This is a genomic window from Stutzerimonas chloritidismutans (genome assembly GCF_051486945.1).
GTDB lineage: Bacteria > Pseudomonadota > Gammaproteobacteria > Pseudomonadales > Pseudomonadaceae > Stutzerimonas > Stutzerimonas chloritidismutans_B.
In genome coordinates this window covers 56,249-284,613 of the sequence record NZ_JAHVDX010000004.1, presented here as the reverse complement: position 1 = coordinate 284,613, position 228,365 = coordinate 56,249, and the positions used below count along the sequence as shown (strand labels likewise).

Sequence of the window (228,365 nt, the reverse complement as noted above, 5' to 3'; positions counted from 1 at the left end):
ATTGCGCAAGCGTCGATGGTAAGGCTTACCTGACGACCCTGGGGATAGAGATCGGCCGAGGAGCGGTTGAGCACGTCGACCAAGAGTTCGACGTCGCGCGCTTCGACGCGGTAACGGATCACGTTGCCGAGCAGGCTATGGCTCTTGATCACGGCTGCAATGCCGGTGTTGCCTTCGGTTGTGTTGAGCAAGGCGATGGCTTCAGGCCGAATCGCCACCTGTACATTGACCGGACGTTGCAGCAGGCGGGTGGCGACTTCGGCGGAGAGCAGGTTGTAGTTGCCGATGAAACCGGCGGCGAAGGCGTCCACCGGTGCGGTGTAGAGGGTTTCGGCATCGGCGCTCTGGACGATGCGGCCGGCATTCATCAGCAGGATGCGGTCGGAAAGCGTCAGCGCCTCTTCCTGGTCATGGGTGACGAAAATGGTCGTCAGTCCCAGCTCCTGCTGGATCGTGCGGATCTGTTCGCGAAGGTGCTTGCGGATGCGGGCGTCCAACGCCGATAGCGGCTCATCGAGCAACAGCAGGCGAGGGCGCGTGACCAACGAGCGCGCCAGAGCGACACGCTGACATTGGCCGCCTGAGAGTTGGCTGGGGTAGCGCCGCGCGTAATCGTTGAGCTCGACCATCTCCAGCACCTCGGCGACCCGTCGCGCGCTGTCGTCCCGGGCGATTTTCTGCATGCGCAGGCCGAAGGCGACGTTCTGCTCCACGGTCATGTTGGGGAACAGCGCGTAGCTCTGGAATACCATGCCGATCTGGCGCTTTTGCGGCGCCAGCGGCACCAGATCCTCGCCATCGAGCAGAATCAGCCCGCCGTCTACCTCGGTCAGCCCGGCGATGCAGCGCAGCAGGGTGGATTTGCCGCAACCGGACGGGCCGAGCAGAGTGATCAGCTCACCCTTGGTGATCTCGCAGTGGATGTCGCTGAAGACCTGGGTCTCACCAAAGGATTTGTGCAGGCCGCGAATGGAAAGGTAGCTCATGAGGGTTCCTGTCTCGAAGTGCCGCTGCGGTGGCATGGATCGGTTTGAAGAAGCTCGACCTGGCGAGACACGCACGTCAGGCTCGGCCGCACAGCCTTACCAAACGACCTACGCGCTCAGGCGGTACGCTCTCGATTCAACCGGGTCGCCGCCCAGGTAAACACCAGTACGAAGAAGAAGTAGGAGATCACCAGCGCGCTATTGAAGTGACCGCTGCTGTTTTTCATGTTGTTCAGGTAAACCTGCAGGGTCTCGTAGCGCGTGCCCACCAAAAGATTGGCAAAGACGAACTCACCGAACAGAAACGAGAACGACAGGAACAGCGACACCATCAGGCCCTTGCGCAGGTTCGGCAGCACTACCAGGAACGCTGCCTTCCAGGTACTGGCGCCGAGCAGGTGGGCGGCGTCCATCAAGTCGCGCAGGTTGATTGCCTGCAGGTTGTTGCTGATCGCGCGGTACATGAAGGGCAGGGTGATGGTGAAGTAGGCGCCGATCAGTATCCACGGCGTACCGACCATCGCCAGCGGCCCGGAGCCGTACAGCTGCAGCAGCCCGACCGAGGACACCACCGGCGGTACCGCGAAGGGCAGCAGGATCAGGATGTTCATCAGACCGTCGAGTTTCGGAAAGTGGTAGTGCACCACGAACAGCAGCGGCAGGATCAGCACCAGCGCCAGCGCCAGGGCACCAAAGCAGACCAGCAGGGACTGACCGAAGGCGCGCAGGAAGCGTTCGTCGCTCCACAGCTGCAGGTACCAGTCGAGGGTCAGGCCGTCCGGCAGGATGGTCGCTGACCAACTGCTGGCGATCGAATAGAAAAAGGTCGCTGCCAATGGCAGCAGCAGGATCAGGAACAGCAACCACACCACGATGCGGTGGTAGAGCTGGCCGCGCCGGGCTTCAGCGGCTCGCATGGTAGCTCCTCTTCAGCAGCAGCTGGTGCGCCACGGTAATCACTGCCATCAGCCCGACCAGCACCATCGCCAGCGCACTGGCCATGTGCGGATCCAGCGAGATATCCCCGGAAATCATCGCCGCGATGCGGATCGGCAAGACGTTGAAGTTGCCCGTGGTGAGGTAATAGACGGTGGCATAGGCGCCCAGCGCGTTGGCCAGCAGGATGACGAAAGTACCGAGCAACGCGGGCGTCAGCACCGGCAGGCCGATGTAGCGCCAGTAGCTCCAGGTTCCCGCGCCCAGCAAGGATGCCGACTCGCGCCAGTCTTCGCGCAGCGCGTCGAACGCGGGATAGAGCAGCAACACGCCCAGCGGAATCTGGAAATAGGTGTAGAGCACGATCAGGCCGGTCTTGGAGTAGAGGTTGAAGTCCTCGATGATCCCGGCCTGCTTGAGCAGGATGGTCAGCGCCCCGTTGAAGCCGAGCAGGATGACGAACGCAAAGGCCAAGGGTACGCCCGCGAAGTTGCTGGTCATGTTGGAAAAAGCCATGACGAAGTCGCGCAGTTTGGAGTCGACCTGACGCAACGAGTAACTCCCCAGAATCGCGATGACGATGCCGAACAGGCTCGACCAGAAGGCGATCTGCAGGCTGTGCTTGATCGCTTGCAGGTAGAACTTCGAGCCGAAGATCTTCTGAAAATTGGCCAGTCCCCAGCCCTCGGGCGTGTTCAGGCTGTTGACCGTCACCCACAGCAGCGGGGCGATCTGGAAGGCGAAGAAGAACAGCGCGAAGGGCAGCAGGCAGAGCAGCGCCAGCTGTTTGCCACGAGCAGGTCTGCGACCCACCGCGGCCGGAGCGGCATGGTCGCGTATGGCCGCGGTCTTGAGGTTGTTCTCCAGTGGCGCGGTCATTTCAGCAGCTCCCGGCACGCGGGCTTGTCATGCGCTACGCCAAGCAGCTCGCACAGCGTGCCGCACAGCTCGGTCTGTTTCGGGCGCGCGGCGGTATCGAGGCTGAATGCCGAGCCGAGAACGAACAGCGGCACTTCGCGCTCCTCCGGCAGCAGGCCATTGTGGGAGCGATCGTTGTTCATACCGTGGTCGGCTGTGACCAGCACCTGATAGCCGTCATCCAGCCAACGCTGCAGGTACTCCGCTAACAGAACGTCGGCACGGCGCGCCGCGTTGCGGTACTGAGACGAATCCAGGCCGTGCCTGTGGCCGGCGTCGTCGATGTTCATCGGGTGCACCAGCAGGAAGTCGGGGCGATGCCGCAGCCGCAGACCTTCCGCGTCGGCAAGCAGGTGTGAGTCGGGGTAATGGTCTTCGTAGTAAAAATGCCCGTGCTGGATCGGCAGCTCGGGGGTCTCGCTGTGACGGTCGCGCGCGGCGTGGAACGGCGCGCGGTTATAGAGCTCGCTGACCCAGTGATAGGCCGCAGCCGCCGTGGTCAGCCCCGCCTTGCGAGCGTAGTGGAAAACGCTGCGCTCGTTGGACAGCCGCACCACATCGTTATGCACGATGCCGCTCTCGATGGGTGGCACGCCGGTCAGGATGCACTCGTACAACGGCCGGGACAGGGCCGGCAGTTCGCACTGCAGCCGGTACAGGGCGCCGCGCCCGGCCATGCAATAGGCCTGCAGGTGCCCGAGGGCGTGCTCGGCCACCTCGTAGCTGAGGCCGTCAAGGATGACGAGGATGGCTTTGCCCATGCTTGCGTTTCCTGCCGGTTGCCTGCTGTAGAGAGAACGCTTTCGGGTCATCGCTCGCGAGTGCCGCTCTTCGAGCGCACTCGCGAGCTGACCTGTTCCTTGGTGCCGCTGGCTTCCCGCCTCCGGTCATTCCATCTCGATGATCACGTTTTCCTGCCACTGCTGCGGCAGAGCCTTGGAGGTGGCTTCCCAAGCCTCTGCGTCCTTGATGGGCCGGACCTTGGCGTACTGCTCGTTGGGCAGCAGTTTCGCCTGCACCTCGGCCGGCAGGGTCAGATGCTCGGCACGAATTGGCCTTGCGTTGCCCTTGGCAAGGTTGATCTGCCCGGCGTCGGACAGGATGTACTCACGCGCCAGCTTGGCGGCGTTGGGGTGCTTGGCCCACTTGTTGATGATGGTCGTGTAGCCGGAAATCACCGAACCATCAGAGGGAATCAGCACTTCGAAGCGGCTCGGGTCGATCTGGTCGCGGTAGGACAGGCCGTTGAAGTCCCAAACCACACCGACTTCCACTTCGCCGCGCTCCAGCGTCTGGATCGTCGGGTTCGACAGGGACAGGCGGCCCTGCTTGGCGATCTCGGCAAAATAGTCCAGGCCCGGCTGGATGTTCGTCTCGTCACCGCCGTTGGCGATGGCGGCTGCCAGCACACCGTTCACGGCCTGGGCGGCGGCGCTGACGTCACCGATGGCGACCTTGTACTTGCCGTTCTTGAGCTCGGCCCAGGACGTCGGTGCCTCCTTGACTAGCTGCTTGTTAACGATAAAGGCAATCGAGCCGGTGTAGGCCAGCAGCCAGTGGCCGTCCTTGTCCTTGGCCCAGTCGGGGACTTGGTCCCAAGTGCTCGGCTTGTAGGCTTGCGTCACGCCCTGCTGAACAGCGATGGGCCCGAACGCGGCACCGACGTCGCCGATGTCGGCCGTGGCGTTATCCTTTTCCGCAGCGAACTTGGCGATCTCCTGGGCCGAGCTCATGTCGGTATCCATGTGCTTGAGGCCGTATTTGTTCTGCAGATCCTGCCAGGTGTCTTTCCAGTTGGCCCAGCTGTCCGGCATGCCGACGCTGTTGACCTCACCTTCTGCGCGCGCCGCCTCTTCGAGGCCTTTCAGGTCCGTTTGTGCGGCGTTCGCCGATGTCGCCAGGGCAATCGCCGATCCCAGCAGTGATGCCAGCAGCAGTCGTTTCATCAGAAGCTCCTTTCGCAGGTCGTTGGTCTACATCAGCACGATTTCGAGCCAATCTAGGGGATGCAAATGACAATTTGATGTCGTTGCCTCCGCCGCCGCCCGGTGGAGCGACACCGCGACAGGAGTGCCGTAGCAAGCCTAGCTCAGGCTGAAAACCTTGCCTGGCGTGGGCTGATGAAATTCGCCGATACGCTTGAACGGTTCGAAGTAACCGCGGCGGGCTGCGTTTTTCTGTGCCAATGTCATGCGGCGGTCATTTGGCTTGCCTAGCCTGAACGGTGTTTACGGTCGAGATAACGAGAGCAGAGGCTCTGTTCCAGTACTGGACTAGCCCAGCGGAGGAGATATTGATGCGCGACGAGGCACCTCGGGCGGTTACGGCGATCTGTCGATCACTGCAGGAGCAGATCGCCCATGGCTTGCTGCCGCCCAGCGGGCAACTGCCGTCCGAGCGCAAGCTCAGCGAGCTCTTCGCCACCACGCGCATCACCCTGCGAGAAGCCCTGGGCCAACTCGAGTCACAGGGGCTGATCTACCGTGAGGATCGCCGCGGCTGGTTCGTCTCGCCGCCTCGGATCGCCTACAACCCGCTGGTGCGTAGCCATTTCCACGCCATGGTTAACGAGCAAGGGCGAATTCCGGCGACCGAAGTCTTATCGGCGCGGTTGGTGCCCGCCGCCGCAGACATCTGCGCGCGCCTGGGATTGCCGGCGTTGTCCGGCGTCGTCCAGATCCGCCGAGCGCGGCGCATCGACGGTCGTCTGGTGCTCTACGTCGAACACTACCTGAACCCCAGCTATTTCCCGGGCATCCTCGACTTCGACCTGACCCGCTCGCTGACTGAGCTCTATGCCAGCGAATACGGCATCCATTACGGCCGCGTCCGCTTCGACATGGTCCCCACCGCCCTACACCCCGAAGCCGCCTCAACCCTGCGCACCGCCCCCGGCAGCCCAGCCCTACGCATCACCCGGCTCAACCGCGACCAGCACGATCGACTGATTGATTGCGACGTGGAGTACTGGCGGCACGATGCGATTCATGTGTGTGTGGAGGTGCCGGAGTGAGGGGCGAGGAACTTCAAGTCCTGCCGGGAAGATCTGGCGGTTCGGGGCCATACGCGTAGCCCCGGCGCTTACTCCGTAGCTGCCACGGGGACCTCTGGCTCTTCGCTGAATTTTGCCTGGTAGTAATCGAGCATGGTTCGGCCCTGGGCGTAGGCCTTGCGCACGGCTGCGCTTTCCTCGAGCAAGGCCTGGCTGGGCTTGGCGTATTGGTCGAGGGGCAGGGGCTTCGACCAGTCCAACACTTCCTGGGGGAACACGGCTTTAGGGCGGCGCTTGACCCATTGGGCGATATGGCAGGGCAAGGTCCAGCCACTGCAAAATTGGATCAGCAGAAAGCCGAAGGCATAGCGTATCCACCAGTGTTCCTTGCGATATACCTGACGGCACATTTGGAAGTAGGCCACGGTGCCTTCTTGGAATTCCTCATCCGACAACAAGGGCGTTGGCAGCGCTGCAGGCCCTTGCTCCATATAGACCCGAATGGCCTCCCATTCGCTAACTACCAAGCCCAGGTTGCCACCGGGAATGGTGACCCAATAGACGACACCTGTTTCGGCGTTACGCAGGCCGAGCATCAGGGCAAAGCTGGGCATCACCGCATACTGAGTGATAATGCGGCTGGCGGAGACGCAGGCGATCACCTCTTCCCAGGGGACATAAACGGGCTCCTCACCTCGAAACACCAGAGCGACTTCACGGCGCTGGCGGTTGAAGCGAATGGGAGAACGGGCGCTGATATTGCGGATGATGCGGAACATGTTGAATATAGCTAGAGAGACAATAAATCCGGTGAACCCCCACATATAAGGATTCACGGCATTCTCTAGTAGGGATATCCAAAAAGGCCATCCATAATAAAAAGATGTTGATGCCGAAAAAATATTGAATAAGGAAAAAAAAATGACCAAAGTCATGATTGAGCCAAAGTAGGAACGTGCGGCAAATTCAACGTTAGCCTGACCTGCTCCTATATCCAAAAATATCTCATTACTCTCCTGTTGTAATTGCTGACCACTGAGCGCCGGCATTCCAGTGGGCACTGGCTTGGGCGACAGGTAGAAGACTTCAGTACCATTTTCGCGCTCGAAATCTCCCGTATGGGGCAGGCGGTCATATTTATCCTGAGGCATGCAGGAACTCCGGGGTGATGGCGAGCCACTGAGGGGCTATGCGCGTTGGGCCAACTGCGGTCCAGCCTTTGATCGGCTCGCGCGCGGCACTCGGGTGCAACGGTACGGCATAGTACAGGTAAGCATCGTCGTGTTTGAGCGGCTTGTTGGCCAGCTCGGGTTGGACGGCCAGGCGCAAGCGTAAGTGCGACTGTGCGCCGACCCAGTCAGGCGAAATATCGAGGGCCAGGGTCAGCGGGTTATCACTGAGTAGGGTCAGGGAATTGCACACCTGTGCACCAACATCCTGCGCGGGCCAACCTCGTTGGTAGTCCCACTCGGCGGTCAGACGCAACGGGTGCTGACGCAAGCTGGCCAGGCTAATACCGGGCAGGCTGAGCACCAGGCGCCGAATCGGCTCGCCATCCAGCGGGCGCTTGAGCGTGCCTTTATCGCTGACCTGCGGGCGCATGGTGGCTTCGGCCAGCTTTTGCGCATGGGTGGGCCAGTCCCACCCCTGACTGTCCAGGCCCCAGCAGCAGCCCTGCATCCAGCGCTGTTGATCATCGAGATTGGCATAGTTGTAAAGCGCCTCGCCTCCAAACTGCAAAGCGGTGGCGGCCAGGCCCCAAGGCGTCAGGCGTGCGGAAAAACTCAGGAAGCGCACACCGCGCGTGGCCCAGGCACTGCCCATAACCGCGACACGCTGACCTGGGGCGGCGCGTGAGGCCTCCATCATCAGGCCGCCGAATTCGGCGAATGCCTTGGCCGTGATTGCCACGTTGACTGCGGTACTGCTCGTATCGCCGGCCAGAGCCATCAGAGCACCGGCCTGCTCGCTAGCCGTGCCCGTGCGCGTAGCATCCAGCCATTTATTCCAGTTGCTCCAAGACGTACCCGCAGAGGCCAGCAGGGCTAATGGAGAAATCACCACCCCCAGACCGAGTCCCAACTTGCCCAGCTTTACGGCGAATTGCATCCCTCCTTTTCCAGCTGAACTAGCCACGATAGATTTAAAAGCTCTATCCACCAGTGCGATATGTGCATTTTGATAGACCGAAAAGGCTGATGCTATTGGGGCCGATATGGCTCCAGCAAAAATAATCTTATCTTTTGCTGTAGCAGAGCCTTTTTGTGCGTGTGAAATCCACGTATCCCACGCATCCCCCAAATTCCGCGCCTGAAGAAACAGTGCCAGTAACGGCAACGCACTGCTTTTAACTGCGGCCATATGCCCCCCCGCCTCGCCGTAGGCGCCCAGCGGGCCCAAGCGCAGTCGGCGGATTTCTTCGTTAAGCAGGCTTTGCTGGGAGGCATCCAATTTAAGTTTGACGCCGACAAAGCCGACCTGGACGGTGCTGGTAACGATCACGCTGTCCTGGATCTGATTGACCAGCGCCATGCGCTGCTGGCGATTGATGGCCAATTGCTGATTGAGTTGCTGCCTCTGCACCTTGGCGTTTTGCCGTTCGGCCTCGCTTATCGTGCTCCGCTTGCTGTCGGTCTTGGCTTGGTCACGCTGGGCCTTCAATTGATCTTCGCTATCCATCAGCTGGATCAGGGTCGTCAGGCGCGACTTGAACAGGCTGACATCCTGTTCGGTGGCCACCTGCAAGTTGGCGCCGTGCGCCTTCAGCGCTGCCAAGTTGCCAAGGCGGTGCGCTCGGTTGCTGTAGGCGCCGAGCTTATCCAGGTGGGCTTTCAGGTCCGGGCTGTTCAGCTTGCTTTGCACGCCCGCCAGCCAATCCTGCAGGCGCAGCGCTACGGCTGGGGAATAGGCAGCGTTGGCGGCGTGGCTGGCCGCTTGGGCTGCCGCATTGAGGTCAAGGCTGTTGGTCCAATGGTTGCCCAGCAGGGTGTGGATTTCCTGCAGGCGAACCTGGGCATCGCCGAGGCTGCTTTTCAGGTTGCGTGCATCGTCGAGCCATTTGATTAGGTCCCCTGATTTGCCCGTCAGGAAATTCAAATCCAGCCGGCTGGCGAAGGCAGGCAGTATGTAATAGGGATATTTGTGGAAGTATTCGCCGACCGCCTTGAGGCTGTCTTCGGTACGACACAGGTCGCGCACGCAATTTTGCTCAATAATCAGAGCTTTCATCAGCTGGTCCGGCACTTGAGTGTCGAAGTACCAGGCGCTGCGGTGATATTCGGTTGCGGTGAACAGCTTGACGCGATCCTCTGTGATGCGGTCTAGGCGCGCATTCCAACGTTTTAGGTGAGCACGCTCCTGTTCGAGGTATTGCCGCATCTCCTTGTGGCGCACGAGGTCATGGATGCCTCGCGCGCCCAGGCCTTTGCCTTCCAGCGTGGCATCAGACTGGTCTTCTAGTGCTTCGATATCATCTTCCAGCTCGGCGTAGAGATCTTCACCTAATGCCTTCTGCATAGTCTGCTTCTTGGCCGCGACATCCGCCCTAGCAGCTCGCGTCTTGGCATCGAACCCTCGCCCTGGGTAATGAGCTGTCGCCGGGCTGCTGCTTTGAATGCCTTTGAGGTCATTGCGGGCGTTGAGGTAGTCGTAAATCGTCTGGCGCTGCGCGGGCGTGGTTTTTTCGAACAGAGCACCACGGGTGCCGGCACGCTTGGCCGTATCGTCGTTCACCACCATCAGGGTTTCGATGTAACTGCCGATGCTGTACTTGAGGTCGTTGCGGCTCTGCTGAATCCATTTTTCGATCCAGCCAACCACGGCGTCCTGTTCCTCCGCCAGATCCTGCATGACGCCCAGGCTGTCCTTGAATACCAGGTAAAGGTGGTCATGTTCGTAGATGGGGAGCAGTTGTTTCTTGACCAGGCCGATGGTGGTTTTTTTATACAGCGGGGCGCTTTCCCAAACGTAGTCTTGGCCTTCGTGCGGATTGGTACCCGGAGGCGGTGTGCTGCCAGACGGCTGCTCTGCCACTTCGGCCAACCACTTCTCAGCCTGCTGGCTGGTGAGCAGATGCTCTCCGCCATCAGCACAAGTCGCCCTGGAAAGATCCACCCGTTGCATGAAGTGCTCGCGTTCCTTACGGCTCTTCAACATCTGTGAGCACTTGAAGGCTGTCCACTGAACGTCTGAAAAGCTCACATGCAGCGTACTGCCACGTGCGAAAACCAGGCTGTTTTCCGCCAGCTGCCCCTGCCTCTTATCCTTTGCAGCCTCTGTACCCGTCCAAACGAATTTGCTTACGAGACCTTTTTCGACGCGGTATTCGTGCAGGTAGCCGGTTTCGTTTTCGATCACGTACAACCAGCCATCACGAATCAGGCGGATGCCCAGCGGCCTCGATTTGAGTCGATACGGCAGGCTCAGGGCCGCCGACGGGTCTAGACGCTCAACCAGGCCGTAACGCAGGGGCAATAGCTGCACCTTGTTCTTCATCAGCGGACAGGCCCCGATGGGGCTTTTGGCGTCGCTCTTGGTCTTGTCGGCCAAGTTGGGGTTCTTTGCAGTCATCAGGAAGTCCTTTTCGCTGACGAGGCGCGCGCATAGGCCAGATCCGCTGCCTGTTCGATCCGCTGAGTGGGTGCGAGCGAGGAAAATTGGTTCACCAGGCTGGCAATGTCCGGGTGCCTATCCAGCGCGTCGGCGCCCAGCAGTCCGAAGATATTGGCGTAGAGCGTGATGTCGTATTCGCTGTTGAAACCCAAGCTGTAGGCGCGTTCCGCCAGGGCGCGCAAATGTTGCCAACGCCGGGTTGGGTTCAGTGTGGATTGGTAATGGGGGAAATAGTCGCGCATGTGCCCGTCGAGGCTGATCAGGATGCCGCGAAAAGCCACATCACCAAGGCTGTCCAATTGCTTATCGGACAGTTGATAGGGGCGATCCTGTTGTGTGATGAACGTTGAGCTAGGCCGCTGATGTCGATGCCAGGCGCTTTCGGTGCGATCAGCAGCGACGATTTGCTCGATCGGGCCAAAAAACGTTGCATCGTTATCTTGTGTAGCTTGGTTCAGTAGGGCATGCATGACGGCTGGGTCGGCCAAACGCAGCAGCAACTTTTCTCCCGATGGATGACTGACGCAGACCAACCAGCGCAGGTGTTTTAGCAGCGCATCCCTATCGGCATGACTGAACAGCAGGAAGCCCCATTCTTCGTGGCTGTTTCTTTCAAATGCAGCCAGTGCCGTGTCGTGCTCCCCGCCAAGACGTACAAGGCAAGGCGAGACATCGCTCAACTCAGCCCATGGTGTTTCCAGATAAACGACGTCGAAGTCTGGCGACTCGGCCCATTCGTAGAGCCGCTTGGGCAGGTTTTTAACGCTAATACCGTCGAGTAGCAAGTAAGCCGGCGAGTCCCAGGGCAAGTCCGAGGGCAAACTAAGCGAATCATGGGTCGACATGAGCGGCCTCCTGCTTTGCAGCTTCGCAGATGGCACACAGAGGTTGCTTGCGCTGCAAGGCCTGCTTTTGTGCTTGAATCAACAGCCCACCGGCTTTATCTGCATCCGCCGATTTCACCGCGCCCGGCAATATCGGCGCCGCTCCAGTGCCGCTACCCGGACTACCACCCGAATTCACCCGGATCACCGGTCCCACCAGCGTCACGCCGCTGGCGTCGAGCTTGATAAAGCTACCTGCGGCCTTGAAGGTCAGTTCGCTGCCGGCTTCGAGGACGACCTTGAGGCCGCTGGAGAGGTGGATTTCGTTGCCGGCCTCGACGAACTGGCCGGTGCCGATCTTCAGGTGTTGGCTGTTGCCCACGATGAGGTGGTCGTTGGCGCGGATGTCGGTCTTGCGGTCGCCGTGGGTGGTGCGGTGTTCTTCGGCGCGGTATTCGCTGTAGCTGTTGGCCTCGACGGTGTCGTGGCGCTCGTGGCCGACGCGGATCTTCTGGTCGTGCTCGATGTTCTCGTCCCAGTCGCGCTGGGCGTGGATGTATATCTGTTCGGCGCCCTTGCGGTCTTCGATGCGCAGTTCGTTATACCCGCCACCACCGGGCGAGCTGAGCGTCTTGAAGACGGAGCGGGTCTTGTTCGCCGGCAGGTCGTAGGGCACGACGTGTTCGGCGTGGTGCAGGCAACCGGTGACCAGCGGCTTGTCGGGGTCGCCTTCGAGGAAGGTGACCAGCACCTCCATGCCGACACGCGGGATGGCGATGGCGCCGTAGCGGTCGCCGGCCCAGCTTGAGCTGACGCGCAACCAGCAACTGGTCTTGTCGTCGGCTTGGCCTTCCCTGTCCCAGAAAAACTGGACCTTGACCCGGCCGTACTTGTCGCAGTGGATCTCCTCGCCTGCAGGGCCGGTGACCACCGCGGTCTGGCTGCCCAGAATGCGGCGCTTGTGATGGCGCAGGGAGGGGCGATAGGGGACGGCCCACGGCGTTGCGGTGAAGCGGTTGCGGTAGCCCTGCTGGAACGAGTCGTCTGTTTCCCCTTCTCCCCGATGGGACGAGGCTGCCGACCGGCGTAGCGCCATATCACTGGTGATCGACTCTTCCAGCACCTGCGGTTGCTTGCCTTCGTGCAGCACCTCGGTGAGCAGCCAGAGCTGGTTCCAGTCGCTGCGGGGGTGCGCCTGGAGCGGGAGGAAGTGGCCGCTGGCGAGCCGAGGGTGGTCGCCGTCGCCCTCGGCCTGTTCGAAGTCGTGGCGGTGGCGTTCCACGGCGCGTCGGGACAGCTGCTTGCCGCGCTCGCGGTCGGTGAACCGGCCCGGGTAGTCGTAGTCCTCGAGGTCCGGCTGGCTGTTGCCTTGCGCCGTCGTTTCGAGCGTCAGGCGGGGCTTCTCGAAATCATAGTCGCGGCGGGTGATGCGGCCTGTGCGGGTTTCGAAGCGGACGCCGAAATGCTTGATGACGGTTTCGTCGGCGACCAGCCCGCTGTCCTGTTGGTAGGCGACTGGCTTGAGCGTCGGGAAGACCGTTTGGTCGTCGCCGAAAACCAGCACATGCCCGCTGGGGCTGTGCTGGAAGTGATAGTGAATGCCTTCTTCTTCGCAGAGGCGCTGGACGAAGTGCAGGTCGCTTTCGTCGTACTGCACGCAGTATTCGCGTTCGGGATAGACCACCGGCCCCAGATCGAACCGATGACCGTCGCCGGCGAGAATGCCGTGCGCCTCCAGCACCTGAGTAACGATCTGCGGCACCGAGCGGTGCTGGAAGATGCGCTGGTTGGTGCGGCGGGCCAGGTTGGCGAGGCGCGGCATGAGGACTACGTGATAGCGCGTCAGGCGCTTGCCGGATTCGCCTTGTGCGGCCTGGTGGATGTGCCCGTGTACGCCAGCGCCCTCGGTGTCGAACGAGAGGTAGGCCGAGCGCTGCAGCAGATCCTCGAGGTCCAGGTCGGGGCGCTCGCTGACCAGCTCCAGCTCGAAGCGGTAGGGCTCGCTGATGGCGTCGCGACCGGTAAAGGCGAGCACCTGCAGGTCGTGCGCTAAGCCTTCGACCTGCAGAGAAAAATGAGGTTGGTTGGCGGGGGCGAACATCCGTGTTCCTCCTGGTTCCGTCCTTGGGTGCGCCAGGGCGCGCGAGGGGCTCTGATGTACCACGCGCTGGCCGTCGTGCGGTGCGCTGGGTCGCGCATTGCGGTGCCGCGGTTCGGATTTGTACTACTGCTTCGCAAAAAGGCTTCGGCCGGGCGTGCCGGACCGAAGCCTTGGGTGCCGCGCGTCGCCTTGGTCTTAGCTGGCGATCGGGGCACGCCAGTCGTCGGAGCCGGAGGTGCCGGAGACTTCGTGGGTCCAGACGATCTTGCGGTAGGTGAAGTAGACGTCTTCCAGGTGGGTGAAGTGGGACATGTTCGGGTCCTGGCAGTTGGGCATGCGCGACTGCACATCGACGATGACCGCATCTTCCAGTTCGATGGTGAAGTAGTGCTCCTGGGTACCGGTGGACGAGGTGCGGTACCACTCCAGGCGGCACTTGTTCAGACGCTCGCCGGAGGTCAGGGCGTTGAAGATCAGCGGCGACGACTTGTCGAACACCTTAGTGATCATTAGCGGCTTGTGCACGCGCTGGCCGGTGGGCTGACCCGACTGCGGGTCGCGCGGGATGATGACCTGGTGCTGGAAGGCCTGCACCAGGATCTGGTCTTCGTGTCCTTCCTGGAAGATATTGCCGACCGAGTCCTCGGTGAAAGTGCCTGCGGTGATCAGGCCTTGCTTGGTGCCTTCGAGGGACAGATACGCGGGTGTTGGCATGAACGCTCTCCTTGCCTTGTTGAATGCCGGATTGGCCTCAACAGGAATACAAGCGGCGTGCCAGTCCAAAAAAATCATTTGTAAACAATAAGTTAGATAATTTCCGCGAGTTCATGATCACGCTGATGCGCGACTGCTCACATTTTGCTGAGCAACATTCTGCCTTGAGCTGTGCAAGTTGTTGCGCAGGTGATCGCCAGGCCAGTCGAGGCGGGGCATTGCACGTCGCGTCGGGTCGCTACAGCGGCCGTGCTGCGCAGCAATTTGCGCAGGCGTCCCGTCAGGATGAGCAACTGATTTCCAGGTGCTTGCCCCACTCCGGCGGGCGCTCGGCGTAACGCTCACGGCCGGGCTGCTCGTCAAAAGGGTGACTGAGCACGGCATGCAGGTCGCGTACCGGCGCGTAGTCGCCGGCTTCGGCCGCTGCGATCGCTTCCTGGGCGAGGTAGTTTCGCAGGATGAATTTCGGGTTGACGGCATGCATGCGTGTCCGGCGCGCCTCGGAATCCCCGTTCTCGCGATTGCTTCGGGCGCGGTAATCGGCGGCCCAGTCGTCGAAGGCGCGGATGTCGATGAAATCCTCGCGCAGGCGGGCCAGCGACTGCTCCGCCGGCCGGTCGCCCAGTTCACGAAAGAACCGGGTGTAGTCGATGGCGCTGCCCTGCATCAGTTGCAGCAAGCGTTGAATCAGCGCCTTGTCGCCGTCATCGGCCATCTCGAAGCCCAGGCGCTTTCGCATCAGGTCGAGCCATTCCCGTTCGTATGCCGGCAGGAATAATTCCATCGTATGGCGCAATTGCTCGACGTCGATGAAAGGCGTCAGCGCCTGGGCAAGGGCGGCGAGGTTCCAATGCGCGATGGGTACCTGGTTCTCGTAGGAATAGCGGCCGGCGTGGTCGGAGTGGTTGCAGATGAAGCGCGCGTCGAAATCGTCAAGAAAGGCGTAGGGCCCGAAGTCGAAGGTGATGCCAAGGATCGACATGTTGTCCGTGTTCATCACGCCGTGGCAGAAGCCGTAGGCCTGCCACCGGGCGACCAGCGCGGCGGTGCGCTCGAGTACCTGCTGAAAAAAAGCCTGGTAGGGTTCCGGGTGCTCCAGGCAATCAGCGAAGTGGCAGGCGATCACGTGGTCGAGCAGGAGCCGCAGTTCCTCGTGCTGACGGGTGTAGTAGAAGAACTCGAAATGGCCGAACCGCACATGGCTCGGGGCCAGGCGAAGCAGCATCGCGCCCTGTTCCGGGCGCTCGCGGTAGACGGGCGTGTCCGAGGCGGTGACGCACAGCGCCCGGGAACTGGGAATGCCCAGGGCATGCAGGTGCTCGCTGGCCAGGAATTCGCGAATCGAGGAACGCAACACGGCGCGCCCGTCGCCCATCCGTGAATAGGGCGTCAAGCCTGCGCCCTTCAGGTGCAGGTCCCAATGCTTACCGGCCTCATTGCGCACCTCGCCAAGCAGCAGGCCACGGCCATCGCCGAGACGCGGGTTGTAGCTGCCGAACTGGTGGCCGGAATAGACCATGGCGCGCGGCTCGGCGGTGCTCCAGAGCTTGTGGCCGGCGAAAAGCTCCGTAAACAACGGCTCGGCGGCCTGCTCCGGATCGAGATCGAGCAGAGCCATGGCTGCCTCGCTCGAGACGACCAATCGCGGGTTGTCCAGCGGGTGCGGTGTCACCTCGGTGGAGAACGCATCGCCCAGGCGGGCGAAGCGGTTGTCGAAGTCGAGTTCGGTGAGCGTCTTCACGAGGGCTCCGGCGTTATGAGCAATAGCGCCCAATTATGGGCGCATGAATTTGGAGGCCGCCGCGAGGGTGACGTTCCTCAGGCCTGACCGTCGGCGGGCGGCGTAGCTGGCCGGGGGGTGGCGCCGAGCTGCAGTACTTTGCCGTCGAGGTTTTTCAGGAACACGTCCACCTGGCGGAACGCAATGTTGATGCCGGCCTTGTTGAACTCGCGATCGATGTAGCGATTGATTTCGTCGGTCGCCGGGTTGCGGTCGCCCAGATCTCGCACATGGATGCGCAGTTCGTGGTCGAGTGTACTCTCGCCGAATGTGAGGAAAAAAACCTGCGGCTCCGGGTCTTTCAGCACTCGAGGGTTGTCCTGCGCGGCCTTGTAAAGCAGCGCTTTCACGCGCTCAAGATCCGAGCCGTAGGCCACGCCAACTCTAATCGTCACGCGCGTAACGGTATCGCTCAGGGACCAGTTCACTAACTGGCCAGTGATGAAGGTCTTGTTTGGGACGATGATGTCCTTGCGATCGAAATCAGTGATGGTAGTGGCGCGGATGCGGATGCGGCTTACCGTGCCGGAGAGGTTGCCGATGGTCACCACGTCGCCGATGCGCACCGGCCGCTCGAACAGGATGATCAGGCCGGAAATGAAGTTGGCGAAGATTTCCTGCATGCCGAAACCGAGGCCGACCGAGAGTGCCGCGACCAGCCATTGAAGCTTGTCCCAGCTGACGCCGAGCGTCGACAGGGTGGAGACGATGCCGATGCCGGCCAGAAAGTACGACAGCAGTGTCGTTGTGGCATAGGCACTGCCCTGCGCGAGGCGCATTTTGGATAGCACCACCACTTCCAGCAAGCCGGGCAGGTTGCGCGCCACGGCAATCGTGATGGCGACGATCAGCAGCGCGCCGAGCAGGTTGTTCAGCGTGATGGCGTTGGTTGCAGCCGTATCGCCCGAGCCACTGACGAATTCGTAGAGCACCACGTTATCCAGGTAGGACACGACGCTGATCAGATCCGACCAGACCCAGTAGAGCACCACGAAGAACAAGCCGAACATCGCCAGGCGGGTCAGACGCAGGGACTGTTGATTGACCTGCTCGATATCCAGCCCGGCCTCGCCGGCGGACTCGCTGGTATCCAACGTCTCTTCGGCCTGGGCCTCACGTTTGGCCAGGGCGCGTTGATAGGCGAGCCGCCGCGCCGCGACGGTCAGGCCGCGGATCAGCGTGGCCTCGATGACGATCCAGGCCAGCAACAAGTAGAGGGTGTCGATCAGGCGGCCGGTCAGCTTGAGCGCCGTGTAGTAGTAGCCGAAGCCCACCACCACGATCAATGCCAGCGGCAGGATGCTGAACAGCAGCCCGATAAAACGACGGAAGGGCGGTGCGTTGTGGCTCGATGGGCCTTTCAACAACAGCCGGGTCAGGCGCCAGCTCATCATGGCGAAACACACCAGCACCACGACGATCCCGATCACGTCATCAACGAGGCTCCCAGGTTGATGTTCTGCAATGGCCACGACCGCGACCAGCGCCATGACGACCAGACCCAGGCGGCGAATCTCGTTGCGCAGGAAGGTGACCTGCGGGCGGAACCAGCCGAAGTGCGTTTCCGCGACGCGGTTGGGTGAGAGCATCCGGTAGGCACTGTAGAACACCAGCCAGGCTTGCCCCATCTGGTAGAAAGCCGCGCCAAGGCTGATGTTCTGCCCCCGGCCGTCCATCTGAAGCAGGTAGCCGCACAGGGCGAGGAACAGTGCGCCAGGCAGCGCCAGCAACAGGTTCAGCAATAGGGCCAGAGGGGTGTGCAGCTGGCTGTCGTTGCGGAAATGCCCGATGTCTGCACTGAGCGAGTCGAGCTTGGCGTTGATCGCTTCGCGGCGCCACAGCAACAGGCCAATTAGCAGCAGAAGCGGGACGAAGAACAGGGGGCGCTCCAACAAACCTGCGCCGAGCGCTTCGAATACCGAGCTCCAGGGCATTGCACGCAGCTGACGATCGAGCAGGGTCGGGACGCTTTTGAACCAGTCCAGGTCGAGCGGTTTGTTGCTTGGGATCCAGAACATCTGCTCGTCCAACGTCTCACGCAAGGCCGCGGCCTTGGTCTGCAGTTGCCGTTGGTTGAGTTGCAGGGTGATGGATTCACTGAGCAGCGCATTGAGCGAATGATTGAGCCGGTCGAGCAATTCGCTGCGGGTGCGCACGAGCTCAGTGAGGGCGCTGCGCAGCTCCGGTGTGACCTCGCCTGCTGGTTGGCTGGCCAGTCGCTCCTCGACATAGCCCGCAATGTCGCCGGCCGTTTCGCGGCGCTGGTTGAGTTCGAACTGATACAGGCGAATGTCCGCAATCTCGTCGGCGAGATCCTTGTCTAGGCTCAGTTGCGGCAGGGCTTGTTTCTGCTGGTACAGGATCTTCGATAACAGTAGGCTGCCTTCGAGCACAGCGATCTGTTCTTCGAGTGCCTGATCTGCCTGGTTGAGGGTGTCGAGTTGTTGCCGGGTCTGCAGGTTTTGCTGGGTGAGGTCGTTAAGGCGCTCCGTAGCCCGCAGCAGGTAGCCCGATAGCTTGCGGTTCTCCTCGGTTTCGGCGGGTAGCAGCTTGTCCGACCCCGCCTTCTCGGCTTTCAACGAATACTGGGCGACCGTTTGTTCGGATTCCTCCCGGCGCTTGTTGTTGATTGCAGTCTGCAGCGCCATGGTCTCGCGTTCGGCACGGGCGATACGCTCGGAGAGCAAATCGCGTCGCGCTACGCCAAGGTCGAGCAAGAGGCTGTTGCCGGCAAGCTCGCTTCGGCGCAGCTCGATCTGTGCGATGAGCGATTCCTTTTCGACGTTCAACAGGGCCCGGCGCTCGTCGCTCATTGGCTTACCGTTTTCGCGGCCGCCCTTGAGCAGATTGTTGATTTCGTCGATGCGAGTCTGGAACTTGGCGATATCGGCCTGGGCTCGCTCGGGGCGGGTCTGGGCGCTGATGATCATGCTGTTGGCGGCCGTCAGTGCGGCCTGCCACGCGGACAGTTCGGCGACGCGTTCGTCCAGCCGTTGTTCAAGCGCGGGTACTTTCAATTTGGCCAGGTTGCCGGCCAGGTCCGTCGCGTCGCTGGCCTTGAGTTTCGCCAGATCGCGCTGCGATTCGCTGATCTCCTTGGGCGCGTTGGCCAGCTCGGCCTTCACTGAAGCCAGTCGCTTCGTGGCCGCCGCGGCCTGTTCCTCGAAGCCCTTGGCGCGCTCGCTGGCGCTCGGTTGGGCCGGCTTGGCTTCTTCTTCGGCAGGTTGGCTGCCGGTCAGGCCGGGTACGGATTGGGCGAAGCCCGATACGGGAACGAGGGCGAGCAGGGTCGCCAGGAGAAAGGTGCGCAAGGGAGCCATGGGTCGCATCGAGGTATGAAAAAAGAGTGCGAGTCTAAGGGCTGCGACAGGGCGAGGCGAGTCCATAGATCGGAAGCCCCGCTCGGTGCTGGCGGGGCCCGTTTGCTCGCCGCGTCAGAAGTGCAGCGAAGGGCCGGGCTTGTTGCCCTCCGGAAACTTCAGGCCGACCTTGCGCACCTGGCCGTGCTCCATGGCGGCGATGGTCCAAATAAGGCCGTTCCACTCGATCTGGTCGCCGGTGACGGGTTTACCGCCGACACGTTCTGCAATGAATTGGCCGATCTGCATTCGGCCATCGATGTCGCCGAGCTTGAGGCCATAAAGCGCGGCCAGTGCGCTCATCTCGGCTTCGCTTTCAAGGATGAAATCACCAAAGAAGCGCATGTCCCGGCCGCGTTCTGGCGCCTCGCTGAACAGCTTGCCGAGGGCCGGCAGATCTTCTTCATGACCGATCACACAAAGAATGTCATCCACCTGCAGGCGGGTGCTGCCGGAAGGGTGCAATAGCGCACGGCCTCGAAAGAGTGCCGCGATGCGCGTACCGGCTGGCATCTTCAGCTCACGCAATGCCGCGCCAACGCACCATTTTTTGGCGTTGAGTCGGTAGATGAACAGTTCCCACTGGCTGGTGGTATGGATCTGCAGGCCGGCGCGGGATATCGGCATAGGCGAGGGCGGCACCTCGACTTTGGCCTTCTTCGCGGCCCAGGTCAGCGTGGTTCCCTGAAGCAGCAGCGACACCAGCACGATGAAGAACGCCACGTTGAAGAACAGCTGTGCATTCTCCAGCCCGGCCATCAGCGGAAACACGGCGAGAATCACCGGCACTGCGCCGCGCAAGCCGATCCAGGAGATGAACAGGCGCTCGCGCAATTGGAAACTGCGAAACGGCAACAGACCGATGAACACGGCGAGTGGACGAGCGAAGAGGATCATCCACAGCGACAGCGCCAGCGCAGGGAGGGCGATGGGCAACAGGTTGCTGGGTGTGAGCAATAGGCCGAGCACGAGGAACATGCCGATCTGGCTGAGCCAGGCGAGGCCATCGAACATGTGCAGGATGCCGTGGCGGTTGCGAATCGGCCGGTTGCCCAACAGCAGGCCGCAGACGTAGACCGCGAGGATGCCGCTGCCGCCAATGGCACCTGATAGCGCGTAGATCATGATGCCGCCGGCCACGGCCAGCAGCGGATAGAGGCCGTCGGCGACCGAGAGGCGGTTGATCAATTGCAACAGCAGCCAGCCGCCGCCGAGGCCCAGCAGGGTGCCGATGCCGAACTGCTGTACCAGGTTGAGGAAGAAGCCCCAGCCGAAGCCCGTCTGGCCCGAGGCGATCATGTCGATCAGTGCGACGGTGAGGAACATCGCCATCGGATCGTTGCTGCCCGATTCGATCTCCAGCGTCGAGCCGACGCGTTCATTCAGCCCGCGACCGTTAAGGAGGTTGAACACCACCGCCGCATCGGTCGAGCCGACGATCGCGCCGATCAGCAAGCCCTGCATCAGCGGTATGTCGAAAAGCCAGGCGGCGGCGAGGCCGGTGAGGCCGGAGGTGACCACGACGCCAGCGGTGGCCAGCGAGAACGCCGGCCAGAGTGCAACGCGGAAGGTCGCCGCGCGGGTCCGCATACCCCCGTCGAGCAGGATGATGGCCAGCGCCAGGTTGCTGATAAGAAAGGCGAGCGAGTAGTCGTCGAAAACGATGCCGCCGATGCCGTCGACACCGGCGAGCATACCGACGGCGAGAAAGATGACCAGGATCGGCACGCCAAGGCGTGTCGACAACGAGCTCATCAGGATGCTGGCCGCCACCAACAGGGCACCGATGAAAAACAGTTGGTTGATATGGCCAATATCCAAACGCGCGCTCCGGGTTAGTGCTAGCTGGCAGTCTATGCAGGCTGCATGCCAGCGATTCTAACCCGCTGATTTGACGCGCTGTCAAAAATGCCTGACGCAGCGACAGGCGTGTCGGATCGGCTGGCTTCCGGTCAGCCGATCCGCGCGGAGGGGATCAGAACCACGACGCCTGCATCGCCAGGCAGGTGTCGTCGCGCTCGGCCAGTAGCGCCAGTTCGTGATGGCAGCCCGGCACTTCCCACGTCAGGAAGTAGCGCGCGGCCTGTAACTTGCCTCGGTAGAAGTCCTCGTCGGCCGCGTTGCCCTTCGCCAGTCCCTGTTCGGTATGTATCGCCTGTTCCAGCCAGCGCCAGCCGATCACCGCATGGCCAAACACCTTCAGGTACAACGCCGAATTGGCCAGGGCCAAGTTGACCTTGCCCGCCATGAGGTCGCCAAGCAGCGCCTGGGTCACTTCGGTCAGGCGCGCCACCAGTGTCTCCAGCGGCTGGCGCAGCGCGTCGAGCGAGCCGAACTCCCGAGCGCGCCCGCACGTGCCTTGAATCAGGCCAAGCAGTTGGCGCAGCGCGGCGCCGCCGTTCTGCATCAGCTTGCGGCCGAGCAGGTCCAGCGACTGAATGCCGTGGGTGCCCTCGTGGATTGGGTTCAGGCGATTGTCGCGGTAGTACTGTTCCACCGGGTATTCGCGGGTATAGCCGTGGCCGCCGAGAATTTGAATGGCTAGCTCGTTGGCCTTGAGACAGAACTCAGACGGCCAGGACTTGACGATGGGGGTGAGCAGGTCGAGCAGCTCGTGTGCCGTCTTGCGCGCCTCTTCGGTTGTCGCCGTCTGCTCTTCGTCGACCAGGCGGGCTGCGTACAGCCCCAGATCGAACGCGCCTTCGACATAGGCCTTTTGCGTCAGCAGCATGCGCCGTACATCGGTGTGCTCGATGATCGGCACCTGTGCCGAGGTCGGGTCCTTGCCGTCCGGCAGGCGGCCCTGCGGACGTTCGCGGGCATAATCGAGCGAATACAGGTAGCCGGCGTAGCCGAGCATGATGGCGCCCATACCCACGCCGATCCGCGCGTCGTTCATCATCTGAAACATGTACGACAGGCCTTTGTGGGGCTCGCCGACGAGGTAACCGACGCATTCGCCGTGATCGCCGAAATTCAGCGCCGTGCTGGTTGTGCCGCGCCAGCCCATCTTATGGAACAGACCGGCAAGCACCACGTCATTGCGCTTGCCGATACTGCCGTCGTCGTTGACCAGGAACTTGGGCACGATGAACAGGCTGATGCCTTTCACGCCGGGCGGTGCGTCCGGCAGCTTGGCCAGCACCATGTGCACGATGTTTTCCGACAGCCCGTGGTCGCCGCCGGAGATGAATATCTTGTTGCCCTTCAGCCGGTAGCTGCCGTCGCCGGCCGGCTCGGCACGGGTGCGCAGGTCCGACAGGGACGAGCCCGCATGCGGTTCGGTCAGCGCCATGGTGCCGAAGAAGCGGCCTTCGATCATCGGCTGCAGAAAGCGCTGTTTCTGCTCATCGCTGCCGAACACCTCGATCAGATGCGCGGCGCCCATCGACAGCATCGGGTAAGACGAGGTGCCGATGTTGGCCGCCTGGAAATGCGCAAAGCACGCCCGGGATAGCAGGTTCGGTAGCTGCATGCCGCCTTCGTCGAAACCGCGCGAGGCGTTGTGGAAGCCGGCTTCGATGAACGCGTCGACGGCGGGCTTCACTTCAGGGATCAACAATGCTTCGCCGTCCCGATATTCAGGCTCGTTTTCGTCGGCCTTGCGGTTGTGCGGAGCGAACAATTCCGCGGCGATGCTGCGTGCCGTGTCGAGCGCGGCGTCAAATGTTTCGCGGCTGTGGTCGGCGAAGCGCTCTCGTTGGGTCAACGACTCGGCATCGAGCACTTCGTAGAGTTCGAAGGCCAGGTTGCGCGGGCAGAGCAAAGTCTCGGGCATGGAAAATCCTCCGTGTACATGCGCTCGAGTCTAAGGACGCGTCAAGCGGACTGCCTAGCACCATACATTCGGGTGATGGAGCGGCACAGTCGCGCTTTCTGCAGCTTGCTCGGCGGGGCCTCAGCGTGCCCGTGTCGCGAAGAAATCGAGTAGTTGAGCGAGGTGGCCCTCGCCGATGCCCGCCTCGACCAGATGCTGATCGCCGCGTGCCAGGTGCTCTTCGATCTGCTGGCGGGCCGCTTCCGGTCCGAGTAGCGCGACCACAGTGCTCTTGCCCGCGTCCTTGCCCGAATCCTTGCCGCTCTGCTGGGAGCTGAGTCCATCAGCCAGATCGTCGAGCAGTTGGAAGGCGAGGCCCAGCTCAGTGGCGAACCCCGTGAGGTGGCGCGTACAGCTGGCGCTGGCATCGGCCATCAGAGCAGCGGATTCGACGGCTGCGGTGAACAGCGGGCAGGTCTTCAGGCGGTTGGTGTGCGCGATGGCTTCCAACGGACGAGAACGCTGGCCTTCGCGCAGGTCGTGATATTGGCCGCGCACCAAGCCCTGGGCGCCGGTGGCCTGAGCCAGCAGGCGAACCAGCTGGTTGCGGGTCGAGGCGGGCAAGGCACCAGCCGAGGCGGCGATGCCAAAGGCTTGGCTCAGCAGCGCGACGGAGCCGAGCACAGCGACGTCTTCACCGTATTGGCGGTGGATGGTCGGGCGACCTCGGCGCAACTCGGCGTTGTCCATGCAGGGCATGTCATCGAGAAACAGGGAGGCGGCGTGAACCATTTCCAACGCACAAGCCAGGTCGAGCCCGGCGTCCGAGGCGGGAGCGCCCGGCTGCAAGTCTTTCAGGGTCAACAGGAGCAGCAGCGGGCGGACTCGCTTGCCCGGTGCCAGGGTGCCGTCGCGCATGGCAGTAGCGATCGCATCCTGTTGGGGTGCAAGCGGCAGCCACTGGCCAAGGCGTTCATCGACCTGTGCACGCAGCTCACTGACTGTCCGCTCGAAGTCGTGTTGCGTGTTCGGCAAAGCGATGGCCATGACGACCTCCTGTATCGTTTTTCATTAGATATCGTGACAATACCTGTACAGCGTGTATAAGTCTTGGCACTTTTAATGACCACACCCGTCCACATAAGGTCATCGAACGAGGCGCTGCATGAGCAAAGAAACTATTGCGGAACGTAAGAATGATCACCTGGACATCGTTCTCGACCCGCGCCGCGCCTGTTCCACAGTGGACTCGGGCTTCGCCGCCCTGACGTTCGAGCACTGCGCGGCGCCGGAGTTGCGTCTCGAGGACGTCGATATTCGTGCCGTGTTGTTCGGCCGGACACTCTCTGCGCCGCTGCTTATAAGCTCGATGACTGGCGGTGCAGCGCGCGCGTCCCAAATCAATCGCCACCTGGCCGAAGCCGCCGAAGCCTTGGGCATAGCGCTCGGGGTCGGCTCGCAGCGCATTGCCTTGGAAACCGGCGCGGACCAGGGCCTGACCCGACAGTTGCGGCAGCTCGCCCCTTCGGTGCCGCTGCTAGCCAACTTCGGCGCCGCGCAGCTGGTCGCCGGCTATGGCATCGACGAAGCGCAGCGCGCCGTCGACATGATCGAAGCCGACGCGCTGATCATTCATCTCAATCCCTTGCAGGAGGCCGTGCAGGTGGGTGGTGATCGTGACTGGCGCGGTGTGCTCGCCGCAATCGAGGCGCTGGCGCTGCGCCTGCCAGTGCCGCTGATCGCCAAGGAAGTCGGGGCCGGTATCTCGCCAGCCGTCGCCCTGCGCCTGCTCCAGGCCGGCGTATCGGTGATCGATGTCGCCGGGGCCGGTGGGACCAGTTGGGCCGCGGTCGAATCGGAGCGCACGCAAAGCCCCCGTCAGCGGGCGATCGCCAAAGCGTTCACCGGTTGGGGAATCCCCAGTGCCCAGGCGATTGCTGGCGTACGGCACGCGTGCCCGGACGCCTACCTGATCGCGTCGGGCGGCATCCGCGATGGCATCGATGTGGCCAAGGCGATCCGCCTCGGTGCCGACCTCGTCGGCCAGGCGGCTGGCGTGCTGGATGCGGCGCTGGTCGGGCCGGAAGCGGTGGTCGAGCATTTCCAGATCATGATCGAGCAGCTGCGAATCGCCTGTTTCTGCACCGGTTCGCCCGACCTGGTGGCGCTGGCGCAGGCGCCGCTGCTGCCGGCTTTCGACCCGACCGCCCTCTGATGCGCGGGCTGTCCGCAGTGGGTCTCTGGTCGAGGGTTTCTCAATGACGCATTTCGCGGTTGTCGCGCCGCCATTCCATAGCCATCTGCGTGCAATGGAGGCCATCGCCGCGCAGTTAATCGGCCGAGGCCATCGGGTTACCTTCGTGCAGCAGGCGGATGTCGCTCAGGCGCTGCGCCACCCGCAGGTCGGCTTTGCCCAGGTGGGCGCCGGCTCGCATCCGCCGGGCTCGCTGGCGGCTATCGTCAACCGCGCCGCGCGCCCCGGAGGGCCTTGGGGGATTCGCCGGGTAATCGCCGACATGGCCGAGGCAACCGAGATGTACTGCCGCGACGCACCGGCGCTCTTGCGTTCCATCGGCGCCGAGGCGCTGCTGGCCGACCAGATGGAGCCAGCAGGTGGGCTGCTTGCCGAACACCTCGGGTTGCCCTTCGTCTCGGTGGCCTGCGCATTGCCGGTCAACCGGGAAGCGCTGGTGCCGCTGCCCGTGATGCCGTGGCGTTATCGGTCCACCCCTTGGGGCGAGCAGCTGAACCTGCACAGCAGCAATGTGTACGACCGTGCCATGCAGCCGCACGCACGGGTCATCGCGCGCTACGCCGCGGCTTTCGGCCTGCCGCCGCGTCAGCGCCTGGACCAGTGCCTGTCGCCGATGCTGCAACTGAGCCAGACCACGCCCGGCTTCGATTTTCCGCGTACCGCACTTCCCGCTCACTTTCATGGCGTTGGCCCGCTGCGTTCGTCGCTGGCCGACGAGCCCGCATTGGATGTGCCGGTTAGTCATGGCCGCCCCTTCGTATTCGCCTCCCTGGGCACGTTACAAGGCGACCGTTTTGCGTTGTTCGAGCGGATCGCCGAAGCCGCTCGAGAGCTCGACGTGCAACTGCTCATCGCTCATTGCGGCCGGCTGGGGAGCGCGCAGGAGAGCCGCTTGCTCAAGGCCGGTGCAGGGTGGGTCACGGACTTCGCGCCGCAACGCGCCGTGCTGGCTCGCGCTGATGCGCTGATTACCCATGCGGGGCTGAACACCGTGCTGGATGCGCTGGAGGCGGGTGTGCCGAGCCTGGCGCTACCGATCGCGTTCGATCAGCCCGGCGTGGCGGCGCGAGTGGTGCATGCCGGCGTCGGGCTCAAACTGGATCCACGGCTGGCCAGCCGACGACGCATCGTCGTGGCCCTACGCCGGTTATTGCGCGAACCGGGGTTCTCCCAGCGCGCGGGCAGCCTCGGCTCAGAAGTGCGGGCGGCTGGCGGTGCGCCACGTGCCGCCGAATTGATCGAGGCGGCGCTTGCCGTCGAATCGCTTCCTGTTCGGAGGCCCGAGCATGGCTGACGCGGACCTGATCCTGGTTGGCGGCGGCCTGGCCAACGGTCTGCTCGCCCTTCGCCTACGGCAGGAGCGGCCGGATCTGCGCGTGCTCATCCTCGAACAGGGCGAGACCCTCGGCGGCAATCACACCTGGTCGTTCCATGAGCATGACCTCATGGCCGAGCAGCACGCCTGGCTGGCACCGCTGGTGGCGCATCGTTGGCCGGGTTACGAGGTGATCTTTCCCGAGTTACGGCGTCAGCTGGGCAGTGGTTACGCAAGCATTTTCTCCTCGCGCTTTCATCAACATCTGCTGGACGAGTTGGGTCAGCGGGTTCTTCTGGGCTGCGAGGTGGTGGCGGTGGAGCCGCGGCGCGTGCGGCTGGCCAGCGGGCAGACGCTAGCGGCGGGCGCTGTGATCGACGGGCGCGGCGTGCGTCGCAGCGCGCGGCTTGCGCTGGGCTTCCAGAAGTTTCTTGGCCAGGAGCTGCGCCTACAGCAGCCCCATGGCCTGCTGGCGCCCATCATCATGGATGCCAGCGTCTCCCAGCACGACGGCTATCGCTTCATCTACGTATTGCCGCTCAGTACCGACAGCCTGCTGATCGAGGACACCTACTACGCCGACGGCGATCAGGTGGCGCCCGATACGCTGCGTGAAAATATCGTGCGCTACGCGCAGAGCCGCGGTTGGGCAATCCGCGAGGTACTGCGCGAAGAGCAAGGCGTGCTGCCTATCGTGCTGTCTGGCGATATCGCGGGTTTTTGGGAAGAGGCGAGAGGCGTACCGCAAAGCGGGCTCTCGGCGGCCTTGTTTCACCCAACGACGGGCTATTCGCTACCCGATGCGGTGCGCCTGGCCGACCATCTCGTACGGCTCGATCGCTGGGATGCAGGCAGTCTGTTTACCTCGGTTCGCGACTATTCAACGCTGCAATGGCGGCGGCGCGGCTTTTTTCGCCAGCTCAATCGCATGCTGTTCATGGCCGGCACAGCGGATCGTCGCTGGGCGGTGATGCAGCGCTTTTACCGCCTGCGAGAGCCGCTGATTCAGCGCTTTTACGCAGCCGACCTGACCGTCTGGGACCGATTGCGCATCGTCTCGGGCAAACCTCCCGTGCCGGTGGGCGAAGCGCTACGCGCGCTGGCCGCCAGCGATCTGCACAAGGAAACACGATGAACCAGGCAACAGGCAGTGCGCCCAGGCGGGCGGTGGTGATCGGCGCCGGTTTCGGCGGCTTGGCGTTGGCGATTCGTTTGCAGCGCGCAGGCATCCAGACAACGTTGTTGGAGAAGCGCGACAAGCCGGGTGGACGCGCCTATGTGTATCAGGATCAGGGGTTCACCTTCGACGCCGGCCCAACCGTCATTACAGACCCACCGGCGCTCGATGAGCTTTTCACTGGCACCGGCAAGCGCATGGCCGACTACGTCGAGCTGCTGCCGGTCAGCCCCTTCTACCGGCTGTGCTGGGAGGACGGCTACAGCTTCGACTACGTCAATGATCAGGCCGAGCTGGACCGGCAAATCCATGCCCTGAACCCGAAGGATGTCGCCGGCTATCAGCGCTTTCTCGCCTATTCGCGGGCGGTGTACGAGGAGGGCTACGTCAAGCTCGGCACCGTGCCCTTCCTGTCGTTTCGCAGCATGATCGGCGTCGCGCCGCAGCTGGCCAAGCTGCAGGCCTGGCGCAACGTGTACAGCATGGTGGCCAAGTTCGTGGAGAACGACCGTCTGCGCCAGGCGCTCTCCTTTCACTCGCTGCTGGTCGGCGGCAATCCGTTCGAGACCTCGTCCATCTACGCGCTGATCCATGCCCTGGAGCGCCAGGGCGGTGTCTGGTTTCCCCGCGGCGGCACCGGGGCGCTGGTGCAGGGGATGGTCCGGCTGTTCGAGGATCTGGGCGGCAGGCTGGAGCTGAACGCCGAGGTCGCGCGGATCGAGCTGGAGGCTGGACGCGCGAAGGCCGTGATCACCGGTGACGGTCGCCGCTTCGACACCGATGCGGTGGCTTCCAACGCGGATGTGGTCAACACCTACAAGCAGCTGCTCGGGCATGAGGAGCGTGGTCGCGATGAGGCCAAACGGCTTTCCGGCAAGCGTTTCTCGATGTCGCTGTTCGTCATTCATTTCGGCCTCAAGCGCCGTCATGAGCACCTGCAGCATCACACGGTGTGCTTCGGCCCGCGTTACCGCGAGCTGATCGACGAGATCTTCAAGCGCGAGACGCTGGCAGACGACTTTTCCCTCTACCTGCACGCGCCCTGCGTCACCGATCCTTCGCTGGCGCCGGAAGGCTGCGCCAGCCATTACGTGCTGGCGCCGGTGCCGCACCTGGGCACGGCGGATATCGACTGGGCGGAGGAGGGGCCAAAGTACCGCGACCGCATCTTCGAGTACCTGGAGCGGCACTACATGCCGGGGCTGCGTGGCGATCTCGTGACTCACCGGATCTTCACGCCGCAGGATTTTCGCGAGGAGCTCAACGCCCATCTCGGGTCGGCGTTTTCGCTGGAGCCGATCCTCACCCAGAGCGCCTGGTTCCGCCCGCACAACCGCGACGACGTGATTCCCAACCTCTATATCGTCGGCGCCGGCACTCACCCGGGTGCCGGCGTGCCGGGCGTCGTCGGTTCGGCCAAGGCCACCGCCGGGCTGATGCTGGAGGACTTCATGTTGAAGGGGCAGGCCGGATGAACGATCAGGTCATCGATCACTCCACTCAGGCGATCAATGTCGGCTCCAAGAGCTTCGCCGCCGCGGCAAAGCTGTTCGACGAGCGCACCCGCCAGAGCGCGGTGATGCTCTACGCCTGGTGCCGTCATTGCGACGACGTGATCGACGGGCAGACGCTGGGCCACGGTCAGGTCGAAGGCGACCGCGCCACCGGCGAAGCGAGACTGGCTGAGCTGGTGGACCTCACCGAGCGCGCCTACGCTGGCGAGCCGATGGCCGATCCGGCGTTCGCCGCCTTCCAGCAGGTGATCCAGCGGCACCGGATTCCCAAGGCCCATCCGCTGGAGCATCTGGCGGGTTTTCGCATGGATGTGCAGGGCTACCGCTACCAGACCCTCGACGACACCCTGCTGTACTGCTACCGCGTTGCCGGCGTGGTGGGCCTGATGATGGCGCGGGTGATGGGCGCCGAGGCGGAGCCGACGCTGGATCGCGCCTGTGATCTGGGCTTGGCCTTTCAGCTGACCAACATTGCCCGCGATATCGTCGAGGATGCGCAGATCGGCCGCGTCTACCTGCCGGCCGAGTGGCTGGCGGAGGTGGGTATTCCAGAGGCCGAGGTCGCGCTGCCTCAGCATCGTGCCGCGTTGGCGACGCTGGCGGCGCGCCTGGTGGATCTGGCCGAGCCCTATTATCAGTCGGCGTCTCAGGGCTTGCGCGACCTACCGCTACGCTCGGCCTGGTCGATCGCCACCGCCCATGGCGTCTACCGGCAGATCGGCGTCGAGGTGAAAGCGCGCGGCGCGGCGGCCTGGGATGCGCGGGTGTCGACGAGCAAAGGGCAGAAGCTGCAGTTCCTGCTGGGGGGCGGAGTGCTGGCGCTGGCCTCGCGGCGGATGCAGGTCAGGCCGCGTCCTGACGATCTCTGGAGACGTCCTCGCTAGCGCTCGCCTTGCGCAGCGGCCCGTCGTGCAGCTCGCGCAACTGGCGCTTGAGCACCGGCAGCGGCGGCGCGTAGAGAAAGCCGAAGGACACGCAGCGCTCCTTGCCTTCGACCGCGTGGTGCAGACGGTGCGCCTGATACAGCCGCTTGAGGTAGCCGTTGCGCGGCACGTAGCGCAGCGGCCAGCGGTGATGGACCAGCCCGTCATGGGCGACGAAATAGAGAAAGCCGTAGGCCGTCATCCCGGCGCCGATCCATTCCAGCGGGTGATAACCTGCCGTGCCGAGGGCGATCAGCCCGATCGCCACGCCAGCGAACACCACCGCATAGAGGTCGTTCTTCTCGAACCAGCCGCTGCGCGGCTCGTGGTGCGACTTGTGCCAACCCCAGCCCCAGCCGTGCATCACGTACTTGTGTGCCCACCAGGCGAAGACTTCCATGCCGGCCAGGGTGGCGAGAAAAACGAGTGCGTTGGTCAACAGGCTCATACCGGTCCTTCCATCTGCAGGTGAGCACAGTCTACGCCCTGCGGCGCGCCAGTCGAGTCCGGCGCCGACGCCTGGCGGGCATCTTCAGAGTCGCCACCCCGCAGCCAGTTCAGCGGTCAGGCGCGCTGCGCCAATGGCCCGACAGCCGCTGGCGTTCTGCCCGGCCCAAAGGGGCGAGAAATCGTTCACGCCGGCGGGCTCGGCCTGGCTGCGCAGGCGTGCGATGGCATTGCCGGCCAGCGGGAAGGCGGGCACCGCGGCCGGGCGGGGGCCGAGTTCGCGGATCAGGCGATTGACGATGCCGCGCGCCGGACGACCGGAAAACAGTGTGGTCAGCACCGTCTGCTCGACGCCAGGGCTCTGCAGTGCCTGGCGGTGCAGGGGGCTGGCGCGGCTCTCGTCGCACAGCAGGTAAGCCGTGCCAATCTGCACGCCGGCAGCGCCCAGCGCTTGCGCGGCCGCGACGCCCTGCGCATCGGCGATCCCGCCGGCCGCGATCACGGGCAGGTCCAGCGCGGCGACCAACTGGGGTAGCAGCGCGAAGGTGCCGACCTGGCCGTCGAGGTCATCGCTCAGGAACAGCCCGCGGTGGCCGCCGGCCTCCAGCCCCTGCGCAATCACCGCATCGACGCCTTTCGCCTGCAGCCAGCGGCCTTCTTCGAGCGTGGTGGCGCTGGACAGCACCTTGGCTCCGGTCGCCCTGACGCGCTGTAGCAATGCCTCGTCGGGCAGCCCGAAGTGAAAGCTGACCACCGCCGGCCGGTGCCGCTCCACCACCTCGGCCATCGCCGCGTCGAAGGGGCGGCGCGTGGCGCCATCCGGGATGCTCGTCGGCTCGATGCCATGCGCCGCCAGATAGGGCACCAGCAGGTCGAGCCAAGCCTGGTTGCGCGCCGGGTCGGCGGGGCGCGTGCGATGGCAGAAGAAATTGACGTTGTAGGGCTTGCGGGTGAGGGCGCCCATGGCGGTCAGTTCGGCGTCGAGCAGGTTCGCATCGAGCATGCCCGCTGGAATCGAGCCCAGTCCGCCGGCATTGGAGACGGCCGCCGCGAGCTCATGGTTCTGCGAACCGGCCATGGGCGCCTGGATGAGCGGCAGGCTGATCTGGAAAAGGTCGCGGATGTCCATCGAGGTTCCTCGGGCTGCTTGGGCGGGCCCCACACTGTAGCAGCCGCCGGTCGAGGTTCGGCATCGGGGCGTGCCGCGCGCCCCTGCGAATCGGGGCGCCGCACGGTTAGACTGTGCGCTCTTCAGGAGTACCCGATGAACTACCGCCACGCCTTTCATGCCGGCAACCATGCCGATGTCGTCAAACACCTCGTGTTGTCCCGCCTGTTCGCCCTGTTGTCACGCAAGGAGGCGCCGCTCGCCTACCTCGATAGCCATGCCGGCGTCGGTCTGTATGACCTGGCTGGCGACCAGGCCAGCCGCACCGGCGAATGGCTGCAAGGCATCGCGCGCCTGTGGCAGGCCGATGACGTGCCGGCTTCGGTGGCGGGCTACCTCGAGACGGTCCGCGCACTCAACCGCGATGGCGAACTGCGCTACTACCCTGGCTCGCCGGAGTTGGCACGACGCCTGACCCGCCCGCAGGACCGGCTGCACCTCAACGAAAAGCACCCCGAGGATGGCCGCCTACTGAAGGACAACATGGCCGGCGACCGTCGCGTCGCCGTGCACCTTGGCGAAGGCTGGCACGTGCCCCGGGCTCTGATGCCGACGGCCGAGAAACGTGTTGTGCTCCTGATCGATCCGCCGTTCGAAAAAGCTGATGAGCTGAGCCGCTGCGTCCAGGCGCTCGAAGAGGCATTGGGCCGCATGCGCCAGACAATCGGCGTGATCTGGTACCCGATCAAGGATGAGCGTCAGCTCAAGCGGTTCTATCAGGACCTGTCACGCAGTGGTGCGCCGAAGCTGCTGCGCGCTGAGCTGTTCGTCCATCCTACCGACGAGGCGCTGCGATTGAACGGCTCTGGTCTCGCGATCAGCAATCCGCCGTGGGGGCTGGAAGAGGAACTGCGCGAACTGTTGCCCTGGCTGGCCAAGCTGCTCGGCCAGACCGAGGGCGGCTGGCGGCTCGATTGGCTGGTGCAAGAGAAGTAACGGCTGAGCGTGCTTCAGCAAGCGATTCGCTTGGGTGAAGCCGGAATCCGGGCCGCGCCTCTCGCCTTTGGTAGGAGCGAGCTTGCTTGCGATCAGAGGCTATCGAGGCTGGGAGTCGCTGGGTTGTCCTGATCGCCAGCAAGCTGGTTCCTACAGGGTGAGCTAGGCCGGGGTGAATGTCGCGCTTACGTTCAACGTGACGCCAGTGGTGGATCGATGACGTGTGATCCACCCTACGAGGCCAGTCCGGGTTCTGGGCTTGGCTCTCTAGCTCAAAACAGCTTCAGCGGCTCTTCCTGCAGCGCTGCGATTTGCTCGCGCAGGATCAGTACTTGGTCGCCCCAGTACCGTTCGGTGCCGAACCAGGGAAAGCTCATCGGGAATGCCGGGTCATCCCAGCGGCGGGCGAGCCAGGCGCTGTAGTGCATCAGGCGCAGGGCACGCAAGGCCTCGATCAGCGGCAACTCGCGCGGGGTGAAATCATGGAATTCGCTGTAGCCGTCGACGAGTTCAGACAGTTGCGCCATGCGCTCGTGACGCTCGCCGGCGAGCATCATCCAGATGTCTTGTACCGAGGGGCCCATTCGGCAATCGTCCAGGTCGACGAGATGGAAGGCATCGTCCCGCGCCAGGATGTTGCCGGGGTGGCAGTCGCCATGCAGCCGGATCGGCTGAAAATCGGTTCGGGCGAATACGTCGTCGACGCGCTTCAACAGGTCCCGGGCGACCGACTCGTAGGCAGGTAGCAGCGATTTGGGTACGAAGCCACCGTCCAGCAGCGTGGCCAGCGAGGCGTGACCGAAATGTTGGGCATCCAGCGTCTCTCGATACTGGAAGGGCTGGCTCACGCTCACGGCGTGCATGCGGCCCAGCAGTTGGCCGAGCCGGTATAGCTGGTCTAGATTGCCCGGCTCCGGTGCACGCCCGCCACGGCGGGGAAAAAGCGCGAAGCGAAAGCCGGCATGTCCGAAGAGGGTGTGGCCGTCGCGCGCAAGCGGGGCGACGACAGGAATTTCGCGCTCGGCCAATTCCTGGCTGAACCGATGCTCTTCAAGGATCGCGGCATCGCTCCAGCGGCCCGGCCGGTAGAACTTCGCCACGAGCGGCGATTCTTCCTCGATGCCCACTTGGTAAACCCGATTTTCGTAGCTGTTGAGCGCCAATACGCGCGCATCGCTGAGCAGCCCGGTGCTCTCCACCGCATCGAGCACAAGGTCAGGGGTCAGTGTGTCGAAGGGGTGGCTCATGGTCGGCTCCGTAGGCGGGCAGCCAGTGTATTGCACTGGCGTGCATGCACAACCGCGAAGGCTATTCGCCGGGTTTCGGTGTACGGGCCAGGCAATAGACATCCACCCTCGCTGCGCCGGCGCGCTTGAGCACTCTGGCCAGCGCCTCGGCGGTGGCGCCGGTGGTCAGTACGTCATCGACGATCGCCAGGTGCCGCCCGGTCAGGGCATCCGGCGCAGTGAGCGCGAACGCCTGGCGCAGATTGCGCCGTCGGCTGGCCGCGTCCAGTTGCTGTTGTGAGGCGGTGTCGAGCGTTCGGCTGAGGGTGTCGTGCTCGACCGGCAGGGCCAGCGCGCGCCCCAGCCAATCGGCCAGCATGCCGGCCTGGTTGAAGCCGCGCTGGCGCAGGCGTTTTCGGGCTAGCGGAACGGTAACCAGTGCGTGTGGGCGAGGCAGGCCCTCATCGAACGCGTGATGCAAGTGACGGGCAAGTTGCTCGGCCAGTACCCGGCCAAGCGGCCATTGCGCGCGGTGCTTGAAGCGGCTGATCAGCGCATCGACCGGAAAGGCGAAACGCCACGGTACGACGACGTGATCGAAACTGGGCGGCCGCTTCTGGCACTCACCGCAGACCATCCCCGAGGCGGGCAGCGGCAGCGCGCAGATACTGCAGCACCCATTTAGCCAGGGCAGGTCGCCCTCGCAAGGGCCGCACACCGACTGGCCGAACTCGCAGGCGCCGTCACAAAGCGCGCATGAGTGATTAATTTTTAACCATTGGTAAACCATGCTTCCTTTCCTGGTTGACAGCTTTCCGCGCTTGGCTAACCATTTCGCATCCGTGCCAGGCCGCCGAGCCGCTATTAATTACAAGGATTGCTTATGAGCGCCACCACCGCTTCCGTTACCCGTCACGACTGGAGCCTCGCCGAAGTCAAGGCGCTCTTCGAGCAACCTTTCAATGACCTGATCTTCCAGGCTCAAGGCGTGCACCGCCAGCACTTCGATGCCAACCGCGTTCAGGTTTCGACATTGCTGTCGATCAAAACCGGTGCCTGCCCCGAAGACTGCAAATACTGTCCGCAATCAGGTCACTACAACACCGGTCTCGATAAAGAAAAGCTGATGGAAGTGCAGAAGGTGCTCGATGCGGCTGCCGAAGCCAAGGCCATCGGCTCGACGCGCTTCTGCATGGGTGCCGCCTGGAAGCACCCCTCCGCCAAGGACATGCCTTACGTCCTGAAGATGGTCGAGGGCGTGAAAGCCATGGGATTGGAAACCTGTATGACGCTTGGCAAGCTCGATCAGGAGCAGACCAAGGCGCTGGCCGCTGCAGGCCTGGATTACTACAACCACAACCTCGATACCTCGCCGGAGTTCTACGGCAACATCATCACCACCCGCACCTACGCCGACCGTCTGGAGACGCTGAGCTACGTCCGCGATGCGGGGATGAAGATCTGCTCCGGTGGCATCCTCGGCATGGGCGAGTCGCTGAACGACCGTGCCGGCCTGCTGATTCAGCTGGCCAACCTGCCCGAGCACCCGGAGTCGGTGCCGATCAACATGCTGGTCAAGGTCAAGGGCACGCCACTGGCCGAGGAACAGGACGTCGATCCCTTCGATTTCATTCGCATGCTCGCCGTGGCGCGGATCATGATGCCCAAGTCCCACGTTCGCCTGTCTGCCGGGCGCGAGCAGATGAACGAGCAGATGCAGGCCCTGGCCTTCCTCGCCGGTGCCAACTCGATCTTCTACGGCGAAAAGCTGCTGACCACCGGCAACCCGCAAGCTGACAAGGACATGCTGCTGTTCAAGCGCCTGGGCATTCAACCCGAAGCGCGCGAAGAGCATGACGACGAAGTGCACCAGGCCGCCATCGAGCAGGCGCTGGTCGAGCAGCGCGACAGCAAGCTGTTTTACGACGCCGCGTCGGCCTGATTAGCACGACCCCTGTGGCCGCGAAGCTCCTGCGGCTACAGGTTCGCCAGCAAGCTGGCTCCTACATAAGCTCCTCTGCCATGCCGTTCGATCTCGCTTCACGTCTCTCCGAGCGCCGCGCCGCCCATCTCTATCGCCATCGCCCGTTGCTGGAAACACCGCAGCAGCCGGAGGTGACGGTCGATGGCGAACAGTTGTTAGCGTTCTGCTCCAATGACTATCTCGGGCTGGCCAGCCACCCTGACGTGATCCGCGCCATGCAGCAGGGTGCCGAACGCTGGGGCGTCGGCGGCGGTGCCTCGCACTTGGTCATGGGGCACAGTACGCCGCACCACCAGCTCGAAGAGGCCTTGGCTGCCTTCACCGGCCGCCCGCGCGCCTTGTTGTTCTCCACTGGCTATATGGCCAATCTGGCCGCCGTCACGGCGCTGGTGGGGCAGGGCGATACGGTGCTCGAAGACCGCATCAACCACGCTTCGCTGCTCGACGCCGGCCTGCTCAGCGGTGCGCGCTTCTCCCGTTACCTGCACAACGATGCGGACAGCCTGGCCAAGCGCCTGGACAAGGCGACCGGCAATACCCTGGTGGTCACCGACGGCGTATTCAGCATGGATGGCGACCTGGCCGACCTGCCGACGCTGTGCGCCACCGCAAACGCCCGAGGCGCCTGGGTCATGGTCGATGACGCCCATGGCTTCGGTCCGTTGGGCAAAACCGGTGGCGGCATCGTCGAGCATTTCGGACTGGGGATGGCTGAGGTGCCGGTACTGGTCGGCACGCTCGGCAAGGCCTTCGGCACCGCTGGCGCCTTCGTCGCGGGCAGCGACGAGCTGATCGAGACCTTGATCCAGTTCGCCCGGCCGTACATCTATACGACCAGCCAGCCACCGGCGGTTGCCTGCGCCACCCTTAAAAGCCTGGAGCTGCTGCGCACCGAGGGCTGGCGCCGAGATCATCTGAATAAACTGATCGCGCGCTTCCGTCAGGGCGCGGCCGAGATCGGCCTGACGCTCATGGACAGCCCGACGCCCATCCAGCCGATTCTCGTCGGCAGCAGCGAGCGCGCCCTGGCGCTGTCTGCGGCGCTGCGCGAACGCGGCGTCCTGGTCGGCGCGATTCGCCCGCCTACGGTGCCGGTTGGCAGTGCTCGGTTGCGGGTGACCTTCAGCGCGTCGCACACCGAGGCGCAGGTGGAACGACTGCTGGATGTCCTGGCCGAATGCTGGAATCCCACGGCCGAGGAGCCACAAGCGGATGCGTGATCAGCTGATTTTGCTGCCCGGATGGGCATTCGGTCCGGCGGCGTTACAGCCGCTCTGCGATGCCTTGGGCGAACAGGCATCGGACCTTGATGTTTCGGTCGAGCCGCTGCCCGATCTGGCCGATCCCAACGCTTGGCTCGATGAGCTGGACGCCAGGTTGCCCACCGACAGCTGGCTCGGTGGCTGGTCGCTGGGAGGCATGCTCGCGACTCAACTGGCCGCGCGCCGCATCGACACTTGTCGCGGGCTCGTTACCGTGGCCAGCAATCCCTGCTTTCGCGCCCGGTCGCAATGGCCGGAGGCGATGGATGCCGAGATCTTCGATACCTTCCACGAAGCCTTTCGCCTCGACCCGGAGGAGACCCTCAAGCGGTTCCGCATGCTCTGCAGCCGTGGCGGGTTCGATCCACGCACCCTGGCGCGCCAGCTTCAGGTCAGCCAGGCGCAATCGCCCGTCGAGGTGCTGGATGCGGGTTTGCAATTGCTGGCCCAACTGGATGGGCGCGACGCCCTGCATGGCTACTTCGGCCCCCAGCTGCACCTGTTCGCCAGCCACGATGCGCTGGTGCCGGCCAGCGCCTGCGATGCTGTACGGCGTTGGATGCCGGGCGCCCGGGCCGAATTGATCGCCGACGCCAGCCATGCCGCGCCGCTGGAGCGTGCCGATGAAGTTGCAAGCCTGATGCTTAGCGTGATCCAAGGCGCCGGGCCATGACCGAGCGGGAAGCCGTATCGACGGGGCTACCCGATAAGCATCAGGTCGCCGCTTCTTTTTCACGGGCTGCCGGCAGTTACGATGCCGTCGCGGCGTTGCAACGTGCCGTTGGCGATGGGCTGTTGCAACGCTTGCCGAGTGACCTGCAGGTGCAGCGTTGGGTCGACCTGGGTTGCGGAACCGGCCATTTCTCCCGCGGCCTGGCCGAGCGCTTCCCTGCATGCGAAGGGTTTGCCGTCGATATTGCTGAAGGCATGTTGCGCCATGCGCGGCGGCTGGGTGGCGCGAAGCACTTCATCGCAGGCGATGCCGAGTGCCTGCCGCTGCGCGAGGCGTCGGCGGATTTGATCTTCTCCAGTTTGGCGCTGCAATGGTGTGCCGACTTTCAGGCGGTGCTGCGCGAGGCGGCGCGTGTGCTGCGCCCTGGCGGAGTGCTGGCGTTCAGTAGCCTGTGCAGCGGCACCCTGCAGGAATTGCGCGACAGCTGGCAGGCCGTTGACGGCTTCGCACACGTCAACCGGTTCCGCCATGTCGAGCAGTATCGGCAGCTTTGTGGCGAAGCGCCGCTTCGGGTCGAATGCCTCGTCGTCGAGCCGCGCGTGCTGCACTTCGCCGAGCTGCGCCAGCTCACGCACGAACTCAAGGCGCTCGGCGCGCACAATCTCAACCCTGGGCGCCCAGGCGGCCTGACTGGGCGTGCACGCATCCGTGCGTTGGTCGAAGCCTATGAGCGTTTCCGGCAACCCGCGGGCCTGCCCGCGACTTACCAGGTCGTCTACGGTGTGATGCGCAAGGAGCAGTAGATGAATCAGGCTTATTTCGTGACTGGCACCGATACGGAGGTGGGCAAGACCACCATCGCGGCGGGCTTGCTGCATGCTGCGCGCATTGCCGGGCTGAGTACGGCAGCAGCCAAACCGGTCGCGTCCGGGTGTGAGCGGACGGCAAACGGCCTGCGCAACAGCGATGCCCTGGCCCTGCTCGGCGAAAGCACGCTGCCGCTGCGCTATGAGCAGGTCAATCCGCTCGCTTTCGAGCCTGCCATCGCGCCGCACCTAGCGGCGCGCGAGGCGGGCGTCGAACTGAGCGTGAATGCGCTGCTCGAACCGGTCCGCCAGGTATTGGCGCTGGAAGCACACTTTACGCTGGTTGAAGGTGCCGGCGGCTGGCGCGTCCCTCTGGATGGGGTCGAAACGCTCGCCGATCTTGCCCGCGCGCTCGAGTTGCCAGTGATCATGGTGGTCGGCGTTCGCCTTGGCTGCATTAACCATGCGCTGCTCAGCGCCGAAGCCATCGAGCATGACGGGCTAAAGCTGGCCGGCTGGGTGGCTAACGTTGTCGATCCGGACACGTCACGCCTGCAGGAGAACCTCCAGACCCTCGCCGAGCGGCTGGCGGCACCCTGCCTGGGGATCGTGCCGCGTCTACCGGTGGCGGGCCCCGCTGAGGTGGCAGGTTATCTGGATATGGCGCTTCTCCTGAATAGACGTGGTCAAGGTAATAAAGAGTCGCGGCTTATAACGACGTAGAACTGGCGTCATGATGATGGCTTTGCTTCAATGAAGCCCATCCCGATCAGCGAGATTGATTCCATGCAGATCACTACGAGCAACTTGCTGGGCGCGGGCCTGTCAGCCTTCCAAGCCGGTCAACAGCGCGTCGACGGTGCCGCAACAGCCATAGCCGAGCTGCCTATCAGTGAAAATTCCCAAGCGGTCGCCGAGACTGTCGAGCTGACCGAGGAGCTGGTGCAGCTGAAGGTGGGGGAGTATCAGGCGCGCGCCGGCGTTCGGATGCTGCAGACTGCCGATGAAGTGCTCGGCACCCTAGTCAACACCACTGCCTAACCCTACCGGTCGTCATGACCGGTTTCACGGGGCGCTCTCAGCCCCGGCATCCAAGCCTATATTGAACGAATCATGCCGACGAACGGCATGAGGGTCGCTGCTTGACATCGCCTAGGCCTAAACGTATGTTTCAAACGCCTGTTTGACCTGCCGGGCGTGCCGGAGGTCCACTCCAAAATCGAGCGTGGCTGATCTGCCAGTCACCTGAACCTACCGCTGAGGTTTACGCTATGCCTGACTACAAGGCCCCCTTGCGCGATATCCGCTTCGTACGTGACGAACTGCTCGGCTACGAGGCGCATTATCAGAGTCTGCCGGGTTGTGAAGACGCGACCCCGGACATGGTCAACGCCATTCTCGACGAAGGCGCCAAGTTTTGCGAACAGGTCATCGCTCCCCTCAACCGCGTAGGCGATACCGAAGGTTGTACCTGGAGCGAAAGCGGTGTGAAGACGCCGACCGGCTTCAAAGAGGCTTATCAGCAATTCGTCGAAGGCGGCTGGCCGAGCCTGGCCCATGACGTCGAGCATGGCGGGCAGGGCCTGCCGGAATCGCTGGGCATGGCCATCAGCGAAATGGTCGGCGAAGCCAACTGGTCGTGGGGCATGTACCCGGGCCTGTCCCACGGCGCGATGAACACCCTGCACGAGCACGGTACCCCCGAGCAGCAGCAGACCTACCTGACCAAGCTAGTGTCCGGCGAGTGGACCGGTACCATGTGCCTGACCGAACCGCACTGCGGCACCGATCTCGGCATGCTGCGTACCAAGGCCGAGCCCCAGGCCGATGGCAGCTACAAAGTGTCTGGTACCAAAATCTTCATCTCCGCTGGCGAGCACGACATGGCCGACAACATCGTCCATATCGTCCTGGCCCGGCTGCCTGATGCGCCGGAAGGCACCAAGGGCATCTCCCTGTTCATCGTCCCGAAGTTCCTGCCGAACGCCGAAGGCGGCGTGGGCGAGCGCAACGGCGTGAGCTGCGGCTCCATCGAGCACAAGATGGGCATCCACGGCAACGCGACCTGCGTGATGAATTTCGACGGCGCAACCGGCTTCCTGATCGGCCCGCCGAACAAGGGCCTGAACTGCATGTTCACCTTCATGAACACTGCTCGTCTGGGCACTGCCCTGCAGGGTCTGGCGCATGCCGAGATCGGCTTCCAGGGCGGTATCCGCTATGCGCGTGAGCGTCTGCAGATGCGTTCGCTGACCGGGCCCAAGGCGCCGGAAAAGGCAGCGGATCCGATCATCGTTCACCCTGATGTGCGCCGTATGCTGCTGACCATGAAGGCCTTCGCCGAAGGCAACCGTGCAATGCTCTACTTCGCTGCCAAGCAGGTCGATATCGTCCAGCGCAGCCAGGACGAAGAGCAGCGCAAGGCCGCCGATGCGATGCTGGCGTTCCTGACGCCGATCGCGAAGGCGTTCATGACCGAAGTCGGCTTCGAGGCGGCCAACCATGGCGTGCAGATCTACGGCGGCCATGGCTTCATCGCCGAGTGGGGCATGGAGCAGAATGTGCGCGACAGCCGCATCTCCTGCCTCTACGAAGGCACCACCGGCATTCAGGCGCTGGACCTGCTCGGCCGCAAGGTACTGATGACGCAAGGCGAGGCGCTGAAAGGCTTTACTAAGGTCGTGCACAAGTTCTGCCAGGCCAACGAGGGTAACGAGGCGATCAAATCGTTCGTCGAGCCGCTGGCCAAGCTGAACAAGGAGTGGGGCGACGTCACCATGAAGGTCGGCATGGCTGCCATGAAAAACCGCGAAGAAGTGGGCGCCGCGTCGGTCGACTACTTGATGTACTGCGGTTATGCCTGCCTGGCCTATTTCTGGGCCGACATGGCTCGCCTGGCGAGTGCCAAGATCGCGGCCAGCGAAGACGCCGACGGGTTCTACGCCGCCAAGGTGCAGACGGCTCGCTTCTATTTCCAGCGCATCCTGCCGCGCACCCGGACACATGTCGAAGCCATGCTGTCCGGTGCCGACAATTTGATGGACATGGACGAGGCGCACTTCGAGCTCGCTTACTGAGGCGCTTGAGCGTTGACGAGACCGCTGCTTCGGCAGCGGTTTTTTTATGCCTGCGAGATCAACGGTCAGGCGAATTCCATCGTGCTGGGTGTGGACGTCACAAAGAGTAGGCAAAATGCTACCAACCAACGTCGCGGCATTACCGGAGCCGTCTTGCCTCGCCTGAGCCCTCCACGTCTTAGCCACTTCTATGCACCGCTGGGTTTGCTCGCCGGTGGGTGCGTGGCTGCGCGCCAGCCGAACCTGAACGAGTTCTTCACGTCGCTATTCAATGTGCTGCCGACCGTCCTGCTGTTGCTCGGAGGTGCGTTCTGCATTGCCTATGGGCGAATACGTGAAGTTTTCCTGCTGGCTGTCATCTACCTTGTTTATTTTTTGCTCGACACTCAGGCCGACCACTACCGCTTGACGGGTACGTTGCTACCAGGCGCGGCGCTGACCTTCCACCTCTGCAGCTTGCTGTTGCCTGCGCTGTACGGGTTGTTCGCCCTATGGCGCGAGCGGACGCACCTGCTGCAGGACGGGCTGGCGCGCCTCGCCGTGCTGTTCGCTGTATCGGTGTCGGCGCTGGCGCTTGCTCGCCGCTTCCCCGAGGTCCTGCACGACTGGTTGGTAACGGTTCGCTGGCCTGCGCTACAGACGGACTGGCTGCAGTTGATCCAACTGGCCTACCCGGTTTTCCTGGCGGCCTGGCTGGGCATTCTGGCGCAGTACGTTCGCTGGCCTCGCCCGTCGCACGCCGCGCATTGGGTTGCGTTGCTTGGTTTGTTGCTAATGCTGCCGCAGGTATTCAGCCGGCCCGGTGCGCTCAATATCCTGTGTAGCTTGATGATGCTTGCGCTGGTCGTCGCGATTGCGCAGGAGGCGTACCAGATGGCCTTCAGGGATGAGTTGACCGGCCTGCCGGGCCGTCGCGCCCTGAACGAGCGGCTGCAGCGACTTGGGCGGCAATACGTCATCGCGATGGTCGACGTGGACCGTTTCAAGGCGTTCAACGATACCCATGGGCATGACGTCGGCGACGAGGTGCTGCGGCTGGTGGCAAGCCGGCTGCGGCGTGTCGGCGGTGGAGGGCGCGCCTATCGCTACGGCGGCGAGGAATTCGCGCTGGTGTTTCCCGGGCGCGATCTCGACCATTGCCTACCACATCTTGAGGCCGTACGGCAGTCGGTACAGGACTATCCGCTGCAGTTGCGGGACAAGGCTCGACGGCCCAGGGATGCCGAACAGGGGCGTCAGCGCCGCACGGGTGCATCGACAACTCCGGTATCGGTCACCGTCAGCATCGGGGTTGCCGAGCGGCTTGCGACGCAGCGCAGTCCCGATGAGGTCATCAAGCAGGCCGATCAGGCCCTTTATAGCGCCAAGGGCGCTGGCCGCAACTGCGTTCGCTGTCACGGTGAAAACCGCCGCGGTGCCGTACGTACCGCCAAGCGGGCTGCAGCTGACAGCTAGCGGTTATGACGTCGCATTCAGCGCCTGCACGGTCATTGGCGTGACAGGGCTCCAGACGTAGCGTGGCGCCACGATGTATGCGAACCGTCCTGGAGAAACCCATGCCCGACTACAAGGCCCCCCTGCGCGACATGCGCTTTCTGATCGACGAGGTCTTCGACTTCGCCAGCAGCTACGTCGCCATAGGCGCTCATGACGCCACGCCTGATATGGTCAGCGCCATCCTCGAGGAAGGCGCGAAGTTCTGCGAACAGGTGCTGGCGCCGCTCAATCGCAGCGGCGACGAAGAGGGCTGCCATCACGCGGACACGGTAGTCACCACACCGAAGGGCTTCAAGGAAGCCTTCGGCCGATATGCCGAAGGCGGCTGGATGGGCTTGGCGTCTGACCCGGCCTACGGCGGGCAGGGCTTGCCGCATTCATTGGGGCTGGTCATCGGTGAGATGGTCGGTTCGGCCAATACCTCGTTCGGCATGTACCCAGGCCTGACTCACGGCGCCATGGCGGCCATCGGTGCGCACGGCAGTGACGAGCAGAAGCAGACCTACCTGACCAAGATGACCGAAGGCCGCTGGACCGGAACCATGTGCCTGACCGAGCCCCACTGCGGCACCGACCTCGGCATTATCAAGACCCGCGCCGTGCCGCAGGCCGACGGCAGCTATGCCGTCAGCGGCACCAAGATATTCATCTCCGCCGGCGAGCACGACCTGAGCGAGAACATCGTGCACCTGGTGTTGGCCAAGCTGCCCGATGCGCCGGCTGGCACCAAGGGCATTTCGTTGTTCATCGTGCCCAAATTCATGCCTGCCGGTGACGGCATCGGCGAGCGCAACGGTGTCACCTGCGGTTCGATCGAGCACAAGATGGGTATCAAGGCGTCGGCCACTTGCGTGATGAACTTCGATGGCGCAAAGGGTTTTCTCATTGGCGAGGTGAACAAGGGGCTGAACTGCATGTTCACCATGATGAACCACGCGCGGCTGGGCACCGGCATGCAGGGTCTTTGCAATGGTGAGGCGAGCTACCAGGGCGCGGTGAAATACGCCAACGAACGTCTGCAGATGCGTTCGCTGACCGGCCCCAAGGCGCCGGACAGGCCTGCCGATCCGATCATCGTGCACCCCGATGTGCGTCGCATGCTGCTGACCATGAAGGCGTTCAACGAGGGCAACCGCGCGCTCGCCTATTTCACCGCACAACTGCTCGATCAGTTGCACAGCCCGGAGGAGGCCAAGCGCCAGGAGGCGGAAGGCCTGCTCGCTTTCCTCACGCCGATCTGCAAGGCCTTCATGACCGAAACCGGCCTGGAGGTCACCAACCACGGCATGCAGGTCTTCGGGGGGCACGGCTATATCCGCGAATGGGGTATGGAGCAGCTGATGCGCGACGCGCGGATCGCGCCGATCTACGAGGGCACCAACGGCATCCAGGCGCTCGACCTGCTCGGGCGCAAGGTGCTTGGTAGCCAGGGCAAGCTGATGTTGGGCTTTACCAAGCAAATCCATAAATTTTGCGAAGCGAACGCAGGCCACGCGGCTCTCGGCGCTCAGGTTGCCGAACTGGCACGGCTGAACAAGCAGCTGGGCGAAGTTACTGCCCGCATCGGCATGGCGGCGATGAAGAACCCTGACGAAATCGGCGCGGCCGCGCTCGACTACCTCATGTACTGCGGCTACTTCGTGCTTGGCTACCTCTGGCTGCGCATGGCCCTTGTCGCGCAACGAAAGCTGGAGCAGGGCACGGAGGCGCCCGGTTTCTACGAAGCCAAGCTGGCCACCTGCGACTTCTACTTCAAGCGCCTGCTGCCGCGCACCGGCGCGCACCTGGCAGCGATAGACGCCGGCAGCGAGAGCCTGATGAAGCTGCCCGCAGAACACTTCAGCGCCTGATCACGCCCTGCCTAAAGGCCCGCTTCATGCGGGCTTTTTCCATGCCTGACGTCGGCTCGTCGGCGGAACCCGCTAGTCACAAACAGACGCTTCGGCCCTCTCGAGGCGTCGGCTAGACTCGCTGTCTAGCAAACGGCCACACCGGTCGGTGACAGTCCCAGCGAGGTTTCCCATGGCTGACTACAAGGCACCCCTTCGCGACATGCGGTTCGTCCTCAACGAAGTGTTCGACGCCCCGAGCCACTGGCGCGCCATGCCCGCGCTGGCCGAAGTGGTCGACGCCGAGACCGCCGACGCAATCCTCGAAGAGGCGGGCAAGATCACGGCCGGCACTATCGCCCCGCTCAACCGCAGCGGCGACGAAGAAGGCTGCCATTGGCAGGACGGCGCGGTGACCACCCCGGCGGGCTACCCCGAAGCCTACCGACTGTATGCCGAAGGTGGCTGGGTCGGCGTTGGCGGCGATCCGGCTTACGGCGGCATGGGCATGCCGAAGGCGATCTCGGCGCAGGTCGAAGAGATGATGAACTCTGCCAGCCTTGCCTTCGGTCTTTATCCGATGCTCACCTCCGGCGCTTGCCTGTCGATCTACGCACATGCCAGCGAAGCGCTGAAACAAAGATATCTGCCGAATATGTACGCGGGTGTCTGGGCCGGCTCGATGTGCCTGACCGAGCCGCATGCCGGCACGGACCTCGGCATCATCCGCACCAAGGCCGAGCCGCAGGCCGATGGCAGCTACAAGGTCACCGGTACCAAGATCTTCATCACCGGTGGGGAGCACGACCTGACCGAGAACATCATCCACCTGGTGCTGGCAAAACTGCCGGACGCACCGGCGGGCTCCCGAGGCATCTCGCTGTTCCTGGTGCCAAAGGTGATGGTGAATGAAGACGGTTCGCTGGGCGAGCGCAACAGCCTGGCCTGCGGCTCGATCGAGCACAAGATGGGCATTCAGGCCTCAGCCACCTGCGTGATGAACTTCGACGGCGCCACCGGCTGGATGGTTGGCGAGCCGAACAAGGGCCTGGCGGCCATGTTCACCATGATGAACTACGAGCGCCTGGGCGTAGGAATTCAAGGGCTGTCAACCGGTGAGCGTTCCTACCAGAGCGCGATCGAATATGCCCGCGAGCGCATCCAGAGCCGTGCGCCGACCGGCCCGGTCGCGCAGGACAAGGCCGCCGATCCGATCATCGTGCACCCTGACGTGCGACGCATGCTGCTGACCATGAAAGCGCTTAACGAAGGAGGGCGCGCCTTCTCCACCTACGTCGCGATGCAGCTCGACACCGCGAAGTTCAGTGAGGATGTCGACGCCCGTGCGCGAGCCGAGGCGCTGGTCGCGCTGCTGACGCCCGTGGCCAAGGCCTTTCTCACTGACATGGGGTTGGAATCGACCATTCACGGCCAGCAGGTATTTGGTGGACACGGTTTCATTCGTGAGTGGGGCCAGGAGCAGCTCGTTCGCGACTGCCGCATTACGCAGATCTATGAGGGCACCAACGGCATCCAGGCGCTGGATCTGGTCGGGCGCAAGGTCGTTGGCAGTGGCGGAGACCTGTACAGGGTGTTTGGTGATGACATCCGACGCTTCTGCCGTTCGGCCGGCAGCGAGATGGCTGAGTTCGTGACCCCGCTCGAAGCCTCGCTTGGTGTCCTCGACGATCTCACTGAATTCGTGCTCGACGGCGCACGCAACAACCCCAGCGAAATCGGCGCTGCGTCGGTCGAGTATTTGCAGGTGTTTGGCTACACGGCCTACGCCTTCATGTGGGCGCAAATGGCCGCCGCAGCGCAGGGCAAGGACCATGATGATTTTTATGTCAGCAAGCTCGGCACGGCACGCTTCTACTTTGCACGCCTGCTGCCGCGGATTCATTCCTTGGCAGCGTCGGTGAAAGCAGGCAGCGAATCACTCTATTTTCTGCAGGCGGAGCAGTTCTAACGACTTAACCTGTAGAGGCAAATTGAAATTAATTCGCCATCGAAGGGAACAATGCGCCATCACGCCCGGTCATAAAGCAGCCTACGCTATGGGCAATTGCTTACAAACTTGAAGCATGGACGGTTCGTTTGTAAGCAATTGCTTACAAAGCGTGGTGCAGTTGGCTACTACAGGTTCCATGGAGCGCTGAGTAGTCTGCTTGCCAGGACAGGGGCGTATGGAAGCGCAGTCAAACAACAGGAACGCTCAGTGGACCGACGCCAGGATGGCGTAGATCACGGATGTCAGGATTCAGTCTGCAAAGGCCCCGCTTACGCGGGGTTTCTTTTTTGTGCCGCCGTTGCGGCCAAATGCTTAACCCGATGGTACTAGCTAGCGCGTCGACGCCATGGCGTCGACGCGCACCGTTCAGGCTGGCATGCAGACGCCTGTGCCACCCAGACCACAATAGCCGCCCGGGTTCTTGGCAAGGTATTGCTGATGGTAGGCCTCGGCATAGTAGAAGGTCGGCGCGTCTTCGATCTCCGTGGTGATGCTACCGAAGCCTTGTGCATTCAGCGCTGTCTGGAATGCGGCTTCGCTCGTGCGTGCCTGCTGTAACTGGTCATCATCGAGGCAGTAGATGGCCGAGCGATATTGAGTGCCGATGTCGTTACCCTGACGCATGCCCTGAGTCGGGTTGTGTGCTTCCCAGAAACGCTTGAGCAGCGTGGCGTAGCTGACCTGCTGCGGGTCGAAGACGACCAGCACGGCCTCGGTATGCCCAGTAAGCCCGGAGCAAACCTCTTCATAGGTGGGGTTCGGCGTTACGCCGCCGGCGTAACCAACCGCTGTGGTCCAGACACCGGGTAGCTCCCAGAAGCGGCGCTCTGCCCCCCAGAAGCAACCCATGGCGAAAATCGCTTGCTGCAGGTGCGCTGGGAAGGGTGGCTGCAGCGGATGGCCATTGACGAAGTGCGCATCGGGCACTGGAATCGGCGTGGCGCGGCCGGGCAGCGCCTGGGTCTGGTCGGGCAGCGCCTGCTTGTGAACGAGAATTTGCGAGCGCAGGGTCATGTGGGTTCCTCGATCCGAAAGTCCAAAGGCTGCCTGAAAGCCTAGGCCAACGGCGCGATAAACCAAAGCGCTTTTCTATGAACGAGCGGTTAGGCCCAGCGTGGATAGCGACCGAGACTGGCGAGCAGGGTATTGCCGGGAATTGGCCGATCGAACAGGTAACCTTGGCCGATATCGCAGCGGTGCTGGCGTAGGAAGGCGAGCTGTTCGGGCGTTTCGACTCCTTCGGCCACGACTTTCAGGCGCAGGTTGCGGGCCATGGCGATCACGGCGGAAGTGATTTCCATGTCGTCCTGGTTGCCAGGGATGTCCTTGATGAAGCTGCGATCGATCTTGATCACGTCGATCGGGAATTTCTTCAAGTAGCTGAGTGACGAATAGCCGGTCCCAAAGTCGTCCATCGCCAGCGTGACGCCCAGCGCCTTGAGGCCGATCAGTTGCTGGCGGGTCTCGTCAGTGGCTTCCAGCAGCAGGCTCTCGGTGAGTTCGAGTTCGAGCATTTCAGGCGGTAGACCTTCCTCTGCCAGCACGCGGGCGATGGAGTCGACCAGCTCGGGGTCGGAGAACTGCTTGGGCGAGAGATTGATCGCCATGTGCGGGGTGCCATTGCCCAGCGCGGCCAGCTGCTTGCTCATGCGGCAGGCTTCGCGCGCCACCCATTTGCCGATCGGGATGATCAGCCCGGTTTCCTCAGCAACGCTAATGAATTGGTCCGGGCGGATCATGCCCTTTTCCGGATGATGCCAACGCAGCAGTGCCTCGAGCCCCTGTAGGCGGCCGGTTCTCAGGCAGAGCTTGGGTTGGTAGAAGATCTCCAGTTCGTTTTGCACCAACGCACGCCGCAGGTTGTTCTCGACGAACAGCTTGTAATTCGCCTCGGCATGCAACGCTTCGGTAAAGACCTGGACTTGGTTCTTGCCGTTGGCCTTGGCCTTGTGCAGCGCCTGACCTGCATGCTTCATCAGCGTTTCCGGGTCGCGTCCGTGAAGCGGCGCGCACGCCAGGCCCAGTGAGGCGCTGACGGTGATCAGCTGCTTATCGACGAAGAGCGGTTTGTCGAGGATGCGCAGGACTTGATTCGCCAGCCGATGGCCTTCGTCGAGATCCATGTCGTCGAGCAGCAGGGCGAACTCGTTGCTGGCAAAGCGCGCCAGGACGCTGTCACGGTTCAGGCTGTTGCGCAGGCGACGGGCCAGGCTGGTCAGGAGTTTGTCGCCGGTCTGGTGACCCAGGCTGTCGTTGATGCGCTTGAAATTGTCAATGTCCACCAGCAGCAAGCACAGCCTGGGGCTCGCATTGCGCGCGAAGCGTTCTTCAATGCTGCGTATGAAGAAGGGGCGGTTTCCGAGGTTGGTCAGGTTGTCGGTGTAGGCCAGGCGCTCGATATGCTGCTGCGCCAGTTTGCTATGCGTTATGTCTTCATAAATGCCGATGTAGTGCGTGAGCTCACCACTTTCGCCGAAGACTTTGGAGATCGACAACTGCCCCCAGTAGGGCTCGAGATTCTTGCGGCGGCTGCGGAACTCACCTTGCCAGCTGTTGTTGTTGGCCAGCGCGGATGAGGTGTCGAAGAGCAGCTCGCTGAGGTTCTCCAGGGCGGTCAGGTCTGCCAGCCGCCGGCCGCGTACCTCCTCGGCGGAGAACTGCGTAATGGAGGTGAAGCTGGGGTTGACGTAGTCCACCACACCGTCACGGTCGACCAGGATGAATGCGCTGGCACTCTGTTCCACCGCCCGCTGGAACAAATGCAGCGTGTGAGTGGCGCTTAGTCGCTGTTGATTGGCCAGTACCTGCGCATATTGGTCGGCCAGCTCGCCAGCGAACGCCACCTCGTCGGTGTGCCAGGCTCGGGCGCACCCTGAATGCGCCAGGCAGAGCACACCGATCACTTCACCGCCGACACGGATGGTCGCGTCGAGGATGGAGGTAATGCCGCGGGGCTTGAAGAAGTGCTCCACCAGCTCCTGAGTACGCGGGTCGTCTACGACATTTTGAACGTCGATGGCGCGACTGGCATGGAGCGCCTCCAGATACCGGGGGCACGTCGTGGTATCGAGCGTGCCTGGGTATTCGTGGCTGTTGGTATCGCGCCGATACGCGGCGATCGCTTCGAGCTGGCTGCCATTGACATGCCAGATTGCTGCGCGTGCGATGCCATAGGCTTCGCTCGCTGCTCGGGTGATCAGTTGGGCGGCCTCGAGCTGTGGGTCGGGCGAGCTGTAACGGTGGCGTGCCAGCCGCACGATCAAGCTCTGTTGGGCGCGTGAGCGGATCAAGTGCTCAAGGTGTTCGTCCTGGGCCTGCTGGTAGAACTCCAGGGATGATCTAAGCTTTGCGTTCTCGATCTCGAGCGCAGGCGAGACGGCGCTGTGTTGCTCAACGATCAGGTAGCCACACACGACTTCGCGGCCATATTGCTGGCAGAGCTCACCAATTTCGAGCAAATCCAGCATGCCGTTCGCGGCGTGAATGCAGTAGCGGACCGAGTAATGACCGAGGTCGGCCAGTTGTGTCTGGATGATGTCGTGCAGCTGCAGCCGGGCCTGGGGTTCCATCAGGCTGGCGTAGGGTGAGTCGATCAGAGAGCACAGCTCTTGGGCCGGTTGGCCTAGGTAGCGCTCGCAGGCGGGGTCCAGGTAAAGCAGCGCCCAGCTGGATTCATTTAGGCGCTCGAAGCGCAGCATGCCGAGCCTGGAAGGCACTGGCAACTGCGTCACAACCTCGGTCGCCAGACGGCTGGCGGCATCGGTATGTATTTTCATCGAGCGGTTTGCTTCCAGTATGCTGCGGGAATCGCTCTGCCAGGCCCAATCTAGGCGCGTTTCCTGGCAAAGCGATGGCTAAATAACATTAATTATCACAAGGGTGCATCATGCAGCAGGGACTGACAAGTCGGCTACTGAACTTCCTGATGGTCTCGCTCCTGCTCGTCGCCGGCGAGCAGCTAAAAGCGGCGGAAACCAACACCCTGGGGTCTGACGAACCTGCTCGATACCTCGCTGAGCTGAAGTCGCTTTACCTGACATCCAATGAGCGCCAGGCCTTGCTCGCGCATACCAATGCGTTGCTGAAAACCTATGGCCTGCGGGCGTCTTATCAAGTCGGCCAACCTGATCCGCATGACCTCGATTACCGGCTAGACGTGGGGCAGCCCGGCGAGCTGCGCATTCGCGAAGAGCGTCGTGATGCCTCCGGCAATCTGGCCGTCCGAAACCGTAGCCTGAGCGTCTTTGGTGTCGACCCTTACCTGCAATACCGATGCCCGACCCAGGGGCTGGTCTGCACCTTCGGTAATTCCAGCGACGGAGAGCCTTGGCTGACCATCCTGCGCGACCCTCAGGGCGCCGAGGAGCTGGCCAAAGCCTTGTCGTTCCTGCTGCGCAATATGCAAAAGGGCTGACGACACGCATCGCCCCAGCATGAAAAAACCCGCCGAAGCGGGTTTTTTCATGGTCAACGACTCACAGCAACATCGTGCGGATGTCCGCGAGCAGCTCGGACAGGCGCTTGGTGAAGCGCGCGGCTGCGGCCCCGTTGATGACGCGGTGATCGTAGGACAGCGACAGCGGCAGCATCAGGCGAGGCTGGAACGCCTTGCCATCCCATACCGGTTGCATGGTCGCCTTGGAAACGCCGAGGATCGCCACTTCCGGCGCATTGACGATCGGCGTGAAGCCGGTACCGCCAATGTGGCCGAGGCTGGAGATCGTGAAGCAGGCGCCCTGCATGGCATCCGGTGACAGCTTCTTGGTGCGTGCCTTCTCGGCGAGTTCCGCCGCTTCCGCGGCCAGCTGCAGCAGGCTCTTCTGGTCGACGTTCTTGATGACCGGAACCAGCAAGCCGTCCGGTGTATCCACGGCGAAGCCGATGTGGACGTACTTCTTGCGGATCACGGCCTTGCCGCTTGGCGCAAGCGAGGCGTTGAACTCCGGCAGCTCCTTGAGCAGATGCGCGCACGCCTTGAGCAGCAGCGGCAGTACGGTCAGCTTGACGCCGGCTTTCTCCGCGACCGCCTTCTGCGAAACGCGGAAGGCTTCCAGCTCGGTGATGTCCGAGGACTCGAACTGGGTCACGTGCGGCACGTTGAGCCAGCTGCGATGCAGGTTGGCGGCGCCGACCTGCATCAGGCGTGTCATCGGGACTTCTTCGACTTCACCGAATTTGCTGAAGTCCACTTCCGGAACCGCTGGGATACCCGAGCCGCCCGCCGCGCCGGCGGCTGGCGCCTGCTTGGCTTTGTGCATCATGTTCTTGACGTAGGCCTGGACGTCTTCCTTGAGGATGCGCCCCTTCGGGCCAGTGCCTTGAACGTCAGCCAGCTCGACACCGAACTCACGTGCGGTCATACGCACGGCTGGGCCCGCATGCACCTTGGTGCCGGCCTTGCTCGGGCCGCTTACGGCCGGAGCGGGGGTCGCCGTTGCCTTGGCTTCCGGAACGCCCTGCTTGTTGGGCGCGACGGCCTTTTGCTGCGGTGCGGCTTCCTGCGGCTTGGGCTCGGCCTTTTTCGCTGGCGCTGCGCCTTTGACCTTCAGGGTCAGGATCAGATCGCCAGTCTTGGCATCGTCACCCACCTTGATCGACAACGACTCCACGACGCCTGCTTTTGGCGCCGGGATTTCCATGCTGGCCTTGTCGGACTCGAGGGTGATCAGCGACTGATCGGCTTCAACGCTGTCGCCGGCCTTGATCATGACTTCAATGACCTTGGCGCTGCCGCTGGAGCCGATGTCTGGAATACGAACCTCTTCGACGGATTCGCCAGCCGCTTCGGCCGGTGCTTCGGCGGCCTGTTCGGTGAGCTTTTCCTTCGGTTGGCTTTGCGGCGCGCTGCTGGCTGCTGCCGGTTTGCTTGCTGCTTCGCCCTTGAGGATCAGGATCAGATCGCCGGTACCGACTTCATCCCCCACCTTGACCGAGATGCTCTCGACCACGCCTGCGGCGGGCGAGGGGATCTCCATGCTGGCCTTGTCGGACTCGAGGGTGATCAGCGCTTGCTCGGCGGCAATGGTGTCGCCGGGCTTCACTGAAACTTCGATCACGCTGGCTTTGCCGGAGGAGCCGATGTCCGGAACCTTGATCTCCTGCGACTCGCCTTCGTCAGCGGATGCTGATGGATTCTCGTCGCCCGGAGGCGTTGGGACTTCAGCTTCATCAGCTGGCCCACCGGTTGCTGCGCCGGCTGGCTCGGCAGCGGCTTGCGCCGGTGCCTCGCTGCTCTGGCCGTCTTCACTTTCCAGCTCAAGTAGCTCGTCACCTTCCTTCAGGCGGTCGCCGAGCTTGACCTTCAAGGCCTTCACGACGCCCGCCTTGGGCGCCGGAATTTCCATGCTGGCCTTGTCGGATTCAAGCGTCAGGATGCTCTGGTCGGCCTCGATACGGTCGCCGACCTTGACGAACAACTCGATTACTTCACCCTCACCGCTGCCGATGTCGGGTACGCGTATGGTTTCACTCACAATAGGTTCTCCTGTGCGCACGCATCAGCAATCCAGCGGATTGCGCTTCTCGGGGTCGATACCGAACTCGGTGATGGCATTGGCCACGACCTTGCGTTCGATGGCGCCGCGATCGGCGAGAGCCTGCAGCGCGGCGACGGCCACCCAGCGACGGTCGACTTCGAAGAAATCACGCAGCTTGGCGCGCGAGTCGCTGCGGCCGAAGCCGTCGGTGCCCAGCACCTGATATTCGCGCGAAGGCACCCACTGACGGATCTGATCAGCGAACAGTTTCATGTAGTCGGTCGAGGCCACTACCGGACCTTCACGGCCTTCCAGGCACTGCTCGACGTAGCTCTTGCGGGGTTCTTCGGTCGGGTGCAGGCGGTTCCAGCGGTCCACGGCCAGGCCATCACGGCGCAGTTCGTTGAAGCTGGTGACGCTCCAGACATCGGCGCCGACGCCCATCTTGGCGAGGATGTCCACCGCCGCGCGCACTTCACGCAGGATGGTGCCCGAGCCCAGCAGCTGCACGCGGTGCTTGAAGTCGCCCTTGGCTTCCTCGAGCAGGTACATGCCCTTGATGATGCCGTCCTCGACCCCTTGGGGCATGGCCGGCTGCTGGTAGTTCTCGTTCATCACGGTGATGTAGTAGTAGACGCTTTTCTGCTGCTCCATCATCTCGTGCATACCGTGATGCATGATCACCGCCAGCTCGTAGCCGTAGGTGGGGTCATAGCTGCGGCAGTTGGGGATGGTGCTGGCCAGAATGTGGCTGTGGCCGTCTTCGTGCTGCAGGCCTTCGCCGTTGAGCGTGGTGCGCCCTGAGGTACCGCCCAGCAGGAAGCCGCGGGTCTGGGCATCGCCCGCCGCCCAGGCCAGGTCGCCGATGCGCTGGAAGCCGAACATCGAGTAGAAGATGTAGACCGGCAGCATGGGCTGGTTGTAGTTGCTGTAGGCGGTACCTGCCGCGATGAACGAGGAGAACGCGCCGGCTTCGTTGAGGCCTTCCTGCAGGATCTGGCCGTCCTTTTCCTCGCGGTAGTACATCACCTGATCGCGGTCGACCGGCTCGTACAGCTGCCCGACAGGCGAGTAGATGCCCAGCTGGCGGAACATGCCTTCCATGCCGAAGGTACGCGCCTCGTCGGCGAGGATCGGGACAATGCGCTTGCCCAGGTCCTTGTCCTTGACCAGCTGCGAGAGAATCCGGCCGAAGGCCATGGTGGTGGAAATCTCGCGCTCGCCGGAGCCGTCGAGTACCGCCTTGAGGGTTTCCAGCGGCGGCGTCGGGATGCTGAAGCTCTTCGGCCGACGCTGCGGCAACGAGCCGCCGAGCTTTTCACGGCACTTGCGCAGGTACTTCATCTCGGCGCTGTCTTCGGCCGGACGGTAGAACGGCAGCTCTTCCAGCTGAGAATCGTTGACCGGGATATCGAAGCGATCGCGGAATTTCTTCAGGCTGTCGATATCGACTTTCTTGGTGTTGTGGGCGATGTTCTTCGCCTCACCGGCACCGGTGCCGTAGCCCTTGATGGTCTTGGCCAGGATGACCGTCGGCTGGCCCTTGTGGTTGACCGCCTGGTGATAGGCCGCATAAACCTTGTAGGGGTCGTGGCCGCCACGGTTGAGCTTCCAGACTTCTTCGTCGGACATGCTCTCGACGCGCTTGAGCAGCTCCGGATCGGCACCGAAGAAATGCTTGCGCACATAAGCGCCATCTTTGGCCTTGTAGTTCTGGTATTCGCCGTCGATGGCCTGGTCCATGCGACGCTGCATGCGACCGTCTTCGTCGGCAGCGAATAGCGGATCCCACAGGCGGCCCCAAACGACCTTGTTGACGTTCCAGTTCGCGCCTTTGAACACGCCTTCCAGTTCCTGGATGATCTTGCTGTTGCCTCGAACCGGGCCGTCCAGGCGCTGCAAGTTGCAGTTGATGACGAACACCAGGTTGTCGAGGTTCTCGCGGCCGGCCAGGGAGATGGCACCGAGGGTTTCGGGCTCGTCGCACTCGCCGTCACCGATAAAGCACCAGACGCGCTGCTTGCCCTTCGGAATGAAGCCGCGGTTTTCCAGGTACTTCATGAAACGCGCCTGGTAGATCGCGGTGATCGGACCCAGACCCATGGATACGGTCGGGAACTGCCAGAAGTCCGGCATCAGGTGCGGGTGCGGGTAGCTCGACAGGCCTTGGCCATCGACTTCCTGGCGGAAGTTGAGCATCTGGTCTTCGGTCAGGCGACCTTCGAGGAAGGCGCGAGCGTAGATGCCGGGCGAGGCGTGACCCTGGTAATAGATCAGGTCGCCGCCGTGTTCTTCGGTTGGAGCCTGGAAGAAGTAGTTGAAGCCGATGTCATAGAGCGTCGCGCTGGAGGCAAAGGTGGAAATGTGTCCACCCAGGTCCGGGTCCTTCATGTTCGCGCGCATCACCATCGCCAGCGCGTTCCAGCGGACCAGGGAGCGAATGCGTCGCTCCATGAACAGGTCGCCGGGCATCTTGGCTTCGCGCGTGACAGGGATGGTGTTGCGATACGGGGTGGTGATGCCGTAGGGCAGGGGAGTACCACTACGGGTGGCCAGTTCCCCCATCCGGGTCATGAGGTAATGGGCGCGGTCTTCACCTTCTCGGTCGAGGACTGACTCGAGGGCGTCCAGCCATTCCTGGGTTTCGACGGGATCGAGATCTTGCATGGCTTGCTCCAGGGCGGAAAGGCTTCCAGAATCGGTTGCCTGACTTCGCTGCCGGCTTTGTGGGCCGGTGCGTATATGTTCTTGGATATGATGCCGGGGGTAGAGCCGGGCCCTGTAGTTTTACTACAAAACCGCTCTTGATTCAGCCCCCTGTAACAATCATTCGTAGTAAAACTACATGCGCAGCGACCCCGCTGGCTTGGCTGGCTTGGGTTCCAGGGCTCTGGCTCGATACTTTCGCTGTCTTGTAGCCAATCGTTCGCTAAGGAGCCCTATGAGTCTGCCACCGCTGGTTGCGCTGCCCACCTCGCTCCATTCTTTGGTCAGTCGTGCCGAGGAGACGTTCCTCGATGCGCTGCGCGACTCATCGGCGCAGGAGGTGGATGCGTTCATCGCTTGGCCCGAGCCACGGCGCGAGGCGTTCGGGCGGGTCTGCGCCGCCAGTGATTTCGTCAGCGAACAGGTTAGTCGAGATCCTTCGATGCTGCTGGGGCTGGCCTCATCCGGGTTGTTGGAGCGTTCGCTGAAGAGTGGCGAGATGCGGGCGTCGCTCGCTGAAGCGCTGGCCGATTGCAGCGACGAGGACGAGCTGGCGCGACGGCTGCGGCGTTTCCGCAACCGCCAGCAGGTGCGTATCGTCTGGCGTGACCTGACGCGCCAGGCTGACCTGGCCGAAACCTGCGGCGACCTTTCGGATCTGGCCGACGCCTGCATCGACCTGGCCTACGCCTGGCTCTATACGCGTCACTGCGAGCAGTTCGGCGTGCCGACCGGGCGGCGTAGCAGCGAGCCGCAGCACATGGTCATCCTCGGCATGGGCAAGCTCGGCGCCCGCGAGCTCAATCTCTCTTCGGATATCGATCTGATATTCGGCTATCCAGAAGGTGGCGAAACCGTTGGCGCTAAACGCTCACTGGATAACCAGGAATTCTTCATCCGCCTCGGTCAGCGACTGATCAAGGCGCTCGATGCGCCGACACTCGACGGTTTCGTTTTTCGCGTCGACATGCGCCTGCGGCCCTATGGCTCGTCCGGCTCGCTGGTGCTGAGCTTCAATGCGCTGGAGCAGTACTACCAGGATCAAGGGCGCGACTGGGAACGCTACGCCATGATCAAGGCGCGCGTAGTGGGTGGCGATCAGTCGGCAGGCAAGGTGCTGCTCGAAATGCTCCACCCCTTCGTCTACCGGCGCTATCTCGACTTCTCGGCGATCGACGCGCTGCGCACCATGAAACAGCTGATACAGCAAGAAGTCCGGCGCAAGGGCATGGCGGCCAACATCAAGCTGGGCTCCGGTGGTATTCGCGAAGTGGAGTTTATCGCGCAGGCTTTCCAATTGATCCATGGCGGCCGTGACCTGAGCCTTCAGCAGCGGCCGCTGCTAAAGGTGCTGACTACGCTTGCGGGCCAGGGCTATCTGCCTGCGCCGGCGGTCGACGAACTTCGCGAGGCCTATGAATTTCTGCGCTATACCGAGCATGCGCTGCAGGCCATCGATGACCGTCAGACGCAAATGCTGCCGGACAGCGCGATCGACTGCGATCGTGTCGCTTTCATCATGGGCTTCGATCACTGGGAGGCATTCCACGAGAAATTGCTTCATTGGCGTGGGCGCGTGGCGTGGCATTTCCAGCAAGTGATTGCCGATCCGGATGAGGACGAGAAAGCCGAGGGCGAAACGCTCGTCGGTGGCGAGTGGCTGCCGCTTTGGGAGCAGGATTGGGATGAGGAGCACGCCTGCCGCCAGTTGACCGATGCCGGTTTTCGCGACGGCCAGGGCGCCTGTCAGCGCCTTGCCGCGCTGCGCAGCGGAAATCAGGTGCGTACCATGCAGCGGCTTGGCCGCGAACGGCTGGACGCCTTCATCCCACGGCTGCTCGCACAAGCGGTAGAGCAGGACGACCCGGACCTGGTACTCGAGCGCGTCATGCCACTGGTCGAGGCGGTGGCACGGCGTTCGGCTTATCTCGTGCTGCTGACCGAAAATCCTGGCGCCTTGCAGCGGCTGCTCGAGCTTTGCGCGGGCAGCCCGTGGATCGCCGAGCAGATCACTCGCTTCCCGCTGTTGCTGGATGAGTTGCTCAACGCGGGGCGCCTGTTCAGCCCGCCGCAGGCGCCTGAATTGGCGTCCGAACTGCGTGAGCGGTTGGCGCGAATTCCTGAAGACGATCTCGAACAGCAAATGGAAGCCCTGCGCCACTTCAAGTTGGCGCATCGGCTGCGCGTCGCCGCCTCGGAGATCGCCGGCACGCTGCCCTTGATGAAAGTTAGCGACTATCTGACTTGGCTGGCAGAAGCGATTCTCGAAGAAGTGCTGGCGCTGGCCTGGCGGCATACGGTCGCGCGTCACGGCCAGCCGCGGCGTAGCGACGGTTCGCTTTGTGATCCGGCCTTCGTCATCGTCGGCTACGGCAAGGTCGGTGGTCTTGAGTTCGGTCACGGCTCGGATCTGGACTTGGTCTTCATTCACGACGGTGATCCGAATGCCGAAACCGATGGCGGCAAGCCCATCGATGGGGCGCAATTCTTTACTCGCCTGGGGCAACGCATCATTCACCTGCTGACTACCCAGACCACCTCCGGCCAGCTTTACGAGGTTGACATGCGACTGCGGCCGTCCGGTGCCGCCGGGTTGCTGGTCAGCTCGTTGGGCGCTTTTGAGCGTTACCAGAGCGGGGAGGCATGGACCTGGGAGCATCAGGCGTTGGTGCGTGCCAGGGTGCTCGTCGGGTGCCCTCAGTTAGGGGCAGATTTCGAAAAGGTCCGTGCTTCGGTTCTGGGGCAGCCCCGTGATCTGGAACAGCTGCGCAGTGAGGTCAGCGAGATGCGTGCCAAGATGCGCGACAATCTCGGCACCCGTTCCACCCAGGCCGGCACGGCCGACAGCGCCTTCCTGCCCGACGGCGAGTTCAACCTCAAGCAGGATGCCGGTGGTATCGTCGATATCGAATTTATGGTGCAATACGCGGCTTTGGCGTGGTCGCACCAGCATCCGCAACTGCTGCGCTATACCGATAACATCCGCATTCTCGATGGGTTGGAGCAGGCCGGATTGATGACCGGCGATGAGGTGCGGCTGTTGCAAGATGCCTACAAGGCCTACCGTGCAGCGGCCCACCGGCAATCACTGCAAAACCTGCCTGGCGTGGTGAGTGGGGACCAATTTCATGACGAGCGACGTGCCGTGATGCGTATCTGGCGCGAACTGGGGCTTGCCTGACTCGTCTGCAAACAGCATTTATCGAATTCCGAGGTGGCAACAATGTCGATGGCCGATCGTGATGGCGTGATCTGGTATGACGGTGAGCTGGTTCAGTGGCGCGACGCGACCACCCATGTGCTGACTCACACCCTGCATTACGGCATGGGCGTTTTCGAAGGCGTGCGCGCCTACGACACGCCGGCCGGCACCGCAATCTTCCGTCTGCAGGCGCACACCGATCGCCTGTTCGATTCGGCGCACATCATGAACATGAAGATGCCGTATTCGAAGGAAGAAATTAACGAGGCCACCCGCGCCGCCGTTCGCGAAAATAACCTGGAAAGCGCCTACATCCGTCCGATGGTCTTCTACGGATCTGAAGGCATGGGCCTGCGCGCCAGCGGCCTGAAAGTGCACGTGATCGTCGCAGCCTGGCACTGGGGCGCCTACATGGGCGACGAGGCGCTGGAAAAGGGCATCAAGGTTCGCACCAGCTCCTTTACCCGTCACCACGTCAACATCAGCATGACCCGCGCCAAGTCCAACGGTGCCTACATCAACTCGATGCTGGCCCTGCAGGAAGCCATCTCTGGCGGCGCTGACGAAGCCTTGATGCTCGACCCGGAAGGCTACGTGGCCGAGGGCTCGGGCGAAAACATCTTCATCATCAAGGATGGCGTGATCTATACCCCCGAGGTCACTGCGTGCCTCAACGGCATCACCCGCGCCACTGTGCTGACCCTGGCCGACGAGCTGGGTATCAAAGTGGTCGAGAAGCGTATCACCCGCGATGAGGTCTACATCGCCGACGAGGCCTTCTTCACCGGCACGGCTGCCGAAGTCACGCCGATTCGCGAAGTCGATGGCCGCAGCATCGGCATCGGCCGCCGTGGCCCAGTGACCGAGCGCGTCCAGAAGGCGTATTTCGATCTCGTCTCCGGCAAGACCGACGCGCACGCCGCCTGGCGGACGCTGGTAGGTTGAAGGCCCTGGGCTGGGGGCTGGCGAGACGCTTCTCTGTGCAACCTCCAGCCTTTTGCCTCAAGCGGCTTTGATTATGAATATCCTCATCGTGGGTCCCAGTTGGGTCGGCGACATGGTAATGGCGCAGACGTTGTTCGCCTGCCTGAAACAGCGCTACGCCGATTGCCAGATCGACGTGCTGGCGCCGGAGTGGAGCCGGCCGATCCTTGAACGGATGCCCGAGGTTCGTGAGGCGCTGAGCTTTCCTGTCGGGCATGGCGTGCTCGATATGGCGACGCGGCGCAGCATCGCACAAGGCCTGCGTGGCCAATATGATCAGGCCATTCTTTTACCCAACTCGCTCAAATCGGCGCTGGTGCCATTTTTCGCAGGCATCCCGAAGCGGACTGGCTGGCGCGGCGAAATGCGCTTCGGCCTGCTCAACGATATCCGTAAGTTGGACAAGCAGCGCTATCCGCTGATGATCGAGCGGTTCATGGCGCTGGCCTACGAACCCGGCGCCGAACTGCCCAAGCCTTATCCCAAGCCCTCGCTGAAAATCGTCGAGCAGAGTCGTGACGCAGCCTTGGTGCGGTTCGGCCTGGCGCTCGATCGACCGGTGCTGGCCCTCTGCCCTGGTGCCGAGTTCGGTGAGTCCAAGCGCTGGCCGGCCGAGTACTTTGCCAAGGTCGCCGAGGCGAGAATTCGCGAAGGTTGGCAGGTATGGCTGTTCGGTTCGAAGAATGACCACGCCGTGGGCGAGGAAATTCTGACGGGACTGATTCCTGGGTTGCGCGAGGAGGCTCAGAACCTCGCGGGTGAAACGAGTCTGGCCGAAGCCATCGACCTGCTTTCTTGCGCCGATGCGGTGGTTTCCAACGATTCCGGGCTGATGCACGTGGCCGCGGCGCTGGGACGACCTCTGGTTACCGTCTACGGTTCGACTTCCCCTGCGTTTACCCCGCCGCTGTCCGACCACGTCGAAATCGTACGCCTCGGGCTCGATTGCAGCCCCTGTTTCGAACGCACCTGCCGTTTTGGTCACAATAACTGCATGCGCGACCTCAAGCCCCGTGCAGTCATCGAGGCGCTGGAGCGCCTGACGCCGCAGTCGGTCGAGGTGCGCTGAGTGAGGGTGCTGCTGGTCAAGACCTCTTCGCTGGGCGATGTGGTTCACACCCTTCCGGCGCTGACCGATGCCGCGCGCGCATTGCCGGGCATCCAGTTCGATTGGGTGGTGGAGGAGGGGTTCGCCGAGATCCCGGCCTGGCACCCAGCTGTGGCTCAGGTCATTCCGGTTGCCATTCGCCGCTGGCGCCAACACCCGCTGCGCACCTGGCGCTCGGGTGAGTGGAAGCGCTTCAAGGCGCGCTTGGGGGAAGCCCGTTACGACCTGGTGATCGACGCCCAAGGGTTAATCAAGAGCGCGTTTCTGACGCGCCACGTCGCGGCGCCGGTCGCGGGCCTGGATCGGGACTCTGCACGCGAGCCGATGGCCGCACGTTTCTACGATCGTCGCTACGCCGTACCGCGCGACCAGCACGCCCTCGAGCGCGTCCGTCAACTTTTTGCCCAGGCTCTGGGCTATGCATCACCCCAGACGATCGGCGACTACGGTTTGGATCGTAGCCAGCTCGCCTGTCCCGGCGAGCAGCCGTACCTGTTGTTCCTGCATGGCACCACTTGGTCGAGCAAGCATTGGCCTGAGCGTAACTGGCGCGAGCTGGCCGAGCGCATGGTCGAGTTCGGCTGGGCCATCCGGTTGCCCTGGGGCAACGCCGAGGAACAGGCCCGAGCCGAGCAAATTGCCGACGGGCTGCCCGGTGTTTCGGTATTGCCGCGGCTCAACCTGGGGGGCATTGCCAAAGTCATTGCCGGAGCCCGAGCGTGCGTCGCGGTGGACACGGGCCTCGGCCACCTCGCTGCAGCGCTAGACGTACCGAGCCTCTCGCTCTACGGCCCGACCCTGCCGGGCCGCGTCGGCGCCTACGGGCGATCTCAGGTCCACCTTTGCGCACCCGGGCCGAACGCCGGCAAGGGTGACCGCCACAAACCCTGCTTCGACGCGCTGCCAGCTGAGCGCGTCGCCAGCGAACTCAAGGCCCTGTTGCGGTCGTCGGAGACAGCCTGATGCAGCTGGCTTTCATTCTCTACAAGTATTTTCCTTTTGGCGGATTGCAGCGCGACTTCATGCGTATCGCGCTGGAATGCCAGCGTCGCGGCCACCAGATTCGCGTCTATGCAATGATCTGGGAAGGCGATCAGCCGGACGGTTTCGACGTATTGATCGCGCCGGTCAAAGCGCTGTTCAACCACACCCGCAACGAGCGCTTCACCGCATGGGTCGAGGCGGATCTGGCCCAGAGGCCGGTGGATCGGGTGATCGGTTTCAACAAGATGCCCGGGCTTGACGTGTATTACGCCGCCGACCCCTGTTTCGAAGACAAGGCGCAGACGCTGCGTAACCCGATCTATCGGCGGTGGGGCCGCTATAAGCATTTCGCTGAATACGAGCGTGCGGTGTTCGAGCCGCGGTCCAATACCGAGATATTGATGATTTCCGAGGTCCAGCAGCCGCTGTTCATCAAGCACTACGCGACCCCGCTGGAACGCTTTCACCTCTTGCCGCCCGGTATTGCCCAAGACCGGCGCGCGCCAGCGAATGCTTCGGCGATGCGCCAAGCATTTCGCGACGAGTTCGAACTGGGCAGCGACGAGTTGCTGCTGGTGCAGATTGGCTCAGGCTTTAAGACCAAGGGCGTCGACCGCAGCCTCAAGGCCTTGGCGGCATTGCCACGCGAGCTGAAGCGGCGGACCCGTCTGTTCGTCATTGGTCAGGACGACCCCAAGCCGTTCCAGCTACAGGCACGTACGTTGGGGATTGCCAGCCAGGTGGAGTTTTTAAAGGGGCGCAGCGATATACCGCGGTTTCTGCTTGGGGCGGATCTGCTGATCCATCCCGCCTACAACGAAAACACCGGCACCGTGCTGCTGGAGGCGCTCGTCGCTGGCCTTCCTGTACTGGTCACGGATGTCTGCGGATACGCCCACTACATCGCCGATGCTGACGCTGGCCAGGTGGTGCCCAGCCCCTACCAGCAGGCCAGTCTCGACCGGACGCTCGCCGACATGCTCGCCGACGACGTGCAGCGTAGCCGCTGGGCGCGCAACGCTCTGGCCTATGCGGATACGGCCGACCTCTACAGCATGCCCGAGCGCGCGGCTGACGTGATTCTGGCGGAGCGCGCATGAAGCTTGTTCTTGGTGAGCCCTTCCGCTCGCGCTGGGCCGGCCGTGACCCCTTCGAGGCGGTGGAACGGCTGGACGGGCAGGTCTATCGCGAGCTCGAAGCGCGGCGCACCCTGCGCACCGAGGTGGACGGCCGCGGTTACTTCGTCAAAATCCATCGTGGCATAGGCTGGGGCGAGATTTTCAAGAATCTGAGCACCGCCAAGCTGCCGGTACTCGGTGCCGGGCAGGAGTGGCGCGCGCTGGAGCGCCTGCATCAGGTCGGCGTACCGACCATGACCGCCGTAGCCTACGGTGAGCGCGGCAGCAACCCGGCCAGCCAGCATTCGTTCATCATCACCGAGGAATTGGCACCTACGGTCAGCCTTGAAGACTACTCGGCTGGCTGGCTGGAAAATCCTCCGGACCCCGTGCTCAAACGAGCGCTGATCGCAGAAGTTGCTCACATGACCGGCACGATGCATCGCGCCGGTGTCAATCATCGCGACTGCTATATCTGCCACTTTTTGTTGCATACGGACAAGCCCGTCAAGGCGCAGGATTTCAGACTTTCAGTGATTGATCTGCATCGTGCGCAGGTTCGTAGCGAAACACCGCGGCGCTGGCGCGACAAGGATCTGGCGGGGTTGTACTTCTCGTCTTTGGCTATCGGGTTGACTGAGCGGGATAAGCTGCGTTTTATAAGCGCTTACTTTCGTCAACCATTGCGCATCATCCTTAAGGAGGAGGCCGCATTGTTGTCCCGTCTTGAGCGTAAGGCGCAGCGCCTGTACGGCCGCAAACTGCGTTATGGAGGGGCATTGTGAGTCGAGTCCACCCCCAGGGGTCATGCTCAGTCGAGTCATTTGCAGGTCGGCAAGTAGCAATCGTTCCATGCCCGGCCCTGGGCGACGTCACGCTTTATATACGCCTCGCTTGGATTTTTTGTAGTAATGGCGCTCAGGTCACCTTGTTTTCTTCGCTTGCCCAATCCACTCAGCCTCATTTTCCGTGGATGGACATCCGTACAAGCGATGCGGTGGATCTTATAGACCTGGCCTCTGCGTTCGATCTGGTAATCAGCTACGTCGGATGGCTTAACCGTGTTTCGGCTGGTGATAAGGCGATCGCCAGCCGTAATGTTGCGATCGTCTCAGCAAAAAAACTGCCTAAGACTCTAGGGTTGAGCCCCCAAAATACTGAGGTGTGCGGCCAGGTCTATCCCGATGCGTCCCGTCCGTTCTGTCTTGACTCACGGACGGGTAAGAACATGGCCCAGTGGGTTGATGACTACGCCAAAAGTGCGTTCGGGCTTGGCTGTGATAGGCAAGTTGAAGTCAAGGTTGCACGTGAACGGGGTGGGTCCCGGTCCGTCTCGATATTCCCGACAACGCCGGAGCCTCGCAAAAATTATTCATTGCGCGGCTTTGTCTGGTTAGGTCAACGGCTTCGGAGTAGAGGCTGGGAGGTAGACTTTCTGTGCCTGCCCGCAGAAAAAGAGAAAATCGCTACTCATGTAACGTCTTTCCCGGTGCGGTCTTTTCCAACCGTCGGTGAGTTGTTGAATCATCTGGCGAGTCGGCAGGCGGTTATTAGTAATGACTCGGGCGGTGGTCATCTCGCCTCGCTCATCGGGCTTCCAACGGTCACCATAACGCGGCGCAACAAGGCGTTCGTATGGCGGCCGGGTTTCGATCCTCGGAATGAAGTAATCGCCCCGCTGGTCAGCGTAAAGATTGCGGGTCGGTACTGCTGGCGGCCATTTGTGCCTATCTGGCGCATCCCGAAGGTGCTTGATCGATTTGAGCGTCAGTACTGATGGCCGGTTGTTGGGTATTGGAGTCAGCTCAGGACGAAGAGTTGGCCAGGGATTTCGGCAGCCTGGACGCAGTATTCGCGCTCACTGGCGAGCGTATAAGCGGCGACCCGCTATCAGAGGTTATCCGTATCGAGCGCGGCGGCATTCATTACTATGTCAAACGTTATACAGGTGCAGGCAAAGGCTTGCGTCGCTATCTCGGAAGGCCACGCGTCAAAGCTGAATGGCAGAACCTGAAGCTTTTTAAACGCTGGGGTATTCCTACCGCCCCGCTTGTTGCTTATGGCCTGGAGCGAAACGGCGCTTCGTTTGGGCGTGGTGCCTTGATCACCCGGGAGTTACCCGGCACGCAAGATCTGGCGCAGCTGGCGTCATCGAACGACCCGCGTCTCGGCGACAGGCAATGGGTCAACGTTGTCAGCCGGCAGATCGCCGAGGCGACGCGAATGCTTCACCTGCACCGATTCGCGCATAACGACCTCAAATGGCGAAATCTGCTGGTGGATGAGCAGCAGCGGCTGTTTCTCATCGACTGCCCCACGGGCTCGTTCTGGCATGGGCCTTTTCTGACCCGTCGGATTGTCAAGGACCTGGCGTGCCTGGACAAGGTCGCGAAGTACCAGCTGACAAGAACTCAACGTTTGCGCTTCTATCTTCAATATGTTCAGCGCAGTAGGCTGAATAGCAAAGATAAGCAACGAATCCGCCAGATAACGTCTTATTTTCTGGGGCGAGAATGACCATCTTCATCATGATCGAAGACCCAGCGTTCGATCACCCTGGCTCGATATTCGGTTCAGAGCGGGCGATGGTTTGCTGGCACGCGCGCATTGGAAAGACGGCTTTGCGCAACAGCTGTCGGTATCGCGCATGAAGCTCTCTGATCTAGCAAGCGCAGGACGCGAGCCTGGACTGCCGTTAACTGTCGATTTGGGCGAAACATGCGTGCTTGAAGTTGAACGTTGGCTACGTGTGCTTCCTGCGCAGCGGTACGTTTGTCGCGCAAACTTTGACGGCCGGCTGGTGTTGGCAAAGCTGATGGTCGGCGGCAAGGCCGAGAAAAACTTCATCCGAGAGCGTGACGGCGCCGCGCTTTTAGTCAACCAGCAGATGCCGACACCAGCGCTGCTCTCGAGTGGTTGTGTTGCCGGCCAGGGAGGATGGTTGCTATTCGATTTCCTCGAAGGTTCTCAGAGCCTATGGGATAGCTGGCGGGCAGTGGAGGCCGAAGCTCCGCTTTCTGTAGGTCAACACTCAGTTCTCAGTAACGCGCTCACGTTGATCGCAGAGATGCACTTGCGCGGCCTCTGGCAGGACGACCTCCACCTCGAAAACTTTATCGTCTCTCAAGGTATTCTGCATGTGGTCGATGGCGGGGGTGTGAAAGCGCAAGAGCCAGGAAAACCGCTATCGCGAAATCTTGTTCTAAAGAATCTAGGGGTTTTCTTTGCACAGCTGCCTGCTGCGCTTGAGCCGTTTCTGGAAGACATGCTCGTTCCTTATCTAATGGCCAACAACACGCATGCACTGCCCCTTGAAACGCTGCTTCGTGAAACAAGAATACGACGCTCCTGGCGGCTAGATGACTATCTTAAAAAGACAGTGCGCGACTGCAGCCTGTTTCAAGTCAGCATCGGGCCTTTTAGAGCACTGGCGGCACGACGTGAAGAAGCTGACCTGCTGAGTGAGCTCGAACCCGATCCAGATCAACTGATCGAGTCGGGTCAGCTCTACAAAAATGGCGGGAGTGCGACGGTTGCGCGTGTCGAGCTCTGTGAGCGGGCTGTACTGATCAAACGATACAACATCAAAAGCCCGGTGCATTGGCTGAAACGTTTCTGGCGGCCCAGCCGTGCTTGGCATAGTTGGGTAGAGGGTAATCGGCTCAACTTTCTAGGAGTTCCCACACCGCGGCCGCTCGCGATGAAAGAGCAGCGTTGGCTATGGATGCGTGGCCGAGCGTGGTTGGTTACCGAACTACTGACTGGAGACGATATAATTGCCCGCTTCCAGCCCCACTTGGACGGGGCTCCACCAGAATGTGAATTGCTCGCTCTCGATAGATTGTTCGCTGCGTTGATTCGTGAGCGAATCAGTCATGGGGATTTGAAGGGGCACAATATTTTCTGGGAAAAAGGGCGCTGGATGTTGATTGATTTGGACTCCGTTCGGCAGCATCGAGGCGATGCAAGTTTCTCTCGGGCTTACGCCCGCGACCGGGCACGCTTCCTTCGCAATTGGCCTTCTGATAGCGCGCTGCATCGGCTGCTTGACCAACGCTTACCCGCGGTGCCCGGCACCCATATAGAAAATTAAGAGGCACTACCGTGGCATTGACGATACTCGGCCTTTCTGGCGCACTCAGTCATGATCCTTCCGCAGCCCTGTATATCAACGGCAAGCTAATTGCAGCCGTAGAAGAAGAGCGCTTTGTACGAGATAAGCATGCCAAGAATCGCATGCCCTACGAGTCCGCCAAGTTCTGTCTAGAGCAAGCGGGTATCAAGCCGTCCGATGTCGACGTGGTTGCTATTCCCTTCGCTCCGATCAGCATCTTTGAGAAGGCGCGCTGGCATTATGCCAAGCGTTACTGGTACGCGCCGGACCGTGCGCTCGACGCCATCCTGATGGGTAATCGGCGCTATCACCGGTACAAAAAACGCATCGAGTGGTGCCTGCAACAGCTCGGGTTCGACTTGAAGAAAGTTAAGATCCAATCGGTCGAGCACCATCTTGCGCATGCGTCAAGTGCTTATCACTGCTCGGGTTTCCAGGGAAAAACTGCCATCCTTGGTATAGATGGGAAAGGTGAATATGCGACAACCTTTTTCGGCTATGGCGAAAACGGCAAGATTCACAAGATCAAGGAATTCTACGATCCAGACTCCCTAGGTGGGCTTTACGGCGCGATTACGGAATTTCTCGGTTTCGAGATGCTCGATGGCGAGTTCAAAGTCATGGGCATGGCGCCTTATGGTGACGCGGCTAAATACGATTTCTCCCGGTTGGCCAAATTCGAGAATGGTGAGCTGACCATCAATACCGAATACGCCAACGTTATCGGCTTCCGCCGATACAAGGAAAAGGGAAAGGGCTTTTACTTCTCACCCAAGTTGATCGAATGGCTGGGCCCAAAGCGAGAAGGCGATGTGGCCGATGATCCTTACATCCACTATGCCGCTGCCATGCAAGCACTGTTTGAAAAGCTCGCATTGCAGATGATGGATTACTATCTTGGGGACATCATCAAGCAGACCGGAAAAATTGCATTTGCTGGCGGCTGCGCATTGAACGTCAAACTCAACCAGAAAATCATTGCTCGGGATGAGGTCGAGGAGCTTTTCGTGCAACCCGCGTCCGGGGACGCTGGCACAGCAGTTGGTGCCGCCGCGTATGTTTCTCATCAACATGGCGTCCCTGTCGAGAAGATGGAGCACGTCTATCTCGGGCCGTCTTACACGAATGAAGATGTCATCGCCGCGTGCGCTCGGCATCCGAACAAGCCTGCATTTAAACGTATAACCGACACCGCAGAGCGTATTGCAAAGATCATGGTCGACGGCAACCCTGTAGCCTGGTTCCAGGGGCGTATGGAATTTGGCCCACGAGCGCTTGGCGGCCGGTCAATCATCGGGTGTCCAAGTGTCCCAGGCGTAGCCGATCGTATTAACGAGCAGATCAAGTTCCGTGAGCGCTGGCGACCATTCTGTCCATCGATGCTCGACACCGTGGCATCGCAGATGCTGAAGGTCGACCATCCTAGCCCTTTCATGACGTTCACGTTCGAAGTCAACGAAGGCTGGAAAGAGCGTGTAGGGGAAGTGGTGCACGAGGACGGCACGTCGCGTGCGCAGGTTCTGGAGCGCCGACACAATCCACGCTGGTATGATTTGATGCTCGAATTGGAAAAGCTGACGGGCAATGGTGTTTCGCTGAATACCTCCCTGAATCGTCGCGGCGAGCCTATGGTTTGCTCGCCCACTGATGCGTTAGATATGTTCTATGGCTCCGACCTGCAGTACTTGATCATGGAAGATATCCTCGTGGTCAAGGACGAAAAGGGCTGGTATGACAGCTTCTGAAAAATGGGTGCTGCAGCTCTGTCACGGCTACGAGGGCCCGTTTCTGGATTGCGCACGTCAGTACGCCGCACTTTTTGCAGGCACGCCCTATAAAGTGTGTACCGTCTACCTGACCGGAGCTCCGAGCGACGAGGTTACGCGCGGTTCGGCCTCCGATGAGGTGTTGTTTCTAGGGTACGACAGCAAAGCGGTACGTGGCCTGAAGCTGGCTGCGGTCCGAAAGATTAGACGCATCGCTTTAAGCCACCATTTTGTTTTTTGTATAACTCATCGGTCAAAGCCGACCTACGTCGCTCTGCTTGGTACCTCGTTGCCCGTTATCAGCGTGCATCATGCATTTGGCGATTATGATCGGCTTTCTCGACGTCTATTCATCAACCGCTTTCGCAAGCGCCTATTATTGCTGGGCGTTTCCGACGCTGTTCGCGATGACATTAGGGCATGTTTACCCGGCTGGCCAGGCGACCGCATCCAGACGCTCTACAACCGCATCAACCTTCCCGCAGTGCAAGCCGAGCTGGTAGACCGCTCATCAGCTCGGGCTTATTTGGGCCTACCCGCTGATCCCTGGATCGTAGGGAACGTTGGCCGGCTCCATCGCGACAAGGATCAGGCGACGCTTATTCGCGGCTTTGCGCAGGCCTTGCCTGAGCTTCCCTCGGGCTGCCTGCTGGCCGTCATGGGCAGCGGCCCGCTTGAGTCGGCGTTGAAAGCGCTCGCGGCAGAACTTGGCTTAACGGAACGGATTCGCTTCCTTGGCCAAATAGATAATGGCCGCCGATATTTCAGGGCGTTCGACGTTTTTGCACTGACGTCAGACCACGAGCCCTTCGGCATGGTGCTGCTTGAAGCAATGGCCGCAGACTTGCCAGTGGTTTGTACCGATTGCGGTGGCGGGCGAGAAGTAGTAGAGCAAGGAGGTCAGCTTTTTCCTCTAGGCGATTATCGATCTCTGGCCGCTGCTTTAGTTGCACTCAGCTCCGGCGGCGGCGATGGAAAAACAGCCGCCCTGAAGCACGCGCTGACGACGCGTTTTTCTGATTCAAGCGCGCGGCAATGTTTCTGGACATTGCCTTTCGTTCAGGCCTTTCGCTGAGGTTACCCGGTGTCGAATGAGACTGAAGGTTCTTGCTGGCGGGCCAAAGCCAAGGCTTTAGACCGATATCGTTGGTATCTGCTGCGCGAGCGGCACGGGCCTTTGGGCAGCGCGCTTCGTTTCGCGCGTGACGCATTGATCGATTGGCTGTTTGGCGTCCGGGCCCAGCAGTTGCTGAGTCCGACGGTCGTAACCGAGCCATGTCGGTTTCTGCTGCTGCAATCCTCACAAAAGGTAATAAGTTACAGACGAAAGCAGCGCTTCATGGAAGCCCTTCGAGGCCGCGGGCATGACTTGACCGAGACCGCACTGCCTATTGCCGCTGAGATATTGGCTGACCGGAAGCTGGTCAGACCTCCGGAACCTGTACCAATGCGCTACTTCGGCTACGCAGCTTATGCCGAGTGGCTAGTCGAGCGGTATCAGCCGAGCATTTTGTTGAATGACCGCAACGGCAGCTTGTACAGTCCGTTCCTCAGGCTTTCCTTGAATCGTCGAAAACGCCTCCTTGTCCACCTAGCTCACGCCACGACGGTCGAGGCTTCACGGCGCCTCGGGATGAACGACTATGACTACTACTTCGCGTTCGGACGAAGCTCGCTGGACGCCCTCAAGGCGCGGCGGCTTCGATTCGGTGATACACGAGTCGTTTTATCCGGATCACACATGGTTGATCAGGCCTACGACCTGCCTGCGGCAGACCCTACGCTAAAGGCGCTGTTGGTTCTGGGTGTCGGGCCGGATAAAGAGAAGCAGCCTGACTTTCAGAAGACCTATGCGTTGCTGCGCGAATGGTCGCGCGGGAATCCCGATTATCACGTGATGGTTAAATTGCACCCACGTAGTCGGGGCGTCTTCTGGCGTAAGGCTGCGTCAGAGCTAGATCATGTCGAGGTCTTGTCTGCCGAGGTTTCACTGGCGCAGGCGCTGGCGAGATCAAGAGTCGTGGTGAACATCATGTCGAACGCGGTGATCGAGGCGGCGTTGGCCGGGCGCCCGGTTCTTTACGTCGCCGTCGGGGCGCAAAAGGACATCTTCTCTCAGGCTGCCTACTTCGGGCCGCGCATCGAGAACATTGAGCTACTATCGGAACGCGTTCGCGCCCTTGAGCCAAACGCCTCTGCTCTCAAGGCTCGAGCCTTCGCTGAATATCATCTCGCCAATGGAATCGCAGGTCTTACAAGTACAGTCGAGCACCTTGAGCGTCTGCTTGCGGGGCTGGACGTTGAGACTCATTTTTTGCCCCATCGCTTGCCCGCAGCGGGAACTGCTCCGAGATGACTGAACAGCCTTATCTGCCATCCTCACCCAAAATTGGACGTGTCAAGAAAATACTTTGTACCGGGTTGGATCGCTGGGCGATTGCCGGGCTTTTTCTATACCTGGCAGCTTTCTATTTTCTGGATTCAAGCGGCCAAAAAACCCTGTTTTATCTGCTGGTCGGTATACCAGGGTTGCTTCTCGTACCTCGCTTGCTCGAACTTTATCGGCTTAAGTCCGTTGAGTTGATCACCCTAGGCGCCTTCCTTATTTACATGTCTGCCACGTCGCTCTGGTCTGGTACATCGACGATAGATGATGCATTGAAGTACTCGATGTATCTGATGTGCTTGCTTTTGGTGATAGATGCAGCGGCGCGACAGGATATTACTGTAGATCACGTGCTGAACTGGTTGCTGGTCGTAGGCGCTGCTGCAGCGGTGGTTTATGCCATAGCCTTGTTCGGCCGGTTAGACAATTCAGCTAACTTAGCGCTGGGGCGTTTCTCGTTTGAAAAAATGGCGGGATGGGGCGACGATAACCCTATTTCTTCTGCGATCGTTTTAGGTTTGACGGTGCTTATCGCTTGGTGGCGATTCCCGGTATCCGCGCGTGGCAAGCAGGTGTTACTCGTCATTCTGATGCTTCTGTGTTTCGTAATGATCCTGCTGACGAAAAGCCGTGGCCCACTCGTTGCCTTGGGGGGCGTTCTGGCCTTGATGTCTCTTTATCGGCGAGCTCGGGAAGATCTGGTGCTATGGGCCAGCCTTATATTCTTTGCAGCCGTTGGCTTGGTGCTGTTCGATCTTGCCGGCCCGCTCGCCGAGCGTTTCGCGCAACCCAACTACAGGATGGATATCTGGTCCGCCGCCTTCAGCCAGATCGAAAGCGACATTTTAATCGGCCAGGGATTCGGTAGAGATGCCGATATCATGATCCGCCCGGGGGTCGTAGTTACGCATTCCCACTCCAGCTTTATCGAGATTGTTCGTGTTGGCGGTCTTTTAGGTGGGGCGTTAGCAGTGGCGCTGCTCTGGGCGGTGTTCGTACGCAGGGATGCTTTGCCGGCAGCCACGGGCATTTTTATATTCTGGTTTGTATTCGGTATAGGTTGCCTCTCCACCAATGGTCGGCTTCCGCTGATTCGGCCAACTATCGAGTGGTTTGCTTTCTGGTTGCCATTGTTGCTCACCTTGCGTTTCTCTCCCCAGCGTTTCATTTTGAATTCCCGGGAGTGAGGGAAATGCCAGTGAGATCTTCCCACGGAGCGGCATTCGTTCGCGGCCCATTTGGACATCAGATGTGATGGCTTTGCGGAGCGGCTTTCGGAGCGATATCAACGGGCTACGCGCTCTGGCTGTGCTGGCTGTAGTGCTATATCACTTCGGATTTAGTTGGGCCGCAGGTGGGTTCATCGGAGTCGACGTGTTCTTCGTTATCTCCGGGTTCCTGATGACAGGAATCATCGTGCGTGGCGTGAGTGAGTCGAACTTTTCAATACTTTCGTTCTATCTTGCTCGTGCCCGCCGCATCATCCCCGCTTTGCTCGTGGTGGCCATTGGTGTTCTAGTGCTGGGGTGGTTTCTACTCATGCCATCGGAGTACCAGACGCTCGGAAAACATGCACGAGACAGCGTCCTCTTTTCTTCCAATCTCCGGTATCTCGGAGAAGCCGGTTACTTCGACGCAGCTTCAGAGCAGAAGTGGCTGTTGCACACCTGGTCGCTATCGGTCGAATGGCAGTTTTATCTTCTTTACCCGCTCATTCTCCTGGCAGTCTCGCGCATGTTCGGCATCAGATGGTTGATGCTTGCTGTCTTGATGATTTTTTTCGGGTCGTTGTGCTGGTCTGCCTGGCTTAGCTTCAACGAACCGGAGAAGGCCTTTTTCACCCTTTCGAGCCGTGCATGGCAAATGGCTGCCGGGGGGCTGGTCTACGCTTGGAGCACGAGCGCGCGGGCTTCCACTTCACGGCCAGCGCTTTGCTGGCTGGGCCTATTTATGCTTGGCGCCTCCGTGCTGCAGTTCGACTCAAGCCTGTCATGGCCTTTGCCCTGGTCCCTGCTGCCGGTGGGAGCGGCGGTTCTAATTATTGCCGCCAATTCTCATTGTGGAGCACTTACCTTCTACCCAATGCAATGGATCGGCGACAGATCTTATTCGATATACCTTTGGCATTGGCCTGTAGTAGTGATCCTTGCCTATTTCGAGCGAAGTGACTCGGTTGGCTGGGTGCTGGCAGGCATCGCCTGTGCTTGTGTGATGGGCCATCTTTCGTTCCGTTTCATCGAGGAGCCGGGTAGGCATCATCTGGGGGTGTATGGACGGCCCAGGTCGATTGTTACGCTTGTAGCGCTTGTTATGGCGACCTCCGTCGCGGCACAGGTCATCCGTAAACACGACTTCCCTTATCGCCTTCCTGAGGCTGTCGCGCGGATGGAGCAGGAAAAAAGCAGTCATCCAGAACGTCTGACAGCCTGCACAGAAGGTGACGAAACATGTGTGTTCGGCTCCGGTCCGGTTCGGGCCGTTTTGATTGGTGATAGCCATGCCGGTGCTGTGGCAGACGTCGTTCAGGCGGCCGCTAGCGCCAACGGAGAGGGAAGCGTGCTATTCCGTGGTCATGCCGGCTGTTTGGTAGTGTTTGGTGCCCGCAAGGACGGCGATACGGGGAAGGCATGCCAGGCGGTGCAGGACTGGGTGGCCAAGGATTTGCCGGGCATTCACCCTCAAGTCCCAGCAATTCTCGTTTTACGTACCTCTGCTTACGTATTTGGCGACTCGCCAGGGGAGGCAGACCCACTGGGCGGACGACCCGAGTACTACTTCAGCCATCTCTACAATGAGCCTGCCGAGGCGTATCTGCAGGAGTTTCGCCAGCAATATTTGGAAACTGTTTGCAGCATTGCCAAAACCCGTCCGCTTTACGTTGTCAGGCCTGTTCCAGAAATGCCGGTCAACGTACCTAACGCTTTGGCCCGCGACATTCTCATCGGCCGTAAACGTGAAATAGGTATCGAGATGCAGCGATATGACGAACGCCACGGGTTCGTTCGGGGCGTCCAGGACGAGGCACGCGATGCCTGTAAAGTGCAGCTGCTCGACCCGGTCCCGTTGTTGTGTAAGGCTGGATATTGCCCCGGCGCGATTGACGATAAACCGCTCTACTATGATGACGACCACCTAAGCTTGCGCGGTAGCGAGCTGCTGGCGCCAATGTTCCGCTCAGTGTTTCAGGCTCCACGCGTTAGGAAAGACTGAAGTCCTTCATGCCAGCCCGCTGAGCATAGATCTCAAGAAGTTGGTCAAATGGAAACTCGATTTTCCGACGCTGCAGGTAGCTGCGCAAATGTATGAAATTGCGTTCCACGTGCCGCCTGTTCAGCGGCGCGCGCCGGAACTGCAGGTCCAGCACATCAATAAGTCCGAAACGCTCGCTCTCGACCTCGAGAATGTTGCCGAGATGCAGCGACCTGAAGTAGATACCTTTCCGATGCAAATCCAGGATGAAATCGGCCAAGGGCGCTAAGGTGGCCGCCAGAAAGCCCGGCTGCTGAATCAAAGCATCCAGTGAGCGGCCTGGCAGGGGTTCGTACAGGCAACCGCTCAATCCGACCGACCGGTTTAGCCAGAAAGTCTCAGTAACAACCGGGGCTGCCACACCAAGCTCAAGTAAGCGCGCGCAATTCCCTGCGAATACCTGAGCGGGTGGTGAATAACGAGCCAGCAATGGATGTTTGCGAGTGTGGAAAATCTTAAGCAGGTCTCCTTCGGCAAGCGCGATAACCTTGGGCCCGCGTGCGTCTCTTTCAATGACCTGCCCATGGGCCAGCCAGTATTCAAGTTCGTCCGCTGATACAATCCGCATCTTTTCCTCTAGCTGTTCATAGGGCTCGCCGAATGGCCAATTCTACCCAGCAATCTAGTTTTAAGGTTTATCTACGATTGCTGCGCTACGTGGCGCCATATTGGGGCCTCTTCGCCATTAGCCTTCTGGGCTTTTTGCTCTTCGCTTCTACCCAGCCGATGCTGGGCTACATGCTGAAGTTTTTTGTCGACGGATTGAATAACCCGGACGCTAGCCTTTTCGCCGAGGTTCCTCGGCTGCAGGACTACGCTTGGCTGGCCGAGCTGAAGCTGCTTCAGGCGGTGCCGATGCTGATCGTGCTGATCGCTTTGATACAAGGGGCTGGGTCGTTCCTCGGTAATTATTTTCTCGCAAAGGTCTCGCTGGGGCTGGTTCATGATCTGCGGGTGGCGTTGTTCAATAACCTGCTTACACTGCCCAATCGGTATTTCGACAGTAATAATTCAGGGCATCTCATTTCTCGAATCACCTACAACGTGACCATGGTCACCGGGGCCGCTACCGATGCCATTAAGGTAGTTGTTCGGGAAGGAATGACGGTAGTGTTTCTCTTCGCCACGCTGCTTTGGATGAACTGGAAGCTAACGTTGGTGATGGTAGCTATCCTGCCGGTGATTGGAGTTATGGTTGCCAGCGCCAGCAAGAAATTCCGCAAGCAGAGCAAGAAGATCCAGACGGCGATGGGCGATGTGACCCATGTTGCATCCGAAACCATTCAGGGTTATCGCGTGGTGCGCAGTTTTGGCGGCGAGAGCTATGAGCAAGGTAGGTTTCTTGGCGCCAGCCAGGAGAACACTGCCAAGCAGCTTCGCATGGTCAAGACGAATGCTATCTATACACCCAGCCTGCAATTGGTGATCTACAGCGCCATGGCTATGCTGATGTTCCTGGTGCTGTTGCTCCGGGGGGACGCTTCGGCTGGTGATCTCGTTGCCTATATCACGCTGGCGGGGCTACTTCCCAAACCAATTCGGCAGTTGTCAGAAGTCAGCTCCACAATTCAGAAAGGCGTAGCGGGGGCGGAAAGCATCTTCGAGCAGCTGGACGAAGCGCCCGAACGTGACGATGGCACTGCAAGCCGAGAGCGTATTAGCGGCCGGCTCGAAGTGCGCGGTCTGAGCTTTGTGTATCCGGGCTCAGAGAAGCCGGTGCTTTCGGATGTTTCGTTTAAGGTCGAGCCGGGTCAAATGGTTGCGCTGGTTGGCCGTTCAGGAAGCGGCAAATCGACCCTGGCCAACCTCATTCCACGCTTCTATCACCACGAGTACGGCCAGATTCTTTTGGATGGGCTAGAAATCGAGCAGTATCAATTGCGTAACTTGCGTCGCCACATTGCGCTCGTTACGCAGCATGTCACGCTCTTCAACGACACCGTCGCCAACAACATCGCATACGGCGACCTAGCCGGCGCGCCGCTCGACGACATCCAGCGTGCTGCTGCCGATGCCTATGCAAATGAGTTCATCGAGAAAATGCCGGAGGGGTACGACACGCTAGTTGGCGAGAATGGTGTACTGCTGTCAGGTGGACAACGTCAGCGACTAGCGATTGCTCGTGCTTTGCTCAAAGATGCGCCGGTGCTAATTCTCGATGAGGCGACCTCTGCGCTCGATACCGAATCGGAGCGCCACATTCAGGGCGCGCTTGATCATGTCGTGAAAGGCCGGACTACGCTGGTGATTGCTCATCGTTTGAGCACCATCGAAAAGGCAGATCTCATTTTAGTGATGGAAGATGGCCGTATCGTGGAGCGAGGCACCCACAGCGAGTTGCTTGAGGCCAATGGCGCATATGCTCGGTTGCATGCCACCGATTTTCAGGAAACAAGCGTTACACCCTAGTCAAACCAGTGATGGTGAGGTGCGGAACGTTCGCAGCCGCGTCTCCCAGCAAGTCGGCCGCTGCTATATCCTTTAAAATCTGACGCTGATTCTGACCCGGAGCCCCCATGAAACTCTCCATGCCCCGTTTCGACCAAGCCGCTGTTCTGGTGGTTGGCGATGTCATGCTCGATCGATACTGGCATGGCGGTACCTCACGGATATCGCCGGAGGCGCCGGTGCCGGTGGTTCGGGTTGATCAGGTCGAGGATCGGCCGGGTGGCGCGGCCAATGTGGCGCTCAACATTGCGGCGTTGGGAGCGCCGGCGTCGTTGGTGGGCGTAACCGGAGTGGACGAGGCGCGGCAGAGTCTGCATGACAGTCTGGCGGCAGCGGGCGTCCGGGCGCATTTTCAATCGATCGAAGATCAGCCCACCATCATCAAACTTCGTGTCATGAGCCGTCATCAGCAGTTGTTGCGGATGGACTTCGAGGAGCCCTTCGCCACGGATGCCGGCGCGCTACTGGCGGAGGTTGAGCGGCTGCTCGACGGCGTCAAAGTATTGATCCTGTCTGACTACGGCAAGGGTGCGCTGCGTAATCATCAGGCGCTGATCAAGGCAGCGCGAGCGCGTGGCATCCCGGTGCTCGCCGACCCGAAGGGCAAGGATTTCGAGATATACCGGGGGGCGTCGGTCATCACGCCCAACCTCGGCGAGTTCGAGGCGATCGTCGGGCCTTGTGCCGATGAGGCGGAGCTGGTCGCCAAGGGCGCGGAGCTCATGCATGCGCTCGAGCTGGGCGCTCTGCTGGTTACGCGCGGAGAGCACGGCATGACGCTGCTGCGCCCCGATCATTCACCATTGCACCTGCCGGCTCGCGCCCGGGAGGTGTTCGATGTTACCGGCGCGGGCGATACGGTGATTTCCACCTTGGCCGCGGCGCTGGCGGCGGGTGAGGAGTTGCCTCAGGCTGTGGCGCTCGCCAACCTGGCCGCGGGCATTGTGGTTGGCAAGCTGGGCACAGCATGCATCAGTACCCCCGAGCTGCGTCGCGCGGTGCAGCGCGAGGAAGGTTCCGAACGGGGTGTGATGACGCTGGAGCAATTGCTGACCGCTATCGAGGATGCACGCGCCGACGGCGAAAAAATCGTGTTCACCAATGGCTGCTTCGACATTTTGCATGCCGGTCACGTGACCTACCTGGAGCAAGCGCGTGCTCAGGGTGATCGCCTGGTCGTCGCGGTTAACGACGACGGATCGGTCAGCCGCCTGAAGGGGCCCGGGCGCCCGATCAATTCCGTGGATCGACGCATGGCAGTTCTGGCGGGGCTTGGCGCGGTGGACTGGGTGGTTTGCTTTGCCGAAGACACGCCCGAGAACCTGCTTGCTAAAGTGCGCCCTGACGTGTTGGTCAAGGGCGGCGATTACGGCATCGATCAGGTCGTTGGGGCCGATCTGGTCACGGCCTATGGCGGTGAGGTGCGGGTTTTGGGCCTGGTCGAGAACAGTTCCACCACGGCAATCGTCGAGAAGATCCGCACGCGCTGACACTGCTCGGCGCTCACCTTGGCGCGGCGAGCGAGTTGACCCAGTCGCGCCAGCTCGTGCGCTCGGCGCGCACCACCCAGTCATCCTGCCCGGCGAAGCTTTCCGATAGCCAGAGGCCTCGCGTTGCCGCCGGTACCGGCTGGCCCCGTAGCAAGGTAAAGAGCGCTGGCGTCGGCCGCCCATCCTGTAATGGCACCAAATAGAGATCGGGGCGACGGCGCTCTAGGCGCGCCACGAGCTTGCCATCTTCGAGGCGTTCATCGACGTGGAACAGGCTCAGCTCGCGGGTTTCCTTGGGCAGTTCGAGGCGCATGTCGTAAACCAGCTGAAGTGACGCGGTCGGCAGGTGCACGTAGGCGCGCGGGCGCTCCATCAATGTCATCTGGCCGCACTGAACCGGGCGTGCCGAGCCGGACAGTGACGCAAGGTTGAAGTGCACCGCCTCACGATAATGCAGCGCGCCGAGGTACGGGGCCGGCAGCCAGGTGTCGCCGAAGCGCCCGGCCAGCCAACCTTCTGGCGTTTCCAGCAGACATTCCTCCGCAACCTCCTGAATCGCAGTCAGTAGCGGCAGGGCCAGTTCGTGGGCTGGTACGTAGCCAGAAATCAGTTTAAGGACCACATCGCCGCGGTCCGCGCGCTGCTGGCGAACCAATACCCAGTATTCCTTGCCTTGCCAGACGAGCGTCAGGCGTACCGAGACGCCCAGGTTGGCCAGTTCGACGCTGAAACGTGCGGGGTCGTCGACGGCGACGGGGCGCCGCCGTTCCAGCATTTCCCCAAAGTTGAGCGGTCGGCCGAGGCTTTGGTAGCGCAACCCTTCCGGGCTGGCCTCGACGAGCAACGGGAGCGTCTTGAATGCGGTGGGGTTCTTGCGGATCAGTACGCGCGGCATTCGGCTCCTCCTGGCAGTGGCGGCTGTTCAGGCCGGGTGATCGGGTGGGAACAGGGCATCGGGGCCGCCGGCTGATAGCCGGTGGGGATGCCTGTCTTCCGCGTTGCTCACCTGGCTCGTTCGGCCGTGCTTATTGTTGTCTGGCTAGTACGGATGCAGCGGTTTGCACGTTATCGGACAAGTGTTTCGGGTTGATGGTGCCGACGATCGCCGCTGCGACACCGGGATGCGCGAATAACTGCTCGAAGCTCAGCCGCACCGGATCGTCGCCCGACGTCAGGCAGGCGTGGCCGCTGGCAAGGGCCTTTTTTACCAGGATGCCCTTGGCGTGTGCCTGCGCGTAGTCGATGACTGGGCGCTCGGCCTGCTCGTTGAGATTGTAGGTAACCATGGCGCAGTCGCCCTGCTCGAGCGCCAACAGCCCGCCCTCGACCGTCTTGCCGGATAGGCCATAAGCGAGAATCTTGCCTTCGCGCTTGAGGTCAGCGAGGGTCTCGTACACCCCGCTGTGGCGAAGGATGTCTACGTCGTTGCCGTTCGAATGCACCAGCACCAGCTCGATGCGGTCGGTACGTAATCGTGTCAGGCTGCGCTCGACGGACAGCCGTGTATGCGCCGGTGAGAAGTCGAATTGGGACTGGCCATCGATAAACTCCTCGCCGGCCTTGCTCACGATTACCCATTCCTCGCGTTGGCCGGCAAGCAGCGGGCCGAGCCGCTCCTCGCTGACACCATAGGCCGGCGCCGTGTCGATCAGGTTGATGCCAAGGTCACGCGCCAGCGCCAGCAACTGGCGCGCCTGGGCGTCGTCTGGAATGCGAAAGCCGCTGGGGTATTTCACGCCTTGATCGCGGCCGAGCTTGACGGTGCCCAGGCCCAGCGGAGAGACGTTCAGTCCGGTGCTGCCGAGCGGGCGATAGTACGGATGCAGGGTCGCAGTCATCAGAGGAGCCCGTCCCAGAACGGCTTGGTGATTTCAGGGCGCGGCAACGCGGGCAAGGCTGGATGGGGTTGCGGTTCGATACCGTCTCGCGCAAGCGCGGCCTCGACGCGATCGGCGAAATCCGGGGACAGTGCAAGCTTCGTCGGCCAGCCGACCAGCAACCGGCCCGACTCGGCGAGAAAAGCGTTGTCCGGCCGCGCGAGTGAGGACTGAGCCGGCTCGGCGCGGTCGATGCGCAAGGTGGCCCATTTCGCTGCCGACAGATCGATCCAGGGCAGCAGCTCAGCCAGTTCCTTTTGTGCTGCCGCAATCTGCGCGGCTTCGTCTCGGGCAACCCCTGCCGCTTCGGCCAGATCACCGCCCAGGTACCACACCCACTCACCATCCTCGGCCGGGTGGCTGGTCACGGTGATGCGCGGCTTGGTGCCGCCACCGAGGCAATGCGCATAGAGCGGCTTCAGCGCGGCCCCTTTGACAATGACCATGTGCAGCGGCCGCTTTTGCATCGCGGGCTGCTCGAGTTCTAGTGCGGCTAGCAACTCGGCGTTGCCTGCACCGGCGGTCAGCACGATGCGCTGTGCGCGAATAGCGCGACCATCGACCATCAACCCGGTCAGTTCGCCATGCTCCTTCAGCGGTTCAATGTGTTCGGCTTTGAGCAGACCGTCGCCGGCAAGCTGCGCCAGGCGCTGGATCAGGCTCGGAACATCCAACACCAGTTCGCTGAGCCGGTAAACCTTGCCCTTGAAGCGCGGGTGCTGCAGTGCGGCGGGCAGTTCATCGCCTTTGACCTGGCCGACCCGCGAGCGTACGGCCTTGCTGGCGAAGAAGCTGGTGAGATTGCCTGTCAGGGTACCGGGTGACCACAAATAATGAGCATCGGATAGCAGGCGAACGCCGCTCAGATCCAGCCCGCCCAGGCCTTCAAGCGCTTCGCGCCAGCGTCGCGGCATGTCGGAGATTGCCTCCGAGGCGCCAGTCAGCGCGCCGCTCAACGCGTACTTGGTGCCGCCGTGAATGATGCCCTGAGACTTGACGCTCTGCCCCCCGCCCAGCACACCCCGGTCCACCAGCAGCGTTGAATAGCCCAGCCGGCGCAAGCGAGCGTTCAGCCACAAGCCGGCAACGCCACCGCCGACGATCAGGATATCGGTGCTCAGGGACTCGGACATGGACGCGCCTCGTTCAATGATCGGGCGCGCAGTATAGCGCCTGCTTGCGTGAGGCATTCGAGCCGAGCCGAAGGCCATGCAGCGGAACGCTAGTGTCCGGTGCTGCTGGAGAATAACTGGATAACCACCACGCCGGCGACGATCAGCGCCATGCCGAGCACTGCCGGCAGGTCGAGTGTTTGCTTGTAGATGAAGGCGGCAGCCAGGCTCACCAGCACGATGCCCAGCCCGGCCCAGATCGCATAGGCGATCCCCACCGGAATGGTCTTGACCACCAGGCTGAGCATCCAGAACGACAGGCTGTAGCCGGCTATCACTAGGATCAGTGGCAGCGGGCGGCTGAACCCGGCCAGCGCCTTCATCGAGGTGGTTGCGATCACTTCGGCCGTGATGGCAATGGCGAGGTAGATGTAGCCAGTCATAACGTCTCCGGTTGGCTGCGGGCGCCGTTCATTCGGCTGTTGGCGGCGCGTGAAGTTCTCACCACCCGAGCGATAGGCGCGCTGCGCTCGTACGCGGTGGCCGGCGCCACGACGCCTTGCTAAGCTCCGCGGTCATGAATCGTACCTTCTATACGCTCCTGTTCCACCTTGCTCTGCCCGTCATCCTGGTTCGCCTGCTGTGGCGTGCTCGCCGGGCTCCGGCCTATTCGAAACGGATCGGCGAACGCCTCGCGCTGAATATGCCGGCCTACCAGCCGGGTGGCATCTGGGTTCATGCGGTGTCGGTTGGCGAGAGCATCGCCGCAGCGCCGATGATTCGCGCCCTGCAAGCGCGTCATCCGCATCTCCCTATCACAGTCACCTGCATGACGCCGACCGGTTCGGAGCGGATCCGTGCGCTCTTTGGCGACACGGTGCAGCATTGCTACCTGCCGTACGACCTGCCCTGGGCGGCGGCGCGCTTGCTAGATCGGTTAAAGCCGCGGCTCGCAGTCGTGATGGAAACCGAACTCTGGCCCAACCACCTTCATCAATGCGCACGTCGCGGCATTCCTGTGGTGCTGGCTAATGCCCGCCTGTCGGAGCGTTCGGCGCGCGGCTACGCGCGGCTTGGGCGGTTGACCGCGCCGATGCTGGACGAGCTGAGCCTGATTGCGGTACAGACCGAAGCCGAAGCCGCACGCTTTCGGAAGCTCGGTGCCCCCGACGCTGTGGTCGAGGTGACGGGATCGATCAAGTTCGACCTCAGCATTGACCCGGCGCTGCCCGTGCGCGCCGCGCAGCTTCGCCAGCAATGGGATGCCCAGGTGCGACCGGTTTGGATCGGTGCGAGCACGCACACTGGGGAAGATGAAATCCTACTCGCGGCTCATCGCCAGCTCCTGGCCGAGCATCCGCACGCTTTGCTGATCCTGGTGCCGCGCCATCCGGAGCGTTTCGCCTCGGTGTTCGAGCTTTGCCGCAAACAGGGTTTCAACACGGTTCGCCGCTCGCAGGGCGAGGCCCCTTACGGTGAGACGCAGGTGCTGCTGGGTGACACCATGGGCGAACTGTTGTTTCTCTTTGCCCTGGCGGATGTGGCGTTCGTCGGCGGTAGCCTGGTACCGACCGGTGGGCACAACCTGCTCGAGCCCGCCGCGCTGGGTAAGCCGGTGGTGACGGGCCCGCACCTGTTCAACTTCCTCGACATCGCCGCACAAATGCGTGAGGCCGGTGCGCTGGGCGAGGTCAACAGTGCGCACGAGCTGGCGGCGCTGGTCGACGCCTTCTGGAGGGACGAGGAGCGGACGGAGCAGGCGCGCGCAGCCGGCCTCAAGGTGTTGCGTAACAATCAGGGTGCACTGGATCGCTTGCTGGCGGGCCTGGACTCCCAGCTTGTGCCGGCAGCCAAGCTGGGCAAGGCGGGCAAGCCCGCTATCGTCGATTAGTCGATCCGTACCGGGCGGCCGACGTTTTCGGACAGGTCGGGCGGGAGAAAGTCGCTGTCCGGGTCGTAGTCCGGCTTCAGGTACTGTTGCAAGTCCTCGAGGTCGCCCGGGTTGAGTGTGCCAGCTGCCTGTTTCAAGCGCAGGCTGTCGAGGATGTAGTCGTAGCGGGCATTGTTGTAGTCGCGAACCGCCGCGAACAACCGGCGCTGGGTGTCGAGCACGTCGACGATGTTTCGCGTGCCGACCTGATAGCCGATGTCGGTGGCTTCCAGCGCGCTCTGGTTGGAGATGATCGACTGCCGGCGCGCCTGCACCTGCTCCACATCCGTGTTCACCGCGCGATGCAGGTTGCGCGTCGATTCGACCACCTGGCGGCGTAGGCTCTCGCGCTGTTGCTCGGTTTGCGAGAGCTGATGATAGGCCTCACGGCTCTGGGAACTGGTCAGCCCACCGCTATAAAGCGGAATGTTCAAGCGCAGGCCGATGCTGCGCTGCTCGACGTCACCGGTATAACGTGGGCTGCCGGTATTGGTGAATCCCAGGGTGTCGTTGTCGCCGCGGCTGTACTGCGCGACGGCATCGACCGTCGGCGCGTGGCCGGCGCGGCGCTGACGCAAGGTCTCCTCGGCCGCGACGACGGCCTGGTTGACCGCTTGCAGATCGAGGTTCTGCCGTGCGGCCGTGTCGACCCATGCGCTGGCGTCGTTGGGTACGGGCGGCATCACTGGCAGGCTGTGCTCAATGCCTTCAAGTGCCAGGTATTGGCGATTGGTCAGCGTGGTCAGCGCTTGAAACGCATCGTCCACCTGGCGTTGTGCAAGCAGGCGATTCGCGCGGGCGGTGTCGAAACCAGCCTGTGCCTCAAGCACATCGGTACGGTCGGAAAGCCCCACGTCGAAGCGTTCGTCTGCCTGGTCGAGTTGGCGTTGAAAGGCTGATTCCTCAGCCTTCGCTGCGGCCAAAGTGTCCTGCGCGCGCAGCACGGCGAAGTAGGCCTGCGCGGTCAAACGGATCAAGTCCTGTTCGGCGATGGAATACTCGATGGCGGCCTGCTCGCTGACTGCCTCGGCGGCTTGGAGTTGAAACCAGCGGTCAGCGCGAAAGATCGGTTGGCTTAGCGTAGCCTGGTAGACCGTGCCGCTGCGCTCGAGCGAGCGCGCCCCGGCACTCGTATCGACGTCGGTGCGGGTGCTGCTGGTTTCGGCATTGGCACTGAGGTTCGGCAGCAGCCCGGCGCGTGCCTGGGGCACGATTTCCTGTGCGGCGTTGAATTGTGCACGCGCCGCGGCCAGGTCGGCGTTGTTCTCCACGGCTTGGCGATAGACGCTGAGCAGGTCGGTTCGGGCGGAAACAGGCGGTGCGTTCTGGGCCAGCGCCAGCCCTGACGAGGCGGCGGTCACGGCGAGTGCCAGCGTGAGTCTACGCAGCATGTGCGTCTTTCCCTGAAGCGAAGTGATGGGCAAGGCTATGCGCGGTCTGGTGGCCGGTCAAGCAGCCTGACGGCACATGTTCGGCAAGGGGGCGACAGGGGTTGCCGCATTGAAAATATGACCCGGCGGTCGTGCGGTGTGGCCGCCAACGTGGCTTTCCCCGTCGCTCTTGATTAGACTCGGGCCCGTTCTTGTCGGGGTGCCTTGAAGCGAAGGCTGAGATCGGAAAGTTCCGGATCCCGTTGAACCTGATCAGGTTAAGGCCTGCGTAGGGAACAAGATGTCCTCGTCCGTGATCCGGCGAGTCTCTCACCGCCATGGCGGTGCCCCGATGCCCTTGATCCGCCGTGTGTTCAGGTTCGCTCCGACAATTTTCTAGGAGCTAGCCTGATGCGTGCAGAACAACAAAACCTCAGCGAGTCGGCCCAGGTCGACCAGCAATCGATCCAGCCTTTTCCACGCTCGCAGAAAATTTATGTTCATGGCTCGCGCCCGGACATCCGCGTGCCGATGCGCGAGATCAGCCTGGACGTGACGCCGACCGCCTTTGGTGGCGAAATCAATCCGCCGGTAACCGTCTACGACACCTCTGGCCCCTACACCGATCCCAATGTGCAGATTGACGTGCGCAAAGGCTTGGCTGACGTGCGCAGCGCCTGGATCGAAGCGCGCGGTGACACTGAACGTTTGCCGGGGCTGACCTCCGAATTCGGCCAGCGTCGCCTCAACGATGCCGAGCTTTCAGCCATGCGCTTCGCTCACGTGCGCAACCCGCGCCGCGCCAAGGCCGGGCACAACGTCAGCCAGATGCACTACGCGAAGAAGGGCATCATCACGCCCGAGATGGAATACGTAGCCATTCGCGAGAACATGAAGCTCGCCGAGGCGCGCGAAGCGGGGTTGCTGTCCGAGCAGCATGCCGGGCAGAGCTTTGGTGCAGCCATCCCGAAGGAGATCACCCCCGAGTTCGTCCGCCAGGAAGTGGCCCGCGGCCGCGCCATCATCCCCGCCAACATCAACCATGTGGAGCTGGAGCCGATGATCATCGGCCGCAACTTCCTGGTGAAGATCAACGGAAACATCGGCAACTCGGCGCTTGGCTCGTCCATCGAAGAAGAAGTGGCCAAGCTGACCTGGGGCATCCGCTGGGGCTCGGACACCGTGATGGACCTCTCCACCGGCAAGCACATCCACGAGACCCGCGAATGGATCATCCGTAACTCGCCGGTGCCGATCGGCACGGTGCCGATCTATCAGGCGCTGGAAAAGGTCAATGGCATCGCCGAGGACCTGACCTGGGAGCTGTTCCGCGACACCCTGATCGAGCAGGCCGAGCAGGGCGTGGACTACTTCACCATCCACGCCGGCGTCTTGCTGCGCTACGTCCCGCTGACCGCCAAGCGCGTAACCGGCATCGTCAGCCGCGGCGGATCGATCATGGCCAAGTGGTGCCTGGCGCATCACAAAGAAAACTTCCTCTACACCCACTTCGACGACATCTGCGAAATCATGAAGGCCTACGACGTCAGCTTCTCGCTGGGTGACGGCCTGCGCCCGGGCTCGATCGCCGATGCCAACGATGCCGCGCAATTCGGCGAGCTGGAAACCCTCGGTGAGCTGACTAAGATCGCCTGGAAGCACGACGTGCAGTGCATGATCGAAGGCCCCGGCCACGTGCCGATGCACCTGATCAAGGAGAACATGGACAAGCAGCTGGAGTGCTGCGACGAAGCGCCGTTCTACACCCTCGGCCCGCTCACCACCGACATCGCCCCCGGTTACGATCACATCACCAGCGGCATTGGCGCCGCGATGATCGGCTGGTTCGGCTGCGCCATGCTCTGCTACGTCACGCCGAAGGAGCACCTGGGGCTGCCGAACAAGGATGACGTCAAGACCGGCATCATCACCTACAAGATCGCCGCTCACGCAGCGGATCTTGCCAAGGGGCACCCCGGCGCGCAGATTCGGGACAATGCCCTGTCCAAGGCGCGCTTCGAGTTCCGATGGGAAGACCAGTTCAACCTCGGCCTCGACCCGGACACTGCACGTGCCTTCCACGATGAAACGCTGCCGAAGGAATCGGCGAAGGTCGCGCACTTCTGTTCGATGTGCGGGCCGAAGTTCTGCTCGATGAAGATCACTCAGGAGGTGCGCGAGTATGCCGCCGAAAACGGTCTGACCGACGAGCAGAAGGCCATCGAGGCCGGGTTCGCCGAGCAGGCCGAGCGTTTCAAGGATCAGGGGTCGCTGATCTACAAGCAGGTGTGACCGGCTAGAAAGGCCGCCCCGAAATGGGCGGCCTTTTCGCTTCCGGGTTAGGGCAGATAGGCCGGTTTCAGGATGCCCTCGAGTTCCGCATAGGGAATATCAAGGATCGGGTGGCCGCTCGAATAAGGCGCGATGCTGTAGACATCGTATTTGAGCATTACCCGATCCTTGAGAAGGGCGACATTTGTGGTCTGCTGGAACGGCCATTGCCGGCTGAACGCAGCATCGTGCTCATTGGCGAGCAGCCACTGCTGATGAGCTAGCGCCGCGACACGCCAGTAGGCGCCTTCCTTGCCCGGCAGCAGCACGTCGGCCAATTTCACCTCTCGGTCCCGCTCACGGTCGTAGTTGATGAAACCGCGACCGGGCATGCCGTGCGCGCCACCCGTATAGAGATAGCTCGACAGCTCGACGACCAGTAGCGCGTTGTGCTGGTCGATCAGCTTGGCCTGCAGGTAGCTGCTCCATCCAGCCTCTGCGTGTTGCAAGAACTGCTGTTGGTAGGTCTCCAGCGAGGCGGGCAGGGTGGCGTCCGGCGTGTTGATCGTCATCTGCCGGAGGCGATTATCGATGAGCGTGTTCAGCGCCGGCTCGTCGGCGAAGATTTGGGTATCGATGTTGACCAGCGGGCAACTGTCGTCCGACGGAGGGCATCCCTCGGGGCGCTGCTCGCTGAGCACCTGGCGAACCTCGGCTTGCGGGGGCGTGAAGATATGCTGACAACCGCCCAGCAGCAGGCCGAGCGTGAGAAGGGGCAGGGCGTTACGAAGCGACATGATGTGATCTTATGGCTCAGAGTCGTAAGGTGCGGTTTCGAGTGTGGTCAGGCCTTGAAGTTCGCCAGCGCCCGCTCGGGCATTTTTCAGCATGCGAGTGGTCTGCAGAGGGCTGCGCCTGATGCAAGGGCACGCTAGCATGAAGATCAGAGACCGCTCACAGTGTGACGGTTGCAGCTTTCTCCTGGGCCGGGCGCGCAGGATCAAAACCGAAATGTGAGTCGTACATGAACGATATTTTCAAAGCTGAAGCAGGCGACGTCGAGATCCTCGGACGCGAGCGCTGCTTTAGCGGTTTCTACAATCTGGATCGTTTCAAACTGCGCCATCGCCTGTTCCGCGGCGGCATGGGTGCGGAAATCGAGCGCGAGCTGTTCGTCCGCCACGATGCGGTATGTGTGTTGCCTTACGATCCGCAGCGCGACGAAGTCGTCCTGGTGGAGCAGTTTCGCGTCGGAGCCATGGCCAGGGGAGACAACCCCTGGCTGGTGGAAACCGTGGCCGGGCTGATCGACAAGGACGAGCAGCCCGAAGAAGTGGCCCGCCGTGAAGCCATTGAGGAGGCCGGCCTTGAAATAGGCGAACTCTGGCCAGTTTCCGCCTACTACCCGTCGCCTGGCGGCAGCACCGAGCGTATTCATCTGTACGTAGGGCGTTGCGACAGTACCGATGCCGGCGGCATCTTCGGGCTCGAAGAAGAAGGTGAAGATATCCGGGCGGCGGTCTGGCCGCTAAGCGCCGCGCTCGATGCGTTGCGCGATGGTCGGATCGATAATGCCGCGACCATCATCGCCTTGCAGTGGCTGGCGTTGAACCGGGACGAAATCAGGGGGGCGTGGACATGAGGCGAACCCGCGAGCGATATCGGGTGGATCTGCGCGAATTGCAGTCCGCCTGCGAGGCGAACTACCTGCGACTGATGCGCCTGTTGCCCGACATGCGCAGCCAGGCCGATACGCGGCGTATTGCCATGAGCCAGGGGGATCGGCTGATCGGCGTGCTGGCGCTTCGGGTCCTGGAATGCTGCCCCTACACCACTACCGTGCAGATCAGCCAGCAGGACTGCCTTCCCTGGCTGCCGGTGCCGCAGATGGAAGTCCGCGTTTATCACGACGCGCGCATGGCGGAGGTGGTCAGTGCGCAAAACGCTCGTCGCTTCCGGGGCATCTATAGCTACCCCAACGCGCAGATGCACCAACCTGATGAGAAGAACCAGCTCAACCTGTTTCTCGGTGAGTGGCTCGGCCATTGCCTGGCCTGCGGACACGAGTTGGAGCCTGTTCTCTGACCGACGTTCTGTGATCGGTTAGTTGATGGCCACGTGCCATGATTCTCGTTTGCAAGCTGATCTGTGATGCATGCCCGCATCGCACGGTTTACCCCCGTCACGGCGAGCCACCATAATTCTTCCGCGAATTCGCCAAAGGAGACGGGTCGTGGTTGCTGCGCCCCTTATTGCTGAAAAAGACTCGGTACTGCTGGTGCAGTTGACCGACAGCCACTTGTTCGGCAACCCCGGCGGCAAGCTGCTGGGCATGGATACGGCCGACAGTTTGCAGCGCGTCGTTGACCTGGTGCTCGCCGAGCAGAAGCAAGTCGACCTGATCCTGGCGACCGGCGACCTGTCGCAGGATGGCTCGCTGGCATCTTATGAACGTTTTCGCACCCTGTCCGAGCGCATCCAGGCGCCGGTCCGCTGGTGCCCTGGCAACCATGACGAACTCGACGCGATGTGCGAGGCCAGCCGCGACACGGATCTTATGCGCCCCGTACTGGATATCGGCGCCTGGCGCGTAATCATGCTCGACACCCTGGTGCCCGGCTCGGTTTACGGCATGCTGCGCGCGGAGCAACTGGCCCTGCTGGACCGCGCCCTGAGCGAGGCACCTGATCGCCATCACCTGATCTGCCTGCATCACCATCCGGTCACCATCGGCAGTCAGTGGATGGACAAGATTGGGCTGCGCAATCGCGACGAGCTGTTCGCCGTGGTTGATCGGCACCCCGGTGTGAAGGCCCTGCTGTGGGGGCACATCCATCAGGCCTTCGACGCCACCCGCGAAGACGTGCGCCTGCTGGCGACGCCCTCGACAGGCGTGCAATTCACGCCGGGCAGCCCAGATTTCGACGTGGACACTCTGGCGCCCGGCTATCGCTGGCTGCGGCTGCACGCTGATGGTCGTTTGGAGACGGGCGTGTCGCGGGTGGTTGGCATCGATTTCGAAGTCGATTACAGCGTCAAGGGTTACTAGGCGCTGCAGGCGCACCCGCATCGCGGGTGCGAATGCCAAGCCGATTATCGGGCCGCTTGCAGCCCTCGCGTCTCGCCTTGTAGCCTTTCCCGTCCTTTGGCAATCAGCGAACCAGCATGACTCGCGAGCGACCTACCATCCTCTACATGCACGGCCTCAATAGCTCGCCGCTGTCGCAAAAGGCGCGTCAGCTGGCGCAGGCGCTGCTGCAGCTGGCAGCGAGCGAGCAGCTCAGGGTCCCTGCGCTTCATCACCATCCGCGTGAAGCCATTGCGCAATTGGAGGCGGCCATCGACGAGCTGGGCAGCCCGTTGCTGGTCGGCAGCTCGCTTGGCGGCTACTATGCGACCCACCTTGCCGAGCGCCATGGCCTGAAGGCACTGCTGATCAACCCGGCCGTCAACCCGCATCGGCGCTTCGATGGCTACCTAGGGCCGCAAACCAACCTCTACACCGGCGAGGTCTGGCAGCTGACCCAGGATCACGTTACTGCGCTAGCGGAGCTGGAGGTGCAGCCGCCGGCCGATGCGGAGCGTTACCAGGTCTGGCTTCAGACCGGAGACGAAACCCTCGACTATCGGCACGCCGTGGATTTCTACCGGGGTTGCGCGCTGCGCATCCAGGCCGGCGGAGACCACGGTTTTCAGGGGTTTGCCGATCGTATTCCTGCGTTGCTCGCCTTTGCCGGCTTCGATCCGGCGTGCTTTGCCGACCTCGCCCTTTCCGACTCATAAGGACATCACGAGACGCCCATGTCGTATACCGCAGAAGCCATTGAAGTCCTCTCCGGTCTTGACCCGGTGCGCAAGCGTCCGGGGATGTACACCGATACCTCACGCCCCAATCACCTGGCGCAGGAAGTCATCGACAACAGTGTCGACGAGGCACTGGCGGGCCACGCCAGCTCTGTGCAGGTGATCCTGCACGAGGACAATTCCCTGCAGGTCATCGACGATGGCCGCGGCATGCCGGTCGATATCCATCCCGAGGAGGGTGTGTCGGGCGTCGAACTGATCCTCACCAAGCTGCATGCCGGGGGTAAGTTCTCCAACAAGAACTACCAGTTTTCGGGCGGCCTGCATGGCGTCGGCATTTCGGTGGTCAACGCCCTATCGACGCGCGTCGAAGTCACCGTCAAGCGCGATGGCAACGAGTACCGGATGGCCTTTACCGATGGCTTCAAGGCCAGCGACTTGGACATCATCGGCACCGTTGGCAAGCGCAACACTGGCACCAGCGTGAAGTTCTGGGCCGACCCGAAGTACTTCGATTCTGCCAAGTTTTCCATCAGCCGGCTCAAACATGTCCTCAAGGCCAAGGCCGTGCTCTGCCCGGGGCTTAAGGTCAGCTTCGAGGACAGGAGCACCGGCGAGAAGGTTGAGTGGCACTACGAGGATGGCCTGCGCTCGTATCTGGTCGATGCGGTCAGCGAATTCGCGCGTCTTCCCGACGAGCCCTTCTGCGGCAGCCTGGCGGGCAACAAGGAGGCGGTCGATTGGGCGCTGTTGTGGTTGCCCGAGGGCGGCGACAGCGTACAGGAGAGCTACGTCAACCTAATCCCGACGGCGCAGGGCGGCACCCACGTCAACGGCCTGCGCCAGGGCTTGCTCGATGCCATGCGTGAATTCTGCGAGTTTCGCAATCTGCTGCCACGGGGCGTAAAGCTCGCGCCCGAGGACGTCTGGGAGCGGATCGCCTTCGTGCTATCGGCAAAGATGCAGGAACCGCAGTTCTCCGGCCAGACCAAGGAGCGGCTGTCCTCGCGTGAGGCCGCCGCGTTCGTCTCGGGCGTCGTCAAGGATGCCTTCAGCCTGTGGCTCAACGCCCACCCTGAGCTCGGCCTGCAACTGGCGGAACTGGCCATCAGCAATGCCGGGCGCCGCCTGAAGGCGAGCAAGAAAGTCGAGCGCAAGCGCATCACCCAGGGGCCGGCGCTGCCCGGCAAACTGGCCGATTGCGCCGGGCAGGATCCGATGCGTGCTGAGCTGTTCCTGGTCGAAGGGGACTCGGCCGGAGGCTCGGCCAAGCAGGCGCGCGACAAGGAATTCCAGGCGATCATGCCGCTGCGCGGAAAGATCCTGAACACATGGGAAGTCGACGGCGGCGAGGTGTTGGCCAGCCAAGAAGTCCACGACATTGCGGTGGCGATCGGAGTCGATCCGGGCGCGACCGACCTGGCGCAGTTGCGCTACGGCAAGATCTGCATCCTCGCCGATGCCGACTCCGATGGGTTGCACATCGCCACGCTGCTTTGTGCGCTGTTCGTGCGGCACTTCCGGCCGCTGGTCGACGCCGGGCATGTTTATGTCGCGATGCCGCCGCTGTATCGCATCGACCTGGGCAAGGACATCTTCTACGCCCTGGACGAGGCCGAGCGCGACGGCATCCTCGATCGGCTGGCGGCAGAAAAGCGCCGCGGCAAACCGCAGGTCACGCGTTTCAAGGGCCTGGGCGAGATGAACCCGCCGCAGTTGCGCGAAACCACCATGGACCCCAATACCCGCCGCCTGGTGCAACTGACGCTGGACGACTTCGACGGTACGCGCGAGGTAATGGACATGCTGCTGGCCAAGAAACGCGCAGGCGATCGCAAGACCTGGCTCGAGTCCAAGGGCAATTTGGCGGAGGTCCTGCTGTGACGGCGGGCTGGGTGGCACGCCTCGCGCTCTGCATGGCACTGGTGGCACCGGCCTTGGCGGCTGAGCTGCCGACGGAGCTCACGCTCGTCAGCGAGCACGCTGTCGAGGGAATGGACGCCGGGCACCTGTCCGGTATGGCTTGGTGCGGCGATGCGTTCTGGGCGATTTCGGACCGGGACGATACCGGGCTGTATCGCCTCGACTCCGGTGAAAGCATCTGGCGCGCCGAAGCCGAGCGCTTCGAGTTGCCGCCGCCGCCGGATACAGGCTTATCGTGGGGCACGCGCATGCGGTCGCTGATTACCGGCTTGGTCCGCGGCGGTAAGATGGATTTCGAGGGGCTGAGTTGCGACCGGCTCGGTAACCGCTATCTCGTCAGCGAGGCCTATGCGGCGGTGCTCAGGGTCAACCCAGCCGGCACCGCAGAGTGGCTGAAACTGCCGGACAGCCTGATCCGCCAGGCGCGCGCCAGCGGCATGCTGCTGCGATTCAACGCCATGTTCGAGGGCATCACGGTCGACCCGGAGGCGAGTCGTCTGTGGCTGGCGGCCGAGCACAGCCGGCGCGGCCTCTTGGTGATGCACCACAATCAGAGCAGCTGGCAATGCACGGGCGGTTGCGTCCTGATGTCAGAGGGCGGTCGGGAAGCGCCGCCATCCGCCATGGAAGAAGACGAGCAGCCGCTGAGGTTCTCCGGCCTGGCCTTTCATAATGGCAAGCTGTACACGCTCGAGCCGGTGCCGCACCAGATCTGCCGGCGTCGGCTGGATACCGGGGCTGTCGAGCGCTGTTGGTCCTATGCCCAGACGGCACTTGCCGATACCCGTCGCTACGACACGCCGTTCGGCAATGCCGAGGCGCTGTGGATCGACGAGGAAAGCGCCTGGATCGGCATCGACAACAACCAGCTCACCCGCGCCGATGGCGAGCAGCGCCCGATCGTGTGGCGCCTCGCCGCGCCAAAGGGTGGCTGGGGTGCCAAGCAGTGAGCCAGCCCGCCGGCCGTCGGGCTGGCCGCGTCATGCTGGTGCTGGCCTGGGGCGCGGGGCTGTTCCTGGCGACCCGGTTTTTCGCTGAGTGGGAGCAGGGCCGTTACAACCCCAACCGTGAGCCGGTGTCGGTGGTCAACGGTCAGGAGATCGAGGTCCACCTTGAAGGCAACGTCCAAGGGCATTTCGTCGTCGACGGGCTCATCAATGGCGAGGCGGTGACTTTCCTGCTGGACACCGGAGCCACCGACGTCGCCATCCCGATGAGCACCGCCGAGCGCCTCGGCCTGCCGCGTGGTGCGCCGGTCGCCTTGCAAACCGCCAACGGCCAGACCACTGGTTACCGCACCGAGCTTGCGAGCCTGAGCCTGGGCGAGATTCGCCTACAGCGCGTACGCGCGATCGTCGCGCCGGGCTTCGAGGGTGACCAGGTCCTGCTGGGCATGAGCGCTCTCAAACAACTTGAATTCACACAGCGCGCCGGCACCCTGGTGCTGCGCCAACACGCCACGGATCGACCATGAGCGAAACCCTAGACCTGAGCCTGGACGGCGTGGAGCGCCGCTCGCTTGCCGACTTCACCGAGCAGGCGTACCTGAACTACTCGATGTACGTGATCATGGACCGCGCGCTGCCGCACATTGGCGACGGGCTCAAACCGGTACAACGGCGCATCGTCTATGCGATGAGCGAGCTCGGCCTGAACGCCGACTCCAAGCACAAGAAATCCGCGCGCACCGTGGGTGACGTGCTCGGTAAATACCACCCGCATGGCGACTCGGCTTGTTACGAGGCCATGGTTCTGATGGCGCAGCCGTTCAGCTATCGCTACACGTTGGTCGACGGGCAGGGCAACTGGGGTGCACCGGATGATCCCAAGTCGTTTGCCGCCATGCGTTATACCGAGGCGCGGCTGTCGCGCTATTCCGAGGTGTTGCTGTCCGAGCTGGGGCAGGGGACGGTCGACTGGGGTCCGAACTTCGATGGCACGCTCGATGAGCCGGTTACCTTGCCGGCGCGCCTGCCGAACCTTCTACTCAATGGCACTACGGGCATTGCGGTGGGCATGGCCACCGATGTACCGCCCCACAACCTGCGCGAAGTCGCTGCCGCCTGCGTGCGGTTGCTTGACGAGCCCAAAGCGACGGTCGAGCAGCTCTGCGAACACATCCAGGGCCCGGACTATCCGACCGAGGCGGAAATTGTCACGCCGCGGGCGGACCTGCTCAAACTCTACGAAACCGGACGCGGCTCCGTGCGCATGCGCGCCGTGTACCGCGTCGAGGACGGTGACATTGTCGTCACCGCGCTGCCGCATCAGGTGTCCGGCTCCAAGGTGCTCGAACAGATTGCCGCGCAGATGCAGGCGAAAAAGCTGCCGATGGTCGCGGACCTTCGCGATGAGTCCGACCACGAGAATCCCTGCCGGATTGTCATCATTCCGCGATCCAACCGGGTCGATGCCGACGAGCTGATGCAGCACCTGTTCGCGACGACCGAGCTGGAATCCAGCTACCGAGTCAACACCAACGTCATCGGTCTCGATGGCCGGCCGCAGGTGAAAAGCCTGCAGGTTCTGCTCAGCGAGTGGCTGACCTACCGCATCGGCACGGTCCGCCGTCGCTTGCAGTTCCGCCTGGATAAGGTCGAGAAGCGCCTGCACCTGTTGGAGGGCTTGCTCGTCGCTTTCCTCAACCTCGACGAGGTCATCCATATCATCCGCACCGAGGACCAACCCAAGCCGGTGCTGATGGCGCGCTTCGAACTGTCGGAGCTGCAGGCCGACTACATCCTCGATACCCGTCTGCGTCAGCTGGCGCGGCTGGAGGAAATGAAGATCCGCGGCGAGCAGGACGAGCTGGCCAAGGAGCGTGAGAAATTGCTGGCGCTGCTCGGCAGCGAAACCAAATTGAAGAAGCTGGTGCGCAAGGAGTTGCTGGAAGACGCCGAAACCTATGGCGACGACCGCCGCTCGCCAATCGTCGCCCGTGCCGAAGCGCGCGCCCTGTCGGAGAACGAGCTGCTGCCATCCGAGCCCGTGACGGTGGTCATTTCGGAAAAGGGCTGGGCGCGTTGCGCCAAGGGTCACGACATCGATGCCACGGGCTTGTCCTACAAGGCCGGCGACGGGTTCCGCGCCGCAGCTGTGGGGCGGTCGAACCAGTACGCCGTGTTCATCGATTCGACCGGCCGCAGCTATTCCCTCGCGGCTCATTCGCTGCCTTCCGCGCGGGGGCAAGGCGAGCCCTTGACCGGCCGTCTGACGCCGCCGCCCGGCGCCAGTTTCGAATGCGTGCTGTTGCCGGATGACGAGGCGCTATACGTTATCGCGTCCGATGCCGGCTACGGTTTCGTCGTCAGAGGGGAAGACCTGCAGGCCAAGAACAAGGCCGGCAAGGCGTTGCTGTCGCTGCCTGCTGGTGCCCGGGTCGTTGCGCCCCGGCCGTTGCGCAGCCGTGACCAGGATTGGCTTGCTGCCGTGACCACCGAAGGCCGCCTACTGGTGTTCCCCGTGCGCGATCTACCGCAGCTGGGTAAAGGCAAGGGCAACAAGATCATCGGTATTCCGGGTGATCGAGTGGCGAGCCGTGAGGAATACCTCACCGATCTGGCCATCCTGCCGGAAGGCGCCACTCTGGTTCTCCAGGCGGGCAAGCGCACGTTGTCGCTGCGGGCAGACGACCTGGAGCACTACAAGGGCGAGCGTGGGCGGCGTGGGAATAAGCTGCCGCGCGGTTTCCAGCGTGTCGATGCCCTGCAGGTCGAGTCGGCAGGCTGATCCGGCTTTGGCGGGAGGCTGGCTTCTGGCCGCGGTTTCACGGAAGATACCGTCCTTCGAAATTCACCTGCCCTCGGCTTAGCAGCCGGTGGCAATGTCATGCACCGCGGTTACGCGAGGCGCTCTGAGCGATTACCGCGTTCGAGCGCGTTGCCCTTGCGGTGTGAGGTAGAGAACGAACGTGCTGCGCTCCACAACCTTCATGCTGCTGGCCTGCGCCAGCCTCGCCGGTTGCATCACCCAGCAACCGGTCCCCATGTATCGTCTGGATAACGGTGCCGTGGAAGTGCCGTCCAAGGCCGAGGGCCCGTCGGTACTGCTGGGGCCGGTAACGCTCGCCGACTATTTGCAGCGCGATGCGCTATTGCAGCGTTTGCCTGATGGCAGCCTGGCCGAGGATGCGCAGCGTGCGCGCTGGGCCGGAAGCCTGAAAGGCGACATCGATCAGTTGTTGTTGCGCCAATTGGCGTGGCAGCTCAAGACCCAGAGTCTGGAGCTGAGCCCAGGCAGCAAAGGGTTTGCGCCGGACGTGCAGATCGAGCTGGAAATCACCCGCCTGGATTCAGGCCCGCAGCACCCGGCTGTGCTGGAAGCGCAGTGGCGTCTCTTGGATAAGCAAGGCAAGCGCCTCGGCAGCCGCCTGGTTCGCCTGCAGGAGGAGCATGCCGGCACCACCGCCGATCAGGTTCATGCACAAAGCCTGCTGCTGCAACGTCTGAGCGAGCTGATGGCGGTTGCTGTCGAGCCGATGCTGGTGGCCAAGGTTCCGGCCAAGCGCAGCCCAGCCAAGGCGCCAAGCAAGACCCAATCGAGCCCGCCGACCATTCCGGCGGTGGAGCCGATTCGGACCGATCTGGAAGTGTTCCGCTTCTGATCCACGCGCTGCGGCGAACCCGCAGCGCTTTTCCTTACCATTCAAGGGTGGCCGCTCAGGGCCGGCTGCGCAGCTCATGCATGCGCGCCAGTTGGCGCTCCAGCAGCGAAGGATAGGGTTCCAGTAGACGTTCTACGCAGCAGGCGCCCTCGGGGCTGGCGATCGGGCGGATACGTGCGCGCTGACAGATCAACTCGTCCTCGCCGATGGTGCGCTCGACCAACAGCAGGTTGCGGCTGTGCTGTGACAGGGCCAGCGCGGCCTGCGCTGGCGCGCTGAGCAACAGGTCGCCCTGGCTCAGGTCGTAGAGCTGATCGCCCTGGGTCAGGCCTAATTGGAGATGCAGCGTGATGCCGCTGTCTGCGACCTCGATCTGCAGGGCGTGGCCCAGCGCACGCATCAGCTCGCCACAGCACAGTGCGTGCGTCAGGTAGTTCTGCTCGTCGTCCTGACTGTGGAAAAGCATCAGGCTGCTGCCATCGGCCAGTGTGTGCAGTTCGGCTTGATAGAGCGTGGCGGCTTGTTGCAGGCAAACACTGTAGCGCTGCAGCAAGTCGGTCAGCCGTTCACGCGGCAAGCGGCGCAGCTGCTCCTGGGCGCCTAGCTGAATGGCCAACACGCCGCTCTTGCCAGCAGGCGTTGCGGGGGCGACTGTCGTCGCCGGTTGCGGCGTCGGATGATCCACACCGAGCGGCGGTGAGTCGTCGAACGGGTCGAACACCTCGTCGTCGGAGAGCGCTGGCGTGCGGTCCTCGTGATCGAAGGCAACGGCGATGTCGTCGTGTTCGAGCGTCTCGGAATCGACGCTCGATGCGTTCGACGGGACGTCGAAATGGGCGGAGTAGAGATCCTGCAGGCTTTCGTCCAGCTCGATCTCCGGCTCGGGTGCTTCCGGTACCAGCCGCGCCTGTAGCTGACGCGCCAAGTCGCCGATCTCGTCCTGTCGGCCGGCACCGGGCGCGGGGTCGTCCGGATCCCTCAGCCACAGGCGAAGCTGCATCAGCGGTAGCGAAAGCTGCCGCCCCAGGCGCATGCTCAGGGTCAGCGTCAGGGCAAGAAGTATCAGGCTCAGCAAACCCATGCTCTGCAGGCTGATGGTCATCGGCTGCTGGAACTGGGACATGTCGAGGTTGATGCGCAGATGGCCGGCAATCACCTCCTGGAAGCTGATCGGTGTCGAGTAGAGCCCTTCCTCGTCGCCGAGCAGGTTGCGCTGGGGCCTCGCCCCGGATTCGGCGAGCACCTTGTTGTCGACGCTATAGATCGCCGCGTGCGCTACCAGTGGGTTCTTTACCAGGTTGCTCAGCAGTACGTTGAGGCTGAGGATGTCATTCGCGACGAGCAGGTCGGTCGCCGAGGCAGCCGTTTGCGTCATCAGGCTCTGGCCGAGGGCGTCGGCCTGCTGTTCCATGGCGTGTTTGAACTGCATGCCCATGACCCAGGCATAGATGATCAGCGCCAGGGCAACCAGCAGAAGCGTATGGCTGGCCACACGCAGCACCAGCGGAACACGTCGCTGGCGCAAGGCCCGGTAGATCAGCAGGAAGAAGTTGTCGGGTTTGACGGATGCGGGCCGGTTCACAGAGCGCGGCTCTACTCTTGAGGAAAGTGCCGCGCAGTATACGGAAACCGAGGTGGGGGCTGAAGGTCTCGTGTCCATAGCTGACGAATTGCAACGCCTTGCCGTGCGGGTGGGTCGGCGCGCCGTTGAGCTGTTGTAGAATGCCGGCCTTCTTTGCCATGGGAGCTGCGCCTTGCGCGAAATCGTCCTGATCAACATCACCGGGGAAGACCGCCCGGGCCTGACCGCGGCAATCACCGGCGTGCTCGCCCAGGGCGGCGTTAATATTCTCGACATCGGCCAGGCGGTGATCCATGACACCCTCTCGTTCGGCATCCTGGTCGAGATTCCCGATACCGAGCGAGCCTCATCGGTGCTCAAGGACGTGCTTTTTACCGGCTACAAGCTGGATCAGCAGGTGCGTTTCACCCCGGTTGCAGAGGACGACTATCGGCACTGGGTGGCCGGCCAGGGCAAGCCTCGCCACATCGTTACGCTGTTGACGCGTAAGGTCACTGCCGAGCAGTTGCAGCGGGTGAGCTCGATCACGGCCAAGTACGGCTTGAACATCGATCACATCGACCGGCTCTCCGGTCGCCAGGCGCTGGACGTGCCAGCAGACGCGAGTAAGGGCTGCATCGAGTTTTCCGTGCGCGGCGAGCCTGCCGACACCGCGGCGCTGCGTGCCGAATTCCTGAGCGTGGCCCAGGAGCTCAACGTCGACATCGCCTTCCAGCGGGACTCGGTGTTTCGCCGCAACCGCCGGCTGGCTGTCTTCGACATGGACTCGACGCTCATCGAGGCCGAAGTCATCGACGAGCTGGCCAAAGTGGCTGGGGTTGGCGAGCAGGTATCTGAGATTACCGAGCGTGCGATGCGTGGCGAACTGGATTTTCGCGCGAGCTTCCGGGAGCGTCTCGCCCTGCTTAAGGGCTTGCCGGAAAGCGCGCTGGCTGAGGTCGGCGCCGGGCTGCGCCTGACCGAGGGGGCTGAAGTGTTGTTCGCCGAGCTCAAGCGGTTGGGCTACAAGACGGCGATCCTCTCCGGTGGGTTCACCTACTTTGCTCGCCAGTTGCAAGCTCGGTTGGGTATCGACTATGTCTACGCGAATGAACTGGAGGTCGTCGATGGCAAGCTGACCGGTGTTGCGCAGGAGCCGATTGTCGACGCCCAGCGCAAGGCTGACTTGCTGCGTGATCTGGCCGAGCGTGAGGGCCTGCGGCTCGAGCAGACCATCGCGGTGGGCGACGGGGCCAACGACCTGCCCATGCTTGGCCTGGCTGGCCTGGGGGTCGCTTTCCGGGCCAAGCCGCTGGTCAAACAGTCCGCCAAGCAGGCCATCTCGACTCTTGGTCTGGACGGTATCTTGTATCTGCTGGGTTTCCGAGACCGCGAAGGGCTGGACTGAGTGACGAGAAGGGCGCCTGGTTGGCGCCCTTTTCGTTTGCGCGTTGCGCTTATTCGTCGTCGGACGAGAAGTTGTAGTCCATCGACTGGCTGGGGCCTTGCAGGTACTGCCCCTGGATGTAGCCAACGCCCGCCTGCCAGAGCGTGGCAAGCACGGTGGCGCTGTCGACGAACGGAACCACGGTCTGCTTGCCTTGCTCGTGCAGTTCGGCCAGCAACGCCTTCAGCGCTTCCTGGTTCTCCTGGTGGCTCAGGTCCTGGGTGTAGGAACCATCGATCTTCACGAAGTCGATGTTGAGGTGCTTGAGTGCATTGAACGGGTTGAGCACGCAGCCAAACTGGCTCAAGGCCAAGCGGCAGCCGAGCGCGACCAGCCCCTGCCCGAGTGCCTTGGCCTGCTTGAGATAGGCCACCGCATCGTTTTCGTCGATCTGGAACACCAGCGAGTCCGGCGGCAGGCGTGAAGCTTTAAGGGCCACGCTCAGCCAGGGCAGAAGTGTGGCGTCCTGCAGGCTGGAGCTCGACAGATGAAGGAACAGGCGAGTGCTATGTCCCTTGCTGCGATGCTCGGCGAGCAGCTTGATCGAGTTGAGCAGGACCCAGCGGTCGATGCGGGCGGCCAGGCCGGCCTCTTTCGCAGCGCCGAGAAACTCGCCGGGTGGCACCTCGACGCCCTGTGGGTCGAGTAGGCGCAGCAGCACCTCGTAGTGCTCATGGCTGTCGCCGCGCAGGCTGATGACGGGCTGGAACAGCAAGCGGAAACTGTTCTGTTCCAGCGCCTGCTGGACCATGGCGATCACCTCGCCACGGTTGGCCGCGGCCGCCAGTTCGTCGGCTGGATTGTAGATGTTCAGTGCGTTGCCGTCGGTCAGCTCTTCGGCGCAGCGATGGGCTCGATCGATCACTTCGCGCGCCTTGGCGGTTTGCTCGTCCAGCGCGGCGACACCGATGCTCAGCGTTGCCTGGACGGTGCGGCCATCGATTTCGAACAGGTGGCTTTCGACCTTGCGCAACAAGGCGGCCAAAGGCTGTTCCAACTGGCCCGGCGTGGCGTCCGCAACCAGCACGGCGAAGGCGTCGTCGCCGAAGCGGGCGAGTTGCGCCTTGCCTTCGAACTGGGTACGCAGCATCTGCGCAAGTTCGGCGAGCACGCGATCGGAGTTGCCCAGGCCAATGTCGGCTTGCAGGCTGGCGAAACGATCGACGCGCAGGTAGGCGAGGCTGCCCCGCTGGCCGGCATTGACCGCGCGTTCCACGGCACTGTCGAGCAGCTCGAGAAAATGGTTGCGGTTGTGCAGCCCGGTGACCAAGTCCTGGCTGCTGATCTCGCGCAGTTTCTCCAGTTCGGCATTGTCGCCTTCGGCACGAATCACGACCTGGATGCAGGGTTCGCCATCGTAGCTGGCGGGGGAGAAATGCATGCTGGCCTTGAAGTTACCGCCATCGGCACGCACGCCGCCGCAGTTCAGCTCGGCGCTGCCCTGCATGCTCTGGTAGTTCTTCAGGAAGCTTTTGAAGTCGGCCTGGTCGCAGGAAGCAATGAGGTCGATCATCGGCATGCCTTCCAGCTCCTCGACATCCTCGTAGCCGAACAGCTCGAGGTAGGCGCGGTTGGCGTAGATGTGCATGCCGTCGTGAACATAGGCGATGGCGTCGACCGAGCTTTCCAGTAGCAGCTGGCAGCGCTTCTCCGCCTCGCGCAGGGCCAGTTCGGCGGACCGGCGTGCGCGGCGTTCGTCCAGGTGGCCCAGTTCGCGATTGGCGACCAGTACCAGCCACTCGTCCTCACCCTGGGGGAGTGCGCGCTGGGCACCGAGCATCAAGGCTTCGGTGATAGCTTCGGCATCGTTGCCCTCGATCAGTTGAATGATCGGGATGTCCTTGCCGTGCTTGCGCACCGCGGCGATGGCTTCGCTGGGGTCCAGGTTCTCGCTGGCAGGCGCAGTGATCAACAGGTCCCAGGTCTGCTGGAGCGCATCGACCAGGTCTTCGCTAGACGTGAGTCGATGAACCCGCGTCGCCTGGCCGGCATTGCGGAACAGGCTGACGAGTCGCTCGGCTTCATTCTGCGAATCTTCAAGGATCAGCAGGCGGATGGTCTTTTTTTGCGGGGCCATGGACTGCAGCTTTAGAACGCGCCCCGGGCGGCGCGTAGGGCTAGAAAACGGTGAGCCGCAATCTACAGCGACTTCCAGAGCGAGTCAAAATCTTCAATCCCGCTAGCAGGCTGGCTTCCCCGGGCTGTGACCGGGGTCTCCTGAGCGTCCGTGGAGGCACCGATGAGCTGGTACTCGAACTGGTTGTAGCTGTTCGAACTCGCCTGGCGATGGCCGAGCATGGCGCGATGCTCTTCGCCGTTCTGGTTGACCTGAACCTTCTGGCCCTCCTGAAACGGCAGCCGCGGGACGATCAGCGCCGCGGACCTAGAGATGACTCGAATTTCCGGTAGCAGCAGGGCGCGAAGATACTCGCTGCCCTGGTCGACCTTGCGCAGCAGGCGCACGCCGCACGGCTGGGCGTACGGCGCGATGAGCTCGACGCCCATTTGCGGCCCGCTCCCACGGACCTGGCGGATCCAGCGGACCACCGCGATGCTCCAGGCCTGGCTGTTGCCGTCCTGCAGGCCAAGCAATTCACCGGTCTGAAGCTGCGCGGGCACGTCGTCTGGCCAGGACAGGCAGAAGCCGCCAGGGCTGTGGTTGACGAGCTGGACCCGGTAAGTAGGGTACGGGCACTCGGCGGGTTGGTCTTCCGAATCGGAGCGGGTCTCGGTGGTTGAGACGAACTCGATGTGCTCGGTCGGCAGCAGCTCCATGCCCGAGCTGGACGTCGCGTCGAAAGCGGTAGACCAGACGTCCGGCGCGGCGTTGTTCAGCTTGAAGACGGCCGAACGCGTGGATTCGGGGCGCTTGAGCAGGTCAGCGAACAGGCGCCGGCCAGAGAGGAAGTAGTGCAGGGCCGTCATGCCAATGCAGAGGTCGACGTGCCCCTGCGCGGAGGTCCGCTGGAAGCTGCGCTCCGAGACATCACCCCAGGCCGCGCTGACATGCTGCATGAGGTCGAGGCTGAGCCCATCCGGGATCACCAGGCCGGGCGGCGGGCGGGTGTCCGGGGTGGCATGCAAATGCTTGCGCAGGGATTCGACCAGTTGCTGCGGGTCGATGCCCAGCAAATAGGGCAGCTCGTCGGTGCTGAACATCGAGCGATAGCGCGGTGGTGCGTCGGTGCGGGTGGAGACGGCAAATAGCGTCGGTCCTTGCTGGACCGGCTGTAGCCGCACGAGCCGGCTCCAGGGCTCCATCACCTCGGCGAGGCGAGCGATATTCTGCTGGCGCATCTGGTTGCAGCGCGCGCTGCCCATCATCAGGGCGACGATGTAGCTCTGTTCGGCGCTCAGCCCTTCGGTCTGGTACGCCAGGTCATCGCGTACGACGGTGCGGTGTACGCCTTGCTCTACGGCGATGGCGTACAGCTGATGTAGTTCGAGCCATAGCCCATCGGGCGTCGGGTTGTACAGCTGGGTGGAGCGGACCAGGATCGCGCAGAGCGTATGGATGGCGCGTTGAAGTGCAATGGTCAGCAATGGCAATCGATCGCGACCGGTCTGCGACGCCAGGTCGACGGCAATCAGTTTGTAGCCGATCGCCAGGTGGTTTTGCAGCGCCTGGCAGAGGCTGGCGACCTTGCGCGGCCGTTCGCTGAGCACGATGGGCTGGTTCAGGTAGTAGCGTTCGAGTTGACGGCAAACGTAATGGATTTCCGGGCGGAGGACCTCGAGCAGCTGCAGGCGACCCTGATTCGAGGTGCGTAGCTGGTTGAGTTCCAGCATGGCCTGGTAGAGCAGGCGCGCGGTTTCGCCGAGGTTCGCCTTGGGCAGGCCCCCCAGCCAGCGCTTGAGGTCGCGCACCGTGGGCTCGCAGAACGACAACCCCTGCCGATCAGGCTTCGGCACGCGCAACAGCAGTGGTTGGCTGTGGTTTTCCACGCTACAAACTCCGCGATTTGGCCTGTGGCGTCAGGCCTCTTGAAACTTTAGCAGCACTCCTGTGCTCAAGCCTGTCCTGTAGTGTCATTGTGCAATCATGCGCTGCATCATAGCGGACCTGTCCGGTCGGGTCAGTCGCAACTGACCGTTGGTGCCGATCAGGGTTACGCTGGCTCGTCTGCCATCAGGCCTGCGGCGGTAGTCACCTGGCCCAGGCTCTCTCCCATGCGAACAGGGCTCAGGGCCGTCAGTTCCGTGGCCCAGCTGACTTGCTCGGGGCCGAACAGGAGAATGACCGTCGAGCCCAGTTTAAAGCGACCCATTTCGGCGCCCTTGGCCAATTGGATGGGCGCGCGAGCGGTCTCGTCGTAGCGCACCGTTTTAAGGCTGCGCTTAGGCGGGGTGACCAGCCCAGCCCAGACCGTTTCGATGCTGGCGACGATCATGGCGCCGACGAGCACCATTGCCATCGGGCCATGCTCGGTATCGAAAAGGCAGACCACGCGCTCATTGCGCGCGAACAGTTCTGGCACGCCTTCGGTGGTGACGGTATTGACCGAGAAAATCCGCCCGGGCACGTAGACCATCTCGCGCAGCGTGCCCGCGACCGGCATGTGCACACGGTGATAGTCCTTTGGTGAGAGGTAAACCGTGGCGAAACTGCCGCCCATGAAGGGCGCCGCGCGTTCGTGATCTCCGCCGAGCAGTTCCATCACGCTGTAGCTGTGGCCTTTGGCTTGGAAGATCCGGCCCTGCTCGATCGTGCCGAGCTGGCTGATGGCACCATCGCAAGGGTTGAGGATGGCGCCGGGTGTCGGGTCGAGCGGGCGGGCGCCGTCTTTCAGCGCGCGGGTGAAGAAGGCGTTGAAATGCTCGTACTCCGTGGGTTCCTCGACTTGCGCCTCATGCATGGGCACCCCGAAGTGACGGATGAATGCCTTGATGAAGGTGTTCTTCACCCAGGGCAGGCGGCATTCGGCGAGGCAGCCGGCGACGCGGGAGACCAGGTGATGCGGAAGCAGGTATTGGCTGATGACGAACAAGCGATCTATCATGGGTGACCTTTTCATTGCTGAATCGGGGTGTCGGGCAGGTTGCCCCATTCGCCCCAGGAGCCGGCGTATCCTTTGACTCGTGGGTAGCCGAGCGCCTTCGCCACCAGGTAGGTAAAGCCTGACCGGTGGTGCGTCTGGCAGTGCGTGATGACTTCTTTATCGGGGCTGATGCCGAGCGCCAGCAACTGCTCGGCGATGTCCTCGCGGATGCGCATGGCGCGCGCGGGGTCCATGCCCGCCGTCCATTCGAAATTGACGGCGCCGGGGATATGACCAGCGCGTGCCGCCAGTACCTTCTCGCCCCGGTATTCCTGCGGCGATCGCGCGTCCCAGATCACCACGTCGTCGGCGCCAAGGCGGCTTTCGATGTATTCGCGGCTGGCAGTCGGCGCGTCGTCCAGCGTCAGCTCGACGGGGCTACTGCCCGGCGCGGGAATTTCACGAGAGAGCGGCCGGCCCTCCGCCAGCCAGGCATGCAGGCCGCCGTCGAGATAGTGGTAACGGCGATGCCCGATGACATCGAGCAGCCAGATGAAACGCCCCGCCCAGCCGCCGCCTTCGTCGTCATATAGCACGTAGACCGCATCGGCCCGATGGCCCAGGGTGCTGAACAGCGCCTCGAGCTGAGTCCGAGTCGGTGCACGGCCGGGTGCGGGCGGCTGGCCGAGCTGAGTCTGCTTGGGGTCGACGAAGCGGGCGCCGGGGATGTGGCCCTCGGCATAGCGCCCAGCGCTGGTCAGGTCGACCAGGATGAGTTCGGGCGCATCGAGGCGGTCGGCCAGCTCGGCCGGTTCGATCACCAGGGGCAGATTTGAGAAGGCGGACACGTCGAGCCTCGGCTGATCTGAAAGCACGCAGTCTAGCGAAAAAGCTAGCGGCCGCGCTTGCTGAACGTGGCCAGGGCCCGCTCGATGCATTGCACGGTTTTGCCGAAGGCCTGCACCGAGCTGTCGCTCAAGGGGGCGTTGGCCTGGTCGGCGACGACCAGCATCACCACGCGCCCGTCCAGGCCGACCGAGCGAAGCAGCACGTGCTCACCGGGAAACAGGCTCTTGAGCGTTCCCGGCAGCATGGCGGAGAACTGCGCGACGTTGGCTGGGTTCAGGCGGAGCAGGGCGGGCTTTTCCAGCAAGCGCCGCAGCACCTGGCTCTGCTCGGGATCGAAGGTGGCGTGGACCGCAGCCTGCGGAAGGCCGTTGGCGTGCTGGGCGATGAGTCGGTGTTGGCGACGATCGACCAGCATCACCAACACGCGTGACAACCCTGCCGCCGTGAGCGCCCGCCCGGCCGTCGCGCTCAATTGCAGCACGTTGCTGTAGGGTGACCGATCGGCCAGCAGCTCGCGGCACAGATCGCGCCATTGCTGCGCCTGCGCAGGGGAGGGGGCAGACTCGACCTTGCGTGCTTGTTGGAAGCGGCTTTCCCAGGGCCAGAGTAGCCCCTGCGCTGGGTGCCAGAGATCGGTAGGGCCGATTGCCTGGGCGCTGGTCGTGGCCTGCTGGTGGACCAGTTGCTGCAATTCGCCCAGCGGCACCTGTAGGTAAAGCCCTGCGAGGCGTTGCCAGCGCAGGCTATGGATGCCATTCCAGCTGTGGTGCGACGACAGGGCGAGCCCGTTCGCGAGCACGATGGTGTTGCTGGGCAGTGTCAGCCAGCGCCGAAGCTCGGCGTCGGCGTCGAGCATCTGCTGCTGGTGCAGTGGGTGTTCGTTGTCGCGCGCGATGTGCAGAGCCTTGATCAACAGGCGCCGGTTCTCGCGCAGCAGCCGGTAGCCGAGGGCGATCCAACCCGGCAGCGCCCAGTGTTCGGCCACGGCGACGCACAGATCCAGCAGCGGCACGCCGAGCAGTTCCTGCTCGACCTTAGGTGCTGGTTCGCCACCGACCAACACGCGCTGCTCCCAGGCGTCGAGCAGCGCTGGCTGGGCTGCGACAAGCGCCCAGATCGGCGAGAGAAACAGCAGGCTGTTCCAGTGGATTTCCTGCCACAGTCGGGCGAGGCGAGCGGCGAACAGCCCGTTGGCCTGCTGGCTTGCGTGCTGGCTAATCAGCAACAGCTGCCGCAGCGGCGCGGGGATGTCCTTGGGTTTGGCTGCGGGAACGCGCTGGAACAACGCCTCGGCACGCTTGAGCCCGATGCGGCTCAAGGCGATTTCCAGGCTTTCGGCGGGCTTGTTCGCCGCGGCGGCATCCTGGTTCGCTTCGCGGATAACGTTCAGCGCCAGCACCGGGCTTTCCTGGATCAACTCGGATATCTGCCGCATTGATTTGCTGCTGTCACGCAGGCCGCGTTGAACCTGGGCGTAGGCATTGGCATCGGCAGGCAGCACGACAGCGTCTAGCGCCTTGATCCAGGCCGGCAGCGTGCGGGGTAGCGGGGTCGTGGTCATGAGGTCGCCGAACTAGCATTTCATCGGGATGGCCTTTAGTCTGGCGCAAAAGTTCCGATAACCCGAACAATTCTTTCGATCTGCCCGCCCGGCGCCCTGTGCGGCAATCTGCTGCGCGTTCAGGCACCCCTCCGTGACCAGGTTTTAGACGTACCTATCTATGGCAAAAATTATCGGCATCATCGTGGTATTCGCCAGTGTGCTTGGCGGATTCATCCTGTCCGGCGGCAAGCTAGGGGCACTCATTCACCCCTTCGAGGTCATGATCATCGGCGGCGCGGCCCTTGGCGGCTTTCTGCAGGCCAACCCAGGCAGCACGACCAAGATCGTGTTCAAGAAATCGCTGCAGATGTTCGGGCATCGCTTCACCCATAAGTTCTATCTCGAAGTGCTCGGGATGCTCTACGAGATCCTCAACAAGAGCCGGCGCGAGGGCATGATGGCCATCGAGGCCGACCTCGAGGACCCCAAGGCCAGTCCGATCTTCAGCAAATACCCCTCCGTCATCAAGGACGAGCGCATGACTGCCTTCGTCTGCGATTACTTGCGCATCATGTCGTCCGGCAACATGGCCCCGCACGAACTTGAAGGCCTGTTCGACATGGAGCTTACCGGCCTCAAGGAAGAACTGGAGCACCCCTCGCATGCCGTGGCAAAGATCGCCGACGGCCTTCCGGCGATGGGTATCGTCGCGGCGGTGCTCGGGATCGTGATCACGATGTCGATCCTGGCGTCGGCGACCAACGCTGAGATCGGCGAAAAGGTTGCGACCGCGCTGGTCGGTACCTTCCTCGGGATTCTCGCGTCATACGGCTTTTTCGGCCCGCTTTCCGCCGCCCTCGAACACGACGCCAAGGAAGAGCTGAACCTCTACGAAAGCATCAAGGCAACCCTGGTTGCTTCCGCGTCGGGGATGCCGCCGACACTGGCCGTCGAGTTTGGCCGCAAGGTGCTCCTGCCGGCCCATCGGCCGAGCTTTTCCGAACTCGAACAAGCCATGCGCGGTAGTTAAGAACAGCGATGGACAACAACCAACCAATCATCGTCAAGCGGGTCAAGAAATCCGCTGCCGGTCACCATGGCGGTGCCTGGAAGATCGCCTTCGCCGATTTCGCGACGGCCATGATGGCGTTCTTCCTGGTGATGTGGCTGATGAGTTCGGCCACGCCCGAGCAGAAGCGCGCAATCTCCGGTTACTTCCAGGACCCCATTGGCTTTACCGAGAGTGCTAGCCCCTACGTGATCGACCTGGGCGGTACGCCCACGCCTGCCCCGGACCGTACGCTCAACGAGCAGGTCGACGAGCAGCCGCAGCAGACCGAGGCGAGCATCAATCCAGATCAGGTCGAGAACCTGGCCGAGCAGCTCGACAAGGAACGCCTGGAACTGCTGCTGCAGGAGTTGCAGAACAAAGTTGACGAAAATCCGGAACTGACGCGCTTCAAGGATCAGATCCTGTTCGAGATCACCCAGGACGGGCTGCGCATCCAGATCATGGATGCTGAGAACCGCCCGATGTTCGCGCTCGGCAGCGCCCAACTGCAGCCCTATTTCGAAGACATCCTGCTGGCGATGGCAGACACCATTCGCGCCGTGCCGAACAAGATCAGCGTCAGCGGCCATACCGACGCCAAACCGTATTCCGGGCGGGGCGAGTTCGGCAACTGGGAGCTGTCGGCCGGGCGTGCCAACGCGGCGCGGCGTGCGTTAGTCGCCGGAGGCTATCCGGAAGACCAGATCGCTCGTGTGGTCGGTTACGCGTCGTCGGCGCTGTTCGATCGCGAAGATCCGCTGAATCCGGTCAACCGCCGCATCGACATCCTCGTGTTGACCAAGAAGGCGCAGCGCAACATCGAAGGTGAGCAGTCCGAAGCCACCGACGAGGCTGCACCGCCGGCGGGCGCAGCGCCCAATCCCGCGCCGCCGGCCGTGCCCGGTGCGCTTGCGCCCGCGGCGGGTAGCGACCCGCTGCAACCGGAGCAGTTACGCGAGCGCCTGAATATTTTCGAGGGCGGCGTCTTGAAGTTCGACCAGCCTGGCGAGTGAGGCGGCCGAGGTCGATCAATACTCGGGTGCTTGCAACCCGCTGATGATGTGCCGATAGCTTTGCATGCGCTGCGGCTGTATCCGGCCTTCCTCGAGTGCCTTGAGCAGGGCGCAGCCCGGTTCGCGGTCGTGCTTGCAGTCACGGAAGCGGCAGCGTCCCAGTAGATCCTGAAACTCGATGAACCCGGCTTCGACGTCCGCACGGCTGACATGGCCGAGGCCGAACTCGCGAATGCCCGGTGAGTCGATCAGCTCGCCACCGCCAGGGAAATGAAACAGGCGAGCCGTCGTGGTGGTATGCGTACCTTTGCCGGTCATCTCTGACAGCGCACCGACGCGAGTATCCACGCCGGGTAGCAGGCTGTTGACCAGCGACGACTTGCCCACTCCCGACTGCCCGACAAACACGCTGACCTGCCCGTCGAGCCGCTGCCGGAGCGCGTCCATGCCCGCCCCGTCGTGGGCAGACACTTCCAACAGCGGATAACCGAGTGTGCGGTACACCGAAAGCAGCGCGTCGAGCGCGGGCTGGTTGTGCGCATCGATCAGGTCAGCCTTGTTGAGCAGAAGCAGCGGCGCGATACCGGCATGTTCGGCGGCGACCAAGTAGCGGTCGATGAGGTTGGCGTGGGGTTCGGGTAGCGGCGCGAAGACGATTACGATCAGGTCGACATTCGCCGCGACCGGCTTGAGCTGGCCGCGAGTGTCGGGCCGGCACAGCTCCGAATGGCGCGGCAACTGCGCGACGATCACACCGATGCCTTGATTGCCTGGCCGCCAGACGACCTGATCGCCAGTCACAAGCGCGGGCAGGTTTGCGCGCAGGTGGCAGCGAAACACCTGGCCGCGCTGGTCGCCGTCCTGGGCTTCGACTTCCACCTGGACGCCAAAATGCGCGATGACCAGGCCGGTCTGCTCCGGGCCGAGGTCGCCCCCTTCGAGTTCATCGATGGCGCGGGACTCGCGCCGTGCCGCGCGAGCGGCGCGCTCCTCCTGGATTTTCTCGATGCGCCAGCTTTGTCGGCGGTTGAGTTGGCGTTTGGCCATGTATGTGAAGCCCAGGGTGGAAAGGGATGCGAGTCTAGCATGCTGATCGTGGCGGCCTGCGGGGCGCGTCGCCCGGTGGATGCCGAGGCGGGCTGATATCTGGTGGTTTGCGCAGCGGCAGTCACAGCGGTTTAGACTCAGGCGTCGCGTTCTTGGTTGTTAAGGTCCATGGCGAATCAGGCTCCCGTTCGAATCCCTGCACTCGTGGCGTTGGCCAGTCATCTGGTTGCGGCCGTGGTCTGCTGGTTGCTGCTGTTCACTGCCGCACGCTTGTTCGGCATGCATGTCACCCTGCTGATGGCCGCCTTGGTACAGGGCGTGCTGGCCGCGCTGGTTGGCCGCCGCCTGGGGCTATCGGGATGGTGGTTGCCGATCAACTTCGTCTTCGTCCCTGCGTTGGTTCTGATGCAGGCTCACGCCTTGCCGCCCTGGGTCTTGCTGCTCGGCTTCGCGGTGCTGCTGCTACTCAACTGGAATGCGCTGGTTGAGCGCGTGCCGCTCTACCTCACCGGGCCGGCGACTGAGCAGGTGTTGTCCGAGCGTCTGGCGCGGCTGCCGGAAAGCTTTGCCTTCGTCGACCTCGGCTGCGGTGTCGGCGGCAGCCTGCTGCGGCTGGCCGGGACCTACCCGGCGGCGCGTTTCGTTGGGGTCGAGACCGCGCCGCTTCCCTTCCTGATCTGCTGGCTGCGGTGCCTGGCACGGCGCAACTGCCGGGTACGGTTTCGCAGCCTATGGCAGGAGCCGCTCGGCGAATACGATGCGGTCTATTGCTTTCTCTCGCCGGCGCCAATGCCGCGCCTGTGGGAAAAGGCCTGCGCGGAAATGCACCCGGGCGCGCTGCTGATCAGCAATAGCTTCGAGGTACCGGGCGTGCCGGCCGAGGAGGTGCTGCAGGTCAATGACTTGCGCCATTCGCGTTTGCTGGTCTGGCAGCCCGGGCGGACAGGGGCACCTGACGCTCCGGGTGCGAACGGCTAAACTGCGAGACACAGCCAAGGAGCACACCATGCAGAGCCCGCAGAACCTGATCTGGATCGACCTCGAAATGACCGGCCTCGACCCGGACAACGACGTCATCATCGAAATGGCCACCATCGTCACCGACAGCCAGCTCAACGTGCTGGCCGAAGGCCCGGTCATCGCGATTCACCAGAGTGACGAAGTGCTAGCCGGGATGGATGAATGGAATACTCGCCAGCACGGCGGTTCGGGCCTGACCCAGCGGGTGCGTGAAAGCCGCATTTCTACGGAGGAAGCCGAGGCGCAGACGCTGGCCTTCCTCGAGCAATGGGTGCCCAAGGGCAAGTCCCCCATCTGCGGCAACAGCATCTGCCAGGACCGCCGTTTCCTCTACCGGCGCATGCCGAGGCTGGAAGCGTATTTCCACTACCGCAATCTTGATGTCTCGACCCTGAAGGAGCTCGCCGCGCGCTGGGCGCCGGACGTGCTGGCCAGTTTCAAGAAAGGCGGAACCCACCTGGCGCTGGACGACATCCGTGAGTCGATCGCCGAGCTGCGGCATTATCGCGAGCATTTCATCAAGGGCTGAAGGCCGGGCCCCAGGCTATGCCCGCGCCTTAATGAAGCACAGCCGGCTCGTATGGCGCGTTGGGCGAGCGGCGCTGCCTAACGCAGGGATACGCTCAGCGTTGTACCGCTCCTCCAGCCGCTCGGCTCCGGAACGGGTCTATTTCCCCAACCGCCTCAGCTCATCCGATTCGACCACGCGTGTGCCTTCGCCCTCTTCCAGCGCGAGGCGCCAGAGTGAGCGGGCAAGCGTGCAGGCAGAGATACCGCGGTATTTGCCGGGCAGCAGGTAGGACAGCGGGGCGGTCAGCCGCTCCATCGGGCGGACTTCCATGCGAGGGCCGAGCAGTTGGGCCGGGCGCGCAAGGGTCAGTTGGGGCCAACCTTGCGCGCGCAGCGAGGCTTCCATTTCGCCCTTGACCTTGAGGTAGAAGATTGGGCTGTCCGGATTGGCGCCGAGCGAACTGATCACCAGTAGATGACGGGCGCCGAGTTCGCGGGCACGACGGGCAAAGGCGATCACCAGATCGTGGTCGATGGCCTTGAAGGCTTCTTCGCTGCCGGCTTCTTTTAAGGTGCTGCCCAGGCAGCAAAAGGCTGTATCGAACTGCCCCTCCAGCTGGCCAAGCTGCGACTGCAGCGGACCGATCGGGTTTTGCAGGCGAGGGTGTTCGGCGAGCGGTTTACGCGTGGGCGCCAGAACGCAGTCGACGGTGGGCTCGTTGAGCAGGCGGTCGAGCAGGTGCTCGCCGGTCAGTCCGGTGGCGCCGGCAAGCAAAATGCGCTGGGGCGTCAAATACATGGTGAGGTTTCCTGTGACTGCTTCCTGTGGTGGTCAGTCGGCTACTGCCGGCTGCCTGGGTTGCAACTGGCGCCAGTGCTCGACGACCTTGGGCGGCGCCCAAATCTGCGGTTCCGAAGCTTGATAGTGGTCGGCCTGTTCCCGTTCGGCAACCCTGGCCTTCGCCAGCGTGAACGCTTCGACGATGTCGCGGGTTTGCTGCAGCGCCTCGGCGAACAGTGCGCGGCCGAAGTAGGTGAAGTCCGCTTCTTCGCTGCACCCGAACGACACGCGGTCGGCGCGCGCCGCGGTGAGTATCAATGTATCCGGGCTTTTCAGCGGTTCGATAAATCCGCCCGAATAGCACGCCGAGATGACAAGGATCTTGTGGCGCCCCTGCAGGGGCGCCAGTAGTTCCGCCAGTTCGCTGGCCGGCAGGTCTTCGAGGGCCAAGCGTGGCTGGTCGACGGCGAGCTGGTGGTCGGCCGATCCGTGGCTGGTGAAGTAGATGAACAGCAAGTCCTCCGGGCCGCTGCGCTCGGCCAGGGTCTCGATCGCGCGGGCCAGGTTCTCATGCGTAGCCAGCGGACGATCGGCGAGGTGGTCGCGGTGGTTGGCCAGGCTGATCTGGCCGTGCGCGGCGAAGCGCTCGGCGAGCAATTGGTCGACATAGTCAACCTCACGCAGGAATACGCTCTGCTGGCCATCGCCAGCAAAGGTCAGGCTGTAGAGCTCCGCTGCGGGTGTGGAGGGCGGCACCGCGCTCAATGCCTTCTGCAGCAGTTGGCCCTGGGCAAGCAGGCCGAGCTCCAGCGGGTCGGGTAGGCGGTTGCCCTCGCCGTCGCGTCGCAGGCGGCCGTCTCTCCAAAGCCCTTGCTGTACGCGCCCGTCCGCTTCGGTCAACGTACCCTCGCCGTCGAACTGGCCGTGCCTGAAACCGCCGTCGTAGCGGCTGCCGTCAGCTCGCTCGAGGCGGCCCTTCCCGTGATACTGCCAGACCTGGAAGCCGCCGTCGTAGCGCGTTCCGTTCGCGCTGACATAGCGCCCCTCGCCTGTCAGGGCGCCGCGCTCGAAGACGCCTTCCCAGCTGTTGCCTTCGCCATCCTCATAACGACCTCGGCCGTGGAACAGATCCTTGTCGAAGTGGCCGGCGTAGCGCTCGCCTGTGCTGCCAGTGAACTCGCCCGCGCCAGTTGCTTGGCCGTCGATAAACGTCCCGCTGAGCGTGCCGGAGGCGTCGCTACGGCTGCCTTCGCCATGGGGTTGGCCTTCGATGAAAGCGCCGTGGTAGACCACGCCATCATCGGTGCTCAGGGTGCCGATGCCATGGTAGAGATCATTCTTGAACTCACCTTCGTAGCTCAGCCCCGGTTCGTTGTAGCGACCCTTGCCGTTGAAGGTCCCTGCGCGGAACATGCCTTCGTAGACGCCACCGGAGGCGTAGCTGAAGCGGCCTTGGCCATCGAACAAACCGACCTTGAACTCGCCCTCGTAGCGGTCGCCGTTGGCGGCCTGCCAGATGCCGGGGCCGGACCAGCGGCCCTCTACGAAGTGGCCCTGGTAATAGCTGCCGTTGGGGTAGTCAATTCGGCCTTCGCCCTGTAGCAGGCCGTCGACGATCTCGCCGCGGTAGCGACCACCGTCGGGGAGCACGCCATCGGCCGGCAGCAGTGGTTCGCCGTCACCACAGCCGGCCAGCAGGGAAATCAGGGTCATGGGAAGCAGGCGGCGCATACGACGATCCAGCGAGAAAGATGGGCGCAGTATGCCCCAAAGCTCGCCAGCCCCTGCAAGGCGCGGCTTGTGGGATCAGGTGATGCACAGCGCGAGCGTTTCGGCGATGTAGGCCGGCTTGTCGGCGCCATCGATCTCCATCACGACGCGTGCCTTGAGCAGCCATTGGCCGGGGTTCTTTTCGTAGGCGTCGAGCAGTGTCACCGCCAGGCGCACGCGCGAGCCCACGCGCACTGGCTGGATGAATCGCAGGCTGTCGAGCCCGTAGTTGACCCCCATCCGCGTGCCTTCAGGCGTGACCAGTAGGTCACCCATGAGCATCGGTATCAAGGACAGCGACAGGAAGCCGTGCGCGATTGTGCCACCGAAGGGCGTCTGCGCCGCCTTCTCCGGGTCGATATGGATGAACTGGTGATCGCCCGTGCATTCGGCAAATTGGTCGACGCGAGCCTGGTCGACGGTGAACCATTCGGAGCGCCCGAGCTCCTTGCCAATGTAGTCCTTGAGCGTTGCGGCGGGTACTTGCGGCATGCGGCCTCCGGGGTGGTCGTACAGGTGTTCTGCTAGATCAGCACGCACGTCGCGGCAAGGCAACCAAGCATGGGCATCGCGAATGGCGTGGCATAGGCCGTCGCTGCGTTTGAGCGGGGTGTTCGGCGAGCGGATGCTTATAATCGCGCTTCGTTACCTGGAGGCTTGCATGCTGCTACGCGGTTTAACCTGGCTGGTGCTGTTCCAGCTGCTTGGCACAGCGTTGAATGTGCTGCTGTTGCCCATGTTGCCGGGCCCGATCATCGGGCTGGTTTTGCTGTTTCTCGCGCTCTTGACGCGCGGCGAGGCGGGCGAGTCGCTGCAGCTTGCCGCGAGCAGCCTGCTGCGCTACCTGCCGCTGTTGCTGGTGCCGCCGGCGGTCGGTGTGATGGCGTACACCGAGGCGATCCTCGATGACTTCTGGGCAATCGTCGGGGTGCTCGTCGTGTCGCTGGTCGTGTCGCTGGTTTTCACAGGCTGGTTGATGCAGACGCTGGTCCGCCGCCAGCAACGCAAGGCGGGCCGCGCATGATTCCGTTGCAATGGCAAGCGGCCTGGGAGGCGGTGATCCATCATCCGCTGTTTGGCGTGGCGATCACCTTGGCGGCGTTCCAGCTGGCGTTCGCGGCCTACGAGCGCACGCGCTGGGTGTTCCTGCAACCCGTGCTGGTTTCGATGTTGATGGTGATTGGCATCTTGGTGCTGTGTGGCCTGAGTTACACCGAGTACCGGGCGAGCGCACAAATGTTGACCGTGTTGCTAGGCCCGGCGACGGTCGCGCTGGCCGTGCCGCTGTACCTGAACCTGCGGCGCATCCACGAACTGTTCGCACCGATCATGTTGACACTGCTGATTGCCGGTTCGGTTGCGACGGCGCTGGGGATGGCGCTTGCCTGGGGCTTCGGTGCGGATCGGGTGATCCTGATGACGCTCGCGCCCAAGTCGGTGACGTCGCCAATCGCCATGCTGGTGGCCGACCAGATCGGCGGCATCGTCGCGCTGGCGGCGGTGTTCGTCATGATCACCGGTATCCTCGGGGCGATTTTCGGTCCGACCTTGTTGCGTATGTGCCGGGTGAGCAATCCGGCTGCGCGGGGTATGGCGCTGGGGTTGACCGCGCATGCCGTCGGCACGGCCCAGGCGCTGCAGGAAAGTGACGAGAGTGGGGCGTTCGCCGCCCTGGCGATGAGTCTGATGGGCGTAATGACCGCGGTCCTGTTGCCGCTGGTCGTCACGCTGCTGTTGTAAGGAGAACGCATGAAGCTGCCGCTGTTTCCACTCGATACCGTGCTGTTTCCCGGCTGTACGCTGGATTTGCAGATTTTCGAGGCACGCTACCTGGACATGGTCAGCCGCTGCATGAAGGCCGGGCACGGGTTTGGCGTCGTGCGCATCGTCGATGGGAGTGAAGTAGGCGATGCCGCCCGCGCCTATGCCCAGGTCGGCTGCGAAGCGCTCATTCGCGACTGGCAACAACAGCCCAACGGCCTGCTCGGCATTCGCGTCGAAGGCGGTCGGCGCTTCGACGTGGGCCCGGCCGAGGTGCAGCGCGACCAGCTTATCGTGGCGGATGTCGCCTGGCGCGACGAGCCTGAAGACCCGCCGCTCGAGGCGGAGCATGCCGATCTTGCCGTGTTGCTGGAAGCGCTCGGGCAACACCCCTTGGTGCGGACGCTGGGCATGGGTGGGATGGCGCACGGGCAGCGTTCTCTGGGGCATCAACTGGCTTACCTGCTGCCCTTCCAACCGGACCAGAAGGTCGAGCTGCTTCAGCTCGATACCACCGATGCGTTGTTGGAGCGCATTCAGGGGTGGCTCGAGCAATTGCAGGATGAGGAAGCCTAGCGGCACTCATTGATAGCGGTAGAGCAGCATCGCGCCAGGCAGTGCCCAGAGCGCGAACGCTCCGATCAGGCCGAGCGTCGAAGGCAGGATCAGCCACCAGATCCGCGGCGACAGGGCACTCATCGGCGAGCGCCACTGGGTCAGGGTCAGGCTCAAGGCGCAGAAGGTCGAGGCCAGCACGGCGCCGGCAATGACGTCGGACGGCCAGTGCACGCCCAGGTACACGCGTGACAAGGCAATCGCTGTTGCAGGCAGCGTCGCCAGCAGTACCCAGGCCAGCCGCAGGCGCGGCGGTTGGCCTCGCCCGGCAAGCACCCCAAGGGTGAGAAAGAAGGCGAACGCCGCCGAGCTATGCCCGCTGGGAAAGCTGTACGTGTGCAGCGGCTCGAGCAGGATCTCCGGGCGCACCCGGGCGAAGGTGGCCTTTAGCGCGCCATTTGCCAGCGCCGTGCCGAGCAGCGTGGCGATGCTGAAGACAGCAGCACGCCACTGTCGCGTCGCGAGCAGCAGTAGACCAAGCAGCACCGCGGCCCATAGCTGAGTCTTGAAGTCGCCGGCGCGGGTTACGATCACCATGAAGCGGTCGAAGACCGGGCTGCGCTCGCCCTGCACCACGGCCATCAGCCCCTCGTCAAAGGCTTCCAGGTAGGGCCAGCCGATGAAAAGACCCATCAACAAGGCCGCGCTCAGCAGCGCCGCCAGCGGAGTTACCCAGCGCACCCGGTGCAGGCTGCAGTGCACCACGGCCCCGATCAGTAGGAGCAGCCCGGCCAAGACGATGCCCGCTTCGCCCCAGAAGCCTTCCGGTAGCGGCAAGCGCACAGCGGCACCGGCAGTCCAGCCCGGCAACAGGTAGGCCATGGACCAACCCGCTGCGGCGACCAGGCTGACCAACAGAAAACGGCCGAAGGGCATGTCGAGCATGCCGGCGGTAAGCGGCAGCATGGGCCGCAAAGGGCCAATGAAGCGACCAACCAATAGGCTCGCGATGCCGTAGCGTTGGAAATACACCTCCGCCCGTGTCAGCCACTCCGGGTGGTTGCGTAGCGCCCGTATGCTGCGGATGTTCTGGTGGTAGCGCCTGCCCAGCGCATAGGACAGCAGGTCACCCAGCAGCCCGCCGGCGTACCCAAGCAGCAAGGTTTCCCCCAGCGTCAGCACGCCGCTACCGGCCAGGACCGCAATGGCGAACACCAGCACCGTGCCGGGCATCAGCAGCCCGACGATGGCCAGGCATTCAAGGCACGCGACGAGGAACAGGCTCAGGCCAAGCCATTGCGGATTGTCGGCGAGCCAATTGATCAGTGGCGCAAGCCATTCGGGCATTTGTGGTTTCCTTCGACCGAGAGGGTTTCGACCGGGCTTCCGGCAGCCAGGTTTCAAACGGGCATCATAGCGGCGCCGAGCAGGCGTGGCTGGCAGGGCGGATACTGCCTTTCGCCGGACGCCGCTGGGCGCGGGCCTTGATGGTGGCTATAATCCGCGGCTTTCCCTTGAGCCAGGCCAGCTAGACCATGACCGAGTCCGTACTCGATTACATGAACCGCCTCGGTCGCGCCGCGCGCGAGGCGTCGCGTGTGCTTGCACGTGCCACTACTGCGCAGAAGAATCGTGCTTTGCAAGCAGCGGCCACGGCGCTCGACGCGGCGCGTGAAGCCCTGGTCGATGCCAACCGGCGGGATCTCGAGGCAGGGCGCGCGAACGGTCTGGATGAGGCCATGCTCGATCGCCTCGCGCTGTCCCCGGCTCGCATCGACGATATGATCGAAGGCCTGCGCCAGGTTGCAGCCTTGCCAGACCCGATCGGTGAAATTCGCGACATGCGCTACCTGCCCTCCGGCATCCAGGTTGGCAAGATGCGCGTCCCGCTCGGCGTGGTTGGCATCATCTACGAATCGCGGCCGAACGTGACCATCGATGCCGCCAGCCTGTGCCTCAAGTCAGGCAATGCCACCATCCTGCGTGGCGGCTCCGAGGCCATCCATTCGAATCAGGCGATCGCGCGTTGCATTCAGCAGGGCCTGGCCGAGGCCGGATTGCCGGCTGCCGCGGTGCAGGTCGTCGAGACCACCGATCGTGCCGCGGTCGGAGCCCTCATCACCATGCCTGAATTCGTCGATGTCATCGTGCCTCGGGGCGGCAAGGGGCTGATCGAGCGCATCAGTCGAGACGCCAAAGTGCCAGTGATCAAGCACCTGGACGGCATCTGCCATGTGTTCATCGACCAGGCCGCCGACCTGGACAAGGCGATCCGCGTCGCCGACAACGCCAAGACCCAGCGCTACGCGCCCTGCAATACCATGGAGACGCTGCTGGTACACGCCGCGATCGCGCCTCGTGTGCTGCCGCCGCTGGCGGCGATCTACCGTGACAAGGGCGTCGAACTGCGTGGCTGCCCGAATACCCGGCAATTGCTCGGCGCCGACGTGCTGGAGGCGAGCGAGCAGGACTGGGCCACCGAATACAACGCGCCCATCCTGGCGATCCGCATCGTCTCGTCGTTGGACGAGGCCATCGAACACATCAACCGCTTCGGCTCGCAGCACACCGACGCCATCGTCACCGAGCATTTCAGCGACGCGCGGCGTTTCATTACCGAGGTCGATTCCGCCTCGGTGATGGTCAACGCCTCGACCCGTTTTGCCGATGGTTTCGAATACGGGCTGGGTGCCGAGATAGGCATTTCCACCGACAAGCTGCACGCACGCGGGCCGGTGGGCCTGGAGGGCCTGACGAGCGAGAAGTACGTCGTGTTCGGCGATGGCCACGTACGGACCTGATGACAGCGATTCCTGGAGCACGGCGCGTCGGCGTGCTGGGCGGTACGTTCGATCCGATTCACATCGGCCATTTGCGCGGTGCGCTGGAAGTGGCCGAAATGTTCGGGCTCGACGAGGTGCGGCTGTTGCCGAATTTCCGTCCGCCGCACCGCGAAGCGCCCTGCAGTTCGGCGCAGGATCGCCTGGCGATGGTCCGGCTGGCTGTCGAAGGCGTCCCGCCGCTGAGTGTGGATGCACGTGAACTGGAGCGCGATCGGCCGTCGTACACCATCGAGACGTTGGAGTCGCTTCGCAGTGAGCTGGGCGCCGATGACCAGCTTTTTCTGATCGTCGGCTGGGATGCGTTCTGCGGTTTGCCTGGCTGGTACCGCTGGGACGAGTTGCTCGAACATTGCCACTTGTTGGTCATGCAGCGGCCCGACGCCGATAGCGAGGCGCCCGAAGCGCTGCGTGATCTGCTCGCCGCGCGCAGCGTGAGCGATCCACAGGCGTTGACCGGGCGCCATGGGCAGATCGCTTTCGTCTGGCAGGCGCCGCTGGGTGTGTCGGCTACGCGCATCCGTCAATTTCTGGCCAGCGGTCGGTCGGTCCGATTTCTCGTACCCGATACCGTACTGGCTTATATCAACGCGCACGGACTGTACCGGGCGTCGAACTGAGGTTGTTCAAGCACTATGCAAAATGATTCTTTGGTCCAGCTGGCCGTCAGCGCCCTGGAAGACCTGAAAGGCGCCGACATCACCACCATCGATGTCCGCGGAAAGACCAGTGTTACCGACTTCATGGTGATCGCTAGCGGGACCTCCAGCCGTCACGTCAAGTCGCTGGCCGACAATGTCTTGGAAAAGGTCAAGGAGCAGGGCGTGCGCCCGCTGGGTAGCGAAGGCCTGGAAGGCGGCGAGTGGGCGCTGCTCGACCTGGGTGACGTCGTGGTACATGTCATGCAGGTGCCGACCCGGCAGTTCTATGACCTCGAGCGCCTCTGGCAGGGCGCCGAGCAGAGCCGCGCACACCACGCCGGCGAGCAGGAGTAACGCGCTCCGTGCGGATCAAGCTGGTCGCCGTGGGTTCGAAGATGCCGCGCTGGGTGGAAGACGGCTGGCAGGAGTACGTCAAACGCCTCCCGGCCGAGTTGCCCTTGGAACTGCACGAGATACCGCTTAATACCCGTGGCAAGAATGCCGACGTGGCGCGGTTGATTCGCCAGGAAGGCGAGGCCATGCTGGCGAAGGTGCAGCCCGGCGAGCGGATCGTCACCCTCGAGGTGCAAGGCCGCCCCTGGAGTACTGAGCAGCTGGCGGCCGAGCTCGATCGCTGGCGGCTCGATGCGCGTAACGTCAACCTCATGGTAGGTGGGCCTGAAGGGCTCGCGCCAGAGGTCTGCGCGCGTAGCGAACAGCGTTGGTCGCTGTCGCCCTTGACGCTGCCGCATCCGCTGGTACGCATCCTGGTGGGTGAGCAGATCTACCGCGCCTGGACGCTGCTGTCCGGCCACCCTTATCACAAGTAGTTCAGCCCGAGATGTCCCAGCCCATACCCCTTAAGGACCACGAAAAGGACGCCCGTCTGGTGCGTCAGCGCGTGATCGTGGGCGCGGTGGTGGTGCTCGTGATGATTTGTGTGCTGATCGCCCGGATGTACTACTTGCAAGTGGTGCAGTACCAGTATCACTCCACGCTGTCCGAGAACAACCGGGTTCATGTGCAGCCTATCCCGCCTAACCGCGGGCTCATCTTCGACCGCACCGGCAAGATCATCGCCGACAACCGGCCGAGTTTCAGCCTGACGGTGACCCGCGAGCGCGCCGGCGATTGGCGGCACACGCTGGATACCGTGGTCGAGGTGCTTGGACTGTCGGCCGAAGAACGTGCCTTGTTCGAAAAGCGCGTCTTGCAGGGGCGCAGACCGTTCGAGCCCGTGCCGATCATGTACGAGCTGTCCGAAGAACAGATCGCGCGCATCGCGGTGGACCAGTTCCGCCTGCCGGGCGTCGAGGTGGCCGCGCAGTTGGTGCGGCACTACCCCCAGGGCGAGCACTTCGCCCACTCGGTCGGCTACGTGGGGCGGATCAACGAGGCGGAGCTCAAGCAACTCGATCCGGTCAACTACAGCGGCACCCACCACATCGGTAAGACCGGCATCGAGCGCTTCTACGAGGACTCGCTGCACGGTCAGGTGGGCTACGAGGAAGTTGAAACCAATGCTCGCGGGCGGGTCCTGCGGGTGCTCAAGCGCACCGACCCGATTCCGGGCAAGGACCTGACGCTGACCCTCGACCTCGACCTGCAGGAAGCTGCGGAGGCGGCGCTCGCCGGCCGGCGTGGTGCAGTCGTTGCGTTGCAGCCCGCCACGGGCGAGGTACTGGCCATGGTCAGTCAGCCCAGCTTCGACCCCAACCTATTCGTCACCGGGATCAGCTTCAAGGATTACGGCGCGCTGCGCGATTCGATCGACCGGCCGCTGTTCAACCGCGTCCTGCGTGGCCTTTACCCGCCGGGTTCGACGATCAAGCCGATGATGGCGGTCGCCGGGCTCGATACCGGCGTGGTGACCGAAAACTCGCGCGTCTTTGACCCTGGCTTCTTCCAGCTGCCCAACGTCAAGCACAAGTACCGTAACTGGAACCGCGGCGGTGATGGTTGGGTGGACCTGGAAACGGCGATCATGCGATCCAATGACACCTATTTTTACGACCTTGCCCACAAGATGGGCATCGACCGCATGCACGACTACATGTCCCGATTTGGCATTGGCCAGCGCGTGTCGCTGGACATGTTCGAGGAAACGGCTGGTCTGATGCCCTCGCGGGACTGGAAGCGGGCACGTTATCGTCAGCCGTGGTATCCGGGGGAAACGGTCATTCTCGGTATTGGTCAGGGCTACATGCAGGCCACGCCTCTGCAGTTGGCACAAGCTACCGCGTTGATGGCTAACCGTGGCAAATGGATTCGTCCGCACCTGGCGCGCCGCATCGAAGGCGAGCTACCGGTCGATCCGGAGCCCATGCCGGACATCCAGCTGCGCGATCCACGCTACTGGGAGGCTTCGATCAATGGCATGGTGAAGGTGCTGCACGGCGCGCGCGGCACTGCGAAAAAAGTCGGCGACACCTCGACCTACCGCATCGCCGGCAAGAGCGGTACAGCCCAGGTGGTGGCGATCAAACAAGGCGAGCGCTACGACAGCGGCAAACTCAACGAGCGGCACCGCGATCACGCCTTGTTCGTCGCCTTCGCGCCGGTGGACAACCCGCAGATTGCCGTGGCCGTCATGGTGGAGAACGGGGAGTCGGGCTCGGGCGTGGCGGCCCCGGTCGCCAAGCAGGTGATGGATGCCTGGCTGCTGGACGAGAATGGCCAGCTAAAAGCGGAATACGCCCCGTTATTAAAAGCGGAGGTAGCCGCCCCATGAGCCAGACGTTCGACCGGACCCTCTCTACCACCGACGTGATGCGCCGCCGCGCGACGCTGCTGCAACGCCTGCATATCGACGGCGTGCTCCTGGTGCTGCTGTTGCTGCTGGCATGTGGCAGCCTGTTCATTCTCTATTCGGCAGGCGGCAAGAACCTCGACCTGCTGCTCAAGCAGGCCTCGTCGTTCGGCATTGGCATGGCCGCGATGTTCGTCATCGCTCAGCTGGAACCGCGATTCATGGCGCGCTGGGTGCCGCTCGGTTACCTCATCGTGGTCGGCCTGCTGGTGGCGGTGGACTTCGTCGGCTACACCGCGATGGGCGCGACGCGCTGGATCAGCATTCCGGGCGTAATCCGCTTCCAGCCATCCGAATTCATGAAAATCATCATGCCGATGACGATCGCCTGGTATCTCTCCGCACGGGCGTTGCCGCCGAGTATCAAACACACGCTCATCAGCCTGGCGATGATCGTGGTGCCCTTCGTGCTGATCCTCAAGCAGCCCGACCTCGGGACTTCGCTGCTGGTGTTGGTATCCGGTGCCTTCGTCCTGTTCATTGCCGGCTTGCGTTGGCGCTGGATCGCTGGCGCGGTCGCGGCGCTGGTCCCGATCGCGGTCGGCATGTGGTACTTCGTGCTGCACAACTACCAGAAGCAACGCGTTCATACCTTCCTGGATCCCGAGAGCGACCCGCTGGGCACCGGCTGGAACATCATCCAGTCCAAAGCTGCGATCGGCTCCGGCGGCGTGTTCGGCAAGGGCTGGCTGCTGGGCACCCAGTCGCACCTGGATTTTTTGCCCGAAAGCCACACGGACTTTATCATTGCCGTTCTCGCGGAAGAGTTCGGCCTGGTCGGGGTGTGCCTGCTGTTGCTGGTGTATCTGTTGCTGATCGCGCGCGGGCTGATGATCACTGTTCAGGCGCAAACCCTGTTCGGCAAGTTGCTGGCCGGGTCGCTGACCATGACGTTTTTCGTCTACGTGTTCATTAATATCGGCATGGTCAGCGGGCTGCTTCCCGTGGTGGGCGTGCCGCTGCCCTTCATCAGCTTCGGCGGAACTTCGCTGGTAACGCTATTGTCAGGCTTCGGGATTCTGATGTCGGTCCACACCCATCGAAAATGGATTGCGCAGGTATGACGGCTGCTGGAGAGAGCGAGCGCGTCCTGCTGGGATCGTCGCGTGCAGTACACAACTCAAATAGACCTAGGTGAAATTCTTGATTCCATTACGGCGTGGCAGGTTGGCGAACATCCTTCTCGGTGTAGGGCTGGTCGGTTTCGTCGCCAGCATGCAGGTTGCCCAGGCAGGCGACTACGAAGGTGAAAAGGTCGCCGAGTTCGTCGACGAGATGACCCGTGACTACGGATTCGCCAGCGAACAGCTGGCCGACCTGCTTGCCCAGGCCGAGCGCAAGCAGGGCATTCTCGACGCCATCTCGCGTCCGGCGGAGCGGGTCAAGCCGTGGAAAGAGTATCGGCCGATCTTCCTGACCGAAGCACGCGTTGCCCAGGGTGTCGACTTCTGGCGCGAGAACGAGGCGGCACTGACGCGGGCCGAGGCCGAATACGGCGTGCCGGCAGAGATCGTCGTCGCCATCATCGGCGTCGAGACCTTTTACGGGCGTAATACCGGTGGGCATCGCGTGATCGATGCGCTCGCCACCCTGGGTTTCGACTACCCGCCGCGCCAGCCATTCTTCCGCCAGCAGCTCAAGGAATTCCTGCTGTTGGCCCGTGAGGAACAGGTCGACCCGCTCACCCTCACCGGTTCCTACGCCGGAGCCATGGGGCTGCCTCAATTCATGCCCAGCAGCTTTCGCGCCTATGCCGTGGATTTCGATGCCGACGGCCACATCGACATCTGGAAAAACCCTGTCGACGCCATCGGCAGCGCGGCGAATTACTTCAAGCAGCACGGCTGGTTGCCCGACGCGCCTGTCGTGGCGCGTGCCCGCCCTGAGGGCGATCGGCATGCGGAGGGTCTGACTGAAGGTCTCGAGCCGGTGCTGACCGCCGCCCAGCTGCGCGAACTAGGATGGCAGACTGACGTGCAGATCCCCGACGAAACCCTGGTCACGGCGTTTCGCCTCGATGGTGCCGAGGGCGACGAATATTGGATCGGCCTGCCCAATTTCTACGTGATCACCCGATACAACCGCAGCATCATGTACGCCATGGCCGTGCACCAACTGGCCGGGCAGCTCGCTGCGGCGCGAGGGGAGCAGTGATGAATACGCTCCGCCTTCTCCTGGCAGGCAGCGTCGCGCTGGTGATCGCCGGTTGCTCGTCGTCGCCATCGCCGTCGCGACATGGCTCGACTTCCCAACCGAGCGACACCAGCGGTCCGGGTGACTATGTGCGGCCGCACAAGGACGGCGCACCCTGGTGGGACGTCGACGTGTCGCGCATTCCAGACGCTACCCCAACGCCCCATAACGGCCCGTTCAAGGCCAACCCCTACACGGTGCTCGGCAAGACTTACTACCCGATCAACGACAGCCGCAACTACAAGGCCACCGGCACCGCCTCCTGGTATGGCACCAAGTTCCACGGCCAGCCGACCGCCAATGGTGAGAAATACGACCTGTACGGCATGAGCGCAGCGCACAAGACGTTGCCGCTGCCGTCGTACGTACGTGTCACCAACCTCGACAACAATCGCTCAGTCATCTTGCGTGTGAATGATCGGGGGCCGTTCTACTCGGATCGGATCATCGACCTGTCGTTTGCCGCAGCGAAAAAGCTCGGCTACGCCGAAACCGGAACCGCACGCGTCAAGGTCGAGGGTATCGACCCGCAACAATGGTGGGCTGAGCGCGGCGGCTCTGCGCCGGCGGTGCTGGCCCAGCCGAAGCGTAGCGAGACCTTGCGTACCGCCAGCCTCGCTCAGCCGGTCGAGCAATACACACCGCCGCCCGCCCAGCACGCGGGGGCGACGCTTCCGGTCGAGGTCGATCGCAGCGATACGCCGAGCAGCAATGACGGGTTGTTCCTGCAGGTCGGCGCGTTCGCCAACCCGGATGCTGCGCAACTGCTACGTGACAAGCTCAGCAACATCACGCAGGCGCCCGTTTTCGTCAGTTCCGTGGTGCATCAGGAGCAAATTCTGCATCGGGTCCGGTTGGGGCCCATCAGTTCGCCGGACGAGGCGGCTCAGCTCGAGCAGAGCGTGCGCCTCGCTAATCTAGGACAGCCACGGCGGGTGCGGGGCGACTAGCCCCTCGGCAGGACGCTGATTCAGCCAGCCACGTATCCGTAACGCCCATTCATTCACCGAGAGCACAATGACTATCACCACCTTCGTGCACCGCCTGTTTCTCGTTACCCTGCTGGCCGTCGTGCCGGCTGCCTGGGCCGAGACGATCATTCCGTCCGCACCGCAGCTGGCGGCCAAGTCCTATGTTTTGATGGATGCCGCCAGCGGCAAGGTCCTGGTCGAGAGCGGCGGTGACGAGCGCCTGCCGCCCGCCAGCCTGACCAAACTCATGACGGCGTATATCGCCACCCTGGAGATTCGCAAGGGGCAGATCTCCGAGAGCGACATGGTCACTGTCAGCGAGAGGGCCTGGCGCACCGGTGGGTCCAGGATGTTCATCCAGGTCAACACGCAGGTGTCGGTGGACGATCTGCTGCACGGCATCATCATCCAGTCGGGTAACGATGCCAGCGTGGCGATCGCCGAGCACATCGCGGGCAGCGAAGACGCCTTTGCCGACCTGATGAACAGCACGGCCCAGCGCCTGGGCATGACCAATACCCATTTCATGAACGCCACCGGCCTGCCGCACCCGGAGCACTATTCCTCGGCCAGCGACATGGCCAAGCTGGCTCGCGCGATCATCTATGAAGACCCTGCGCACTATGGCATCTACGCGCAGAAGGAGTTCTTCTGGAACAACATCAAGCAGCCCAACCGCAATCTGCTGCTGTGGCGCGACAAGACCGTCGATGGCCTCAAGACCGGTCACACCGAGGAAGCCGGCTATTGCCTGGTCGCCTCTGCCGTTCGCGATGGCATGCGCTTGATTTCCGTCGTATTCGGTACCAATAGCGAACAGGCTCGCGCGGCCGAGACTCAGAAGCTCCTGACCTACGGCTTCCGCTTCTTCGAGACACGCACCTTCTACAAGCAAGGCACCGAGCTGGCCCAGGCGCGCGTCTGGAAGGGCGAACAGGATCAGCTCAGCGCTGGCCTGGCCAATGACCTGACCATGACGCTGCCACGCGGCCAGTTGGACAAGCTGCAGGCAACCATGACCTTCACCCCCGAACTCACCGCGCCGATTCAGCAGGGCGATGTGGTCGGCAAGGTCGAGGTGAACCTGGATGGGCAGGTCGTGCAGAGCAGCGACTTGATCGCGCTGCAGACTATCGAGGAAGGTGGGCTGTTCAGCCGCATCTGGGATAGCATCCGGCTGTTTTTCTTCAACCTCTTCAATTGATAGCTCGCTGCGCGCGCCTGATATGCCGGGCGCGCCCGCGGATCATGAGTCCGCTACTGCCATGACCGATAGCAACGACGATGTACAAGCCTCAAAGATCGAATTTCCCTGCGAGCGTTACCCGATCAAGGTGATCGGCGATGCTGGCGAGGGCTTCCGCGAGGCCGTGATCGAGGTGATCCGGCGCCATGCGCCTGGTTTCGATGAAACTACGCTGGTCACCCGTGACAGCCGCAACGGACGGTTCCTCTCCCTGCAGGTGTTGATTACGGCGACAGGTGTCGAGCAGCTCCAGGCGATTCATGTCGACTTGCGTGCAACCGGCCGTGTGCACATGGTGCTTTGATGCTCCCTGAGTCGTTGTGTCGCCTGGATTGCAGGCCATGCTGAACGGCAGTCTGCTCGGTGTGCGGGCGCTGGGGCTGGTCGATTATGAGCCCGCTTGGCATGCCATGCAGCGCTTCACCAACGAGCGCGGCCCGGACACCCAGGACGAGGCGTGGCTGCTTCAGCACCCGCCGGTGTTCACCCAGGGCCAGGCCGGAAAGGCCGAGCACTTGCTGGTGCCGGGCGATATCCCCGTGGTGCAGGCGGACCGGGGTGGGCAGGTGACCTACCATGGGCCTGGTCAACTGGTGTGCTATCTGCTACTGGACGTCAGGCGTCTTGGCATCGGTGTCCGTGAGCTGGTCAGCCGGATCGAGTACAGCCTTATCGATCTGCTCGCCGGCTATGGTGTCGAGGCATCCGCTAGACCTGATGCGCCGGGCGTCTATGTGAACGGCGCCAAGATTGCCTCGCTTGGCCTGCGCATCCGTAATGGGCGTTCATTCCACGGCTTGGCCCTTAACGTCGATATGGATCTCGGGCCGTTCAAGCGGATCAATCCATGCGGGTATGCCGGCTTGCCCATGACCCAAATGGCTGATCTGGTCACTGGGCCCGTAGCGCTCTCCGAGGTCAACGCTCGTTTGAGTGATCAGTTGGTTAAGCAGCTCGGCTACGCGGGGCAGGAGACACTGGCGGGCGCGTTAGCTGGCTGAGTGGAGGCTATCGCGTGTGGCCTGCGGCGGGTGTGTGAAGCACCTGCCCTTATGCGAAGCCCGGGCAGGTGATTTTTCAGCGCGATCAGTTCAGATTGACGGCCGGAATCAGGCTGCTGTCGAACGCCTGGCCCGGAACCGGCACGGGTGCGGCCAGGCCCAGGTTGTTCTTTTCGAACACCCGGTCGGCGCGGTAGCTGGAGCGCACCAGTGGACCGGCGGCGACTTCCATGAAGCCCTTCTCCAAGCCGATGTCACGGAAACGGTTGAACTCTTCTGGGCTGACCCAGCGCTTGACCGGCAGGTGGTTGCGCGTCGGCTGCAGGTACTGACCAAGGGTGAGGATGTCCACACCGATCGCGCGCAAATCGTCCATGGTTTCCAGAATTTCCTCATCGGTTTCGCCGAGGCCGAGCATCAAGCTGGTCTTGGTGAGAACCGCCGGGCGGTGTTGCTTGGCGTGCGCGAGCACCTTGAGCGTCTTCTCGTAGCCGGCACGTGGGTCACGCACCACGTGGGTCAGGCGCTTGACCGTCTCGACATTCTGCGCGAACACCTCGAGGCCAGAATCCACCACCCGTTCGATCGCCAGGTGATCCCCGTCGAAATCCGGTGTAAGCGCCTCGACCACCACCTGCGGGGTGTTTTCCTTAATGGCGCGTACGCAGGCTGCGTAGTGGCTCGCGCCGCCGTCGTCGAGATCGTCACGATCCACTGAGGTCAGCACGATGTAGCGCAGTGCCATCAGTTCCACAGATTTGGCGGTGTTCTGCGGCTCCTCCAGATCCAGCCAGCCATTGGGATTGCCCGTATCCACTGCACAGAAGCGGCATGCGCGGGTGCACACCGAGCCCATCAACATGATGGTGGCTGTGCCGTTGGACCAGCATTCGCCCATGTTCGGGCAATGCGACTCCTGGCAAACGGTGCTCAGGCGGTGCTCACCGACGTTGCGCTTGACGGCTTCGAAGCGGCTGCCGCTGGGTGCCTTGACCCGTAGCCACTTGGGCTTGGGTTCGAATACCTGGGGTTCGCTCGAGGCACGGCGCTTCTGCCCATCCTTGATCGCGGTGATGCCTTGGGTGGTGCGGAATTTTTCGCCGCTGGCAACGGGCTTGGGCTGGGATATATCGGACATCGGCTTCATGGGCTCCGCTAGAGGCTCCGTGGACGAGGCGGCGTTTGACCGCCGCGCAGTTTATCACAGGCGCTGACCGTTCAGTCCTAACAGCGAGGTGTGCTGCGGGTTGGCGAACTGCGCGCCGGCGATCACGCGGGCTAATGCGTGCTACGGCAGCTTGCTTTCCCGCGACCAAGCGGCGGGTTGGCCCGGGGCGTGGCTGGATCGTTTGAGCCCTGCGCGCTAGTGCGCTGCGCGCAGGCGACCAAGGAGCTCCTGGGTAGGGTGGCCATCTGCAGGCCAGCCAAGCTGCTGCTGGAAGCCTCGAATCGCGTTGCGGGTGTTGGCACCGATGATGCCGTCGGCGACGCCGGGATCGAACCCTCGTTCCTGCAAGCGCTCCTGTAGTTCCACGCGTTCCGAGCGGCTGAGTGGCAGCTCCGACCGAGGCCAGTCGCCCCTGACCATGCCGCCGCCTTCGAATCGTTCCGAGAGCAGGCCGATCGCCAAGGCATAGGACGACGAGTTGTTGTAACGCAGGATGGCGCGGAAGTTGTCGAGTAACAGGAAGGCGGGGCCACGATAGCCGGCAGGCAGCAGGAGGCTCGCCATGGCGTCATCGCGGCCCTGGGGTAGGTTTTCTAGGCCGAGGCGGCGCCACTCGGCCAGCGGTTTACGGATCAGCGGGTCGGCCAAGGCGTAGTCGAAATCCGTAGGCAGCCGCACCTCGAAACCCCATGGTTCGCCTGCGCGCCAGCCAGAGGCCTGGAGGTAGTGTGCAGCGGAAGCCAGGGCGTCGGCCGGGCTGTTCCAAATGTCGCGGTGGCCATCACCATCGAAGTCCACCGCGTGGGTGTTGTAGGTCGTGGGGATGAACTGGGTCTGCCCCATTGCGCCAGCCCAGGAGCCACGCAATTGCTCGGGTGGCACATCACCGTGGGCGAGGATATCGAGTGCTGCGAGCAACTGGCTCTTGGCAAAGCCGGGACGGCGTCCTTCGTGGGCCAGCGTCGCCAGGGAGCGGATTACCGATTTGTCACCCTGAATTTGGCCGAAGCTGCTCTCCAGCCCCCAGATGGCGACAAGCGCGGTGCGGTCAACGCCATAACGCGCCTCGATGCCATCAAGCGTGTCGGCATGCTCGCGTAACAGCCGCTTGCCGCCGCGCACGCGCTGGTCCGATAGGGCGCCGTCGAGGTATTGCCAGACGGGGCGATTGAACTCCGGCTGGCTGCGGTCGGCTGCGATGATGCTTGGGTCGGGTGTGACGCCCGCGAATGCTCTGTCGAACAGAGTGGGAGTGATGCCGGCTTGCAACGCTTCGGCGCGGAACGCCTCGCGCCATTGTTCGAAGGTCTGCGGCGGTTGAGGCTGCGGTTGTGCTTCGGCCTGCGGGGCAGGCGCGTTCTGCGGGGACGGGCTCGTTACCGGTTCGCGAGGTGCGAGGGTATCAGTCGCGGGGGGCTCGGCTGCACAAGCGACGACGATGCTCAGCGCGGAGCCAACCACCAGTGTGCGCAGAAGCAGGACGGGAACGAAGGTGTAAAGCATGCACCACACTCGGCAGGACGTCGGCAGGTGACCTTATCACGCTTTGCGCCAGTTGGCTTTTCAGGCTGCCAGAAGGACCGAAGCCTCCCAGTTGTCAGACTGGGAGGCTTCGCGGCGGTAGCTACCTTTGCCTTTGGCGGGCCGTTCCGGGCGATTGCGGAACAGCGGTTGCGCGATCAGCGCCTTGGCTTTGTTGGGCCGTTTGCGATTTTTGTTCATGGATATCTCCGGCGTATGCCCGGCGATGGGCGAGCGCATCATAGGCGTTGTGCAGAAAATGTCCAATCGTAGTGAGCTGGCAGGCTAGAGCGCGATCCGCTTGCCGCTCAATTGCAGACAGACCTGAGCCAGGCCGACCCAGGCGTCGCCCTCTGCCTGCCCTTTGATTTGGGCATCGATCTGCTGGGCCTCGCCCAGAAGACACTGCCAGCCGGCAGTGTCGTGGCGCTGCAGGGCCTTGCCCACGATCGGCTTGCGCTTGTCCCACACGGGTGGGCGTGCCTGGCTGAACGCCCGGTCCAGTGGCACGCCCTGGCCATACTGCTGTGCGATGTTGGCGAGCTGGCGTATTTCCCGAGCCACAGCCCAGAGGATGACAGGCGCCTCGACACCTTCCGCCCGAAGCCCCGTAAGCATGCGCAGAACATGCTCGGGTTGACCCAGCAGGGCGGCATCGATCAGGCCGAACACGTCATATCGTGCGCTGTCCGCAACCGCTGCCTGAACGGTATCGAGCGTGACCTGTCCGCCCTCGGCGAGCAGCTTGAGCTTTTCGATTTCCTGCGCGGCTGCTAGCAGGTTGCCCTCGACGCGTGCGGCGATCAGCTCGACGGCCTCTTGGTCCGCCGCGAGGCCGGCCTGTGCCAGGCGCTGACGAATCCACTGTGGCAGTTGCACCGCATCGACCGGCCAGATCTGGATGAACTGGCTGTCCTTTCCATCGATCAGCGCTTTAGCCCATTTGGTTTTCTGAGTGCTGCCGTCGAGCTTGGGCAGGCTGACCAGCAACACCGTGTCCTCGGCAGGCCGCCCGAGGTATTCGATCAACGCCGCTGCACCTTTGTCGCCGGGTTTGCCGTTGGGGATGCGCAGCTCGATCAGGCGCTTGTCAGCGAACAGGGACAGGCTGGCGCCTGCCTCGATGAGCTGGCCCCAGTCGAAACCGGTCTCGACGTTCAGCACCTGGCGTTCGCTAAAGCCCAGCGCCCGGCAGGCCTGGCGAATGGCGTCGCTGGCTTCCTGGCACAGGAGGTGCTCGTCGCCACTGACGACGTAGACCGGTGAGAGCGGGCCTTGCAGATGCTTGGTGAGCTGGGCGGGGGATAATTTCATGGGGCTGGGGGAGCCGCCTGTAGGCGGCTCCCTGATGTCACTGGATCGGCAATTCGATGGGCGATTGCTGAGGCTGCGCCGCCTGTTCGCGAATCTGCGCTTCGATCGCCTCGGCTTCTGCGCGGCGCTTGGCCTCAGCGGTTTCCTGTAGCTGGTCGAGCTGCGCCGGGGTAATACGGCCAAGGCGCATGGCAAGCTGTTGAAGTACCTCGCGGCGCATCTCCTGACGTAGCTGAGCGGCTTCCTGGTCGGAGCTGATCAGGTTGCTGCTGTCGTGTACGTAGACACGCTGGACTTCGACGCGGTCTTCGAGCAGGACGGTGTTCTGCGGCCCTTCAAGTGCATAGTCCAGAATGGTGCTGAGCTCGTATTCGGCGGTGCGTGCGGCGGTGGTGTAACTCGCGGTGCGCTGCAGGTTCTGCTCGCGGGTCAGGTCCAGGGTGTAGCGGGCGCCGGGATGGACGCGAACACCACTCTGTTCCAGCAAACCTTCGAGCTGTCCGGCTGTTTCGCCGTAACTGTCGCGGGCCTGCAGATTCAACTCCTGTAGGGCGAAGCTGGTTTCACCGGTGCCGCGCAGCTGGAAACCGCAGGCACTGAGCAACATGGCCAGGCCGGCCACCAGCAGATTACGTTTGATCATCTTGTTATCCCCCTTGCCAGCCCGGCGCACCGCGCCGTGGCGAATCAGTTTGCGACGATGTTGACCAGCTTGCCCGGCACCACGATGACCTTGCGAATGGTCAGGCCCTCGGTAAAGCGCAGCACGTTTTCATTGCCACGCGCCGTCGCCTCGACTTCTTCGCGGCTGGCGCTGGCCGGCACTTCGATCTGGCCGCGCAGCTTGCCGTTGACCTGCACGACGAGCGTCAGGCTGTCCTGCACAAGGGCGGACTCGTCGACTGCGGGCCAAGCGGCGTCGATGATCGCGCCCGGCTTGCCCAGCTGTTCCCAGAGGGCATGGCAGATATGCGGCGTGATGGGGGCGAGCAGCAGCGCCACGGCTTCCAGACCTTCCTGCAGCAGGGCGCGGTCCTGTGCGGTCTCGGTGGGGGCCTTTTCCAACACGTTCATCAAGGTCATCACCTGAGCGATGGCGGTATTGAACTTGTGATGCTGGCCTACGTCGGTGCTGGCCTGCTTGATCGCCAGGTGAATGGCGCGGCGCACGGCCTTCTGTTCGTCATTCAGCGAAGCGATGTCCAGCGTACCCGGCAGGCCGGCGCCGACATGTGCATGAGCCAGGCGCCAGACGCGGCGCAGGAAGCGGCTGGCTCCCTCAACGCCGGAGTCGGACCACTCCAGGCTCATGTCTGGCGGCGAGGCGAACATCATGAACAGGCGGCAGGTGTCGGCGCCGTAGGCATCGATCATTGCCTGAGGGTCGACGCCGTTGTTCTTCGACTTGGACATCTTCTCGGTGCCGCCAATCTCCACCGGCAAGCCGTCGGTTTTGAGCCTGGCGCCGATGACTTTAGCCTTGGCGTCACGCTCGACCTCGACATCGGCCGGGTTGAACCAGTCCTTGCCACCGTTCTCGAGGGTGCGGTAGTAGGTTTCGGCAACCACCATGCCCTGGGTCAAGAGGTTCTTGAACGGCTCGTTGGAGTTGACCAGCCCTTCGTCGCGCATCAGCTTGTGGAAGAAGCGGGCGTAGAGCAGGTGCAGGATGGCGTGTTCGATACCGCCGATGTACTGGTCCACCGGCAGCCAGTGATTGGCGGCCTGCGGGTCGACCATGCCGCCTTCGTAATGCGGGCTGGCATAGCGGGCGAAGTACCAGGACGACTCGACGAAGGTGTCCATGGTGTCGGTTTCGCGCTTGGCCGGCGCGCCGCACTTCGGGCAGCTGCATTCGTAGAACTCGGGCATCTTCGCCAGCGGACTTCCAGCGCCGTCCGGCACCACGTCTTCCGGCAGCACGACCGGCAGTTGGTCTTCCGGGACCGGCACGTCGCCACAACTGTCGCAATGAATGATCGGGATCGGGCAGCCCCAGTAACGCTGGCGGCTGATGCCCCAGTCGCGCAGACGGAACTGGGTGCGCGACTGGCCCAGGCCCTTCTTCTGGAGCGCCACTTCAATAGCGTCGAAAGCGCCTTCGAAGTCCAGGCCATCGAAGTCGCCCGAGTTGATCAGCTGTCCGTGCTCGCCGTAGGCGTCCTGCCAGGGTGCGGGCGTCTCATCGCCTGCGCTGGTGCGTACCACCGGCTTGATCGGCAGGTCGTACTTGGTGGCGAAGGCGAAGTCGCGCTCGTCATGCGCCGGCACGGCCATGACCGCACCTTCGCCGTAATTCATCAGCACATAGTTGGCGACCCACACCGGCAGCAGCTCGCCAGTCAGCGGGTGTTGCACGCGCAGGGGAGTGGCCAGGCCTTTCTTCTCCTGGGTGGCGATGTCGGCTTCGGCCACGCCGCCGCGCTTGCACTCGTCGATGAAGGCCTGCAGTTCGGCTGTCTGATCGGCATCCATGCGTTCAAGCGCGATGGAGGCCAGCGGGTGCTCGGCAGCCACCGCCACGTAGGTGGCGCCCATCAGGGTGTCAGGGCGCGTGGTGAAGACCTTCATCACGCCGTCGCTGCCGACGCTAGCCGCGTCGTAGGGGAAAGCGATCTCCATACCGCGCGACTTGCCGATCCAGTTGCGCTGCATGGTCTTGACTTGTTCCGGCCAGCCATCGAGCTCGTCCAGGCTCGACAGCAGTTCGTCGGCGTAGGCCGTGATCTTGAAGTAGTACATCGGGATTTCGCGCTTCTCGATCAGCGCGCCCGAGCGCCAGCCACGGCCGTCGATAACCTGCTCGTTGGCCAGCACGGTCTGGTCGACCGGATCCCAGTTCACGGTACCGTTTTTGCGGTAGATCACGCCCTTTTCGTACAGGCGGGTGAACAGCCACTGCTCCCAACGGTAGTAGTCGGGCTTGCAGGTTGTGACCTCGCGCGTCCAGTCGACCGCCAGGCCCAGCGACTTGAGCTGGGCCTTCATATAGGCAATGTTCTCGTAGGTCCACTTGGCTGGCGCGACTTTGTTCTTCATCGCGGCGTTCTCTGCCGGCATGCCGAACGCGTCCCAGCCCATCGGTTGCAGGACGTTCTTGCCCTGCATGCGCTGGTAGCGCGCAATCACGTCGCCGATGGTGTAGTTGCGCACGTGCCCCATGTGCAGCTTGCCGCTGGGGTAGGGGAACATCGACAGGCAGTAGAAGGTGTCCTTGCCTGCTTGCTCGCTTACTTCAAAGGATTTCTGCGCGTCCCAGTGGGACTGCGCGGCGGCTTCGATTTCGCGGGGCTGATACTGTTCGTGCATGGCTACTGGCATAGAGAAGGGGATGGCGGTTCGCTCGGCAGTCGGCTGCAGCGTGCCGGCACTTGGCGGCAGGGCGCGGCGCGACGGGGCGGATACGAACGCATGGAAGCGCCGTAGCATACATGACCCCCTGCAATCGAGGGAAACCCGTTTTGCCGCTCCCGTTTGTCGCGGGCGCCGTGGAGCACGGAGTCTGGACTACGCTTGTAGTGGGGCGAGGCAGATGAGAGGTGAAATCATGGGCAAAGAGCGCCAGGCGGACGAAGGCAATCTGTACGGCCGCGTATTGCAGCGGCTGAGCCTCGCCCTTGAAGAGGCGGAGCGAAGCGAGGGCGCATCGACGGAACTCGAAGTGGCCGGATTGACGCCCGCCGAGTTCGAGCTGATCCGTGCGTACCTGCAGCAGGATGCCCAATGGCTGTCCGGATGGCATGCGGCGGCCGAAGAGCAGGCACAGATAGTCAGGCAGGCGGCGCGCCCCGCGCTACGCAACGTCTTGCGCCAGCACTCGGCGAAGCGCTGCAGACAGACACCGCCGGCGCTTCAGCAGGCAATGACCTGCGCGCTCTGCGGCACCCACGTGCATTGGCCAGACGGACCGGGTGCGGTCGCTTGCGGCGCGTGCGGCTCGCAATTGCTGCGGGCTCGCCAGCGGCTGCATACCTACCCACGGCACTAGGCTCTCGTCCAAAGCCGACAACGGCGCGCCGAGCTAGGTAAAGTGTGGCGACCCGTCCGTTGGAGCCACGCATGCCGATTCGCTACTTGTTCAAGCAGCTGCTATTACCGCCGGGAGGCCTGCTCCTGTTGCTGCTGGCCGGCTGGTGGTTGCGCCGTAGTGCGCCTCGCCTCGCGGCTTGCTGTTTCGTGCTGGGGTTCGGCGGCCTGTGGCTAATGAGCCTGCCTGTCACGGTGGAGTGGGCGGCGCGTCAATTGGAGACCGAGCCGGCGCTGGCGAGCAACGACTGGGAGCGCGCGGGGCAAGTGGCGCAGGCCATCGTGGTGCTGGGGGCCGGGCGGGAGCAGGCTGACCCGGGTTGGGGCTCGGACCAGCCCAGCCATATCGCGCTCGAGCGGCTGCGCTACGCTTCGCGGCTGGCCAAGGCTACCGGTTTACCGATCCTCGCCAGCGGTGGGCTGCATTATGGCGAACCGCCCAGCGAGGCCCTGCTCGCCGCGGAAGCGCTGCAGCGAGACTTTTCCACCGAGACACGCTGGCTCGAGGAGCGCAGCCGCACCACCTGGGAAAACGCGGTACAGAGTGCCGAGATGCTGAAGGCCGCTGGCGTGGAGCGGGTGCTGCTGGTGACCTCGGCGCCGCATATGCCACGTGCGCGCTGGTGCTTCGAACAGGTCGGGCTGCAAGTCATTCCTGCGCCCATGGGCTTCCTCGGCGTGCCCAACGGCAGGCCTTTCGGCGGCTGGCTACCGGAGAGCAAGGCGATCTGGCAGAACGGCATGCTGCTCAACGAGGCGGCTGGCTTGCTTCTGTATCCGCTGTTCTACCCGTAAGCGGCGCGGTCAGGCCGCGCTGCGCCGACGCAGTACTCCCCAGGCGAGCAGCAGGCCGCACGTCAGGGTCAATGGCCAGGAGCGCCACCGCAGATAGGGCGTCAGGCCCTGCATGGGCGTGACTTCCCCATAGAGCACGGCCTCCTTGAATGTGGGGATCTGCTCGGTGATCTGCCCCTGCGGGTCGATCAGCACCGTGACACCGTTGTTAGTCGCGCGGACCATCCAGCGACCGGCTTCCAGCGCGCGCATCTGCGCCATCTGCAGATGCTGCAGTGGGCCAATCGAATGGCCGAACCAGGCGTCGTTGCTGACTGTCAGCAGCAAGTCGCTCTGTGCCGCGAGGCTGGCGGCGAATTCCGGGTAGACCACCTCGTAACAAATGAACGGGGCGATTTGGTAACCCTTGGCCTGCAGCAGCGCCTGTCCGGGCTCGCCGCGGGCGAAGTCGGACATCGGCAGGTCGAAGAAGGCGATCAGCCCGCGCAGCATTTCTTGCAGCGGGACATATTCACCGAACGGCACCAGCTTCTGTTTGAGATAGGTGCCGTGCGCGTCACCGGCAGTGGTGAGGCCGTTGTAATAGCGCAGCTCGCCATCGCCATTGGGCTGGCGCACCGGCACGCCGGTGATCATCGCTGCCTGCCGGTCCAGGGCGAAACGGCCCATCATCGTCAGGTAGCCTTCGGCATGCTCCTTGAGAATCGGGATGGCGGTCTCGGGCCAGACGATCAGGTCCACCGGGCGACTACGGAAGGTCATGTCGCGGTAGAGCAGTAGCTGCATCTCCAACTGCTTCGGGTCCCATTTGAGGCTCTGCGCCACGTTGCCCTGCATTGCCGCGACGCTGATTGGCGCGCCTTTCGGGGAGGTCCAGGCGTGGCCGCCCAGCCCAAGCCCGCTGGCCCAGAGCAGCACCAGAACAAGCGCGGCAACGGCTAACAGCGCCTTGCTCGCGAACAAGCGCGGCGCCTCGCTCACCAGCGTCGCGGTCAAGGCCAGGCCGAAGCTGAGCAGCCATACGCCTCCCAGCGGAGCGAGCCCGGCCAGGGGACCGTTCAGCTGGCTATAACCGGTGTACAGCCAGGGAAAGCCAGTCAGTAGCCAGCCGCGCAAGGCATCGATGGCAAGCCATAGGGCAGCGAACACCAAGGCGTTGCGCAGCGGTGCGCCAGGTGTGCGCAGCGTGTACGCCCAGAACCAGCCGAGCAAGGAGAAGAACAACGCCAGGCCGGCAACGAAGCCTAATGTCAGCAGCCCCGCCAGCGGCGGCGGCGCGGCGCCAAAATCATGAATGCTGACGTAGACCCAGCTCACCCCGGACGCGAAGAGGCCAAAGCCGTAGCACCAACCGCGGGCGGCGGCCTGCCGCGGCGTGACCTCGCGCAGGCCGATGTAGAGCAGTGCGATCGAGACCAGCGCCAGCGGCCAATAATCGAACGGTGCCAGCGACAGGGTCGTCAGCGCGCCGGCGGCAATTGCCAGCAGGTTGCCCGGCCAGCCGGGGCGAGTGATCCAATGCATAGGCTTCCTTCAACGAGAAAAGCGCAGGAGGCGTTTGGCGGGGAGAAGGGAGGTACGGCGGGCCTTCGTGACATCAGCAGGTCCGCCCAGCCTCCCGCCTCGATCAGCTGTCCGCGGCAGTACGAGTCAGGCGCAGCATGTGTACGCGCCGGCTGTCGGCGTTCAGCACGCGGAAGCGGAACCCGTCGATCTCGGTAGTCTCGTTGCGCTTGGGCAAATGCCCGAAGGCGTTCATCACCAAACCGGCAACGGTATCGAACTCTTCGTCCGGGAATTCGCTGGCGAAGTAGTCGTTGAAACTATCGATCGGGGTGAGCGCCTTGACCAGAAAATCGCCACTCGGCAGCGGGCGGATGTAGCTGTCTTCCTCGATATCGTGCTCATCCTCGATATCGCCGACGATTTGCTCCAGCACGTCCTCGATGGTGACTAAACCGGCAACGCCGCCGTACTCGTCGATAACGATGGCCATGTGGCTGTGGTTGGCGCGGAACTCGCGTAGCAGCACGTTCAAACGCTTGGATTCGGGCACGAAGGTGGCCGGGCGGAGCAGGTCCTTGATGTCGAAGTTGTGCTGGTCGTCCTGCAGGATCAGAGGCAGCAAGTCCTTGGCCAGCAGCACGCCGATCACTTCGTCGAGGCTGTCGCCGACGACTGGGTAGCGGGAGTGCGCGGCGGATATGACCGCGGGCAGGAACTCCTTTGGCGATTGGTCGGCGCGGATGCTCATCACCTGCGAGCGTGGCACCATGATGTCGCGCACCTGCAGGTCGGCGACCTGGATGGCGCCCTCGACAATCGCCAGGGCTTCGTTGTCGAGCAGCTTGTTCTGGTGCGCGCCGCGCAGGACGTCCAGCAGCTCTTCTCGGGTTTTCGGCTCATGGGCAAAAGCCTGTGTGATCTTTCCAAACCACGACTTCTGCCCGTTGCTCGATCGGTCTTCGCTCATGTCTTTTGACTCAAAGGTCCTTGCAGTGCCCCGGGGGCTATTCGCCAGCGTAGGGGTCGGGATGACCCAGTTCAGCCAGCAGTTGACGTTCCAGGCTTTCCATTTCTTCGGCTTCCACGTCTTCCTGATGGTCGTAGCCCAGCAAGTGCAGGCAGCCGTGAATCACCAGATGCGCCCAGTGGGCTTCGAGTGCCTTGCCTTGTTCGGCCGCCTCGCGTTCGACCACCGCGGCGCAGATCACCAGATCGCCGAGTAGCGGGATGTCGAGAAGCGGTTCGCCATCCGGGCCATCGGGCACGTCCGCTGGAAAGGACAGCACATTGGTGGCGTAGTCCTTGCCGCGGTAATCGCGGTTCAGCTTGCGGCCTTCCGCTTCGTCGACCAAGCGTATGGTCAGTTCGGAGTCGGCGCTGCGTTGACGCAGGGCCAGCTCGCACCAGCGGCGAAACGCCTGCTCGTCCGGTGCGTCGGACGCGGTCGCGCGTTGTAGATCGAGCTCAATCATTGCGCTGCGCGTCCCGCCGTTTCTGGTCACCGCCGTGCTCATCGAAGCGCTCGTACGCCTCGACGATCCGTTGGACCAGCGGATGGCGCACCACGTCCTTGGGTTTGAAATGCGTGAAGCTGATGCCGTCGACATCACGCAGCACTTCAATGACATGGGACAGGCCGCTCTTGGTGCCGCGAGGCAGATCGACCTGAGTGATGTCGCCGGTGATCACGGCGGTCGAGCCAAAGCCGATCCGGGTGAGGAACATCTTCATCTGCTCGAGCGTCGTGTTCTGGCTTTCGTCGAGGATGATGAAGCTGTTGTTCAGCGTGCGCCCACGCATATAGGCCAGCGGGGCGATTTCGATCACCTGCTTCTCGATCAGGCGCGCCACATGCTCGAAGCCGAGCATCTCGTAGAGCGCGTCATAGAGCGGGCGCAGGTAGGGATCGATCTTCTGTGCGAGGTCACCGGGCAGGAAACCGAGCTTTTCGCCCGCCTCGACCGCCGGGCGGACCAGCAGGATGCGCCGCACCTGCTCGCGCTCCAGGGCGTCGACAGCGCAAGCGACGGCAAGATAGGTCTTGCCCGTGCCGGCCGGACCGATGCCGAAGTTGATGTCGTTATCGAGGATCGACTTCACGTAGCGCTGTTGGTTGGCCCCACGTGGGCGGATGTTGCCCTTGCGCGTGCGCAGCGAGATATTCGGCGTTGCGGAGGGGTTGGCCAGCTCTTCCATGCCCGATTCCTGCAAGAACAGGTGAACGAGATCAGGCGATAGCTCGGTGCTCTTGGTTTCGCGGTAGAGGCGACGCAGGAGGTTTTCGGCGGCCTTGGCGACTTCGCTCGGGCCAACCAGTTCGAACTGGTTGCCGCGGTTGCGGATTTCCAGTTCCAGGCGTTGTTCGATCAGGCGCAAATGCTCGTCGAACTGGCCGCAGAGATTGGCGAAGCGATCGGCTTCGAAGGGTTCAAGGATGAAACGATGGGGTTCTATAGGGGTGTTCAAGGGCTTTTGATTGACCTGCTGTGCATGAAGATGTGCTGAGAATAGCGCCGCATGAAGAAAAAAGCAGCGGCGGGAGCGGGCGGTACGCGGCACTTCTTCGTGGGCCGAATCGCTACCGCAGCGGCCAACGCAGCGTGCCCTGGGCGCGGCGCCCAGGAGTCGGGAAGTGCCGATAGAGATCGTCTAGTCGCCTCGCGTGGCGCTCCGATGAGCGGCAACCGCGAGGCGAACCCGCCGGCTTGCCGCCCGTCAGTCGATCAGCGTGCCGCGCAGCGAGTGCGGCAAGGCGTCGTCGATATGAACTTCGACGAACTGGCCGATCAGCAGTGGATTGCTGCTGCGGAAGTTGACGATCCGGTTGTGCTCGGTGCGGCCCTGAAGCATGCCCGGATCTTTCTTCGAGTAGTCGGTAACGAGAATGCGCTGGCGCGTTCCCACCATCCGTCGGCTGTTTTCGAAGCCTTGTTGATTGATGCGCTGCTGGAGAATGGCCAGGCGCTGCTTCTTGACCTCTTCGGGCGTGTCGTCGGTGAGGTCGGCCGCGGGCGTGCCGGGGCGCGCGCTGTAGACGAAGGAATAGGAGAAGTCGAAACCGACGTCCTCGATTAGCTTCATGGTCTGCTCGAAGTCCTTCTCCGTTTCGCCGGGGAAGCCGACGATGAAGTCTGAGCTGATCAGCATTTCCGGCACGGCGGCCTTCAGTTTGCGGATGCGCGACTTATATTCCAGCGCCGTATGGTTGCGTTTCATCGCCGCCAGGACGCGGTCGGAGCCGGACTGCACAGGCAGATGAAGGTATTTGACCAGCTGCGGGATATCCGCATGGGCCTGAATGATGGCGTCGGAAAATTCCAGCGGGTGGCTGGTGGTGTAACGGATGCGCTCGATGCCGTCGATCTCCGCCACGGCATGCAGCAGGTCCGCGAAGTCATGGTCGTCGTAGCGGTAGCCGTTGACGTTCTGCCCCAGCAGCGTCACTTCCTTCACGCCGTGCTCGGCGAGGTGGATGATCTCAGCCAGTACGTCGGTCAGCGGGCGGCTGACCTCCTCGCCGCGGGTATAGGGCACCACGCAGAACGTGCAGTATTTGCTGCAGCCTTCCATGACCGAAACGAAGGCGGTTGGGCCATCGACACGTGGCTCTGGGAGGCGGTCGAATTTCTCGATCTCGGGAAAGGAAATGTCGACCTGCGGCTCTTTGGTGGTGCGGGCGGCGTCGATCATTTCCGGCAGGCGATGCAGCGTTTGCGGGCCAAAGACTACATCGACGTAGGGCGCCCGGTCGCGAATCGCCGCACCTTCCTGGCTGGCCACACAGCCGCCGACCCCAATGACAAGCTGCGGGTTTTCCTGCTTCAGTTCGCGCCAGCGGCCAAGCTGGGAGAACACCTTCTCCTGGGCCTTTTCGCGAATCGAGCAGGTGTTGAGCAGAATTACATCGGCTTCCGCCGGGTTGGCGGTGATCTCAAGGGGTTGCTGCTCGCCCAGCAGATCCACCATGCGCGAGCTGTCGTACTCGTTCATTTGGCAGCCGTGGGTTTCGATGTAGAGCTTGCGGGTCATGTTACGGGCCGGCGTTGTGCAAAAAATGACCGGCGATTATATGCGCACGCCGGACCCGTTGAAAGCGCCGCGCAGAGTCCGGGCGGCGGCTCAGGGGGAGAAGGGCTTGCTCTCGCCGGCCGTTTGCAGGTCCATCAGGTAGTCGCGAAAGATCTGGCCGAGCACCTGGGTGGCAATCTCCAGTTCGTCGCGGCGCATCTGCGAGGACACCCGGTCGGCGGTATCCAGCGCTTCCTCTTCACCGTTGACCGCCGACATCTTCAGAACCACATAGGCCTGGACGTTATTGGCCGGGACGCCTTCGCCGCGAAAGAACATGATGCCGAGGCGATGCTGCGCCATGGCGTGGCCCTGCAGCGAGGCCTGTTCGAACCAGTGCAAGGCCTTGGGCAGATCGCGCGGTGCGCGGCGGCCATCATAGTGATATTCGCCGAGCTCATAGGCGGCCTGGACATCACCGGCGCGCGCGGCCTGCTCACAAGCGCGCAGGGCATCGGCCATGTCTTCGGGGGCCATGTTCAGTGCGCAGCGGGAGGTCGCCGGGATCAACAGCGAGTTGCCGCCTGCGAAGCTCGACAGCGGCGTCAGTAGCAGCAGGCAGCCGAGAGCGAGGCTGCGACCGGTGCGAATCATGAATCGAGGCGCCTCGAAGATCAGGGCGGTGGTTGGAAGTGGCTGAAAACGAGCCGACGGTCACATTATGGATAAGGCGCCGCCGCCTTACAAAGCCTTAATCATGCGTAGGCCGCATTTCGTCGCCCTGATGGTGCCGGGAGGCCAGCGTTGGCACGAACCAAGCCAGCAACGGGCAGAGCAGGGCTAGGCAAAAGCGTTGGTAATCGGCCAAGGGATTGTTGAACACCAAGCCGTTCCAGGAGGCGGAGAACAGCATCAATGCGCCGGCAACCAGTCCAGCCAGCGTCTTCTGATGATGTGGCCATTGCACCAGTCCGGCATAGGCGACCAGGAGTGCGCTGGCCAGTGCCAGAAGTGCGGCGTACTCATCGCTTCGGTCGAGCCGGCGAGCCAGTTCGAAGAATACGCACAGGCCGATCACCACTCGGCCCCAGGTCGGACGGCTCCAGACCCAGCCGCGGCTGAGCGCAACTGCGGCCGCGGCTGCCATGGGCAGCCCCAGCAGCAGGGTTGCCTGAAACAACCAGCGTTCGGCATGCAAGGTATCCAGCCCGAACGCCAGCCTCGCTACGGCACAGCCCCCGCTTGTGGCCGCCAGGGTGAGGGCGAGCAGGGCGCCGAACAGCGCCGGCTGGTTGGGTTCGGCATGACCGCGGCGGGCAAGGCCCAGCGCGACGGCACTGGCCGCCGCCGATACCGTCAACAGCAGTGCCTGGAACAGGTCAGGCATTAGACCCTCTTCAACTCGGCGAACGCGCGTTCGGCCGCGTTCAAGGTCAGCTCGAGCTCGGTGTCGCCGTGGGCGATTGAGGTAAAGCCAGCCTCGAAGGCGCTCGGCGCCAGGTACACGCCACCGTCCAGCATCAGGTGGAAGAAACGCTTGAAGCGCTCGGCATCGCTGGCCATCACATCCTCGAAGGTGACGATATCGTCGGCTTCGCTGAAGTAGAGGCCGAACATGCCGCCGACCTGTGTCGTGACAAAGGGAATGCCTGCCGCCGAAGCACGTGCTTTCAGCCCGTCGAGCATACGTGTGGTGTAGTCGGTCAGCTCGGCGTGGAAGCCCGGGCGGTTGATCAACTTGAGGGTGGTCAGGCCTGCCGCCATGGCCAGTGGATTGCCCGACAGCGTGCCGGCCTGGTAGACCGGGCCGAGCGGAGCGATGCGCTCCATGATGGCGCGCTTGCCGCCAAAGCAGCCGACAGGCATGCCGCCGCCGATGATCTTGCCAAAGGTGGTCAGGTCCGGTGTCACGCCGTAGTACGCCTGGGCGCCGCCCAGCGCGACGCGAAAGCCTGTCATCACCTCGTCGAAGATGAGCACCACACCGTGCTTGTCGCAGAGTGTGCGCAGCCCTTGCAGGTAGCCGGGGGCAGGCGGTACGCAGTTCATGTTGCCGGCCACGGGCTCGACAATGATGCAGGCGACGTCCTCGCCGACTTCGCTGAGCATCTGCTCGACGGCGGCCAGGTCGTTGAATGGCAGTGTCAGGGTGTGCTTGGCAAAGGCGGCCGGTACGCCGGCGGAGCTTGGCACACCCTGCGTCAGCGCGCCGGAGCCTGCCTTGACCAGCAGGCTGTCGGAGTGGCCGTGGTAGCAACCCTCGAACTTGATGATGCTGTCGCGCCCCGTATAGCCGCGGGCCAGGCGGATGGCGCTCATGGTGGCCTCGGTGCCGGAGCTCACCATGCGCATCATTTGCATCGACGGCACAAGGCTGCAGACCAGCTCGGCCATTTCGGTTTCCATCGCCGTCGGCGCGCCGTAAGACAGGCCATGCTGCAACTGGCGGCGTACTGCGTCGAGCACGTCTGGATGGCTGTGGCCCAGGATCATAGGGCCCCAGGAGCCGACGTAATCGACGTAGCGCTTGTCATCCTCGTCGGTGACGTAGGCGCCTTCGGCGTGCTTGAGGAACAGTGGGGTACCGCCGACGCTGCGGAAGGCGCGGACCGGGGAATTCACGCCACCGGGAATGTGTTGCTGGGCGCTGGCGAAGAGGATTTCGGAACGGGACATGCGGGGCCTCTCGTACAAAAAGAATTAGGAATGGGCGGGCGTGGGCTTCGCCCCCGATCAGCCGGCGGCGAACAGGTCGGTGAAAGCGCGGGCGCGGCGCTCGACGTCCTGCGCCGAGTCAGCACTGAACAGGGCATGAATCACCGCGATTAAGCTGGCGCCACGGGCGATCAGCTCGGGCGCGGTCGCCAGCGTCACACCGCCGATCGCGGCAATCGGCACGGCGAACCGTTGGCGGGCCTGTTCGAGCAGATCGACCGTGGCGGCCGGTGCGCCGGGTTTGGTATTAGAGTCGAAGAACCGGCCGAAAGCGATGTAGCTGGCGCCGTCGGCCACGGCCTGTTCTGCCAGGTCTAGCCGGGCGTGGCAGGTGGCACCGATGATTGCCTTACGACCAAGCAGGGCACGTGCGGCTGACAGCGAACCGTCTTGCTGGCCTAGATGAAGGCCCGCGCCCAGGCGTGCGGCGAGCTCGGCGTCGTCATTGATGATCAGGCCGGCACCGTAGCGCTCGCACAATTTCAGCAGCGCCTCGGCTTCTCGTAGCCGGCGCGCGTCGTTGTCGGATTTGTCGCGGTATTGCAGCAGCCGGGCGCCCCCGTTCAGCGCGGCTTCGGCATAGGGCAGCAGGCGACCGTCAGCGAGCAATGTGCTGTCGGTAATGGCGTAGAGGCCGCGCAGTCGGGTGAGCTCTTTCATCGGCGGCTCCTTAAGACAGGTCCAGCGGAAGGCGGCGGGGAATGTACTGGCCGCGGCCCGGCGCTTCGGCGTCACGCAGCGTGCGCCAGGTGTAGTCAAGGGCTGTCTTCACAGCGCTGACCAGCTCTTCTCCGAGCGCCAGGCGCCCGGCCAGCGCGCTGGCCAGGGTGCAGCCGGAGCCGTGATAGCTGCCCGGCAGGCGTTGGCAGCTGAAGTCGTGGCGGCTGCCGTCACGGCAGTAGAGGCGGTTGTGTACTTCGGTTTCGTCACCGTGCCCGCCAGTGATCAGCAAGTGACGGATATGCGGCAACAGGCGTTCGGCACATTCATCGGCCGAGCCTTCGGGTAATTCGGCAAGAATGCGTGCCTCGGGGAGGTTAGGCGTCGCGATCGTCGAAACCGGAAACAGCCGTTCGCGCATGGCGTAGCCGACCTCGTCCTTGCCGAGGGCGCCACCACCACCAGCGCGCAGGACCGGGTCGCATACCAGGGGCACGCCGGGCAGCTTCTGCATGATCTGCAGCACCGTGCCGACCATCTCGACCGAACCCAGCATGCCCAGTTTCACTGCCGCCACGGGAAGATCGTCAATCACCGCATTGGCTTGGGCCAGCACCCACTCGCGGTCCAGCACGCGAAAATCCGAAACGTCAACCGTGTCCTGTACGGTCAATGCCGTGACCGCTGGTGCTGCGTGGCAGGCCTGGGCGATCAGGGCTTCGATGTCGGCTTGCAGGCCGGCGCCGCCGCTCGGGTCATGGCCAGACAGGCAGAGGACGACAGGACGGGAGCAAGGGCCGGGCATTCGAATTCCCCAGTTTGGCGTGGCACAGGCAGCCAGCGCAGCGTTGCGCTGGCATTTAGAGGCGTGCGAGCTTATCACCAAACACCTGGCCCGGCTTGCTTGAGGTCAGTCGGGGCAGGGCGAGACAGTAGACCGTCCGGCGGGTTCCCGCGGTTCGTCGGAAACTTGTCCCCGGCCCATGCTAAAGTGCCACCACTTCTGAGCGGTCACGTGTCTTCAGGGATGGGCTCCCTGACGTGCTGATGGATTCCCCGATACATGCGCCATTTCCTTTTGCTCATCCTTAGCATGCTGCCGATGCTGGCCAACGCCGTCGTGTTCGATGAAGACGATCGCCGCATTCCCCTTGGGCGCGTAATGGCCGTGCTGGAAGATCCGACCCGCGAAGCGAGGATCGAGGATGTGCTCGCGATGGACGCCGCTGGCCAGTTCGTGCCGCAGCACCAGGAGGTGCTCAACGCCGGGTATTCGCGTTCGGCCTTCTGGCTGCGGCTCGACCTGGACTATCGCGCCAGTGAGCGCAGCCGTTGGTGGCTCGAACTGGCCTATCCGCCGCTGGACCTGCTCGAGCTTTACCTCCCGGACGGCCAGGGTGGCTACCGCCTGGCCGGACGCAGCGGCGACAGGCTGCCCTTCAGCGAACGAGAAATCCACCAGCGCAACCACTTGTTCGAATTGCAGATGGCGCCGGGCCAGGCGAAACGGGTGTACCTGCGCCTGGAAAGCGAGGGCTCGATCCAGGTGCCGCTGACGCTCTGGGCGCCCGTCGCCTATCTTGAGGAGCAATCGGCGCACATCTATATCCTGGCGGTGATCTACGGCGTACTGCTGGTGATGCTGGTCTACAACCTCTTCATCTATCTCAGCGTCCGCGACCGCAGCTACCTCTATTACATCCTCTACATCGGCTCGTTCGGCCTCTACCAGATCTCGGTGAACGGCCTTGGCGTGCAGTATTTCTGGCCAGAGTCGCCGTGGTGGGCCAACGCCTCGACGCCCTTTCTGATCGGCGCGGCGGGGCTGTTCGGTTGTCAGTTCGCACGCAGTTTCCTGCACACCGCCGAGCACAGTCCCTGGATCGACCGCGCGCTGCTGGGGCTGATGGCGCTCGGGCTGGTCACCATGGTGCTGTCGTTCACCTCCAGCTACGCACTGGCGCTGCGGCTGGCGACCTTCCTGGCGCTGTGGTTCATCCTTGTCATTTTCGTTGCCGGCATCCTCGCCTGGCACCGTGGCATGCGTGTGGCGCGCTACTTCATGATCGCCTGGACGACCTTTCTCATCGGCGGGCAGATCAACACGCTCATGGTGCTCGGCTACCTGCCGCACATGTTCCTCACCATGTACGCGGGGCAGATCGGCTCGGCGGTGGAGGTCGCGCTGCTGTCGCTGGCGCTGGCCGACCGCATCAACATGATGAAGGAAGAGCGCGCCCAGATGCTCGAGGAGACCGGACGCAAGCTCGAAGAACTGAACCGCGAGCTGGCCGAGAGCAACCGCCTGAAGGACCAATTTCTCGCCAACGTCACCCACGAGCTGCGTACCCCTATGCATGGCGTGATCGGCAGCCTGGACCTGATGCGAACATTGGAGTTGGATGGCGAGCTGGAACAGTACCAGCGCATCGCTACCAGCTCGGCACGTGACATGATGCGGCTGGTCAACGACATCCTTGCGCTGACCGAACTCCAGGCCGGCAAGCTGCGGGTGCGCCGGGAGGCGTTCGGGCTGCGTGCCGTATTCGACGAGCTCTACATGCTCTATGGCGCCCGCGCCGCGGTGCGCGGCCTGTCCTTCGAGCTGGATTTCGTCAGCGGCTTGCCCGAAGCGATGGTCGGTGATGCTGCCAAGCTCAAGCAAAGCCTCGGCTATCTGCTCGACAACGCGATCAAGTTTACCTTGCACGGCGGCGTCACCCTGGCGGTCAGTGGGCGGCAGAGCGGATCGGACTATGAGCTGCAGGTCGAAGTGATCGATACCGGCATCGGTTTCGAGGCGCCGTCGGACGACTCGCTCTACCAGTATTTCCGGCAGCTCGATGGCAGCATGACGCGTCAGTACGGTGGCCTTGGCATTGGTTTGTCGCTCTGCCGGCAATTGGTCGAGCTCCAAGGCGGGCGGCTGTCCTACCATTCTGAACCCGGCCAGGGCAGCCGTTTTCAATTGCTGATGCCGTTCCAGGCGACCTGACCTCCGCGCGATGCCGCGCAACTTTGGCCGAAACCTCGCTTTTGCACCCTCCTGGTGCGTGCTTCACTTCATTGATGGAGCCCGCGCGGCCTGCCTGCCCAGGTCGGATCGCTGCCGGCGCGCCACGTCGCCACCGAGGAGAGCTGCCATGAGCCTGCATCAATACGCCGAAACGCACGAGGTGCTGAACCAGGTGCCGCCGCTCGACGGCGCAAACCTTTATCGCCTCGACCTACCCTTGCAGGACTGGGTGCGGCGTTACCGGGGCGGCTGGGCCGAAACGCGACTTGAGACCTACGGTGCGCTGGCTGGCGGCCCGTTGATGGCGGCGGGGTTCCTCGCCAACGAGAGCCGGCCGGTGTTCAAAAGCCACGACCGCTACGGCCATCGCATCGATGTGGTCGAGTTTCATCCCGCGTATCACCAGCTCATTGGCACCGCCATCGCGCATGGCATTCCATCGCTGCCCTGGACCGACCCGCAGCCTGGCGCCCAGGTTGCGCGGGCCGCGCTGATGTACCTGCACAATCAGGCAGAAGCCGGCAGCAGCTGCCCGTTGACTATGACCTATGCCAGCGTGCCTGCGTTGCTGCAGCAGCCCGGTATAGCGGACGTCTGGTTGCCAAAAGTTCTCAGCCGCGAATATGACCCGCGCAACGTGCCTATGGAGCAAAAAGCCGGTGTCACCATCGGCATGGCGATGACGGAGAAACAGGGTGGCACCGATGTTCGCGCCAACACCACGCGCGCCCACCCCATCGGCGCGACCGGGCCAGGCCAGGCCTACGAGCTGGTCGGTCACAAATGGTTCTGCTCGGCGCCCATGTGCGACGCCTTTCTGACCTTGGCGCAAACCGAGCGAGGGCTGAGCTGTTTCCTGCTGCCGCGCCACCGCCTGGACGGTAGCCGCAACCAGTTCTACATCCAGCGGCTGAAGAACAAGCTTGGCAACTGGTCTAACGCGTCCAGTGAGGTCGAATACCGTGGCGCGCTCGCCTGGATGATCGGTGAGGAGGGGCGCGGCGTGCCGACCATCATTGAGATGGTCTCCTCCACCCGTTTCGACTGCATGGTCGGCTCCAGCTCGCTGATGCGTCAGGCGCTCACCCAGGCGATGCACCATTGCACGCATCGTCTGGTCGGCGGCAAGGCGCTGATCGAGCAACCCTTGATGCAGAACGTGCTCGCAGATCTCGCCCTTGAGAGCGAGGCCGCACTGGCACTGACCCTGCGCATGGCCCGCGCGCTGGACCACCCGTTCGATGAGGGTGAGACGACCTTCGCGCGCATCGTTACGGCGATCGGTAAATATTGGATCTGCAAACGCGCGCCCGAAATGATCGCCGAGGCCAGCGAATGCCTGGGCGGAGCCGGCTATGTCGAGGACACCCTCATGCCGCGCCTTTACCGCGAGGCGCCGGTCAATTCGATCTGGGAAGGTTCCGGCAACGTCCAGTGCCTGGACCTATTGCGAGCCCTGTCCAGGGAATCCGGCGCGCTTGATGTCTTGCACAACGAGCTTGGCGACGGCCATGGCGACCCGCGGCTACGCGTGCATGTCCGCCAGCTCCAGGCGGCGCTCGCCGACACCGACGCCATCCATTACCGGGCCCGTCAGTTGACCGAAGACCTCGCCGTCGCCCTGCAGGCCAAGCTGCTCCTCGAGGCGGGCAACGAAGCCGTATCGGACGCCTTCATCGCCAGCCGCCTGGACGGCCGCGGCCGCGTCTTCGGCACCCTTCCGACAGGGCTGGACATCAGTGCGGTGTTGGCGCGGAGTGCGCCGTTTCTGGATTAGCCGTTTCTCCGTCTGGGTAACTCCGGGGGATTCAATAGGCGCGCTGGGCGGCGGTGCTTGATCGGCTTGAGGGTATGTACAGATATGTGTACATTTCGCGCATGCTTGAGGAATCCACTATGCAAACCATCAACTACACCACAGCGCGCCAGCATCTCGCTGAAACCATGGACCGGGTCAATGGCGACCGCACACCGATTATGGTCACCCGGCAGAAAGGTGAGCCGGTAGTCATGATTTCCCTCGCCGACTTTAATGCGCTGGAGGAAACGGCGCATTTATTGCGCTCGCCTGCTAATGCCGAGCGTCTGATCAGATCCGTCAACAATTTGCGCGCCGGTAAGCTAGCGTCTCGACAGTTGCTGGAAGACGAATAAGCACGGCATGAATATCCTGTTCACGCCCGAAGGATGGGATGACTACCTCTGGTTCCAGCAAAACGACAAGGCAAGTCTTAAACGAATCAACCTGCTTATCCGCGATGCCGTGCGCACACCCTTTACGGGACTCGGTAAACCGGAACCGCTCAAGCACAACCTGAGCGGTTTATGGTCAAGACGAATCAGCAGCGAGCACAGGCTGGTTTATGCGGTGGATGATGGTCAGTTGCAGATTGTCATGTGTCGTTATCACTATTAAACAGACCCTGTCTCAATCAGCGCGATTACAAGCGTGGCTTGAACCTGAGCAAATGGTGGTGGCCAGAAGACCGAGCCAGCCACGGCGAAGGATGTTTCAACCCAAGCGCCCGGGTAGGGCGCGACCACTAAGACCCTAGCCAAGCTGGCTAACTGGGCGGCGTTTCAATCCACGCGCCCGCGTGGGGCGCGACGGCGGGTTTATAACCCGTTGTGCTAGGTGAAGAAAAGCTGGGCATTTTGCGAAGCGGCGTGGAAGAGGCACATCTGTTGGCCCGGGCAGCGTGACCAAGTCACGCGCCGCTGGCGCCTGGCGCAAAAACTGCTTGGCGCTTCGAGCACGCCGTCGCCGCATTTATGGCTGCCCCTGGCTCCGGGTGTCGATGCGATGCGGATATGCCGTGATGCGGGCATCGAGGCAGCCGCCGCACAGGCGTTCGCCGTCGGCCATGATGCGCCTCACGCGCTGCGCCTGAGCCTGACCGCTGCGCCCAGCCTGGCACTGCTCAAGGCGCGGCTGGAGCAGTTAGTACTGCAGCTCGCGGCGCATCGGTGCGATGAATGAGCTCGGGCAGGTGCTACCGCTGTCATCGAACAGCAGGCAAGATGTTTTCAATGACCAGACAAGGAAACCCACCATGAATCCAGCAGGCGAGACTTTTCGCATTGCCACCAGCGCTGAAGCGGCCGTGGACCACCTTGCCGAGTTGCACCAGCACGCCACTCGCGCCCTGAACCAGGCACTCAAACGCTATGTCGCCACGCGCGAGGAGCCCGATGCCGCCGAGCGCGCGCTGTTTCGCTACCCCGAGCTACGCCTGACCTACGCCTGCCACGGCCAGGTCCCGGCTTCGACCCGCGCCTACGCGAAAGTACAGGCGCCGGGCATATACAGCGTCACCGTGACTCATCCGGGGGCGTTTCGCGGCTATCTGCTCGATCAGTTGCGGCCGCTAATCGCCGATTTCGGCGTCAAGGTCGAGGTCGGCATCAGTGATCGCAACATTCCCTACCCCTACGTGATCGAACAGGGCGACGAGCTAGCTGGCACGGGCGTGACGGCTGCCGAGCTGGCGCGGGTGTTCCCCAGCACGGACTTGTCCGCGGCGACCGATGATATCGCCGATGGGCTCTACGACTGGGAACATGCCGATCCCTATCCGCTTGCGCTGTTCGACGGCGCGCGCGTGGACTTCTCCCTGCGCCGGTTGGTGCATTACACCGGCAGCGATTGGCGCCACGTACAGCCATGGATTCTGTTGACGAACTATCACCGCTACGTCGACCAATTCATCCGCCACGGTTTGGACATGCTGCGTGATGACACCCGTTTCACGCGCATGGTGCTGCCAGGCAACATCGTCATCGAGCGAGGCATGGAGGAGGGGGAAGCCCAGGCGATCATTGGCGGCGTGCTCTGGCACCGCTACCAGATGCCGGCTTATCACCTGGTTGCGAAAGACGGCCACGGCATCACCCTTGTCAATATCGGCGTAGGGCCATCGAACGCGAAAAACATTACCGACCATCTCGCGGTGCTGCGTCCGCACTGTTGGTTGATGATCGGCCACTGTGGCGGTCTGCGGCAGTCGCAGTCCATCGGCGACTATGTGCTGGCTCACGCCTACATGCGGCGCGACGGCATTCTCGATCGCGTACTGCCACCGCATATTCCGCTGCCGGCGCTGGCTGAGGTGCAGCAGGCGCTGCAAGAGGCTGCTGCGCAAGTTACCGGTGATCAGGGTGAGGCACTGAAGAAGCGCCTACGCACCGGCACTGTCCTGACCTACGACGACCGTAACTGGGAGCTGCGCTGGGCGCAGGAGCGGCCGTTGATCAATCTTTCGCGCGCTGTAGCGGTAGACATGGAGAGCGGCACCATCGCCGCCCAGGGTTATCGCTTGCGGGTGCCATACGGGACGCTGCTCTGTGTGTCGGACAAGCCGCTGCACAGCGAGATCAAGCTGCCGGGGTCTGCCAACGCCTTCTACGAGCGGGCCGTGACCCAGCACTTGAAGATAGGCATCGCTGCCCTCGACCTGCTGCGCAGCCAGCTCAACTCGCTGCATTCACGCAAGCTGCGCAGCTTCGACGAACCGCCGTTCCGCTGAGCCAGGCGCAACGAAAAAAGCCCGAGTCAGGTCACTGGCTCGGGCTTTTCATTTCAAGAACGGCATGGCGGCGTGAAGCCGCAGGGGTACACGGTCGCTTCGGCCCAGGCGCGCGCAGTTGAGGCTCTGCACCTCGACCATTCACGCGTCGTCTGTCAGGCCGCGAGCAACCAGGCGCCAGCCAGGGCCGACGCCGCACCGGCGATGCGTACCAGAGGCGCGGCAACCTGCGGCAAGCTGCGGGCAACGACGTAGCCGGCGCCGTGCAGCGCCGCGGTCGCGGCCACGAAACCGGCGGCATAACCCCAGGGGCTCGACAGGGCCGGCAACTCCAAGCCGTGTGCGACCCCGTGACTGGCGGCGAACAGGGCGGTCAGACCGGCTGCGACGGCCAGCGGCGGGCGTACCGCCAGTGCGACCAACAGGCCCAGCGCCAGCACCGAGCCGGCGATGCCGGTTTCCAACATTGGCATCTCGGTGCCGGCAAAGCCGAGCAGGCCGCCGAGCAGCATGGTTGCAACGAAGGTCAGCGGCAGCGCCCAGCGTGCCGTGCCGGTCTGCTGCGCCGCCCAGAGCCCGACGGCAAGCATCGCCAGCAGATGATCGAGGCCGAAGACCGGATGGGCGAGACCGGACATGATGCCGGCGTGGTCGTGCCCGGGGTGGGCTACAGCCAGCGCCGGACTGAGCAGCAGGGCGGTGGCGAAGAGAAGTTTTCTGTTCATTCGGTGTTCCCTCTGGTTTGCATGATGCGTTCGAATCGTCGCGATGCTTCGCGTCGGCGCGGTCGGCGGTTTCCCGGTAGCAGCCCGCTGGCTGGCGAAGCGCTTGGCGATGAGCGAGCACGGACGGGCACGCCTACAGGCGGTGCTGGCTCAGGCGGCGCTGAGCATTCCCTGTTTTTCGATGAAGGCGATGATCTCGTCGAGTCCCTGGCCGACTTTCTGGTTGCTGAACACGAACGGCTTGTCGCCGCGCATCTTGCGGGCGTCGCGGTCCATGACCTCCAGCGAGGCGCCGACCATGGGGGCGAGGTCGACCTTGTTGATCACCAGGAGGTCGGACTTGCAGATCCCCGGCCCGCCCTTGCGCGGCAGCTTGTCGCCGGCCGAGACGTCAATCACGTAGAGCGTCAGGTCCGACAGCTCGGGGCTGAAGGTCGCCGAGAGGTTGTCGCCACCGGATTCGACGATGATCAGGTCCAGCCCCGGGAAGCGCCGGTTGAGCTGCTCGACCGCTTCGAGGTTGATCGAGGCGTCTTCACGAATGGCCGTGTGCGGGCAGCCGCCGGTTTCCACGCCGATGATGCGCTCGGGTGCCAGGGCTTCGTTGCGCACCAGGAACTGGGCGTCCTCCTGGGTGTAGATGTCGTTGGTGACGACGGCGATGTTGTAGCGCTCGCGCAGGGCGCGGCACAGGGCGAGGGTCAGGGCGGTCTTGCCCGACCCGACCGGGCCGCCGATGCCGACGCGCAGGGGTTGGCTGTTCATGATGGTCTCCTCTGGAAGGCGGTGTGGCTGCCTTGGGGTTGCGAAAGGGGTGCCGCTGCCGATTGGGGCAGGGATGGGATTCGTTGGGTGAGCGTGTTTGCCGCTTGCGGATGCAGTGCGTGTCGGCAGTGGCTTGGGTGCTTCCAAGGGACGTTCCGACACTCGGGCAAAAAGCCAACGGCTTCGCGGCCGAGGTCCCTTTGCATGGGCTCCGTGAATACAGTAGGTCGCATGGGAGCGCGGGCTCGCGGGCAGTGCTCGTTCCGCCTGATGCGAATGGCGGAGGCGGCGTTGGTCTGATCATGACCTGAACAACCGACTGTACTGCCGCTCGTGCCCCATGCTGGCCAGCACCAGTCCAAACGGCAGGCTCCCCCAATCCTCGGGCGTCCGGTCGGTGGCGATGCGAGCGGCCTGGTCGAGGCTTGGCAGCAAGGCTGACGTCAGCCGCTGGGCCGCCTGCTGCCCCAGGGGCAGCGTTTTCATCAGCACCGCCAGCTGGTTCTCCAGCCAGCCCCACAACCAGGCGCTCAACGCTTCCCGCGGCGATATCTGCCAGGCGCGGGCGGCGAGCGCCCAGGTCAGCGCCAGACCGGGTTCGGGGGTGCGGGCAAGCAGCGCGCGGGCAGGGGCGTCCAGTTCCGGCAGGCCGTCTAGCAGTTGGCCGAGCGAGTAACCCATCTGCCGGCTTTCCAGCTGCAGTTCGCGAGTTTCACGACTGGCGCGGTGGCGCTCGGCGAGTTCAGCAAGGGCGGGCCAATCCTCGCGGGCGGCCGCTTCGCAGTGCGCCAGCAGAAGCGGCGCCTCGAAGCGCGCCAGGTTCAAGAGCAGTTGATCCTCGAGCCAGGCAGCAGCCTGTTCGGCGGTGGCGACCAGACCCTGCTCGACCGCCATTTCCAGACCCTGCGAGTAGCTGTAGCCGCCGATCGGCAGCTGCGGGCTGGCCAGGCGCAGCAGGCCCCAGGCCGCACCGTTGATCACGGGCGCACTCCGAACTGGTGCAGACGAGGGGCGTAGCTGAACTCGGCCTCGCCCGCGTGGGAGTGATGGTGGCCGCCGCCATAGGCGCCATGTTCGGGCTGGAAGGGCGCCTCGATGGCTTCGACCGTGGCGCCAAGCTGCAGCAGCATGTCCTTGAGCACGTAGTCGTCGAGCAGGCGCAGCCAACCGTCGCCGATCTGCAACGCCACGTGGCGGTTGCCGAGGTGATAGGCCGCGCGCGTCAGCTCGAAGGCGCTGGCGCAGGTGACATGCAGCAGGCGCTCCGGGCGCGCGCGCACGCGGACGATGCGGCCGTCTTCGGCCTCGAGAGACTCGCCATCGCGTAGCGGCGGCTGGCCGCGCTCGAGGAACAGGCCGACGTCCTCGCCCGTCGTGGTGAAGCAGCGCAGGCGCGACTTGCTGCGTGCCTCATAGGTAAGCAGGAGTTCGGCGTCAGCCTTGGCATGCGTCTGTGTACGGCGATGAATGACCAGCATGGGCGCGGCAGTTCCGGTTGTGCGTTCGGCACAAGCAGAGCAAGGCGCTTGCCAACCTGCGTTGGCAAAGGCGTCGCGCCGGCTGCGGGGCTGGCCGTGCCTGAAAATGGGGCTCAGGCCGCATCATGATGGTGCGTCAGCTATGTGGTCGCACCATCAGGGTGCGTCAATGCAGGGCGCGCACCATGTAAACCGCGGGGAGGCGATAGCTGGCGAGGTTATCAACCTGGCGCGGTTCGAGTTCGGTATGGGCGCTGTAGCCCAGGCGCGACCAGAAGGCTTCGGATTCCTGCACCGAGACCAGTGCCGAATAGCGGATCTGCTGGCGGCTGGCCTGCTCCAGGTTGCGGCTCACCAACGCCGGGCCGATGCCACGGCCGGCGGCGCGGCGCGAGACGGCCAGGTCGTGCAGGTAGAGGCAATCGGCTTCGGGGTACTGTTTGAAATCGCCGTCCAGCGGGGTGACCTTGCCGACGCGCGAGTGATAGGCGAACAGATAGGCGCAGACGCCTTGTTCGTCTTCGGCCACCCAGGCGAGTCGCGGAAAGGCAGCGAGACGGTCGCGGATGACCGCTTCATCCTCGAGGATTTCGGCGGCGTAGGATTCTTCCTGAATCGACATCACGGCAGGGATATCGCGCACCTGCATCGCGCGTAACTTGAACATCAGACAAGACTCGGATTGACGCGGCCGTTGCTATGGCGGCGCGCGCGGGGCGGCGATCATACGCGATAGTCGAGCGGCTGGAGCGGTACCCGACGGAATGATCGCGATTACACCCGAATGGCATGACCGTTTCGCGACACGACGGCCACGGTGAAGGGCGATCGTCTGGTCGGCTCGGCTCATGTGACGACTGACGAAACACGGATTTAGGCGCATAATTCTTAGGTAGCTACCTATCGTCGCGGTTTACCAATTGAACAATTCCCACCAGCCCCTGCTCGGCGTGCTGCTCATTCTGGTGTCCTGTCTGACTCTGGCTTCGCACGATGGCCTGTCCAAACACCTGACGCAGCTCTATCCGGTATTCCTGGTTATCTGGGCGCGCTACATGGCGCAGACGACCCTGATGCTTGCCCTGTTCACGCCGCGCATGGGACGGCGCGTCTTCCAGACGCTGCGTCCGACTCTGCAGATCTGCCGCGGCCTGAGCCTGGTCAGCGTCAGCATGCTGTTCATCAGCGGGTTGAGCTACATCCCGCTGGCCGAGGCCACCGCCGTCATCTTCCTCACGCCATTGCTGGTCACCATCGCCTCGGCGCTGTTGGGCGAGCAGGTCAGCCGCGCTCAGTGGCTGGCGGTAGGCTGCGGGCTGATCGGCGTGATGATCATCGTGCGCCCGGGCGGCGCGCTGTTCACTCCGGCGATCCTGCTGCCCTTCGGCGCCGCGGTCAGTTTCACGATCTACCAATTGATCACCCGCCGGCTCAGCGCGACAGACCATCCGGTGACCAGCAATTTCATCACCAGCCTGGTGGGCAGTCTGGTCATGAGCGTGCTGGTGATCTTCAACTGGCAGACGCCGTCTCTGCATGACGCCGTGATGATGGCGGCGCTCGGCGCCATGGCCATGAGCGGGCATCTGCTGCTGACCAACGCGTTCCGCTTCGCCAGTGCAGCCGCGCTGGCACCCTTCACCTATGCGCAGATCATCTTCGCCGGTGTGGTGGGCCTGATCGCGTTCGGCCACACGCCGGATGCTGGTGCCATCACCGGGATGGCTGTGATCATTGCCAGTGGGCTGGTCATGGCGTACGTACAGGGGCGGCAGCCACGCGCGCCGCTTTGATTCACCGTGGTGTGCCGCAGGCCCGCCGCAGAGCTTTCAACACTAGACCAGACAAGGGCGAAGACCCTTGCGTGCGACTCAACAGGACGGACACATGCAACGACGCTCTCATCACACCCTGCGCCAGGACTTCCGCAAGTTGCTGGCCTCGGACCGCTGTTATCACACCGCCTCGGTATTCGATCCGATGTCGGCCCGCATCGCTGCCGATCTCCAGTTCGAGGTCGGGATTCTCGGTGGCTCGGTCGCCTCGCTGCAGGTACTGGCTGCGCCCGACTTCGCGCTGATCACCCTCAGTGAGTTCGTCGAGCAGGCCGCGCGCATCGGCCGCGTTTCGCGACTGCCGATCATCGCCGATGCCGACCATGGCTACGGTAATGCGCTGAACGTGATGCGTACCGTGGTCGAGCTCGAGCGCGCCGGGATTGCCGCGCTGACCATCGAGGACACCCTGTTGCCGGCCAAATTCGGCCGCAAGTCCACCGATCTCATCGGTATGTTCGAGGCGGTCGGCAAGATTCGCGCGGCGCTGGAGGCGCGCATCGACCCCGAGCTGTGCATCATCGCCCGGACCAACGCCGGCGTGATCGGCCTGGAAGAGGTGATCGCGCGCGTGCAGGCCTACGAGGCGGCCGGGGCGGACGCGATCTGTCTGGTCGGCATCGAGAATTTCGAGCAGCTCGAGCAGGTCGCCGAAAAGCTCAAGGTGCCGCTGATGCTCGTCACCTACGGCAATCCACAATTGCGCGACAACGAACGCCTCGCCCGGCTGGGTGTGCGCATCGTGGTGAACGGCCATGCCGCCTATTTCGCCGCGATCAAGGCGACCTACGACTGCCTGCGCGAGCAGCGCCAGATCGACGCCTCCGACCTCAACGCCTCGCAGCTGTCGGTCAAGTACTCGACAGCGGAGGAGTACATGGTCTGGGCCGAGGAATACATGCAGGTCAAGGAGTGACCGCTGCGGCGGCGGCTCGCCCCGGCCGCCGCGACCATTGCCGTGCTTGGGAGACCTGATGAGCCCACGTCTACTGACCTTCATGGTCGCCTTCGCCGCCTTTCTCGGCCCCTTCACCCAGACGGTCTACACGCCGATCCTGCCGGAGCTCGGCACCGCGCTGCGGACCACGCCGTTCCTGATCAACCTGAGCATTTCGATCTTTACCTTCGTGCTCGCCTTCATGCAGATCATCTATGGGCCGCTGGTCGACCGCACCGGTCGCAAGCGCACCCTGCTGGCGGGTCTGGCGGTCTACGTCGTCGCCTCGATGGGCTGCTTTCTGGCCAACAACATCGAAGTGCTGCTGGCCTTCCGGGCGTTGCAGGCGGTGGGCATCGCCGCCGGTGCGGTGGTGGCGGTCACGGTGATCGGCGACCGCTTCGAAGGCGCCGCGCGGGGCCGTGCAATGGGCTCGTTCCAGATGATGGTGGCGCTCGGTCCGGTCGCCGGGCCTGTGGTGGGTGGCTTCGTTGGCGAGCACGTGGATTTCCACTACGTGTTTCTGCTGCTGGCGATCGTCGGTATTGGGGCGCTGACGAGCAATGCGCTCTGGCTGCAGGAAACCCGCCCCGCCGGCGGGCCGCCGCGCGCGTTTCACCCGGTGCAGTACCTCGAGGTGCTCGGCAATCGCCAGGGTCTGGCGATCATGCTGCTGAGCTTCGTGCAGTACTACGCGTTCTATAACTACTTGGTGTTCATGCCGCGGATCCTGGACGCCCGCTACGGGTTGAGCGCCAGCGAGAAGGGGCTGGTATTCCTGCCGCTGTCGATCGCGGTGGTGATAGGCAGTTTCGTCGGCGGGCGGCTGCTCGGCCATTGGCGGCCACGACCCATGCTGCTGATCACGGCGCTGCTCAATGCGCTCAGCCTGATGCTGTTCCTGGCGGTCGCTCAGTCATCGCTCGCCGCGCTGGTCGTGGCGGTCACTGCGTTCGGGCTGTTTCTCGGGTTGTCGCTGCCGGTGCAGACCAGCCTCTTGATGGACCTGTACCACGAGAACCGAGCCACGGCCGTCGGCAGCTACAACTTCTTCCGCTTCATGGGCATGGCGACCGGGCCGGTGCTGGGCTCGTGGCTGTTCCAGGACGGCAACCTGGGCCTGCTCTACGGGTTCGCCGCAGCAGCATTCCTGCTCGCTGTCGGCCATGCGCAGCTGCGTTTTCGCCAGGGCTGATGACCGGCCGGGCGCTTAGAAAAAGGCGCGCTCGGCCTTGAACATCATGAACCCTTCGCAATAGGCGTTCTGTCCCGAATAGACGCCGCATTGCGCGCCCTGCAGGTTCGAGTCGGAATAGGACAGGTCCAGCTTCACCCCGAGCAGCTGCCGGGACAGGCTCAGCGACCAGTCATTGAACGTTCGCAGGCTGCCGCCGTTGTAATACAGCGGGTTGTCCACTGAGTGGGTGGCGTACTTCAGACGGACCCCGACGTCGAAAGGGCGGACCGAACCCAGTTCGATAAACAGGGTGCTGTCGGTGCGCCCCAGTGCGCTGCTCAGTGCGCCGCCCAGCCGGCTGCTGCCCAGGTTGAAGCCCGCGTAGTATTCCTCGCGGTCCCAGGTGTCGATTTCCGGGAAGCTGTAGCGGATCACCCCCAGCTCATAGCCGGGCGAGTCGTCCATCCGAGGCTGCGCGTAGCCGACGTAGCTGTTGAGCTCCAGCTGGCTGCCGTCCAGAAGCCCGACGCTGGGCGACCACTGGCCGACATACACTCCGCTCTCATGGGTGAGGTCCAGCCCACCCCGGAACGTGCTGGCCGTGGCTGGCTGAACCAGCCCTTGGGCCATGCTGCGTGTCGGCGCCGTACCGAGTTTGAGGTCGAATTGCCCGACCTCCCGTTCCATGACTTCTGGCTGGCTGGCGCAACCGCCCAGGGCGATGACCAGCGCGATCAGGTATCTCTTGTCCATAATTCCGCTTCACGGGTCAGGTGTGTCTGGTAGGCCGACCAGCGACGACCATGAGCGGGCGAGGCCGTGCCAGAGCGCTCCAAGCGCCCGCCGAGACACGGCCTTCCCTTCACTTCGGCTCGAAGGATAGCCAAAGCCCTTTTCCGGCGAGCCCCACTCGTCGATTTGGCGCCAGCAAACCGACAAGCGGTGCCGGTGTGCTGGCGGTACGTATTTGCGGCACTTGATTTCAGCGGCTGGTGAACCTGTCCGGCCCAGGGTCGATCAGAGAAAGGTAGAGACCTGTGAGAAGGCCCTGTCGGGCCGAGGAGGGTGCGATGGCTACCGGTTGGGCTAACGAGGGGGCTGTGCAGGACCAGATCGACAGCACGCTCGAGGACGCCGTGCAGCGCGCGCGCAGTCGGCTCGGGCATGGCGAGAGCCTGCAGCGTTGCGAAGCCTGTGACGAACCCATTCCAGAGGCACGACGCGCGGCCGTTCCCGGCGTTCGGCTGTGCATCCGCTGTCAGGCGGAGCAGGACAAGCAGGACGCCAGATTCAGCGGGTACAACCGGCGCGGCAGCAAGGACAGCCAGTTACGTTGACTGCCCCGCGCCAGCGCATCAGGGCCCGCTTAGAGGCATCCTGAACATGAAGGTGGTGCCCGCTTCGGCCGTCGAGGCGACCTGCATCTCCCCGCCGTGGGACTGCGCGATTTCGCTGGCAATGTACAGACCCAGCCCGAGCCCGGATTGCGGGCTGGTTTCCTCACGCCAGTAAGGCTGGAACAGCTTGGCCAGGCGATCCGGCGCAATGGGTTGCCCGGCGTTGCTCACGCAGAGCAGCAGTTGATCGTCTTCGATCTTTGCGGTCACCTCGATCGTCCCCTCGGGCGCGCCGTGCACCAGGGCGTTCGCCAGCAGGTTCGAGAGCAGCTGGCCGAGGCGATCGGCGTCACAGCGAACGCCCTCCAGCGGCCCGATGTTCGCCTGGATCCTGCGGTGCGGGTTGGCGCTTTGGAGTTCTTCGACGATATGGCCCAAGGCGCCGCGCAGGTCGTCACAGGGGCTCAGGTTCAGCGGTATGCCCTTGCCGAGCCGGCCCCTGGCGAAGTCGAGCACATCGTCCACCAGCCGAGCGGCGCGATGGCTGGCGGTCAGCATGTGGCCAGCAATGCCGAGCACGGTGGGGTCGCTGGAGCGGCGCTGCAGCAACTGGGCGCCGGACATGATTGAGGAGAGCGGGTTACGCAGGTCGTGCCCGAGCAGGGCGATGAATTGCTCGCGCAATTCGGCCGTCTGCCGCGCATCGAACAAGGCGGCCTCGGTCGCCTCGAAACGCGCCTCCGACTCCAGCTGCATGGCGAGCAGTCTGGCGAAGGATTCCATCATCGGCAGCACAACCGCTTCCGACAGCTTTGCCGGAAGCGGGTCCAGCGCGCATACCGTGCCGAAGAAGCTGCCGTCCGAGCGGAAGATTGGTGTGGAAATGTAGCTCTCGAAGCCGTACAGCCTGGGCGTGTGATGATTGCAGTAGCGATCGTCTTCGCTCGCCTTGCTGATGATGATGGTCTCGTGTGAGGAGTGGATCTCGTGGCAGAGCGTGGTCGTGACGTCCAGCTCGCCGCCGACCTCGAGGCCGAAATTTATCTTGTCGAGTACCGCGCAGGCCGTCCATGAGTCCTCGGTGACACGGGCCACCGCGGCGAAGCGCAAGCCGGTCGTGTCGCAGATGACCTGGAGAATCGCCGGTACGGCGCTGATACGGCCGATGGCCGAGATATCGTCGATGACCGATCGGTTCATGGAGCGGGTCGTTGTGCCATACGGATGGCTGGGCACTCTAGCATGCGTCACCCGACAAACGCACCGAGCCCACGCGCGGTTGGCCCGGTGCGATCGGTTACAGCTGGGACGTCGCGGTGGGCGTGGCGCTGACCGGCAGGATCTGCTTGCGCATCAACAGGTAGTGCAGCACGGCCCCGAACAGCGCGCCCAGCAGCCAGGCGAAGCCCGACAGGCTTTCCAGGCCCGGCGTCCAGACCGAGGCGACGGAGAAGATCGAGGCGATGCCGAAGGCGATGATCGCCTTGCGGTTCCAGCCAGCATTGAAATAGTAGGTCGAACCGGGTTCGGCGCTGAACAGCTGTTGCACATCCAGTCGCTGACGGCGAACCAGGTAGTAGTCGGCCACGATGATGCCGTACAGCGGCGCCAGCACCGCACCCAGGGTGTCCACGAACGCGGCGATGCCCACCGCGCTGATGAACGAAACCCACAACGCACCGATGAAGAAGGCAATCGCGGCAGTGATGAAGCCTCCCGTGCGTGCGCTGATGCGGGCGGGTGACAGGTTGGCGATGTCGTAGGCCGGCGGGATGAAGTTGGCGACCAGATTGATGCCGACTGTCGCGGCGAAGAAGGTGATGGCGGCGATGAGCGTCAGGCCCACATGATCGATCCGCGCCACGATATCGGTCGGGTTGGTCAGCGTCTCGCCGAACACCACCACGGTGCCGGCGGTGATCACCAGCGCGATCAGCGAGAAGAACGCCAGGCTCACCGGCAAGCCCAGGAAGTTTCCGATTCGCATCTGACGCTCGGTTTTGACGAAGCGGGCGAAATCGCCGTAGTTGATCACTACTGCCGCGAAGTAGGCGACCATGGTGCCGACAACCGCGGCGAACGCTGCAACCGGCCCGCCTGCGTAGCTGCCGGTGCCGCTGAAAATTCCGCCCAGCGCGCCAGCGAGGCTCGGGCCGGCCTTGTAGCAGATGGCGATCATCATCGCGATCATCACCAGATATACCAGCGGCCCGGCCCAGTTCAGAAACCGCGTCACCCAGTCCACGCCACGTACGAACAGCGCGACCTGAAAGGCACAGACCAGCACGTAGGCGACCCAGTCGACGGTCGTCAGGCCCAGCAGCGTCGCCTCGGAGCCTGGACCCGTGAGGGTGCGGATCAGCAGGGCCACGGCGGTCGAGGCGAAATAGGTCTGCACGCCGTACCAGAAGATCGCCACGATGCCGCGCACCATGGCCGGGAAGTTCGCACCGCGCACGCCCATGCTGGCGCGGGCCATGACCGGGAAGGGGATGCCGTACTTCACGCTGGGCTTGCCGGTCAGCTGCACCAGGCCCATCACGATGAAGCCGGCCAGCACGATCCCGGCAAGCACGGCCCAGCCGTTCAGGCCGTAACTGATGAACAGGGTCGCGGCCAGCGTGTAGCCGAACAGGCTTTGAATGTCGTTGGACCAGACGTTGAAGATTTCGAACCATCCCCATTTGCGTTTGCCAGGCGCGAGGGGCTCGAGGTCGGCGTTGTGCAGGGTCGGATCGGGGTGTGGCAGGGTCAAATCCTGATCGTTCATGGCGAGCGCTCGTGTGCAAGGCTGGTTCTGTCAGCTGTATGCAGTTTGTGTACCGCACCAGCGTTCCCTTGAAGCGTTCCGCGTACTGCACACGTCGCGAAAGGCTGCGTGCCGCCCCGTCTGTCCGCCGGAAGGCAACGGTTTCAGCCTAGATCACGCTTGGGCAAGGTGCCGGATTTATGTATACAACTCGCGTGGCGGCAGGCACAGCACTTGCCGGCGCGCGCGGCCAGAATGCCCCGTTGTGCTGCATCTGCCGTCGGAGCGTGCAGTCATGGTGCGCCGATGGCCGCCGGAGCGGCTGGGCGAATAAATTCGCCCCTACAGGACGTACGGCCGAGCCATGCCCCGCCACACCAACCCGATGTCGCGAATTCATTCACCCGCGTTCAACGCGCGTCAGGCCCGAAAAGGCCCAACCAACCGAATGGAACCTTTGTAGGGGCGAATTCATTCGCCCGCATTCAACGCGCGTCACGCTCCGAAACGGCTCAACCAGCCGAATGGAATCCCGTGTAGGGGCGAATTTATTCGCCCGCGTTCAACGCACGTCACGGTCCGAAAAAGGCCCAACCAACCGAATGGAACCCTTGTAGGGGCGAATTCATTCGCCCGCGTTCAACGCACGTCACGCTCCCGCAACGGCTCAACCAACCGAATGGAATCCCCGTGTAGGGGCGAATTTATTCGCCCGCGTTCCAGCGCACGACAGGGCGCATCTGGTCCGCAAGTTGAGCGCGCCCTACCCGCGTTACCGCGCTAGCCGATCAGAACAGGAAATACCGCTGCGCCATCGGCAGCACGTCGGCCGGCTCGCACCAGAGCAGCTGGCCATCGGCGCGCACCTGATAGTTCTGCGGGTCGACCTGGATGTCCGGCGTGTAGTCGTTGTGGATCAGGTCCTTCTTCTGCACCTGGCGGCAACCCCGGACCACACCGATCTTCTTCTTCAGGCCTAGCTGCTCCGGCACGCCGGCTTCGAAGGCGGCCTGGCTGATGAAGGTGAAGCTTGACGCATGCAGTGAACCGCCGTAACTGGCGAACATCGGCCGGTAGTGCACCGGCTGCGGCGTCGGGATCGACGCGTTGGCGTCGCCCATCAGGCTCGCGGCAATGGCGCCGCCCTTCAGAATCAGGCTCGGCTTCACGCCGAAGAACGCCGGGCGCCAGAGCACCAGGTCGGCCCACTTGCCCACTTCGATCGAGCCCACCTCGTGGCTGACGCCGTGGGTGATCGCCGGGTTGATGGTGTACTTGGCGATGTAGCGTTTGGCGCGGAAGTTGTCGTTGCCCGCGCCGTCGCCCGGCAGGGCGCCGCGCTGCTTCTTCATCTTGTCGGCGGTCTGCCAGGTGCGGGTGATCACCTCGCCGACGCGGCCCATGGCCTGGCTGTCGGAGCTGATCATCGAGAACGCGCCGAGGTCGTGGAGGATGTCCTCGGCGGCAATCGTTTCGCGGCGGATACGGCTCTCGGCGAAGGCCACGTCCTCGGCGATGCTCGGGTCCAGGTGGTGGCAGACCATGAGCATGTCTAGGTGCTCGTCGATGGTGTTGCGGGTGAACGGCCGGGTCGGGTTGGTCGAGCTGGGCAGCACGTTGGCAAAGCCGCAGGCCTTGATGATGTCCGGCGCGTGACCACCGCCGGCACCTTCGGTGTGGTAGGTGTGGATGGTGCGGCCCTTGAACGCGCCGAGGGTGGTCTCGACGAAGCCGGATTCGTTCAAGGTGTCGGTATGGATCGCCACCTGCACGTCGTACTGGTCCGCCACGGAGAGGCAGTTATCGATGGCCGCCGGCGTGGTGCCCCAGTCCTCGTGCAGCTTGAGGCCGATGGCACCGGACTTGACCTGCTCGATCAGCGGTTCAGGCAGCGAGGCGTTGCCCTTGCCGGTGAAGCCGATGTTCATCGGGAAGGCGTCGGCGGCCTTGAGCATCATCGCCATATGCCAGGGGCCGGGCGTCACCGTGGTGGCGTTGGTGCCGGTGGCAGGTCCTGTGCCGCCGCCAATCATGGTGGTGACGCCGCTCATCAGCGCCTCTTCGATCTGCTGCGGGCAGATGAAGTGGATGTGCGAATCGATGCCGCCGGCGGTGAGGATCATCCCTTCGCCGGCGATGACTTCCGTGGCCGCGCCGATGGCGATGGTCACGTCGGGCTGGATATCCGGGTTGCCGGCCTTGCCGATGGTGGCGATGCGGCCGTCCTTCAAGCCGACGTCCGCCTTGACGATGCCCCAGTGGTCGAGGATCAGCGCGTTGGTGATCAGCGTGTCGACCACGTCTGCGGCGCACAGCTGGCCCTGGCCCATGCCGTCGCGGATCACCTTGCCGCCGCCGAACTTCACTTCCTCGCCGTAGGTGGTGAAGTCTTTTTCGACTTCGATCCACAGGTCGGTGTCGGCCAGGCGCACCTTGTCGCCGACGGTGGGGCCGAACATGTCGGCGTAGGCTTGGCGGGATATCTTCATGGCTGTTCCTTGATGCCTCGGCGCGAACGGTGGCTGCCGGTGGTTCGTTCATGGGCGAATGAATTCGCCCCTACGTATTGCGTCGACGCTGCGGGATGTTCGGCACCGAACCTGTAGGGGCGAATTTATTCGCCCGCTCGTCGAACCCCTGGACCGACTCGCTCACAGCGCGCCCATCACCCGCCCGGCGAAGCCGAATACTCGGCGCTCGCCGGCCAGCTCGACCAGTTCCACCTCGCGGCTCTGTCCCGGTTCGAAGCGCACCGCGGTGCCGGCCGGGATGTTCAGGCGCATGCCGCGCGTGGCGGCGCGGTCGAAGGTGAGGGCGTCGTTAGTTTCGAAAAAGTGGTAGTGCGAACCGACCTGGATCGGTCGGTCGCCGCTGTTGGCCACGGAGAGGGTCAGGGTGCGGCGGCCGGCGTTGAGCTCGATGTCGCCGTCCTGGATCTGGTATTCGCCGGGAATCATGGTTTCGATGTCCTGTTCAGGGTCAGTTGCATCATGGTCAGGTCCAGCCAGCGGCCGAACTTGCAGCCGACCTGGCGCATCTGGCCGACATGGATGAAGCCCAGTTGCTGGTGCATGTGCACCGAGGCGCGGTTCTCGCTTTCGATGAAGGCGACCATCACGTGCTTGTCGAGCATGCGGGCGCGCTCGATCAGTGCCTGCATCAGGCTACGGCCGATACCGCTGCCGCGATGGTCGGGGCTGACGTAGACCGAGTTCTCCACGGTATGGCGATAGCCGTCGTGAGGGCGCCAGGGGCCGAAGGAGGCATAGCCGGCCACCTGTCCCGCTTCGTCGATAGCCACCAGCACCGGGTAGCCCTGCGCGTGACGCTCGGCCAGCCAGGCCTGGCGGTTGGCGAGGTCGACGGTGCGGTCGTTCCAGATCGCCGTGCTGTTCTCTACCGCGTCGTTGTAGATCTGCAGGATGCCTTCGAGGTCGGTGTCCAGGGCGTCGCGTATCTGCACGTTGGTTTCCTTCAAGAACGGTTCAAGGTCGTGGGCAGTAGACATTGACCGATATTTCAGGCGATTGGTTGATGCACCGTGACCAGCTTGGTGCCGTCCGGGAAGGTCGCCTCGACCTGGATCTCCGGGATCATCTCCGGCACGCCCTCCATCACCTGTTCGCGGCTGAGCAGGGTGGTGCCGTAGTGCATCAGCTCGGCGACCGTCTGGCCGTCGCGCGCGCCTTCGAGCAGCGCGGCGGAGATGTAGGCCATGGCCTCCGGGTAGTTGAGCTTCACACCGCGGGCCAGCCGGCGCTCGGCCACCAGGCCGGCGGTGAAGATCAGCAGCTTGTCTTTTTCTCTGGGTGACAGGTCCATAGCGATTCCACGTAGTGTTCATTGGCACGGGCGAGGGTAACGGCAAGGCCGGCTCGCCGGTGAGGCTGTCAGGTGCTCCATATCCGCGGCGCCAGCGCTTCGCGGCCGAGCAGCGCCGGGCGCAGTCGCTGCCAGAGCGCGATCATCCAGGCGCGTGCTTCCAGCGTTTCGCCGGCCAGGCAGCGTGCAACGACCAGGCCGGGCAACTGGGTCAGGTCGCCGCGCACAGGTGTCTTCAGGTCGCGGCAGACGTCGAGCACATCGGTGTCGAGCGTGCCAGTGACGATCAGGGTGCCGAAAACCGGTTGGCCGGCGAGGCCGATGGGCGAATCGAGCAGGCGGTCGCCGCCTTCGATCGCCTGGCGTTCATGCCAGAGCAGCTGGTCGTCGCGGCGAATGTCCAGCGCGGCGCGCAGCCGGCCACAGTCGAACCGCTCCGCACAGGCGGGGCGGCCAAGGGCGACGATGTCCCAATAGAACAATCGCGCGTCGCCTTCCAGATCGATGCGGGTGCGCAGTTCCGGCTGCGCGCCGGCGTAGACGATGGTCTCCTGCGGCAGCCACTCCAGCGTCGCGCCGGCCTGCACACGCAGGTCGAGGGTCTGATGGGCCGGGCTGGCAGCGCGATACCACTTGGCGGCGCCGGGGCTGGTGAGCTGCGCCCAGGCACCGTGGCCAACTTCCGCATGAATCGCCAGGCGATCGCCCCCGGCGATGCCGCCAGGAGGGTGCACGACAATGTGCTGACAGACCTCGGGGCCCTCGGGGTAGAGGTGCTTCTGCACCCGCAATGGGCCGTTGTGACGACGGCGGACCGGGCGCGTCGCCTGGCCGAGCCGTGCGTAGCCGAGGTCGAGCTCGGCCAGCCAGTGCGGGGTGAAGATCGGGGTCAGTGAAGTCATACGCGGTCGCGTGTCTGGCGTTCGGTCTAATGCGGTCAGCAATAGTCGTGCCTGTGCGCCGTGGCGGTGCACAAATGGCGCGGAGCAGCCTGACCGCCGTCAATGGGCGTCGAGGGGAATCGGCATAACTGCACCACTAGCGCGCATTTCGCGTAAGTGTGCTCGTTTGTGGGGCGCAAGTGCCTTCTGTCGGATGCTCCAGGCAAGCCGACGAATCGATTCAAGTCGCTGCGCTTGGTGCCGTTAACCGGCCAACTTTTCGTGGAGTTGCAGTATGTCGATCATTCCTACCCGGATCGCCTCCCGTATGACGCTGGGCGTCCTTGTCCTGCTGATGCTGACGGCACTGGCGATCTATACGGTCATGGCGCTCGGCGGCAAGCCGCGCCTGCTCGCCGCCGGTAGCGCCGCCGCGCAGCAATCGACCGCGGCGCTGGCGCGTCAGCTGGCCTTGCAGTTGTCGCGTATCGAAGGAACCACCGCGGCCATCGCACATCTGGCCGAGGTGATGCCCAACGATGAAGCCCTGGCCCGGGTGACCCTGCCCCGGGTTGTCGACGGCCAGGGCGATGCCGCCATCGCCGGTGGCGGTTTGTGGCCGGAGCCAGGCGCCTTCACTGCGGGCGTGGAGCGGCGCAGCTTCTTCTGGGCGCGCAATGCCACCGGCGGGCTCGACTATTCCGACGACTACAATGCGGCGCAGACCGCGCCCTACCACGGCGAGTCCTGGTACAGCGGTGCGCGCTCGGCACCGGCCGGGCGCTGCCTGTGGTCCGACGGTTACGAGGACTCGGTCAGCGGCGTGGTAATGACCACCTGCAGCGTGCCCTACCAGCGTGACGGTATATTCGCGGGGGTCGCCACCATCGACCTCAAACTCGACGGGCTGGCCCAGTTTCTCCAGGCCAACGGCAATGTCACCGGCGGCTACGCCTTTGCAGTGGATCGGGCTGGCAACCTGCTGTTTTTCCCACAGGCCGGCGCAGCCAAGCGACTGCCGAGCCTGGCCGACCTGGCCAAGCAGCAGCCCTCCCTGGTGCCGGTCGTCGAGGCACTGGGCAACCGCAACGCCGCGCACGGCGCGCTGTTCCTGCCAAACGACGAGCGTTTGGGTGGCGCCGGTTACGTCACGCTCGAGCCGATCCAAGGCACGGGCTGGTGGGTCGGCCTGGTCACGCCTGAAAGCCAGGTCACTGGCCTTGCCGACGAGCTCACCCTGGAAATGTTGTTGCTCCTCCTGCCGCTGCTCGGCCTGCTGCTCGGCCTGGCCTGGTTCGCTGGCAAGCGTCTGCTGGCGCAACTGGACGAAACCACACTGCAGATCGAACGCCTCGGCGAGCAGGGCAGTGCGGCTAACGAACTGGAGATCCACCGTGCCGATGAGCTCGGCGCGCTGCGTGGCGCCGTGAACCGCTACGCCGGCTCGTTGCGGCAGATGCTGCGGCGCATCGCCGAGGAATCCAACCATCTCGAGCGGCAGGCTGCGGAGCTGGCGCAACTGTCCGTTGGCCTGGCCGAACGTGCCGAGGCGCAGCGTCTGGACAATACCCAGCTGGCCACCGCCATCACCGAAATGTCCGCCAGCGCGGCGGAAGTGGCGCGCAATACCACGGACTGCTCCGATACCGCGCGCCATTCGCTGGATGCCGCTGAGCGGGGGCGCGAACAGGTCCAGCGCAACAGCCAGGCGATCGCCGGTCTTGCCGATGACATCACCGGCGCGGCGACGGCGATCACCCAGTTGGGCGTGGACATCGAACAAGTCGGCAGCGTGCTCGAGGTGATCAAGTCGATCTCCGAACAGACCAACCTGCTTGCACTGAATGCGGCCATCGAGGCGGCGCGCGCCGGGGAGCAGGGCCGGGGCTTCGCCGTGGTCGCCGACGAGGTCCGCACCCTCGCGGCACGCACCCAGGGCTCGGCGAACGAAATTCAGCAGATGATCGTGCAACTGCGGCAGGCGTCCGGCCAGGCCGTGGCGACCATGCAGACCGGCGCCAACCGCACTACTGACGCCGTCGAACAAGCCGCTGGCGTCGCCGGCACCCTGGGCGACACCGTCGCCAGCTTCGATGACATCGCCCAGCGCGCCCAGCAGATCGCCGTGGCGGCGCAGGAGCAGAGCCATGTGACACAGGAAATCAACGAACTGGCCGTTCGCATCCATGCCGCGAGCGAGGAGGGCGCGCGGGATGCGGCCAGCCTGCGCGAACTCGGCCAAGGCATGCAGGCAATCTCCCACCGCCTGGCCGGCATGAGCCGCGGCGCGTGACATCGAGGGCGGGCGCTGGTGCGTCCGCCTTGTGCCGGCTCAGGCGTCGCGGTCGATATTGAAAGGCGACCAGGCTTGGCGGGTCGGCATCACTTCGAGGCGGTTGATGTTGATGTGATCGGGCAAGGTCGCGACGTAGAAGATCTGCTCGGCAATATCTTCGGCAGTCAACGGGGTGGTGCCGCGGTAGAGCTTGTCCGACGCGTCCTGGTTGCCCTTGGTGCGGACCAGGGTGAATTCGGTCTCGGCCATGCCCGGGGCAATGTCGGTCACCCGAACACCGGTGCCCAGCAGGTCGCAGCGCAGGTTGTAGCTGAACTGCTCGACGAAGGCTTTGGTCGCGCCATAGACGTGGCCGCCCGGGTAGGGCCAGTGGCCGGCGACCGAGCCGATGCTGACGATGCTCGCGCCTTTGCCGGTTTCGATCAGGCGCGGCAGCAACGCGTGGGTGACGTTGACCAGCCCTGTCACGTTGGTGTCGATCATAGTGTGCCAGTCTTCCAGCGCGACCTTTTGCGCGGGCTCCGGCGCCAGGGCCAGGCCTGCGTTGTTGACCAGCGTTTTCACCTCCCTAAAGCCTTCGGGCAGTTCGGCGACCACCTGCTTCACTGCCTCGGCATCGCGCACATCCAGCGCGGCGATGTGCACCGGGACCTTACTCGACAATTCTTCCTTCAGCGCCTCCAGGCGATCCACGCGGCGCCCGGTGAGTACCAAGGCCCAGCCAGCTTCGGCGAAACGGCGGGCGGTGGCGCGGCCGAAGCCGGATGTCGCACCCGTGATGAAAACCACGTTGTTCATGCAAGGACCTCATATCTGTACGGATAAGCGGGCCGCTAAGGCCGGTCTGCCGAAGCTTACTGCGCTGCGGCGATCGCGGCAGCATACAGTTGACCGCAAGAAGTGCTCAGGTCGCCCTCAACGACGCTTGTCACCGCCCCGCGCTGCGTGGCTCAGATCGCCACTAACCGTTGCACCCCCTCGGCTTCCATGTCCGCGCCACGGCCTTGCTGAATAATCTCGCCGCGGCTCATCACCAAGTACTGGTCGGCCAGTTCGGCCGCGAAGTCATAGAACTGCTCGACCAGGAGAATCGCCATGTCACCGCGGGCGGCGAGCTTCTGGATGACGACGCCAATCTCCTTAATCACCGATGGCTGAATGCCCTCGGTAGGCTCGTCGAGGATCAGTAGGCGCGGGCGACTGGCCAAGGCTCGGCCGATAGCAAGCTGCTGTTGCTGGCCGCCGGAAAGGTCGCCGCCACGGCGATGCTTCATTTCCTTGAGTACCGGAAACAGCTCGTAGATGAACGCCGGCACTTCCTTGGCTTCCTTGGCGCTAAAGCGGGACAGGCCCATCAGCAGGTTTTCTTCGACGGTCAGTCGGCCAAATATTTCCCGCCCTTGCGGAACGTAGGCGATACCGGCCTGCACCCTTTGGTGCGGCTTGAAGCCCGTGATGGGTTTGCCTTCCCATTCGACCTGGCCTTCCTTGGCCGGAATCAGGCCCATCAGGCACTTGAGCAGGGTGGTTTTTCCCACCCCGTTGCGTCCGAGCAGGCAGGTGATTTCGCCGATCGGCACTTCGAACGAGAGGCCGCGCAGGATGTGGCTACCGCCGTAGTACTGGTGCAGTTGCTGGACTTGCAGCATGTGCGACTCCTTCACTTGGTGGATAAGCCTCTGGCGTTATCCACCCTACGATTAGGTTTGCGTTGATGCGGGCATGGGCGTTTGGCGGGCGTAGGGTGGATGACGCTTTACCCATCCACCGTGATGCCCTCGGTGAATGGCGCCAGTCATCTCCCTGTGAACGGCTTACCGCCCCAGATACACCTCAATCACCCGCTCATCCGCTTGCACCTGCTGCAGCGAACCCTCGGCCAGCACCTGGCCTTGATGCAGCACGGTGACGTGGTCGGCAATGGTGTCGACGAAGCCCATGTCGTGCTCGACGACCATCAGCGAATGTTTGCGTGCAAGCGACCTGAACAGCTCAGCGGTGAATTCGGTTTCGGCATCCGTCATGCCGGCCACCGGCTCGTCGAGCAGCAAGAGCTGCGGCGACTGCATCAGCAGCATGCCGATCTCGAGGAACTGCTTCTGCCCGTGGGACAGCAGCCCGGCCGGACGATGACGCGACTGGCCGAGGCGGATGGTCTCCAGCACGTCGTCGATACGGTCTTTCTGTTCGCCGTTGAGTTTGGCCTTGAGGCTGGCCCACACCGATTTGTCGGTCTTCTGCGCCAGTTCCAGGTTCTCGAATACGGACAGCGCTTCGAATACCGTGGGTTTCTGAAACTTGCGACCGATGCCTGCCTGGGCGATCTCGACCTCGCTCATGCGAGTGAGGTCGAGGGTATCGCCGAAATAGGCGCTGCCGCTGTCTGGTCGGGTCTTGCCGGTGATGACGTCCATCATGGTGGTCTTGCCGGCGCCGTTGGGGCCGATGATGCAGCGCAGCTCCCCCATGCCGATGTACAGGCTGAGGTTGGTCAGTGCCTTGAAGCCATCGAAGCTGACGCAGATATCTTCAAGACTGAGGATCGTGCCGTGGCGAGCATCCAGGCCTTGGGTTTTCATACGGCCAAGGCCAATGGCATCTCGGCCACTTCCTAGTGCATCGGCCGTTTCGATCAGTTCGGGTACGGGTGCGGTCTTCATCCTTCGCCCCTCCGGCGCAGTAGTCCGATGACGCCTTTTGGCAGGTACAGCGTGACGATGATGAACAGCGCACCGAGCGCGAACAGCCAGTACTCGGGGAACGCCACGGTGAACCAGCTCTTCATGCCATTGACGATACCGGCGCCGAGCAGCGGGCCGATAAGCGTGCCTCGGCCGCCGAGGGCGACCCAGACGGCGGCTTCGATGGATTGGGTCGGTGCCATTTCGCTGGGATTGATGATCCCCACCTGCGGCACGTAGAGCGCACCGGCCAGCCCGCAAAGCACCGCGGATAGCGTCCAGATGAACAGCTTGTAGCCGCGCGGATCGTAGCCGCAGAACATCAGCCGGTTTTCGGCATCGCGGACCGCAGTCAGTACCCGGCCGAACTTGCTCCACGCAAGCGTCCAACCCAGTAACAAACTGCCGGCAAGCAGCGCCACCGTGGCGAGAAAGAGCGCTGCGCGGGTGGCAGGGGCGGTTATGTCGAACCCAAGGATGCGACTGAAACCAGTAAAGCCGTTATTGCCCCCAAAACCCGTCTCGTTGCGAAAGAACAGCAGCATGCCGGCGAAGGTCAGCGCCTGGGTCATGATCGAGAAGTACACCCCCTTGATCCGTGAGCGGAAGGCGAAAAACCCGAACACAAAAGCGAGCAGGCCCGGCACCAGCACGACCAGGCACATCGCCCAGAGGAAGCTGGACGTGCCATACCAGTACCAGGGCAGCTCGTTCCAGGCGAGGAAGCTCATGAATGCCGGCAGGCCGTCACCGGCGCTCTGGCGCATCAGGTACATGCCCATGGCGTAGCCACCGAGGGCGAAGAACAGGCCGTGGCCGAGGGACAACAGGCCGGCGTAACCCCACACCAGGTCCAGCGCCAGGGCGACGATGGCGTAACAGAGAATCTTGCCCACCAGCGTCAAGGTGTAGGCCGAGACATGGAAGGCGTTGTCGGCCGGCAACAGGTGCAGCAGCGGCATGGCCAGCAGGATGGCGAGTGCCAAACCGAGGGCAACGACGGTCAGTGTCGGGCCAGCTTTTTGTGCGGCGGTAACGGTGAGTGGCTGGTTCATGAGTGACGCTCCTGCCGCAGGTTGATGACAGGGATGCCGATTCGTGGGCTGCCCCGTAGGAGCCAGCTTGCTGGCGACCCTGCGAGGTCGCTGGATTGCAGCCTGACCGCGAGCGAGCACCGGGCGTCTCTAATCGTTCCTACACGGGAGGCGAAATAGGTCTTCAATCGATCACCCTCCCTTTCAGCGCAAACAGCCCCTGCGGACGCTTCTGGATGAACAGGATGATCAGCGCAAGGATGAGGATCTTGCCCAGCACGGCGCCGATCTGCGGTTCGAGAATCTTGTTGGCGATGCCGAGGCCGAAGGCGGCGAAGATGCTGCCAGCCAGCTGACCGACACCGCCGAGCACGACAACCAGGAAGGAGTCGATGATGTAGCTCTGGCCTAGGTCCGGGCCGACGTTGCCGATCTGGCTCAGGGCGACGCCGCCGAGGCCGGCGATGCCGGAACCCAGGCCGAAGGCCATCATGTCGACACGGCCGGTTGCGACGCCGCAGCAAGCTGCCATGTTGCGGTTCTGCGTAACCGCGCGGACGTTCAAACCCAGGCGCGTCTTGTTCAGCAGGAGCCAGGTCAGCAGCACCACGAAAAGCGCGAAGCCGATGATGATCATGCGGTTGTAGGGCAGTACCAGGTTCGGCAACACCTGCAGGCCGCCGGACAGCCAGCCGGGGTTGGCGACTTCGACGTTCTGCGCGCCGAACAAGACGCGCACGAGCTGTATCAGGATCAGGCTGATGCCCCAGGTCGCCAGCAGGGTTTCCAGCGGGCGGCCGTAAAGGTGGCGGATCACCGTGCGCTCCAGCGCCATGCCGATCGCCGCCGTCACGACAAAGGCTACCGGCAGCGCCACGAGCGGATACAGGGCGAGGGCGTCGGGCGCGAGGCGCGCCATTAGCACCTGCACCATGTAGGTGGTGTAGGCGCCGAGCATCAGCATTTCGCCGTGCGCCATGTTGATCACGCCGAGCAGGCCGAAGGTGATCGCCAGACCGAGGGCGGCCAGCAACAGGATCGAACCCAGCGACAAGCCACTGAAGGCCTGGCCGAGCAGTTCGCCGATCAGCAGCTTGCGCTTGACCTGGGCGAGGCTGGTTTCCGCCGCCTTGCGTACGGTGGCGTCGGTTTCCGCCTCGTCGGCCAGCAGGTTTTCCAGCCTTACTCGAGCCATGGGCGCGCCGGTTTCACCGAGCAGGCGCACCGCGGCGAGGCGTACTGCCGGATCGTTCGCGGTCAGCTGCAAGTTGGCCAGCGCCAGGGTCAGCGCTTCGCTGACGGCGGCATCGTCCTCGGCGTCCAGGCGCTGCTGAAGCAGCTCGAGCTGTTCCGGTTGGCCGCTGCGCTGCAGGCGCTTGGCCGCAGCGAGGCGTTGTGCCGGGTCTTCGGCGAACAGCTGATGGCTCGCCAGTGCGGTGTTAAGCAGGCCGCGCAGGCGATTGTTCAGGCGCAGCTTCTTGGGTGTGCCAACGGGGTCGGCGGTGCCCTCCAGGGCACGGAAACTGCCGTTTTCCTCGATAAAAGGCGTCTTGTTCTGGTCGATCACCACGCGGTTTGCGCGAAGTGCTTCGATCAGGGGCAGTCGATCCGGATCTGGCGCGGCGGCCCATTGTTCGAGCAGCTTGGCCTGTTTGGCTGGGCTGGCCTTGGCGTAATCGGCTGCGTCTCCGGCGTGCGCGGCCCAGGGCAGGGCAAGCAAGAGCAGCAGCAGTAATCGATGCAGGGCAGTGTTCATTCATGCAATTCCCAGGGGTCGCCGTGTGCTCTCTTGGCGGAGCTGGCGGCGGGGGCAGGTGAATGAGAACGCCTCGACTCCGCGTCCCGATCCACCCGACGAAAGCCGGGCGGTGGTGGGTGGATGCGCTTCGTTCATCCACCGCACGACCGCAGCGGTTAGTTCGACTTCACCGCGTAATCCGGTTTCTTGTCGTTGCCGGGGATGTAGGGGCTCCACGGCTGAGCGCGGACCGGGCTTTCGGTTTCCCAGACCACGGAGAACTGGCCGTCCTCCTGGACCTCGCCGATCATCACCGGCTTGTGCAGGTGGTGATTCTTCTCGTCCATGGTGAGGGTGTAACCGCTCGGTGCCTCGAAACTCTGACCGGCCAGCGCCTCACGCACCTTGGCGACGTCGGTAGTGCCTGCCTTCTCGACGGCCTGCGCCCACATGTGGATGCCGACGTAGGTGGCTTCCATCGGATCGTTGGTCACGGCCTTGTCGGCGCCCGGCAGGCCTTTTTCCTTGGCATAGGTTTTCCATTTGCTAACAAAGGCTTCGTTGACCGGATTGTCCACCGACTGGAAGTAGTTCCACGCAGCCAGATGGCCTACCAGCGGTTTGGTGTCGATGCCGCGCAGTTCTTCTTCACCAACCGAGAACGCCACGACCGGGACGTCGGTGGCTTCCAGGCCCTGGTTGGCCAGTTCCTTGTAGAAGGGCACGTTGGAGTCGCCATTGATGGTCGACACCACAGCGGTCTTGCCGCCGGCGGAGAACTTCTTGATGTTGGCGACGATGGTCTGGTAATCGCTGTGACCGAAGGGGGTGTAGACCTCTTCGATGCTGGACTCCGGCACGCCCTTGCTGAGCAGGAAGGCGCGCAGGATCTTGTTGGTGGTGCGCGGGTAGACGTAGTCGGTGCCGAGCAGGAAGAAGCGCTCGGCGCCGCCGCCGTCTTCGCTCATCAGGTATTCAACCGCTGGGATGGCCTGCTGGTTTGGCGCCGCGCCGGTGTAGAACACGTTCGGCGACAGCTCTTCGCCTTCGTATTGCACGGGGTAGAACAGCAGACCGTCGAGTTCTTCGTAGACGGGCAGTACGGACTTGCGCGACACGCTGGTCCAGCATCCAAAGGTCACGGCGACCTTGTCCTGTGTCAGCAGCTGCCGGCCCTTTTCGGCAAACAGCGGCCAGTTCGACGCCGGGTCAACCACGACCGGCTCGAGCTGCTTGCCGAGCACGCCGCCCTTGGCGTTGATCTCGTCGATGGTCATCAGCGCCATGTCCTTGAGCGAGGTCTCGGAGATGGCCATGGTGCCGGACAGCGAATGCAGGATGCCGACCTTGATGGTTTCGGCAGCCTGCAGGGTGAACGGGAACAGGCCGCTGAGCATCAGGGCGCTGGCGGCGAGGGTGGACTTGATCAGAGGACGGCGTTTCATTGTGGGCGGCTCCTTGGCTGTCCGTGCGCAACTGTTGGGTGGGTCCTTTAGGACTGAACCCTGCATCGCAGCATCCGTGCCAATTTCATGGCGAGCCCTCTGCGCCGCCGCTTAGCGGGATTTTTTGGAATGCGCGGCGAGAGGGCGCGAGGTAGGGTGCCGTTCGATAAAAGGGCGCTCGGCTTGATGATGGCGCAGGCCCTGCACCGTTGTGGTGCCCAGGCTTGGGCCGAACAGGCGGTGCTACCTCGCCCTACCGCTTGCCGGCCACCCTACCGGGCCCTAGCATGGCGGCCTGCTCGTTTAGGCCCTGCCATGCCCCGCACCGATCGCCCTCGTCCGCCGCGCTCCGGCGTTCGCCCTCAGCCCCGCCGCGTCGCCAAGGCGCCGCCCGCCGAGCCGCGCCTTCTCCTCTTGAACAAGCCGTTCGACGTGCTTACCCAATTCGCCGACGCCGACGGGCGCGCCACGCTCAAAGATTTCGTACCGGTGCCGGGCGTTTACCCGGCCGGGCGGCTGGATCGTGATAGCGAGGGGCTGTTGCTGCTCACTAACGACGGTCGGTTGCAGGCGCGTATCGCCGATCCCAAGCACAAGCTGCCGAAAACTTACTGGGTGCAAGTAGAAGGCGAGGCCAGCGAGGCGCAACTGCAACAACTGCGTGATGGCGTCATGCTCAACGATGGGCCGACGTTGCCGGCCGAAGCGCGTCAGCTTGAGGAACCCGCCTTGTGGGAGCGCACCCCACCGGTGCGTTTTCGCAAGTCGGTGCCGACCTGCTGGCTGGAACTGATCATTCGTGAAGGCCGAAACCGGCAGGTCCGGCGCATGACCGCAGCCGTAGGGCTACCAACGTTGCGGCTGGTGCGCGTGCGGATCGGCCCCTGGAGCCTGGATGGCCTTCAGCCGGGCGAGTGGCGGGACGCGCCGGCGAGACTGTAGCCGACCAGCAGGGCGTCAGTGCGGGATGCCCTGGGTGACTTCGATGATGTAGCCGATGATCGGCTTGGCGAGAAAGGCGAACAGACACAGCCCCAGACCCAAGAAGAGGATCGCGGTGCCGAGCCGGCCAGCTCTCGACTTCTTGGCCAGATCCCAAATGATGAAGGCCATAAACGCCATCAGGCCGCCAACCAGGGCAATCATCATCCACTTTTCGAATACTTCGGGTTCCACGTAGGTCTCCAGCTGACGTCGATTTGGAGGGCACCGGCCAACCGGTGCGAGCGGCGCAGTATACGCGCGCGCCGGGCGTGCAAGTGCTCGCCAGATTGGACGGCGCCGGAACTGAAGCGTTCTGTGGCCCGCGCTGCGGGCGGCAGGTGGGGCGGGTTGTCGCAGGCCCCTCAATAGTGCGAGCGGATCACCTCGATGCCCTTGCCGAGCACGCTGCGCCAGGCCTGCCGGTCCGGCTGTGTCAGCTTGGTATCGTGCTGGTCTATGGTCTGGAGTAGCGCAGCCAGCCACAGGTCGTAGAGTTCGGGGCCGATGTCGAGCTGCGCACGGGAATGGCTCATGCCGAGTGCCTTGAGCTTGGTGTCCGGCATGCCGCGGGCGAACAGCACCAGGTTCATGATGCCGGCCCGCAACAGGCGTTTCTGCGCGGACATGTCTGTGTCCGCGAACTTGGCACGTACAGCGGCTGAGCTGGCGAGGAAGGTTGCGTAGAAGTCGTCGAAGAAGCCGTCGCTGGCACAGCAACGACCGTAGCTTTGCATGACGCGGTCGGTCTCTTTCATACGCATTCCTTTGCAAACGGGCTGAGCGGCGCGGGCCCGCAGCATAGGCGGGCCGGCGTGAGGGCGGGAATTATAGGCAGTAACCACATCAGCTGTAAGGGTTACGGCGAGAAACCCGTCTCAGCTGCGTAAGTGCCCGAGCGGCAACTCGGTGCTCGATGCCACCTGCCGCAGCACGAAGCTGGAGCGCACGCTCGATACCCCATCGATACGCGTCAGTGTGCCGAGTAGGAACGCCTGATAATGCTCCATGTCCGGCACCACGACCTTGAGCTGATAGTCGGCATCCATGCCCGTCACGAGGCTGCATTCGAGCACTTCTGGGCAATTGCCGATTACACCCTCGAAGTGCTCGAAACGGTCTGGGGTATGACGATCCATGCCAATCAGCACGTAGGCGGTGAGTGTCAGGCCGAGCTTCTTGCGATCGAGCAGCGCGACCTGGCGGGCGATGTAGCCGTCGTCTTCGAGCTGCTTGACGCGTCGGGAGCAGGGGGAGGGCGACAGGCCGATGCGCTCGGCCAAGTCTTGGTTGGAGATACGCGCGTCGCGTTGCAATTCGGCCAGAATGCGCAGGTCGTAGCGGTCAAGTTTGCTCATTTCTCTTCGCTTGCGTGAGGTTGTTGCGCAGAACTATGCACTTGCGTGAGCAGATTGCGCAACGACGTGGTATTCGAGCAATGTTCGCAATCCTCTGCCAATGTGGGGCGCGTAAGCTTTATCCAACTTCAGCCCCCGGCAGAACAGGCATGGCAAGGATCCCCGCCGTGCTTACCGAGAACCTTACCGAGGTCGACGGTCCGGGCCCCCGGCGCTCACGAGGCGCTGCGAGAAGACGCCGTCACCATCGGCCAGACGAATCGAAGAGACCACGCCCAGGCGTGGTCTTTTTCGTTTTGGGGTTTTGTTTGGTGGCTAAAAGGTGGGGCGATTTCAATTGCCGAGCTGGCTGAGGCATTGGTTTCGCCCTGCTGGGCGAAACCAGCACTGTCAGAACGCCTGCGTGCTTTCCGCCGGGTCACCCCTTCGGCCTAACCACCTCAAGCGGATCGGCATGAACCAGCACTTCGGCCCGCGGATACCTGGCATGAATCGCCGCCTCAACCTGATCACACAGTGCATGCGCTTCGATCAGCGGCAGCTCGCCAGGCAGCTCCAGGTGCATCTGCACGAACCAGCGGGTACCTGACACGCGGGTCCGCAGGTCGTGACAGCCGACCACGCCGGGCACGTCGCAGGCTAGCCGGCCCATGTCTTCGCTGATCTCCGGTGGCAGCTCGGTATCCATCAGCACCGCGCCGGCTTCGCGCACGATGCTCAGCGCGCTCCAGACGATGTACAGCGCGATGGCGATACCGAACACGGCGTCGAGGCGCTCCCAGCCGTAGCCGGCAAGCACCAGCGCCACCAGGATGCTGCTGTTGAGCAGCAGATCGGAACGGTAATGCAGCGAGTCGGCGCGGATGGCGGTCGAGCCGGTTTCACGCACCACGTGACGCTGGTAGATGAGCAGCGCCACGGTCAGCGCCAGTGACAGCAGCATCACCGCAATGCCCAGCGCAGGCGCGCCGAGCGGTTCGGGGTTCAGCATACGGTCGATGCCCTGGACGCTGACCAAGATGGCGCTGACCGAAATGAAGGCGCCCTGGCCCAGCCCGGCCAACGCTTCGGCCTTGCCGTGGCCGTAGCGATGGTCGTCATCGGCCGGGCGCAGCGAATAGTGCACCGCCAGCAGATTGAGCAGCGAGGCGGCGCCGTCGAGCAGTGAGTCGGTGAGGCCGGCAAGCAAGCTCACCGAGCCGCTCAGCCACCAGGCCAGCGCCTTGCAGCCGGCCAGGGTCAGGGCCACGCCGAGCGCCAGGCGCGTGGCCCGGCGCATCAGCCGCGCATGCTCGGCGCTGACCCCTTTGCGCCGTTCGCCTGCTGGTTGTGGCATCAGGCGGCCGGACGCGGTCCGAAGGCGGCCAGTTGCTCGACGCTGCCGTTGTGCTGAATCAGGCGCGGATCATCCAGCGGCAGGCTGCGCCCGGTTTCCGCCTCGATGATGGCCTTGAGCTTGGCCTGGTCGATGACGCCATCGGCGCCGATGGCTTCCTGAAGTTTTTCCGGAGCCATGGAGTAGCTGTCATCGGGGAGGTAGATCGCGCCGGTGGCGAAGTCGATGCCGAAGGCGATCAGGCCGGGGATCACGTAGAACAACAGGCCGATGGCGTTGGCTACGGCAATGGCTGGGTCGATCTTGCCTTCGATCTGCCCACGGCGGTCGGGGTAGAACAGCGTGCCGCAGGCGGTCAGCTGGGTGAACAGGGAGACGGCCAGCACGCCGCCGATGACACGGGAACGAGTACGCATAGGGACCTCCTGAAAAAGTGGCGCAACTATACAAGGGCTGCGTGATGTTTTCGCGATATCAGACCGCTCCGCGCGCCCCGGTGTTCACGGCTGGGGTAGGCCTGCGTTTTTACCAACACCTTACCTTTGGTTGACGGTCGGCTCGTGCCCGCCCGCGGATAATCGGCAACGCAACAATCCCGTCGTTTTCTGGAGGCGCATCATGCCCTGGTCCCTTTCGCGCGCTTGCATCGCCGCATCACTTGCTTTCGTTCTCAGTGTTCCCGCTTTCGCCGCGCCCGGACACGGCCCGGATGGCCATGACCGCCCGGGTGGTCCCGATTTTCGTCATGCTCAGCCAGGCCCGCGGCATGGCCATGGGCTGCCCTCGGGCGCCCGGGAATTATGGATCGGCAGCATGCTTTACTTCGTCGCCGCCGGGACGTACTACCTGTGGAACGCCGACCGCAACCAGTACGAGCCCGCCAGCCCGCCCCCGGTGGTGCCGGCCAGCGAGCCCGGGCGATACGATGTCATCGCTTACCCGGCCAAGGCGCAGAGCGCCGAGCAGCAGAGCCGCGACCGCTACGAGTGCCATACATGGGCCGTCAGCCAGAGTGGCTTCGATCCGGCGACTGCACAGGCCGCGCCTCCGGCGGCCACGGCCGACACCTACCGGCGCGCGCTCAGCGCCTGCCTCACCGGGCGGGGCTATAGCGTGAACTGAGCCGAGACCGTTGCGTGCAGCGGGTGCTGCGGCGCTCGGTCAGGCGGCAAAAAACAGGCTGAAGCGGCGGGTTTGCTGGCCGTACACTGCGCTTCCTTGTTTGCGGGCGTTGCGGTCATCGTCCCGACGCCGTACCTATCCCGAGTGTCCATGATTTCGCTGCCCATTGATCAAGCATTGCCGGCCTTGCGCCAAGCCCTCAACGACCGTGACGAAGCGGTGCTCGAGGCACCGCCCGGCGCGGGCAAGACGACCCGTGTTCCGTTGGCATTGCTCGACGAGCGCTGGCTGGCCGGGCAAACGATCCTGATGCTCGAACCGCGGCGCCTGGCGGCTCGCGCCGCGGCCGAACGGCTGGCCAGCGAGCTGGGCGAGGCGGTTGGCGAGACTGTCGGTTACCGCATCCGCCTGGACAGCAAGGTCGGCCCGGCTATGCGCATCGAAGTGGTCACCGAGGGCATTCTCGCTCGGCGGTTGCAGGACGACCCTGCCCTCGATGGCGTAGGGCTGGTGATCTTCGACGAGTTCCATGTTTTGCCATTTGCGCATGACTAGGGCTTCTTTTGTCAAATTGAGATATCTATCGCATTTTGCGGTTCTGCCCTCCACGTAAGAGAAGCAGTCCTCGAACAGGCTGATGGATGCTCGCATTGATAGCGGATTCGAATCCTACCCTGCCCAAGGACTACCTCAACGTCGTGCGAGCTTGGTCATCGAAGCAGCAGTATTCTTTGATGCGGGGCCCCTGGTGCCTCTGGAAAACCGATGTACTGCCTCTATCTGTGCTGGGCCTAGGGATCATCGATTATTTAGTCAAACTATGCCGTCCCAAAGCCCTCACGTTCACTCGTTCGGTGCCAGCGATATTTTCTGCTCCTTCAGCAGTAACGTTCAAACTCCTAACAGTAACCCCTAGCCGGCTGGCTATTTCTGATTCGCATAGCCCCTCTTTCTGCAATCACTCTGTTGTCTTACGAGTTGCATCGGCTCTCTGGCCTCGTAGCCCGGGCGGCTGCATTCTGTGTGGGGGAATCGTAAATCCTTCGGCAATGAGCGAAAGGCATAGCTTGGTGTTTGCCGCAAGGAGCCCTTCGACCAGTAGGCCCGCTTGGCGCGCCTCAGCGACTAAGAGTAACTGCCCACAGGAACGCTTATAGCACTACCGGGTGCAACAAGCGTGTCGATATTGATAGCAGCTTCACCATTCTCAATTTGGCATAGGTGAGAAGCGCGGATTAGCTTTAGAACGCATGGCGCGCAAGTCCTGAGCGGATCCGCGCATCTCTCAATACTCCATTGAGCGCTTTCCCAAAGCTCCTGTTCGATGCAGCCGCAAGCGGAAGTATGGAACCAACTTTTGTATGAAACAATCGACTAGGTGCACCATCATCTGCTGTGGTTAATTCGCTTCCTGAATAGCTTACGTAAAACTACACGAAAGGAAGCTATATCTCTAACTCATGTCGGTCATGCGCCGATTTACTGGGCGGATGCTGTAGACGATGTTTTCGCGCACTTTTTTGAGGCGTCCGATTCCTAGCAGCACATAAATAGTGCTTCTAGTTTCGAAAAAGCCATCGTTTTCATACTTTTGCTCTAGCGAGCTTCTCACCCAACAGCCCGGTTGAAAACGGCCAGCTGAGTCTTCGACCACCTCATTAGCATGGATAAGCCGAGCCTTGAAACCATCAGTCTCAACCTGCCGACACGCTTCATCTGAGATGTCTAGCTCGACTAGAGTCCAATTTTTTACCAGGCAGTACTGCTTACAGGGATTGCGCCGGTGTAGCTCTTGAAGAATTTCGCCTCGACTCAAGTCGGTGCCGTTTATGGCAGGGGCCTTTCCATATAGAAAATCTGTAATTTCGCGTGCTTTTTGATTTTTGAGAATGTCTAACAATTGAGATTTCATGAGCGTTCTCGGCGTGATCTACTCTGTTATAAGCCTTGAGATCAACATCTGATCTTGGTCGCCCAGCTTATGGCTGCGCGACATCTAATGAAGCTTTCTGGACGCCAAGAAAATCCTCGTCTTCATGAGGCGTTGAAGCGTCATTAGCGATGGCCTTCCGACGTGCCGCTTGAAGGTAGCCACAACGTAAAGGGAGTTAACGGTCTTTATGAGCCAGCGGCCATCAATCTGGCGGAGTTCTACGATGTCTGATGTTCGTATGAGATGGCCGTCATTAAAGCGACCCGTAGCATCGCTACGGACGTCCCGATAAACAATCCCGACGGCAGCGTTTGCAATGACGTACGCGTTTACGAGAAACCCCGTTACGGGAACTGAATAGGTGACCTTTAGTGCTTGAGCAAGCTGTTGCTTTGCATAAGGCGAAATTGATCGGCTGGTCTCTGGAATCAGAATGGAGTTCAACATAAGGCACTGTGTCAGTTTAGTTTTATGTAATACACAGAGTGCTGTTTCTCCAACTCAAGATTTCAGCGCATCCGTGAAAGGGCGTGGTAGTTCTTTGTTTCCTGCGTTACGTAGATATATAACAACTCATCATGGGCTGACTTTGGTGTGTCATTAGGTGAATGGTTCCAAGCGCACTCCGCACTGTGCCGTTCATCTTGGCCGCAGAAAATCTCTGGGCTTCTGTAAGCACCGTCAGCGCTTGGCCTACTGAAGTGCCGCTGGAATATCCACAACACAAAAACCTATGCGCTGTTCGAACCGCGTTAGGTCTGGCTTTATTAGTGAATCATTAAAGTTTAGTTTGTAAACTATCCCGCAAAATTGACGGTGGAGCTGAATAGCCGCTGACTGCGCGCCGTAATTAGCCGCAGGGATTCACAATCCAGCGCATCGCATTGTAAGAGCTCTTCGAGGCGACCTATCGCAAGAATCTGAGATGCCGACGGGTAGTGCCTGAGAATGTGATGTGCATAGCTACGGATGTCTCGAGGTAATGCAATATCAAAGGCGAGCTGTCGGAGGAACGCCTCACATTCGATTACAGCGCGGGTTCTCTCGTGAGGAAGGGTCATAAATTGCTTCTCCTGCTCCCTGGGTTGAATTTGAATGTCTGAAGGCCTAGTCAGCATTCAGCCCTAACTCGTCGCCGCTTCCCCGCTAAGCGGCTCGACTAGCGCCCTACACCCCAGTGGATGCGAGCCCAAGACGCCGTATACGCTAAGGTGGAATCGACTAACTTAAGCGACCGCCAACGCAGTTACAGACGGTTAGGCGCTAGTTGATGCTTGTAAGGTTTAGCAAGCTAGATGCACGCATCTCGTTTACGCTCCATCGCTAAATTTCGAGCACTAGTGCGGGATCGAACCCAGTTTTCTCGCCCGGATAGCCTCTCGGGTTGCACACTACCCGCGTACCCGCTATTTCATAGTCAATCGCCGTGTGTGAATGCCCGTGCACCCAAAGCATCACCTGGTTAATCCCCATAAGGTCTTCCCAACTGTTTGCATATGCGGCGTCCAGATGGCTACCTGCATGAGGGCTGTCCACTAGGGATCTCATGGTCGGAGCATGATGGGTGATAACCACCGTAGGCCCATCATGATGTTCATCTAGCTTAATGCGCAGCCAATCGCGAGTTTTGGTCGCTTGATTTACCAAGTCAGCCGGCCTAATCCGCCGATAGTTTCCTGTGCGAATTTTTCGGTAATCGTTCATGTTGTTTTGAGCGGTCAGTGACGCCAATACCGGGTTTCCGGTAGCTGAGAAGTCCGTCCACATGGTCGCACCGAGGAACCGGACGCCATCGATGATTACTTCGTCCCGATCCATTACCCATACACGATCATCCCGCCGCAAGCGCATCTTTTCGAGGGTGTAAGCTAGATGGCCGCCGTAGAACTCATGATTACCGGGAACATACAAGATAGGCGCTGAAAATGCCTGCCGAGCCCATTCGACACCTCGCAACCTGACGTCGATATCGCCCGCCAGGATGACTACATCGACATCGCTCACCTGCGGTACGAACTGTTCGAACTCATTGTGCAAATCGGACAGCAGATGGATTCGCATCGTCACGATCCTAACGTTGGCGGTGGGCTACGACTTACCGAATTTCCATCTCGGGTGACGCGGCCAAAGTTTTGGTCATCACTCGGTTGGTCTTCATCGAACATTGTGTTGATACGCCGCTGATGGCGTAAATATAACAGTGCTGCGGTAAAACAGGCCTTACATAGGTATAATTCGTAATGCACTTCGCTATCAGATGAACCGCAGCCCAAAGGGGCGTGCAAAACCCCGAACTGTGGCCGGTAGCCCGCAGTATCGTTAGCGTCGCCACACACCGCACATATAACCCCAGCGTTTCGATCAAGTGGCTTGTTCATCGCTCTTTTCTTGTCCTACGGAATGAAAAAGTTTCGGTAGTGGGCTTATGCGATGCGCGGAGTCCACGCTAGCGCTCTTTCGTTAATAGATGCTAGCGACAGTGCTGGGCTCAGCGCGCTCGCGCTTACCGTGACCAAGCAATACGTAAACAGTATTCTGCGTCTGAAAAAATCCCCCCTCGGTAAAGCGTAGAAGCGGTGTGCTGCGCACCCAATCGCCTTTGTTAAATCTGCCCAGACTGTCAAACACGACCTCATGGGCGTAAAGCATAACGGGCTGTCGCTGCGCCTTTTTGAGCTCTTCGCGAGCAGCGTCAGATATATCCAGATCGATCCAGATCCAGTGCCGTACAAGACAGTAAGACAGACCGGGAAAGAGTTCGCGAACCCTCGCGATAATTTCCACTTCGGTTGCTTCGTGACCGAGCATAGGTGCGCCCGGCCCGTACAATAGGGCGTGTACCGTGTTTAGTTGATCCATATAGATGCTCTTCGGTGCCATACAAGTTCAGCGTGCGGCTACTTTTTTGATTTGGCTCAGCCGCGACTTAGCTAAAGGCTTCAGAGGTCGTTGCGCGCCTAAGTCTCTGGAAACTGCGCAGGTTGGATTATTGCGTTAGCATTCTGGATGCTCTACTTTTTCTTCCGTCCGTTTATAAAGCAACCTCCGAGAGCGCAGACCTTTGACAGCCGACGTTTTCAGCGTAGGGCAGAAATATACGCTGCCAGATATTGTTGTATATATTTCTACTGTCTCGCCGTACGCCGTCTTTGCCAACTCCAGCTTGGCAAGTGACTCCATTAGCCATCTGCCCTGTTTATTAATCATTCCTGGAGTCATTGCTTGCAGGTCGACAACTCTCACTCCTTCCTTTTGTTGGCTAAGGATCTGCTCCACTAGTAAGAAGTCGTCAGGCATGAACGACCTCTCACGAACGTCGCCCTCTGCGCAGTATTGAATCGTAACGTGGAACCAGGGCGTGCCTGCATCGCGTTCAACCATTTTCCAATAATAATCGCTGCTGCTGAAAACACGCATCAGCCCTATTTCCATGGTTTCGTTTGTCTTGAACATTGTTAAGCCTAGTCTTCATCGCTAGGGCACGTTAAGGCGGCAAGCAGGCCACAGCGCCCACCCGTAGCCCGGGTACTTGAACGCACAAGAGGGCAAGCCTGGTGAAGAGATGCCAACTTCGAGTGCGACGATTGGTTCAGCGCGTAGGGCCCTTTAGTACTTGTTGGGCAAGCAAGACCCTAAGCGCTAAGCGCATCGGGCGTTTTCGGAAGTTACGCTTCGCTGGGCAATGCGCCGTGCCCGAATTATCTCTATATTGACAAGCGCTCAGATTAGCGAAGCGTGAGTATCGTAAGCGATAAAGACGTGGCGGGTCAAATGTGGCCTTATCCTTGCTTTTGCGGCGAATTCAGTGACTGGAAGCCAAAAAATTGGGCTTGATACGTTTAGCGTGACGTTGGGAGAGGTGGTTCGGGACTTGCGCTTGAGGGCTGGGCTATCCGGCGACGCGTTTTCTAGCGCTTTGAGTAGAGCTAACCTTCACCGGTTGGAAAGCGGGCAAGCGCAGGTTCGTCTCTACACGCTGGTACAGTTGTGCGAGGTTCTCGGCTTGTCGCCAAGTAATGTTTTGCTGATAGTGGAAGCACGGATCGCCGGCCGATCCGTCGCAGAGCATTCCACTACAAGCGCGGCAGCACTCAGCTCAGCGATCCAGGACGGGCGACTAGAGCCGATGAATGCCGGTGATGTTGGTCGGGGCATCAAAGGTATGCAGGCTGATCAGACGAGGCGGGCCGTACAAGACGCTCAGGCGAGAGGGGACAGAAAGGCGGATGTATCCCGTAAGCTCGGATTATCCAGTCGAACTGTTGATCGATATTGGAAAAAAACATGAGTTCCCCGCATAGCCGGAAGCATGACCCTCAAGACCCGCTACAACACGGATAACCTCTGCCCCAAAATCCTAGCACCATAGCGCAGAATCGGGCGGGCCCTATCCCGGCAAACTCCACGGCTTTAATCCCTAAAGATCGCCCATAGTATCTCCGATTCCGCAGATGATCACCCTAAAACAGATCGAGCTATTATCTCCTTCATTATTTCCGAGCTGCCAGCGAATATCCTCGATACACGTGCATCTAAGAAGCGCTGGCAAATTTCGTATTCTTGCATGTAACCTGCGCCGCCATGAAGTTGTACTCCAACGTCCATGACCCGCGACTCCAATTCGCTAGTAAAGAGCTTTGCCTTAGCAGCAGAAGCAGGGCTGAGCTCACCATCATTGAGGCGAGTTACGCAATCATCTACGTAAACCCGAGCAATCTCGAGTTCTGCCGCTAGGTCGGCTAGGGTAAACCGGGTGTTCTGAAAATCGGCAATCTTCCTGCCAAAAGCCTGCCGCTCGGAAACGTAATCTCTGGTTATATCGAAACCACACTGAGCATTTGCTAGCGAACCGACGGCAGATATTAGGCGTTCTTCAACCAGCGATATTTTCAAATAAGCCAAACCAAGCGATGCGTCGCCGAGAACGTTCGCATTAGGCACTCGAACATCGTGAAAGAATAGCTCGGCGGTATCCTGAGCGTGCAAACCCATTTTTTTTAGCTTGGTTCCACGTTCGAAACCAAGCATGCCACGTTCGACCAAAAATAGACCAATCTCGCGTGAATTAGATGGATTTGTTTTTGCGGCAACAATTACTAGGTCAGCGTTGATCCCATTAGATATATATGTTTTAGCGCCGTTTAGTACCCAATGATCGCTTTGCTCCACTGCGCGAGTTTTCATACCAGCAAGGTCGCTGCCGGCATCTGGTTCTGTCATTGCAATTGCTAAGATGGTTTCACCTGCAGCGCATTTCGGTAGGAACCGCTCTTGCTGGTCTTGACTGCCGAAATAAATAATATAGGGGGCAGCTAATCGACTGTGCAGAGTATGGTAGAAGCCCACTTCCCCAAATCGATAATCTTCTTCAATCATAATTTGCTGATAGCGGAAGTCTTTAAGACCAAGACCTCCGTATATCTCTGGTGCCCAAATTAGAAGAAGACCAAGATCGCCCATTTTTTTGAACATCTCACGAGGCACGATTCCGCTCTGGCGCCACGCAGCCCGGTTTGGTAGTACTTCCTTCTGTAGAAAGGATCGATAATTTTCTCGGAAGAGTTGATGTTCAAATAGTCGGTCTGCGGGGCGCATCAGTGACTCCAGGTCGGTTTGGTGACTACCAAAGCTTCAATGTGTAAAAAATATTCACCCGCAGATCGTTGTTGTCGCGGAAAGTCGCTGCTTGGGTAAAGTTATTTCTATACCAGGCATGACGCACCTTGACGCCCAGTCCTTTAAGTGGGCCGGATTGAACGGCATAGGCAACTTGTACCTGACTCTCACGTTCGTACAAATCGCTACCGCCCATGCGCTGGGGAAGCTCAATGTTATTGCCACGCAAATGCCAGACCATTGCTGTCAAACCAGGGATTCCTTGCGCTGCGAAGTCGTAGTCCCAACGTACCTGCCAGGTTTGTTCTTTCGCGTTTAAGAAATCGGTGGCAATTGCACCTTCAACCGTTGGGGAAGGCTCGCTACCGCTTATGTATGGTTGAGCGGTGTCTCCGTAGAGCCCCATGTAGCCAGTGCTAAACATATGGCCACCTAAGCTGTACCTAAAAACCACTCCGTAATTATCATTGTCGACCTTTCCGCCCCGTGCCGCTCCATCCTCACTTGACCTTACCCAGCGGAAGTCAGTCTTCAAATTTCCAGGGCCAACGGGAGTTTGGTGTACAAGCCAAACATAGTCTTGCTGATAGATGTCATTTAATGTTGCGTGGTAATAGCTCGCGGTAAACTCAGGCGTTACCTTGTATTTAGCACCGGCATAGGACAATGCGCTTGAAGACGCAGTGTTAAATCGGCCGTTTACGCTTGTGACTAATAGCTCATCATAATTTGTTGAGTTGCGGTATCTGATTTTATCCAGATACCCACCCATTAATGATAGATTTTGGATGTCGTCAGATTGAATCGTTGCGCCTTGAAATGTTTGAGGAAGAAGTCGGCCTGGACTCGAATATGCGATAGGCGTATTCAGTACCATACGACCAGCGTTAATCTTGGTTTCTTTATATCGCACTTTGGCGCTGCCGCCTAAGATGCTGAATGCGTCTTCAGAGCGTCCTTCTGAGTTGACTGGTATTAACTGTGTGCCGGCTCGATCGGGAGAAGAGTCCAGCTTTATCCCGTTCATACTGTGTAGGTCGATCCCAAATCCTATAGGCCCTTCTGTATAGCCAGACTTAAAATCAAGCGTAATGCCCTGCGCCCACTCCCTTAATTCGCTTTTGAGCGCGGCGTTCTCGCTGTCTTTGTAGTCTCGATCCATGTAGTAGTTGTGAAGCAGCACAGTGGCCGAGCTGTCAGTAATAAAGTCGCTAGCGGCCTCTGCTCCCATTGATAGAGGTAAGGATAAAAGGGTAATTTTTGTAATGAGTTTCATTATTTGCGCTCTAATGTTATTTTTATTGGATTAGATTTAACTATTCAGACGATAAACGTTTAGTCTTTTTGACTATTCATCATCACGCCAAACGTGTTACGAGCTAGAGCGAAGCCAATAATCGCTAAGGGGCCGATAACGACCGCCATTGTGGCAAGGGCATCAGCAATTGCCGTCTGGCCTTCGAACACGTTGTCAGCTAAGTAGCCGCTCAAGAAAGGGCCCACGGTATAGCCAAACAAGTTGATAACAAGGAGGTTCGTCGCGACGGTTCTTGCTCGTAGTTTTGATGGGCTGATCATCTGCATACTTAGGCATGTAAGTACTGAGATGCTAGGTAGGAACATCATGCAGACAGCGAAAGCAGCTACTAACATCCAGTAGGAGTCAGACAGAAGTCCGGCAACAATACAAACTACGGGCAGCGCAACCGAAACAAGAAGTATGAGAATGATTGCGTCAGCTCTTCCATTTTTTTGTAGTTTGTTTGCAATCCAAGGAAGGCTCAATGTCCCGATGATTGAGGCTGGTAGTCCTATCGTCCCAAATATGTAGCTCGCATGTGAGGCGCTCAGCTCGTGAAGCCTAATAAGAAGAGTTGGGCCCCAGGAGATTATTCCGAGAGTGAGAGAAGAGATTAGGCCTGTACTGATATAAAATGGTATAAAAGTGGCTTGATTCTTTTTAAGGAAAGAGTATAGCGAAGCCGATGACGGCTCGTTTTGATCTGCTAGGTTCGCAGTGACTCGCGGAGGCTCTTTTACCGTAAGCACAAACAGGAGGGCCATAACGAATCCCGGGAGGCTTACTGCTAAGAGTGTAAAACGCCAAGGCTCCATGCCTGGTAACAGCTGCTGACCCCCTGCATATTGATAAACGGCTCCTCCAATAAGGAAGGCTCCGGTTGCCATCAAGTTTCCGCTAGCCATATAAACGCTTGTAGGAGTAGCCCGTTCCTTTCGTGCGAACATATCCCCTATAAGCGACATTGCCGCAGGAGTGAGAACAGCCTCACCGATTGCAACTCCCGCTCGACATATTAACAATGTCGTGAAATCAATCGTGAATGCAGATGCGGCTGTCATTAGCGACCAAACAAAAACTCCAAGGAATACTATTTTGGTGCGGTTTCCCCTATCAATAAGATACGCAATGGGCACGCCTGCTACTGAATATAAGATTGCGAAACCTGCTCCCAAGAGCAAACCCATTTCGGTATTGCTCAATCCTAAAGACTGAGTTACAGGCTGTGCAACTGCGGAAAGAATGAAACGATCCACCATTGAGATGGCATAGAAGATAATCATGCAACCCACGGCGTACCAACGCCAAGAATGCGCTTTGCTAACTGGGTACTCGAGTGATGCGCTGTGTTCGTTCATAATGCACCTCTTGTTATTTTTTTAGGCTCAAAGCATCTGTCTGTTTGAAACAGTGGTCAGTGAGTGAACGGCTCGAGAAACTTAAACGCTCCGGTTACGGGTCAATCAGGTACGCGAGCTTCAGTGAAGGCTACGAGCTGAAACGGAGGAGAGAAATCGTCTTTAAAGACGATTTTTGGTGCTGGTTCAGTGGAGGAGACAAAGCCGGCGCGCAGCGGCTATCGCTTGGGTACGGCTGTTTGTTCCAAGCTTTGTATTGATGTTGCGGAGGTGGGTTCGCACTGTGCTATTTGAGACATGGAGCCTGGCGGCCAAGTCGAGGTTGGAGCAGCCTTCGGTGAGTAGCCTTATCACTTCGATCTCCTTGCGGGTAAGAGCGATACCTGAAAGCGCCGGCGTGACTGTCTCGCCTTTATCATGGCGAAGAGGCCCGTAAAGCTGCAGCAGTTTATTTAGATAGTCAGCGAGATGCGGATCCTGATCATCTCGCGTGTCGTACTCTTGTTTTAGGTGCCACACTGCTTTACCAAGACTCGGGCCTTCGTCCAAGACGGTGCGAACATAGCCCTCTTGGGCGGCAAATTTGAGGCAATCTTCAAGCTCTAGTTTCGCAGCCATAGCATTGTTAGTTCTATGTAGCGCAAGTACTCGGAGAAGCTGCAGCACAAGTGCGCGGTGCAGCCGTGCCGATGAGCGCGCTACCTGTAGATCACGGTTGAGTTCGTGAAGTGCTGCTACGGGGTCGCCAAAATGGATCTCCCACCGGAGCTTGGCAAGGCGAAGGTAGTGGATGTCATGTGCAAGGAGCCTTTGACGGCACTCTCTAGCCCAAATTTCTGGATCTTCAGCACGGAACAGCTCATCTTGAGAGGCAAGTGCATTGCCCTGAATTAAATATATCTTTGCTCGCTCAAGCTGCGCAGCCGCAACCGCCCTAGGGATTTTTCGGCTATGTCCCAGATATTCTAGATCGGTTACTGCTCGCAGTGCGGTTACTAAATCTCGTTCGATAAAGGCTAATCTACATTTCAAAAGGTAGATTAGAATTAGATGGTCTGGGATACCGACTTCGCGAGCTAACGGAAGATAAACATTCAGAAGCCGACGGGTCTGGTGTAGGTCATTAGATTCATAGGTCGTCGCGGTGTAGAGTACGCCCGCCCAAGCGTTGCCATATATGTGCTTCTTACCAATGGAATCGGTAACGTCCAAGGCTAGACGAAAACGCGCGGACGCATGGCGAAGCCGTCCGTGTAGCATATCAATTAAGCCCTCGGTGGTTTCCGAGTACATTTTGTTGAAACTGCTCTCGCCACCATGCAGCCTTCTCGCTGCATCAATCATTCGCTGGGCGTCCCGGGGATTTCCGATTATCAGGATTTGATGTGCAATGGCGTTTAACAAAGTAGCGCTGGCAAAATCATTACCTGTATCCATTTTCTCCAAGGCAGCCATGCCCACATTAAGAGCTTCTTCGCAGCGGTCTTGCATGCCTAGAAGGGTGGGATGCAGTGCAGAACCATGGTTACGCACTTGAACGTCTGAACTGTTTTCCCAGTCGATTGCTTCGAGCTTGAAGGCAGCCTGATGAGCCCCTTGCGTAAAAGCTGTTGCCCAGATCGACAACATATACAAAAGCGGATGTGCTGCTACCAAGAACTGTGGGATGGCAGAAAACCACCGGCTAAGAAGACGTATTCGACCTTGCTGTAACAGTGCTTCTGCATGCTTATTTAGGAGCAGCACGACGCGCTCAAAGTACTGGCCTTCAAGAGCATGTTCGATCGCCAGAACGTATTGTGATTGTTGCTCATGCCATTGTGATGCCGCTGCATGCGCGTCGAAATATTTATCTGGAAATCTGGTTCTTAGTTGGTGGCGTAAATATTCTGCAAACAGGCTATGGAAGCGCCAGATTGCTTCCCTAGGCTCAACCGGAATGATTAAATTTTGGGCGAGAAGATATTGAATCATCTGCTCCGTATCTGTTTCCGAGGTTAGCGCGTTGCAAGCCGGGATATCGAATTTGGTTAAGATGCTGATGTTGAGCAAGAAACTTTGTACCGCTTCAGGCTGATCATCAAAAACAGCATCTGCCAAATATTGGGCGATAGTGTCTGTGGTGCCGGAGAAACGTGCTATGAAATCTTGTGGTTTTCCTTGTTTCATCGCGAGCGAGGCAAGTGATAGCACTGCAGGCCACCCTTCGCTTTTGAAGTGTAGCTGCTGAACGTCATCAGTATTGAGCAGCCCGGCAGCTAAAGTCGGAGCGAACATCTCCTCGGCCTCGCACGGTTCAAAGCGGAGCTCAGATGTACCGATCTCGAGTAGTCGACCTCGTGCTCTTAACGAAGGTAAGCCAAGTGCAGGGATCCTGCGGGTCGCTATAAAGATGTAACAACAGCTCGGTAAATAGCTCGAGACCTCTTGGATTAGTGCTAAAACTGACCGTTCTTTAATGTTCTCGAGCTCATCGAAGAAAAGCGCATAAGGTTGGTCGGTTTGCGTGAGAGCTGTGATCGAGTCTATACCTGTCCGACCCAGTCCTAGCTGTTGCACTATGCCATCTAGGCGATTGAGAAATCGTGAGAGGTCATTATCTGTGGTGCTCGCATCGAGCCAAGCGACTCGAAGACCTTTATCTTCTAATTGACGGAACGCTTGCGTCAGGACAGTTGTTTTGCCAAATCCTGCGGGTGCGCTAAGGATCGTAAGCAACCCGTTAGCTTCGGTGAGTTTAGCGACCAGGTTAGCGCGCTTGAGTTGTACTTTCGCGGCTACATGTCCTTGCGCCTTCGATGCTGACTGGCTGAGCTTCAACATTCAGATAGTTCCTCACCTCGTCACACTGTCATCCCGACGCAATCGATCTACCGAGGGGCAAAGCCGGCCGTTAAAAGGTCGACCATTTGCGCTGCAACTTCCTCCTTGGACTGCCTGCCGCTGGGCGAAAACCATCTTGCTGGCCAGTTGAGCGCACCAGCTAGCGTGAACGCGAGAAGTTTTGAGTCGCAAGGAGCGATTGACCCGTCCGCAATCCCTTCGTCGATGAGTGCCCTCATCGATAAGTCAATCTGCCTTTTTAGGGCTCGGAATTTCTCGCGACCTTCGTCAGAAAGCGCTTCGTCGCCGGTGCGTATAACGCACCGACCAAAGTCGTCCATATTTATTTCGGCGTAACGCTGGAGATAGTTCCTAAGCCGATCAATACCGAGGCCTGGCTGCTGTTTAGCTGAGTCGGCTGCTTCTAGCAGCTGCTCCAGTCCGTGGATTACGCACTGAAGCAAAACCTGCTCTTTGTTTCCCAGGTAGTGATAAATCGTAGGTTTGGAGATGCCAAGGCTAATCGCTACGTCTTCTAGCAAAGTTGCGTGAAACCCACGCTCGTTAAAGATCTGCACTGCCGCACGTAGTACCGCTTGGCGCTTGGCCTCGCGGTCTTTCTGTTTCTGATTCGCTGTCTGGAATGGTGAGATTTCGGTCACGTTAGCCGTCCTATCGGTTTCAGCCTGGCTTCGACGCCTAGCTCACATTTTACGGTATGTCGACGCCCCGTTTTGTTAGTGCCAAAAATCCAGAGCTCGCTCTTGACAACCTATAGATCGGAATCCTAGCCTACTGACGAGTAGGGTGTCTACCCGCCAGTAGGTTTCCTTATTGGGCGGAGCGAGCTCGGTCATTACAGCAACGAAAAAGAGGATTACACGCGATGAGAATCCGCGACGTAGCAGCAGTTGTAACCGGCGGCGCTTCAGGTCTAGGAGGTGCAACGGCCGCCCGTTTAGCCAGTGCGGGTGCAAAGGTCACCATCATTGACCTCAACGAAGAGCTAGGTCGGCAGTACGCTGAAGAAATCGGGGCCTTTTTTGTTAAGGCCGATGTAGCCGACGGGGAGTCGATTGAGCACGCCTTAGAGACTGCGGAAGGGGTTCACGGTAAGGCTCGCATCCTAGTGAATTGCGCAGGTATCGGCCCGCCCGCCAAAGCCATCGATCGTGAAGGTCAAGCGCTGCCGTTGTCTGACTTCGCTCGAATTATCAGTATCAATCTCAATGGCACATTCAACGTTTTGTCCAAGTTCGCAGCCCGCTTGCATGCGATGCCGCAGGAAGCCGAAGAACGGGGCGTGATTGTCAACACTGCAAGTGTCGCTGCTTTCGATGGCCAGATTGGCCAGCCTGCATATGCCGCTTCGAAGGCTGGCATTGTAGGTATGACACTTCCGTTGGCCCGTGAATTTTCACGATACGGAATTCGAGTCATGACGGTCGCGCCGGGCCTCTTTTTGACGCCGTTGCTAGCAACTTTGCCAGAAGAAGCGCAGCGGTCGCTTGGGCAGCAGGTACCGTTCCCCAGCCGCCTGGGACAGCCAGATGAGTTCGCCCAGCTGGTTCAGTCAATTGTCGAAAACCCGATGCTGAACGGCGAAGTGATCCGGTTGGATGGGGCGATCAGGATGGCCGCCCGATGACATATGACGATTTTGAGCTAGCGTCCACGATTGCCGATCGAGTCGAGCGTTTCGTGCGAGACGAAATCATCGCGCATGAGCGAGATGAGCGTCGCGACCATCATGGATGCCCGACAGATGAGCTTGTCCGGGAGCTCCGCCATAAGGCACGGCTTGCCGGGGTTCTCACTCCACATATCCTTCCTGACGGGTCGCATTTGAGCCAGCGTGGAACAGCTTTGGTGCTGGCACGCACTGGGCTTTCTCCGCTCGGCCCTCTCGCCTGCAATACGTGTGCGCCCGACGAGGGCAATATGTACCTGTTGGGCAAAGTCGGAAGTGAACTACAGAGGGAGCGGTTCCTTGCACCTCTGCTAGCAGGAGAGGCTAGATCTGCTTTTTTTATGACTGAACCCGCCGAGGAAGGCGGCGCTGGGTCAGACCCGTCAATGATGCAAACCCGGTGTCGTCGAGAAGGCGATAGCTGGGTTATTAACGGGCGTAAAGCATTTATTACCGGTGCAGACGGCGCTCAAATTGGCATCGTCATGGCGAAAGCGGAAGAGGGAGCATGCATGTTCCTCGTGACGCTTCCCGACCCGGCTATACAAATCGAGCGCATCCCTAGAACGATCGATACGTCGATGCCAGGCGGGCATGCGATCGTCAGCCTGAACGACCTCAAAGTGCCCGCCGAGCAGATGCTTGGCGGGGCCGGTGAGGGCTTCACACTGGCGCAAGTGCGTTTGGCACCCGCTCGTTTATCTCATTGTATGCGCTGGTACGGGGCATGCCTCCGAGCGCACGAAATCGCAACCGACTATGCGAATCGTCGCAGCGCGTTCGGAAAGTTACTTATTGATCATGAGGGTGTTGGATTCAGCCTAGCCGAGAACCTAATCGATCTTAAGCAGGTTGAGTTGATGATCGACTGGTGCGCTGGTGTGCTCGATAGCGGCGGTCAAGGCGGTAGCGAGAGTTCGATGACTAAAGTCGCTGTCAGCGAACTGCTCATGAAGGTTGCTGACAGGTGTGTACAAGTCATGGGCGGCAGCGGACTCACTGAAGATACGATTGTTGAGCAAGTATTCAGAGAGATTCGTGCCTTCCGAATTTATGATGGCCCTACTGAAGTGCACAAGTGGGCGTTGGCTAAGAAGATCAAACGAGACTGGAAGAGGGCGCAAGGATGAGCGTACTCGAACAGACGGCTAACACAGGGACGGGCGACGTCCGGCCAGACATGGGGCTAGATGAGCAAGCGCTGTGCAGATGGATGGAGGCACATATTGAGGGCTTTCATGGCCCCATGAAGGTTCAGCGATTCAAGGGTGGTCAGTCGATACCAACCTACCTGGTCACGACTCGTGGTAGAGAGTACGTACTAAGGAAAAAACCCGCAGGCAAAATACTAAAGGGCGCTCATTCCGTTGAGCGTGAGGCGCGCGTCCAGCGGGCTCTTGGAGGCGCGGGGTTTAGCGTACCTCGCGTCTACGGCCTGTGCATTGATGAGAGTGTTCTTGGCACTCCCTTCTATGTCATGGAGAAGGTAGAGGGGCGTATTTTCTGGGACGCCAAATTTCCCGGGGTTCCGGACGAGACCCGGCCTTTATATTTTGATGCGATGAACGCAACCATAGCTAAGTTGCACCGTATCGATCCAGCAGCGGTGGGATTAGCTGACTATGGGCGTACTGGTAACTACTTCGCTAGGCAGATAAGCCGCTGGAGTCGCCAGTATCTGGACGATGAGGCTGCAGGCCGCGATCCAAATATGGACATGCTGGTCGAGTGGTTGCCCAAACACATACCGCCGGGCGACGAAACTAGCATCGTGCACGGTGACTTCCGTTGCGACAACATGATTTTCCACCCTTCCGAGCCGAAGGTGATAGCGGTCTTAGATTGGGAGTTATCGACCTTAGGACATCCTCTCGCAGACTTCGCAAACCACGCAATGATGTACCAAATGCCGCCAGAGATAGTTGCTGGTGTGGCGGGAGCGGATCTCAAATCCTTGAACATTCCCTCCCAAGCAGAATATGTAAACGCTTATTGCGCGAGAACCGAGCGGGACTCAATCCCATCTTGGGAGTTTTACATAGCTTTTAATTTCTTCCGTATGGCAGCAATTTTCCATGGAATTAAGGGCCGTGTGATCAGAGGCACTGCAGCTTCCGCGCATGCACACGAGCGCGCACAAAGTTTTCCTGTACTCGCCAAGCTCGCACATAGCGCATTGGAGGATTGCTGATGGAAACCTCAGATCCGCCAGTATTACTTAGTGTTCGTGACGGAGTTGCCAGCATCGTTATGAATCGCCCGGAACAGGGCAACGCGATCGACCTGTTGATGGCCAGGGCTTTGTTACATGCCGCAATAGCGTGCGACCAAGACGAGAACGTACGTGCAGTCGTGCTTACGGCCAACGGAAAGCTTTTCTGCGCCGGGGGCGATCTCGGATCTTTTGTTTCTGCTGGAGATGACATCGCCAAGTTTCTAAGCGAGTTAGCCGGAACTTTTCACCTAGCTATTTCCCGGCTCATGAGAATGAAAAAGCCACTAGTTGTATTGGTTAACGGATCTGCTGCGGGTGCTGGCATGAGCCTTTCGCTGATTGGCGACATCGTTTTGGCAGAGCGAGGTGCTTTCTTTACTGCTGCTTATGGAGCAATCGGGATCAGCCCTGATGGTGGGCTGACTTGGATTCTTCCTCGTCTCGTCGGCTTGCGCCGCGCCCAGGAAATACTTCTCCTTAATAAGCGTCTTTCCGCACTGCAAGCGTTTGAGTTCGGGTTGATTACCCGCGTCGTGGAAGAAGGAGCGCTTCAGGCCGAAGGGGAGATGCTTGCCCGTTCACTCACGAGCATGAACGTTTCCGCCCTTGGCAATGTTAGGGAGCTTCTCTTGGCGAGTCAGAGCTCCCAGCTGGAGACACAGCTGGAGCTAGAGGCCCGGAGCATCGCCTCCATAGCAGTACAACCGTATGTTCGGAGCAAAGTCGCTGCCTTCGTTGAGCAGCGCTCCGCTAACAACAATAAGGAGCAACGTAATGGGTGATGCATATATTGTTGCAGCAGTTCGTACGGCCGGAGGACGCCGTAATGGCAAGTTATCCGGCTGGCACCCTGCCGACATGGGGGCAGAGGTATTGAATGCTCTGGTGGATCGATCTGGAATTGATCCTGCAGTAGTAGACGATGTCATCTTTGGTTGTGTTACTCAGGCCGGCGAGCAAGCGTTTGCTTTTGCTCGAAACGTAGTTCTCGCTTCAAAACTACCTGAGTCAGTTCCGGCAGTAACCATCGATCGTCAGTGCGGAAGCTCACAGCAGGCTGTTCAATTTGCAGCCCAAGCCGTGATGTCCGGCGTTCAAGACGTAGTTATTGCGGGAGGTGCGGAAAGCATGAGTCGTGTACCTATGTTTTCCAACACGTCTTTTCATGAAAAAGAAGGCATAGGCATTGGCCCGTTCAGTAAGCGCATCCAAGACAGATTCAAGGTCAGCACGTTTAGCCAGTTCGCCGGCGCGGAAATGCTTGCCGCAAAGTACGGGTACGATCGGCTTACGCTCGATGAGTTTGCGCTGAATAGCCATCAACGTGCCTCGTATGCGACTAACACTGGCGCCTTCTCTAACGAAATCATCGGGCTAGAAACCAACGAAGGCCTACATGTTATTGACGAAGGGATTCGATTCGACGCAACCCTGGAGGCTATTGGCTCCGTAAAGACTCTGCAGGATGGCGGAATCGTAACCGCAGCCAACGCTAGTCAAGTCTGCGACGGTGCGTCGGGCGTACTGGTCGTGAGCGAGCGTGCGCTTAAGCAGTACGGACTTACGCCAATCGCGAGAATTGTAGACATGACTGTCACGGCCGGCGACCCGGTAATCATGTTGGAAGAGCCAATTTTCGCTACGCGTAAGGCCCTAAACAAAGCAGGGATGAATATCGCCGACATCGACTTGTACGAGGTCAATGAAGCGTTCGCACCTGTGCCTTTGGCTTGGCTCGACGCGATCGAAGCCGACCCGGAGCGCTTGAATGTTAATGGTGGGGCCATTGCACTAGGCCATCCCTTGGGTTCGTCAGGTACGAAGCTTATGACGACTCTCATCTACGCCCTAAAAGCTAGAGGGCTGCGATACGGCCTCCAGACGATGTGTGAAGGCGGTGGCGTAAGCAACGTTACGATTTTGGAGGTGCTTTAATGGCCTTCGAGAATCGGGTGACAAGGCTTCTGGGTATCCGCCATCCCATCGTTCAAGGCGGGATGATGTGGGTAGGGCGGGCAGAGTTAGCGAGTGCGGTTTCTAACGCTGGAGGACTTGGGACACTAACAGCTTTGACTCAGCCAACGCCGGATGATCTCAGGCGCGAAATCGATCGTTGCCGCAGCATGACTGACAAACCCTTTGCAGTGAATCTCACGATTCTACCGTCGGTTAGCCCGCCGCCATATGCAGAATACCGAAAGGCAATAATTGAGTCTGGTGTCCGTATCGTAGAGACCGCCGGCAACAAGCCCCACGAGCATGTTGACGACTTTAAAGCACACGGCCTTACGGTTATCCACAAGTGTACTGCCGTGCGCCATGCTGTCTCGGCTGAACGAATGGGCGTCGATGTTATTTCAATCGATGGTTTCGAATGCGCTGGTCATCCTGGGGAAGATGATGTCCCTGGTTTGGTACTCATTCCTGCTACTTACGATCAGGTAAGTATTCCGATCATAGCTAGCGGAGGCATTGGCGATGGTCGCGGATTGGCCGCTGCCTTGGCTCTCGGAGCAGAGGGCGTGAATATGGGTACACGTTTCTGCGCCACGCAGGAAGCGCCCATTCATGACCAAATTAAAAGGTTCATCGTCAATAACGATGAGCGAGCCACTAATCTGATTTTCAGAAAGTTCAAGAATACTGGCCGAGTGGCGAAAAATAGCGTGTCTGAAAAGGTGCTCGCTGTTTCTAACGAGCCAGACTCGGTGTTTGAAGACATACGAAGCTATGTCTCAGGCGCGAAGGGGAAGGAAGCGTTGGAAACTGGGAACATAGATGCAGGATTGATTTGGGCTGGCCAAGTCCAGGGGCTGGTTAGAGATATCCCCTCCTGCGAACAGCTCCTGAATCGTATGGTGTCAGAAGCCGTCGAGATTATTAATCATAGGCTAGTGGGAATGCTAGCAGCCAAAGGGAAATTTGAGCTATGAACTACCAATATATTTCCGTAGAGAAAGAGGCGCGGCTGACAGTAATCACTATTCAGCGTCCTGAAGCACATAACGCTTTGAACTACGATGCGCACATGGAACTCCAAAGTGCATTCAACGAGTTCTCCGAAGATTCAGATCAATGGGTTGCGATTCTTACCGGGAGCGGTGCGAAAGCCTTCTGTGCCGGTCATGATCTGAAACAGCAAGCTACCGATGCTAGCCTAATCACCCCTCCCAGTGGTTTCGGTGGTATCGCGGCACGCTTTGACCTCAATAAACCTGTCATTGCCGCAGTCAACGGTGTTGCTATGGGTGGCGGTTTCGAAATAGCTATGGCCTGTGACATCGTTGTTGCATCAGCAAACGCATCCTTCGCGTTACCTGAAGTAAAAGTTGGTTTGGCTGCGCTGGCTGGTGGGATGCAACGGTTGCCACGCTTAATCGGTTTGAAACGCAGTATGGGAATGCTCCTTACCGGTAGGCGAGTCAGTGCTGAAGAGGGACGCGATCTGGGTTTTGTCAATGACGTGACTGAAGGTGACGTTATGGAGCTAGCGCGTAGTTGGGCTACTGAAATACTTAATTGCAGTCCGCTTTCGGTTAGGGCAACTAAAGAGGCGGTGCTTAAAGGTATGGATATCCCTGTCGAGCAGGCTTTGGTAGATCAATGGGAGTATCCGGGGATGAAGGCAATGTTGAGCTCTAAAGACGCGATAGAAGGCCCGAAGGCTTTTGCTGAAAAACGTTCCCCGAACTGGGTCGGACATTAAGCAAGCCTGCTCCTGAAAACAAAGATAAGAAGGGATCCCCCATGCACCCGATGTCCCACGCGCGCAATTTCCCAGACAAGCCAGCTTGCATCAGAGCTTCGACCAAGCAGGTGCTAACATACGGCGAGTTAGATGCACGAGCAAACCAAGCCGCACATCTATTTCGGAGTATCGGCATTCGTCGAGGGGATACCATTGCAGTAGTCCTTGGCAATGATTTCGATATATTTATCGCCGGATGGGCCGCTCAAAGAGCTGGCATTTATTTTACCGCTGTGTCTACACGAACCTCTGTGAACGATCTTGCTTATGTCCTAGATAACTCTGGAGCAAGGCTTGTTATTGTCGGTGATGAATACGCAGAGGTTGCAGAAGACGCTATTGCCAAACTGCCTACATCCGATATTTACGTCTTAAGCTGTTCGGTCGGACGGAGAACGTTTGCTCAAGCCTGCGCCGGATATCCTTGCACCGTTATTGACGATCCTAGCCCTGGTGCCGATATGCTTTATTCTTCGGGGATGACGGGTAGGCCGAAAGGAGTAAAACCGAATCTGCCGGAGGGGCCGATAGATGCTCCTACCCCTTTAATGAATATGGGGATATCGCTCTATGGGATGAGCGAGTCCAGTGTGTACCTTTCTACTTCACCTTTATACCACGCTGCGCCGTTGCGCTGGGCGATGACCATCCATCGGGTTGGTGGTGTGGTGGTTATAATGGAGAAGTTTGATGCTGAAAATTGCCTGAAGCTAATCGAAGAATATAAGGTTACTCATTCAACTTTCGTCCCGACACACTTCGTTCGCATGCTAAAGCTTCCGGAGGCACAGCGCCTAAGCTATGACTCCAGTTCGTTGAAAGCAGTAATTCATGCTGCTGCGCCATGCCCCGTGCCGGTAAAACGTGCCATGATTGAATGGTGGGGCCCTATAATCTATGAGTTTTATTCTGGCACAGAGTGTTGCGGCATTACCGCGCTCGACTCTGATCAGTGGCTACAGAAGCCCGGCTCCGTCGGCCGTGCCGTGCTAGGTACTATAAAAATAGTAGGTGCTGATGGCGAGGAAGTCCCAGTCGGCATGCAAGGTGATGTTTATTTCGCTGATGGCCCAGCCTTCGAATATCACAACGATCCGGAGAAAACACGACAGGCTTACAATGCTAAAGGTTGGGCTACGTTAGGAGATGTGGGTTGGGTTGACGGGGATGGTTACCTTTATTTAACTGACCGTAAAAGTTTCATGATCATTTCAGGAGGCGTGAATATTTACCCTCAGGAAATCGAAAATGTATTGATCGCCCATCCCGATGTGGAGGATGTGGCGGTAATAGGCGCACCAGACGAAGAAATGGGCGAGCGGGTCGTTGCCATAGTCCAGCCTAAACCGGATGTTTCAGGCGATGACTGTCTCGAAGAAACGCTTCGTCTATATGTAAGGGAAGCGCTTGGTGGAGTCAAATGCCCCCAACAATTCGATTTTAGAGCTGAGTTGCCTCGTGAGCCGACTGGAAAGTTAATGAAAAGGCTACTAAGGGATGAATACCAAAGCTGCAGTAATGCTCGCTCAGCCGCTGAATATAAAGCGCTCGGTTAGAGCGCTTCATAACATCCCTCGTCGCTGCGCTCGTCGCTACTCAGTTTAGAGTGCGGCGAGTGCGTGGTTGCGATCTGGCGATGTCGGGTGGAAAAGGGTATTTCAGCGACTCCCGTGAAATGATCTACCGTGACGTACCCGCGCCATATGATGTTCTTTCACCATGGCCAGTTAGTGCTCCAGGATCCGGCGCCTTCGTAAGAGCCTGGTAGGATGGGCTTGGTTTTTGTCGGCGTGTCAGTCGCACCTTCGCACTGCAATAAGATCTCATTATGTCGAAACTTGAGAGCATAAAATTAAACGCGGTGCGCATGATTGCGAATGCTGGATTCGAGGGCATGTCCCTAAGAGATCTTGCAGCTGAGTGCAATTTGAAACCCGGTTCAATATATTGCCACTACAAATCAAAGCAATCAATTTTGGCAGAGATCGTTGAGGAGTATCTAGAGACATTATTGACTTCTTGGCGAGACTATAAACGTAAGCCAGTGTCGCCATCTAAACGGCTGTTGCTATTCGTTGAGAATTACGTGGCGTTTCAATCGATGCGATCCGATGAGCAGCGAGTTCTGTTATGGGACATGCGGTCGCTACACCCGGGAGAGTACAGGCGTTCTGCGGCGCTCTTGGAAGAATATAGATCTGAGCTTTCAAAGCTATTGGATGCAGGGCAGCGGCAGGGTTCGTTTGCTATTCAAGATGCCTATGTCACATCTCGATTAATTGTCATGGTCATGATGTCTATGTGTGTCTATGCAAAGCAAGAAGCTGTGCCGGATGACACCCTTGTTAAGCTGATTTGGCAGGCTGTTTTGGGCTTGTCTGGCGCAAGGTTAGTGCAAAACAACTAAGCCAAACGCAGCTGCAACGCATGCGGTGCAACCTCTAATGACGTGAGGCGGTCTGCCTACCGCCATCTTGCGTTAAGTGAGCTCCCGTTGTCGGCATTGCTCGAATCGTAGCGTCGCGCTGACACGTGTGCGGGGTCGCCACAGTTCGGTCGAAGCGTTGAATGCTCACTTCGAGGTAGGTAGACTGGGCTACCTACACCGAGAGTGTCAATCGCTATGGCTAAACCAGAAGCTCAGCAAAGCGCCCGCCAGCGCTTGCTTAACGCAGCGTCTGTTCTCTTCTACAACGATGGAATCGCAGGTACAGGCATTGACGCTATCGTAAAAAGGGCGGATGTCGCCAAGAAGAGTCTCTACAACAATTTCGCGTCAAAAGCCGAGCTTGTAGCCGCTTATCTCGAAGCCAGACACAAAGAATGGCTTGGGCTATATGCCGAACGTGTAAGTGAGGCGAAGACTCCTAAGCAGAGAGTCTTAGCAATTTTTCTAGCCTATGAAGATCACGCGGAGCATGCCTATGAGCGTGGATTTCGTGGTTGTGGCCTGTTGAATGCGGCTGCGGAACTCGGGGCTGATGACCCCGGGCGCGAAGTTGTAAGGCAACACAAGGAAGAGGTCGAAGCGCTTCTGGCCAAACACGTCGCTGAATGCAGGGGAGATGATGAGGTGCGCGCTGCCGAAGTGGCAAAGCACTTAGCCTTTCTGCTTGAGGGTGCGATGGTCAGGGCCGGGCTCGAGCGTAGTAGCGAGTGTCTACGCCAAGCTAGATCAATTGCTGCTGCAATGTTGGAGGGCCTGTGAACGTTAGCGTTAGAGAGCGTTTGATCGGAAGTGTGGCGGTGCTAATCGCCGCGATTCTGTGGGGCACCACAGGTACCGCAGCAACCTTTGCTCCCGAAGTGAGTGCGATAGCGATAGGAGCAGTCGCTATGGGGGGAGGTGGGTTGCTGCAAGCATTACTGGCTGCGAAGGGCATTCGCCAATCCCAGGCGCAATTGTTTAGACAATGGCCGTTGCTCTTGTTGGGTGCTGTCGCAGTGGCGATCTATCCGCTTGCATTTTATGCCTCTATGCGACTCGCCGGAGTTGCAATCGGGACAGTCGTATCGATCGGCTCGGCCCCGTTGTTATCTGCACTCATTGAGTATCGTTTGGAGGGACTGAAGCTCACCGCGCGTTGGGTTGCGGGGGCAGCGCTTGGGTTGGCAGGAATGATATTGCTGTGTTTGACCGAGAACGCTGGCCACGTCGCGGGTGGTGGGGATGGGCAGGTGTTTCAGGGTGTTCTGTTGGGGCTTGTAGCTGGGCTGACCTATGCCTTGTACTCTTGGACGGCGCGGCGGCTGATGCAGCACGGCATCGCCTCTCGTGTTTCTATGGGCGCTACCTTTGGCATCGGCGGGCTGTTACTCATGCCTGTACTTTTTGTCACTGGCGCTCCGCTGTTGGCATCTTGGGGCAACGCGGCCGTGGGCTTGTATATGGCTGTCGTTCCAATGCTTTTAGGTTATCTCTGCTTTGGCCATGGCCTGGCTCGAGTGCCAGCCAGCACCGCCACTACCATTACGCTTTTCGAACCTATCGTTGCGGCCGGGTTGGCTATGGTTGTAGTGGGTGAAAAGCTCACGTCTCTAGGGTGGGTTGGGATGGGGCTCGTCGTGGCATGTCTTGTCATCATTACGGCTCCGGTTGACTGGTCTGGATTAAAAAAAGCCGTACCAGCGAGCGATTAGCCACAACCCTAGAGGAGCGCCTTGCCTCATAGAATCCGCGCAGCTTCGACTGAATCGACTTCGCTGCTTTTGCTTCAAAGCACGCATGTCGAAGCTGTGTCGGATAAAGGTTTTTACCCATCGGTCGGGCGTGAAGGTGGTTAGGGTTTCAGCGCTTCTGCTAGCAGAGTGGTAACAACGCTGTCGGCGCTACCCCGGTCGTGGTCGGTAGCGCTATCGGCTTATATACGGTGCGCAGCAAGAATCTGAGCTTCCATCTCAACTCGGCAGTCATCGAACACGTCAAACCAGGACTCGCATGACATCTGCAGGCGCGCAGCAGGCGCATGTCGCCTTAGCCATGGAGTGAGTAGACGCTTCAATTGCCCTGCGACGTAGATCGCTGCGGAGTCTTCGTTTCACGAAACAATCGCCTCGTAGATTAGTCGGTGCTCTGCCACACAGAGCTGGATGCGCTCGGAAACGTAAATGCCGTCTCGGTCATCAGGGCGAGCTGATGGTGGATTTTCTGTCGCTCTCACACGCTCGCCATCTGAGCTAGGCAGTACTCCGCCAGCCCGCTGCGCTTTGCTTGTCGATCAGTCAGGCGCCCAACCGCAGGCTTTATGAGCATTCCCGAGCATCCCCACTTTGATCGTACTGACCAGGCTTTTTAGGGCGCGCCATTGGCCTTGCGCGCTGCCGGCCTGCTGACCCTCAGTCGCACGGCAAGCTCCCTTTTTGGCAGGCAGCCTGCTCCCGGTCTGGAAGACCCCATCGGTGATTCCTGCCGTATCTGATCCGGATCATAAATACGTTTTTGACGCATGAGCTGCCGCCACTTTGGTCTCCTTCCTTTACCAGTTCGAAAAGGTGCGCCTTTGCTCGATCAGAGCAGCTGCGTGGGAAGATAAAATGACCAATTATGGTGCGCTCGCGATAAAAATGAGCTATTCGAGCGCTCAAAAAATCTAAAAGGCTCAAATTGGTCGTTGCGCAACCCATTGGCTGGGCATAGTATCGACCACTAACTGGATCGCTTACCAACCACTCGTGGGGTTCTGGCACGGTTGTGGCTAAGGAGGGCAGAGCGATGAGCCGTGAGTGGTTCAGGCGATAGACCAGTTAAGCCCTTAGGGCAGGCAGGAGAGTAAAGATGAATAAGAAGAAGAAGCTGTACCTCGCGTGGCTCAACCTGATGACGAGCGTTGTTCACGATCCAAGAGAGCGGGGGCGTTATTTGAGCGCTCATTCACCGTCGTCCATTGAGATTCCCACTAACAGCGTCCAGCTTGGGGCGAGCTGCATGGGGGGTCTCGCATGCAGTTCCTAGCTGAGTATGGGCCAGTGCTCTTGGACGGTTTGCTAATCACTGTGGCGCTTTCTATCGCCAGTTGGGTTTTGGCCTTTTCCGTCGGGTTGCTCTTAACCCTGGTTCGAATGACCAAGATTAAAGCGGTCGAGATCGTTGTCCTCGCCTTCGTTGAGTATCAACGCAACGTTCCCCCGCTTGTACACATCTTCCTTTGGTACTTCGGCGTCAGCAGTCTGCTGCCGGTAAACCTCCAGGATTTTGTTAACGAGTACCACGGGGAATTCGTTTTCGCGGTCATTGCTGTCGGCCTTTACTACGGAGCTTATTTCGCGGAGGACATACGAAGCGGGCTGCGCAGTATTCCATCGGGTCAGCAGGAGGCTGCGCGCGCCATCGGCCTCGGCTACGCCGCCACTATGCGTCGGGTGATCTTGCCGCAAGCACTGCGAGTGTCCATTCCACCGCTGCTGAGCAACACGGTGATGCTAGTGAAGACCACGAGCCTCGCGATGGTCATCGGTGTCATGGAACTGACTTATGCGACCAAAGAGATAGCCAGCAAAACATTCCGCATTTTCGAAACCTACAGCATCAGCACCGCGCTGTACGTCTTATTGGCGCTCAGCTTGCTGCTCATTGGCGCTTGGTTTGGTAAGCGTTTTCGCATAAAGGGGCGCTAATCATGTTAGACATCATTCATGACTACTGGCTGCTTTTCTTGGTCGGAACCTACCCGAACGGGCATCTAGGGGGCGTCGCCGCAACGGTGCTGCTGTCGATCATCGGAATCGGTTTCGCGTTCCCTTTATCCATCCTGTTGGCTCTGGCCCAACTGAGCCCGTTCAAGTGGGTGCGGTACCCGGCTACTGCGATTCGATACCTGTTGCGCAGCATTCCGTTAGTGATGTTGATCTTCGGTACCTACTTCATCGTCCCCATCATCCTGGGTCGCCCGGTTGCAGGTTTCACGACGATGGCAGTCACACTCGTGGTGTTCCAGTCCGTGTACCTGGCGGAAATTGTCAGGGCGGGTATCGAATCGCTGCCCAAAGGTCAGGCTGAAGCGGCGGCTGCACTCGGTATGGGTTACTGGACACGCACTTGGAAAATCATTCTTCCCCAGGCGCTCACGAACATGCTGCCAAGCATGGTGGGGCAGTTCGTCACGACGATCAAAGACACCTCGCTTGGGTATGTCATCGGCGTGAACGAACTTACCTACGCCGCCAATCAGGTCAATAGCTCAGTTATCACTCAGCCCTTCAACGTATTCCTAGTGCTCTCGCTGGCCTACTTCATCATTTGCTTCGCTCTGACCCAAGCGGCGCGTCTGCTGGAAGTTCGCCTTGAACGCCGCAACAAACGACCCACCACCCAAGTCTCCTTAAGCGCGCTAAGCGCTCCGGCTGCAGGAAATTAATCATGGCCCAAATAAGAAACAGCGCTGCAGCGCCAGAACCTCACTCGATTATTTCGCTAAACGGCGTTAACAAATGGTACGGCGACCACCATGTGCTAACCGACGTCAACGCTGAGGTCAAGAAGGGTGAGGTGGTCGTTCTGTGTGGCCCGTCTGGCTCAGGCAAATCGACACTTATCCGCACGATGAATCGCTTGGAAGAGATTGGTTCGGGACGGATTTTGGTCAACGGCCAAGACGTCCATGGGACTCAGGTCGACGTCAACAGAATGCGCAGTCACATCGGTTTCGTGTTCCAGCAGTTCAACTTATTCCCACACTTGTCCGTGCTGGAAAACGTTACTTGCGGCCCTCTATGGGTCACCAAGGCGAAGAAAGTAGAAACGCTCGAACTAGCCAAAAGCCTGCTCGAAAAGGTAGGCCTAAGCCACAAGGCAGACTCCTATCCCAATCAGCTATCGGGTGGGCAGCAGCAGCGCGTGGCAATCGCGCGCGCACTCGCGATGCGTCCCCCGGTGATGCTTTTTGACGAGCCGACCAGTGCTCTCGACCCGGAAATGGTCGGCGAGGTGCTTTCAGTAATGAAGGGTCTTGCAGCTGAAGGCATGACCATGGTGTGCGTGACGCATGAGATGAACTTCGCGCGAGAAGTATCGGACGTGGTCTGGTTCATGGATCAGGGGCGCCTGCTTGATATCGCTACGCCCGAGGAATTCTTCACCTCCCCCAAGCATCCACGTGCCCAAAAATTCCTTTCCGATATCTGCGGCCATTGAACTGAGGAGCAAGCAAATGAGTAAAGCACCCACCGCCGACAATAAGATCATCGTCTGCGATCAGGCTAGGACAGCCGAGCTACTGGATTTCAGCAAGATCGTGGACGCAATCGAGAGCGCGGCCATGGAACTGGACGAGGAACGAATCCTGAGCCCTGAGCGAATGGTAGTCCCGCTCGGTGAGGGTGGCGTTCTGCTTAGCATGCCGGCCGCTTCGAAGGACATCGGTATTCACAAACTGGTTAACGTCCAGCCTGGTAATTTGAAGCGTCAACTGCCCACTATCAACGGCACTGTGACGGTGTGTGATGCCGTCACCGGGAAGATCATCTGTCTGCTCGATGGGCCCGAAGTCACTGGCCGTCGCACCGCCGCTGTCACGATGTTGGCGATTCGCACTTTCCTGAAAGCTGCGCCACAGCAGATCTTGCTGTTCGGCACGGGAGCACAGTCGCGGTATCACGTCCAGGCCGTGAACGCGCTCTATCCCAATGCGAAGATCTTCGTACGTGGCCTTGGTCTGCAGATGGCCACCGAATTTTGCGAGCGCAACAGCGCGATTCACCCGCACCTCGAACCGCTGGGCGACGGGGTGCCCGACGTCGATGTCGTCATCACAGTGACAACCAGTACCGAGCCGGTTTACGACGAGCTCGCCAAGCCTGGTCGTCTCGTAATAGGGGTCGGCGCGTTCAAGCCGGAAATGGCGGAGCTAGGGAAAGTAACGCTGGATTCCAGTGTTATCTACGCCGACGAGCCCCACGGTGCGCAGCATGAGGCCGGCGATTTGCTGCGTGCTGGCGTGAATTGGGCAGAGGTTAAGTCGCTGGCTCACGCGCTTAAGAATGGCATTGATACTTCAAAACCTGCTGTTTTTAAGAGCGTCGGTACCGCTGCATGGGATCTGGCGGCATCGCGCGTAGCGCTTGCCGCGTTAAACGCAATGTGACTACAACCGAACGCTAAAGGCACCCTCATGCAAATCTCTCGCTCCATCAACACCGTAGAAGTTCACGCTGGCGGAGAGCCGTTCCGTATTGTGACTTCAGGCCTTCCGCGCATGCCTGGCAAGACCATCGTTGAACGTCGCGCTTGGCTCTTGGATAACGCGGATGACATCAGGCAAGCGCTTATGTTCGAGCCTCGTGGGCATGCCGACATGTATGGTGGTTATCTCACCGAGCCGGTGTCGCCAACCGCAGATTTCGGCATCATCTTCCTGCACAACGAAGGCTACAGCGACCACTGTGGCCACGGCACCATCGCGCTGGCTACGGCAGCGGTGGAGCTCGGATGGGTCAAGCGCACCGAGCCTGAAACCCGCGTAGGCATCGATGCGCCATGTGGATTCATTGAGGCGTTTGTGAAGTGGGATGGCAAACATGCCAACGGTGTCCGCTTCATCAACGTACCGTCCTTCCTCTACAAGCGAGACGTCACTGTCATTACGCCAACATTCGGCGAAGTGACCGGCGACATCGCCTATGGCGGCGCTTTCTACTTTTACACAAGCGGCAAGCCGTACGGCTTTGAAATCCGAGAATCCTCAGTTGAGCAACTTAAGAAATTCGGTGCTGAGGTAAAGCAGGCGGCCAATAAGGCATTCCCAGTGGTACATCCGGACATTCCGGAGATCAATCACATCTACGGCACCATTATCGACGGCGAGCCGCGTTTCGCCGACTCTACCCAGGCCAATTGCTGCGTCTTCGCTGACCGCGAAGTAGACCGATCTCCGACCGGCTCCGGTACTAGCGGACGCGCGGCGCAGCTCTACCTCCGTGGACAGCTCGGCAAGGGTGAAGTGTTGGTCAATGAATCCGTGATCGGCTCAATTTTCACCGCCAAAGTTATCGAAGAAACTCTGGTCGGCGATATTCCGGCTGTCATCCCAGAAGTCTCCGGCACCGCCTATATCGTGGGGTTCTCTAATTGGATCATCGATGAGCGCGACCCACATAAAAATGGGTTCTTGGTTCGCTAACACTGTTTTTAGCTGCGTCTTAAATCAAAAAAACACTACGTAAACTTGGGGTTACAAAAATGAAAACACGTCTCTTGTTTTTGGTTTCCGCTGTGGCGAGTTGCATCGTGTTGGGTGCAGGTTCGGCTCAGGCAGATCAACTCGCCGATGTAAAAGCGAGCGGAAAGCTCGTCTGTGGAGTTTTGGATATATTTGAGCCGTTCGGCTACACCGATATTGCAACTCGTTCGGTGGTCGGCTACGACGTAGATGTCTGTAAAGCTGTGAGTAAAAAACTAGGCGTCGAGGCTGAGATCAAACCTGTGTCCATTGAGGCACGTATCCCAGAGCTGCAGCAGAAGCATATGGATATGCTTAGTGCCGGTCTGGCTTATACGCCGCAGCGAGCACAACAAGTGGCGTTCTCTGATGCCTACTACGTGAGCAATAACGTGTTGGCGGTCAAAACCAGTCGTGGCTTCAAGCAGAGCAGTGATCTGGATGGCAAGCGCATCAGCTTCGTTAAGGGTAGCATCAGTGAAGCCTACATCCGCGAGATGCTGCCCAGCGCAACGCCGGTAGGTTTTGAGGACGTTTCGACCGGGTTTACCGCACTCCTGCAGAACAAGGTCGTGGGATACAGCACCTCTGAAGAGGTGGTGCAAAAGCTGGTAAACCGGCTCGGCGACAATGCATCTAACTACACTGTACTTCAGCCAGCGATTGGTCGCGAAGTATGGGGGCTGGGTATTCGCAAGGATGAGCCGGCAATGCTGGAGGCTGTAAACACTGCGCTGCGTGAGCTTGAATCCTCAGGTGAGATGCAAGCCATCTTCGACAAGTGGCTCGGCAGTGACACGCTCTACAAAATGAATCGCTCATTCAAAGTTGAGGCGATGAACTAACGAGTTACTGTTAATTGTCTGGCACGCGCCTTTCGCATAGTTCTTGTGTAACAGGCGCGATAGCCAGGCCATTTTAACTGGAAAGCTCGATACGTTTCTTGGCCAGATTCGCGCCAGAACGATTAGTTTGCGTGTGTTAAGTCTAAGGTTTCATGTAAGGTGCGAGCGGATCGCTGCAGTTATATAACTAACCTGGAGCATGCTATGTATAGTAGGTTTAAATCTTTAGGTGCGCTCTTAGTATCGTTGAGCGTAGTGGCGTGTCCTGCTTGGGCAGATCAGCTTTCCGATATCAAATCTAAGGGCACGCTCGTATGCGGTGTCCTTGGAACATTCGAGCCTTTCGGTTATACCGATATCGCAAGCCGCGCCACAGTTGGCTACGACGTCGACGTCTGCCACGCGGTGGCCAGGCAGCTCGGAGTTAAAGCCGAAATTAAACCCGTATCGATCGAGGCGCGCATCCCTGAACTTCAGCAAGGGCGTATGGATCTGCTGGCTGCAGGCCTTGGCTATTCACCTCAGCGAGCTAAACAGGTCGATTTCTCGGATCAGTATTTCATCAGCCCCCATAGGCTGATTGTAAAAGCATCGCGCGGCTACTCGCAGCCCAGCGATCTGGAAGGCAAGCGCGTGAGCTTCACCAAAGGAGGCATTACTGAAGGCTTCGTACGCAGCGCAGTGCAGGGTGCCAAGTTGACTGGATTTGAAGACACCACGACCGCCTTCACGGCCCTAGCTCAAAACAAAGTTGTTGGATTCAGCGTGGCGGAAATCGTCGCTCGCCGCCTGATTAGCAAGACTGGTGCTTCTGCTTCTGAGTACACGATTCTCGAACCTGCGGTTGGCAGCGAGAAGTGGGGTCTCGGGGTGCGCAAAGGCGAGGGTGCTTTGCTCGCTGCAGTCAACGACGCGCTGCGGAAGATGGAGGCCTCGGGCGAGGCTCAGCAGATCTTCGATAAGTGGCTGGGTGCCGAAACAATGTACGACATGACACGAGAGTTCAAGATCGCTCCGATCCAGAACTGAACACCTCCTGACGGCGCCAATCCGAATTGGCGCTTGCGGCGTGTAATCGCGATCGCCCGCCAGCGAAAAGCGGACAACCGGAGTCGTACCACTGCATGAAAATTCAACGAGCGTCCGTTTTGTCTTTTTCTCGCAGGTTGGACGGCAAGGCATGGAATCCTGCCTTTCGCTGGACGGAGCGCCGTGCCCCGTTACTTGTGATCGAGTTTGATAATGGTGTACGTGGAATCGGTGAGGCGTGGTCAGGGTATCGAGGCGTGGAGGATGTCCTGCGCGAGCTTTGCCAAACCGTCGCGCCGGCCTTGATCGGCATTTCGATCAATGATCAGGAGGACATCGCGGGCGCTGTTCCATCTCTGGCTAATGACCTCGGCTCCAGAGAGCGCGCAGCGGCATGGAGCGCCGCTGACATCGCTTTGTGGGATGCCTGTGGGCATCACCTCGCAAAGCCCGTGTGGCAGCTTCTGGGGGGTTCAGTATCGAAAGCGCCCGTATACGCGAGCGCTGGCCTTTACCGAGACGACTACTCCCTGGATGACCTGCGAGATGAAGCTCGCTCGTATCGCCGTGAAGGTTTTAAGGCGATGAAGATGAAGGTCTGCGGCGTCAGCTTGGAGGAAGATCTCAAGCGCATTGGCTCAGTTCGAGCTGGGCTTGGCCCGGATGCCACGATTTGGGTCGACGCCGTAAATCAGCTGTCCGTGGAGTCTGCGAAGAGCTTCTGGCAGGCGATCAAAGGCTTTGACGTCAAAGCCGTCCAGTCACCTTTACCGCCGTCAGACATGGAGGGTATGTGCCAGCTGAATCAAGGCAGCTTTCCCGTCATCGCGTCGGAGGCGGAGCACAGCTTCGACGTATTCAATCGGCTGATCCGCCGCAAGGCTGTCTCCCATCTACAATTCTGTATTCCGCTGGTAAGAGGCTTCACCGGCGCCTTGCGGCTGGATGAGTGGGCGCTTTCGGGCGGAATTCAAACTACTCCTCAGTGCTTCTCGACTGTCGTGGCCCAAGCCGCAACGCTTCACTTTTCTGCGGCTAGATCAAACGTTGTGTCTGCTGAGTTTCATTGCTTCCATGATTACCTGAAGGCGTTGTACGTGGGCGATGCTGGTTCAATAAAAGATGGGTATGCCGAAGCTGGCTCTGGCGGCGGTTTGAACATCACGATTCCTGAGCTGGGCGAGCAACCCGATGGCAGCGTGATCAGCAGTGTAGTGGACGTATGGAAGTGAAGGGCGGGCCCCGGGAGAACTGGCAGCAGGATGGTGCTGAGCCGGACTACCGCTTCTCATTGGCTAACGAGCGCACGTTCTTAGCCTGGATTCGGACGGCGCTCGCGATGTTGGCGGGGGCCATGCTTTTGCACCAGTTCTCGACCGAGTTGCAGCCTCCTCGGGCATTGCTAACGCTGAGCATCTCACTAGTCGCGATATCGGCAATTCTTTCTTGGGGCGCCTATCGAAAGTGGCGAGCGAACGAGATCGCCATGCGTCATGCAAGAGCGTTGCCTCGCTCGATCTTGCTTCCCTTCATGGCGGGATCAGCGACCGCGCTGGCGATGATCGTCGCGGTGATTCTCGGGGTTCAGTGATGTCACTGGCAAGAGACCCCGGACTGCAACCTGAGCGTACGAGCCTGGCCTGGAACAGGACTGCCTTGGCCATGGGGGCGTGCGCACTGTTTCAGATCAGGGAGGCTTTCCTTAGCGAAAGGCCGCTGTCGATCATTGCAGCTGCTGCATTGACGTCGGCCGCTGTTGGGGTGCTGCTGATTGGTCGAAGGCGCATGCTCGAGCTTCAACATACTGACCGTCGCGCACCTTCGGCCTGGATGATCAAGGTGATCTGCGCCTGCAGCGTGCTGGCGACTAGTGCGGTTGGTTGGGTGATGTGCAGCGGTTAGCTCGGGAGGGATATTATTCGGAAGCTGTAATATCGCGATGCACGCGCTTGAGGTGGCCTTCGACATAGAACGCCGCAGCGTCTTCATCACCGGTAATGATTGCCTCGTAAATCAACCGATGCTCCGCTGCATAGAGCTGTATGCGTTCAGGATCGTAGATCCCGTCATCTCTCAGACGATTCCATAGCGGTTGGGTCATGGTCTTGTTCACCTCTTCGGCGATCTTTGAAATGAGGATGTCGCCAGACATGGCAGCGAGTTGGCGATGGAATAAGCGATCACACTCGCTCCACAACGCTTGCTGCGCAGGGTCTGTGATGTCCTTGATGCTCGCCATGCTTTCCAGATATCGCTCAGCCAGTTCATCTCGTTGCGCACGGCGTGCTGCTAGCCGAGCGATGGCAGGCTCGATTAGCTTTCGCACTTCCAGGGTGCTGACGGGGCTGAAATCCGCCTCGGCCAGCAACTCGTTCGTAGCAAGTTCGGAGCCCCGCTGCGCTCGAATTACGGTATCGGCGACGTAGGTGCCCGAGCCGTGGCGTGTGACCACCATCCCCTCGTTCTGCAAAGCGCCGATCGCCTCGCGCACAGCGGGTCTGCTAACCCTTAGTCGCTGCGCCAAATCCCTTTCAGAAGGTAGGCGTGAGCCCTCGGCGTACAGGCCGCCTTCGATTCCCGCCCTGATCTGGTCAGCCACCTGCTCATATATCTGTTTTGGGCGAAATTCAGAATTCATACGAAGCTTCTCGCGCTAGGAGAGTGAGAGAGGAGGCAGCCAGATCGCCGCTTATCCATTAATGGTCATGATCTTACCACTTGAACAAGATAGAGGCTGAACTATCCGGGTGCCTCGTTGAAAAAAGCGCTGTTGCGGTTAATGGAGAAAATGGTCATTTGAGATTACCAAAAACGAAATGTCAGCGGAAAATGGTTTACGAATCTGCGAAAGTGGGCATAGAATAACCAGTAGCTGGTTTAAAAAAGACCAGAATGGCTTTGCTTTCAGCTCATAAAGACGGCCGTTTATGGTCGATTTGGTTTTAAAGCGAACCAATGGCTAACCTTTTGGTGTCTGCACGTCACTGAGCATTACGCGTGCAGATATCAGCCTGCTGATTGGTTGTCGTTCAGCGCGCTCTAGTCAACGCAGTTGGAGCGTATCACTCGGGGTAAAAGAACATGCCGATCGTACGTGTAGAGCTGCTGCCAGGCCGCTCGCCTGAGCAAAAGGCCCAATATGCGAAGAGAGTAACCGAGCTGGCAGTAGACATCCTTGGCTGCCCTCTGGAGGCGGTCGATGTCCTGTTTATCGAGGTTCAGGGTCACGATTGGGCGCGGGCTGGGGTGCCATGCGCATCATCAGCTGCGAAGTCTCCGCCCGAAATCACCCGGCAGTAACCGTAACTTTCAGTGTCCGCTAGGGCTTAGGTGATCAGCTATGAAAACAACAACAACCGTCGCGGTTAACTTAGATTCTGATTTTTGCGATCGGCTCAGAACGGCTGCACAGGCCATTGAGCGCACGCCTCAGTGGGTCATCAAGCAGCTCGTGGTGGGTTTCATCGAACGAACTGAGCAAGGTGCCGCTGTTGGCCATTTGGTCAATCTTTCCGAAGAGCGGACATTAAACGAGCAGGAGATCCTCGAAGCAATTCCTCATGGCGCCGAGCACGTCTTCCTGGAGTTCGCCGAGAGTATTCTTCCTCAGACTGTCATGCGTGCTGCCATTACTGCCGCCTACCGCCGCCCTGAAAGTGAAGCTGTTCCGATGCTTCTGGAGATGGCCCGTCTCGACGATGAGCAGGCAAGCGCGGCCAATAAGATGGCGCTGGGTATTGCTGAGAAGCTTCGTAATCAGAAAAGCGCTGGCGGTCGCCAGGGTCTTGTACAGGGGCTGCTCCAAGAATTCTCCCTCTCGTCCTTGGAAGGCGTTGCGCTGATGTGCCTCGCCGAAGCTCTGCTGCGCATTCCCGACAAAGCCACCCGGGACGCCTTGATTCGCGACAAAATCAGTCACGGGAAATGGGGCCAGCACTTGGGCCAAAGTCCCTCGATGTTCGTCAATGCCGCGTCGTGGGGCCTACTCATCACGGGCAAGCTAGTAAGCACTCACAATGAGGCCGGAATGTCTTCCGCCCTCAACCGGGTGATCGGCAAGAGTGGCGAGCCGCTCATCCGAAAAGCAGTCGACATGGCGATGCGCCTGATGGGCGAGCAATTCGTGACCGGCGAAACGATCGGCAAGGCTCTGGCCAACTCGGTGAAGATGCAGAACCAGGGGTTCCGCTATTCATACGACATGCTCGGCGAGGCGGCGTTGACCGACGAGGATGCCCGCCGCTACCTGGCCTCCTACGAACAAGCAATCCACTCCATTGGCAAGGCATCGCAAGGACAGGGTATCTACGAAGGCCCTGGGATATCGATCAAGCTCTCCGCGCTGCACCCACGTTACAGCAGGGCGCAGTACGATCGCGTGATGGATGAGCTGTTCCCTACGCTTTTGGGGCTGACCCAGCTCGCAAAAAAATATGACATCGGCATCAACATTGACGCCGAAGAAGCTGATCGTTTGGAGATCTCGCTCGACCTGCTTGAGCGCCTCTGCTTCGATCCGTCGCTGACCGGCTGGAACGGGATCGGTTTCGTGATCCAGGCTTATCAGAAGCGCTGCCCGTATGTGATCGACTACGTGATCGATCTGGCCAAGCGCAGCCGGCATCGTCTTATGATCCGTCTGGTGAAAGGCGCCTACTGGGACAGCGAGATCAAGGTTGCTCAGATCAACGGGCTGGAAGGCTATCCGGTCTACACCCGCAAGCCGTATACGGATCTCTCATACATCGCCTGCGCACGCAAACTGCTTGCAGCGCCTCAGCATATTTATCCTCAGTTCGCGACTCACAACGCCCATTCGCTGTCGGCGATCTACCAGATCGCTGGGCAGAATTATTACCCGGGTCAGTATGAATTCCAGTGCCTGCATGGTATGGGTGAGCCACTGTACGAGCAGGTAGTTGGCAAGATTGCTGACGGCAAGTTCAACCGGCCATGCCGCATTTATGCGCCGGTAGGCAGCCACGAGACGCTGCTGGCTTATCTAGTACGCCGCCTGCTGGAAAACGGTGCCAACACCTCGTTTGTTAATCGTATCGCTGACCAGACCATCTCGCTGAATGATCTCGTCGAAGATCCGGTGCGCCAGGTTGAGAAGCTTGCTGCGCAGGAAGGGGCGCTTGGAAATCCGCACCCCCGCATCCCTCTACCTCGCGATTTGTACGGTGCCGCACGTGTCAATTCCAGCGGCCTGGATTTGTCGAACGAGCAACGCCTGGCGTCACTGTCCTCGGCACTATTGACCAGCGCCCACCGGGACTACGTAGCCAAGCCTGTCATCGGAGGTCATGAGCCGGAGGGGTCGACAGTTATATCTGTCACCAATCCTGCTAATCATCGCGATGTGGTTGGACAGGTAATCGAGGCCAGCATCCCAGACGTTAGCCGGGCGCTAGATGTTGCCCAGTCAAACGTATCGGGTTGGCAGGCCACACCTGCGGTTGAGCGCGCACTAATTCTGGAGCGTGCCGCCGATATCATGGAAGGCGAGCTGCAGCCATTGATGGGGCTGTTGGCCCGTGAGTCCGGCAAAACCTTCGCCAATGCAATTGCCGAGGTGCGTGAGGCGGTGGATTTCCTACGCTATTACGCTAACCAGGCCCGTACGTTCAAAAACGATAGCCATAACCCTTTGGGCACAGTGGTATGCATCAGCCCATGGAACTTTCCTCTAGCCATTTTCACCGGCCAGATCGCTGCCGCGTTGGCCGCAGGGAACACCGTACTCGCCAAGCCTGCCGAGCAGACGCCGCTAATCGCTGCGCAGGGAGTTCGAATTCTCGTGGAAGCGGGAGTCCCGCAAGGGGTTCTGCAGTTGCTCCCTGGCAGGGGTGAAACTGTCGGTGCGGCCCTGGTAGGCGATTCTCGCGTGAGCGGTGTTATGTTCACCGGATCCACTGAGGTGGCAGGCATCCTCCAGCGAACTATCGCCGGGCGCCTCGATTCCCGTGGAGGTATCGTTCCGCTCATCGCTGAGACAGGCGGTATGAATGCGATGATTGTCGATTCCTCCGCTCTGGTTGAGCAGGTGGTATTGGACGTCATTAGCTCAGCGTTCGATAGTGCGGGCCAGCGATGCTCCGCATTGCGCGTGCTCTGTGTTCAGGAAGATGCAGCTGACCGCCTGATTCAGATGCTCAAGGGGGCGATGGCGGAGTACCGTCTCGGCTCGCCAGAGCACCTAGCGACTGACATCGGCCCGGTCATCGACAGCGAAGCCAAGGGGATCATCGAACAGCACATCAATGAGATGCGTCAACGAGGTCGTAACGTCTTCCAGGCTGCACGTTTCCAAGCGAGCGATATCGACAAAGGTACGTTCGTTGTACCGACGATTATCGAACTCGATAGCTTCGATGAGCTGAAGAAAGAGGTTTTTGGGCCGGTTCTGCACTTGGTTCGCTTCAAGCGCTCAAACTTGAGCGGCCTGTTGGATCAGATAAACGCGTCCGGCTATGGCCTCACGCTTGGCGTTCACACGCGTATCGATGAGACGGTCGACCAGGTCGTCGATTCTGCAAATGTCGGCAACATGTACGTCAACCGCAACATTGTAGGCGCGGTTGTTGGCGTACAGCCATTCGGGGGTGAGGGGCTGTCAGGTACTGGCCCCAAAGCAGGCGGCCCGCTGTACATGTACAGGCTGCTATCTAGCCGACCACAGGATGCAGTGGTTGATCGCTTGGCGGGAGGCGAGTGTGTGGCAGTCGAGCGTCCTGCCGAGGAGATCTTGGCGATTGACGCTCTGCGTCAGTGGGCGAATACAAATGATCAAGCTGTCGCCCAAGCGCTTGAAGGATTCGTAAGCCGGTCACCTAGCTACCGCACTCATTGCCTGGTTGGGCCGACAGGAGAGCGAAACACCTATACGCTCAAGCCCCGCGAGTTTGTCCTATGCCTAGCGAAGGGAAAATCCGATTTGCTCGTAGAGCTCGCAGCAACGCTTGCGGTGGGTAGCAAGGCCGTTGTGCCAAAGCAGCAGGCGTCACTCATTGCTGATCTGCCAGATGCGGTCATGCGTCGGGTGATTGAAGTGGCTGACTGGACGAAGGCCGACGTTCCGATTGATGCAATTCTGCATCATGGCGATTGTGAACAGCGGGCGAACATTGCGCGCCTCGCCGCCGCGCGTAAGGGGCCAATTGTTGGCGTTCAGGGGGTGGGGATCGGTGACACTGACATTCCGCTGGAACGACTGTTGATTGAGCATGCCTTGAGCGTCAACACCGCTGCTGCAGGTGGCAATGCGAACCTGATGACTATCGGCTGATCCGCTGAGCTCCGCCCATGCAATGTGGGCGGAGCGCTGTCTCTTCGCGATCGCACATCGAGAGCTTGAGTCGTTGTAAGGGGGTAGTTGCTGGAATGGACGAACCCCCTGAAGCCCTGCCGACCGCTACATGCCATCTATGACTGGAACTGGACGGACTACATCGGCGAGACGACGCTGGCTGGATTTTCCAGAGAGCGACCGGTATTCACTCGGTGTACCACCTTTTCGATACCAACGAGATGCTGGACGCCAAGTTGCTGATTGGAGCTCCGGGTATGACGTGGTTGGGCCGAGTAATTACTACCTTGCGCGCCTGATCACAGCAGGAGCGTTCGCCCCGCTGGATCGCTCGCTGCTGCCGAACTATCCGAACATCGATCCTGCCGTCCTCAGGCATCGTGAGCGCAACGATCCTGGCAGCGTCTAGGCGGTGCCCTATTTGTGGGGAACCGGCGGTACTGCTTACAACCAGGACATGGTGAAGAAGGTGCTTAGCCTACAGCTAGGAGTGGTCTGCTCAGGGCCCGCTTTGAGCGGCTGAGGCATGGGATCCTCAGGGCACGGAGCTACCAACCGGCAGGGCGAAATGGGGTAGACTAAATTCTGGGCAACAAAAAACCGCCATGTAGGCGGTTCCTTGAGTTTTCTTCTGCAGTAAGTGCCCTAAGGCCGTCGTGAGGCTCCGGTACTGCTCCAGCATTCCCCACCAGTGATACAGATGCTACTGCAAAAATGGTGGGTTTGTCAATAGCGGACGCTACGCTGGGCGCAGTGCGTCCGCTATGCGTGGGCACTAAGCTTGCGCGTCATTTGCTGCTGCAGGGAGTGAATCCATTTCCTGGTACAGGTCGCGTAACGCTGATACCTCTGTTTCCAAGACGCCATCTCCTAAGCCTTTTCCCCAGCCTACTGCTACTTCCTTCACCAGCTCTAGCTCCCTATTGTCCGCCTTGGCAGCGGCTAGGCTTGCTTCAGTAGTCGCTAGGACTGCCCCCAGCCTAGCTAGCTCGGCTACGAGCTCGTTATTAGCAGCAGCTGCGGCAGCAAGCTCTTTTGTTAGATCTGCTGCACGATCTTTCGTCTGTTGGTAGTCGCTAAGCCCAACGCTATGGGCCAGGCACGTCTTCATTTCTCCGATTTCTGCATTAGTCAGCCAGGTTTGATACTTGGGATCACGCCCTCGGCGAGGGCGCTCATTGCCACGCTGGAAGAAGGTGATTGGCGGAAGTATCCTGCAGGGAGAAATGGATTCAATCATGCCAGTCAGAACCCAGCTCTCCTTGCCGCTGGTTCCCCAAGCCGCCAGCTTTTCCAGCGTTTGCCGAGAAAGCTGAAAGCACGTTCGATCGCCGTTAGGTGCCTGCGACGTCACTGGCACAACCTGTACCTTTCCACGCTTTGCGCTGATCACCACCGCGAGCCGGCGCTTGTGCATCTCGCCTTTTTGGAGAGTATCGCAGTAGCGTTTGTTAGTCCTCATCTCACCATCCTCACGTGCTACGTTTTGGATGAAGCCGTAATCAACGTCGACTAGGGTGCCCATGCGGATGACTCGCTCCAGGCTCTGGCCTGTTTTTGCCAAGGTATGGCGAAGGTACTCTTCGCGTATGCCGGAGCTGAAAGGCTTGCTGAGTACGACGGTATAGATCGCCGGGGTAGCGTCCCTCTCTGACGCTAACGCAACGTCTTCCACGAACCATCGGTAGTGAGAGTCGTTGGAAAACTTCTTAATAAGGTAAACGCTATGTTCGCCTTTGCTGGGCAGCAGCGCCTCGGAAATAGAGTTGAACGTCTCTGTTCCGATGAGAGCTTGCGTAACTGAGCCAGACTCAAGGTCTTTGGTTCGCTCAAAATACCGAATGACGATGGTGTCCATAGCGTCGCTACACTGCAGGCTCCTTAGGGTGCTGGCAGCATGATACGCGATACCATCCGCTGAGTTGTGCTATCTCGCTAGCTATCGTTTGCGCTGTATTGTCAGATGGAAATGCTGGGATCTTAGCCATGTCTGAACTGATCAAGCAGGCCTGCGAGCACTGGCGCTACGTGGCTCCATAGCTAAGCCAGCCAACGAGCGAAGACGAATATGATGCTCTGATCCAGGGCTTGGATAAGTTGCTGGGATTGGAGGCGACGATGAAGATCAGCTCTTGGCTGACCTTGCATCACGCGTCGGGGACATGATTGAGGCCTACGACCAGGATCCATCGGCCATTGCCGGAAATGAGCGGGGCAGAAGTGCTGCGTTACCTGATGAGGGAGCATGGCCTGGGTCAGGGAGATCTACCAGAGGTCGCTACCCAGTCAGTCATGTCCGGGGTGCTTGCTGGCAAACGCCAATATGATGCGCGCCGCGTCCGCGCAGTATTTGATCGTTTCAGTGTTTGTGCGAATGTCTTTTTTCAACACGTAGAAAGAAAAGGGCCGCTAAGGCGACCCTCCCACGTAACCTGGGCAGTTATTGCAGCCAGCTTTCGACTTTCTCGGAACCGTATTGCTCTTTCCAAGCCTTCAGCACCTTGTGGTTGCCTCCCTTAGTCTCGACAACCTCGCCAGTATCCGGGTTTTTGTAGCGTTTCAGCATGCGCTCACGACGTGGGCCTTTCACGGGTGCCGCAGCACCTTTGCTGGCATTAGGATCGAGTAGGGCGATTACGTTACGTAGAGAGTAGCCGTAGTCAGCAAGAAGATTTCGAAGCTTGGTTTCAAACTCAATTTCCCGCTTCAGTTTTTCGTCGCCCTTGAGCGCTTCGAGGCGTTTTTGCTGCTCAGCGATTTGAGCTTGAAGGGCCTTGTATTCTGCAATTATTGACATGGCGTTCCTGCGTCCTCGGTCTAAGTAGTATGGAGATCGATGCAAGTAGGGAATGCCGCAGGTTCGCGATTTATATTGATTGTGTTTTTGCTTGCCAAAGGATCGGCCGCTCCTCAGCCTAGATTGACTACTTGCCAGATCGATTGCGCCGCCATTTCGCAAGGCTTCAGATGGAAAGGGAACCTTTAACGTGCCGACCTCAACCACGCACAGTCGTGGCGGCGGGAGCTAAAATTCATCAAAGACCGCCCCGAAATAGAAGTTTCCGGCCAGAAGAGGTCGCCCGCCGGTTGATAGTAGCTTCACCATTCTCAATTGGCATAAGCGCAACGCGCTGAGCTTTTGAACGCATAGCGCGCAAATCCCGAGCGGATCCGCGCATCGTTAAATACTTTATCGAGCGCTTTCCCAAAATTGCCCTTACGGTAGCGTATGGCTCGCCGTTCCGGCTAAACCAATGTGAAGTGGTGCATAGGCGATGGTCGAGAATCAGGAAGTGGAGGCAACGCTAGCGACAGTACATGCGCTGCAGCGGTGCAACCTGACGGCAATATCAACACCTGGACTAGAACGCTGAACGCGTCGTTGCTGCCGAATATGCATCAATCGCAAATGCTGACACTAAGCAATTTGGTTTTAATCACCATGGCTAAATCTAGCAGGTAGTATTAGGAGGAAGCCTTTACAGTCTGGATTGAGTATCCTTGGATTGGGCAATGTGCCAGGTCTATCTGGACGCAGAGAGGCGTTTGCCATAAATTCCGTGGCCAAAGCTGCCATGGATGTCGAGATGGAACCTAATGACTCTGGCGGAGTCGCTGCCAAGCACGGCTTCATTTACCAGGATTGTGTCGCCGCCTATTACGTCACTCAGATGCTGCGTGACAAAAAAATCCAACGTGTTCGATGTGAAGTCACAGACGACATTGATGTCGTTTGTGATGACTACGTCGAATTCGTCCAGGTTAAAACCACCACGAAGGCTCACTGGGCAAGAAGCGATCTTTTAGTCCTCAGCAGAGGCGCCGACAAAAAGAAAATTCCAGGCAGCTCGATCATGCATAAGTCCATGCAGAGCGAACCCTTACTTACCGTGCCTAGGCGATTCAGGATCGTCACGGAACATCCGGTCAACGTCACACTTGAGTACCTGCACATCAACCTTGATGAGCGTGCCGGAAAGACAGGGCGTGAAGATCTTATCGACTATTTGAACGAAAAGACCAATAACTATGTTGCACCCAGTGGCGTCAGTGTAGCGAGTTGGGTAGACGCTGCGTTCTGGGAAGTATTCCGAACCATGCGCGAGATCGAATTGCTAGGCATTAGCAATATTCGAAGAGCGGCGGATGACCTTCATGGGGTGATATTGAGCAGCGAGGCCTCGGCAGAGGATATCTGGCGAGACATTCTGGACACGGTTACCCGCAAAGGAGCTTTGTCGCGCAGAATCCACTCCGTCGACAGCAAATCGTACCTTCGCTCAGATTTGAATAAGTGGTTCCGAGGGC

199 protein-coding genes, 1 pseudogene and 1 riboswitch (2 of these 201 running past the window's edge) are annotated in these 228,365 nt (G+C 61.2%); of the genes and pseudogenes, 106 read left to right on the top strand and 94 right to left on the bottom strand.

Translation table 11 applies throughout. From position 1 onward, the window contains the following. The 5 genes from KXR72_RS16725 to KXR72_RS16705 all read right to left on the bottom strand — a co-directional run. Positions 1-986 carry the 5' portion of an ABC transporter ATP-binding protein gene (locus tag KXR72_RS16725; RefSeq protein ID WP_437422222.1) on the bottom strand. 16 nt of this gene lie to the left of the window's left edge, so 986 of the gene's 1,002 nt are visible here — the first part of the coding sequence; its start codon is at positions 984-986; its stop codon lies beyond the left edge, outside the window. 116 nt (positions 987-1,102) lie between these two features. Beyond that, a complete protein-coding gene (locus KXR72_RS16720) occupies positions 1,103-1,903 on the bottom strand; it encodes an ABC transporter permease (protein ID WP_437422221.1) in 801 nt (266 codons plus the stop codon). After that, positions 1,890-2,801 carry an ABC transporter permease gene (locus KXR72_RS16715; protein WP_437422220.1) on the bottom strand — a complete coding sequence of 304 codons (912 nt, stop codon included), beginning with the start codon at positions 2,799-2,801 and terminating at the stop codon, positions 1,890-1,892. Before KXR72_RS16715 ends, KXR72_RS16720 begins: the two co-directional genes overlap by 14 nt. Then, complete coding sequence (locus tag KXR72_RS16710; protein WP_437422219.1) at positions 2,798-3,601, bottom strand: alkaline phosphatase family protein; 804 nt, start codon at positions 3,599-3,601, stop codon at positions 2,798-2,800. Before KXR72_RS16710 ends, KXR72_RS16715 begins: the two co-directional genes overlap by 4 nt. A 126-nt stretch (positions 3,602-3,727) precedes the next feature. After that, entirely contained in the window at positions 3,728-4,786 is a 1,059-nt protein-coding gene (locus KXR72_RS16705; protein ID WP_437422218.1) for an ABC transporter substrate-binding protein, read from the bottom strand. A gap of 350 nt (positions 4,787-5,136) precedes the next feature. Between KXR72_RS16705 and KXR72_RS16700 the strand changes: the two genes are divergently transcribed. Continuing rightward, positions 5,137-5,853 carry a UTRA domain-containing protein gene (locus KXR72_RS16700; protein ID WP_437422217.1) on the top strand — a complete coding sequence of 239 codons (717 nt, stop codon included), beginning with the start codon at positions 5,137-5,139 and terminating at the stop codon, positions 5,851-5,853. 68 nt (positions 5,854-5,921) lie between these two features. Here the strand turns inward: KXR72_RS16700 and KXR72_RS16695 are convergent, their stop codons facing one another. The 10 genes from KXR72_RS16695 to KXR72_RS16650 form a co-directional block, all read right to left on the bottom strand. Continuing rightward, positions 5,922-6,983, bottom strand: a complete 1,062-nt coding sequence (locus KXR72_RS16695; protein ID WP_437422216.1) for a DUF6708 domain-containing protein — start codon at positions 6,981-6,983, stop codon at positions 5,922-5,924. After that, positions 6,970-10,326 (bottom strand): toxin VasX, encoded by a 3,357-nt coding sequence (locus tag KXR72_RS16690; protein WP_437422511.1) that lies wholly within the window; start codon positions 10,324-10,326, stop codon positions 6,970-6,972. Before KXR72_RS16690 ends, KXR72_RS16695 begins: the two co-directional genes overlap by 14 nt. A gap of 74 nt (positions 10,327-10,400) precedes the next feature. Then, positions 10,401-11,288, bottom strand: a complete 888-nt coding sequence (locus KXR72_RS16685) for a DUF4123 domain-containing protein (RefSeq protein ID WP_437422215.1) — start codon at positions 11,286-11,288, stop codon at positions 10,401-10,403. Further along, positions 11,275-13,368, bottom strand: a complete 2,094-nt coding sequence (gene tssI / locus KXR72_RS16680; protein WP_437422214.1) for a type VI secretion system tip protein TssI/VgrG — start codon at positions 13,366-13,368, stop codon at positions 11,275-11,277. The genes KXR72_RS16685 and tssI overlap by 14 nt, the downstream gene beginning before the upstream one ends. 195 nt (positions 13,369-13,563) lie before the next feature. After that, entirely contained in the window at positions 13,564-14,082 is a 519-nt protein-coding gene (locus KXR72_RS16675) for an Hcp family type VI secretion system effector (RefSeq protein WP_217476091.1), read from the bottom strand. 280 nt (positions 14,083-14,362) lie between these two features. After that, positions 14,363-15,823, bottom strand: a complete 1,461-nt coding sequence (gene selO, locus KXR72_RS16670) for a protein adenylyltransferase SelO (protein WP_437422213.1) — start codon at positions 15,821-15,823, stop codon at positions 14,363-14,365. 77 nt (positions 15,824-15,900) lie between these two features. Then, complete coding sequence (gene mscK, locus KXR72_RS16665; RefSeq protein WP_437422212.1) at positions 15,901-19,182, bottom strand: mechanosensitive channel MscK; 3,282 nt, start codon at positions 19,180-19,182, stop codon at positions 15,901-15,903. A gap of 114 nt (positions 19,183-19,296) precedes the next feature. Next, positions 19,297-21,042 carry a potassium/proton antiporter gene (locus KXR72_RS16660; RefSeq protein WP_437422211.1) on the bottom strand — a complete coding sequence of 582 codons (1,746 nt, stop codon included), beginning with the start codon at positions 21,040-21,042 and terminating at the stop codon, positions 19,297-19,299. A 154-nt stretch (positions 21,043-21,196) separates the two neighbouring features. Next, positions 21,197-22,999, bottom strand: coding sequence for an acyl-CoA dehydrogenase (locus KXR72_RS16655; protein WP_437422210.1), 1,803 nt, complete (start codon positions 22,997-22,999; stop codon positions 21,197-21,199). A 120-nt stretch (positions 23,000-23,119) separates the two neighbouring features. Then, a complete protein-coding gene (locus KXR72_RS16650) occupies positions 23,120-24,025 on the bottom strand; it encodes a polyprenyl synthetase family protein (RefSeq protein ID WP_437422209.1) in 906 nt (301 codons plus the stop codon). Between the two features lie 118 nt (positions 24,026-24,143). Here KXR72_RS16650 and fni point away from each other — a divergent pair, with 118 nt between their 5' ends. The 5 genes from fni to KXR72_RS16625 are packed head-to-tail and all read left to right on the top strand — an operon-like array spanning position 24,144 to position 30,122. Next, positions 24,144-25,193, top strand: a complete 1,050-nt coding sequence (fni, locus tag KXR72_RS16645) for a type 2 isopentenyl-diphosphate Delta-isomerase (protein WP_437422208.1) — start codon at positions 24,144-24,146, stop codon at positions 25,191-25,193. A gap of 43 nt (positions 25,194-25,236) precedes the next feature. Continuing rightward, entirely contained in the window at positions 25,237-26,526 is a 1,290-nt protein-coding gene (locus tag KXR72_RS16640) for a glycosyltransferase (protein WP_437422207.1), read from the top strand. Beyond that, positions 26,519-27,682, top strand: coding sequence for a lycopene beta-cyclase CrtY (gene crtY / locus KXR72_RS16635; RefSeq protein ID WP_437422206.1), 1,164 nt, complete (start codon positions 26,519-26,521; stop codon positions 27,680-27,682). The genes KXR72_RS16640 and crtY overlap by 8 nt, the downstream gene beginning before the upstream one ends. Continuing rightward, the gene (locus KXR72_RS16630) at positions 27,679-29,199 is read left to right on the top strand and encodes a phytoene desaturase (protein WP_437422205.1); all 1,521 of its coding nucleotides are present in this window, start codon (positions 27,679-27,681) and stop codon (positions 29,197-29,199) included. The genes crtY and KXR72_RS16630 overlap by 4 nt, the downstream gene beginning before the upstream one ends. Further along, on the top strand, positions 29,196-30,122 hold the full coding sequence (locus tag KXR72_RS16625; protein ID WP_437422204.1) for a phytoene/squalene synthase family protein: 927 nt from the start codon (positions 29,196-29,198) through the stop codon (positions 30,120-30,122). The genes KXR72_RS16630 and KXR72_RS16625 overlap by 4 nt, the downstream gene beginning before the upstream one ends. Here KXR72_RS16625 and KXR72_RS16620 read toward each other — a convergent pair. Then, on the bottom strand, positions 30,082-30,609 hold the full coding sequence (locus KXR72_RS16620; protein ID WP_437422203.1) for a sterol desaturase family protein: 528 nt from the start codon (positions 30,607-30,609) through the stop codon (positions 30,082-30,084). The genes KXR72_RS16625 and KXR72_RS16620 overlap by 41 nt on opposite strands. An 84-nt stretch (positions 30,610-30,693) precedes the next feature. Continuing rightward, on the bottom strand, positions 30,694-31,737 hold the full coding sequence (locus KXR72_RS16615) for an NAD(P)H-dependent flavin oxidoreductase (protein ID WP_437422202.1): 1,044 nt from the start codon (positions 31,735-31,737) through the stop codon (positions 30,694-30,696). Between the two features lie 135 nt (positions 31,738-31,872). On the opposite strand from KXR72_RS16615, the gene KXR72_RS16610 reads away from it, so the two are divergent. Further along, complete coding sequence (locus KXR72_RS16610; RefSeq protein WP_437422201.1) at positions 31,873-32,712, top strand: 23S rRNA (adenine(2030)-N(6))-methyltransferase RlmJ; 840 nt, start codon at positions 31,873-31,875, stop codon at positions 32,710-32,712. A gap of 272 nt (positions 32,713-32,984) precedes the next feature. Here KXR72_RS16610 and KXR72_RS16605 read toward each other — a convergent pair whose 3' ends face one another. Next, positions 32,985-33,959, bottom strand: coding sequence for a serine/threonine protein kinase (locus KXR72_RS16605; protein ID WP_437422200.1), 975 nt, complete (start codon positions 33,957-33,959; stop codon positions 32,985-32,987). Positions 33,960-34,020: 61 nt separating this feature from the next. Next, the gene (locus KXR72_RS16600; protein WP_437422199.1) at positions 34,021-34,728 is read right to left on the bottom strand and encodes a ComF family protein; all 708 of its coding nucleotides are present in this window, start codon (positions 34,726-34,728) and stop codon (positions 34,021-34,023) included. Between the two features lie 93 nt (positions 34,729-34,821). Between KXR72_RS16600 and bioB the strand changes: the two genes are divergently transcribed. The 10 genes from bioB to KXR72_RS16550 all read left to right on the top strand — a co-directional run bounded on the left by bioB (position 34,822) and on the right by KXR72_RS16550 (position 47,035). Next, on the top strand, positions 34,822-35,880 hold the full coding sequence (bioB, locus tag KXR72_RS16595; protein WP_437422198.1) for a biotin synthase BioB: 1,059 nt from the start codon (positions 34,822-34,824) through the stop codon (positions 35,878-35,880). A gap of 80 nt (positions 35,881-35,960) precedes the next feature. Next, positions 35,961-37,142, top strand: coding sequence for an 8-amino-7-oxononanoate synthase (gene bioF, locus KXR72_RS16590; protein ID WP_437422197.1), 1,182 nt, complete (start codon positions 35,961-35,963; stop codon positions 37,140-37,142). Next, positions 37,135-37,857 carry an alpha/beta fold hydrolase gene (locus KXR72_RS16585; RefSeq protein ID WP_437422196.1) on the top strand — a complete coding sequence of 241 codons (723 nt, stop codon included), beginning with the start codon at positions 37,135-37,137 and terminating at the stop codon, positions 37,855-37,857. The genes bioF and KXR72_RS16585 overlap by 8 nt, the downstream gene beginning before the upstream one ends. After that, positions 37,854-38,660, top strand: coding sequence for a malonyl-ACP O-methyltransferase BioC (bioC, locus tag KXR72_RS16580; RefSeq protein WP_437422195.1), 807 nt, complete (start codon positions 37,854-37,856; stop codon positions 38,658-38,660). The genes KXR72_RS16585 and bioC overlap by 4 nt, the downstream gene beginning before the upstream one ends. Next, positions 38,661-39,386 carry a dethiobiotin synthase gene (gene bioD, locus KXR72_RS16575; RefSeq protein ID WP_437422194.1) on the top strand — a complete coding sequence of 242 codons (726 nt, stop codon included), beginning with the start codon at positions 38,661-38,663 and terminating at the stop codon, positions 39,384-39,386. A gap of 63 nt (positions 39,387-39,449) precedes the next feature. Then, entirely contained in the window at positions 39,450-39,704 is a 255-nt protein-coding gene (locus tag KXR72_RS16570; protein WP_437422193.1) for a hypothetical protein, read from the top strand. Between the two features lie 230 nt (positions 39,705-39,934). Continuing rightward, complete coding sequence (locus tag KXR72_RS16565; protein WP_437422192.1) at positions 39,935-41,740, top strand: phenylacyl-CoA dehydrogenase; 1,806 nt, start codon at positions 39,935-39,937, stop codon at positions 41,738-41,740. A gap of 153 nt (positions 41,741-41,893) precedes the next feature. Further along, positions 41,894-43,195 carry a GGDEF domain-containing protein gene (locus KXR72_RS16560; protein ID WP_437422191.1) on the top strand — a complete coding sequence of 434 codons (1,302 nt, stop codon included), beginning with the start codon at positions 41,894-41,896 and terminating at the stop codon, positions 43,193-43,195. Positions 43,196-43,296: 101 nt separating this feature from the next. Continuing rightward, positions 43,297-45,087, top strand: coding sequence for an acyl-CoA dehydrogenase C-terminal domain-containing protein (locus tag KXR72_RS16555; protein WP_437422190.1), 1,791 nt, complete (start codon positions 43,297-43,299; stop codon positions 45,085-45,087). A gap of 172 nt (positions 45,088-45,259) precedes the next feature. Next, on the top strand, positions 45,260-47,035 hold the full coding sequence (locus KXR72_RS16550; RefSeq protein WP_437422189.1) for an acyl-CoA dehydrogenase C-terminal domain-containing protein: 1,776 nt from the start codon (positions 45,260-45,262) through the stop codon (positions 47,033-47,035). A 408-nt stretch (positions 47,036-47,443) separates the two neighbouring features. Here the strand turns inward: KXR72_RS16550 and msrA are convergent, their stop codons facing one another. Continuing rightward, a complete protein-coding gene (gene msrA, locus KXR72_RS16545; protein WP_437422188.1) occupies positions 47,444-48,091 on the bottom strand; it encodes a peptide-methionine (S)-S-oxide reductase MsrA in 648 nt (215 codons plus the stop codon). 89 nt (positions 48,092-48,180) lie between these two features. Beyond that, positions 48,181-50,853, bottom strand: coding sequence for a sensor domain-containing protein (locus KXR72_RS16540; RefSeq protein ID WP_437422187.1), 2,673 nt, complete (start codon positions 50,851-50,853; stop codon positions 48,181-48,183). A gap of 149 nt (positions 50,854-51,002) precedes the next feature. Between KXR72_RS16540 and KXR72_RS16535 the strand changes: the two genes are divergently transcribed. Continuing rightward, complete coding sequence (locus KXR72_RS16535) at positions 51,003-51,491, top strand: hypothetical protein (protein ID WP_437422510.1); 489 nt, start codon at positions 51,003-51,005, stop codon at positions 51,489-51,491. Positions 51,492-51,552: 61 nt separating this feature from the next. Here the strand turns inward: KXR72_RS16535 and aceF are convergent, their stop codons facing one another. Further along, positions 51,553-53,550: a dihydrolipoyllysine-residue acetyltransferase gene (aceF, locus tag KXR72_RS16530; protein WP_437422186.1), complete on the bottom strand. Its 1,998-nt coding sequence runs from the start codon at positions 53,548-53,550 to the stop codon at positions 51,553-51,555. A gap of 24 nt (positions 53,551-53,574) precedes the next feature. After that, entirely contained in the window at positions 53,575-56,220 is a 2,646-nt protein-coding gene (gene aceE, locus KXR72_RS16525) for a pyruvate dehydrogenase (acetyl-transferring), homodimeric type (RefSeq protein WP_437422185.1), read from the bottom strand. Between the two features lie 274 nt (positions 56,221-56,494). On the opposite strand from aceE, the gene glnE reads away from it, so the two are divergent. From glnE to KXR72_RS16455, 14 genes are all read left to right on the top strand, one after another. Next, positions 56,495-59,440, top strand: coding sequence for a bifunctional [glutamate--ammonia ligase]-adenylyl-L-tyrosine phosphorylase/[glutamate--ammonia-ligase] adenylyltransferase (gene glnE / locus KXR72_RS16520; RefSeq protein ID WP_437422184.1), 2,946 nt, complete (start codon positions 56,495-56,497; stop codon positions 59,438-59,440). A gap of 42 nt (positions 59,441-59,482) precedes the next feature. Beyond that, positions 59,483-60,406, top strand: a complete 924-nt coding sequence (gene ilvE, locus KXR72_RS16515) for a branched-chain-amino-acid transaminase (RefSeq protein ID WP_437422183.1) — start codon at positions 59,483-59,485, stop codon at positions 60,404-60,406. Positions 60,407-60,479: 73 nt separating this feature from the next. Beyond that, complete coding sequence (gene waaF / locus KXR72_RS16510; protein WP_437422182.1) at positions 60,480-61,514, top strand: lipopolysaccharide heptosyltransferase II; 1,035 nt, start codon at positions 60,480-60,482, stop codon at positions 61,512-61,514. Then, positions 61,515-62,516 carry a lipopolysaccharide heptosyltransferase I gene (waaC, locus tag KXR72_RS16505; protein ID WP_437422181.1) on the top strand — a complete coding sequence of 334 codons (1,002 nt, stop codon included), beginning with the start codon at positions 61,515-61,517 and terminating at the stop codon, positions 62,514-62,516. Further along, positions 62,516-63,637, top strand: coding sequence for a glycosyltransferase family 4 protein (locus KXR72_RS16500; protein WP_437422180.1), 1,122 nt, complete (start codon positions 62,516-62,518; stop codon positions 63,635-63,637). Before waaC ends, KXR72_RS16500 begins: the two co-directional genes overlap by 1 nt. Next, on the top strand, positions 63,634-64,440 hold the full coding sequence (gene rfaP, locus KXR72_RS16495; protein WP_437422179.1) for a lipopolysaccharide core heptose(I) kinase RfaP: 807 nt from the start codon (positions 63,634-63,636) through the stop codon (positions 64,438-64,440). The genes KXR72_RS16500 and rfaP overlap by 4 nt, the downstream gene beginning before the upstream one ends. Continuing rightward, complete coding sequence (locus KXR72_RS16490) at positions 64,437-65,432, top strand: glycosyltransferase family 9 protein (protein ID WP_437422178.1); 996 nt, start codon at positions 64,437-64,439, stop codon at positions 65,430-65,432. Before rfaP ends, KXR72_RS16490 begins: the two co-directional genes overlap by 4 nt. Further along, positions 65,432-66,172, top strand: coding sequence for a lipopolysaccharide kinase InaA family protein (locus tag KXR72_RS16485; protein ID WP_437422177.1), 741 nt, complete (start codon positions 65,432-65,434; stop codon positions 66,170-66,172). The genes KXR72_RS16490 and KXR72_RS16485 overlap by 1 nt, the downstream gene beginning before the upstream one ends. 130 nt (positions 66,173-66,302) lie before the next feature. After that, positions 66,303-67,748: a lipopolysaccharide kinase InaA family protein gene (locus KXR72_RS16480; protein ID WP_437422176.1), complete on the top strand. Its 1,446-nt coding sequence runs from the start codon at positions 66,303-66,305 to the stop codon at positions 67,746-67,748. A gap of 11 nt (positions 67,749-67,759) precedes the next feature. After that, complete coding sequence (locus KXR72_RS16475) at positions 67,760-69,514, top strand: carbamoyltransferase family protein (RefSeq protein WP_437422175.1); 1,755 nt, start codon at positions 67,760-67,762, stop codon at positions 69,512-69,514. After that, entirely contained in the window at positions 69,501-70,610 is a 1,110-nt protein-coding gene (locus tag KXR72_RS16470; protein ID WP_437422174.1) for a glycosyltransferase, read from the top strand. The genes KXR72_RS16475 and KXR72_RS16470 overlap by 14 nt, the downstream gene beginning before the upstream one ends. A gap of 9 nt (positions 70,611-70,619) precedes the next feature. Beyond that, entirely contained in the window at positions 70,620-71,891 is a 1,272-nt protein-coding gene (locus KXR72_RS16465; protein ID WP_437422173.1) for a capsule biosynthesis protein, read from the top strand. After that, the gene (locus KXR72_RS16460; protein ID WP_437422172.1) at positions 71,888-73,108 is read left to right on the top strand and encodes an O-antigen ligase family protein; all 1,221 of its coding nucleotides are present in this window, start codon (positions 71,888-71,890) and stop codon (positions 73,106-73,108) included. Before KXR72_RS16465 ends, KXR72_RS16460 begins: the two co-directional genes overlap by 4 nt. 67 nt (positions 73,109-73,175) lie before the next feature. Further along, entirely contained in the window at positions 73,176-75,131 is a 1,956-nt protein-coding gene (locus tag KXR72_RS16455) for an acyltransferase family protein (protein WP_437422171.1), read from the top strand. On the opposite strand, the gene KXR72_RS16450 is transcribed toward KXR72_RS16455, so the two are convergent. After that, positions 75,118-75,738, bottom strand: coding sequence for a toluene tolerance protein (locus tag KXR72_RS16450; protein WP_437422170.1), 621 nt, complete (start codon positions 75,736-75,738; stop codon positions 75,118-75,120). The two genes, KXR72_RS16455 and KXR72_RS16450, sit on opposite strands and share 14 nt — an antisense overlap. A 32-nt stretch (positions 75,739-75,770) precedes the next feature. On the opposite strand from KXR72_RS16450, the gene msbA reads away from it, so the two are divergent. Next, complete coding sequence (msbA, locus tag KXR72_RS16445; protein WP_437422169.1) at positions 75,771-77,579, top strand: lipid A export permease/ATP-binding protein MsbA; 1,809 nt, start codon at positions 75,771-75,773, stop codon at positions 77,577-77,579. A gap of 107 nt (positions 77,580-77,686) precedes the next feature. Beyond that, positions 77,687-79,108, top strand: a complete 1,422-nt coding sequence (hldE, locus tag KXR72_RS16440; protein WP_437422168.1) for a bifunctional D-glycero-beta-D-manno-heptose-7-phosphate kinase/D-glycero-beta-D-manno-heptose 1-phosphate adenylyltransferase HldE — start codon at positions 77,687-77,689, stop codon at positions 79,106-79,108. Positions 79,109-79,121: 13 nt separating this feature from the next. On the opposite strand, the gene KXR72_RS16435 is transcribed toward hldE, so the two are convergent. The 4 genes from KXR72_RS16435 to KXR72_RS16420 form a co-directional block, all read right to left on the bottom strand. Continuing rightward, complete coding sequence (locus tag KXR72_RS16435; protein ID WP_437422167.1) at positions 79,122-80,003, bottom strand: metal ABC transporter ATPase; 882 nt, start codon at positions 80,001-80,003, stop codon at positions 79,122-79,124. A gap of 130 nt (positions 80,004-80,133) precedes the next feature. Beyond that, positions 80,134-80,946 carry an aldo/keto reductase gene (locus KXR72_RS16430; RefSeq protein ID WP_437422166.1) on the bottom strand — a complete coding sequence of 271 codons (813 nt, stop codon included), beginning with the start codon at positions 80,944-80,946 and terminating at the stop codon, positions 80,134-80,136. Next, a complete protein-coding gene (locus tag KXR72_RS16425; RefSeq protein ID WP_437422165.1) occupies positions 80,946-82,118 on the bottom strand; it encodes an FAD-dependent oxidoreductase in 1,173 nt (390 codons plus the stop codon). Before KXR72_RS16425 ends, KXR72_RS16430 begins: the two co-directional genes overlap by 1 nt. A gap of 89 nt (positions 82,119-82,207) precedes the next feature. After that, positions 82,208-82,540, bottom strand: a complete 333-nt coding sequence (locus KXR72_RS16420; RefSeq protein ID WP_437422164.1) for a DMT family transporter — start codon at positions 82,538-82,540, stop codon at positions 82,208-82,210. A 134-nt stretch (positions 82,541-82,674) separates the two neighbouring features. Here KXR72_RS16420 and waaA point away from each other — a divergent pair, with 134 nt between their 5' ends. Then, positions 82,675-83,988 carry a lipid IV(A) 3-deoxy-D-manno-octulosonic acid transferase gene (waaA, locus tag KXR72_RS16415; protein ID WP_437422163.1) on the top strand — a complete coding sequence of 438 codons (1,314 nt, stop codon included), beginning with the start codon at positions 82,675-82,677 and terminating at the stop codon, positions 83,986-83,988. Here waaA and KXR72_RS16410 read toward each other — a convergent pair. Next, positions 83,985-85,418, bottom strand: coding sequence for a TolC family outer membrane protein (locus KXR72_RS16410; RefSeq protein WP_437422162.1), 1,434 nt, complete (start codon positions 85,416-85,418; stop codon positions 83,985-83,987). The genes waaA and KXR72_RS16410 overlap by 4 nt on opposite strands. Before the next feature lie 185 nt (positions 85,419-85,603). Next, positions 85,604-85,710: riboswitch (TPP riboswitch) on the top strand. Positions 85,711-85,808: 98 nt separating this feature from the next. On the opposite strand from KXR72_RS16410, the gene thiC reads away from it, so the two are divergent. Then, complete coding sequence (gene thiC / locus KXR72_RS16405; RefSeq protein WP_437422161.1) at positions 85,809-87,689, top strand: phosphomethylpyrimidine synthase ThiC; 1,881 nt, start codon at positions 85,809-85,811, stop codon at positions 87,687-87,689. Between the two features lie 47 nt (positions 87,690-87,736). On the opposite strand, the gene KXR72_RS16400 is transcribed toward thiC, so the two are convergent. Beyond that, positions 87,737-88,465, bottom strand: a complete 729-nt coding sequence (locus KXR72_RS16400; protein ID WP_437422160.1) for an RsiV family protein — start codon at positions 88,463-88,465, stop codon at positions 87,737-87,739. A gap of 227 nt (positions 88,466-88,692) precedes the next feature. Here KXR72_RS16400 and KXR72_RS16395 point away from each other — a divergent pair, with 227 nt between their 5' ends. The 9 genes from KXR72_RS16395 (at position 88,693) to KXR72_RS16355 (ending at position 97,998) form a co-directional block, all read left to right on the top strand. After that, positions 88,693-89,310 carry an NUDIX domain-containing protein gene (locus tag KXR72_RS16395; RefSeq protein WP_437422509.1) on the top strand — a complete coding sequence of 206 codons (618 nt, stop codon included), beginning with the start codon at positions 88,693-88,695 and terminating at the stop codon, positions 89,308-89,310. Next, positions 89,307-89,753: a DUF1249 domain-containing protein gene (locus tag KXR72_RS16390; RefSeq protein WP_437422159.1), complete on the top strand. Its 447-nt coding sequence runs from the start codon at positions 89,307-89,309 to the stop codon at positions 89,751-89,753. Before KXR72_RS16395 ends, KXR72_RS16390 begins: the two co-directional genes overlap by 4 nt. Positions 89,754-89,901: 148 nt before the next feature. Further along, positions 89,902-90,717, top strand: coding sequence for a 3',5'-cyclic-AMP phosphodiesterase (gene cpdA, locus KXR72_RS16385; RefSeq protein WP_437422158.1), 816 nt, complete (start codon positions 89,902-89,904; stop codon positions 90,715-90,717). Positions 90,718-90,833: 116 nt separating this feature from the next. Next, positions 90,834-91,451, top strand: coding sequence for a YqiA/YcfP family alpha/beta fold hydrolase (locus KXR72_RS16380; protein WP_437422157.1), 618 nt, complete (start codon positions 90,834-90,836; stop codon positions 91,449-91,451). Positions 91,452-91,469: 18 nt separating this feature from the next. Beyond that, entirely contained in the window at positions 91,470-93,356 is a 1,887-nt protein-coding gene (parE, locus tag KXR72_RS16375) for a DNA topoisomerase IV subunit B (RefSeq protein ID WP_437422156.1), read from the top strand. Between the two features lie 32 nt (positions 93,357-93,388). Further along, positions 93,389-94,345 (top strand): esterase-like activity of phytase family protein, encoded by a 957-nt coding sequence (locus KXR72_RS16370; protein WP_437422508.1) that lies wholly within the window; start codon positions 93,389-93,391, stop codon positions 94,343-94,345. Beyond that, complete coding sequence (locus KXR72_RS16365) at positions 94,342-94,869, top strand: retropepsin-like aspartic protease family protein (protein ID WP_437422155.1); 528 nt, start codon at positions 94,342-94,344, stop codon at positions 94,867-94,869. The genes KXR72_RS16370 and KXR72_RS16365 overlap by 4 nt, the downstream gene beginning before the upstream one ends. Beyond that, positions 94,866-97,124 (top strand): DNA topoisomerase IV subunit A, encoded by a 2,259-nt coding sequence (parC, locus tag KXR72_RS16360; RefSeq protein WP_437422154.1) that lies wholly within the window; start codon positions 94,866-94,868, stop codon positions 97,122-97,124. The genes KXR72_RS16365 and parC overlap by 4 nt, the downstream gene beginning before the upstream one ends. Positions 97,125-97,326: 202 nt before the next feature. After that, positions 97,327-97,998 carry a PqiC family protein gene (locus tag KXR72_RS16355; RefSeq protein ID WP_437422507.1) on the top strand — a complete coding sequence of 224 codons (672 nt, stop codon included), beginning with the start codon at positions 97,327-97,329 and terminating at the stop codon, positions 97,996-97,998. Positions 97,999-98,053: 55 nt separating this feature from the next. On the opposite strand, the gene KXR72_RS16350 is transcribed toward KXR72_RS16355, so the two are convergent. Beyond that, positions 98,054-99,580 carry an AhpA/YtjB family protein gene (locus KXR72_RS16350; protein ID WP_437422153.1) on the bottom strand — a complete coding sequence of 509 codons (1,527 nt, stop codon included), beginning with the start codon at positions 99,578-99,580 and terminating at the stop codon, positions 98,054-98,056. 172 nt (positions 99,581-99,752) lie between these two features. Here KXR72_RS16350 and serB point away from each other — a divergent pair, with 172 nt between their 5' ends. Then, complete coding sequence (gene serB, locus KXR72_RS16345; protein ID WP_437422152.1) at positions 99,753-100,967, top strand: phosphoserine phosphatase SerB; 1,215 nt, start codon at positions 99,753-99,755, stop codon at positions 100,965-100,967. Positions 100,968-101,016: 49 nt separating this feature from the next. On the opposite strand, the gene KXR72_RS16340 is transcribed toward serB, so the two are convergent. From KXR72_RS16340 to KXR72_RS16320, 5 genes are all read right to left on the bottom strand, one after another. Further along, a complete protein-coding gene (locus KXR72_RS16340) occupies positions 101,017-103,083 on the bottom strand; it encodes an EAL domain-containing protein (protein ID WP_437422151.1) in 2,067 nt (688 codons plus the stop codon). Between the two features lie 62 nt (positions 103,084-103,145). Further along, a complete protein-coding gene (locus KXR72_RS16335) occupies positions 103,146-104,951 on the bottom strand; it encodes a molecular chaperone (protein ID WP_437422150.1) in 1,806 nt (601 codons plus the stop codon). Positions 104,952-105,115: 164 nt separating this feature from the next. After that, on the bottom strand, positions 105,116-106,006 hold the full coding sequence (asd, locus tag KXR72_RS16330; protein WP_437422149.1) for an archaetidylserine decarboxylase: 891 nt from the start codon (positions 106,004-106,006) through the stop codon (positions 105,116-105,118). A gap of 11 nt (positions 106,007-106,017) precedes the next feature. Next, entirely contained in the window at positions 106,018-106,833 is an 816-nt protein-coding gene (locus tag KXR72_RS16325; protein WP_437422148.1) for a rhodanese-like domain-containing protein, read from the bottom strand. Positions 106,834-106,877: 44 nt separating this feature from the next. Continuing rightward, positions 106,878-108,395, bottom strand: coding sequence for an HDOD domain-containing protein (locus tag KXR72_RS16320; protein ID WP_437422147.1), 1,518 nt, complete (start codon positions 108,393-108,395; stop codon positions 106,878-106,880). Positions 108,396-108,555: 160 nt separating this feature from the next. Between KXR72_RS16320 and motA the strand changes: the two genes are divergently transcribed. Then, positions 108,556-109,407: a flagellar motor stator protein MotA gene (motA, locus tag KXR72_RS16315; RefSeq protein ID WP_437422146.1), complete on the top strand. Its 852-nt coding sequence runs from the start codon at positions 108,556-108,558 to the stop codon at positions 109,405-109,407. Positions 109,408-109,415: 8 nt separating this feature from the next. Next, positions 109,416-110,441, top strand: a complete 1,026-nt coding sequence (gene motB / locus KXR72_RS16310) for a flagellar motor protein MotB (protein WP_437422145.1) — start codon at positions 109,416-109,418, stop codon at positions 110,439-110,441. A gap of 15 nt (positions 110,442-110,456) precedes the next feature. Here the strand turns inward: motB and rsgA are convergent, their stop codons facing one another. After that, positions 110,457-111,488, bottom strand: coding sequence for a small ribosomal subunit biogenesis GTPase RsgA (rsgA, locus tag KXR72_RS16305; RefSeq protein WP_437422144.1), 1,032 nt, complete (start codon positions 111,486-111,488; stop codon positions 110,457-110,459). Between the two features lie 168 nt (positions 111,489-111,656). On the opposite strand from rsgA, the gene KXR72_RS16300 reads away from it, so the two are divergent. Together KXR72_RS16300 and orn are read left to right on the top strand one after the other, a co-directional pair. Next, positions 111,657-112,466, top strand: a complete 810-nt coding sequence (locus tag KXR72_RS16300; protein WP_437422143.1) for a class I SAM-dependent methyltransferase — start codon at positions 111,657-111,659, stop codon at positions 112,464-112,466. Positions 112,467-112,494: 28 nt separating this feature from the next. Next, positions 112,495-113,037 (top strand): oligoribonuclease, encoded by a 543-nt coding sequence (gene orn, locus KXR72_RS16295; protein ID WP_437422142.1) that lies wholly within the window; start codon positions 112,495-112,497, stop codon positions 113,035-113,037. Positions 113,038-113,175: 138 nt separating this feature from the next. Here the strand turns inward: orn and KXR72_RS16290 are convergent, their stop codons facing one another. The 3 genes from KXR72_RS16290 to KXR72_RS16280 form a co-directional block, all read right to left on the bottom strand. Further along, positions 113,176-113,817 (bottom strand): oxidoreductase, encoded by a 642-nt coding sequence (locus tag KXR72_RS16290; protein ID WP_437422141.1) that lies wholly within the window; start codon positions 113,815-113,817, stop codon positions 113,176-113,178. A gap of 33 nt (positions 113,818-113,850) precedes the next feature. Then, positions 113,851-115,530, bottom strand: coding sequence for a C13 family peptidase (locus tag KXR72_RS16285; protein WP_437422140.1), 1,680 nt, complete (start codon positions 115,528-115,530; stop codon positions 113,851-113,853). 75 nt (positions 115,531-115,605) lie between these two features. Beyond that, positions 115,606-116,061 (bottom strand): MaoC family dehydratase, encoded by a 456-nt coding sequence (locus tag KXR72_RS16280; RefSeq protein ID WP_437422139.1) that lies wholly within the window; start codon positions 116,059-116,061, stop codon positions 115,606-115,608. A 169-nt stretch (positions 116,062-116,230) separates the two neighbouring features. On the opposite strand from KXR72_RS16280, the gene KXR72_RS16275 reads away from it, so the two are divergent. The 3 genes from KXR72_RS16275 to KXR72_RS16265 are packed head-to-tail and all read left to right on the top strand — an operon-like array spanning position 116,231 to position 117,906. Beyond that, entirely contained in the window at positions 116,231-116,593 is a 363-nt protein-coding gene (locus KXR72_RS16275) for a CidA/LrgA family protein (protein WP_437422138.1), read from the top strand. Further along, the gene (locus KXR72_RS16270; protein WP_437422137.1) at positions 116,590-117,309 is read left to right on the top strand and encodes an LrgB family protein; all 720 of its coding nucleotides are present in this window, start codon (positions 116,590-116,592) and stop codon (positions 117,307-117,309) included. Before KXR72_RS16275 ends, KXR72_RS16270 begins: the two co-directional genes overlap by 4 nt. Before the next feature lie 9 nt (positions 117,310-117,318). Next, positions 117,319-117,906, top strand: a complete 588-nt coding sequence (locus tag KXR72_RS16265) for an LON peptidase substrate-binding domain-containing protein (RefSeq protein ID WP_437422136.1) — start codon at positions 117,319-117,321, stop codon at positions 117,904-117,906. A gap of 6 nt (positions 117,907-117,912) precedes the next feature. Here KXR72_RS16265 and KXR72_RS16260 read toward each other — a convergent pair whose 3' ends face one another. Beyond that, complete coding sequence (locus KXR72_RS16260) at positions 117,913-119,232, bottom strand: bifunctional DedA family/phosphatase PAP2 family protein (RefSeq protein WP_437422135.1); 1,320 nt, start codon at positions 119,230-119,232, stop codon at positions 117,913-117,915. Positions 119,233-119,420: 188 nt separating this feature from the next. Between KXR72_RS16260 and KXR72_RS16255 the strand changes: the two genes are divergently transcribed. The 11 genes from KXR72_RS16255 to lipB all read left to right on the top strand — a co-directional run bounded on the left by KXR72_RS16255 (position 119,421) and on the right by lipB (position 129,586). Then, entirely contained in the window at positions 119,421-120,686 is a 1,266-nt protein-coding gene (locus KXR72_RS16255; RefSeq protein WP_437422134.1) for a glutamate-5-semialdehyde dehydrogenase, read from the top strand. Then, positions 120,686-121,345, top strand: a complete 660-nt coding sequence (gene nadD, locus KXR72_RS16250; RefSeq protein ID WP_437422133.1) for a nicotinate-nucleotide adenylyltransferase — start codon at positions 120,686-120,688, stop codon at positions 121,343-121,345. The genes KXR72_RS16255 and nadD overlap by 1 nt, the downstream gene beginning before the upstream one ends. 15 nt (positions 121,346-121,360) lie before the next feature. Beyond that, complete coding sequence (rsfS, locus tag KXR72_RS16245) at positions 121,361-121,720, top strand: ribosome silencing factor (protein ID WP_437422132.1); 360 nt, start codon at positions 121,361-121,363, stop codon at positions 121,718-121,720. 8 nt (positions 121,721-121,728) lie between these two features. Beyond that, positions 121,729-122,196 carry a 23S rRNA (pseudouridine(1915)-N(3))-methyltransferase RlmH gene (gene rlmH, locus KXR72_RS16240; protein WP_437422131.1) on the top strand — a complete coding sequence of 156 codons (468 nt, stop codon included), beginning with the start codon at positions 121,729-121,731 and terminating at the stop codon, positions 122,194-122,196. 11 nt (positions 122,197-122,207) lie between these two features. Continuing rightward, positions 122,208-124,097: a penicillin-binding protein 2 gene (gene mrdA / locus KXR72_RS16235; RefSeq protein WP_437422130.1), complete on the top strand. Its 1,890-nt coding sequence runs from the start codon at positions 122,208-122,210 to the stop codon at positions 124,095-124,097. Beyond that, positions 124,094-125,239 carry a rod shape-determining protein RodA gene (gene rodA / locus KXR72_RS16230; protein WP_437422129.1) on the top strand — a complete coding sequence of 382 codons (1,146 nt, stop codon included), beginning with the start codon at positions 124,094-124,096 and terminating at the stop codon, positions 125,237-125,239. Before mrdA ends, rodA begins: the two co-directional genes overlap by 4 nt. 112 nt (positions 125,240-125,351) lie before the next feature. Then, the gene (gene mltB, locus KXR72_RS16225; RefSeq protein ID WP_437422506.1) at positions 125,352-126,329 is read left to right on the top strand and encodes a lytic murein transglycosylase B; all 978 of its coding nucleotides are present in this window, start codon (positions 125,352-125,354) and stop codon (positions 126,327-126,329) included. Then, a complete protein-coding gene (locus tag KXR72_RS16220; RefSeq protein WP_437422128.1) occupies positions 126,329-127,318 on the top strand; it encodes a septal ring lytic transglycosylase RlpA family protein in 990 nt (329 codons plus the stop codon). Before mltB ends, KXR72_RS16220 begins: the two co-directional genes overlap by 1 nt. Positions 127,319-127,385: 67 nt before the next feature. Continuing rightward, positions 127,386-128,543: a D-alanyl-D-alanine carboxypeptidase family protein gene (locus KXR72_RS16215; protein WP_437422127.1), complete on the top strand. Its 1,158-nt coding sequence runs from the start codon at positions 127,386-127,388 to the stop codon at positions 128,541-128,543. Between the two features lie 61 nt (positions 128,544-128,604). Next, on the top strand, positions 128,605-128,889 hold the full coding sequence (locus KXR72_RS16210) for a DUF493 domain-containing protein (RefSeq protein WP_437422126.1): 285 nt from the start codon (positions 128,605-128,607) through the stop codon (positions 128,887-128,889). 37 nt (positions 128,890-128,926) lie between these two features. Continuing rightward, positions 128,927-129,586, top strand: a complete 660-nt coding sequence (lipB, locus tag KXR72_RS16205; protein ID WP_437422125.1) for a lipoyl(octanoyl) transferase LipB — start codon at positions 128,927-128,929, stop codon at positions 129,584-129,586. A gap of 85 nt (positions 129,587-129,671) precedes the next feature. Here lipB and lipA read toward each other — a convergent pair whose 3' ends face one another. The 6 genes from lipA to leuS all read right to left on the bottom strand — a co-directional run bounded on the left by lipA (position 129,672) and on the right by leuS (position 136,898). After that, a complete protein-coding gene (lipA, locus tag KXR72_RS16200; RefSeq protein WP_437422124.1) occupies positions 129,672-130,724 on the bottom strand; it encodes a lipoyl synthase in 1,053 nt (350 codons plus the stop codon). 225 nt (positions 130,725-130,949) lie between these two features. Continuing rightward, positions 130,950-132,257: a lytic murein transglycosylase gene (locus tag KXR72_RS16195; RefSeq protein WP_437422123.1), complete on the bottom strand. Its 1,308-nt coding sequence runs from the start codon at positions 132,255-132,257 to the stop codon at positions 130,950-130,952. Positions 132,258-132,317: 60 nt separating this feature from the next. Further along, positions 132,318-132,476: an alternative ribosome rescue factor ArfA gene (gene arfA, locus KXR72_RS16190; RefSeq protein ID WP_437422505.1), complete on the bottom strand. Its 159-nt coding sequence runs from the start codon at positions 132,474-132,476 to the stop codon at positions 132,318-132,320. A gap of 84 nt (positions 132,477-132,560) precedes the next feature. After that, positions 132,561-133,589 (bottom strand): DNA polymerase III subunit delta, encoded by a 1,029-nt coding sequence (gene holA / locus KXR72_RS16185; protein ID WP_437422122.1) that lies wholly within the window; start codon positions 133,587-133,589, stop codon positions 132,561-132,563. A 37-nt stretch (positions 133,590-133,626) separates the two neighbouring features. Further along, on the bottom strand, positions 133,627-134,232 hold the full coding sequence (gene lptE / locus KXR72_RS16180; protein ID WP_437422121.1) for an LPS assembly lipoprotein LptE: 606 nt from the start codon (positions 134,230-134,232) through the stop codon (positions 133,627-133,629). Between the two features lie 44 nt (positions 134,233-134,276). Beyond that, positions 134,277-136,898, bottom strand: a complete 2,622-nt coding sequence (gene leuS / locus KXR72_RS16175; protein WP_437422504.1) for a leucine--tRNA ligase — start codon at positions 136,896-136,898, stop codon at positions 134,277-134,279. A gap of 238 nt (positions 136,899-137,136) precedes the next feature. Here leuS and KXR72_RS16170 point away from each other — a divergent pair, with 238 nt between their 5' ends. Next, a complete protein-coding gene (locus KXR72_RS16170) occupies positions 137,137-137,577 on the top strand; it encodes a hypothetical protein (protein ID WP_437422503.1) in 441 nt (146 codons plus the stop codon). Between the two features lie 71 nt (positions 137,578-137,648). Continuing rightward, a complete protein-coding gene (locus tag KXR72_RS16165) occupies positions 137,649-138,410 on the top strand; it encodes a YdcF family protein (protein WP_437422120.1) in 762 nt (253 codons plus the stop codon). A gap of 9 nt (positions 138,411-138,419) precedes the next feature. On the opposite strand, the gene lnt is transcribed toward KXR72_RS16165, so the two are convergent. The 10 genes from lnt to KXR72_RS16115 form a co-directional block, all read right to left on the bottom strand. Further along, the gene (lnt, locus tag KXR72_RS16160; protein WP_437422119.1) at positions 138,420-139,934 is read right to left on the bottom strand and encodes an apolipoprotein N-acyltransferase; all 1,515 of its coding nucleotides are present in this window, start codon (positions 139,932-139,934) and stop codon (positions 138,420-138,422) included. A gap of 103 nt (positions 139,935-140,037) precedes the next feature. Next, positions 140,038-140,883 carry an HlyC/CorC family transporter gene (locus KXR72_RS16155; RefSeq protein ID WP_437422118.1) on the bottom strand — a complete coding sequence of 282 codons (846 nt, stop codon included), beginning with the start codon at positions 140,881-140,883 and terminating at the stop codon, positions 140,038-140,040. Between the two features lie 37 nt (positions 140,884-140,920). Continuing rightward, positions 140,921-141,388 (bottom strand): rRNA maturation RNase YbeY, encoded by a 468-nt coding sequence (ybeY, locus tag KXR72_RS16150; protein WP_437422117.1) that lies wholly within the window; start codon positions 141,386-141,388, stop codon positions 140,921-140,923. Further along, positions 141,381-142,382, bottom strand: a complete 1,002-nt coding sequence (locus KXR72_RS16145; RefSeq protein ID WP_437422116.1) for a PhoH family protein — start codon at positions 142,380-142,382, stop codon at positions 141,381-141,383. Before KXR72_RS16145 ends, ybeY begins: the two co-directional genes overlap by 8 nt. A gap of 249 nt (positions 142,383-142,631) precedes the next feature. Continuing rightward, a complete protein-coding gene (gene miaB, locus KXR72_RS16140; RefSeq protein ID WP_437422115.1) occupies positions 142,632-143,945 on the bottom strand; it encodes a tRNA (N6-isopentenyl adenosine(37)-C2)-methylthiotransferase MiaB in 1,314 nt (437 codons plus the stop codon). 90 nt (positions 143,946-144,035) lie between these two features. Further along, complete coding sequence (locus KXR72_RS16135; RefSeq protein ID WP_437422114.1) at positions 144,036-144,578, bottom strand: tetratricopeptide repeat protein; 543 nt, start codon at positions 144,576-144,578, stop codon at positions 144,036-144,038. A gap of 97 nt (positions 144,579-144,675) precedes the next feature. Next, on the bottom strand, positions 144,676-145,311 hold the full coding sequence (locus KXR72_RS16130; RefSeq protein ID WP_437422113.1) for a hypothetical protein: 636 nt from the start codon (positions 145,309-145,311) through the stop codon (positions 144,676-144,678). Next, complete coding sequence (gene hemL, locus KXR72_RS16125) at positions 145,311-146,600, bottom strand: glutamate-1-semialdehyde 2,1-aminomutase (RefSeq protein WP_437422112.1); 1,290 nt, start codon at positions 146,598-146,600, stop codon at positions 145,311-145,313. Before hemL ends, KXR72_RS16130 begins: the two co-directional genes overlap by 1 nt. 57 nt (positions 146,601-146,657) lie before the next feature. After that, entirely contained in the window at positions 146,658-147,299 is a 642-nt protein-coding gene (gene thiE / locus KXR72_RS16120) for a thiamine phosphate synthase (protein WP_437422111.1), read from the bottom strand. Positions 147,300-147,309: 10 nt separating this feature from the next. Then, positions 147,310-148,104 carry a hydroxymethylpyrimidine/phosphomethylpyrimidine kinase gene (locus KXR72_RS16115; protein ID WP_437422110.1) on the bottom strand — a complete coding sequence of 265 codons (795 nt, stop codon included), beginning with the start codon at positions 148,102-148,104 and terminating at the stop codon, positions 147,310-147,312. A 258-nt stretch (positions 148,105-148,362) separates the two neighbouring features. Between KXR72_RS16115 and KXR72_RS16110 the strand changes: the two genes are divergently transcribed. From KXR72_RS16110 to amn, 6 genes are all read left to right on the top strand, one after another. After that, a complete protein-coding gene (locus KXR72_RS16110) occupies positions 148,363-150,294 on the top strand; it encodes a sensor histidine kinase (RefSeq protein ID WP_437422109.1) in 1,932 nt (643 codons plus the stop codon). A gap of 148 nt (positions 150,295-150,442) precedes the next feature. Then, positions 150,443-152,092, top strand: coding sequence for an acyl-CoA dehydrogenase family protein (locus tag KXR72_RS16105; RefSeq protein WP_437422108.1), 1,650 nt, complete (start codon positions 150,443-150,445; stop codon positions 152,090-152,092). A 119-nt stretch (positions 152,093-152,211) separates the two neighbouring features. Next, a complete protein-coding gene (locus KXR72_RS16100; RefSeq protein WP_437422107.1) occupies positions 152,212-152,469 on the top strand; it encodes a type II toxin-antitoxin system Phd/YefM family antitoxin in 258 nt (85 codons plus the stop codon). 7 nt (positions 152,470-152,476) lie between these two features. Further along, positions 152,477-152,731 carry a Txe/YoeB family addiction module toxin gene (locus tag KXR72_RS16095; protein ID WP_437422106.1) on the top strand — a complete coding sequence of 85 codons (255 nt, stop codon included), beginning with the start codon at positions 152,477-152,479 and terminating at the stop codon, positions 152,729-152,731. A 387-nt stretch (positions 152,732-153,118) separates the two neighbouring features. Next, the gene (locus KXR72_RS16090; protein WP_437422105.1) at positions 153,119-153,295 is read left to right on the top strand and encodes a hypothetical protein; all 177 of its coding nucleotides are present in this window, start codon (positions 153,119-153,121) and stop codon (positions 153,293-153,295) included. A 73-nt stretch (positions 153,296-153,368) separates the two neighbouring features. Further along, on the top strand, positions 153,369-154,841 hold the full coding sequence (gene amn / locus KXR72_RS16085; protein WP_437422104.1) for an AMP nucleosidase: 1,473 nt from the start codon (positions 153,369-153,371) through the stop codon (positions 154,839-154,841). Between the two features lie 155 nt (positions 154,842-154,996). Here the strand turns inward: amn and KXR72_RS16080 are convergent, their stop codons facing one another. From KXR72_RS16080 to KXR72_RS16060, 5 genes are all read right to left on the bottom strand, one after another. Further along, the gene (locus KXR72_RS16080) at positions 154,997-155,566 is read right to left on the bottom strand and encodes a HupE/UreJ family protein (RefSeq protein WP_437422103.1); all 570 of its coding nucleotides are present in this window, start codon (positions 155,564-155,566) and stop codon (positions 154,997-154,999) included. A 150-nt stretch (positions 155,567-155,716) separates the two neighbouring features. Continuing rightward, on the bottom strand, positions 155,717-156,331 hold the full coding sequence (gene ureG / locus KXR72_RS16075) for an urease accessory protein UreG (protein WP_423706016.1): 615 nt from the start codon (positions 156,329-156,331) through the stop codon (positions 155,717-155,719). 300 nt (positions 156,332-156,631) lie between these two features. Continuing rightward, on the bottom strand, positions 156,632-157,309 hold the full coding sequence (locus KXR72_RS16070; RefSeq protein ID WP_437422502.1) for an urease accessory protein UreF: 678 nt from the start codon (positions 157,307-157,309) through the stop codon (positions 156,632-156,634). Beyond that, the gene (ureE, locus tag KXR72_RS16065; protein WP_243604012.1) at positions 157,309-157,809 is read right to left on the bottom strand and encodes an urease accessory protein UreE; all 501 of its coding nucleotides are present in this window, start codon (positions 157,807-157,809) and stop codon (positions 157,309-157,311) included. Before ureE ends, KXR72_RS16070 begins: the two co-directional genes overlap by 1 nt. Before the next feature lie 166 nt (positions 157,810-157,975). After that, positions 157,976-158,458, bottom strand: a complete 483-nt coding sequence (locus KXR72_RS16060; protein WP_243604512.1) for a GNAT family N-acetyltransferase — start codon at positions 158,456-158,458, stop codon at positions 157,976-157,978. A gap of 271 nt (positions 158,459-158,729) precedes the next feature. Between KXR72_RS16060 and KXR72_RS16055 the strand changes: the two genes are divergently transcribed. The 3 genes from KXR72_RS16055 to KXR72_RS16045 all read left to right on the top strand — a co-directional run bounded on the left by KXR72_RS16055 (position 158,730) and on the right by KXR72_RS16045 (position 161,776). Beyond that, positions 158,730-159,602 (top strand): DMT family transporter, encoded by an 873-nt coding sequence (locus KXR72_RS16055; protein ID WP_437422102.1) that lies wholly within the window; start codon positions 158,730-158,732, stop codon positions 159,600-159,602. Positions 159,603-159,696: 94 nt separating this feature from the next. Then, on the top strand, positions 159,697-160,560 hold the full coding sequence (locus KXR72_RS16050) for an isocitrate lyase/PEP mutase family protein (RefSeq protein WP_437422101.1): 864 nt from the start codon (positions 159,697-159,699) through the stop codon (positions 160,558-160,560). 58 nt (positions 160,561-160,618) lie between these two features. Next, entirely contained in the window at positions 160,619-161,776 is a 1,158-nt protein-coding gene (locus KXR72_RS16045; protein WP_437422100.1) for an MFS transporter, read from the top strand. A gap of 15 nt (positions 161,777-161,791) precedes the next feature. Here KXR72_RS16045 and KXR72_RS16040 read toward each other — a convergent pair whose 3' ends face one another. Continuing rightward, positions 161,792-162,511, bottom strand: coding sequence for a TorF family putative porin (locus tag KXR72_RS16040; RefSeq protein WP_243604008.1), 720 nt, complete (start codon positions 162,509-162,511; stop codon positions 161,792-161,794). Between the two features lie 317 nt (positions 162,512-162,828). Between KXR72_RS16040 and KXR72_RS16035 the strand changes: the two genes are divergently transcribed. Further along, positions 162,829-163,095, top strand: a complete 267-nt coding sequence (locus KXR72_RS16035; RefSeq protein ID WP_437422099.1) for a TraR/DksA family transcriptional regulator — start codon at positions 162,829-162,831, stop codon at positions 163,093-163,095. Positions 163,096-163,113: 18 nt separating this feature from the next. Here the strand turns inward: KXR72_RS16035 and KXR72_RS16030 are convergent, their stop codons facing one another. The 7 genes from KXR72_RS16030 to KXR72_RS16000 form a co-directional block, all read right to left on the bottom strand. Beyond that, positions 163,114-164,295 (bottom strand): GAF domain-containing sensor histidine kinase, encoded by a 1,182-nt coding sequence (locus KXR72_RS16030; RefSeq protein WP_437422098.1) that lies wholly within the window; start codon positions 164,293-164,295, stop codon positions 163,114-163,116. Between the two features lie 97 nt (positions 164,296-164,392). Beyond that, a complete protein-coding gene (locus KXR72_RS16025; RefSeq protein ID WP_437422097.1) occupies positions 164,393-165,865 on the bottom strand; it encodes an NCS1 family nucleobase:cation symporter-1 in 1,473 nt (490 codons plus the stop codon). A 767-nt stretch (positions 165,866-166,632) separates the two neighbouring features. After that, positions 166,633-168,333 (bottom strand): urease subunit alpha, encoded by a 1,701-nt coding sequence (gene ureC, locus KXR72_RS16020; RefSeq protein WP_437422096.1) that lies wholly within the window; start codon positions 168,331-168,333, stop codon positions 166,633-166,635. Between the two features lie 162 nt (positions 168,334-168,495). Further along, complete coding sequence (locus tag KXR72_RS16015; RefSeq protein ID WP_243604003.1) at positions 168,496-168,801, bottom strand: urease subunit beta; 306 nt, start codon at positions 168,799-168,801, stop codon at positions 168,496-168,498. Next, positions 168,798-169,352: a GNAT family N-acetyltransferase gene (locus KXR72_RS16010; RefSeq protein ID WP_423706022.1), complete on the bottom strand. Its 555-nt coding sequence runs from the start codon at positions 169,350-169,352 to the stop codon at positions 168,798-168,800. The genes KXR72_RS16015 and KXR72_RS16010 overlap by 4 nt, the downstream gene beginning before the upstream one ends. An 11-nt stretch (positions 169,353-169,363) precedes the next feature. Beyond that, positions 169,364-169,666, bottom strand: coding sequence for an urease subunit gamma (ureA, locus tag KXR72_RS16005; RefSeq protein ID WP_003283033.1), 303 nt, complete (start codon positions 169,664-169,666; stop codon positions 169,364-169,366). Between the two features lie 68 nt (positions 169,667-169,734). Beyond that, the gene (locus KXR72_RS16000) at positions 169,735-170,568 is read right to left on the bottom strand and encodes an urease accessory protein UreD (RefSeq protein WP_437422095.1); all 834 of its coding nucleotides are present in this window, start codon (positions 170,566-170,568) and stop codon (positions 169,735-169,737) included. A gap of 274 nt (positions 170,569-170,842) precedes the next feature. Between KXR72_RS16000 and KXR72_RS15995 the strand changes: the two genes are divergently transcribed. Further along, the gene (locus KXR72_RS15995) at positions 170,843-172,840 is read left to right on the top strand and encodes a methyl-accepting chemotaxis protein (RefSeq protein WP_437422094.1); all 1,998 of its coding nucleotides are present in this window, start codon (positions 170,843-170,845) and stop codon (positions 172,838-172,840) included. Between the two features lie 39 nt (positions 172,841-172,879). On the opposite strand, the gene KXR72_RS15990 is transcribed toward KXR72_RS15995, so the two are convergent. The 6 genes from KXR72_RS15990 to urtA form a co-directional block, all read right to left on the bottom strand. After that, entirely contained in the window at positions 172,880-173,641 is a 762-nt protein-coding gene (locus tag KXR72_RS15990) for an SDR family oxidoreductase (RefSeq protein ID WP_437422093.1), read from the bottom strand. Between the two features lie 152 nt (positions 173,642-173,793). Continuing rightward, positions 173,794-174,492, bottom strand: a complete 699-nt coding sequence (urtE, locus tag KXR72_RS15985) for an urea ABC transporter ATP-binding subunit UrtE (protein ID WP_437422092.1) — start codon at positions 174,490-174,492, stop codon at positions 173,794-173,796. Positions 174,493-174,657: 165 nt separating this feature from the next. Beyond that, positions 174,658-175,503 (bottom strand): urea ABC transporter ATP-binding protein UrtD, encoded by an 846-nt coding sequence (gene urtD / locus KXR72_RS15980; protein ID WP_437422091.1) that lies wholly within the window; start codon positions 175,501-175,503, stop codon positions 174,658-174,660. Continuing rightward, positions 175,500-176,579 (bottom strand): urea ABC transporter permease subunit UrtC, encoded by a 1,080-nt coding sequence (gene urtC, locus KXR72_RS15975; protein WP_437422090.1) that lies wholly within the window; start codon positions 176,577-176,579, stop codon positions 175,500-175,502. Before urtC ends, urtD begins: the two co-directional genes overlap by 4 nt. A gap of 163 nt (positions 176,580-176,742) precedes the next feature. After that, positions 176,743-178,314, bottom strand: coding sequence for an urea ABC transporter permease subunit UrtB (gene urtB, locus KXR72_RS15970; RefSeq protein WP_437422089.1), 1,572 nt, complete (start codon positions 178,312-178,314; stop codon positions 176,743-176,745). Between the two features lie 158 nt (positions 178,315-178,472). Next, complete coding sequence (urtA, locus tag KXR72_RS15965; RefSeq protein ID WP_437422088.1) at positions 178,473-179,741, bottom strand: urea ABC transporter substrate-binding protein; 1,269 nt, start codon at positions 179,739-179,741, stop codon at positions 178,473-178,475. A 315-nt stretch (positions 179,742-180,056) separates the two neighbouring features. Here urtA and KXR72_RS15960 point away from each other — a divergent pair, with 315 nt between their 5' ends. Next, the gene (locus KXR72_RS15960; RefSeq protein WP_437422087.1) at positions 180,057-180,683 is read left to right on the top strand and encodes a pseudouridine synthase; all 627 of its coding nucleotides are present in this window, start codon (positions 180,057-180,059) and stop codon (positions 180,681-180,683) included. A gap of 15 nt (positions 180,684-180,698) precedes the next feature. Here the strand turns inward: KXR72_RS15960 and KXR72_RS15955 are convergent, their stop codons facing one another. The 5 genes from KXR72_RS15955 to KXR72_RS15935 form a co-directional block, all read right to left on the bottom strand. Then, a complete protein-coding gene (locus tag KXR72_RS15955) occupies positions 180,699-180,917 on the bottom strand; it encodes a DUF2788 domain-containing protein (RefSeq protein WP_437422086.1) in 219 nt (72 codons plus the stop codon). A gap of 170 nt (positions 180,918-181,087) precedes the next feature. Beyond that, entirely contained in the window at positions 181,088-181,480 is a 393-nt protein-coding gene (locus KXR72_RS15950; protein WP_437422085.1) for a globin, read from the bottom strand. Positions 181,481-181,600: 120 nt separating this feature from the next. Next, the gene (locus tag KXR72_RS15945; protein ID WP_437422084.1) at positions 181,601-182,080 is read right to left on the bottom strand and encodes an Lrp/AsnC family transcriptional regulator; all 480 of its coding nucleotides are present in this window, start codon (positions 182,078-182,080) and stop codon (positions 181,601-181,603) included. Between the two features lie 418 nt (positions 182,081-182,498). Beyond that, a complete protein-coding gene (locus KXR72_RS15940) occupies positions 182,499-183,416 on the bottom strand; it encodes a cation diffusion facilitator family transporter (protein ID WP_437422083.1) in 918 nt (305 codons plus the stop codon). Then, the gene (locus KXR72_RS15935; RefSeq protein ID WP_437422082.1) at positions 183,416-183,832 is read right to left on the bottom strand and encodes a polyribonucleotide nucleotidyltransferase; all 417 of its coding nucleotides are present in this window, start codon (positions 183,830-183,832) and stop codon (positions 183,416-183,418) included. Before KXR72_RS15935 ends, KXR72_RS15940 begins: the two co-directional genes overlap by 1 nt. 397 nt (positions 183,833-184,229) lie before the next feature. Between KXR72_RS15935 and KXR72_RS15930 the strand changes: the two genes are divergently transcribed. Then, positions 184,230-184,538, top strand: a complete 309-nt coding sequence (locus KXR72_RS15930; RefSeq protein ID WP_437422081.1) for a hypothetical protein — start codon at positions 184,230-184,232, stop codon at positions 184,536-184,538. 150 nt (positions 184,539-184,688) lie between these two features. Continuing rightward, positions 184,689-185,093, top strand: coding sequence for a DEAD/DEAH box helicase (locus KXR72_RS15925; protein ID WP_437422080.1), 405 nt, complete (start codon positions 184,689-184,691; stop codon positions 185,091-185,093). Between the two features lie 898 nt (positions 185,094-185,991). Here the strand turns inward: KXR72_RS15925 and KXR72_RS15920 are convergent. The 5 genes from KXR72_RS15920 to KXR72_RS15900 form a co-directional block, all read right to left on the bottom strand. Continuing rightward, entirely contained in the window at positions 185,992-186,450 is a 459-nt protein-coding gene (locus KXR72_RS15920) for a DUF6957 family protein (protein WP_437422079.1), read from the bottom strand. An 818-nt stretch (positions 186,451-187,268) separates the two neighbouring features. Further along, positions 187,269-187,532: a BPSL0761 family protein gene (locus KXR72_RS15915; protein WP_437422078.1), complete on the bottom strand. Its 264-nt coding sequence runs from the start codon at positions 187,530-187,532 to the stop codon at positions 187,269-187,271. Positions 187,533-187,794: 262 nt separating this feature from the next. Further along, positions 187,795-188,532, bottom strand: coding sequence for a metallophosphoesterase (locus KXR72_RS15910; protein WP_437422077.1), 738 nt, complete (start codon positions 188,530-188,532; stop codon positions 187,795-187,797). 399 nt (positions 188,533-188,931) lie between these two features. Then, entirely contained in the window at positions 188,932-189,330 is a 399-nt protein-coding gene (locus KXR72_RS15905) for a DUF6957 family protein (protein ID WP_437422076.1), read from the bottom strand. 135 nt (positions 189,331-189,465) lie between these two features. Continuing rightward, positions 189,466-189,924: a hypothetical protein gene (locus KXR72_RS15900; RefSeq protein ID WP_437422075.1), complete on the bottom strand. Its 459-nt coding sequence runs from the start codon at positions 189,922-189,924 to the stop codon at positions 189,466-189,468. Between the two features lie 352 nt (positions 189,925-190,276). Here KXR72_RS15900 and KXR72_RS15895 point away from each other — a divergent pair, with 352 nt between their 5' ends. Beyond that, positions 190,277-190,759 (top strand): helix-turn-helix domain-containing protein, encoded by a 483-nt coding sequence (locus KXR72_RS15895; protein ID WP_437422074.1) that lies wholly within the window; start codon positions 190,277-190,279, stop codon positions 190,757-190,759. A 167-nt stretch (positions 190,760-190,926) separates the two neighbouring features. Here KXR72_RS15895 and KXR72_RS15890 read toward each other — a convergent pair whose 3' ends face one another. From KXR72_RS15890 to KXR72_RS15870, 5 genes are all read right to left on the bottom strand, one after another. Beyond that, positions 190,927-192,066 (bottom strand): acyl-CoA dehydrogenase family protein, encoded by a 1,140-nt coding sequence (locus KXR72_RS15890; protein WP_437422073.1) that lies wholly within the window; start codon positions 192,064-192,066, stop codon positions 190,927-190,929. Positions 192,067-192,091: 25 nt separating this feature from the next. Next, positions 192,092-193,363 carry an OprD family porin gene (locus tag KXR72_RS15885; RefSeq protein ID WP_437422072.1) on the bottom strand — a complete coding sequence of 424 codons (1,272 nt, stop codon included), beginning with the start codon at positions 193,361-193,363 and terminating at the stop codon, positions 192,092-192,094. Between the two features lie 59 nt (positions 193,364-193,422). Beyond that, positions 193,423-194,670 carry an MFS transporter gene (locus KXR72_RS15880; protein ID WP_437422071.1) on the bottom strand — a complete coding sequence of 416 codons (1,248 nt, stop codon included), beginning with the start codon at positions 194,668-194,670 and terminating at the stop codon, positions 193,423-193,425. Positions 194,671-194,931: 261 nt separating this feature from the next. Beyond that, positions 194,932-197,568: a LuxR C-terminal-related transcriptional regulator gene (locus KXR72_RS15875; RefSeq protein ID WP_437422070.1), complete on the bottom strand. Its 2,637-nt coding sequence runs from the start codon at positions 197,566-197,568 to the stop codon at positions 194,932-194,934. Positions 197,569-197,615: 47 nt separating this feature from the next. Continuing rightward, positions 197,616-198,230, bottom strand: coding sequence for a TetR/AcrR family transcriptional regulator (locus tag KXR72_RS15870; RefSeq protein WP_437422069.1), 615 nt, complete (start codon positions 198,228-198,230; stop codon positions 197,616-197,618). Positions 198,231-198,454: 224 nt separating this feature from the next. On the opposite strand from KXR72_RS15870, the gene KXR72_RS15865 reads away from it, so the two are divergent. The 21 genes from KXR72_RS15865 to KXR72_RS15765 all read left to right on the top strand — a co-directional run bounded on the left by KXR72_RS15865 (position 198,455) and on the right by KXR72_RS15765 (position 218,650). Beyond that, positions 198,455-199,216 (top strand): SDR family NAD(P)-dependent oxidoreductase, encoded by a 762-nt coding sequence (locus KXR72_RS15865; RefSeq protein ID WP_437422068.1) that lies wholly within the window; start codon positions 198,455-198,457, stop codon positions 199,214-199,216. After that, positions 199,213-200,388 carry an acyl-CoA dehydrogenase family protein gene (locus KXR72_RS15860; protein WP_437422067.1) on the top strand — a complete coding sequence of 392 codons (1,176 nt, stop codon included), beginning with the start codon at positions 199,213-199,215 and terminating at the stop codon, positions 200,386-200,388. Before KXR72_RS15865 ends, KXR72_RS15860 begins: the two co-directional genes overlap by 4 nt. Continuing rightward, a complete protein-coding gene (locus KXR72_RS15855) occupies positions 200,385-201,449 on the top strand; it encodes a phosphotransferase (RefSeq protein WP_437422066.1) in 1,065 nt (354 codons plus the stop codon). The genes KXR72_RS15860 and KXR72_RS15855 overlap by 4 nt, the downstream gene beginning before the upstream one ends. Next, a complete protein-coding gene (locus KXR72_RS15850; RefSeq protein ID WP_437422065.1) occupies positions 201,449-202,255 on the top strand; it encodes an enoyl-CoA hydratase/isomerase family protein in 807 nt (268 codons plus the stop codon). The genes KXR72_RS15855 and KXR72_RS15850 overlap by 1 nt, the downstream gene beginning before the upstream one ends. Then, positions 202,248-203,408, top strand: a complete 1,161-nt coding sequence (locus KXR72_RS15845; protein ID WP_437422064.1) for an acetyl-CoA C-acetyltransferase — start codon at positions 202,248-202,250, stop codon at positions 203,406-203,408. The genes KXR72_RS15850 and KXR72_RS15845 overlap by 8 nt, the downstream gene beginning before the upstream one ends. Then, the gene (locus tag KXR72_RS15840; protein WP_437422063.1) at positions 203,408-204,406 is read left to right on the top strand and encodes an NAD(P)H-dependent flavin oxidoreductase; all 999 of its coding nucleotides are present in this window, start codon (positions 203,408-203,410) and stop codon (positions 204,404-204,406) included. Before KXR72_RS15845 ends, KXR72_RS15840 begins: the two co-directional genes overlap by 1 nt. Further along, a complete protein-coding gene (locus KXR72_RS15835) occupies positions 204,403-205,179 on the top strand; it encodes an enoyl-CoA hydratase-related protein (protein WP_437422062.1) in 777 nt (258 codons plus the stop codon). The genes KXR72_RS15840 and KXR72_RS15835 overlap by 4 nt, the downstream gene beginning before the upstream one ends. A 41-nt stretch (positions 205,180-205,220) precedes the next feature. Next, positions 205,221-206,777 (top strand): acyl-CoA synthetase, encoded by a 1,557-nt coding sequence (locus tag KXR72_RS15830; RefSeq protein WP_437422061.1) that lies wholly within the window; start codon positions 205,221-205,223, stop codon positions 206,775-206,777. Positions 206,778-207,049: 272 nt separating this feature from the next. After that, on the top strand, positions 207,050-207,628 hold the full coding sequence (locus tag KXR72_RS15825) for a TetR/AcrR family transcriptional regulator (RefSeq protein WP_437422060.1): 579 nt from the start codon (positions 207,050-207,052) through the stop codon (positions 207,626-207,628). Between the two features lie 216 nt (positions 207,629-207,844). After that, entirely contained in the window at positions 207,845-208,429 is a 585-nt protein-coding gene (locus tag KXR72_RS15820) for a TetR/AcrR family transcriptional regulator (protein ID WP_437422059.1), read from the top strand. Continuing rightward, complete coding sequence (locus KXR72_RS15815) at positions 208,426-209,361, top strand: DMT family transporter (protein ID WP_437422058.1); 936 nt, start codon at positions 208,426-208,428, stop codon at positions 209,359-209,361. Before KXR72_RS15820 ends, KXR72_RS15815 begins: the two co-directional genes overlap by 4 nt. Before the next feature lie 1,299 nt (positions 209,362-210,660). Continuing rightward, positions 210,661-211,335, top strand: coding sequence for an amino acid ABC transporter permease (locus tag KXR72_RS15810; protein WP_437422057.1), 675 nt, complete (start codon positions 210,661-210,663; stop codon positions 211,333-211,335). A gap of 2 nt (positions 211,336-211,337) precedes the next feature. Then, positions 211,338-212,075 carry an amino acid ABC transporter permease gene (locus KXR72_RS15805; protein ID WP_437422056.1) on the top strand — a complete coding sequence of 246 codons (738 nt, stop codon included), beginning with the start codon at positions 211,338-211,340 and terminating at the stop codon, positions 212,073-212,075. Between the two features lie 47 nt (positions 212,076-212,122). Continuing rightward, complete coding sequence (locus KXR72_RS15800; RefSeq protein ID WP_437422501.1) at positions 212,123-212,851, top strand: amino acid ABC transporter ATP-binding protein; 729 nt, start codon at positions 212,123-212,125, stop codon at positions 212,849-212,851. A gap of 16 nt (positions 212,852-212,867) precedes the next feature. Continuing rightward, positions 212,868-213,800 (top strand): bifunctional Delta(1)-pyrroline-2-carboxylate/Delta(1)-piperideine-2-carboxylate reductase, encoded by a 933-nt coding sequence (gene lhpI, locus KXR72_RS15795; protein WP_437422055.1) that lies wholly within the window; start codon positions 212,868-212,870, stop codon positions 213,798-213,800. Positions 213,801-213,827: 27 nt separating this feature from the next. Beyond that, positions 213,828-214,835, top strand: coding sequence for a trans-3-hydroxy-L-proline dehydratase (gene lhpH / locus KXR72_RS15790; protein WP_437422054.1), 1,008 nt, complete (start codon positions 213,828-213,830; stop codon positions 214,833-214,835). Between the two features lie 59 nt (positions 214,836-214,894). Continuing rightward, positions 214,895-215,719 (top strand): transporter substrate-binding domain-containing protein, encoded by an 825-nt coding sequence (locus tag KXR72_RS15785; protein WP_437422053.1) that lies wholly within the window; start codon positions 214,895-214,897, stop codon positions 215,717-215,719. A gap of 204 nt (positions 215,720-215,923) precedes the next feature. After that, entirely contained in the window at positions 215,924-216,748 is an 825-nt protein-coding gene (locus KXR72_RS15780; RefSeq protein WP_437422052.1) for an ABC transporter substrate-binding protein, read from the top strand. Between the two features lie 95 nt (positions 216,749-216,843). Then, complete coding sequence (locus tag KXR72_RS15775) at positions 216,844-217,980, top strand: mandelate racemase/muconate lactonizing enzyme family protein (RefSeq protein ID WP_437422051.1); 1,137 nt, start codon at positions 216,844-216,846, stop codon at positions 217,978-217,980. Next, positions 217,971-218,339 (top strand): YidH family protein, encoded by a 369-nt coding sequence (locus KXR72_RS15770; RefSeq protein WP_437422050.1) that lies wholly within the window; start codon positions 217,971-217,973, stop codon positions 218,337-218,339. Before KXR72_RS15775 ends, KXR72_RS15770 begins: the two co-directional genes overlap by 10 nt. Continuing rightward, the gene (locus KXR72_RS15765) at positions 218,339-218,650 is read left to right on the top strand and encodes a DUF202 domain-containing protein (protein ID WP_437422049.1); all 312 of its coding nucleotides are present in this window, start codon (positions 218,339-218,341) and stop codon (positions 218,648-218,650) included. The genes KXR72_RS15770 and KXR72_RS15765 overlap by 1 nt, the downstream gene beginning before the upstream one ends. A 13-nt stretch (positions 218,651-218,663) precedes the next feature. Here KXR72_RS15765 and KXR72_RS15760 read toward each other — a convergent pair whose 3' ends face one another. Beyond that, on the bottom strand, positions 218,664-219,347 hold the full coding sequence (locus KXR72_RS15760) for a FadR/GntR family transcriptional regulator (protein WP_437422048.1): 684 nt from the start codon (positions 219,345-219,347) through the stop codon (positions 218,664-218,666). Positions 219,348-219,829: 482 nt separating this feature from the next. Between KXR72_RS15760 and KXR72_RS15755 the strand changes: the two genes are divergently transcribed. From KXR72_RS15755 to KXR72_RS15745, 3 genes and pseudogenes are all read left to right on the top strand, one after another. After that, a complete protein-coding gene (locus KXR72_RS15755) occupies positions 219,830-220,048 on the top strand; it encodes a tautomerase family protein (protein WP_437422047.1) in 219 nt (72 codons plus the stop codon). A 40-nt stretch (positions 220,049-220,088) separates the two neighbouring features. After that, entirely contained in the window at positions 220,089-224,036 is a 3,948-nt protein-coding gene (gene putA, locus KXR72_RS15750) for a trifunctional transcriptional regulator/proline dehydrogenase/L-glutamate gamma-semialdehyde dehydrogenase (RefSeq protein ID WP_437422046.1), read from the top strand. Positions 224,037-224,183: 147 nt separating this feature from the next. Beyond that, positions 224,184-224,538, top strand: a pseudogene (locus KXR72_RS15745) (polyamine ABC transporter substrate-binding protein); the annotation flags it as partial. A gap of 294 nt (positions 224,539-224,832) precedes the next feature. Here the strand turns inward: KXR72_RS15745 and KXR72_RS15740 are convergent. Together KXR72_RS15740 and KXR72_RS15735 are read right to left on the bottom strand one after the other, a co-directional pair. After that, on the bottom strand, positions 224,833-225,915 hold the full coding sequence (locus tag KXR72_RS15740; RefSeq protein WP_437422045.1) for a hypothetical protein: 1,083 nt from the start codon (positions 225,913-225,915) through the stop codon (positions 224,833-224,835). Between the two features lie 582 nt (positions 225,916-226,497). After that, the gene (locus tag KXR72_RS15735) at positions 226,498-226,854 is read right to left on the bottom strand and encodes a histone-like nucleoid-structuring protein, MvaT/MvaU family (protein WP_437422044.1); all 357 of its coding nucleotides are present in this window, start codon (positions 226,852-226,854) and stop codon (positions 226,498-226,500) included. A gap of 790 nt (positions 226,855-227,644) precedes the next feature. On the opposite strand from KXR72_RS15735, the gene KXR72_RS15730 reads away from it, so the two are divergent. Further along, positions 227,645-228,365, top strand: the beginning of a protein-coding gene (locus KXR72_RS15730; protein WP_437422043.1) for a HamA C-terminal domain-containing protein. Its footprint extends 896 nt past the window's final position; the window shows 721 of its 1,617 coding nt (coding positions 1-721); its start codon is at positions 227,645-227,647; the stop codon falls past the right edge of the window.

What these genes read in the sequence shown, in the direction of transcription:
- KXR72_RS16550 (WP_437422189.1), top strand. Translation starts at nt 45,260, where the DNA reads ATGGCTGACTACAAGGCACCCCTTCGCGACATGCGGTTCGTCCTCAAC.
- KXR72_RS15950 (WP_437422085.1), bottom strand. Translation starts at nt 181,480, where the DNA reads ATGAAAGAGACCGACCGCGTCATGCAAAGCTACGGTCGTTGCTGTGCC.
- lipA (WP_437422124.1), bottom strand. Translation starts at nt 130,724, where the DNA reads ATGTCCGATATATCCCAGCCCAAGCCCGTTGCCAGCGGCGAAAAATTC.
- KXR72_RS16370 (WP_437422508.1), top strand. Translation starts at nt 93,389, where the DNA reads ATGGCACTGGTGGCACCGGCCTTGGCGGCTGAGCTGCCGACGGAGCTC.
- KXR72_RS16700 (WP_437422217.1), top strand. Translation starts at nt 5,137, where the DNA reads ATGCGCGACGAGGCACCTCGGGCGGTTACGGCGATCTGTCGATCACTG.
- KXR72_RS15830 (WP_437422061.1), top strand. Translation starts at nt 205,221, where the DNA reads ATGCACCCGATGTCCCACGCGCGCAATTTCCCAGACAAGCCAGCTTGC.
- KXR72_RS15735 (WP_437422044.1), bottom strand. Translation starts at nt 226,854, where the DNA reads ATGTCAATAATTGCAGAATACAAGGCCCTTCAAGCTCAAATCGCTGAG.
- KXR72_RS15825 (WP_437422060.1), top strand. Translation starts at nt 207,050, where the DNA reads ATGTCGAAACTTGAGAGCATAAAATTAAACGCGGTGCGCATGATTGCG.
- lnt (WP_437422119.1), bottom strand. Translation starts at nt 139,934, where the DNA reads ATGCATTGGATCACTCGCCCCGGCTGGCCGGGCAACCTGCTGGCAATT.
- KXR72_RS16625 (WP_437422204.1), top strand. Translation starts at nt 29,196, where the DNA reads ATGAACGATCAGGTCATCGATCACTCCACTCAGGCGATCAATGTCGGC.
- KXR72_RS15905 (WP_437422076.1), bottom strand. Translation starts at nt 189,330, where the DNA reads ATGGATCAACTAAACACGGTACACGCCCTATTGTACGGGCCGGGCGCA.
- KXR72_RS15755 (WP_437422047.1), top strand. Translation starts at nt 219,830, where the DNA reads ATGCCGATCGTACGTGTAGAGCTGCTGCCAGGCCGCTCGCCTGAGCAA.
- KXR72_RS15875 (WP_437422070.1), bottom strand. Translation starts at nt 197,568, where the DNA reads ATGTTGAAGCTCAGCCAGTCAGCATCGAAGGCGCAAGGACATGTAGCC.
- urtC (WP_437422090.1), bottom strand. Translation starts at nt 176,579, where the DNA reads ATGAACCAGCCACTCACCGTTACCGCCGCACAAAAAGCTGGCCCGACA.
- rsfS (WP_437422132.1), top strand. Translation starts at nt 121,361, where the DNA reads ATGCAAAATGATTCTTTGGTCCAGCTGGCCGTCAGCGCCCTGGAAGAC.
- KXR72_RS16650 (WP_437422209.1), bottom strand. Translation starts at nt 24,025, where the DNA reads ATGGCCATCGCTTTGCCGAACACGCAACACGACTTCGAGCGGACAGTC.
- KXR72_RS16470 (WP_437422174.1), top strand. Translation starts at nt 69,501, where the DNA reads ATGACAGCTTCTGAAAAATGGGTGCTGCAGCTCTGTCACGGCTACGAG.
- KXR72_RS16655 (WP_437422210.1), bottom strand. Translation starts at nt 22,999, where the DNA reads ATGCCCGAGACTTTGCTCTGCCCGCGCAACCTGGCCTTCGAACTCTAC.
- KXR72_RS16540 (WP_437422187.1), bottom strand. Translation starts at nt 50,853, where the DNA reads ATGAAAATACATACCGATGCCGCCAGCCGTCTGGCGACCGAGGTTGTG.
- KXR72_RS15935 (WP_437422082.1), bottom strand. Translation starts at nt 183,832, where the DNA reads ATGCGTACTCGTTCCCGTGTCATCGGCGGCGTGCTGGCCGTCTCCCTG.
- KXR72_RS16110 (WP_437422109.1), top strand. Translation starts at nt 148,363, where the DNA reads ATGCGCCATTTCCTTTTGCTCATCCTTAGCATGCTGCCGATGCTGGCC.
- msbA (WP_437422169.1), top strand. Translation starts at nt 75,771, where the DNA reads ATGGCCAATTCTACCCAGCAATCTAGTTTTAAGGTTTATCTACGATTG.
- KXR72_RS16025 (WP_437422097.1), bottom strand. Translation starts at nt 165,865, where the DNA reads ATGAACGATCAGGATTTGACCCTGCCACACCCCGATCCGACCCTGCAC.
- KXR72_RS16500 (WP_437422180.1), top strand. Translation starts at nt 62,516, where the DNA reads ATGCAGCTGGCTTTCATTCTCTACAAGTATTTTCCTTTTGGCGGATTG.
- KXR72_RS16380 (WP_437422157.1), top strand. Translation starts at nt 90,834, where the DNA reads ATGACTCGCGAGCGACCTACCATCCTCTACATGCACGGCCTCAATAGC.
- KXR72_RS16480 (WP_437422176.1), top strand. Translation starts at nt 66,303, where the DNA reads ATGAAGCTCTCTGATCTAGCAAGCGCAGGACGCGAGCCTGGACTGCCG.
- KXR72_RS16675 (WP_217476091.1), bottom strand. Translation starts at nt 14,082, where the DNA reads ATGCCAACACCCGCGTATCTGTCCCTCGAAGGCACCAAGCAAGGCCTG.
- KXR72_RS16030 (WP_437422098.1), bottom strand. Translation starts at nt 164,295, where the DNA reads ATGAACCGATCGGTCATCGACGATATCTCGGCCATCGGCCGTATCAGC.
- KXR72_RS15765 (WP_437422049.1), top strand. Translation starts at nt 218,339, where the DNA reads ATGTCACTGGCAAGAGACCCCGGACTGCAACCTGAGCGTACGAGCCTG.
- lptE (WP_437422121.1), bottom strand. Translation starts at nt 134,232, where the DNA reads ATGATCAAACGTAATCTGCTGGTGGCCGGCCTGGCCATGTTGCTCAGT.
- KXR72_RS16420 (WP_437422164.1), bottom strand. Translation starts at nt 82,540, where the DNA reads ATGACTGGCTACATCTACCTCGCCATTGCCATCACGGCCGAAGTGATC.
- motA (WP_437422146.1), top strand. Translation starts at nt 108,556, where the DNA reads ATGGCAAAAATTATCGGCATCATCGTGGTATTCGCCAGTGTGCTTGGC.
- KXR72_RS15990 (WP_437422093.1), bottom strand. Translation starts at nt 173,641, where the DNA reads ATGAACAACGTGGTTTTCATCACGGGTGCGACATCCGGCTTCGGCCGC.
- KXR72_RS15910 (WP_437422077.1), bottom strand. Translation starts at nt 188,532, where the DNA reads ATGCGAATCCATCTGCTGTCCGATTTGCACAATGAGTTCGAACAGTTC.
- KXR72_RS16000 (WP_437422095.1), bottom strand. Translation starts at nt 170,568, where the DNA reads ATGACTTCACTGACCCCGATCTTCACCCCGCACTGGCTGGCCGAGCTC.
- bioF (WP_437422197.1), top strand. Translation starts at nt 35,961, where the DNA reads ATGCCGTTCGATCTCGCTTCACGTCTCTCCGAGCGCCGCGCCGCCCAT.
- KXR72_RS16270 (WP_437422137.1), top strand. Translation starts at nt 116,590, where the DNA reads ATGATTCCGTTGCAATGGCAAGCGGCCTGGGAGGCGGTGATCCATCAT.
- KXR72_RS15850 (WP_437422065.1), top strand. Translation starts at nt 201,449, where the DNA reads ATGGAAACCTCAGATCCGCCAGTATTACTTAGTGTTCGTGACGGAGTT.
- putA (WP_437422046.1), top strand. Translation starts at nt 220,089, where the DNA reads ATGAAAACAACAACAACCGTCGCGGTTAACTTAGATTCTGATTTTTGC.
- KXR72_RS16215 (WP_437422127.1), top strand. Translation starts at nt 127,386, where the DNA reads ATGACTATCACCACCTTCGTGCACCGCCTGTTTCTCGTTACCCTGCTG.
- lipB (WP_437422125.1), top strand. Translation starts at nt 128,927, where the DNA reads ATGCTGAACGGCAGTCTGCTCGGTGTGCGGGCGCTGGGGCTGGTCGAT.
- KXR72_RS15860 (WP_437422067.1), top strand. Translation starts at nt 199,213, where the DNA reads ATGACATATGACGATTTTGAGCTAGCGTCCACGATTGCCGATCGAGTC.
- KXR72_RS15770 (WP_437422050.1), top strand. Translation starts at nt 217,971, where the DNA reads ATGGAAGTGAAGGGCGGGCCCCGGGAGAACTGGCAGCAGGATGGTGCT.
- KXR72_RS16255 (WP_437422134.1), top strand. Translation starts at nt 119,421, where the DNA reads ATGACCGAGTCCGTACTCGATTACATGAACCGCCTCGGTCGCGCCGCG.
- KXR72_RS16340 (WP_437422151.1), bottom strand. Translation starts at nt 103,083, where the DNA reads ATGGCCCCGCAAAAAAAGACCATCCGCCTGCTGATCCTTGAAGATTCG.
- KXR72_RS15805 (WP_437422056.1), top strand. Translation starts at nt 211,338, where the DNA reads ATGTTAGACATCATTCATGACTACTGGCTGCTTTTCTTGGTCGGAACC.
- KXR72_RS15740 (WP_437422045.1), bottom strand. Translation starts at nt 225,915, where the DNA reads ATGGACACCATCGTCATTCGGTATTTTGAGCGAACCAAAGACCTTGAG.
- KXR72_RS16155 (WP_437422118.1), bottom strand. Translation starts at nt 140,883, where the DNA reads ATGAGCGAAGACCGATCGAGCAACGGGCAGAAGTCGTGGTTTGGAAAG.
- KXR72_RS16080 (WP_437422103.1), bottom strand. Translation starts at nt 155,566, where the DNA reads ATGAACAGAAAACTTCTCTTCGCCACCGCCCTGCTGCTCAGTCCGGCG.
- KXR72_RS16355 (WP_437422507.1), top strand. Translation starts at nt 97,327, where the DNA reads ATGCTGCTGGCCTGCGCCAGCCTCGCCGGTTGCATCACCCAGCAACCG.
- KXR72_RS15960 (WP_437422087.1), top strand. Translation starts at nt 180,057, where the DNA reads ATGCCCCGCACCGATCGCCCTCGTCCGCCGCGCTCCGGCGTTCGCCCT.
- KXR72_RS16630 (WP_437422205.1), top strand. Translation starts at nt 27,679, where the DNA reads ATGAACCAGGCAACAGGCAGTGCGCCCAGGCGGGCGGTGGTGATCGGC.
- KXR72_RS16300 (WP_437422143.1), top strand. Translation starts at nt 111,657, where the DNA reads ATGGCGAATCAGGCTCCCGTTCGAATCCCTGCACTCGTGGCGTTGGCC.
- KXR72_RS16045 (WP_437422100.1), top strand. Translation starts at nt 160,619, where the DNA reads ATGAGCCCACGTCTACTGACCTTCATGGTCGCCTTCGCCGCCTTTCTC.
- KXR72_RS16090 (WP_437422105.1), top strand. Translation starts at nt 153,119, where the DNA reads ATGCGGATATGCCGTGATGCGGGCATCGAGGCAGCCGCCGCACAGGCG.
- ureE (WP_243604012.1), bottom strand. Translation starts at nt 157,809, where the DNA reads ATGCTGGTCATTCATCGCCGTACACAGACGCATGCCAAGGCTGACGCC.
- bioD (WP_437422194.1), top strand. Translation starts at nt 38,661, where the DNA reads ATGAATCAGGCTTATTTCGTGACTGGCACCGATACGGAGGTGGGCAAG.
- KXR72_RS16685 (WP_437422215.1), bottom strand. Translation starts at nt 11,288, where the DNA reads ATGTCGACCCATGATTCGCTTAGTTTGCCCTCGGACTTGCCCTGGGAC.
- KXR72_RS16275 (WP_437422138.1), top strand. Translation starts at nt 116,231, where the DNA reads ATGCTGCTACGCGGTTTAACCTGGCTGGTGCTGTTCCAGCTGCTTGGC.
- miaB (WP_437422115.1), bottom strand. Translation starts at nt 143,945, where the DNA reads ATGACCCGCAAGCTCTACATCGAAACCCACGGCTGCCAAATGAACGAG.
- KXR72_RS16165 (WP_437422120.1), top strand. Translation starts at nt 137,649, where the DNA reads ATGCCGATTCGCTACTTGTTCAAGCAGCTGCTATTACCGCCGGGAGGC.
- KXR72_RS16460 (WP_437422172.1), top strand. Translation starts at nt 71,888, where the DNA reads ATGACTGAACAGCCTTATCTGCCATCCTCACCCAAAATTGGACGTGTC.
- KXR72_RS15845 (WP_437422064.1), top strand. Translation starts at nt 202,248, where the DNA reads ATGGGTGATGCATATATTGTTGCAGCAGTTCGTACGGCCGGAGGACGC.
- KXR72_RS15880 (WP_437422071.1), bottom strand. Translation starts at nt 194,670, where the DNA reads ATGATTATCTTCTATGCCATCTCAATGGTGGATCGTTTCATTCTTTCC.
- KXR72_RS16640 (WP_437422207.1), top strand. Translation starts at nt 25,237, where the DNA reads ATGACGCATTTCGCGGTTGTCGCGCCGCCATTCCATAGCCATCTGCGT.
- KXR72_RS16060 (WP_243604512.1), bottom strand. Translation starts at nt 158,458, where the DNA reads ATGCAGGTGCGCGATATCCCTGCCGTGATGTCGATTCAGGAAGAATCC.
- KXR72_RS15835 (WP_437422062.1), top strand. Translation starts at nt 204,403, where the DNA reads ATGAACTACCAATATATTTCCGTAGAGAAAGAGGCGCGGCTGACAGTA.
- KXR72_RS15780 (WP_437422052.1), top strand. Translation starts at nt 215,924, where the DNA reads ATGTATAGTAGGTTTAAATCTTTAGGTGCGCTCTTAGTATCGTTGAGC.
- KXR72_RS16610 (WP_437422201.1), top strand. Translation starts at nt 31,873, where the DNA reads ATGAACTACCGCCACGCCTTTCATGCCGGCAACCATGCCGATGTCGTC.
- KXR72_RS16210 (WP_437422126.1), top strand. Translation starts at nt 128,605, where the DNA reads ATGACCGATAGCAACGACGATGTACAAGCCTCAAAGATCGAATTTCCC.
- urtD (WP_437422091.1), bottom strand. Translation starts at nt 175,503, where the DNA reads ATGAAGACCGCACCCGTACCCGAACTGATCGAAACGGCCGATGCACTA.
- KXR72_RS16265 (WP_437422136.1), top strand. Translation starts at nt 117,319, where the DNA reads ATGAAGCTGCCGCTGTTTCCACTCGATACCGTGCTGTTTCCCGGCTGT.
- KXR72_RS16400 (WP_437422160.1), bottom strand. Translation starts at nt 88,465, where the DNA reads ATGTCGCTTCGTAACGCCCTGCCCCTTCTCACGCTCGGCCTGCTGCTG.
- KXR72_RS16015 (WP_243604003.1), bottom strand. Translation starts at nt 168,801, where the DNA reads ATGATTCCCGGCGAATACCAGATCCAGGACGGCGACATCGAGCTCAAC.
- KXR72_RS15940 (WP_437422083.1), bottom strand. Translation starts at nt 183,416, where the DNA reads ATGCCACAACCAGCAGGCGAACGGCGCAAAGGGGTCAGCGCCGAGCAT.
- ureC (WP_437422096.1), bottom strand. Translation starts at nt 168,333, where the DNA reads ATGAAGATATCCCGCCAAGCCTACGCCGACATGTTCGGCCCCACCGTC.
- KXR72_RS15915 (WP_437422078.1), bottom strand. Translation starts at nt 187,532, where the DNA reads ATGACCCTTCCTCACGAGAGAACCCGCGCTGTAATCGAATGTGAGGCG.
- KXR72_RS16285 (WP_437422140.1), bottom strand. Translation starts at nt 115,530, where the DNA reads ATGCGCCGCCTGCTTCCCATGACCCTGATTTCCCTGCTGGCCGGCTGT.
- KXR72_RS16100 (WP_437422107.1), top strand. Translation starts at nt 152,212, where the DNA reads ATGCAAACCATCAACTACACCACAGCGCGCCAGCATCTCGCTGAAACC.
- lhpI (WP_437422055.1), top strand. Translation starts at nt 212,868, where the DNA reads ATGAGTAAAGCACCCACCGCCGACAATAAGATCATCGTCTGCGATCAG.
- KXR72_RS16555 (WP_437422190.1), top strand. Translation starts at nt 43,297, where the DNA reads ATGCCCGACTACAAGGCCCCCCTGCGCGACATGCGCTTTCTGATCGAC.
- KXR72_RS16035 (WP_437422099.1), top strand. Translation starts at nt 162,829, where the DNA reads ATGGCTACCGGTTGGGCTAACGAGGGGGCTGTGCAGGACCAGATCGAC.
- KXR72_RS16620 (WP_437422203.1), bottom strand. Translation starts at nt 30,609, where the DNA reads ATGAGCCTGTTGACCAACGCACTCGTTTTTCTCGCCACCCTGGCCGGC.
- KXR72_RS16410 (WP_437422162.1), bottom strand. Translation starts at nt 85,418, where the DNA reads ATGCTGCGTAGACTCACGCTGGCACTCGCCGTGACCGCCGCCTCGTCA.
- parC (WP_437422154.1), top strand. Translation starts at nt 94,866, where the DNA reads ATGAGCGAAACCCTAGACCTGAGCCTGGACGGCGTGGAGCGCCGCTCG.
- KXR72_RS16695 (WP_437422216.1), bottom strand. Translation starts at nt 6,983, where the DNA reads ATGCCTCAGGATAAATATGACCGCCTGCCCCATACGGGAGATTTCGAG.
- KXR72_RS16585 (WP_437422196.1), top strand. Translation starts at nt 37,135, where the DNA reads ATGCGTGATCAGCTGATTTTGCTGCCCGGATGGGCATTCGGTCCGGCG.
- KXR72_RS16720 (WP_437422221.1), bottom strand. Translation starts at nt 1,903, where the DNA reads ATGCGAGCCGCTGAAGCCCGGCGCGGCCAGCTCTACCACCGCATCGTG.
- KXR72_RS16605 (WP_437422200.1), bottom strand. Translation starts at nt 33,959, where the DNA reads ATGAGCCACCCCTTCGACACACTGACCCCTGACCTTGTGCTCGATGCG.
- KXR72_RS15945 (WP_437422084.1), bottom strand. Translation starts at nt 182,080, where the DNA reads ATGAGCAAACTTGACCGCTACGACCTGCGCATTCTGGCCGAATTGCAA.
- lhpH (WP_437422054.1), top strand. Translation starts at nt 213,828, where the DNA reads ATGCAAATCTCTCGCTCCATCAACACCGTAGAAGTTCACGCTGGCGGA.
- ilvE (WP_437422183.1), top strand. Translation starts at nt 59,483, where the DNA reads ATGTCGATGGCCGATCGTGATGGCGTGATCTGGTATGACGGTGAGCTG.
- glnE (WP_437422184.1), top strand. Translation starts at nt 56,495, where the DNA reads ATGAGTCTGCCACCGCTGGTTGCGCTGCCCACCTCGCTCCATTCTTTG.
- rfaP (WP_437422179.1), top strand. Translation starts at nt 63,634, where the DNA reads ATGAAGCTTGTTCTTGGTGAGCCCTTCCGCTCGCGCTGGGCCGGCCGT.
- KXR72_RS15900 (WP_437422075.1), bottom strand. Translation starts at nt 189,924, where the DNA reads ATGTTCAAGACAAACGAAACCATGGAAATAGGGCTGATGCGTGTTTTC.
- waaA (WP_437422163.1), top strand. Translation starts at nt 82,675, where the DNA reads ATGAATCGTACCTTCTATACGCTCCTGTTCCACCTTGCTCTGCCCGTC.
- KXR72_RS15840 (WP_437422063.1), top strand. Translation starts at nt 203,408, where the DNA reads ATGGCCTTCGAGAATCGGGTGACAAGGCTTCTGGGTATCCGCCATCCC.
- nadD (WP_437422133.1), top strand. Translation starts at nt 120,686, where the DNA reads ATGACAGCGATTCCTGGAGCACGGCGCGTCGGCGTGCTGGGCGGTACG.
- arfA (WP_437422505.1), bottom strand. Translation starts at nt 132,476, where the DNA reads ATGAACAAAAATCGCAAACGGCCCAACAAAGCCAAGGCGCTGATCGCG.
- KXR72_RS16040 (WP_243604008.1), bottom strand. Translation starts at nt 162,511, where the DNA reads ATGGACAAGAGATACCTGATCGCGCTGGTCATCGCCCTGGGCGGTTGC.
- KXR72_RS15820 (WP_437422059.1), top strand. Translation starts at nt 207,845, where the DNA reads ATGGCTAAACCAGAAGCTCAGCAAAGCGCCCGCCAGCGCTTGCTTAAC.
- KXR72_RS16260 (WP_437422135.1), bottom strand. Translation starts at nt 119,232, where the DNA reads ATGCCCGAATGGCTTGCGCCACTGATCAATTGGCTCGCCGACAATCCG.
- KXR72_RS16710 (WP_437422219.1), bottom strand. Translation starts at nt 3,601, where the DNA reads ATGGGCAAAGCCATCCTCGTCATCCTTGACGGCCTCAGCTACGAGGTG.
- waaF (WP_437422182.1), top strand. Translation starts at nt 60,480, where the DNA reads ATGAATATCCTCATCGTGGGTCCCAGTTGGGTCGGCGACATGGTAATG.
- mscK (WP_437422212.1), bottom strand. Translation starts at nt 19,182, where the DNA reads ATGGCTCCCTTGCGCACCTTTCTCCTGGCGACCCTGCTCGCCCTCGTT.
- msrA (WP_437422188.1), bottom strand. Translation starts at nt 48,091, where the DNA reads ATGACCCTGCGCTCGCAAATTCTCGTTCACAAGCAGGCGCTGCCCGAC.
- urtE (WP_437422092.1), bottom strand. Translation starts at nt 174,492, where the DNA reads ATGCTGCAAGTCCAGCAACTGCACCAGTACTACGGCGGTAGCCACATC.
- KXR72_RS16395 (WP_437422509.1), top strand. Translation starts at nt 88,693, where the DNA reads ATGAACGATATTTTCAAAGCTGAAGCAGGCGACGTCGAGATCCTCGGA.
- KXR72_RS16390 (WP_437422159.1), top strand. Translation starts at nt 89,307, where the DNA reads ATGAGGCGAACCCGCGAGCGATATCGGGTGGATCTGCGCGAATTGCAG.
- aceE (WP_437422185.1), bottom strand. Translation starts at nt 56,220, where the DNA reads ATGCAAGATCTCGATCCCGTCGAAACCCAGGAATGGCTGGACGCCCTC.
- rodA (WP_437422129.1), top strand. Translation starts at nt 124,094, where the DNA reads ATGAGCCAGACGTTCGACCGGACCCTCTCTACCACCGACGTGATGCGC.
- asd (WP_437422149.1), bottom strand. Translation starts at nt 106,006, where the DNA reads ATGATAGATCGCTTGTTCGTCATCAGCCAATACCTGCTTCCGCATCAC.
- KXR72_RS16565 (WP_437422192.1), top strand. Translation starts at nt 39,935, where the DNA reads ATGCCTGACTACAAGGCCCCCTTGCGCGATATCCGCTTCGTACGTGAC.
- KXR72_RS16170 (WP_437422503.1), top strand. Translation starts at nt 137,137, where the DNA reads ATGGGCAAAGAGCGCCAGGCGGACGAAGGCAATCTGTACGGCCGCGTA.
- urtB (WP_437422089.1), bottom strand. Translation starts at nt 178,314, where the DNA reads ATGAACACTGCCCTGCATCGATTACTGCTGCTGCTCTTGCTTGCCCTG.
- KXR72_RS16105 (WP_437422108.1), top strand. Translation starts at nt 150,443, where the DNA reads ATGAGCCTGCATCAATACGCCGAAACGCACGAGGTGCTGAACCAGGTG.
- KXR72_RS16570 (WP_437422193.1), top strand. Translation starts at nt 39,450, where the DNA reads ATGCAGATCACTACGAGCAACTTGCTGGGCGCGGGCCTGTCAGCCTTC.
- ybeY (WP_437422117.1), bottom strand. Translation starts at nt 141,388, where the DNA reads ATGATTGAGCTCGATCTACAACGCGCGACCGCGTCCGACGCACCGGAC.
- KXR72_RS16690 (WP_437422511.1), bottom strand. Translation starts at nt 10,326, where the DNA reads ATGAAGAACAAGGTGCAGCTATTGCCCCTGCGTTACGGCCTGGTTGAG.
- thiC (WP_437422161.1), top strand. Translation starts at nt 85,809, where the DNA reads ATGCGTGCAGAACAACAAAACCTCAGCGAGTCGGCCCAGGTCGACCAG.
- KXR72_RS15785 (WP_437422053.1), top strand. Translation starts at nt 214,895, where the DNA reads ATGAAAACACGTCTCTTGTTTTTGGTTTCCGCTGTGGCGAGTTGCATC.
- fni (WP_437422208.1), top strand. Translation starts at nt 24,144, where the DNA reads ATGAGCAAAGAAACTATTGCGGAACGTAAGAATGATCACCTGGACATC.
- KXR72_RS16455 (WP_437422171.1), top strand. Translation starts at nt 73,176, where the DNA reads ATGGCTTTGCGGAGCGGCTTTCGGAGCGATATCAACGGGCTACGCGCT.
- KXR72_RS16195 (WP_437422123.1), bottom strand. Translation starts at nt 132,257, where the DNA reads ATGCTTTACACCTTCGTTCCCGTCCTGCTTCTGCGCACACTGGTGGTT.
- KXR72_RS15855 (WP_437422066.1), top strand. Translation starts at nt 200,385, where the DNA reads ATGAGCGTACTCGAACAGACGGCTAACACAGGGACGGGCGACGTCCGG.
- KXR72_RS16050 (WP_437422101.1), top strand. Translation starts at nt 159,697, where the DNA reads ATGCAACGACGCTCTCATCACACCCTGCGCCAGGACTTCCGCAAGTTG.
- KXR72_RS16535 (WP_437422510.1), top strand. Translation starts at nt 51,003, where the DNA reads ATGGTCTCGCTCCTGCTCGTCGCCGGCGAGCAGCTAAAAGCGGCGGAA.
- KXR72_RS16115 (WP_437422110.1), bottom strand. Translation starts at nt 148,104, where the DNA reads ATGCCCGGCCCTTGCTCCCGTCCTGTCGTCCTCTGCCTGTCTGGCCAT.
- KXR72_RS16135 (WP_437422114.1), bottom strand. Translation starts at nt 144,578, where the DNA reads ATGATTCGCACCGGTCGCAGCCTCGCTCTCGGCTGCCTGCTGCTACTG.
- rsgA (WP_437422144.1), bottom strand. Translation starts at nt 111,488, where the DNA reads ATGGCCAAACGCCAACTCAACCGCCGACAAAGCTGGCGCATCGAGAAA.
- KXR72_RS16010 (WP_423706022.1), bottom strand. Translation starts at nt 169,352, where the DNA reads ATGTCTACTGCCCACGACCTTGAACCGTTCTTGAAGGAAACCAACGTG.
- holA (WP_437422122.1), bottom strand. Translation starts at nt 133,589, where the DNA reads ATGAAATTATCCCCCGCCCAGCTCACCAAGCATCTGCAAGGCCCGCTC.
- hemL (WP_437422112.1), bottom strand. Translation starts at nt 146,600, where the DNA reads ATGTCCCGTTCCGAAATCCTCTTCGCCAGCGCCCAGCAACACATTCCC.
- KXR72_RS16095 (WP_437422106.1), top strand. Translation starts at nt 152,477, where the DNA reads ATGAATATCCTGTTCACGCCCGAAGGATGGGATGACTACCTCTGGTTC.
- KXR72_RS16435 (WP_437422167.1), bottom strand. Translation starts at nt 80,003, where the DNA reads ATGCCGCGCGTACTGATCCGCAAGAACCCCACCGCATTCAAGACGCTC.
- KXR72_RS16615 (WP_437422202.1), bottom strand. Translation starts at nt 31,737, where the DNA reads ATGGACATCCGCGACCTTTTCCAGATCAGCCTGCCGCTCATCCAGGCG.
- KXR72_RS16715 (WP_437422220.1), bottom strand. Translation starts at nt 2,801, where the DNA reads ATGACCGCGCCACTGGAGAACAACCTCAAGACCGCGGCCATACGCGAC.
- KXR72_RS15890 (WP_437422073.1), bottom strand. Translation starts at nt 192,066, where the DNA reads ATGCGCCCCGCAGACCGACTATTTGAACATCAACTCTTCCGAGAAAAT.
- ureG (WP_423706016.1), bottom strand. Translation starts at nt 156,331, where the DNA reads ATGAACAGCCAACCCCTGCGCGTCGGCATCGGCGGCCCGGTCGGGTCG.
- KXR72_RS15930 (WP_437422081.1), top strand. Translation starts at nt 184,230, where the DNA reads ATGCTTTACTTCGTCGCCGCCGGGACGTACTACCTGTGGAACGCCGAC.
- KXR72_RS16705 (WP_437422218.1), bottom strand. Translation starts at nt 4,786, where the DNA reads ATGAAACGACTGCTGCTGGCATCACTGCTGGGATCGGCGATTGCCCTG.
- orn (WP_437422142.1), top strand. Translation starts at nt 112,495, where the DNA reads ATGCAGAGCCCGCAGAACCTGATCTGGATCGACCTCGAAATGACCGGC.
- KXR72_RS16290 (WP_437422141.1), bottom strand. Translation starts at nt 113,817, where the DNA reads ATGTATTTGACGCCCCAGCGCATTTTGCTTGCCGGCGCCACCGGACTG.
- KXR72_RS16430 (WP_437422166.1), bottom strand. Translation starts at nt 80,946, where the DNA reads ATGACTGCGACCCTGCATCCGTACTATCGCCCGCTCGGCAGCACCGGA.
- amn (WP_437422104.1), top strand. Translation starts at nt 153,369, where the DNA reads ATGAATCCAGCAGGCGAGACTTTTCGCATTGCCACCAGCGCTGAAGCG.
- KXR72_RS15885 (WP_437422072.1), bottom strand. Translation starts at nt 193,363, where the DNA reads ATGAAACTCATTACAAAAATTACCCTTTTATCCTTACCTCTATCAATG.
- KXR72_RS15925 (WP_437422080.1), top strand. Translation starts at nt 184,689, where the DNA reads ATGATTTCGCTGCCCATTGATCAAGCATTGCCGGCCTTGCGCCAAGCC.
- KXR72_RS15775 (WP_437422051.1), top strand. Translation starts at nt 216,844, where the DNA reads ATGAAAATTCAACGAGCGTCCGTTTTGTCTTTTTCTCGCAGGTTGGAC.
- KXR72_RS16280 (WP_437422139.1), bottom strand. Translation starts at nt 116,061, where the DNA reads ATGCCGCAAGTACCCGCCGCAACGCTCAAGGACTACATTGGCAAGGAG.
- KXR72_RS15865 (WP_437422068.1), top strand. Translation starts at nt 198,455, where the DNA reads ATGAGAATCCGCGACGTAGCAGCAGTTGTAACCGGCGGCGCTTCAGGT.
- urtA (WP_437422088.1), bottom strand. Translation starts at nt 179,741, where the DNA reads ATGAAACGCCGTCCTCTGATCAAGTCCACCCTCGCCGCCAGCGCCCTG.
- KXR72_RS16600 (WP_437422199.1), bottom strand. Translation starts at nt 34,728, where the DNA reads ATGGTTTACCAATGGTTAAAAATTAATCACTCATGCGCGCTTTGTGAC.
- KXR72_RS16425 (WP_437422165.1), bottom strand. Translation starts at nt 82,118, where the DNA reads ATGTCCGAGTCCCTGAGCACCGATATCCTGATCGTCGGCGGTGGCGTT.
- thiE (WP_437422111.1), bottom strand. Translation starts at nt 147,299, where the DNA reads ATGAAAGAGCTCACCCGACTGCGCGGCCTCTACGCCATTACCGACAGC.
- leuS (WP_437422504.1), bottom strand. Translation starts at nt 136,898, where the DNA reads ATGCACGAACAGTATCAGCCCCGCGAAATCGAAGCCGCCGCGCAGTCC.
- KXR72_RS16130 (WP_437422113.1), bottom strand. Translation starts at nt 145,311, where the DNA reads ATGCCTGACCTGTTCCAGGCACTGCTGTTGACGGTATCGGCGGCGGCC.
- bioB (WP_437422198.1), top strand. Translation starts at nt 34,822, where the DNA reads ATGAGCGCCACCACCGCTTCCGTTACCCGTCACGACTGGAGCCTCGCC.
- KXR72_RS15995 (WP_437422094.1), top strand. Translation starts at nt 170,843, where the DNA reads ATGTCGATCATTCCTACCCGGATCGCCTCCCGTATGACGCTGGGCGTC.
- KXR72_RS16220 (WP_437422128.1), top strand. Translation starts at nt 126,329, where the DNA reads ATGAATACGCTCCGCCTTCTCCTGGCAGGCAGCGTCGCGCTGGTGATC.
- KXR72_RS15810 (WP_437422057.1), top strand. Translation starts at nt 210,661, where the DNA reads ATGCAGTTCCTAGCTGAGTATGGGCCAGTGCTCTTGGACGGTTTGCTA.
- bioC (WP_437422195.1), top strand. Translation starts at nt 37,854, where the DNA reads ATGACCGAGCGGGAAGCCGTATCGACGGGGCTACCCGATAAGCATCAG.
- hldE (WP_437422168.1), top strand. Translation starts at nt 77,687, where the DNA reads ATGAAACTCTCCATGCCCCGTTTCGACCAAGCCGCTGTTCTGGTGGTT.
- motB (WP_437422145.1), top strand. Translation starts at nt 109,416, where the DNA reads ATGGACAACAACCAACCAATCATCGTCAAGCGGGTCAAGAAATCCGCT.
- KXR72_RS15920 (WP_437422079.1), bottom strand. Translation starts at nt 186,450, where the DNA reads ATGAAATCTCAATTGTTAGACATTCTCAAAAATCAAAAAGCACGCGAA.
- KXR72_RS16485 (WP_437422177.1), top strand. Translation starts at nt 65,432, where the DNA reads ATGGCCGGTTGTTGGGTATTGGAGTCAGCTCAGGACGAAGAGTTGGCC.
- ureA (WP_003283033.1), bottom strand. Translation starts at nt 169,666, where the DNA reads ATGGACCTGTCACCCAGAGAAAAAGACAAGCTGCTGATCTTCACCGCC.
- parE (WP_437422156.1), top strand. Translation starts at nt 91,470, where the DNA reads ATGTCGTATACCGCAGAAGCCATTGAAGTCCTCTCCGGTCTTGACCCG.
- KXR72_RS16320 (WP_437422147.1), bottom strand. Translation starts at nt 108,395, where the DNA reads ATGACCACGACCCCGCTACCCCGCACGCTGCCGGCCTGGATCAAGGCG.
- mrdA (WP_437422130.1), top strand. Translation starts at nt 122,208, where the DNA reads ATGTCCCAGCCCATACCCCTTAAGGACCACGAAAAGGACGCCCGTCTG.
- crtY (WP_437422206.1), top strand. Translation starts at nt 26,519, where the DNA reads ATGGCTGACGCGGACCTGATCCTGGTTGGCGGCGGCCTGGCCAACGGT.
- tssI (WP_437422214.1), bottom strand. Translation starts at nt 13,368, where the DNA reads ATGTTCGCCCCCGCCAACCAACCTCATTTTTCTCTGCAGGTCGAAGGC.
- KXR72_RS16450 (WP_437422170.1), bottom strand. Translation starts at nt 75,738, where the DNA reads ATGCGGATTGTATCAGCGGACGAACTTGAATACTGGCTGGCCCATGGG.